At 51.3% G+C, this 226,593-nt stretch carries 220 protein-coding genes, 4 tRNA genes and 1 pseudogene (2 of these 225 only partly in view); 107 read left to right on the forward strand and 118 right to left on the reverse strand.

Features of this window, described 5'->3' with window-relative positions:
* Window positions 1–261, reverse strand: partial view of a S41 family peptidase gene (locus B7989_RS04770; RefSeq protein ID WP_088627456.1) — the 5' end (the start) only. The gene continues 1,515 nt to the left of window position 1, outside the view; only the first 261 of its 1,776 coding nucleotides appear in the window; its start codon is at window positions 259–261; its stop codon lies off the left edge, out of view.
* Between the two features lie 104 nt (window positions 262–365).
* Window positions 366–1,220: an RNA polymerase sigma factor RpoD/SigA gene (locus B7989_RS04775; protein WP_088627457.1), complete on the reverse strand. Its 855-nt coding sequence runs from the start codon at window positions 1,218–1,220 to the stop codon at window positions 366–368.
* 200 nt (window positions 1,221–1,420) lie between these two features.
* Between B7989_RS04775 and B7989_RS04780 the strand changes: the two genes are divergently transcribed.
* The 4 genes from B7989_RS04780 (at window position 1,421) to B7989_RS04795 (ending at window position 7,516) form a co-directional block, all read left to right on the forward strand.
* Window positions 1,421–2,635 carry a sensor histidine kinase gene (locus tag B7989_RS04780; RefSeq protein ID WP_088627458.1) on the forward strand — a complete coding sequence of 405 codons (1,215 nt, stop codon included), beginning with the start codon at window positions 1,421–1,423 and terminating at the stop codon, window positions 2,633–2,635.
* A gap of 224 nt (window positions 2,636–2,859) precedes the next feature.
* Window positions 2,860–4,116 carry a hypothetical protein gene (locus B7989_RS04785; protein WP_144264965.1) on the forward strand — a complete coding sequence of 419 codons (1,257 nt, stop codon included), beginning with the start codon at window positions 2,860–2,862 and terminating at the stop codon, window positions 4,114–4,116.
* On the forward strand, window positions 4,116–6,638 hold the full coding sequence (locus tag B7989_RS04790) for a hypothetical protein (protein WP_088627460.1): 2,523 nt from the start codon (window positions 4,116–4,118) through the stop codon (window positions 6,636–6,638). The genes B7989_RS04785 and B7989_RS04790 overlap by 1 nt, the downstream gene beginning before the upstream one ends.
* Window positions 6,639–6,715: 77 nt before the next feature.
* Complete coding sequence (locus B7989_RS04795) at window positions 6,716–7,516, forward strand: hypothetical protein (protein ID WP_088627461.1); 801 nt, start codon at window positions 6,716–6,718, stop codon at window positions 7,514–7,516.
* Window positions 7,517–7,646: 130 nt separating this feature from the next.
* Here the strand turns inward: B7989_RS04795 and B7989_RS04800 are convergent, their stop codons facing one another.
* Genes B7989_RS04800 through B7989_RS04810 form a run of 3 tightly spaced genes read right to left on the reverse strand, consistent with a single transcriptional unit; the run spans window position 7,647 to window position 12,111 of the window.
* Window positions 7,647–9,221, reverse strand: a complete 1,575-nt coding sequence (locus tag B7989_RS04800) for a biotin attachment protein (protein WP_088627462.1) — start codon at window positions 9,219–9,221, stop codon at window positions 7,647–7,649.
* 60 nt (window positions 9,222–9,281) lie between these two features.
* Window positions 9,282–10,382 carry a hypothetical protein gene (locus B7989_RS04805; RefSeq protein WP_088627463.1) on the reverse strand — a complete coding sequence of 367 codons (1,101 nt, stop codon included), beginning with the start codon at window positions 10,380–10,382 and terminating at the stop codon, window positions 9,282–9,284.
* On the reverse strand, window positions 10,366–12,111 hold the full coding sequence (locus tag B7989_RS04810; RefSeq protein ID WP_144264966.1) for a hypothetical protein: 1,746 nt from the start codon (window positions 12,109–12,111) through the stop codon (window positions 10,366–10,368). The genes B7989_RS04805 and B7989_RS04810 overlap by 17 nt, the downstream gene beginning before the upstream one ends.
* Window positions 12,112–12,299: 188 nt before the next feature.
* On the opposite strand from B7989_RS04810, the gene B7989_RS04815 reads away from it, so the two are divergent.
* The 4 genes from B7989_RS04815 to B7989_RS04830 all read left to right on the forward strand — a co-directional run bounded on the left by B7989_RS04815 (window position 12,300) and on the right by B7989_RS04830 (window position 15,366).
* Complete coding sequence (locus tag B7989_RS04815) at window positions 12,300–12,743, forward strand: hypothetical protein (RefSeq protein ID WP_088627465.1); 444 nt, start codon at window positions 12,300–12,302, stop codon at window positions 12,741–12,743.
* Between the two features lie 70 nt (window positions 12,744–12,813).
* Window positions 12,814–13,710, forward strand: a complete 897-nt coding sequence (locus B7989_RS04820) for an aspartoacylase (RefSeq protein ID WP_233144252.1) — start codon at window positions 12,814–12,816, stop codon at window positions 13,708–13,710.
* A gap of 51 nt (window positions 13,711–13,761) precedes the next feature.
* Window positions 13,762–14,406, forward strand: a complete 645-nt coding sequence (locus B7989_RS04825; RefSeq protein ID WP_088627466.1) for a hypothetical protein — start codon at window positions 13,762–13,764, stop codon at window positions 14,404–14,406.
* 15 nt (window positions 14,407–14,421) lie between these two features.
* Complete coding sequence (locus B7989_RS04830) at window positions 14,422–15,366, forward strand: HAD-IIA family hydrolase (RefSeq protein WP_088627467.1); 945 nt, start codon at window positions 14,422–14,424, stop codon at window positions 15,364–15,366.
* 289 nt (window positions 15,367–15,655) lie between these two features.
* Here the strand turns inward: B7989_RS04830 and B7989_RS04835 are convergent.
* Window positions 15,656–15,728, reverse strand: a tRNA-Gly gene (locus B7989_RS04835).
* Window positions 15,729–15,819: 91 nt separating this feature from the next.
* Between B7989_RS04835 and B7989_RS04840 the strand changes: the two genes are divergently transcribed.
* Window positions 15,820–16,368: a hypothetical protein gene (locus tag B7989_RS04840; protein WP_088627468.1), complete on the forward strand. Its 549-nt coding sequence runs from the start codon at window positions 15,820–15,822 to the stop codon at window positions 16,366–16,368.
* A gap of 2 nt (window positions 16,369–16,370) precedes the next feature.
* Window positions 16,371–17,102, forward strand: coding sequence for a DNA/RNA nuclease SfsA (gene sfsA, locus B7989_RS04845; RefSeq protein ID WP_088627469.1), 732 nt, complete (start codon window positions 16,371–16,373; stop codon window positions 17,100–17,102).
* Window positions 17,103–17,108: 6 nt separating this feature from the next.
* Here sfsA and nudC read toward each other — a convergent pair whose 3' ends face one another.
* The 4 genes from nudC to B7989_RS13960 form a co-directional block, all read right to left on the reverse strand.
* Complete coding sequence (nudC, locus tag B7989_RS04850) at window positions 17,109–17,966, reverse strand: NAD(+) diphosphatase (RefSeq protein WP_088627470.1); 858 nt, start codon at window positions 17,964–17,966, stop codon at window positions 17,109–17,111.
* 3 nt (window positions 17,967–17,969) lie between these two features.
* Window positions 17,970–19,868 carry a biosynthetic arginine decarboxylase gene (gene speA / locus B7989_RS04855; protein ID WP_088627471.1) on the reverse strand — a complete coding sequence of 633 codons (1,899 nt, stop codon included), beginning with the start codon at window positions 19,866–19,868 and terminating at the stop codon, window positions 17,970–17,972.
* 11 nt (window positions 19,869–19,879) lie between these two features.
* Window positions 19,880–21,154, reverse strand: coding sequence for a saccharopine dehydrogenase family protein (locus tag B7989_RS04860; protein ID WP_072798426.1), 1,275 nt, complete (start codon window positions 21,152–21,154; stop codon window positions 19,880–19,882).
* A gap of 185 nt (window positions 21,155–21,339) precedes the next feature.
* Window positions 21,340–21,402, reverse strand: a tRNA-Met gene (locus B7989_RS13960).
* A 372-nt stretch (window positions 21,403–21,774) separates the two neighbouring features.
* Here B7989_RS13960 and B7989_RS04865 point away from each other — a divergent pair.
* The 14 genes and pseudogenes from B7989_RS04865 to B7989_RS04925 all read left to right on the forward strand — a co-directional run bounded on the left by B7989_RS04865 (window position 21,775) and on the right by B7989_RS04925 (window position 29,624).
* A complete protein-coding gene (locus tag B7989_RS04865; protein WP_088627472.1) occupies window positions 21,775–22,179 on the forward strand; it encodes a hypothetical protein in 405 nt (134 codons plus the stop codon).
* 2 nt (window positions 22,180–22,181) lie between these two features.
* Window positions 22,182–22,415, forward strand: coding sequence for a hypothetical protein (locus B7989_RS04870; RefSeq protein WP_088627473.1), 234 nt, complete (start codon window positions 22,182–22,184; stop codon window positions 22,413–22,415).
* Between the two features lie 11 nt (window positions 22,416–22,426).
* On the forward strand, window positions 22,427–22,804 hold the full coding sequence (locus B7989_RS04875) for a hypothetical protein (RefSeq protein WP_088627474.1): 378 nt from the start codon (window positions 22,427–22,429) through the stop codon (window positions 22,802–22,804).
* An 11-nt stretch (window positions 22,805–22,815) separates the two neighbouring features.
* Complete coding sequence (locus tag B7989_RS04880; protein ID WP_083532161.1) at window positions 22,816–22,989, forward strand: DUF4314 domain-containing protein; 174 nt, start codon at window positions 22,816–22,818, stop codon at window positions 22,987–22,989.
* A gap of 2 nt (window positions 22,990–22,991) precedes the next feature.
* The gene (locus B7989_RS04885; RefSeq protein ID WP_073053491.1) at window positions 22,992–23,402 is read left to right on the forward strand and encodes a hypothetical protein; all 411 of its coding nucleotides are present in this window, start codon (window positions 22,992–22,994) and stop codon (window positions 23,400–23,402) included.
* Window positions 23,403–23,433: 31 nt separating this feature from the next.
* The gene (locus B7989_RS04890; RefSeq protein ID WP_073053489.1) at window positions 23,434–23,715 is read left to right on the forward strand and encodes a hypothetical protein; all 282 of its coding nucleotides are present in this window, start codon (window positions 23,434–23,436) and stop codon (window positions 23,713–23,715) included.
* Window positions 23,716–24,244: 529 nt separating this feature from the next.
* Window positions 24,245–24,862, forward strand: coding sequence for a TetR/AcrR family transcriptional regulator (locus B7989_RS04895; protein WP_073053488.1), 618 nt, complete (start codon window positions 24,245–24,247; stop codon window positions 24,860–24,862).
* The gene (locus tag B7989_RS04900) at window positions 24,859–25,746 is read left to right on the forward strand and encodes an ABC transporter ATP-binding protein (RefSeq protein ID WP_073053486.1); all 888 of its coding nucleotides are present in this window, start codon (window positions 24,859–24,861) and stop codon (window positions 25,744–25,746) included. Before B7989_RS04895 ends, B7989_RS04900 begins: the two co-directional genes overlap by 4 nt.
* A gap of 13 nt (window positions 25,747–25,759) precedes the next feature.
* Entirely contained in the window at window positions 25,760–26,554 is a 795-nt protein-coding gene (locus B7989_RS04905; RefSeq protein ID WP_035769273.1) for an ABC transporter permease subunit, read from the forward strand.
* Window positions 26,555–26,566: 12 nt separating this feature from the next.
* A complete protein-coding gene (locus B7989_RS04910; protein WP_026667057.1) occupies window positions 26,567–27,352 on the forward strand; it encodes an ABC transporter permease subunit in 786 nt (261 codons plus the stop codon).
* A 58-nt stretch (window positions 27,353–27,410) separates the two neighbouring features.
* Window positions 27,411–27,773, forward strand: coding sequence for a nuclear transport factor 2 family protein (locus tag B7989_RS04915; RefSeq protein WP_072831146.1), 363 nt, complete (start codon window positions 27,411–27,413; stop codon window positions 27,771–27,773).
* A 478-nt stretch (window positions 27,774–28,251) separates the two neighbouring features.
* A pseudogene (locus B7989_RS04920) lies at window positions 28,252–28,626 on the forward strand (class I SAM-dependent methyltransferase); the annotation flags it as partial.
* A complete protein-coding gene (locus B7989_RS14070; protein WP_170861496.1) occupies window positions 28,625–28,780 on the forward strand; it encodes a hypothetical protein in 156 nt (51 codons plus the stop codon). The pseudogene B7989_RS04920 and the gene B7989_RS14070, both read left to right, overlap by 2 nt.
* 25 nt (window positions 28,781–28,805) lie before the next feature.
* Window positions 28,806–29,624 (forward strand): hypothetical protein, encoded by an 819-nt coding sequence (locus tag B7989_RS04925; RefSeq protein WP_073053485.1) that lies wholly within the window; start codon window positions 28,806–28,808, stop codon window positions 29,622–29,624.
* 7 nt (window positions 29,625–29,631) lie between these two features.
* On the opposite strand, the gene B7989_RS04930 is transcribed toward B7989_RS04925, so the two are convergent.
* Genes B7989_RS04930 through B7989_RS04950 form a run of 5 tightly spaced genes read right to left on the reverse strand, consistent with a single transcriptional unit; the run spans window position 29,632 to window position 35,607 of the window.
* A complete protein-coding gene (locus B7989_RS04930) occupies window positions 29,632–32,298 on the reverse strand; it encodes a phage minor head protein (RefSeq protein ID WP_088627475.1) in 2,667 nt (888 codons plus the stop codon).
* A gap of 3 nt (window positions 32,299–32,301) precedes the next feature.
* Window positions 32,302–33,543 carry an anti-CBASS protein Acb1 family protein gene (locus tag B7989_RS04935; RefSeq protein WP_088627476.1) on the reverse strand — a complete coding sequence of 414 codons (1,242 nt, stop codon included), beginning with the start codon at window positions 33,541–33,543 and terminating at the stop codon, window positions 32,302–32,304.
* Between the two features lie 14 nt (window positions 33,544–33,557).
* Window positions 33,558–34,952 carry a phage terminase large subunit gene (gene terL / locus B7989_RS04940; protein WP_073321119.1) on the reverse strand — a complete coding sequence of 465 codons (1,395 nt, stop codon included), beginning with the start codon at window positions 34,950–34,952 and terminating at the stop codon, window positions 33,558–33,560.
* The gene (locus B7989_RS04945) at window positions 34,936–35,388 is read right to left on the reverse strand and encodes a hypothetical protein (RefSeq protein ID WP_073321122.1); all 453 of its coding nucleotides are present in this window, start codon (window positions 35,386–35,388) and stop codon (window positions 34,936–34,938) included. The genes terL and B7989_RS04945 overlap by 17 nt, the downstream gene beginning before the upstream one ends.
* Window positions 35,389–35,391: 3 nt before the next feature.
* The gene (locus B7989_RS04950; RefSeq protein ID WP_073321125.1) at window positions 35,392–35,607 is read right to left on the reverse strand and encodes a hypothetical protein; all 216 of its coding nucleotides are present in this window, start codon (window positions 35,605–35,607) and stop codon (window positions 35,392–35,394) included.
* Between the two features lie 25 nt (window positions 35,608–35,632).
* Between B7989_RS04950 and B7989_RS04955 the strand changes: the two genes are divergently transcribed.
* Window positions 35,633–36,184, forward strand: a complete 552-nt coding sequence (locus B7989_RS04955; protein ID WP_073321128.1) for a hypothetical protein — start codon at window positions 35,633–35,635, stop codon at window positions 36,182–36,184.
* Here B7989_RS04955 and folE read toward each other — a convergent pair.
* Genes folE through B7989_RS04985 form a run of 6 tightly spaced genes read right to left on the reverse strand, consistent with a single transcriptional unit; the run spans window position 36,148 to window position 39,507 of the window.
* Entirely contained in the window at window positions 36,148–36,708 is a 561-nt protein-coding gene (folE, locus tag B7989_RS04960; protein WP_170930520.1) for a GTP cyclohydrolase I, read from the reverse strand. The two genes, B7989_RS04955 and folE, sit on opposite strands and share 37 nt — an antisense overlap.
* Window positions 36,689–37,030 (reverse strand): 6-carboxytetrahydropterin synthase QueD, encoded by a 342-nt coding sequence (gene queD, locus B7989_RS04965; RefSeq protein ID WP_073321133.1) that lies wholly within the window; start codon window positions 37,028–37,030, stop codon window positions 36,689–36,691. Before queD ends, folE begins: the two co-directional genes overlap by 20 nt.
* Before the next feature lie 54 nt (window positions 37,031–37,084).
* Entirely contained in the window at window positions 37,085–37,654 is a 570-nt protein-coding gene (locus B7989_RS04970) for a 7-carboxy-7-deazaguanine synthase QueE (RefSeq protein WP_073321135.1), read from the reverse strand.
* 2 nt (window positions 37,655–37,656) lie between these two features.
* The gene (queC, locus tag B7989_RS04975) at window positions 37,657–38,316 is read right to left on the reverse strand and encodes a 7-cyano-7-deazaguanine synthase QueC (protein WP_088627477.1); all 660 of its coding nucleotides are present in this window, start codon (window positions 38,314–38,316) and stop codon (window positions 37,657–37,659) included.
* On the reverse strand, window positions 38,297–39,037 hold the full coding sequence (locus B7989_RS04980) for a hypothetical protein (RefSeq protein ID WP_139261071.1): 741 nt from the start codon (window positions 39,035–39,037) through the stop codon (window positions 38,297–38,299). The genes queC and B7989_RS04980 overlap by 20 nt, the downstream gene beginning before the upstream one ends.
* On the reverse strand, window positions 39,037–39,507 hold the full coding sequence (locus B7989_RS04985) for a ParB N-terminal domain-containing protein (protein WP_073321141.1): 471 nt from the start codon (window positions 39,505–39,507) through the stop codon (window positions 39,037–39,039). The genes B7989_RS04980 and B7989_RS04985 overlap by 1 nt, the downstream gene beginning before the upstream one ends.
* Window positions 39,508–39,660: 153 nt before the next feature.
* On the opposite strand from B7989_RS04985, the gene B7989_RS13965 reads away from it, so the two are divergent.
* On the forward strand, window positions 39,661–39,825 hold the full coding sequence (locus tag B7989_RS13965) for a hypothetical protein (RefSeq protein WP_158212868.1): 165 nt from the start codon (window positions 39,661–39,663) through the stop codon (window positions 39,823–39,825).
* Window positions 39,826–39,829: 4 nt separating this feature from the next.
* On the opposite strand, the gene B7989_RS04990 is transcribed toward B7989_RS13965, so the two are convergent.
* Genes B7989_RS04990 through B7989_RS05015 form a run of 6 tightly spaced genes read right to left on the reverse strand, consistent with a single transcriptional unit; the run spans window position 39,830 to window position 43,968 of the window.
* Window positions 39,830–40,117, reverse strand: a complete 288-nt coding sequence (locus tag B7989_RS04990; protein WP_074207700.1) for a hypothetical protein — start codon at window positions 40,115–40,117, stop codon at window positions 39,830–39,832.
* Window positions 40,118–40,127: 10 nt separating this feature from the next.
* Window positions 40,128–41,117, reverse strand: coding sequence for a hypothetical protein (locus B7989_RS04995; RefSeq protein ID WP_088627478.1), 990 nt, complete (start codon window positions 41,115–41,117; stop codon window positions 40,128–40,130).
* A 15-nt stretch (window positions 41,118–41,132) separates the two neighbouring features.
* Window positions 41,133–41,996 carry a hypothetical protein gene (locus B7989_RS05000; protein ID WP_088627479.1) on the reverse strand — a complete coding sequence of 288 codons (864 nt, stop codon included), beginning with the start codon at window positions 41,994–41,996 and terminating at the stop codon, window positions 41,133–41,135.
* Between the two features lie 8 nt (window positions 41,997–42,004).
* The gene (locus B7989_RS05005) at window positions 42,005–42,622 is read right to left on the reverse strand and encodes a DUF2612 domain-containing protein (protein ID WP_088627480.1); all 618 of its coding nucleotides are present in this window, start codon (window positions 42,620–42,622) and stop codon (window positions 42,005–42,007) included.
* Window positions 42,623–42,631: 9 nt separating this feature from the next.
* Complete coding sequence (locus B7989_RS05010; protein WP_088627481.1) at window positions 42,632–43,615, reverse strand: hypothetical protein; 984 nt, start codon at window positions 43,613–43,615, stop codon at window positions 42,632–42,634.
* Between the two features lie 2 nt (window positions 43,616–43,617).
* Window positions 43,618–43,968, reverse strand: coding sequence for a hypothetical protein (locus B7989_RS05015; protein ID WP_073321157.1), 351 nt, complete (start codon window positions 43,966–43,968; stop codon window positions 43,618–43,620).
* A gap of 154 nt (window positions 43,969–44,122) precedes the next feature.
* On the opposite strand from B7989_RS05015, the gene B7989_RS05020 reads away from it, so the two are divergent.
* The 3 genes from B7989_RS05020 (at window position 44,123) to B7989_RS05030 (ending at window position 45,362) form a co-directional block, all read left to right on the forward strand.
* On the forward strand, window positions 44,123–44,389 hold the full coding sequence (locus tag B7989_RS05020; RefSeq protein WP_073321160.1) for a hypothetical protein: 267 nt from the start codon (window positions 44,123–44,125) through the stop codon (window positions 44,387–44,389).
* Window positions 44,390–44,524: 135 nt separating this feature from the next.
* On the forward strand, window positions 44,525–45,073 hold the full coding sequence (locus B7989_RS05025) for a hypothetical protein (RefSeq protein WP_073321163.1): 549 nt from the start codon (window positions 44,525–44,527) through the stop codon (window positions 45,071–45,073).
* 55 nt (window positions 45,074–45,128) lie between these two features.
* Window positions 45,129–45,362, forward strand: a complete 234-nt coding sequence (locus tag B7989_RS05030; RefSeq protein ID WP_088627482.1) for a hypothetical protein — start codon at window positions 45,129–45,131, stop codon at window positions 45,360–45,362.
* A 24-nt stretch (window positions 45,363–45,386) separates the two neighbouring features.
* Here the strand turns inward: B7989_RS05030 and B7989_RS05035 are convergent, their stop codons facing one another.
* From B7989_RS05035 to B7989_RS14145, 9 genes are all read right to left on the reverse strand, one after another.
* Window positions 45,387–46,064: a Gp138 family membrane-puncturing spike protein gene (locus B7989_RS05035; RefSeq protein WP_088627483.1), complete on the reverse strand. Its 678-nt coding sequence runs from the start codon at window positions 46,062–46,064 to the stop codon at window positions 45,387–45,389.
* A complete protein-coding gene (locus B7989_RS05040) occupies window positions 46,064–47,062 on the reverse strand; it encodes a hypothetical protein (protein WP_088627484.1) in 999 nt (332 codons plus the stop codon). Before B7989_RS05040 ends, B7989_RS05035 begins: the two co-directional genes overlap by 1 nt.
* Window positions 47,062–47,406, reverse strand: coding sequence for a hypothetical protein (locus tag B7989_RS05045; RefSeq protein ID WP_088627485.1), 345 nt, complete (start codon window positions 47,404–47,406; stop codon window positions 47,062–47,064). The genes B7989_RS05040 and B7989_RS05045 overlap by 1 nt, the downstream gene beginning before the upstream one ends.
* Window positions 47,403–48,158: a phage baseplate protein gene (locus tag B7989_RS05050; RefSeq protein ID WP_088627486.1), complete on the reverse strand. Its 756-nt coding sequence runs from the start codon at window positions 48,156–48,158 to the stop codon at window positions 47,403–47,405. The genes B7989_RS05045 and B7989_RS05050 overlap by 4 nt, the downstream gene beginning before the upstream one ends.
* Entirely contained in the window at window positions 48,155–49,687 is a 1,533-nt protein-coding gene (locus tag B7989_RS05055) for a hypothetical protein (protein ID WP_144264968.1), read from the reverse strand. Before B7989_RS05055 ends, B7989_RS05050 begins: the two co-directional genes overlap by 4 nt.
* Window positions 49,688–50,069: 382 nt before the next feature.
* Window positions 50,070–50,405 carry a hypothetical protein gene (locus B7989_RS05060; RefSeq protein WP_074207712.1) on the reverse strand — a complete coding sequence of 112 codons (336 nt, stop codon included), beginning with the start codon at window positions 50,403–50,405 and terminating at the stop codon, window positions 50,070–50,072.
* Window positions 50,342–50,743: a phage tail assembly chaperone gene (locus B7989_RS05065; RefSeq protein WP_074207713.1), complete on the reverse strand. Its 402-nt coding sequence runs from the start codon at window positions 50,741–50,743 to the stop codon at window positions 50,342–50,344. The genes B7989_RS05060 and B7989_RS05065 overlap by 64 nt, the downstream gene beginning before the upstream one ends.
* A 3-nt stretch (window positions 50,744–50,746) precedes the next feature.
* Complete coding sequence (locus B7989_RS05070; protein WP_074207714.1) at window positions 50,747–51,154, reverse strand: hypothetical protein; 408 nt, start codon at window positions 51,152–51,154, stop codon at window positions 50,747–50,749.
* Window positions 51,155–51,165: 11 nt separating this feature from the next.
* Window positions 51,166–51,777 (reverse strand): DUF3383 domain-containing protein, encoded by a 612-nt coding sequence (locus B7989_RS14145; protein ID WP_233144254.1) that lies wholly within the window; start codon window positions 51,775–51,777, stop codon window positions 51,166–51,168.
* A gap of 183 nt (window positions 51,778–51,960) precedes the next feature.
* On the opposite strand from B7989_RS14145, the gene B7989_RS14150 reads away from it, so the two are divergent.
* Complete coding sequence (locus tag B7989_RS14150) at window positions 51,961–52,137, forward strand: hypothetical protein (protein ID WP_233144255.1); 177 nt, start codon at window positions 51,961–51,963, stop codon at window positions 52,135–52,137.
* A 149-nt stretch (window positions 52,138–52,286) separates the two neighbouring features.
* Here the strand turns inward: B7989_RS14150 and B7989_RS05080 are convergent, their stop codons facing one another.
* The 7 genes from B7989_RS05080 to B7989_RS05110 form a co-directional block, all read right to left on the reverse strand.
* Window positions 52,287–52,757, reverse strand: coding sequence for a hypothetical protein (locus B7989_RS05080; protein ID WP_088627489.1), 471 nt, complete (start codon window positions 52,755–52,757; stop codon window positions 52,287–52,289).
* Entirely contained in the window at window positions 52,754–53,086 is a 333-nt protein-coding gene (locus B7989_RS05085; RefSeq protein ID WP_088627490.1) for a hypothetical protein, read from the reverse strand. Before B7989_RS05085 ends, B7989_RS05080 begins: the two co-directional genes overlap by 4 nt.
* A 19-nt stretch (window positions 53,087–53,105) precedes the next feature.
* The gene (locus B7989_RS05090) at window positions 53,106–53,570 is read right to left on the reverse strand and encodes a DUF4054 domain-containing protein (RefSeq protein ID WP_088627491.1); all 465 of its coding nucleotides are present in this window, start codon (window positions 53,568–53,570) and stop codon (window positions 53,106–53,108) included.
* The gene (locus B7989_RS05095) at window positions 53,513–53,872 is read right to left on the reverse strand and encodes a hypothetical protein (protein ID WP_088627492.1); all 360 of its coding nucleotides are present in this window, start codon (window positions 53,870–53,872) and stop codon (window positions 53,513–53,515) included. The genes B7989_RS05090 and B7989_RS05095 overlap by 58 nt, the downstream gene beginning before the upstream one ends.
* A gap of 102 nt (window positions 53,873–53,974) precedes the next feature.
* Entirely contained in the window at window positions 53,975–54,892 is a 918-nt protein-coding gene (locus B7989_RS05100) for a major capsid family protein (protein WP_088627493.1), read from the reverse strand.
* Window positions 54,893–54,904: 12 nt separating this feature from the next.
* Complete coding sequence (locus B7989_RS05105; RefSeq protein ID WP_088627494.1) at window positions 54,905–55,672, reverse strand: hypothetical protein; 768 nt, start codon at window positions 55,670–55,672, stop codon at window positions 54,905–54,907.
* Window positions 55,673–55,675: 3 nt separating this feature from the next.
* Complete coding sequence (locus B7989_RS05110) at window positions 55,676–56,794, reverse strand: DUF2213 domain-containing protein (RefSeq protein WP_088627495.1); 1,119 nt, start codon at window positions 56,792–56,794, stop codon at window positions 55,676–55,678.
* A gap of 155 nt (window positions 56,795–56,949) precedes the next feature.
* Between B7989_RS05110 and B7989_RS05115 the strand changes: the two genes are divergently transcribed.
* Window positions 56,950–57,333: a hypothetical protein gene (locus B7989_RS05115; RefSeq protein WP_088627496.1), complete on the forward strand. Its 384-nt coding sequence runs from the start codon at window positions 56,950–56,952 to the stop codon at window positions 57,331–57,333.
* 21 nt (window positions 57,334–57,354) lie between these two features.
* Here the strand turns inward: B7989_RS05115 and B7989_RS05120 are convergent, their stop codons facing one another.
* The gene (locus B7989_RS05120; RefSeq protein WP_088627497.1) at window positions 57,355–57,813 is read right to left on the reverse strand and encodes a hypothetical protein; all 459 of its coding nucleotides are present in this window, start codon (window positions 57,811–57,813) and stop codon (window positions 57,355–57,357) included.
* An 84-nt stretch (window positions 57,814–57,897) separates the two neighbouring features.
* Entirely contained in the window at window positions 57,898–58,095 is a 198-nt protein-coding gene (locus tag B7989_RS05125; RefSeq protein ID WP_088627498.1) for a hypothetical protein, read from the reverse strand.
* Window positions 58,096–58,382: 287 nt separating this feature from the next.
* Here B7989_RS05125 and B7989_RS05130 point away from each other — a divergent pair, with 287 nt between their 5' ends.
* The 3 genes from B7989_RS05130 to B7989_RS05140 are packed head-to-tail and all read left to right on the forward strand — an operon-like array spanning window position 58,383 to window position 65,796.
* Entirely contained in the window at window positions 58,383–61,304 is a 2,922-nt protein-coding gene (locus B7989_RS05130) for an ATP-dependent DNA helicase (RefSeq protein ID WP_088627499.1), read from the forward strand.
* An 11-nt stretch (window positions 61,305–61,315) separates the two neighbouring features.
* Complete coding sequence (locus tag B7989_RS05135; RefSeq protein ID WP_088627500.1) at window positions 61,316–63,052, forward strand: site-specific DNA-methyltransferase; 1,737 nt, start codon at window positions 61,316–61,318, stop codon at window positions 63,050–63,052.
* The gene (locus tag B7989_RS05140) at window positions 63,052–65,796 is read left to right on the forward strand and encodes a DEAD/DEAH box helicase (protein WP_088627501.1); all 2,745 of its coding nucleotides are present in this window, start codon (window positions 63,052–63,054) and stop codon (window positions 65,794–65,796) included. The genes B7989_RS05135 and B7989_RS05140 overlap by 1 nt, the downstream gene beginning before the upstream one ends.
* A 298-nt stretch (window positions 65,797–66,094) precedes the next feature.
* Here the strand turns inward: B7989_RS05140 and B7989_RS05150 are convergent, their stop codons facing one another.
* Window positions 66,095–66,478, reverse strand: a complete 384-nt coding sequence (locus B7989_RS05150; protein ID WP_144264969.1) for a hypothetical protein — start codon at window positions 66,476–66,478, stop codon at window positions 66,095–66,097.
* 197 nt (window positions 66,479–66,675) lie between these two features.
* On the reverse strand, window positions 66,676–66,999 hold the full coding sequence (locus B7989_RS05155) for a helix-turn-helix transcriptional regulator (protein ID WP_073324052.1): 324 nt from the start codon (window positions 66,997–66,999) through the stop codon (window positions 66,676–66,678).
* 123 nt (window positions 67,000–67,122) lie between these two features.
* On the opposite strand from B7989_RS05155, the gene B7989_RS05160 reads away from it, so the two are divergent.
* The 9 genes from B7989_RS05160 to B7989_RS13835 all read left to right on the forward strand — a co-directional run bounded on the left by B7989_RS05160 (window position 67,123) and on the right by B7989_RS13835 (window position 71,573).
* Entirely contained in the window at window positions 67,123–67,305 is a 183-nt protein-coding gene (locus tag B7989_RS05160) for a hypothetical protein (RefSeq protein WP_073324054.1), read from the forward strand.
* 37 nt (window positions 67,306–67,342) lie between these two features.
* Window positions 67,343–67,753 (forward strand): hypothetical protein, encoded by a 411-nt coding sequence (locus B7989_RS05165; protein WP_073324055.1) that lies wholly within the window; start codon window positions 67,343–67,345, stop codon window positions 67,751–67,753.
* 22 nt (window positions 67,754–67,775) lie between these two features.
* Window positions 67,776–68,627, forward strand: coding sequence for a phage recombination protein Bet (gene bet / locus B7989_RS05170; protein WP_073324057.1), 852 nt, complete (start codon window positions 67,776–67,778; stop codon window positions 68,625–68,627).
* A gap of 11 nt (window positions 68,628–68,638) precedes the next feature.
* Window positions 68,639–69,622: a hypothetical protein gene (locus B7989_RS05175; protein ID WP_088627504.1), complete on the forward strand. Its 984-nt coding sequence runs from the start codon at window positions 68,639–68,641 to the stop codon at window positions 69,620–69,622.
* 123 nt (window positions 69,623–69,745) lie between these two features.
* Window positions 69,746–70,012, forward strand: coding sequence for a hypothetical protein (locus tag B7989_RS05180; protein ID WP_073324061.1), 267 nt, complete (start codon window positions 69,746–69,748; stop codon window positions 70,010–70,012).
* A gap of 48 nt (window positions 70,013–70,060) precedes the next feature.
* The gene (locus B7989_RS05185; protein ID WP_088627505.1) at window positions 70,061–70,378 is read left to right on the forward strand and encodes a hypothetical protein; all 318 of its coding nucleotides are present in this window, start codon (window positions 70,061–70,063) and stop codon (window positions 70,376–70,378) included.
* Window positions 70,362–70,628, forward strand: a complete 267-nt coding sequence (locus tag B7989_RS05190; RefSeq protein ID WP_073324065.1) for a hypothetical protein — start codon at window positions 70,362–70,364, stop codon at window positions 70,626–70,628. Before B7989_RS05185 ends, B7989_RS05190 begins: the two co-directional genes overlap by 17 nt.
* A 63-nt stretch (window positions 70,629–70,691) precedes the next feature.
* Entirely contained in the window at window positions 70,692–71,024 is a 333-nt protein-coding gene (locus B7989_RS05195) for a hypothetical protein (RefSeq protein ID WP_073053478.1), read from the forward strand.
* A gap of 21 nt (window positions 71,025–71,045) precedes the next feature.
* Entirely contained in the window at window positions 71,046–71,573 is a 528-nt protein-coding gene (locus B7989_RS13835; RefSeq protein WP_143154615.1) for a hypothetical protein, read from the forward strand.
* A 29-nt stretch (window positions 71,574–71,602) separates the two neighbouring features.
* Here B7989_RS13835 and B7989_RS05200 read toward each other — a convergent pair whose 3' ends face one another.
* Together B7989_RS05200 and B7989_RS05210 are read right to left on the reverse strand one after the other, a co-directional pair.
* Window positions 71,603–72,634 (reverse strand): tyrosine-type recombinase/integrase, encoded by a 1,032-nt coding sequence (locus B7989_RS05200; RefSeq protein WP_073053476.1) that lies wholly within the window; start codon window positions 72,632–72,634, stop codon window positions 71,603–71,605.
* Window positions 72,635–72,959: 325 nt separating this feature from the next.
* A complete protein-coding gene (locus B7989_RS05210; protein ID WP_088627507.1) occupies window positions 72,960–74,390 on the reverse strand; it encodes a glycogen synthase in 1,431 nt (476 codons plus the stop codon).
* Window positions 74,391–74,542: 152 nt separating this feature from the next.
* Here B7989_RS05210 and B7989_RS05215 point away from each other — a divergent pair, with 152 nt between their 5' ends.
* Window positions 74,543–75,595, forward strand: coding sequence for a hypothetical protein (locus B7989_RS05215; protein ID WP_088627508.1), 1,053 nt, complete (start codon window positions 74,543–74,545; stop codon window positions 75,593–75,595).
* Between the two features lie 162 nt (window positions 75,596–75,757).
* On the opposite strand, the gene B7989_RS13840 is transcribed toward B7989_RS05215, so the two are convergent.
* Entirely contained in the window at window positions 75,758–75,973 is a 216-nt protein-coding gene (locus B7989_RS13840) for a hypothetical protein (protein WP_144264970.1), read from the reverse strand.
* A gap of 50 nt (window positions 75,974–76,023) precedes the next feature.
* Entirely contained in the window at window positions 76,024–77,163 is a 1,140-nt protein-coding gene (locus B7989_RS05220) for a hypothetical protein (protein WP_088627509.1), read from the reverse strand.
* A 212-nt stretch (window positions 77,164–77,375) separates the two neighbouring features.
* Here B7989_RS05220 and B7989_RS05225 point away from each other — a divergent pair, with 212 nt between their 5' ends.
* From B7989_RS05225 to B7989_RS05240, 4 genes are read left to right on the forward strand one after another with little or no spacing between them, the layout of a single operon-like run.
* On the forward strand, window positions 77,376–77,927 hold the full coding sequence (locus tag B7989_RS05225) for an outer membrane lipoprotein carrier protein LolA (RefSeq protein WP_233144256.1): 552 nt from the start codon (window positions 77,376–77,378) through the stop codon (window positions 77,925–77,927).
* Window positions 77,928–77,930: 3 nt separating this feature from the next.
* The gene (locus B7989_RS05230) at window positions 77,931–79,544 is read left to right on the forward strand and encodes a hypothetical protein (RefSeq protein WP_088627511.1); all 1,614 of its coding nucleotides are present in this window, start codon (window positions 77,931–77,933) and stop codon (window positions 79,542–79,544) included.
* Entirely contained in the window at window positions 79,544–80,575 is a 1,032-nt protein-coding gene (locus tag B7989_RS05235) for a hypothetical protein (protein ID WP_088627512.1), read from the forward strand. Before B7989_RS05230 ends, B7989_RS05235 begins: the two co-directional genes overlap by 1 nt.
* Window positions 80,572–81,777: a DNA replication/repair protein RecF gene (locus B7989_RS05240; RefSeq protein WP_088627513.1), complete on the forward strand. Its 1,206-nt coding sequence runs from the start codon at window positions 80,572–80,574 to the stop codon at window positions 81,775–81,777. Before B7989_RS05235 ends, B7989_RS05240 begins: the two co-directional genes overlap by 4 nt.
* A 146-nt stretch (window positions 81,778–81,923) precedes the next feature.
* Here the strand turns inward: B7989_RS05240 and mscL are convergent, their stop codons facing one another.
* Window positions 81,924–82,367, reverse strand: coding sequence for a large-conductance mechanosensitive channel protein MscL (gene mscL, locus B7989_RS05245; protein ID WP_088627514.1), 444 nt, complete (start codon window positions 82,365–82,367; stop codon window positions 81,924–81,926).
* Between the two features lie 82 nt (window positions 82,368–82,449).
* On the opposite strand from mscL, the gene B7989_RS05250 reads away from it, so the two are divergent.
* Window positions 82,450–83,319, forward strand: a complete 870-nt coding sequence (locus B7989_RS05250; RefSeq protein WP_088627515.1) for a DMT family transporter — start codon at window positions 82,450–82,452, stop codon at window positions 83,317–83,319.
* The gene (gene coaE, locus B7989_RS05255) at window positions 83,319–83,885 is read left to right on the forward strand and encodes a dephospho-CoA kinase (RefSeq protein ID WP_088627516.1); all 567 of its coding nucleotides are present in this window, start codon (window positions 83,319–83,321) and stop codon (window positions 83,883–83,885) included. The genes B7989_RS05250 and coaE overlap by 1 nt, the downstream gene beginning before the upstream one ends.
* Before the next feature lie 123 nt (window positions 83,886–84,008).
* On the opposite strand, the gene B7989_RS05260 is transcribed toward coaE, so the two are convergent.
* Window positions 84,009–85,904: a glycoside hydrolase family 9 protein gene (locus B7989_RS05260; protein WP_088627517.1), complete on the reverse strand. Its 1,896-nt coding sequence runs from the start codon at window positions 85,902–85,904 to the stop codon at window positions 84,009–84,011.
* 122 nt (window positions 85,905–86,026) lie between these two features.
* Here B7989_RS05260 and B7989_RS05265 point away from each other — a divergent pair, with 122 nt between their 5' ends.
* The 4 genes from B7989_RS05265 (at window position 86,027) to B7989_RS05280 (ending at window position 89,218) form a co-directional block, all read left to right on the forward strand.
* Window positions 86,027–87,274, forward strand: coding sequence for a class I SAM-dependent RNA methyltransferase (locus B7989_RS05265; protein ID WP_233144257.1), 1,248 nt, complete (start codon window positions 86,027–86,029; stop codon window positions 87,272–87,274).
* 50 nt (window positions 87,275–87,324) lie between these two features.
* Window positions 87,325–87,765: a hypothetical protein gene (locus B7989_RS05270; protein ID WP_088627519.1), complete on the forward strand. Its 441-nt coding sequence runs from the start codon at window positions 87,325–87,327 to the stop codon at window positions 87,763–87,765.
* Window positions 87,766–87,768: 3 nt separating this feature from the next.
* The gene (locus B7989_RS05275; RefSeq protein WP_088627520.1) at window positions 87,769–88,683 is read left to right on the forward strand and encodes a hypothetical protein; all 915 of its coding nucleotides are present in this window, start codon (window positions 87,769–87,771) and stop codon (window positions 88,681–88,683) included.
* 130 nt (window positions 88,684–88,813) lie between these two features.
* Window positions 88,814–89,218, forward strand: a complete 405-nt coding sequence (locus tag B7989_RS05280; RefSeq protein WP_088627521.1) for a hypothetical protein — start codon at window positions 88,814–88,816, stop codon at window positions 89,216–89,218.
* Between the two features lie 208 nt (window positions 89,219–89,426).
* On the opposite strand, the gene B7989_RS05285 is transcribed toward B7989_RS05280, so the two are convergent.
* Entirely contained in the window at window positions 89,427–92,894 is a 3,468-nt protein-coding gene (locus tag B7989_RS05285; protein WP_088627522.1) for a hypothetical protein, read from the reverse strand.
* 93 nt (window positions 92,895–92,987) lie between these two features.
* The gene (locus B7989_RS05290) at window positions 92,988–94,997 is read right to left on the reverse strand and encodes a carbohydrate binding domain-containing protein (protein ID WP_088627523.1); all 2,010 of its coding nucleotides are present in this window, start codon (window positions 94,995–94,997) and stop codon (window positions 92,988–92,990) included.
* A gap of 165 nt (window positions 94,998–95,162) precedes the next feature.
* Between B7989_RS05290 and B7989_RS05295 the strand changes: the two genes are divergently transcribed.
* Window positions 95,163–96,539 (forward strand): nitroreductase family protein, encoded by a 1,377-nt coding sequence (locus tag B7989_RS05295; protein ID WP_088627524.1) that lies wholly within the window; start codon window positions 95,163–95,165, stop codon window positions 96,537–96,539.
* 4 nt (window positions 96,540–96,543) lie between these two features.
* Here B7989_RS05295 and B7989_RS05300 read toward each other — a convergent pair whose 3' ends face one another.
* A complete protein-coding gene (locus tag B7989_RS05300) occupies window positions 96,544–97,236 on the reverse strand; it encodes an LrgB family protein (protein ID WP_233144258.1) in 693 nt (230 codons plus the stop codon).
* Entirely contained in the window at window positions 97,233–97,658 is a 426-nt protein-coding gene (locus tag B7989_RS05305) for a CidA/LrgA family protein (RefSeq protein WP_088627525.1), read from the reverse strand. The genes B7989_RS05300 and B7989_RS05305 overlap by 4 nt, the downstream gene beginning before the upstream one ends.
* Before the next feature lie 42 nt (window positions 97,659–97,700).
* On the opposite strand from B7989_RS05305, the gene fmt reads away from it, so the two are divergent.
* Genes fmt through B7989_RS05325 form a run of 4 tightly spaced genes read left to right on the forward strand, consistent with a single transcriptional unit; the run spans window position 97,701 to window position 102,242 of the window.
* Complete coding sequence (gene fmt, locus B7989_RS05310) at window positions 97,701–98,627, forward strand: methionyl-tRNA formyltransferase (RefSeq protein ID WP_088627526.1); 927 nt, start codon at window positions 97,701–97,703, stop codon at window positions 98,625–98,627.
* The gene (locus B7989_RS05315) at window positions 98,621–99,913 is read left to right on the forward strand and encodes a transcription antitermination factor NusB (protein ID WP_233144259.1); all 1,293 of its coding nucleotides are present in this window, start codon (window positions 98,621–98,623) and stop codon (window positions 99,911–99,913) included. Before fmt ends, B7989_RS05315 begins: the two co-directional genes overlap by 7 nt.
* 20 nt (window positions 99,914–99,933) lie before the next feature.
* Entirely contained in the window at window positions 99,934–100,539 is a 606-nt protein-coding gene (locus tag B7989_RS05320; RefSeq protein WP_144264971.1) for a hypothetical protein, read from the forward strand.
* Window positions 100,539–102,242 (forward strand): hypothetical protein, encoded by a 1,704-nt coding sequence (locus B7989_RS05325; RefSeq protein WP_088627528.1) that lies wholly within the window; start codon window positions 100,539–100,541, stop codon window positions 102,240–102,242. The genes B7989_RS05320 and B7989_RS05325 overlap by 1 nt, the downstream gene beginning before the upstream one ends.
* 77 nt (window positions 102,243–102,319) lie before the next feature.
* On the opposite strand, the gene B7989_RS05330 is transcribed toward B7989_RS05325, so the two are convergent.
* The 7 genes from B7989_RS05330 to aroE all read right to left on the reverse strand — a co-directional run bounded on the left by B7989_RS05330 (window position 102,320) and on the right by aroE (window position 110,190).
* Complete coding sequence (locus B7989_RS05330) at window positions 102,320–103,351, reverse strand: A/G-specific adenine glycosylase (protein ID WP_233144260.1); 1,032 nt, start codon at window positions 103,349–103,351, stop codon at window positions 102,320–102,322.
* A 77-nt stretch (window positions 103,352–103,428) separates the two neighbouring features.
* Window positions 103,429–104,874, reverse strand: a complete 1,446-nt coding sequence (locus B7989_RS05335; RefSeq protein ID WP_088627530.1) for a glycosyltransferase — start codon at window positions 104,872–104,874, stop codon at window positions 103,429–103,431.
* Window positions 104,843–105,619, reverse strand: a complete 777-nt coding sequence (gene hisA / locus B7989_RS05340; RefSeq protein ID WP_088627531.1) for a phosphoribosylformimino-5-aminoimidazole carboxamide ribotide isomerase — start codon at window positions 105,617–105,619, stop codon at window positions 104,843–104,845. The genes B7989_RS05335 and hisA overlap by 32 nt, the downstream gene beginning before the upstream one ends.
* Complete coding sequence (locus B7989_RS05345) at window positions 105,619–106,632, reverse strand: hypothetical protein (RefSeq protein ID WP_088627532.1); 1,014 nt, start codon at window positions 106,630–106,632, stop codon at window positions 105,619–105,621. The genes hisA and B7989_RS05345 overlap by 1 nt, the downstream gene beginning before the upstream one ends.
* Window positions 106,633–106,684: 52 nt before the next feature.
* Window positions 106,685–107,668 carry a GDP-mannose 4,6-dehydratase gene (locus tag B7989_RS05350; protein ID WP_088627533.1) on the reverse strand — a complete coding sequence of 328 codons (984 nt, stop codon included), beginning with the start codon at window positions 107,666–107,668 and terminating at the stop codon, window positions 106,685–106,687.
* A gap of 22 nt (window positions 107,669–107,690) precedes the next feature.
* A complete protein-coding gene (aroB, locus tag B7989_RS05355) occupies window positions 107,691–109,301 on the reverse strand; it encodes a 3-dehydroquinate synthase (RefSeq protein WP_088627534.1) in 1,611 nt (536 codons plus the stop codon).
* A 1-nt stretch (window position 109,302) separates the two neighbouring features.
* Window positions 109,303–110,190: a shikimate dehydrogenase gene (gene aroE / locus B7989_RS05360; protein WP_233144261.1), complete on the reverse strand. Its 888-nt coding sequence runs from the start codon at window positions 110,188–110,190 to the stop codon at window positions 109,303–109,305.
* A 141-nt stretch (window positions 110,191–110,331) separates the two neighbouring features.
* Here aroE and B7989_RS05365 point away from each other — a divergent pair, with 141 nt between their 5' ends.
* The 3 genes from B7989_RS05365 (at window position 110,332) to B7989_RS05375 (ending at window position 114,930) form a co-directional block, all read left to right on the forward strand.
* Window positions 110,332–111,705 carry a hypothetical protein gene (locus B7989_RS05365; protein WP_088627535.1) on the forward strand — a complete coding sequence of 458 codons (1,374 nt, stop codon included), beginning with the start codon at window positions 110,332–110,334 and terminating at the stop codon, window positions 111,703–111,705.
* Window positions 111,706–111,753: 48 nt separating this feature from the next.
* Window positions 111,754–113,532 (forward strand): DNA repair helicase XPB, encoded by a 1,779-nt coding sequence (locus B7989_RS05370; protein WP_088627536.1) that lies wholly within the window; start codon window positions 111,754–111,756, stop codon window positions 113,530–113,532.
* A 150-nt stretch (window positions 113,533–113,682) separates the two neighbouring features.
* The gene (locus tag B7989_RS05375) at window positions 113,683–114,930 is read left to right on the forward strand and encodes a hypothetical protein (RefSeq protein ID WP_144264972.1); all 1,248 of its coding nucleotides are present in this window, start codon (window positions 113,683–113,685) and stop codon (window positions 114,928–114,930) included.
* A 38-nt stretch (window positions 114,931–114,968) separates the two neighbouring features.
* On the opposite strand, the gene B7989_RS05380 is transcribed toward B7989_RS05375, so the two are convergent.
* A tRNA-Thr gene (locus tag B7989_RS05380) sits at window positions 114,969–115,041 on the reverse strand.
* A 106-nt stretch (window positions 115,042–115,147) separates the two neighbouring features.
* On the opposite strand from B7989_RS05380, the gene B7989_RS05385 reads away from it, so the two are divergent.
* Complete coding sequence (locus B7989_RS05385; RefSeq protein WP_088627538.1) at window positions 115,148–115,831, forward strand: tol-pal system YbgF family protein; 684 nt, start codon at window positions 115,148–115,150, stop codon at window positions 115,829–115,831.
* An 81-nt stretch (window positions 115,832–115,912) separates the two neighbouring features.
* Here the strand turns inward: B7989_RS05385 and B7989_RS05390 are convergent, their stop codons facing one another.
* From B7989_RS05390 to B7989_RS05405, 4 genes are all read right to left on the reverse strand, one after another.
* A complete protein-coding gene (locus B7989_RS05390; protein WP_233144262.1) occupies window positions 115,913–116,950 on the reverse strand; it encodes a rhomboid family intramembrane serine protease in 1,038 nt (345 codons plus the stop codon).
* A gap of 8 nt (window positions 116,951–116,958) precedes the next feature.
* Entirely contained in the window at window positions 116,959–118,488 is a 1,530-nt protein-coding gene (locus B7989_RS05395) for a PHP domain-containing protein (RefSeq protein WP_088627540.1), read from the reverse strand.
* The gene (locus B7989_RS05400) at window positions 118,488–119,279 is read right to left on the reverse strand and encodes a hypothetical protein (protein ID WP_144264973.1); all 792 of its coding nucleotides are present in this window, start codon (window positions 119,277–119,279) and stop codon (window positions 118,488–118,490) included. Before B7989_RS05400 ends, B7989_RS05395 begins: the two co-directional genes overlap by 1 nt.
* Before the next feature lie 73 nt (window positions 119,280–119,352).
* Window positions 119,353–120,207 carry an outer membrane protein assembly factor BamD gene (locus B7989_RS05405; RefSeq protein WP_088627542.1) on the reverse strand — a complete coding sequence of 285 codons (855 nt, stop codon included), beginning with the start codon at window positions 120,205–120,207 and terminating at the stop codon, window positions 119,353–119,355.
* Between the two features lie 64 nt (window positions 120,208–120,271).
* Between B7989_RS05405 and B7989_RS05410 the strand changes: the two genes are divergently transcribed.
* The 9 genes from B7989_RS05410 to B7989_RS05445 all read left to right on the forward strand — a co-directional run bounded on the left by B7989_RS05410 (window position 120,272) and on the right by B7989_RS05445 (window position 131,877).
* Window positions 120,272–121,684: an LptF/LptG family permease gene (locus B7989_RS05410; protein ID WP_088627543.1), complete on the forward strand. Its 1,413-nt coding sequence runs from the start codon at window positions 120,272–120,274 to the stop codon at window positions 121,682–121,684.
* Window positions 121,681–122,820, forward strand: coding sequence for an LptF/LptG family permease (locus B7989_RS05415; RefSeq protein WP_088627544.1), 1,140 nt, complete (start codon window positions 121,681–121,683; stop codon window positions 122,818–122,820). Before B7989_RS05410 ends, B7989_RS05415 begins: the two co-directional genes overlap by 4 nt.
* A gap of 10 nt (window positions 122,821–122,830) precedes the next feature.
* On the forward strand, window positions 122,831–124,666 hold the full coding sequence (locus B7989_RS05420; protein ID WP_088627545.1) for a sensor domain-containing diguanylate cyclase: 1,836 nt from the start codon (window positions 122,831–122,833) through the stop codon (window positions 124,664–124,666).
* Window position 124,667: 1 nt separating this feature from the next.
* Window positions 124,668–126,161 (forward strand): sodium:solute symporter, encoded by a 1,494-nt coding sequence (locus tag B7989_RS05425; RefSeq protein WP_088627546.1) that lies wholly within the window; start codon window positions 124,668–124,670, stop codon window positions 126,159–126,161.
* 25 nt (window positions 126,162–126,186) lie between these two features.
* The gene (locus B7989_RS05430) at window positions 126,187–126,957 is read left to right on the forward strand and encodes an SIMPL domain-containing protein (protein ID WP_088627547.1); all 771 of its coding nucleotides are present in this window, start codon (window positions 126,187–126,189) and stop codon (window positions 126,955–126,957) included.
* A 411-nt stretch (window positions 126,958–127,368) separates the two neighbouring features.
* Entirely contained in the window at window positions 127,369–129,699 is a 2,331-nt protein-coding gene (locus B7989_RS05435; RefSeq protein ID WP_088627548.1) for an anaerobic ribonucleoside triphosphate reductase, read from the forward strand.
* A 26-nt stretch (window positions 129,700–129,725) separates the two neighbouring features.
* Window positions 129,726–129,872 (forward strand): anaerobic ribonucleoside-triphosphate reductase, encoded by a 147-nt coding sequence (gene nrdD, locus B7989_RS14235; RefSeq protein ID WP_144264974.1) that lies wholly within the window; start codon window positions 129,726–129,728, stop codon window positions 129,870–129,872.
* Between the two features lies 1 nt (window position 129,873).
* Window positions 129,874–130,431 carry an anaerobic ribonucleoside-triphosphate reductase activating protein gene (gene nrdG, locus B7989_RS05440; RefSeq protein ID WP_088627549.1) on the forward strand — a complete coding sequence of 186 codons (558 nt, stop codon included), beginning with the start codon at window positions 129,874–129,876 and terminating at the stop codon, window positions 130,429–130,431.
* Window positions 130,432–130,560: 129 nt separating this feature from the next.
* Window positions 130,561–131,877 (forward strand): hypothetical protein, encoded by a 1,317-nt coding sequence (locus B7989_RS05445; RefSeq protein ID WP_088627550.1) that lies wholly within the window; start codon window positions 130,561–130,563, stop codon window positions 131,875–131,877.
* A 99-nt stretch (window positions 131,878–131,976) separates the two neighbouring features.
* Here the strand turns inward: B7989_RS05445 and B7989_RS05450 are convergent, their stop codons facing one another.
* The gene (locus B7989_RS05450; protein WP_088627551.1) at window positions 131,977–132,714 is read right to left on the reverse strand and encodes a hypothetical protein; all 738 of its coding nucleotides are present in this window, start codon (window positions 132,712–132,714) and stop codon (window positions 131,977–131,979) included.
* A 262-nt stretch (window positions 132,715–132,976) separates the two neighbouring features.
* On the opposite strand from B7989_RS05450, the gene B7989_RS05455 reads away from it, so the two are divergent.
* Genes B7989_RS05455 through B7989_RS05465 form a run of 3 tightly spaced genes read left to right on the forward strand, consistent with a single transcriptional unit; the run spans window position 132,977 to window position 135,719 of the window.
* A complete protein-coding gene (locus B7989_RS05455) occupies window positions 132,977–133,810 on the forward strand; it encodes a TIGR02147 family protein (protein ID WP_088627552.1) in 834 nt (277 codons plus the stop codon).
* The gene (locus B7989_RS05460; RefSeq protein ID WP_088627553.1) at window positions 133,803–134,594 is read left to right on the forward strand and encodes a hypothetical protein; all 792 of its coding nucleotides are present in this window, start codon (window positions 133,803–133,805) and stop codon (window positions 134,592–134,594) included. The genes B7989_RS05455 and B7989_RS05460 overlap by 8 nt, the downstream gene beginning before the upstream one ends.
* A 15-nt stretch (window positions 134,595–134,609) precedes the next feature.
* The gene (locus B7989_RS05465) at window positions 134,610–135,719 is read left to right on the forward strand and encodes a hypothetical protein (RefSeq protein ID WP_088627554.1); all 1,110 of its coding nucleotides are present in this window, start codon (window positions 134,610–134,612) and stop codon (window positions 135,717–135,719) included.
* 176 nt (window positions 135,720–135,895) lie between these two features.
* On the opposite strand, the gene B7989_RS05470 is transcribed toward B7989_RS05465, so the two are convergent.
* The 17 genes from B7989_RS05470 to B7989_RS05550 form a co-directional block, all read right to left on the reverse strand.
* Window positions 135,896–139,030, reverse strand: a complete 3,135-nt coding sequence (locus tag B7989_RS05470; protein WP_088627555.1) for a GH116 family glycosyl hydrolase — start codon at window positions 139,028–139,030, stop codon at window positions 135,896–135,898.
* A gap of 262 nt (window positions 139,031–139,292) precedes the next feature.
* Window positions 139,293–140,729, reverse strand: coding sequence for an NADH-quinone oxidoreductase subunit N (locus B7989_RS05475; protein WP_088627556.1), 1,437 nt, complete (start codon window positions 140,727–140,729; stop codon window positions 139,293–139,295).
* Entirely contained in the window at window positions 140,729–142,234 is a 1,506-nt protein-coding gene (locus tag B7989_RS05480) for a NuoM family protein (protein ID WP_088627557.1), read from the reverse strand. Before B7989_RS05480 ends, B7989_RS05475 begins: the two co-directional genes overlap by 1 nt.
* Before the next feature lie 12 nt (window positions 142,235–142,246).
* Window positions 142,247–144,202 (reverse strand): NADH-quinone oxidoreductase subunit L, encoded by a 1,956-nt coding sequence (nuoL, locus tag B7989_RS05485; RefSeq protein WP_088627558.1) that lies wholly within the window; start codon window positions 144,200–144,202, stop codon window positions 142,247–142,249.
* Window positions 144,195–144,500, reverse strand: a complete 306-nt coding sequence (gene nuoK / locus B7989_RS05490; protein ID WP_072978262.1) for an NADH-quinone oxidoreductase subunit NuoK — start codon at window positions 144,498–144,500, stop codon at window positions 144,195–144,197. Before nuoK ends, nuoL begins: the two co-directional genes overlap by 8 nt.
* On the reverse strand, window positions 144,497–145,072 hold the full coding sequence (locus B7989_RS05495) for an NADH-quinone oxidoreductase subunit J (RefSeq protein ID WP_088627559.1): 576 nt from the start codon (window positions 145,070–145,072) through the stop codon (window positions 144,497–144,499). The genes nuoK and B7989_RS05495 overlap by 4 nt, the downstream gene beginning before the upstream one ends.
* The gene (locus tag B7989_RS05500) at window positions 145,072–145,545 is read right to left on the reverse strand and encodes a 4Fe-4S binding protein (protein WP_088627560.1); all 474 of its coding nucleotides are present in this window, start codon (window positions 145,543–145,545) and stop codon (window positions 145,072–145,074) included. Before B7989_RS05500 ends, B7989_RS05495 begins: the two co-directional genes overlap by 1 nt.
* 1 nt (window position 145,546) lies before the next feature.
* Window positions 145,547–146,668 carry a complex I subunit 1 family protein gene (locus tag B7989_RS05505; RefSeq protein ID WP_088627561.1) on the reverse strand — a complete coding sequence of 374 codons (1,122 nt, stop codon included), beginning with the start codon at window positions 146,666–146,668 and terminating at the stop codon, window positions 145,547–145,549.
* A gap of 3 nt (window positions 146,669–146,671) precedes the next feature.
* On the reverse strand, window positions 146,672–147,814 hold the full coding sequence (locus B7989_RS05510; protein WP_088627562.1) for an NADH-quinone oxidoreductase subunit D: 1,143 nt from the start codon (window positions 147,812–147,814) through the stop codon (window positions 146,672–146,674).
* The gene (gene nuoB, locus B7989_RS05515) at window positions 147,811–149,070 is read right to left on the reverse strand and encodes an NADH-quinone oxidoreductase subunit NuoB (protein ID WP_088627563.1); all 1,260 of its coding nucleotides are present in this window, start codon (window positions 149,068–149,070) and stop codon (window positions 147,811–147,813) included. The genes B7989_RS05510 and nuoB overlap by 4 nt, the downstream gene beginning before the upstream one ends.
* A 4-nt stretch (window positions 149,071–149,074) precedes the next feature.
* Window positions 149,075–149,455 carry an NADH-quinone oxidoreductase subunit A gene (locus B7989_RS05520; RefSeq protein WP_072978267.1) on the reverse strand — a complete coding sequence of 127 codons (381 nt, stop codon included), beginning with the start codon at window positions 149,453–149,455 and terminating at the stop codon, window positions 149,075–149,077.
* Between the two features lie 30 nt (window positions 149,456–149,485).
* Window positions 149,486–150,079 (reverse strand): hypothetical protein, encoded by a 594-nt coding sequence (locus B7989_RS05525; protein WP_073320066.1) that lies wholly within the window; start codon window positions 150,077–150,079, stop codon window positions 149,486–149,488.
* On the reverse strand, window positions 150,076–152,220 hold the full coding sequence (locus tag B7989_RS05530; protein ID WP_088627564.1) for a bifunctional (p)ppGpp synthetase/guanosine-3',5'-bis(diphosphate) 3'-pyrophosphohydrolase: 2,145 nt from the start codon (window positions 152,218–152,220) through the stop codon (window positions 150,076–150,078). Before B7989_RS05530 ends, B7989_RS05525 begins: the two co-directional genes overlap by 4 nt.
* A 269-nt stretch (window positions 152,221–152,489) precedes the next feature.
* Window positions 152,490–153,566 carry a TIGR04133 family radical SAM/SPASM protein gene (locus B7989_RS05535; RefSeq protein WP_088627565.1) on the reverse strand — a complete coding sequence of 359 codons (1,077 nt, stop codon included), beginning with the start codon at window positions 153,564–153,566 and terminating at the stop codon, window positions 152,490–152,492.
* Between the two features lie 5 nt (window positions 153,567–153,571).
* The gene (locus tag B7989_RS14075; protein ID WP_088627566.1) at window positions 153,572–154,864 is read right to left on the reverse strand and encodes a hypothetical protein; all 1,293 of its coding nucleotides are present in this window, start codon (window positions 154,862–154,864) and stop codon (window positions 153,572–153,574) included.
* Between the two features lie 3 nt (window positions 154,865–154,867).
* The gene (locus B7989_RS05545; RefSeq protein ID WP_144264975.1) at window positions 154,868–155,485 is read right to left on the reverse strand and encodes a hypothetical protein; all 618 of its coding nucleotides are present in this window, start codon (window positions 155,483–155,485) and stop codon (window positions 154,868–154,870) included.
* A 31-nt stretch (window positions 155,486–155,516) separates the two neighbouring features.
* Window positions 155,517–156,182 carry a hypothetical protein gene (locus tag B7989_RS05550; protein ID WP_088627568.1) on the reverse strand — a complete coding sequence of 222 codons (666 nt, stop codon included), beginning with the start codon at window positions 156,180–156,182 and terminating at the stop codon, window positions 155,517–155,519.
* 412 nt (window positions 156,183–156,594) lie between these two features.
* On the opposite strand from B7989_RS05550, the gene B7989_RS05555 reads away from it, so the two are divergent.
* The 8 genes from B7989_RS05555 (at window position 156,595) to trpA (ending at window position 167,195) form a co-directional block, all read left to right on the forward strand.
* Window positions 156,595–158,043 (forward strand): anthranilate synthase component I family protein, encoded by a 1,449-nt coding sequence (locus B7989_RS05555; protein WP_072798624.1) that lies wholly within the window; start codon window positions 156,595–156,597, stop codon window positions 158,041–158,043.
* Between the two features lies 1 nt (window position 158,044).
* On the forward strand, window positions 158,045–159,640 hold the full coding sequence (locus B7989_RS05560) for a bifunctional anthranilate synthase component II/anthranilate phosphoribosyltransferase (RefSeq protein WP_088627569.1): 1,596 nt from the start codon (window positions 158,045–158,047) through the stop codon (window positions 159,638–159,640).
* Between the two features lie 126 nt (window positions 159,641–159,766).
* Complete coding sequence (locus tag B7989_RS05565) at window positions 159,767–160,693, forward strand: LysR family transcriptional regulator (RefSeq protein ID WP_088627570.1); 927 nt, start codon at window positions 159,767–159,769, stop codon at window positions 160,691–160,693.
* 110 nt (window positions 160,694–160,803) lie between these two features.
* Window positions 160,804–161,994 carry a cytosine permease gene (locus tag B7989_RS05570; protein WP_088627571.1) on the forward strand — a complete coding sequence of 397 codons (1,191 nt, stop codon included), beginning with the start codon at window positions 160,804–160,806 and terminating at the stop codon, window positions 161,992–161,994.
* Window positions 161,994–163,481, forward strand: coding sequence for a bifunctional indole-3-glycerol phosphate synthase/phosphoribosylanthranilate isomerase (locus B7989_RS05575; RefSeq protein ID WP_088627572.1), 1,488 nt, complete (start codon window positions 161,994–161,996; stop codon window positions 163,479–163,481). The genes B7989_RS05570 and B7989_RS05575 overlap by 1 nt, the downstream gene beginning before the upstream one ends.
* Window positions 163,482–163,736: 255 nt before the next feature.
* The gene (locus B7989_RS05580; protein WP_233144263.1) at window positions 163,737–164,906 is read left to right on the forward strand and encodes a DHH family phosphoesterase; all 1,170 of its coding nucleotides are present in this window, start codon (window positions 163,737–163,739) and stop codon (window positions 164,904–164,906) included.
* Window positions 164,907–165,156: 250 nt separating this feature from the next.
* A complete protein-coding gene (gene trpB / locus B7989_RS05585; RefSeq protein ID WP_233144264.1) occupies window positions 165,157–166,437 on the forward strand; it encodes a tryptophan synthase subunit beta in 1,281 nt (426 codons plus the stop codon).
* Between the two features lie 5 nt (window positions 166,438–166,442).
* Entirely contained in the window at window positions 166,443–167,195 is a 753-nt protein-coding gene (gene trpA, locus B7989_RS05590) for a tryptophan synthase subunit alpha (RefSeq protein ID WP_088627573.1), read from the forward strand.
* 3 nt (window positions 167,196–167,198) lie between these two features.
* Here trpA and B7989_RS05595 read toward each other — a convergent pair whose 3' ends face one another.
* The 3 genes from B7989_RS05595 to B7989_RS05605 all read right to left on the reverse strand — a co-directional run bounded on the left by B7989_RS05595 (window position 167,199) and on the right by B7989_RS05605 (window position 169,328).
* Window positions 167,199–167,513: a YbjQ family protein gene (locus B7989_RS05595; protein ID WP_072798645.1), complete on the reverse strand. Its 315-nt coding sequence runs from the start codon at window positions 167,511–167,513 to the stop codon at window positions 167,199–167,201.
* Between the two features lie 314 nt (window positions 167,514–167,827).
* The gene (gene thrH / locus B7989_RS05600; RefSeq protein ID WP_088627574.1) at window positions 167,828–168,445 is read right to left on the reverse strand and encodes a bifunctional phosphoserine phosphatase/homoserine phosphotransferase ThrH; all 618 of its coding nucleotides are present in this window, start codon (window positions 168,443–168,445) and stop codon (window positions 167,828–167,830) included.
* 4 nt (window positions 168,446–168,449) lie between these two features.
* Window positions 168,450–169,328: an Hsp33 family molecular chaperone HslO gene (locus tag B7989_RS05605; RefSeq protein WP_088627575.1), complete on the reverse strand. Its 879-nt coding sequence runs from the start codon at window positions 169,326–169,328 to the stop codon at window positions 168,450–168,452.
* A gap of 196 nt (window positions 169,329–169,524) precedes the next feature.
* On the opposite strand from B7989_RS05605, the gene B7989_RS05610 reads away from it, so the two are divergent.
* Window positions 169,525–170,070, forward strand: a complete 546-nt coding sequence (locus B7989_RS05610) for a DJ-1 family glyoxalase III (RefSeq protein WP_088627576.1) — start codon at window positions 169,525–169,527, stop codon at window positions 170,068–170,070.
* A gap of 7 nt (window positions 170,071–170,077) precedes the next feature.
* Here B7989_RS05610 and sufB read toward each other — a convergent pair whose 3' ends face one another.
* Window positions 170,078–171,493, reverse strand: a complete 1,416-nt coding sequence (gene sufB, locus B7989_RS05615) for a Fe-S cluster assembly protein SufB (RefSeq protein ID WP_088627577.1) — start codon at window positions 171,491–171,493, stop codon at window positions 170,078–170,080.
* 178 nt (window positions 171,494–171,671) lie between these two features.
* On the opposite strand from sufB, the gene B7989_RS13970 reads away from it, so the two are divergent.
* The 3 genes from B7989_RS13970 to B7989_RS14240 all read left to right on the forward strand — a co-directional run bounded on the left by B7989_RS13970 (window position 171,672) and on the right by B7989_RS14240 (window position 173,848).
* The gene (locus B7989_RS13970) at window positions 171,672–171,848 is read left to right on the forward strand and encodes a hypothetical protein (protein WP_158212869.1); all 177 of its coding nucleotides are present in this window, start codon (window positions 171,672–171,674) and stop codon (window positions 171,846–171,848) included.
* A 63-nt stretch (window positions 171,849–171,911) separates the two neighbouring features.
* Window positions 171,912–173,699 (forward strand): hypothetical protein, encoded by a 1,788-nt coding sequence (locus B7989_RS05620; protein ID WP_144264976.1) that lies wholly within the window; start codon window positions 171,912–171,914, stop codon window positions 173,697–173,699.
* A 17-nt stretch (window positions 173,700–173,716) separates the two neighbouring features.
* On the forward strand, window positions 173,717–173,848 hold the full coding sequence (locus tag B7989_RS14240; RefSeq protein ID WP_255406377.1) for a hypothetical protein: 132 nt from the start codon (window positions 173,717–173,719) through the stop codon (window positions 173,846–173,848).
* A gap of 87 nt (window positions 173,849–173,935) precedes the next feature.
* Here B7989_RS14240 and thrC read toward each other — a convergent pair whose 3' ends face one another.
* Window positions 173,936–175,276, reverse strand: a complete 1,341-nt coding sequence (thrC, locus tag B7989_RS05625) for a threonine synthase (protein ID WP_088627579.1) — start codon at window positions 175,274–175,276, stop codon at window positions 173,936–173,938.
* A 131-nt stretch (window positions 175,277–175,407) separates the two neighbouring features.
* Between thrC and B7989_RS05630 the strand changes: the two genes are divergently transcribed.
* Genes B7989_RS05630 through B7989_RS05645 form a run of 4 tightly spaced genes read left to right on the forward strand, consistent with a single transcriptional unit; the run spans window position 175,408 to window position 180,959 of the window.
* Window positions 175,408–176,904, forward strand: coding sequence for a hypothetical protein (locus tag B7989_RS05630; RefSeq protein ID WP_144264977.1), 1,497 nt, complete (start codon window positions 175,408–175,410; stop codon window positions 176,902–176,904).
* Window positions 176,901–178,142, forward strand: coding sequence for a hypothetical protein (locus B7989_RS05635; protein WP_088627581.1), 1,242 nt, complete (start codon window positions 176,901–176,903; stop codon window positions 178,140–178,142). The genes B7989_RS05630 and B7989_RS05635 overlap by 4 nt, the downstream gene beginning before the upstream one ends.
* 24 nt (window positions 178,143–178,166) lie before the next feature.
* Window positions 178,167–179,351 (forward strand): DUF4912 domain-containing protein, encoded by a 1,185-nt coding sequence (locus tag B7989_RS05640; protein WP_088627582.1) that lies wholly within the window; start codon window positions 178,167–178,169, stop codon window positions 179,349–179,351.
* A gap of 39 nt (window positions 179,352–179,390) precedes the next feature.
* Window positions 179,391–180,959, forward strand: coding sequence for a glycoside hydrolase family 57 protein (locus B7989_RS05645; protein WP_255406378.1), 1,569 nt, complete (start codon window positions 179,391–179,393; stop codon window positions 180,957–180,959).
* On the opposite strand, the gene B7989_RS05650 is transcribed toward B7989_RS05645, so the two are convergent.
* From B7989_RS05650 to B7989_RS05675, 6 genes are all read right to left on the reverse strand, one after another.
* Window positions 180,956–182,590 (reverse strand): hypothetical protein, encoded by a 1,635-nt coding sequence (locus B7989_RS05650; protein ID WP_088627584.1) that lies wholly within the window; start codon window positions 182,588–182,590, stop codon window positions 180,956–180,958. The genes B7989_RS05645 and B7989_RS05650 overlap by 4 nt on opposite strands.
* Window positions 182,587–184,440, reverse strand: a complete 1,854-nt coding sequence (locus B7989_RS05655) for a UbiD family decarboxylase (protein ID WP_088627585.1) — start codon at window positions 184,438–184,440, stop codon at window positions 182,587–182,589. The genes B7989_RS05650 and B7989_RS05655 overlap by 4 nt, the downstream gene beginning before the upstream one ends.
* A gap of 13 nt (window positions 184,441–184,453) precedes the next feature.
* Window positions 184,454–184,948 carry a hypothetical protein gene (locus B7989_RS05660; protein ID WP_144264978.1) on the reverse strand — a complete coding sequence of 165 codons (495 nt, stop codon included), beginning with the start codon at window positions 184,946–184,948 and terminating at the stop codon, window positions 184,454–184,456.
* A 74-nt stretch (window positions 184,949–185,022) separates the two neighbouring features.
* Window positions 185,023–185,340: a Dabb family protein gene (locus B7989_RS05665; protein WP_088627587.1), complete on the reverse strand. Its 318-nt coding sequence runs from the start codon at window positions 185,338–185,340 to the stop codon at window positions 185,023–185,025.
* Window positions 185,337–186,524, reverse strand: coding sequence for a glycosyltransferase (locus B7989_RS05670; protein WP_088627588.1), 1,188 nt, complete (start codon window positions 186,522–186,524; stop codon window positions 185,337–185,339). The genes B7989_RS05665 and B7989_RS05670 overlap by 4 nt, the downstream gene beginning before the upstream one ends.
* Window positions 186,524–188,416, reverse strand: coding sequence for a CHC2 zinc finger domain-containing protein (locus B7989_RS05675; RefSeq protein WP_088627589.1), 1,893 nt, complete (start codon window positions 188,414–188,416; stop codon window positions 186,524–186,526). The genes B7989_RS05670 and B7989_RS05675 overlap by 1 nt, the downstream gene beginning before the upstream one ends.
* Before the next feature lie 77 nt (window positions 188,417–188,493).
* On the opposite strand from B7989_RS05675, the gene ruvC reads away from it, so the two are divergent.
* From ruvC to mpaA, 3 genes are read left to right on the forward strand one after another with little or no spacing between them, the layout of a single operon-like run.
* Window positions 188,494–189,072, forward strand: coding sequence for a crossover junction endodeoxyribonuclease RuvC (gene ruvC, locus B7989_RS05680; protein WP_088627590.1), 579 nt, complete (start codon window positions 188,494–188,496; stop codon window positions 189,070–189,072).
* The gene (locus B7989_RS05685; RefSeq protein WP_088627591.1) at window positions 189,072–189,746 is read left to right on the forward strand and encodes a M15 family metallopeptidase; all 675 of its coding nucleotides are present in this window, start codon (window positions 189,072–189,074) and stop codon (window positions 189,744–189,746) included. Before ruvC ends, B7989_RS05685 begins: the two co-directional genes overlap by 1 nt.
* A 19-nt stretch (window positions 189,747–189,765) precedes the next feature.
* On the forward strand, window positions 189,766–190,458 hold the full coding sequence (mpaA, locus tag B7989_RS05690; protein ID WP_088627592.1) for a murein tripeptide amidase MpaA: 693 nt from the start codon (window positions 189,766–189,768) through the stop codon (window positions 190,456–190,458).
* Here mpaA and B7989_RS05695 read toward each other — a convergent pair.
* The 11 genes from B7989_RS05695 to B7989_RS05745 form a co-directional block, all read right to left on the reverse strand.
* Window positions 190,455–191,264, reverse strand: coding sequence for a phosphatidylcholine/phosphatidylserine synthase (locus tag B7989_RS05695; RefSeq protein ID WP_073320640.1), 810 nt, complete (start codon window positions 191,262–191,264; stop codon window positions 190,455–190,457). The genes mpaA and B7989_RS05695 overlap by 4 nt on opposite strands.
* 107 nt (window positions 191,265–191,371) lie before the next feature.
* Window positions 191,372–193,180, reverse strand: a complete 1,809-nt coding sequence (locus B7989_RS05700) for an ABC transporter substrate-binding protein (RefSeq protein WP_088627593.1) — start codon at window positions 193,178–193,180, stop codon at window positions 191,372–191,374.
* 89 nt (window positions 193,181–193,269) lie between these two features.
* Entirely contained in the window at window positions 193,270–195,795 is a 2,526-nt protein-coding gene (locus B7989_RS05705; protein WP_088627594.1) for a PQQ-like beta-propeller repeat protein, read from the reverse strand.
* A gap of 2 nt (window positions 195,796–195,797) precedes the next feature.
* The gene (locus B7989_RS05710) at window positions 195,798–196,502 is read right to left on the reverse strand and encodes a response regulator transcription factor (protein ID WP_088627595.1); all 705 of its coding nucleotides are present in this window, start codon (window positions 196,500–196,502) and stop codon (window positions 195,798–195,800) included.
* A gap of 2 nt (window positions 196,503–196,504) precedes the next feature.
* Entirely contained in the window at window positions 196,505–198,568 is a 2,064-nt protein-coding gene (locus tag B7989_RS05715) for a cell wall metabolism sensor histidine kinase WalK (protein ID WP_088627596.1), read from the reverse strand.
* A gap of 40 nt (window positions 198,569–198,608) precedes the next feature.
* A complete protein-coding gene (locus B7989_RS05720) occupies window positions 198,609–199,790 on the reverse strand; it encodes a LysM peptidoglycan-binding domain-containing protein (RefSeq protein WP_088627597.1) in 1,182 nt (393 codons plus the stop codon).
* Window positions 199,791–199,822: 32 nt separating this feature from the next.
* On the reverse strand, window positions 199,823–201,136 hold the full coding sequence (locus tag B7989_RS05725; protein WP_088627598.1) for a hypothetical protein: 1,314 nt from the start codon (window positions 201,134–201,136) through the stop codon (window positions 199,823–199,825).
* Window positions 201,137–201,145: 9 nt separating this feature from the next.
* Window positions 201,146–202,906 (reverse strand): AAA family ATPase, encoded by a 1,761-nt coding sequence (locus tag B7989_RS05730; RefSeq protein ID WP_088627599.1) that lies wholly within the window; start codon window positions 202,904–202,906, stop codon window positions 201,146–201,148.
* 265 nt (window positions 202,907–203,171) lie between these two features.
* The gene (locus B7989_RS05735; protein WP_088627600.1) at window positions 203,172–204,851 is read right to left on the reverse strand and encodes a glutamine--tRNA ligase/YqeY domain fusion protein; all 1,680 of its coding nucleotides are present in this window, start codon (window positions 204,849–204,851) and stop codon (window positions 203,172–203,174) included.
* A 44-nt stretch (window positions 204,852–204,895) separates the two neighbouring features.
* On the reverse strand, window positions 204,896–205,249 hold the full coding sequence (locus B7989_RS05740) for a hypothetical protein (protein ID WP_088627601.1): 354 nt from the start codon (window positions 205,247–205,249) through the stop codon (window positions 204,896–204,898).
* Window positions 205,250–205,277: 28 nt separating this feature from the next.
* Window positions 205,278–206,339, reverse strand: a complete 1,062-nt coding sequence (locus tag B7989_RS05745; RefSeq protein ID WP_088627602.1) for a DUF3300 domain-containing protein — start codon at window positions 206,337–206,339, stop codon at window positions 205,278–205,280.
* Between the two features lie 361 nt (window positions 206,340–206,700).
* Here B7989_RS05745 and B7989_RS05750 point away from each other — a divergent pair, with 361 nt between their 5' ends.
* A complete protein-coding gene (locus tag B7989_RS05750; protein ID WP_088627603.1) occupies window positions 206,701–208,482 on the forward strand; it encodes a CotH kinase family protein in 1,782 nt (593 codons plus the stop codon).
* Window positions 208,483–208,511: 29 nt separating this feature from the next.
* Window positions 208,512–210,287, forward strand: a complete 1,776-nt coding sequence (locus tag B7989_RS05755; protein WP_088627604.1) for a CotH kinase family protein — start codon at window positions 208,512–208,514, stop codon at window positions 210,285–210,287.
* Between the two features lies 1 nt (window position 210,288).
* Here B7989_RS05755 and B7989_RS05760 read toward each other — a convergent pair whose 3' ends face one another.
* From B7989_RS05760 to B7989_RS05770, 3 genes are read right to left on the reverse strand one after another with little or no spacing between them, the layout of a single operon-like run.
* A complete protein-coding gene (locus tag B7989_RS05760; RefSeq protein WP_088627605.1) occupies window positions 210,289–210,558 on the reverse strand; it encodes a hypothetical protein in 270 nt (89 codons plus the stop codon).
* A gap of 14 nt (window positions 210,559–210,572) precedes the next feature.
* Window positions 210,573–211,382, reverse strand: coding sequence for a hypothetical protein (locus tag B7989_RS05765; protein WP_233144266.1), 810 nt, complete (start codon window positions 211,380–211,382; stop codon window positions 210,573–210,575).
* Window positions 211,270–212,019: a YgcG family protein gene (locus B7989_RS05770; RefSeq protein ID WP_158212870.1), complete on the reverse strand. Its 750-nt coding sequence runs from the start codon at window positions 212,017–212,019 to the stop codon at window positions 211,270–211,272. Before B7989_RS05770 ends, B7989_RS05765 begins: the two co-directional genes overlap by 113 nt.
* 286 nt (window positions 212,020–212,305) lie before the next feature.
* On the opposite strand from B7989_RS05770, the gene B7989_RS05775 reads away from it, so the two are divergent.
* Window positions 212,306–212,944 (forward strand): alpha/beta fold hydrolase, encoded by a 639-nt coding sequence (locus B7989_RS05775; protein WP_088627608.1) that lies wholly within the window; start codon window positions 212,306–212,308, stop codon window positions 212,942–212,944.
* Here B7989_RS05775 and lnt read toward each other — a convergent pair.
* From lnt to B7989_RS05790, 3 genes are read right to left on the reverse strand one after another with little or no spacing between them, the layout of a single operon-like run.
* Window positions 212,941–214,860 (reverse strand): apolipoprotein N-acyltransferase, encoded by a 1,920-nt coding sequence (gene lnt, locus B7989_RS05780; protein WP_233144267.1) that lies wholly within the window; start codon window positions 214,858–214,860, stop codon window positions 212,941–212,943. The two genes, B7989_RS05775 and lnt, sit on opposite strands and share 4 nt — an antisense overlap.
* 3 nt (window positions 214,861–214,863) lie before the next feature.
* The gene (gene rsmI, locus B7989_RS05785) at window positions 214,864–215,547 is read right to left on the reverse strand and encodes a 16S rRNA (cytidine(1402)-2'-O)-methyltransferase (protein WP_088627609.1); all 684 of its coding nucleotides are present in this window, start codon (window positions 215,545–215,547) and stop codon (window positions 214,864–214,866) included.
* Between the two features lie 23 nt (window positions 215,548–215,570).
* Complete coding sequence (locus B7989_RS05790; RefSeq protein ID WP_144264979.1) at window positions 215,571–216,143, reverse strand: hypothetical protein; 573 nt, start codon at window positions 216,141–216,143, stop codon at window positions 215,571–215,573.
* A gap of 29 nt (window positions 216,144–216,172) precedes the next feature.
* On the opposite strand from B7989_RS05790, the gene B7989_RS05795 reads away from it, so the two are divergent.
* Window positions 216,173–216,898, forward strand: coding sequence for a UDP-2,3-diacylglucosamine diphosphatase (locus B7989_RS05795; protein WP_088627611.1), 726 nt, complete (start codon window positions 216,173–216,175; stop codon window positions 216,896–216,898).
* Here B7989_RS05795 and B7989_RS05800 read toward each other — a convergent pair.
* From B7989_RS05800 to B7989_RS05810, 3 genes are all read right to left on the reverse strand, one after another.
* A complete protein-coding gene (locus B7989_RS05800; protein ID WP_088627612.1) occupies window positions 216,895–217,353 on the reverse strand; it encodes a hypothetical protein in 459 nt (152 codons plus the stop codon). The genes B7989_RS05795 and B7989_RS05800 overlap by 4 nt on opposite strands.
* A gap of 16 nt (window positions 217,354–217,369) precedes the next feature.
* Window positions 217,370–218,116 (reverse strand): hypothetical protein, encoded by a 747-nt coding sequence (locus tag B7989_RS05805; protein ID WP_073320211.1) that lies wholly within the window; start codon window positions 218,114–218,116, stop codon window positions 217,370–217,372.
* A 147-nt stretch (window positions 218,117–218,263) separates the two neighbouring features.
* A complete protein-coding gene (locus B7989_RS05810) occupies window positions 218,264–219,064 on the reverse strand; it encodes an alpha/beta hydrolase (protein WP_144264980.1) in 801 nt (266 codons plus the stop codon).
* Window positions 219,065–219,309: 245 nt separating this feature from the next.
* Here B7989_RS05810 and B7989_RS05815 point away from each other — a divergent pair, with 245 nt between their 5' ends.
* From B7989_RS05815 to B7989_RS05855, 9 genes are all read left to right on the forward strand, one after another.
* On the forward strand, window positions 219,310–220,161 hold the full coding sequence (locus B7989_RS05815) for a TIGR02147 family protein (RefSeq protein ID WP_073320217.1): 852 nt from the start codon (window positions 219,310–219,312) through the stop codon (window positions 220,159–220,161).
* A complete protein-coding gene (locus B7989_RS05820; protein ID WP_088627614.1) occupies window positions 220,158–221,558 on the forward strand; it encodes a hypothetical protein in 1,401 nt (466 codons plus the stop codon). Before B7989_RS05815 ends, B7989_RS05820 begins: the two co-directional genes overlap by 4 nt.
* A 44-nt stretch (window positions 221,559–221,602) precedes the next feature.
* Window positions 221,603–221,673: transfer RNA gene (locus B7989_RS05825), tRNA-Gln, on the forward strand.
* A gap of 53 nt (window positions 221,674–221,726) precedes the next feature.
* Window positions 221,727–222,488, forward strand: a complete 762-nt coding sequence (locus B7989_RS05830; protein ID WP_088627615.1) for an RNA methyltransferase — start codon at window positions 221,727–221,729, stop codon at window positions 222,486–222,488.
* A gap of 44 nt (window positions 222,489–222,532) precedes the next feature.
* Window positions 222,533–224,092 (forward strand): hypothetical protein, encoded by a 1,560-nt coding sequence (locus B7989_RS05835; protein ID WP_088627616.1) that lies wholly within the window; start codon window positions 222,533–222,535, stop codon window positions 224,090–224,092.
* A 21-nt stretch (window positions 224,093–224,113) separates the two neighbouring features.
* Entirely contained in the window at window positions 224,114–224,761 is a 648-nt protein-coding gene (locus B7989_RS05840) for a DUF3575 domain-containing protein (protein WP_088627617.1), read from the forward strand.
* Window positions 224,762–224,799: 38 nt separating this feature from the next.
* The gene (trxA, locus tag B7989_RS05845; RefSeq protein ID WP_088627618.1) at window positions 224,800–225,123 is read left to right on the forward strand and encodes a thioredoxin; all 324 of its coding nucleotides are present in this window, start codon (window positions 224,800–224,802) and stop codon (window positions 225,121–225,123) included.
* A 6-nt stretch (window positions 225,124–225,129) separates the two neighbouring features.
* Window positions 225,130–225,921, forward strand: a complete 792-nt coding sequence (gene hisF / locus B7989_RS05850) for an imidazole glycerol phosphate synthase subunit HisF (protein WP_073320237.1) — start codon at window positions 225,130–225,132, stop codon at window positions 225,919–225,921.
* A 1-nt stretch (window position 225,922) separates the two neighbouring features.
* Window positions 225,923–226,593, forward strand: the 5' end (the start) of a protein-coding gene (locus tag B7989_RS05855; RefSeq protein WP_088627619.1) for a TldD/PmbA family protein. 712 nt of this gene lie beyond the right edge of the window; only the first 671 of its 1,383 coding nucleotides appear in the window; it begins with the start codon at window positions 225,923–225,925; its stop codon lies beyond the right edge, outside the window.

The raw sequence follows: 226,593 nt of genomic DNA on the forward strand, positions 1-226,593 counted from the left end.
CTTGGGCGAAAACACCGTGGTATGCGGGTCCAAGATGTTGCGGATGCCGTTCAATGCCGCGTCGGTGAGCTCGGTCGGGTTCACGTCTTCGACATATTTGCGGTTGACTTCGGAAAGCACCTTGTTCAGGCGCGAAACTTCGTTATAGAAATCGCCAGGAGGATCTTTCTTGTCGCTTGCTGCAAGCGGGCTTGTGGTGAGGCACAGAGCCGAAAGACCGGCTACAAAAAGGGTTCGAAAGTTCAGCATATTGAAATTCATGCTTTAAAAATACAATTTCATTTGTTTGTCGGGGTACAGAAAACGGAAAAAACCGGCCATTCGGCCGGTTTTTAATATAAGGAGAGAGAGAAAAAAGGTCAAAATTAGGCGGCGTCGTTCAAAACGCGGGCAAGCTGTTCGTTCCTGAGCTTTTCGAGCGCGGAATCCTTGAGCTGGCGGGTGCGTTCCTTGGAAAGGCCGACCATCGGGGCGATTTCTTTCAAGTTCAGGTCGGAATCCATCTTGAAACCGAAATAGAGCTTGATGATTTCCTTTTCCTGGGCGGAAAGGCTGTTGTTCATCGCCTTGTTAAAGAGCTTGGAGCGGTTGTTCTTTTCGGCGAGTTCGTCGGTGCGGAATTCTTGTGCCGCAATGGTATCGCCGAGCGTCATGTCGCCATCTTCGCCAACGGGGGCGTCGAGAGAGGTAGACTTGTTGCCCATCATCAAGATCTTTTCGATGTCGTCGGCTTTGTACTTGCTGACGCCTTCGAGGCTCTTGGGGTCGAGCATGAGACCGCCGCCAACGACCTGGTGCATGGCGCCACCCTTCTTGGCGAAGCGACGGAGCACGAGTTCCTTTTCGGCGCTGATGCGGACCAAACGACCGCGTTCTGCGATGGCGCGGGTGATGTTCTGGCGAACCCACCAAACGGCATAGCTGATGAACTTGATTTTCTGGGTGTGGTCAAAGCGGCGGGCGGCTTCAATGAGGCCCATGTTGCCTTCGTTGATGAGCTCGTTCACGTCGATGCCCTGACCCTTGTAAAGGTTTGCGATGTTCACGACGAAGCGGAGGTTGCTTTTGACGAGCAGGTCCATGGCTTCGCGGCTGCCTTCGCGGACTTTGGCGAGAACAACCTTTTCCTGTTCCTTGGTAAGCAGAGGATATTTAGAAATATCGTTCAGGTACTGGAAATAAACATCCCTGTCGTCACGAACGTGTGTATTCTTTGTCATATCAACCTCGTTGCTTGTTGTTTCGTTTACATTCGTAAATCTACCTCCATTTGCATTTTGAAGTGTCATAGATTACGCCTTTGTTCGCAAAAGTTATTTGTGAATTTCGTCAAAGAAAACGGCACTTTTGTCATGTTTTTGTCATAACGCCCTTTTTTTTGCCCAAATAAGGGCTATTTTTGTGTCTGCAAGAGGAAAAAATGACGACAAAGTACGCAAAATCCGCTTTTAGGGCTTTTTTACGCCGCAATTATGAACGTTTTGCGGAACTTCAAGAGGCTCAATTCGAAAAAGGAGAACGTGAACTGATTGAAATCATGGGCGATGAGAACGATGCCCAGTATCCGATTCCGACATTTGTACTGATGATTCTGATTTGGATGTTTATCTTGCTGTTCCCGTTAATATTGTTGCTGGATCCGACATATCCGTTGACGCAAGTGTCGCTTATTAATCTTTCCTGCTACTATTTGCCGCTTCTGGCAACGTTCTTGACCTTCTTGGTAAACCAGCGCTACCTTGTTCCAAAGTGCTTCTTTAGAAAACGTTATGCTTTGTTCTTTGCCGGCAACGCCGTGATTCTTTTTCTTTCGTTGCTAGGCCGCGAAGTGTTCTACTTCTTGATTCAGCGCAAGGCGGGCGAGGGAATTGTAGATTTCTTCAGCAACTATTGTTTTAGTGCGGGGACCGTGCGCGGGCATTTTTCCGTCTGGACTGTACTTGTGTTTCTGATTGCGCTTGCGCTCATCTGCTTTGTTTGCATTTTGATTTCAATGTTTTCGAGGTTGATTATCAGGGCATTTATCTTGCGTGAAAAGAAACGTTCGACTCTGGAATATGAACTCAAGTTCTTGAAGAACCAACTCTCGCCGCATTTCTTGTTCAATACCTTGAACAATATTACTAGCTTGATTCGTATAGACCCTGGCCTTGCCGAAACAAGTATGACGAAACTTTCGCAGCTGATTCGTGTGATGCTTTACCAGACAGGCGACAAGTATATTTCGCTTAAAGAAGATGTGGGCATTTTGGAAAAGTATGCGGAACTTGAGAAATTGAGACATGACGATTCATTTGATTTCAAATTTGAATACGAACTTGAAAATCCCGATTGTCAAGTGGAACCCTTGCTGATGATGCCCTTGATGGAAAATGCGATGAAACATTGCGTGAATCCGGATGGTAAAAGCTTTGCCCGTATCAAGATTGTGCAGAAAGGGGATGAACTTAGCTTTGTGGGCGAGAATAGTAACTTTCCACGCAAGGCGAAACCGAATGCAAGCGGCCTTGGTCTTTCGACCTTCAAGAAACGCCTGGAACTCATGTATAGCGGGCGTTACCATTATGAAGGTCGCGTAGAAGGTGATGTGTATATAACTGAACTGAAGGTGAAACTGAAAAAGGATTCCGTGTAAACGCTGTATACACTTTTTTTGAAAAATTCCGAATGACGTCTTTACAATAAAAATTTGTTTATCTATAATTCGGTTCGGAGCAATTAAATAGTTTTTTAGATACATCTGTTAGCCACAGGTGTATTTTTTTATCCTGTTTAATGCTTTGTTTTTATATGGCTTTTTATATCGCGGCCTAGCGAGTGCTAGGGAGCTTAACAAACATCTTTAAAAATGGAGGTCCTATGATCAGTAGGATGTCAAGGTGTGCAGCCTTGATTGGGACCGTATTGTCTCTTTCAAGTTTTGCGCAAGTTTGTAATGATGTTTCGCTGTATAAAAATGGCGAAGCAGGTAAAATGGAAATGGCTGGCATGACGTTCCCGGAAGCACCGGAGTGGAGCGCCAATTGGGGTAAAATGAACTCGGGCGAAAAGGAGGCGCTTACCCCGCCTTATATTCGCTGGTCCGGCATGAAGAACAAGGCGGGAGATTGGACGGGATTGTTGTCGTTTGACAAGTTGCCCTTGGCCGTCCAATCCGGGAACGTGGCGCTCAAAGTGCGCGCGACGCAGAAAAGCAAGTTCGGAATCTGGCTTGCGGGCGATTTCGGCAATAGCGGCGTGAAATTCTTTGATCTCGATGCCAATAAGACTTATTCGCTGAAGATTGCTGTCGCTGAACTTCTCGGAAATTCCGCAAAGGCGGTCAAGCATGTAGGCGTTGGGCTTTTTGATGTTCCTGCGCATCAATACACGACCCTGTTTATTGACGATGTATCGGTAAGTTGCGCGGTGTCGAACGGCTCGGTTGCCGAAGTGTGGACTTATCCATACAGCGATTTGGACCCGAGGACCCCTCGCCGCGAAGGCAAATTCATCTCAACGCCAGCGCCGATGACGTCTGCTGCCTATTCCGAAGAAAAACGTCGTAAAATTGCAGATTCCACTAGCGCTGATTTTGTTTTGAGTGAATTAGAACATTATCAGATTCAAAAATTTTGTGGCCGGACCGATTTGACTCCGCAAAAATCTCGCGATGGCTGGTTCAACAACATGTACTTTATCGATCGGAATCGCTTGCGTGATAGCGTGATTGCGAATCCGAAGGGGTTGTTTTACGAGGCAAACGAGGCTGCCGCTGGTACGGATAATCTCGAAATGCCCTTGCTGATAGGCAATGTGGATTACGCTTACCGCGCCTGTAACGATAGCGTTTGTAAGGCTGGGCGGTTACAAAATGCAAGAATTCTGCAGGCGGGGGTCCCGTCGGCAACTGTGAGGGGATCTCGACTCAAGATTTTCTATGATCCCTATTTTGTTTGCACGAATAGAAGTGTGCTTCCGAAGGTGGAAATTTATACGAAAAACAAGTGGCAGTCGCTAGAACCAAAGTCCGAAATGCTGCTAGAGTTTGAATCGGCGGGCGAGCAGTCCGTAAAAGTAAGGCTCTCTGAAGGCGGTGTAACCATTAACCAGACGTTATTCGTGGAGGTGAAATAATGAGATTCGTATTATTTGTTTTGGCATTGTTGCTTGGTTTTTCAGTTTCTACGGCAAGGGAACATATTGATTTGGTCTTTAGTGGAAATTACGGATTGGATTCAATGTGTGTGGCAAAATATGATATTAAAAATTCAAGAAATAGCGGATTTACGTTGACAGGTCTTCCTTGTTCTGCGCTTCCGATGTATGATAAGGTGAGAATAAGGGTCCTTAATCCGCGGAAAGACGACTCGAAAAAAATGCACTTTAGCCTGGTTCGCCCGTTCCTGATGATTGATGGCATTTACCTCAGTACAAATGGAATGCGGACTTTAAGCGAAATGCAGGACGAAGTTGAACGTTTTGGCATTGTTGACCCGCTTGTAGAATTGGGCTACACGCCCGTTCTTGTGCAATTCCCGCAAACTGTGAGACGGTCTCTGTTGGAAAATTCTCAAAGTTTTGCGAAAATGCTTCATTTGATTAATTCGGAATACTGGTTTGGATTTGATAACAAACTGCAAGATGGTTTTGTTGTGCTTGGGGTAAGTCAAGGCGGTATCTTGGGCCGTTATGGTTCGTACTTGTACGATATCGCACGGAATAAGATGACGGACGCCCCGATTCGGCTGTATTCGTCTTTGGATTCGCCGCACCAAGGAGCCATTTTGCCGCTTGCGCTTTTTTATACGATTGATTTTTGGGCTCTAGATGGTGGTTCCGGGGGAGCTGAGGCTTTCAGGGATTTGATTAATGGCCCTGGTGCTAGCGGGTTGTTGCTGTATGAGAGAATGTGCAAGAATAAAGATTGTTCCGATTATTCATACGAGGTGAATGCATCGCCTAACCGATTCCTTTTTGGGGAGTACCGTAAGGCGGCGGAATATAAGGGCTTTCCTTCTGTACTTATTGCGCAAGGCCAGCTGAAAGGGGCTATTCCGGCGCATTCTGACACATTCTTTGTTTTGAACAGGCATGCAAAAAAATACGGGTCTCCGTTCGGTCGTGCTGAAAGTAGGCTTTATTCTTATCTCGATGGCAAAACCCCAATTGCCCAAAATAGAAAATATCAGTATCTAGATGGGGTTAAAGAAAAAACGCGTTCGGCGCAGGCTTTCTATGATTTTATTCAAGGAAGTACTTATCCGTTTTCGGAAACAATGTATGAAAGCTTACGCCAAGGCATGCTTGATGCAATGGCGGATGATATGAAAGTTCTTTATGTTGTTCCTTTTTCAACTGGTTGGGATGAAGACGTATTGATTCAAAAGAATAGCACCTTTATTCCGACCACAAGTGCGATGGATTTGAAATGTAGTGGGATAAGTTCCATTACGGAACCTTGTGCGTTTTACCAAAATTACTCCGATTTCCCGTTTACAAATCCTGGCGCAAAAAGTTCCGCCAATGCGGTTTATGCGGTGGATGCGACGCACCCGCGTTATAAGGAACCGATTAGCGGGAGACATATTGAATTACCTTCAAGCAAGAAATTGAAGGCGGATTCTGCCATTATTAGCGGATTGCAGGTCGATATGTGGCGAGTCCTTTGTGAGTTGGCTAATTACGACTACGATTATGTAAGCAAGGAATTCCGCAATGAAAACCTGGCTTGGTATTTTAAGCCGGGGACCAATTGTATGGACCAAACGAAAATGCCTGAATTCTTGAGGAAGGGCGGCTATGTACAGAAGAAGTATTTCGCTTATGGTCGCTACGATTATAATGCGGAGGCGACGGAAAGTGACAAGAGCGTGATTTTCGATGTGCCGGCTGGATGGCATAAGGTTGCTGTATTTGACAATGGCGAAGACCTTCCGGAAGGCGCTTCTGTCGGTTTTGACATTACGGTTAACAATACGAAAGGCTCTTGGATGAAAGCGGAACTTTTGTTGCTGAAATCTAAGTCGGGAATAGGCCAGTTGCAGTTGCAAGAGGTGGCTGTTCCGGTAGATGGCAAAAAGCATCGTGTTCACTGGAAACTCCCTGCGAATGAGGGTTCGCTTAAGAAATATCATTGGATTCGTTTGGTGTTGAATTCCGATGGGGGGAATGTGACTGTTGCGAATCCGGCACTTACGATGACTGTTGAAGATACCGGTAAGGACTATGAAAGTGCTATTGCTGAATTATATCCGGAAGCGTACAAATTTGCCTCATGGACGCCGTCTGCATCGGTGGAGACTTATCTTGAAGGGGCCAATATGGGGGCTGAACTGGATTTTAAGAAAATAGGTAGCGAAGCTTATTTGGATCTTAAAGGCGAAAAGAGCTTTGAATCCTATAAGAAACTCCAGATTTATTATTGGCCGGGGTCTTGCCAAGGGACAGGCGTGTATTTTGATTCGTACTTATCAGGAATGCAGTATTTGAGAGATTCTGCTACAATAGAGGGGGACTTTATTGTAAAAGAAATTTCTCTTTCAGATGTCATAGATACGAAAATTACGCATAATTACAAAAAAATCGCGTCTAGGCTGGTCTTTAGGAGCGGCAAGACGGATGAGGTTTGTCTTGTGTACAGAATCTTGGCAAAATAAGGTCTTTTTTTAAAACGTTAATCTTATTTTTCTTTGCGGCATGGTGGTTGTCGTGCCGCATTTTTAGGAGCAATGATATGAAAAAACAATTAATACTGTTGGCCGCGTTGTCTGTGGCGCTTACGGGGTGCTTGAAACCGACTACCCATTCTATAGGAACAGCGCTGATGCCTGCTCCGATTATGCATCGTAGTTCTCCGGATAGCTCTGCGCAGGAATTGTCTGTGGCGGCTTCGGGGGTTTACGGACATACGGGCGATGCCTACAATTTGGAAAACCTGAATGCATTTGGTGGCAACATTGGTTTGACTTATCGTATGGCGGGAACTTTATCGCCTTTCTTTTTGAATGTGGCTGCGGGTGTATTTGGAGGTTCGCTTCATTTTGGTTGTGATGCCTCTCATCGCTGTTCTAGGGAAGATGAATATGACAAAGATTATATCACTTGGTTGGATTCTAAACAGGGACGTAAAAGCTATAGCTTTTGGAATATGCAAGAACGAATCTTGATCGGTGCTGATTTTAGCCCGGCCTTTTTTATTCTCGGAAGTGCAATTGGTTTCCAATTGTATGAGGGTGTTTCTTCTGACTACGATCACATGCGTAGAAGGTTGGATAACGAAGGGCTTATGGAAAGCCGAGGGCACGATAACGGCGCAGACGTGACAACTTCTGTGTGGTTTGGATCGTATTTTGGACGAAATGGTCGGTTTGGAAATCTAGTTGCTGAGTTTGACATGATTTTCAAACACGAGTATGAAGATGCAGTAGGCTCTATCAAGTGGACTTATACACACCCGAGCGGATTTTTCGGTGGGGTGTCGCGAGGAGACTTGATTGACTTCTCACTGTTTGTGGGAAAACAGTTCGTGTTTTAGATCCCGGGTCAAGCCCGGGATGACAAGAAATCTGCGCCCGGGATGACAATAAACCGCGTCCGTTGACACGAAATAAAAAAAAGAGCCCCGGCGGTTTGCCGGAGGCTCTTCTTAATTTGTTTCGAACAAATTACTTGAGGGTCTGAACCTGCACGTCCCAGCTCTGGTTGCCAAGAGCGATACGGTAGGTGCTTGCAGCGCCGGCCTTCATGTTCTTGGTGTCCACTGCCGGAGCAGCGTTCGGGTCCTTCTTCGGCACGCCAATGTGGCGGTTGCCCTTGAGGAATTCGATACCCTTGTTGCCAGCCTTCGTTTGGAGGCAGCCCGTGATGAAGATGGTTTCGTCGGTAACCGGCAGACCATTTTCTTCGAGGAGGGCCTTGGCCTTCGGAATGCCCGGTTCGAGAATTTCTTCTGCGCACTGGACGCCCGGATAGGCTTCCTTGAACGGCTTCATGTTGAACTGGTCGGCAGCGATCTTCACGAGTTCCGGATCCGGTTCGCAAGGAGTCTTACCCTGGTAACCGAGGAGCATCTTGCCGTAGCCTTCGGTCATCTTGAACCACGTACCGCGGCCTGCAGCCTGGTTCAAGGTGTTCATGTAAGCCTGCTGGAAGTAGAACTGAGAAACCGGCGTCACGGAAGAAGCAAAGCCACCGCGGCGGACGCATTCACTCATGTTCTCGATAACCTTCGGGAACAGGTGGAAGGTCTTGGTTTCGCGCATCATGAGGGTGTTGGCGGTAAGAGCGCCACCCGGCATGGGGCTGAAGATCACGTCGGTCGTAATCTGACGGGCTTCAGGCGGAAAGTTGTAGTCCTTGAGGCATTCTACGGCGACGTTGTTGGCTTCCATGAGTTCCGGAATGTGATCGTCGACGATGCTGTCTTCACCGAGGGCGAGCTTGTAGTCCGTACCCTTGAGGGCGTGGAACATGGAGAACAGGTCGGGCTGAGCCGTACCGCCGGAAAGCGGCTTGCGGCCGAGGTCAACGCCATCAGCGCCACCTTCGATAGCAGCCTTGTACTGGGCCACACCGGTACCGCAGGTATCATGGCTGTGGATACGGAGTTCGACCTTGTCGCCGAGGAGCTTACGGGCGCGCTTGAAGGTTTCATAAACCTTGGTCGGGTTCGTGGTACCGGATGCGTCCTTGAAGCAAACGGAAGCGAACGGAACGCCTGCGTCCAAAATGTTGCGGAGGATGCGTTCGTAGAATTCCGGGTTGTGGGCGGCGTTGAGGTCGCATCCCGGAGGAAGTTCCATCATGGTCACGACGACTTCGTGTTCCAGACCGGCGTCGGTGATGCACTTACCGGAGTAAATGAGGTTGTTGACGTCGTTCAAGGCGTCGAAGTTACGAATACGGGTCATGCCGTGCTTCTTGAACATGTCGGCATGGAGCTTGATCATATCGCGCGGCTGCGGAGCGAGGGCCACCACGTTGATACCGCGGGCGAGGGTCTGCAGGCGGATGTTCGGGCCTACAACGCGGCGGAATTCGTCCATCATGTCGAATGCGTCTTCGCCGCAGTTCTGGTACAGAGCCTGGAAACGGGCGCCGCCACCAGCTTCAAAGTGGGTGATGCCGGCCTTGACGGCTGCTTCGACAGCGGGCATGAAGTCCTTAGCGAAGACACGAGCACCGAAAATAGACTGGAAACCATCGCGGAACGAGGTATCCTGGAACTTGATCTTTTTCATAGTGTTTTCCTGTGGGATAAATCCCTTGTTTTTACTGTACAATAAAATACGGGGCTAAAATTAGAAAAGTTTGAAGACTAAATCAACGTTGCCGTACCAGTTTAGGCCGCTAATGTCGAATTTATTGTCGCCAAAATTGGCCATTCCGGCTCGTAATTCAATTCCGAATATGCCTGGCGAAACGCTGCCACCGCCAAAATACCGGGCTCCCGTAATGCCGGCGGTGTAGCTGTAGGAATAGGCGTTGGCCATTCCCTTTCCGAACTTTTCCTTGTAACTTTTGTCATCATCTTCGGGAAGTTCGATGGCGTGCAGCTTAAAGCCGCCGTACACGGCGATTTCGTAGTCATAAGAGTAGTAGAGTTTTGCCCGGAGCAAGGTTTCGACGGCGGTGTAGCTGATGTCGTTCTTGGAATAGGTAATGCCCGACTGGACGACGTCTTCTTTGTAGGGGTCGGTAAAGAGGATGCCTCCGATGCGGAACTCGGCGCAGTAGCTGCCGAACAGGCAATATCCGAAGCCGATGTCGAAAATAGGACCGGGATTCAGCTTTTCATTGGCTCCATTACTGAAGAATTCTCCGCCGAAACCCATGAAAAAGATTCCGTGGCTTTTATGAAGGGTCTCTTGTTGCGGCTTTATATAGAAGAATTCTTCCAGGAAAGTTCGCTGGTCTTCGTTGGTAATCTTGTCGAGCTGCAGCTGAACAAATCGTATGCTTTGGTCCTTAAAGGAGGAAAGATCCAAGAAACAGTAGTAGACGATTATCCGGACAAACGCGGCGTCCCCGGCCGAGAGTTTTTTCAGGTCTTTGTCCCATTCGCTACTTGCGAGGTAGGCGTAGATTTTTTCGTAAAAGTTGGGGTTGCTCCAGCCGAATTCCGAGAGTCGCCCGAATGCCGTGCGGTACACGTTTATGGATCGGGCGTAGCTTTCTCTGATGACGTCTGTGTTGGCGAGGGCTTTGAAATCTTTTTGGAGCAGGTAGTTGCCCATGGCTTGATCGAAATAGGGGACTACTTTAGTTTCTTTTTGCGTTGTAACGCCCCAGCCCCATTCGTTGCCAGCTTCGAACTTTGTTGCGTCGGCGGATTGTGAATAAATGAAAGCACAAAGGAGTAAAAGAAAAACTTTCTTGAAAATGCTAGCGCGGTTCGCCATACTTTAGTTTACTCCTATCGTAGAATTGTAACAATGGCGTGAGGGTGACGGTGACTAATCCTCCGTCACTATCCTTGACGATATTGGTGTAGTAATTGCTGATGCTTGCGATGAGTCTTAAGCCAACGCGGAAATGTCCGTCGTCCTTGTATTTGCTGAAATAGAAATCAAATGCAGTGCCGAAATGGAGGCCGATTCCACCATGGGTTTTCAGGGGCTCGGCGACATCTTTTTCTTGAAGGTCGCTGATGAGAATTGTCGGGCCTATGTAGATTCTGTTATCGATATAGGAGGTAGAAAAGGTGCGGTAGCCGGCATAAATGTCTATGAGGAATAAGTTCTGGTATTTGTTGTCATTGAGGTAATCGGATTTAATGATTCTGCTGTTGTAGCCGCCGCCGAATTTCTTGTAGAAAAATTCCAGGGATAGGTCGAAGGTTGGGTTGTGAGCGAAATCGTAGCTGTATGCATCGCCGAGACCCCAGGAAATGCCGCCGCCAATGCCCCATTGAATGTTCCACACGACTCCGTAATCTACGTAGAAATAGTCGGTGATAAAATTCCACTGTTCGATTTTCTTGATACTGTCTGCACTCGCTTGTATAAGACCGTTCATTTCGCTTTGGTCGTTTGACGCAAGTGATGCAGCGAAAACTCGCCAGAAGGCGCGGTCGCTGGAACTGCGGTCAGATAGCGCCTTTTCCAGTTCGCCGGAATGGTACATGGCCCTAAGGGAATCTTGCAACATTGTGTGAATGGCCACCTCTTCGTCATCTGCATAAGGGGTGCTATAATAGCCGCAATCGGTATAATCTTCGAAGGTGCCCATGTAGGCGCTGAATAGACGCTTGGTGTTGCAATTGAAATCTGATGGGCGACTGTAAAAAAAGCGGTTTTCCGCAGAAACTAGGAATGAATCCAACTTGGCCGTATTGAGGCGGATTGCCTCCTTGTCGCCCATGGCAAGGGCCTCCTTGATTCGCTCCTTGTAAACCAAGCTCATGTTCTTGTAGGTTTCTATTGTGTATCGGTTTGGCAAAAATGATACTGGCAACTTCGCAATGGAATCAATGGCTTTAAATTCGTCACTTTCGATTACTCGCGAGTGTCCGTCTTCAAAAAAAATTCTTTCGAGAGCGGGGTGAACGCCCTCTGTGGAAAAATCCGCCAATAACTTTGGTGGGTTTGTTGCAAGAACGGGGCCTGAATGGACGAGGTAGGTGCGCGAGATGGTGTCTGCGTCAGCTTCGGGATCTTTCCAGGTTTTTGTGTGGCGGTCGTAAATTTTTTTGATTCGGTATTCAATCTTGATGAGTACGTACCACGTGGAATTGCTGGCGTTGGTGAATGCTCTTTTAAGGTCGGGGGGAACGGAGTCTAGTTTGCTCTGCGATAAATCGTATTCTTTTTTGTACCATGAATAGAAATTTCTTTCTTGCTCAGTAGTAATGGTTTTATTGAGCCAGGAGTAGATTTTCCCGTTAAAGAAGGATTGCTCCGCTAAAGTCTCGATTTTCTCGGCGTTTCCCCAGAAAACGAATCCGGTGTCGCTGTCTAGCTTTTCTTGCAAGGTCATTCGGAGGGAATCGGGGAGCTTTTCCGCATGGGAGGAATCATTCCAGTCTTCGCATGGACGAGGTTCAAAGAAACAGTGGCCAGGCTCGGCGTGCAATAAAGTCGCCGTGCAAAGCGCTACAATAAAGATGATTCCTAAACTAACCCTATGCATGAAACCGAGAATTCCCTTTTAGCAAAACTTAATAAAGTTTGATTTGAAAAACAAGAAAAATTGAGGGCTCGATATCCTTATTCCAACTTGGAATAATAAAATGTTTACAATCGCTGGTCTGGCGGGAGGCCGTGTTTGTATCTTGGAGGTGGGACGGGTGTTCGCCCCAATTACAAGGGAGGTCCATCATGAAAAGCGTAAAGTGGATGTTGTTTGTAATGCTGGCCGTTCTGGTATCGACCTCTTTCGCTGCCAGGAAGGTTAAGTCAAAGTTGGGAGACATCGATGTCACAGCCCAGAAAGGTGGTGGCGCGGTTGTCTGCACCGCTCACTTCGAAGACGAACTGACGATTCTCAAGGATTCCGACACGGAGGTTCTTGTGAAGGGAAGTTGCGGTCAGGGGTGGGTCGCGAAATCAAAAATCGAATATGTGGCGCAAGGCCCTGGTGACAAAACGATTACCATCGACGAATACAATATCCAGAATTGGATTGACAATCTGTCGGTATTCGATGTTCACGTGGATGATGTCGAGGACTTCGAAGGAGTTACGATTGACCGTGACTTTAGAGAATACTTGACTTACACGATTGATCGCGAACAGACTGAAATGCATAATGGTGAAAATTGATCGTCAAACATGGAGGTGTTAAATCCGTAGAATAATCCCTGCGCAAGCGGGGATTTTCTATATTAGGGGCATGAGTTTGATAAATACCATAGTCGTTGCAGGTGGTACCCACGGTAACGAACGGACGGGGGTTCGCCTTGTCCAGAAATGGATGGAACACCCAGAGTGTTATAATTCGCTCTGTAACGCCAAGGTGGATTTGGTGCTTGCTAACCCCGAAGCGGTGCGCTTGAACCGCCGCTATCGCGATCATGACTTGAATCGCGCTTTTTCGCAGGTGTGTTTGGATACGACGGTGGATTCGAAACTGTATGAATTCCGCCGCGCAAAAGAACTGAATGCTTTGTACGGCCCGAAGGGGGCCGCCACCAAGACGGACCTGCTTCTGGATGTGCACAACACTGGCTCGAATATGGGCAACTGCCTGATTCTTTCGGCGCGTGACCCGTTTACGATGCGTGCCTCGGCGGTGCTGACGCAGGAATTCAAGGATGCTTGGATTTATTACCAGCCCGAAGAACGCTCTGCTTCGCCGTATTTTGGAACGGTAGCGAAGGCGGATGTGTGTATCGAGATTGGCCCGCAACAGCATGGAACGCTGGATGCCGCGATTTTCGAGGAAACGGAACGCCTGGTGAAGCGTTACCTGGAACTTGCCGAGGAATGGAACCGCGGCGAATTGCAGAAACGCCCGCCGATTAAGGTGGATGTGTACACCCAGTTCAAGGATTTGGGGTACCCCAAGCCGCAGGGCGGTGGCCCTATTCAGGCGATGATTCATCCGGAATTGATGGGTCGTGACTATCGCGAACTCAAGGATGGCGACAAGTTGTTCCGCACGTTCGACGGCGAAGATATTTTGTACCATGGCGAAAGCCCGGTGTATCCGATTTTCATTAGCGAGCCTGCGTACTACGAAAAGGATATCGCGATGAGCCTCACGGTGAAAAGCGTCGAGGAATGGTAGTTTTAGACGAGAGAACGCCGCTGCGCGGCTACAGACGAGAGACGAAAGAATATGAGCGAAGAAAATGAAGAACTGAAGGAAATCTCGGGTGAAGAACGCCTGAAAAATTTCATGGAATTGGTGCAGAACCAGAAGAATGAACCGTGGGATTCCCGCCTTTCGGATATTCTGGATGCATTCGAGGATTTCTTGACGTTTCGTCCGGAACCGCCGCAGGAATGGCAGGACACCTACGCCAAGAGCGGTAAGGAATTTGACTACTACCAGATTGTGTTGCCGCAGGATTTCCAGGACCCGTATGAAGACGACCTGGGCAATATCCGCAGACTCCGCAACGAGTTCGAACGTACGCCTTCGACGATGGCGCTTGAACATGAACTGGTGAGCCGCAACTACTTTATTTTCGAAAACGGCCACGCCGAAGCGATTCCGGCCCCGCGCCCGATGCTGATGCTTGAAAGCAAGGACCGCGAAGACGACGAAGAAGAGCAGGAAGGCGACATTACGTGGGATTGCTGCATTTCGATTTTCCCGGACGGCAGCTACATTGCCTACAACCTGAATCACGATGACGAAGAGGAGCTCGGCGAAGACTTTAAGGCCGAATTCGACAAGCATATCGATGTGCTTTCGAAGTTGCAGTTGGTGATTCCGGTGGAAGGCCGCGACTACGGAATTTTGAATAGCCGCTGCTAGGCTACGTTTGAGTCGATGACCCAATTCGAAACAGAAATCTACCTGCGGTATAAGCAAATCATTGAATCGCAGGGTATGGGAGCGAGTGCGCTCGCGGGTGACGAGTCGCCTGCGCCGCAACGCGTGCGCATGGAAGATTTGCTGGACCGTTACGATGCTTTCTGCTTTGACGGTTACGGTACGCTTTATAACCGCGGGAGCTTTGTTTACGAGGGGGCGCTGGATTGGTTCAGAGCTCTTCGGCGTGAGGGTAAATCTGTTCGCTTAATAACGAACGCTGCGTCTGACGTTGATGAGGTTTTGGCGCGTGATGCTGATAAAAGAGGATTTGATTTTTCTACGGAAGAAACGGTCTCCTCTGGAAGTTTATTGCGTGATCTCGTTAAAGAGCTGAGGTCTTTAGGCAAAGCGATTCGCGAAGTATATTACATCGGGCGCGAAACGGGCAAGCACGTGCTAGAAGACTGCGGGATTACGGCGGTGGCGCTTGATGCGGAACCTGCCGAGCCGATTGTCGCAATTTCTTCGGCGAAGGATACTCCTGAAAGCTATGCGCAAGCGGTCAAGATTTTGAAGCGCCCGAGCGCGATGCTTCTGGTGCTGAATTCCGATGCTTGGGCGCCGAAGATTCCGGGGGACGACGGTGTGACTGTGCGCGAGCCGGTGTCGGGTGCGCTTAGCGAAAGGTTGCGCCGCGATTCCATGTGCGAGGCGAATGGTGGTGCTGGCTGCGAGACTTTTTATTTGGGCAAGCCTTTCCCGGCGATTTGGGAGAAGGTCAAGCGGAGTCTGCCCGAGGGCTCTCGCGTGCTGATGGTGGGCGATACCTTGGGCACGGATGTGCTTGGCGCAAAAGTCGCGGGCTTTGATTCGGCGCTTGTTGTTGGGCGCAATGTGCCGGCGGATGAACTTGAGGCGGATGAAAAGGCCTTGGGAATTAGGCCGGATTATTACTTGTAATTATAAAAGGGTTTGTTAACCCACAATATTCCTTGCTTACGCAAGGTTGTGAGTTAACCCTACGGGCTCAATGCTAATGAGCGGGAAAAGGGTTTGATTCGTCGTCAGTCTCCGCTTTGCGGCTGACGACTCACCCTACGGGCTTACCGCTTGTGCGGTAAGTCCTAAATTCTTTTCACGAGCTTGCGCCCACAAAAGAATTTAGTCGAACCCTCTTCGAGGGTTCTTAGAAACCCTTCCCGCCAAAAACAAAAGACCAGGTCTTTGACCTGGTCCTTTTGTTTTTTAGAGCGGGAAAAGGGTTTCGAACCCTCGACATCGACCTTGGGAAGGTCGCGCTCTACCAACTGAGCTACTCCCGCGAGTGTTGCTAATTTAGAAAAAATACGGTGTTTGTAAAGGGGTTAGGCTCTTTGGGCGTGTATATAGGCTCGATTTTTCTATCATTGTAGCATGCTTAAGTTTAAATTGATGATTGCGTGTGCAGCAGTTGCGCTTGTCTCGGCGGGGTATGCCGGAGAAAAGTCCATGTGGACTAAATTTGTGGAATTCTTTAGCCCGACATCCGAGGTGGAGGGCGAAGGCCCGCTGTATGATCAGGTTCGCGAGTTGGACCGCAAAATCAATCGTGTGGAAGGCAAGTATGCCCGTGAACGCCGTCCGATGACGAAGGAACGCTATAAGAAAGAACTTGTTCAGTTGCGTGAAGAACGTGAGGCCTTGATGAAAAAAATCGAAGCTGAAGAAAAGAATAAGGGCAAGTCTTCGGCCGTCGCAAAGTCAAGTTCTTCTGTGAAGGCCGCGAGTTCGTCTTCGCAGGCTGTTTCTTCTGCGGCACAATCTTCTTCAAGTGCAGACGCTGCGGTTGCTGCTACCTGCAAGCCGGATACGGTGTATGTCCGCGACACGGTCGTGGTGCATGACACGCTTTATGTGATGCTTGCTCCGAAACCGGAACCTGCTCCGCAAGCGGATTCTAGTGCGGCTAAAGAAAAGAAGTAATCATGCGTTACGCCAATATCGTCAAGGGACGGTTCATTTCTCGGCCTAACCGCTTTATTGCCCATGTTGAAATTGATGGCGTCGATACGGTTGTTCATGTTAAGAACACAGGCCGTTGCAAGGAATTGTTGGTGCCTGGGTGCACGGTGTATTTGGAAAAATCCACGAATCCTGCCCGCAAGACCCCGTACGATCTGGTGACTGTAGAAAAGAAAGTGAAACGCAATGGCCGGATCAAGCCTATGCTGGTCAATATGGACAGCCAGGCTCCCAACAAGGTGGCGGGGGAATGGATTCAGGCCCATGAGGAATTGTTCCCGAAGCTGTCTTTTGTGAAACCGGAGTACACCTTCGGAAAATCTCGGTTTGACTTTTATATTGAATTCGGGAAACACAAGATGTTCATCGAGGTGAAGGGCTGTACCTTGGAATTTGATGGACATGCCTATTTCCCGGACGCTCCTACGGAACGAGGGGTGAAACACCTGACGGAATTGACGGAGATTCTGCGGCAAAAACGCTGCGATGACGATGGAACTCCCTATGAATGCGGCATTCTGATCTTGATTCAGATGAAGGGGTGCCATTGCTTTTCGCCTTACGATGTGGCTCAGCCGGAATTCGGTGAAGCGTTGCGCAGGGCGCGGGATGCTGGCGTCAAGGTGTTTGTCTACGACTGCAAAGTGACGCCTCGGACCTTGATTGCCGATGCGCCTGTAGCTCAGGAATTGTAGTTCCTGTTAGTCGTTAATTGTAAATCCGCGGCGGAAATTCTCGATGAGGCAACAGCTGATGCTGACATCGGTTTCGTATTCGGGAATGTCTTCGCGCTTGACCCACAGGGCTTCGGAAAGTTCTTCCTTTTGCATGTGGATGGTGTCGTCGCCATCGAGTTCAGCGGTAAAGCCTGCGATGAGAGAGTCGCTAAAGGCCCACGGCTGCGAACTGAAATAGCGGACGTTTTTCACGCGGAGTCCCGCTTCTTCCATGACTTCGCGGTGTACGGCCTGTTCCAGGCTTTCACCGACTTCGACAAATCCAGAAATCAAGAAAAGTCTCGGGTTCGGATTGTCGATGTTGTGCGCCATCAGGAGCTTGTCGCCGTTACGGACGGCCACAATCACGACGGGCGAGATTCTCGGGTAAACGACATTGCCACATTTGGGGCAAATAATGGATCGCTCGTGGTCACCGCGAATGGTCACGTTTCCGCAACGCCCGCAGAACTTGTTCAGCGATTCCCAATGAGCGATATGAGCGGCGGTGGCGCCACCCATTCGTTCTACGGGATTCATGCCGCGGAAGGTGCGGTTGCCCATGTATTCGTAACCGGCAGGGGCTTCCGCTTCGACTGTTGCCTTGCTGTCGTCTAAAAAGAAGGCTGTGTCGTCAATGCTGAAAAGGTAATGGCCTTCGAAGTCGGCGAGTGCTTTGCCTTCGAGCGCAAGGAGTTCACCGACTTGCGGAATAACATAGCCTTCGCCACTCTTTTTGAGAAGCGTCTTGGAACCATTGTAGCGAATGACAAAGTCGGTGACCTTGGGGTCAACGACTTTGAATTCGTTATTGAATTTGTGCGGAGCGATTTCGTGAATCACGATTTATTCCAGATACGTGTAACCGTACAGGCCGCCGCGATAGATGTTCAGGAATTCCTTGCCTTCTTGCAGGGTAATCTTGCCTTCCTTCACGGAGCGGGAAACCCAGTTTTCCATGGTGCGTACGAGCGCCTTGTCGCTGAAGTTCACGTAGTCGAGTACGTCTTCCACGGATTCGCCGTCAATCACCTTGTCGATTTCGTAGCCGCCCTTGTCGTTGCAAACGATGTGGACTGCGTTGGTATCGCCAAAGAGGTTGTGCAAGTCGCCGAGAATTTCCTGGTAAGCACCCACGAGATAGACTGCGATGTAGTACGGCTCGCCGTTCTTGAGTTCATGCAGCGGAAGTGTGCGGCTTACGTCGCCACCGCGTACGAACATGTCGATTTTACCGTCGGAGTCGCAAGTGACGTCCTGGATTGTTGTTTCTACAGTCGGTTCTTCGTTCAGACGCTGGATCGGCATGAGCGGGAAGACTTGGTCTACGCCCCAGCTGTCCGGCAGGCTCTGGAACAAACTGAAGTTGCAGAAATACTTTTGGGCCAACAGGCGCGGAAGTTCGCTGAGTTCGTAAGGCGGGTGACGCAAGTCCTTGGCGAGCAAGTCCACTTTGCGCACAATGCTCCAGAACAAGCGTTCGCACATGGCGCGGGTAGGCAAGTCGTAATCGCCGACCTTGAAACCGTTGAGCACGTCGTCGTTCAGCTGAATGGCGTCGTGCCAGCTTTCGAGCAGGTTCTTGGGAGTGAGACCCTTGTAGATGCCGTAAAGGTCCTTCAGTGCATCGGGAGCGTCGTCGTTAATTTCGTGAGTGTTCTCGTCGAAGAACGCCTGGCCCGCAGTTTCAAGCACGTTGAATACCAGAATGGAATGGTGCGCTGCAAGAGCACGGCCCGATTCTGCGATGATGTTCGGGTGTGCGACACCGCCGTTTTCGCAGGCTTCAAACATGGCGTACACCACGTCGTTCGCATATTCCTGAATGGAGTAGTTCACCGAGCTGGCGTTAGAGCTGCGGGTGCCGTCGTAATCCACGCCGAGACCGCCGCCCACGTCCACGAATTCAAGGGCCATGCCCATCTTCTTGATTTGCACGTAGAACTGCGAAACTTCACGAAGGCCGCTCTTGATGTGGCGAATGTTGGTAATCTGGCTACCCAAGTGGAAATGGATGAGCTTCATGCAGTCTTCCATCTTCTCTTGCTTGATGTAGTCGAGAGCTTCCAGCAATTCAGAACTGTTCAGACCAAACTTGCTGTGGTATCCACCGGATTCTTCCCACTTGCCGCTACCGGAGCTGGCGAGCTTGATGCGAATACCGATGTTCGGACGCACGCCGATTCGACGGGAAAGTTCCACCACCAGGTGGAGCTCGTTCATCTTTTCGACGACGATGAAAATCTTCTTGCCCATCTTCTGTGCAAGGAGCGCAAGTTCGATAAAGTCTTCGTCCTTGTAGCCGTTGCAGATAATCAACGAATCCGGGTTGTCCATGTTCGCAAGCACGGCATGGAGTTCCGGCTTGGAACCGGCTTCGAGACCGATATTGTACTTTTTACCGTGACTGACGATTTCTTCCAAGACCGCGCGCTGCTGGTTCACCTTGATCGGGAAGATGCTGTAGTAGCTTCCGTTGAAACCGTATTCCTTGCGGGACTTGTTGAAGCATTCGTTGATCTTTTCGATGCGGCTGTCCAGGATATCCGGGAAACGAAGCAACATCGGAGTAGAAACGTCGCGGAGCGAAAGTTCCTGCACGAGTTCGTACAGGTCAATGTCCGGGCCGCCATCCTTGAGCGGGTGCACCGTAGCGTGGCCCTTCTCGTTGATGTCAAAGTAATTTACGCCCCAACCTTTTACGTTGTAAAGGTCGCGGGAATCGTCAATGCGCCATTTTTTCATTTCAGGTCTCTCTAGTCAACGAGGACGGGATTGAAGTTTTCCTGCCAGGGGAGGCCGTACTTGGTGAGGGCTTCCATGAACGGATCCGGGTCGAATTCTTCGACGGTATGCACGCCCGGCTTGTTCCACTTGCCGGTGAGCACCATCATGGCGCCGCACATGGCCGGAACGCCAGTGGTGTAGGCGATAGCCTGGCTGCCGAGTTCCTTGTAGCATTCCTGGTGGTCGCAGACGTTGTACAGGTAGTAGGTCTTGTCCTTGCCGTCCTTCTTGCCCTTGAAAATGCAACCGATGTTGGTCTTGCCGACGGTGCGGGGGCCGAGGCTTGCCGGGTCCGGCAACAGAGCCTTGAGGAACTGGATAGGCACGATGTCCTGACCTTGGAACTTGATGGGCTGGGTGCTGAGCATGCCCACGTCTTCGAGGCAGCGCATGTGGTCGAGGTAGCTCTGACCGAACGTCATGAAGAAGCGGATGCGCTTCACGCCCGGAATGTTCTGGGCGAGGGATTCGATTTCTTCGTGGTGCAAGAGGTACATGTCCTTCTGACCGACCTGGTCGAAGTTGTACACGCGCTTGATGCTCATGGCCGGAATTTCAACCCAGTGGCCCTTGCCGTTTGCGTCGGTATCCCAGTAGCTACCCGGGGCAGAGACTTCGCGGAGGTTGATTTCGGGGTTGAAGTTGGTTGCGAACTTGTAACCGTGATCGCCACCGTTGCAGTCGAGAATATCGATTTCTTCGATGGTGTCGAATTGGTGCTTTAAAGCATAGGCGCAGTATGCCTGGGAAACACCCGGGTCAAAGCCCGAACCGAGCAGAGCCGTGAGACCGGCCTTTTCAAACTTTTCTTTGTAAGCCCACTGCCAGCTGTAGTCGAAGTAGGCGCTGAAACCCTGTTCCTTGCAGCGCTTGTCGTAGACCTTGCGCCATTCCGGATCGTCGATGTTTTCGGGTTCGTAGTTAGCCGTGTCCATGTAGTTCACGCCGCATTCCAGGCAGGCGTCCATAATGGCCAAGTCCTGGTAGGGGAGTGCGATGTTCATCACGAGGTCCGGCTTGTATTCCTTGATTAGAGCAGAGACATTCTCGGCCTTGTCGGCGTCGACGGCTGCAGTCGTAATGACCGTCTTTGTATTCGGGCGGAGTTCCTGGGCCAGCTTTTCGCAGTTTTCGCGATGGCGGCTTGCGATACAGATTTCGCTAAAAACTTCGCTGCAGGTGCAGCACTTCTTGATAGCAACTGTGGCAACGGCGCCACAACCGATAATCAATGCTCTTGCCATTTTTTGTTTGTTCCTCATTTGTTGAGAGTTAATCCATCGGGATGGCGATCCCGGTAGAGTATGTTGACTGATTAAAATTTAGAAAAAGGCGAGTGTCATTGCAAAGCGCTTGCGCTATGAAATGGCGAACGGCCACTTGCAGTCTTAAAAAAAGAAAGGCGGCTTCTATGAGAAACCGCCTTTCGTGGGACCTCCGGGACTTGAACCCGGAACCCGCGGGTTATGAGTCCGCTGCTCTGCCCTGTCCCGCGTAGATACTGGGTTTTCGATTAACGTCTCACAAAAAGCTCACAATTTAAAACCCTGTTTTTGCCTTAAAAAGCCCACTTTTTGTGACCTGGTTTTGAGCTTTTTGCTCATCCCCAGACGTCAAAAATTTACAAAAAATTAACAGGTTGAACCAGGGGGTAAAGACCGTCAAAATTTTTTTTGTACGGCCATTGACAAACCTAACTAAATTAGGTATATTAAGTAGTGAACAAAAGAGCACTAAAACTATTTAAAAATGACCATAATGTTGACTAGAAATTTGATGATTCCAGACGGGAAAAAACGACTTTCGATTCAATCCATCGAGGCTCGCCAAACGGCGAGCCTCTCTTTTTTTGAGAGGTAAAACCATGAGCTACGACTACCATGAAAACATCAAGGACGACTGCGTGACGGCCATCAAGGAATACCTTGGGTATCACGACGTGAAGGGAATGTCCAAGGAAACGCTGAAAGAGAAATTCCGCGATGCGTTCTGGGTTGACGATTCCGTCACTGGCAACGCTTCGGGTTCCTATACGTTCTCCAGCTATGAGGCAGAGCAGAATATCGCGGGGAACTGGGACTTGCTTGGCGAGGCCATGACCGAGTTCTGCTGCGAGTGCAACGCCATCGAGAAAGGCGCCGAATGGGCTGATGTGACGATTCGCTGCTACCTGCTTGACGAGGGCATCGAAAAGGCGATGGAGGAACTGGAAGAAGAAATCGAAAAAGCGATTGAAGAAGAACCCGAAGATGAAAGCGCGGAGGCATAGCGATGGAAAGGGCGAATGTGAAAGAACAGCTTGAACGGATGATGAACGAGTTCAATCTGAAATCCGACGAACTTCAAAAGATGGCGGAGAAAAGCGTCAACGGCACCATGGAAAGGTACACGCTGGCGCAAGCCGACACAGCAGCGGCGAAGCTGCTCGCGCTCAAGGAAGTCGCCTTGAGGCTTGGTTTCGCAGTTGTTTACGATGCAATTCAAAACAAGTGGACACTAACCTAAAGGAAAAAACAATGAAGATAAAAGCATACCTAATCGACGTTATCAACGAGACCCACAAGGCCGTTGAAATTGAAAACAAGCTCGCGGACTACTACCGTGAATTGCAGTGTACCGTGATTGACATTCAGGAACGGAAAATCGGCAAGAAGGTCTTCGACATTATCTGCGACGACGAAGGTCTTTTCAAGCAGCCAGCGAAAATCAGTGCCATCGACAATCTCGGTTCGCCTATGTTTGTCGGCAATCTCCTGGTCGTAAAAAATAAGGACGGAGAGACTACCACATTGAGCGACGAAGATGTATATTACGTTTCCGAACATGTGGAAAAACTTTGTACCAAGCTGTTTCCGAAAGGCTACCCGATGCTGACGCAGGTCGAATATTGCTAGGAGGGCTGAACATGAATTTGAAAATCGGAGACAAGATTGAAATTCTCGAAATGGTAGGCGAACCCCAGTACACGGGAAAGGTCGGAGTCGTTGATTTTATTGACGACGCTGGTCAAGTGCATGGAAGCTGGGGAGGCTTGGCCGTCCAACCTGAACGCGACAAAGTTCGGCTGCTGGAGGGGTGACGATGGCGGAAGGACAGCTGGATTTCTTTTCCATCCTGGATTCCGCAAGCGAAGCGAACAACGCAAGGCCATGGTGTAAATCATGGCTTTGCGCCCGTAAGAACGATTGCGGAGTCTATGTGGAGAATGTGCAGACATTCAGGCAGGGAGAGGGCTACAGGCGCTATGTGGAGCTGAAATGCGCCCTCGACTATCCGAAAGTCTATTACGCTTGCAGCATCCAGGACAGAATTTCCGGGCGCGGCTCGCCGCTAGATGCCGATGGAGATTACTGCTTCGACGTGTTCGACGGAATCGCGGACGTGGAGAAGAAGGTACGCGGCTATCTGACGCGCTGTGCGTCGGGCTACGAGGTGAACCGTTCCTGGATAGATGGCGTGGTGAACATGCTCAAGAACAGCTTGCAGCAATAGTGCAAAAGCTATTTTTAAAGCGAGGCAAACAATGAATTACAGAACTCTGTGCAGCTTTTACAAGGGCGAGAAGGAATGTCCCTTTGAAGCTGGGAATGGAAACGCTGGGAAATTTTGGATGGCGGAACGGTTCGTCTGTGAGGAATACGCGCAGACCGTCGAGAAGCAGGTCAAGACGGATTTCTTCCGCATGGTTGCAGCCTACATTTCCAAATGGGCGCCCTACGATTATCCCGACCTGATACGCGACTACCTGTCGAAGTCCGATGCCGATGAAAAAATCAAGGCTCAAGTGAAAGCGATGTATCTCTAGTCTTAGGCGGCAGTAGGAGCCGCCTTCGGTCTCTTTTTTGCACAAAATATGATTTGTTCACTTGAAAAAATCCGATTTTTACTATCTTTGCGCTCGGAGCCTTAGCTCAATCGGTTAGAGCGTCGGACTCATAAAAATTGTGGCACCAGCTTGAAAGAGTTGGATGCGAATGGGAAGAAATCGGTGAAACCTAACCAGCGGCAACGCTGCACGGCAACGCCGAGCCGAGCCAGGGGTACACTCCTGGAAGGTGTAGAGACTAGCGGAGCAGTAGAGCCTGCTTAATGACCGCACAAGCCTCCCACGTCTAAACCCGCAAGGGCATGGCGAAGACATAGTCCACGGAGGTGCGAAAGCATCACAAACGTAAACCCGTTGGTTCCCGGTTCAAGTCCGGGAGGCTCCACGAAAGAGGATGAGTTGGAAAACTCACCCTCTTTTTGTTTATCTTTAGGGTTGACCGAATCGGTTATTGGTGTTATATTATAAATAACCGATTCGGTTATTTCGTTGAAAGGCAGGGATCAAAGTGGAAAAATTTTTGGCGCTGACGGAAGAAAAGAAAATGACGATCCTGAACGCAGCACTTCAGTGCTTCGGAAAATTTGGTTATGAAAAAGCATCCGTCAATGATATTGCAGTGGCTGCTCATATCTCCAAGGCATCCATGTTTCAGTATTTCGGAAGCAAAAAACAGCTCTATATTTATCTGCTGGAATACTGTAAAAAGGTCATTGAAGAAATATTTGAAAAAGCACATCTGGATTCCAAAACGGATTTGTTCGACAGGATCCTGGCATCCAGCCGCATGGAAATGGAGAGCTTCCAAAATCAGCCCTTCACCCTGCAGTTTATTACCAGCGTCTGGGAAGAAACTTCTCCCGAAGTAGCCGATGCGCTGGTGATTCTGACAGAGGAAGCCTGCAGCTTCAGAAACGATATGGTTCTTCGGGAGGAGGACGCTTTGAAATTCAAAAACCCGGAGGATGCCCGGCCGGTATTTCAGATGCTGCTTCTGATGGGCGAGGGATATGCGGCCCGGTACCGTGGGGCAAATGCTTTTGACTTTGAGACCGTCATGGATGATTTTGAGAAGAACATCGCAATTCTGCGGAAAAATTTTTATAAGGAGGAGTATCTGAAATGAGCGAGCCAATCATTGTTTTGGAAAAGCTGACCAAGCACTATGGGAAACATCGGGGAATTGACGGACTTAGCTTCTCTGTTGACCAGGGCGAGTTTTTCGGCTTCATTGGCCCAAACGGTGCGGGAAAATCCACCACCATCCGCACCCTGATGGGCCTGATCCATCCCAGCGGCGGCAGCGCATCTATTTTCGGCCTGGACTGCCAGACCAAGGCCAGTGTCATTGCCAGAGATGTGGGCTATCTTCCCAGCGAAAACAGCTATTATGAAAACATGAAGGTGCGGGAACTGCTGCAATACAGCGCAGACCTGTACGGCATGAATTGCGAAACGAAAATGTATGAGCTCTCCGAGCGCCTCAATCTGGATCTGACCCGGAAAATCGCAGACCTGTCTCTGGGCAACAAGAAGAAGGTGGGGATCGTGTCTGCCGTCATGACCTCGCCCAAGCTGCTGATCATGGACGAACCCACCAGCGGCTTAGACCCGTTGATCCAGCAGGCTTTCTACGATATTCTGAAGGAGGAGAACAGCCGGGGAACCACCATTTTCTTCTCCTCCCATGTCCTCAGTGAGGTGCAGAAGCTGTGTGACCGGGTGGCGATCTTAAAAGAGGGCAAGCTCGTGGGCATTCAGTCCATCCGAGAGCTGCGGGAAAGCGGCTATAAAAAGGTCAGCCTTACCGCTGAAACGGCCATCCCCCGTGAGTTCTGGGGCCTGCCCGGCATTGCCAACTACACCGAGAGTCCTGACAAGACCTCTGTTTCCTTTGTGTATAACGGCAATATCACGGCGATCATTGACAAGCTTCACCTGCTGCATTTGGACGATGTGCTTTTGGAAGAACCCTCTTTGGAGGAGATCTTCCTGCACTACTATGCGTAAGGAGGTGTCAGGCATGGTCATTTTGAAATATGAACTGAGAAGGCATCGAACCTATATCCTGGGCTGGGCCATCGCCTTGGCTGCGTGCATCTTTTTCATGACACCGACTTATTACAGCTTTCTGGATGCGGCCTCCGTGGAACTCTTTGAAACCATGGGCACCACGGACTTTTACAGGAGCGTCGGCGTATCGATGGAATACCTGACCTCTCCGCTGGGTATTTACGGGTTCCTGACCAGCTTTTTCATGATTGCCTCCGGCGTTTTCGGGATGCACTTCGGCATTTCCATTCACACCAGAGAATGTACGGAAGGAACCTCGGAATACCTGTTTACAAAGCCCTTTCCCCGGAAAGCAATTTATTGGGCAAAGGCATGGACGGTGTTTGTCGGCGTGGCGATCGTGGGTGCGGCGTATCTGCTGGCTTCCCTTTTCGCCATGGCAACATTCCGTTCCGGAACTCCTTGGGGAGAGTTTTTCCTGATTGCCCTGTCCCTGACCCTTGTGACGCTGTTCTTCGCTGCAATGGGGCTGATGGTGGGAGTTTTGTTTTCCCGCAACCGCAGTCCGCTGCTGACTGCCGGTTTGGTTGTGTTCGTTGAGTATTGCATTACCAGCTTCTCCAACATCGTCAGTAACCGGGCTATCAGTTTTCTGTCTCCCTACTCGTTCTTCGGAGCCGCCGAGATCTCCAAAGCCGGCTTCTATGACCTCCGGTATCTTGGGTGGTGCGTGCTGCTGTTTGCCTTGTTTTTGGTGCTTTCTTACGGTGTCTTTCTGAAAAAAGACATTCAGTTCCGCAGCTAAGGAGGTGTGAACATGAAAACATTGATTAAAAATGAATTCCGCCAAACCAGAAGACTTTTGCTGATCTGGCTGGGAATCATGCTGCTTCTGTGCGGTTTCTGCTATTTTGAGCTTCTGTCCCTACGGGACAGTCTGGATGAAATGGCAGCGATGGTCAGCCAATTTCCGAGACTGATCATGATCATGTTCGGAGTCAAAGGCGACTTGACGACATCCACCGGCTGGTATGTGTGCATCTATTTCTGGGAGGGACTGCTGGCGTTTCCTTATGCCATGTCTTTGGGACTGTCCTGTGTGGCAAGGGAAAAGAAATTCGGAACATCGGAATACCTGTTCACAAAGCCTGTGAAGCGGAAAACCATTGTTCTGGCGAAGGTGATCGTTTCGGCAGTGAACCTGCTGGTGTTCGCCCTGTTCAGCGGCGTGTGTAATTATTTCACGATCGTTCTTCCTTTGGGCGGTCTGGATCAGCCGGGAGCGGTGCTTTCCACAACGATGGGAATGTTCTTTACCCAGACTCTCTTTTTTGCCCTGGGTCTGCTGTTTTCCAGTGTGCTTCGATCCTATAAGGCTGCGGTGCGGACAGGAACAATTTCCATGCTGGCTGCCTATGGGTTGGCCTTTACTGCCGAGTACACAGGAAATCATTTCCTGGACTACCTGACCCCATTGCGTTATTTTGATGTGTACGAGGTAGCACTGCACGGTTTCCACCTTCCCTATCTCGTCTTAACGATCGTTGTGGCAGGTATTTGTGTCGCAGCTGCCCTGGATCAGTGGAAACGGCGGGAATTGTGATGTTACATGAATCGTGTATCTTGAAAACAGCAGCTAACGATATATGGAGGAAATATTTATGTTACGGCCAAAAGAAATAGTATGTAAATGGGTAGATGCCTTTAACAACCATGATGTAGAGGCAATTATGAGCTTGTACCATGATAACGCAACCAATCATCAGGTGACCAATGATCCCGTGATTGGGATAGATGCAATCCGTGAAATGTTTACAGCAGAATTTGCCACTGCCGATATGACTGCCATTGTAGAGAATATCTTTGAAGATGGACAGTGGGCGATTTTAGAATGGAAGGACCCTCTGGGACTGCGGGGATGCGGCTTCTTCCATGTTGTGAATGGTAAAATTCTGTTTCAGAGAGGATATTGGGATAAGCTGTCTTTTCTGAAGCAGCATAATTTGCCTATTGAATCGTTGTGAAAAGGTGAACAGAGCACGAAGTTGAAGGAAGGGCGAAAATGGAGCGAGGAAGAATTATTGTAATTACAGGCCCTCCGGGAACTGGAAAATCGACAGTATGGATGCCATGGAAGGAATATTCTTCTTCGTCGATGCGGGCGGCTTCCTGAAGCCAAACATACAGGTCGTTGCTCTCTGGGTTACAAGGAAGCTCTGAACCACGCCTCTGACGATACAATGCGTACAAGAGAAAAGAGGGAAAGACCGCTGACAGCATTAAAAAAGATGCAATTTTTTCACAGCATACTTTCCGAACCATGTGTGGTGTATGGCACCGCATTTCTCAGCAACACAATATACCAAGTTCGAGGCGGAGAGTCTATTGAAATAAAAAAATCCGAGGAAGAGAATATCTCTCTGCCTCGGATTTTTCGTTTCATCCCTCAATCGGCTGGTGTAGTACCTTCAATTTCAAGATGTCCCTGTGCGGACACGCCCTTCGGTTGTCGCTTTTGATTACAGCAAAAAAATGATAGAATTGGCTAAAAGACGGCAATCACAATATGCAAAACAAATTGAATTTTGTGTGGCGGATGCGACCGATAGAAAAAGTATATTAGAATTAAAAAGAAATCGAGCCTTTACGAAAGCAGTTTCTAATATGGCAATTATGGATATTACGGATATTGAACCACTTCTTATGGCTGTTTATGAACTGTTGCAGGAAAGCGGAATTTTTGTCTTTGCAACGCAACACCCTTGTTTTGTCACGTTGACTGAAAAATATATGACACCGCACAGTTACTATGATATAGCGATTGAAGGGCAACCGAAAGAGCAGATTTATTATCATCGTTCCATACAAGGTATATATGGATAAAGACTTGGAAAAGCTCATGGAAAAATATAACGTTCCATGCAAAGTCAAGAAAGTCAAAAAGCAAACTTTAGACTTGAATCCTCAAGATAAAGTCATTGACTGCGATTATGTTGACCCGGCTGGTTTTCCCCATTGGGACAAAGATTAAATCTTGAATGTCATAAAGGCCCTTTATGCTAAAGAAATTTCTTTCAGTGTATCTCCTTTTATCTGCTTGTCTTTATGCAACGGATTATGAGTGCATAGAGCTTTATGGAGATTATAGAGTTGTAATTGAAGGGACTAAAAATACAGCGAATCAAGTCAGTACAAAACGTTATTCAAGCTATAAATCCTGCAATCGTGATTTGGAAAATTACCTAAATGGTAAAAAGACTCCTATCGCATACGAGTGCATAGAACTTTATGGGGATTACAGAGTCGTGCTCGAAGGAACTAAAAATCCAGCAAATCAAGTTAGCTCAAAACGCTACTCAAGCTATAAATCCTGCAATCGCGATTTGGATAATTACCTAAATGGTAAAAAGACTCCCGTTGAATATGAGTGCATAGAACTTTACGGGGATTTTAGAGTTGTGCTTGCGGGAACTAAAAATCCGGCAAATCAAGTTAGTTCAAAACGTTATTCAAACTATAAATCCTGCAATCGCGATTTGGATAATTACTTAAATGGCAAAAAGACTCCCGTTGAATACGAGTGCATAGAACTTTATGGAGATTTTAGAGTCGTGCTTGCGGGAACTAAAAATCCGGCAAATCAAGTTAGCTCGAAACGCTACTCAAACTATAAATCCTGCAATCGCGATTTGGATAATTACTTAAATGGCAAAAAGACTCCTGTTGCATACGAGTGCATAGAACTTTATGGGGATTACAGAGTCGTGCTCGAAGGAACTAAAAATCCAGCAAATCAAGTTAGCTCATTGCGTTATACCAGCTATGGGTCTTGCAATAAAGCCTTGAATGAATACTTGTCTAAGCAAAGACAATAATCTGCAACTAGAGCTTCTCCAGCTTGCCGTTTTTTATGTAAAAAACCTCTGTTCCGATGGATTTCCACTTTTGGGCGAAGCCTAGATACTTGGACTTCGCCTTTTCTGTTAGGTCGTAAGGGAACGTCAGCGACTCCACGCAATCGACCGTCACATCGCCGTGAAATTGCAGTTCAAGATAGCTGCTGATGTTGTCGCTGCGGAATTTCGTCATGTCGTTCGTCTGCGTTCCCTTCACTGGCAGCTTGCTTTCATACATGTCGTCGTAGGAAACCGCTTTCGGGTCGGTGACGAGACTGGGCTGGTATCTTTCGCTTAGGCTGTCGCCAGCCGTCCATGTGCAGGTCACTTTGTCCTTCTTGAAACGTACCGCGACATTTCCGTATTGGGTGGCGCGGTTGTGCGTCGTCGCCTCACGTAGCTTGTCATGGTCGAGAAGGTTGCCGTACTTTTCGTACTGCGAGATATTGAGCTGGTTCGCCTTTTCCGTTGAACCCAGGTCAAAGAGCTTGTGTGCTGCGGATAGTCTCAAATGGCTCTGCTTGATTGAACCGTCCGCGTTTAGCGACGGGCCGCTATACCCGCCGGAGCTTCCTGTCTCGAAGGTGTTTTTGAAATGGCTGTTGAAAACCTTTTCAAGCAGGTCGTCTTCTATGTGCATCCCCAAGTCGTGCTTCTGGAACAGCTCGCGCATCGTCGCCTCGATTTCTGCGGCGTGTTTCTTTGTCGCCGAGCCGTAGTAATGTCCCTTCTTATATTTCTCGATGGCTGTATCAAGGTGTCCGAGCGTGGGAGGCAACTTGTCGCCCTTGAGGGCGCGAAGGTCGTCGATGCTGATGTTTGTCGAGAACGGGACGCTTGAGCCGGACTTGATGCCAGCCTTGATTTTCTTGAGGCGTTCGAGTCCTTCCTTGTACTCGATTTCCTTCCTTCTCGTTTCCGCTTTCTTGAGCAGTTCCTTGATTTCCGTTTTCGCGGCGTTGTCGCCCCTGGCGATAAGCGCGTCCATGTCGCTGGTGAGTTTTTTCAGAACTGCGGACTTGGGGTGATTCTTGAGGAATATCTTGATGGAGTCCACGCGGCCAAGTTCCGTTTCCCAGTCGATGAGGCGTTCCACTTCGGCGAGAGCTTTCTTGTAAGCATCCTGTGCCACCTTCCAGCTTGCATACTTCTTGTGTTTTTCAACCCAGTCGATTTCAAATTCCAGGTCGTGCTTTTTGCCAGCGAGCGAGCTGCCCATGCCGTCGAGCTTCTTTCTTACGGATTCGTTGACGGTGATGGCGGTTGAATAGTCGAAGTCCCTTGCCGCCTGGAACGGGTCTGCAAGGTACGTGCAGCCCTTCAATGTGTCCAGACTCGTTTCGAGCTTTCGGGAGAGCTTTTTCATGTCGCTGTACGCCTGTTTGCCGCCCTTCTGCAAGGCTTTTTCCAGTTCGCCCATTTCGGGTAGGCCCTTGATGCCGTTCGCGTCCTGCAAAAGCCTGTGCGCTGTCTGTCGCGTATCGAGCCTTTCCTGCAATTCCTTGCGAATTGCTGCGATTTCCTGCGAAGTCCTGCGGGAATGTCGCTGTTCGGCGGCTTCCTTGAGCCTGCGCCTTGACTTGCGTTCGTCCCAGCGTTTCTGAATGTCCGCGATTTCCTCGGCGCTTCGGACATGGCGCTTTTCTGCCGCCTGTTCCAGCCTTTGACGGCTCAAAAGCTGCATTTGCTCGTTTTTGAGCTGTTGCAGCTGTTTTTCCTGCTCGGCGATAGATTGTTCCACCTTGTGAAGGTTTTCGCCCGTAGAAGCCTCTGTACGCTGTTCTGCGCCCTTTTCCTGTTCGGGACGTTCCTTGACCTCGTATTTTCCATCGATTTCGGGGTCCCACGCGACCATGGAGCAGCGGCACTGAAAATCTTCGCCCGGATTTCCGTGGAACATCGAGAGGGTTCTTTCTTTTTCGACCAGGCCGTCGGGCGTTTCCTCGTAATAGACGTCCGGGTTGTCCAGGCTACAGATGAGGCCGTTCAGGTGCGTGTGCGTTTCCCTGTCGCGACCGTCCAAGGTCGTGAGCCATACATAGTAGCGGATGCCCAGCTGCTTGTACGTCGAAATGCTCGCTGCGGAATTGAGTTTGGCGGTCTCTGTTCTCGCGATGAGTTCTGCACGGTGTTTCGTTTCGGCGGGGAGCTTGGCGCGGATGGCCGCTTCAAGTTCCCTCTTGTTCCAGCCCTTCATCTTCGCCTCGGTGGCGATACGGGAAATGTCCGCCTTGGCGTCGCTTTCCGCACTGATGCAGAGCTGCAGGAAGTTCTTCTTCCACGCCTCGAAAATCTCGTCTTTAGCCGGGGGTGGAAAATAGGGCTGTCCGACGGTCATTTTGGCGTACTCGCTGAAATTCCAGCCGTTCTTGACGCCGACCGCATCGGCAAGCGAGGAAACCTTCTTGACAAATTCGGGGGGCAGCTCCGCAGCGGCTTTCGTCAGGTCGTCAATGTCGTCCGTGAAGCCACGGAGCGCAAGCTGGATGTTTTCTTCCAGGGCACGGAGAAATTCTTCCCGCGTCGCGCGTTCAAGGTCTGCCTCGATGGCGCTGGGATAGAACTGGTGAGCGTTGAACACGGGCCTGCGTCCGCGTTTCTTCTGTCCGAGTCGTTCCACGTTCTTGACGAAATTTACGAAGCTGCCAGCCATGTTCTAGTCCTTTACGGAAATGTCCCAGGAATGTCCGTTCTTGAAGATTCCCTCGCGGATGCTCTGCTCGTCTATCGCGCCCATCTGATAGTAGATGTTGAGCATTTCCGCCTGCATCTTCATCGCTTCGAGCTTTTCCTTTACGGACATTGTAGTGACGGCGCCCCATTCAAATTCCGAACAGACGATGCCGCAGTTCCTTTCCGAAAGGTCGGCGATGAGCGAACAGGCGGGGCGGTAGATGTAGCGGGAACGCCAGCTTTCCACAAGTTCCGCGTATGCCTTGGAGTCGCCCTCGTTCGTCTGGGCGAGTCCAGTCGCGCTTTGGCCGAAAAGGATGCTCACGGGGATTCTCGAATCCGCGCAGACGAGGTTCATCGCCTTTTGAAGAACTTCGGGCAGTCCCGAAAAGTTGTGGCTTAGGATTTGAAACTTGTCGTTCGCGCCGGAGAATACACCACGGAATGAACTCATGGAAACCTTTACGAGGCTTATGAGCTGCTGTGCGTCTTGTATTCCGCAGTCGGGCTTTGAAAGCATTTCGTTGAAGCCCTCAAGCGAGAAAAGCATCACTCCCGTTTCCGTCGCCATGTTGACGATGGACGCGACGACGTTCGCAAGGTTCTTCAAGCTCTGTTCGCACGCTTTCAGCGCAGGCATACCGAAGAACCTTTCCCTTATGGGTATTCCCTGGAGAATGTCGGGGACAATTTTTCCGTGAATGACCGTGCAGCGCGACGGGTGTATTTCGATGCGCTTGTTATCAAGAAGGACGACTCGGTAAACCTTGGGCGTGTCGCCCTGGAAATCTGTCGGCTGGAACTCCACCTTGCCAGCGCTGTAAACCCGGTATTGCGAAATCTTGCGATTTGAAGGTGCCGGGCGCTTGAGTTGTTCGATGTCGTACTCGTTTTCGTATTCCGAGACAATCAGGGCGCCTCCCGTGAGACGCTGGTATTCGCCAGCGAGCTGTAGCGCCTCGAAAAGCCCTACGGCGGAAGCCTCCTTGAATACCTTGCCCGAACTGTCGCCAGTGATGGTGACGGGTTCCTTGAAAGCCGTTTCGGGGACGCACTCGACAATTCGTGCGGCGATGCCGTCCTGCACCTTTATTCGTGCAAGTTCGACAATATCCGTTCCCGCATAGGGATTGACGAAAGTGCTTTCCGTCTTGTCGGTGTCCCTGCGGCCCATTCCCGTTACGAAATTGCCGTAGGCGCCGTCCCTTATCTTTGCAGTTTCCATGATTTATTCTCCTTTTAGATGAAGCTGATAAGGCCCGTCCCCATACCAGTTGCCAAGTAGTTGAGAGCCTGCGTGGTGGAATCCACGCGGTCATCGTGCGGAGCGCTTGGAAAAGAAACCAGTTCGTCGATGTAGTCGCGAACCCAGGGATGTTCTGCATCCTGCTTGGGTATATAGACGTTTCCCGCCTCGAACAGCGGGCTTACCGCAAAGGCTCGCGCTTCCTTTGAACCTTGCGGTGTGAAGGGAACGATGCCGCTAATCTTGTTGCGTAACGCACTTATAATTGCGGGGCCGTTCGCCTTGTCTTCAATGATTTTACGGATTGCCTTGGGGTGCTTCTCGCTCATACGCTGGAAAGCACGGATGCTCGAAACAAAGTCCATCTTGGCGCATACGCAGTCAATGAGGTAGAAACGCGCCCCGACCTTTCCCCAAACGGTTCCCGCTACGTTATCACTTGATGCGCTGTCCGTGAAGGTGAAGTCCCAGCTTTGTATAATCTTGTCGAAAACCTTGGGCAAGATTTCGTACTGTTGTAGCCATTCGCGCTTGATGATGCTTCCGCCGACTGGTGCGGGGTGCTGCTGGTAGAGTGCGTTCCAGTCATAGCTTCCCACGTTGATGCGGATTTTTTCGAGCATTTCAAGCGGGTATCTTTCCGGGTGCAGCGCCTCGCCGATTTTGCGGTGTGGTTCGTCCTTCTCGGCTATCGCGGGATAGTTTATGACCGTCCACTGGTCGCCATCGCCCTGTTTCATGGCGTTGAGCAGGCGCCCCGCCAGGTCGTCTTCATGCCAACGCGTAAGCGTGACGAGGACTCCCCCGCCCGGAGAAAGTCGAGTATATGCGGTAGATGTGTACCAGTCCCAAATCCTGTCTCGTATGGTGATGCTGTTCGCTTCCTGCCTGTCTTTCAGCGGGTCGTCGATGCCGAGGATTTCGCAGCCCATACCCGTGATACTTCCGCCGATACCCGTGCTTCTGAAACTGCCTTTCCTGTTGGGGATTTCGATTAGGTTTGTCGAGCGCGTGTACTTGCTTCCTCGCGGCGGCAAGGTCGTTCGCGGAAATATGCGGTGGTATTCGTTGCTTTCCATGATGCGCTGCACGTCCTTGTTTACGCGTCTGGAAAGCCCGTCGCTATAGCTGCACGCCATGAAGGAAATGTCGGGATTTACACCGAAGCACCACGCCGGAAAATGCTTGCTTACAAGTTGGCTCTTGCCATGTCGCGGCGGCATGGTGAGAATGAGACGGGGACTCTTGCGTTCCATTACGTCGGTGTAGAAACGCATGAGGCGAGCGCAGATTTCACGGTGGACCCACCCGATGCTGTAATTCGGCATCGTCGCCTTTACAAAGGCAAGAAGGTTTGTCCTTGCGAGCTGTTCAATCTGTGGTGTCATTCTCGTAAATGCCAAGTTCCCGCGCCTGCCTCTTTATCTCGCTCAATTCGTCGGGCGTGGGGATTTCTCCGTTTGTGTCGATGTTTACCGCGTCGGGGTTGTCAACCATCCTGTCGAGCATCTTGCGCTTTGCGCGTGTCAGCTTGGAATCTTCCGTTTCCTCCGCTATGTCGAACACGAAACGCGCCGCCTTGATGTTGCCGGAAAGAGCCATGCCACTCATGACCGAAATGATTGCGGCGCGAAGCTCGATGGGTTTCTCCACCTGGATTCCGATGCTTCGGAGCGATTCCTTCAAGCGTCCTTCGGACAGGCGAAACTTTGTCCCGAGAACGTTTCTCGCGACCTCCCGCGCCTCCTTCGCTTTCAGCTTGCTCCTTGAAGACGCCAAGCCTCCGAGCTTGCCGATGGCCCTCATGTCCTGGGAATCTGCCATACATCAGTCGTTCCTCAACTCCTTCCACCAGCGCAGAAAATCGGGCCAGTAAACGGTCATGCGTCCGCGCTTGCAGCTTCTTCTCACGGGCATACCGCGGGTATGCACCCAGTCATAGACCGTGAAGTGGTTGAAGCCGATTTTGTCGGCCACCTCCTTTATCGTGAAGTAGCCCGGTTTAGGCGTGATTAGGTCTTTGTTTAAGATTTTGTTCCCCATACAAAGTTTTTCCTATGTTGTGGATATGGCTATCACGGATTTCGAGGGATTGAGAAAAAGGTTTGACGCTCTAAAGAAGCTGAACGAAAAGACCATTCTATCGGGCTGGATAGATGGAAACGGGACTGCACGGAAAGCGAAGGAAAATCTCGATTACAGAAAAAAGACGGGAAAGCTGACTCCCGCATTGAGGGAACCCGCTTCCAATTCGTTGATAGCGAGAACGCTGAATTACGGCCGTAAGGAAGGGACGACGCTTGAGGGCGTCCACTACCCGGAAATTCCGGCAAGGCCCTTCCTGCGTTTTGCCATGGAACGGTTTCGCGCCATCATGCCGAAACTTGAACGCAAGTATCTCCCGCAGATAATCAACGGCGAAATGACCGTCCAGACGATGTGCGAGGAACTGGGGATGCGCTTGAAGGACTGCATCACGCTCGCGATGCGCGACAGCGAAAAGTACGAGCCGCTGCGCGATGCTACCGTGCAGGCGAGAATCAGGCAGGGACGGCCCAGTGCTACTCCGCTTATCGACACGCATCAGCTTATAGACTCCGTGACATTCGAGGTCAAGTGAGTTTTGAAGGCGCCGCTTGAGAAAAGCGTACGCGTGACCATGTTGCAGTTCTTCGCACCCCTTGCCGTCACGCAGGCGTGTTTCGCCTCGATACGAACTTCTACGTCCTTGCTTCCAGTCGCAAGCATGATTACCTCGGCAATGTCGCTGCCGATTTTCTCCTGAAGCTGCAAACGCTTTCCAACCATTTCGGAAATCCTTGCAAACTTGGAAAGCCCGAGAACTTTCCCGTGCGGGATATAGCGGATTGAAACCTTCATGTCGTACATGAGGGCAAGATGGTGTTCGCAGTGGCTAAAAATCGTTATGTCGTCAACGGAAACGATTTGGCCGTCCGCATCCTGCTTGAAGCACTTGCCGAACTTTTTTGCAAGCTGTGCGTTCGTGTAGTTTTGACCTTCGAACATTTCAGCGTAGTATTTCGCGACACGGCGCGGCGTGTCCCTTAAACCTTCTCGGTCGGGATTGTCATTCAGCGCCTCAAGAAGCTGCCGTACAAGCTGTTCAATCTTCTTCGTCTTTATCATATTGCGCCAGGTTCCCCTCGCTTTCCTGAATAACGACCTTGTGGCAGAACGGCACCTGGTCGCAAATCCATTTCGCCATATTCTCGGCTGTCGGGTTAAAATCCACCACGTCGTTGATATAGGCGTGGTCGAGCTTTTCCATGATTATCTTCTTGATGTGCGTGAAGTCGATAACCATTCCGTCCTTGTCGAGTGTTTTGCTCTTGCAGAAAATGGTCACAAGCCAGTTATGGCCGTGAAGGTTGCTGCACTTGCTCGGATAAGGGAGTTCCAGACGGTGCGCTCCCGAAATTTCCAGTCTCTTGCATACTCGATACATTGCTTTCTCCTATGGGAATGGGCAGGAAGAAACCCGCCCTTGAAACGAAACAGGCTACTCGATACCGATGAACTTGTGCCATTGAAGCGAGAGAAGCCAGCTGGGATTTTCTTGCACCAGCTTTATGCAGTGATAGAGGTTTTCCTTGACGAGGTTGTCCCCGTCGAAGCATGGGCTAAGGCACATGCGTTTCGCTGTCTTACACGGAGTAGGCAGCGGGTCGCCAGCCTTTATGACGAAACGCAGTTCGTCGATATTGTCCGGCTCGATGCGCGAAGTCTTGGGACTACAGACGATGTAGTCGATGCCCTGCGGAACCTTGTGCGTTCCGTTTGTCTCGATGGACTTGTACCAGCCATCAAAAGCCTTTATGAGTTCGTCGTCCAGCTGCAAGGTGGGTTCACCTCCGCAGAAGGAAACGCTCCTGCAATTTCCCGCGATGGAAAGACAGGTCTGAATAATCTGTTCGGCGGTCATTTCGTCGAAGGGTTCATGGTTTGTGTCGCAGAAGGGACACTTCATATTGCATCCGCTGAAACGCACGAATACCTGCGGCGTTCCTACGCGCTTTCCTTCGCCCTGGATGCTAAAGAATATCTTGTTTATTCTGTAGATTTTCTGCATGGCTATTTGCCTCCCTGTGCCAAGGCGCGTTCACGCTGCTTGCAGCTGTCGCACTTGCCACAATGTGTCGAGCCGTTCTTGTAGCAGCTCCATGTGTTCCGTTCGTAGTCTATTCCCAGCTTGCGGCCAATCTTGACGATTTCTGCTTTGCTTACTGTCGAGAACGGGGCGTGAATCCTTACCTTGAAATTCGGGGACGTACCGACGTTTGCAGCCTTTTCGAACGACTTGATGAATGCGAGTGTGTCGTCGTAATACTGGCCGCTTGCAAGCCCGTTGAAGCCACCGTAAATGTCGTTTATGCAGTTGACCTCCGCGAACATGACCGCGTAGGAAAGCAGGATGCCGTTTCTGAACTCCACATAGCTTGTGGGAGTCGCTGAATCAATCTGCTCGAAACTGCGGTTCTCGCTTATCTTGGAACGGGAAATGAGGGAACACCTGCTTCCCGCAAATCCGAGGTCGATGGAAACGATTTTGTAGGGCTGTTTCAGCCGCTTCGCGTTGGATGCCGCAACCGCGATTTCCTTGCGCAGACTCTGCTTGTAGTCGAAGATAAGGCAGAAAACCTTCTTGCCCTGCTTCGTCAGCTGTTCCAGAACTGTCGTGCTGTCGATGCCGCCCGAAAGCAGCAAGATTGCGTCACATCTTGATTTTTGCATATTGCATTGCCTTGAACCATTGTTGTTTGTTGTGGAAGCCAAGAGTTTTCTTGTTCTTCTTGAATTTCTTGGGGAGCGAGACGACCTTCATTACACCATCCTGGAACACGAAACACGTCCCGTATCTTTCGCCGAGGCTCCATGTGCTTGAGTCGCTGCTGTAGAAATGGAACTTGCGCAGAAGCCCCCAGTTCGTGCATCCGAGTGCGTGAACCTTGGAGCCGTTTTCTGCTGCCGTGTCGAGGAAGTAGTGAAGTGGTTTCCAGTCGTTCGCCTTGAGCCATTTGCTCGATGCTGTAAATCCGCTAAGCGAGAGCGCGACATAGGGGTAGTTCTTCACCATGTCAAGCCATCCTTCCTTCTTGCGGCCTAGATGCCAAACGGGGATGCTTTGCTTTCCCGTTGCGCGTTCTATGCGGTTTCGGATTTGCTTGACCTTGTCTATGCCGACGATTTCGTCAATGTCCATTTCGATGAAATGGTCGATGTGTGCGCCCTTTATCCATTCGATGTAGCTGTCGATATAGCTGTCGTCAATTTTCTTGCCGCTTGCCATCGCCGTGAAGGCGCCGCTGTCCGCGATGAAGTGGTTGAACTCGCGAACATCGTTTCCCATCAACGAGCTTTTATATTCAAAGGACGTAAGGATATTGAGTTCCTTCTTCGGGAACTTTGTGTAGAAATCTCCTACGAGTCCATCTGTCGCCATGTGTAGAAGCATTATTTCTCGAAGGTTTTTCCGCAGTGGGGGCAGGTGATGGTCTTGGGTTTCTTCTGTGGATTTTCTTCATCCGTCAGGAAACTGTCGAAATCCACGTTCTCGTTCGGCAGGAATCCGAACTGTTCCAGGTCAAAGGCCGCTTCTCCGAGGAACGAAAGTTCCTCGTTGAGCTTCTGGAAATCCCAGCCGCTAAATTCCGAGACTTTGTTGTCAGCGAGGCGGAATGCCTTAATTTGATTCGGGGTCAGGTCGTCAGCGACGATGCAGGGGACTTTTTGCAGTTCCAGCTTCTGCGCGGCGAGATAGCGTGTGTGTCCCGCGACGATTACGTTTTCCCTGTCGATGATGATGGGAACCTTGAAACCGAACTCGGAAATGCTCGCGGCCACCTTGTCAACTGCCGCCTCGTTGTTGCGCGGGTTATTCTCGTATGGCTTCAAAAGCCCGATTTCGACTTCCCGAATTTCCATAAAATTGAATCCTATGCAAAAGAATTGAATAGAATTTAATACTTTTTTGAATAAAATGCAATAAATTTTGCATACAATTCAATTTTTCTTTGATTATACCTTTACAAAATCGGCAAATAAACCTATCTTGATTAGGTAAAATGGGAGAATCCTATGCCAGCAAGGTGTCCGCATTGCGGAAAAATTCTTACGGACGCGGAAGTGCGTTCAATCCATTCGCAGATGATTGGGAGCCGTCCCAAGCCCACCAGCGCCGAGAACGGCAAGAAGGGCGGAAGGCCCAAGGGCGCAAAAAACAAACCCAAGGAAAAAGAATAAGAAGCTATTTCTGCGCTTCCATCTTTCCCCTGATAAACGAAACATCGCTCTTTATGTCGGAAAGAGTCCCCTTGAGGATTTCCGATTCCCGTTCCACTTTTGATGTTCGCTGCTCGATAAGTTCGATGCGTGTTTCCATCTTGGCCATGGAAACGGCGTTCCTTTCCGAACCCTCGTTTACTTCGCTGTGGCTCTTGACATAGGCTGTAGTCGCCGAAGCAAGTGCGATGAGCGCAAGGATGAGGGGCTTCAACATTTCGCGCCATTTGGCGCTGTCCTTTCTAGTTGTCATGCCGTTCTGCCTAATTCAAGGAAGTCCACACGGGATAATTGTTCGAGTCCTTACCCCTGTAGATAAATTGTTTGCTGTTTCCGGGCTCAATCGATGCGATATGATGCGACCGCGTTGTATCGCTTGCCTGATAGACGATGATAGGGTGGTTTACGGGTGTTCCGCCTCCGTACTTGCCTGTATTGGTGACAAGTACGACTTCGCCGACTTCATGGCTGGTTGAGTTTAGCGTGAAATCATCGTTTCCTTCGTAGCCGTATGTTCCAGGGCAAACGGCAGTATAGTATTCAGACGGTATGCCGGATGTGCAGTGGCTTTCGCAGTTTGTCATGGAACGATACTGTCCCTGGCTTGCGTCTCCGTCGGACTGTTCCAGCGGCGTGAAATTGAGAATAAGCTGGTCTGTGGAGAGCTTCTTTATAGTTGCCAGTCCGCTTATGGACAAGACCTGGGCGGAGATATACTGCGTCGTAAGCGCTATCATCGTAATCTTCGTCGTTCCGCCCGGTCCCTTGATTTCGAGGCCGCTTGGCCCAAGCTCTGATGTATAGAGATTGTGTGTTGCAGTGCTTCCACTTTTGGCGATAAATTTTCCGCTAGAGGTAATATCTCCATCGAGATTGATGGAATGGTCTATCACAAGCTCGTTCGTGGAAGCATTGACGGAAAGTGTGACAGTATGATTGGAGTTCCTAAGCGTGAGCGAATAGGCGGAAAGAAAGGTCGTTGTCACCGCCTGTTTCCCTATTTCTGTAGTGCCACCCATGCCGGAAACAGTCACGCCGGAGGGAGTAATGGTTGTAGTGTCGGGATGGTTTCCTATGCCGACGACGGTGATGTTCTTGAAAACGCTTTGCAGAAAGTCGCGCAGTTTTTCAAGCGATAGTTTCCTGTCCCTGTCGGAGTTCAGGCCCTGCACGATGTAGAGAAGGTCGTTGAGGGTAAGATTGTCCGCTTCTTCAAGCAGCGGTACCGTGGTTATGTTTTCTTCCAGTTCCATGAAACGCTCCTTGAATTAGACAGTGCTTGCGCCGAACGAGACGAAAGGAATCTTGCTCGCTGTGTTGAAAATGCCGTTCAGCGGGTCAACGAAATAAATCTTGTTGCCGACTGTCGTTTCCAGGTTCTGACGCAGCGTGTAGTCATACTGGTAGTTGTAATTGGTTCTGTCCTTGGCGGCAAGCTGGACTCCTACAGACCAAACTTGAACGATGTAGCGCGTGTTCCGCTTTATCGTCAAGGCGCCCTGCCTCATTTCAATCATGTCGAAAGTGCAGAGCTCCGTCGAGCTGTCGAAATCGACGCCGTAGTGACGCAGCCCCGTGTGTCCGAGCAGGTTTCCTTCCGTGTCGAAAACGCCGATGCAGAGGCAGGCGTTATTCGAAGCAAGCGTTCCTGCAAGCGCGATGGTGCATTTTGAAATGGAACCCTGGGCGTCCGATATTCTCATGCTCTGGTATATCTTGGCGTTGCAGTAGTCGAAAGTTTCGCCCTCAACGTCGCCCCAGACAAGTTCTTCTGCGCCCTGCTTGAGCTGGTATGAACCGTAGTTGCTCGTTTCGCTGTCTATGTCCGATTCCGGCAGCGTCGCAAGTTTCGGGTCGCTTTCTCCCGTCAGGTTCACGCCTATTCGTAGAGTGCCGTTTAGGGGCGTGAGCGTGATTGCGTCACCATCGGGAACGAGAACATTGGCGAGAAAACCCGCCTCGTCGCCCTGCTGGACGCAGACCTTGTGGTCGCTTGCTCCGACTCCTTCCAGTTCACTCAAGGCAACCTTGTAGGTATGGCCAAGGATGCTTACGGCAAAGTACCCGCCCTGTTTGAGGGCTTCGAACGTATTTGTGTCTAGCTCTAGGATGGTGGTATTTTCTTCTGCCATGGATTCTCCTATAAGACGATGCACTTGCCGTCTTCGGTCATTATCCGTTGCCCTGTTTCTGTCGTGAGATAGTTGTTCTCGATTACGCTTTCCTCAAGTGCGACGGTCACTATCTTCTTTTGCGGATGCTGTACTGTCGCGAGGAACCTGTTTGAACCAGCCAGCTTCAATCCAGCAGCGGGGAACGCAAGAACGCCAGCAGGCGCCAGCATTTGAAGCACACGGCGTCGTAGCTGCCTGCCTCGCGGAGTATAGACGAAAAAGATGGCGGGACATTCGTCAAGGAAATGCGGGTTCGCGTCGCCCGAAAGGTCACGGGCGTTTTCAATGATATTGTTCGGCGTTCCTGCGGAGTTTTTCTTGAAGGAAATCTTGAGACGCGCCTTGTACATTTCGTCCGTCTCGCCGGGTTGTCGCGGGATGTTGCGGAACTTTCCGATAAGGTCGAGCCATTCACCTTCCGCCTCGTCGATGTTCGCGAAGTTGGAAAGCCTGAACGCGCTATCCTCCAAATCCTGAAAGCTGGAAAAGACCTTCCTCAAGAGCGAGAGAAGGTTTGTGGAGTCCCTGTACTGCGTGATTACAAGGTGCTGGATATGTTGCCATAAGTCCGTGATGTGCTGCATGGCGGTTTCCTAGCTTACGAGCGTGACCGTGATGTTTTCTGCCGTGATGGAAACAATCTTGTCTTCGTCTATTGGGACACGCTCGTCTGTCCAGTGGCGCGGATTGTCCACGCTTGCGACCGTGACCGTGATGGATTCGATGCCCGGAACATTGCTGTAGATGGGGGCGCTGATTCTTTGCGGTATCAGGTCCTTTCCCGAAGTGTATTCCATCTTGGCCCATTCGCAGACGACATTCTTTATGACCTGTTCGTAGTCGGACGGCAAGGTTTCTTCGTCATAAACTGTAAAGTCGATGCGAACCAGGTAGGAAACGCCCTGGATGAAGCTGAACTGGACCTCTTGAAGGAAGCCGCTTACGTCGCGAGCTTCGCCGCTGTTGTTGCCGTAGCTCTGTATGCCTGCGGGCTTGCAGTTCCAAATCTTTTGTGCGATGAAGTTCTGGACGGTATGGGCGCGCGTGCTGTCGTCGAGAATGGCCTGCCAGTCCTTATCGGACGGGTCAATATCCTCTGTGCTGAAAGTGGCTGGGACGAATATCACGAAAGAATGGGCGGGGATTCCGCCGACGGTCTCGTTCTTCGTGTTTTCCTTGAAGGTGATGCCGTCCGTGATGTTCTCTTTCAGGTAGGTCGTCATTCCGTCGGGAGTCGCCAAACCGTCGAAAGTCGCAGTCTCTATGCGCTGTCTTAGGGATTCGTCCGTTTCGCCCTCGTTTCGTGCAAGTCCCGCGATAGATGCGAGCATATCCAGGAATGTTCCCGTCGCCGTCGAAACGTCGATGTTCGCGCCGACGGTCTGTATCACCTGTGCAAGCTCCGTGTACATGTATGCAAGCAGGTCAACGAACATGCCGTCGGGAGAGGACGGCTCCAGGTTGATAGAGGCGCCAAACACCTCCGTAAAGCTGGTGGCGATGGCTTGACGGATTTCGCGGTAGCTCTTGATGGAGATTCCCGATATAGAGTCCACAATGACTGCGTTTATCGCCATCGCTAGAAATCCCCGTTGATGGTTCTGCCGTCGATGCTCTGGACGCTGAATTTTCCAGTAAGGTTTCTTCCGTCTGTTGCGAGGTCTATCGCGATTACGGATTTTACGCCCTTGACCGCCTCGATTTTTTCGCGAATGATGCGCTGGGCTACGTCGAGGTGTGAAACGGGTAAACCGGCTATCTTTTCAAGCCAGGGAACGCCGTGTTCGATGTTGGTGAACGCTTCCCCTTCTTCCGTCTTTAACAGGCAGAGAACAGCCTGCCGCACCTTTTTGGCGATGTTGCCGATACGGCAGATGTGGTCGCCATCAAGGAAAATGTCGTGGGAATTGTCAAGGGCCATTTCATTCATCAGCCCGTAAACTAGATACGCTTTGGCGTGGGGCGTGAATTATGCCAAATCAACCCAAAAGACACCAAAAGAAGGGCTGAATTATTCTGATTTACGCCTTGCGAACCTGTGCGAATTGAGTATATTTTGAAGAAAGAAAAAAGGCTCTGAACAAATGACGACCACGCTTTACGAGAATATCACCAAGAAGCTCAAGCTGGAAAAAGGAACGTACAGCTGGGCTAAAGATTATTTCTCCGCATGGCATAGGAGTAAGGTTGGCCTTTTGGATGATGCCATCGAAAGCTATTCTGACGGTGTGCCTCGCGCCGTGTTTGACAAGCACCTAGTCGATGAAGCGGAAACAATAGCCAAGTTCACGACGATGCGTGAACTACTGCTTCACATCGCGAAGATAGCCGAAGCGGAAGGCTTCGTTTAGTGGAATTTAGAGAATGAAAGAAAAAGGCATTGCTGCTTGCAACGCCTAATTATCGTAAAAAACACCTAAATAGGTGTATCAGCAGAAAAAACATTATGAATTTTGGGGTGAAATAATTTTGCTATATTCTTTAATATGTCAAAAACATTAGTTGCCATTTTATTTCTTGCGATGTTTTCCTTTGCTCAATTTGCGGAGGTTTTTACTTCTGCAACAAAGGCTCCCAAAGGTTGTATAAAAAGAGGAAATTTGGTTAAGTGTGCGGTAAAAGAAACTAGAGGTGCTGGAAAAATTTATAGTGCCAAAACGCATCGTGTTTATTGGTATTATCCGAAAGCCGAAGGTCAAACAGAGATGTTCGCGATAAATCAATGTGATTCTATTGTCGTCATGGTTGATATAGAACTTGCTGCGCAAGCTTTGGTTGCTGTTGCTTCGGGAGATACTCTAACTGCAATAAAGAATAGTGTTTTAGCAGAACAAGCCATGATAAATGGTGATTACACTTTAATGTGCAATCAAACAAGTACAAAAAAATTAGAGGTTTTTTGCCAACCCGATGGAAGACGCGCTTATATTGTGAAATACGATGAATTGGGAATAGAAAAGAGCAAGGAAATTAAAATTACGAATAACCCAAATTATTGTACGGAGCAATTCCAAAAAGTATTTAACGGGAAATAGAAAAAAAATTATCAATCTGTTTGTTTTTTTACTTACATTTTCGAAGGAGCTTGATATGGCGTTTACTGAAGAAGAATTAAATGCAATGAGTGATGAAGAATTGCAAAAGGAATTTGAAACCATTGGAAGGTATTTAAAGCAACATCATGTAGATGCAGAAAAGAATCGTAAGGTTCCGATGGATAGAAAAAAAATGATAGAACAAATTCAACATCACCAGTCTATTCAAAGAATGACAAAAAATAGATGTGATGTTGGTTCTGAAATTATTAAAAGAACATCCAAATAAGAAAATATATGCGCCCTTAGTTCCTTATGGTGCAAGCGGTTGAGGCCCGGAAGGAGCGCCCTGGGCCGCTGTCGGGTGCATATGTTTGCTGAAAGTGAGCGTCGGCGTGGCAAAATCCGAGCCTTTGACCTTGCCGCTTGCCTCAATTTCTCCATCGCTCGCGATGTTCCCGCCGCTTGAAATATCCCCGTCCACATCCAGCTTGCCCGTAATCAGGACATTCTCGGCATCCAGCTTCACCTCGCTCGCCTTGATGGTCACGTTTCCTTCGCGGTCGATGTTTATGACCGTAGTCGCGCTTTCCTGGATGCGTCTGAAAGGGATTGCCAAAAGGTTGAGCAGGTCGTTTCCTGAAAAGCTCACGGGGTCGTAGGCGGCTTCGTTCCATTTCTCTTTTTTCCAGTTGCGAATGTCCCTGCTGGAGCTGATGCAGAGAACGGTATCGCCTTTGTCAAGTTCATATTCAATGTGGACGGTCTTTGTCCCTGCCCATAGCACGGGAACATTCTTTATCACCATGAGCTTGCCGTCCTTCATGTTCGGCTCCATCTGCATATTGCGCAGACAGTTCCTCACGCTGGGGCGTACATTGACTGTCCCGTCGTCGTTGACGCTCTCGATGGCGGCGGGAAAAGCCGTCTCGAAATCTTCCATCTTGTTATCGAAGAAGCTGTCTAGCAGTTTCGCGATGCTGTTGGCCATTACCAGTTCACCTCCCTCGCGTCACATTCGACGGTGAAGTCGCTGCCCATGTTGGAACCTCTGAAAGTACATTCCGTAATGATGAAGTCGCCCTTTATCGCCATTGAACCTACGCTGTCGTAGGAGTCGCCCTTGCTTGAGTCCATGCGAACGAATACGTTCGGCGCGTACTTGGGCGAGATAAGCGCTGTAAAGTGGATTTTGCGCGTGCGGTCTATTTCCTTGCTGGGCTTCTTCTGTTGGTTGGGTTCGTCCGCCTCGCTCTGCGAGAAAAGATAATAGGACGGGTCGTCCGCGAAGTTGACCTTGTTCAGGCTCTCGTCGCGAATTTCTTCTGCCTGGAGCAATCCGCTTTTGAAGTCCAGCGTGATTTCCTCCACCTCGATGCTTTTTTCGTCGCTGTTCACCACAATCATTTCGTTATTGTCGAAATAGAGGTGCAGCCCGAACTTGGGAATAAGTATGTTGTCGCGGAAAGAACAGACCGCCTGCTTGAAGGTGCCGGAAATGCAGAACTCCGTCCCGATGGGCTGGGAAAGCTCCTTCTGGCTTCCGGCGCGTAATGCCGTTCCCGCATAGTCGCAAAGCTCCTGCAAGCATTTCTTGACGGTGGCGGAGCTGTCGAACTGGATTGCACAATTCAGCCTTGCAAGCTGGTAGAATGTCCCGCGCGCCGAGACGCAGGTAATGACAAGTTCCACGTCGCTGCCGACGCGCCTGGGTACGGCCATGCCGATTTGCCCGACGAATATGTTGCCGACGGTTTCATCCTCGTAGCCAGCCTGGAGCAGTACGCTGTTTCCCTCGCTCATGATGAAGTTTATCGCTTCCGGGGAGGGGTTGTAGATGGTGATGGTCGCCTCGTTGTCGTACCACTCGATTGAGCGCGTCACCTCGAACTCTATGTCGAACTGGGAAAAGTCCTTCGAGTTTTGCGAGGTCAGGTTTCCGACGGCGAACTTGCCGACATACAGGTGGATAATGCGTCCGAAAGCCATCAGAGCATCCCCGCCTCTATGAATACGTTTACGTCGTCCTTCGTCAGGTAATGGAGTATATACGCTTTCCCCAGGTTGTCGTGGTTCAGCGGCTCCGCGCAGGTCTTTTCGCGCTTGAAGATTGCAAGCTCGCCGTTTTCGAGGACGTTGTTGTGGGAACGCAGAAGCCGCGAATTTGGAACGAGCCTGATGCCGCATCGCTTGCCGTTGACTGTCTCGAAGTCGCCATACCAGAAGCCGTCGCGCCAGTTCCACAAGAGACGGATGTTGAGCATCGTCCCTTCGATATTCACTTTTTCAACAAGATATGAACCGTTGTTCGTATTCACGGGAATCTTAATCACTGGTAGTCCCTCCCGAGCGATTCGTCCATCTTCGCCGCCGCTTCCTGTGCTGTCTCGCTCGCGTCGCCCGATACGTTGCCAGCGTTCGCCTTCCTTGACATGGCCTGCTCTGCGGCTGTATTCTGTTGTGGCGGCTGCGGCGCGTCCCATTCGCCCGTGATGTTGTCGCTCGCGAAGGTGGCTGTGCGTATCTCGCGCAAGGTCATGGAGAACTTGATTGCCTCGCCGTCCTCCGCGCCCCTGTCCGCCTTTAGGTTCTCAATGACCATTTCCTCATAGACTTCCAGGCTGGTAATGACGCGCACCTTCTTGCGGCTCTTTGCGCATTTCGTCAGCACCTCCCACCTGGAAAGAGCAGTGTTCGTGATGGCGGGGGCGTTGTCGATTTCAACGCGGTTTTCTCGCCACGACTTGCCCGTAAGTTCTCCGTTGTCGTCAACGAATCCGGCGGATGCATTTAGCGGGTGGTTCGTGAACATTCCCGTAATCTTGACCGTGCGGAGCCGCTGCTGCACATGGTCGCTGATGGTGGACCCGTTTTCCACGGCATGGTCTGTAATGTCGAAATCCAGTTCGTGGCTTTCGTCAATGAGCAGGTCGAAGGGAATGTTCGTATAGATGTAGTTGCTGTCCCCGTCCTTCGTGGCAAGGCCAAATTCCTCGTTGCGCATGAACAGCGAGGCGGGAATGGCTCGGGGCGGGTGGCTGTAGCGTGAATACGCCTGTTGGGCGATGTTGAGTATTCCAATCATAGCGCAAGGGCCTTTACGCCCTCGGCGCGTGTCTTGAAGGTCAGCTGGGACTGGAGAAGCGTTCTCAGGTTCTCCTTTATGAGCTTGGCCATCATGTCGGAATCCGTGGTGATGTTGTTCGTGTAGTCGATGTTGGTGATGTTGGTGTCGCCCTTGGCGCTCTTTGCAGCGGCCTGCATCGCCTTCTGTATTTCCGCTTCCATATCGACGGGAGTGAAGTTCACTTCGGGAGCCGTGCCGTTTCCGTAGCCGTCGGCGCCCAGGTCTGCGCCCTTCATCATGTAGGCGTCGTTGAGCTGCTTCTGCGCGTACTTCTTCGCGGCATCCTTGTTCTCGTCGTAATACCGGGCGACATTGTACTTGCGTTGCAGCTCGCGTGCGGCAAGCGGTATTCCGAGCGTCGCGAAGTCGATGGGCTTTCCCTCGCTGTCGATGAAGTCGCCCTTCTCGTTGACGGCCATTCTCTGCAATCCGTCCATCTCGACGGGCTGCGTTCCGAGAGCCTGGAAGTCGCGGCGGTATGTGCGCAGAAGGTCGGCGAAGTAGGTGCCGCTTTCCACCTGCTTCTTTACCTCGGAGGCCCCCTCGATGGCGTTCTGCCGTTCATGTTCCTTCCACGCCTGTTTTATGGCGTTTCCCAGCTTGAAAATCTGTTGCAGTCCCCAGATGGTGGCGGTAAACAGTCCCGCCTTGAGAAGGTTCTGCCAGTTCTTTCCGAGACCACCAAGGGCGCCCCCGAAGGCCATCGAGCCTTTCGTCGCTGCGTCGAGCATCGGGACGGCGTACTTTAGCGCACCGGCAAAGGCCATAGTCTTTATGGGCGCGACGGAAAACAGCTGTAGAAGCGACGCAAGCCCGTCTGCAAAGGCCGAAATCGTGCCTATGTTCTCCGATAGGGTCTTGACAAGCGACTTGAGTACGGACGCGAAGCCCTCGAACAGTTTCCTGATGGAGGGGATGTTCGCCTTTACCTCACGGGCGAGTTCCGCGAACACGGGCAGAAGCTCGCGCCCGATTTCCTCCTTCACGTCGCCGATTTCGTTCTGTAGCTGTGCAATCTTTCCCGCGTCGGTGTTCGCCATTTCCTTGGCGAAGCCCTTGACGCTCGCGAGTGTCTTTTCCAGCGCCTCCACCTGCATCGTCTCGGTGACGGTTCCGCCCTTCTGCTTAAACTTCTGCAATTCCTTGATGGCGGTAGTGTCGAAGCCCTGCTGTTCGAGCGTCATGGTGCCGCGCCCACTCAATGCGGACATGAGCGTCATTGTGTAGCTCTTGAGCTGGTCTGCACCCACTTCCGCGCCGTTGGTCGTTCTGGCCGTGTAGTCCGCGACAAGCTGCATCATGCGCTTGTTATTGTCCACGTCCTTAATCTTGTTCGACCATACGGAAGCGGCATTGAGAAGCGCCTCGTCGCCGTACATGGAGTTCTTTTGCAGGTTCGCAGCGAATCGCTGCAATTCGCCAAATCTCGCATCCGTGCCGTTGCGCTGCATCTGGAACTTGAGCGCACGCTCGGCCCTGTCCTGCACCTTGAAAAGCTCGACTGTCTGCTTGCCGAACCCGACCAGCTTGGAAAGGCCCTGGAACCCGGCGTAGGCGGCGACCGCTGCCGAGATTGTGCCCTTGAGCTTGGAGAAGGCGCCGTCGAGCGCGTCCGTCTGCTTCTTGGCCTCCCTGGATGCGCTTGAAATCTTCTGCGTTTCCTTGGCGGCGCTGGAGGCTTCCTTGCCGATGTTGGCGGTCTCTTTCGCGACCTCGTTGGCGCTGGATGCGGCTTTGGTGAGGCTTTCGTCTATTTCCCTGTTCGCCGTTTCGCCAGCCCTGCCGAGAGCAGCCTGGAAACGGTCAAGGGACGCGGATAGTTCCGTGTCCTCGACCTCGAACCGAACTTTCTGTACGAACTCGTTCTCGTCATTCATTCTTGTTCTTTTCCTTCTGCTTGTAGTACTGGCCCCATGCGCTCCTGTAGTCGTTCTCCATGTCGATGTAGGCGGCGAAGCTCATCATGCGCTCGAAAGTCCAGTTCTTCTCTATGTCGGAAAGCGGGACACGCGCCGTCTTGACGATTCGCCAGACAAGCGCGTAGTCGGCGGCGCCTCCCTTGAGCGTGCCTATCTTTCCGAGGGCCTTAATGTCCTTCGCGTCCGCGTCGCTGAACGCATTGACGATTGGGTTGGAGCTGTTCAGGCTCCATTCTGCTCCGTCGCCGGAGCCGTCACGAAAGGGCTTAGCTTTTCCAGTTTCCACACCTGGAGCATGACCGCGTACATTTGCGAACGCTTCTGCTCGAAATGCGCGGCGATGGCGTCGAAGCTGTCGAGCGTGACGAACTTCTGCCCCTTGGTGACGACGGTGACTGCGGAAAGCGTCGTTTCCAGTAGCCACTTGAAATCGGGCGTGGAAAGCTCGGAGAGCGTATTGGCGAGAAGCGCGAAAGCCTCCACGTCGTCGTTTATGTCGAGACCCTGGCGAGCCATCTTGCCGATAAGCCCGAGAACCTTTCGGTCGAGGTCTATGGCGTCGAAGCCCGTATGGGGAAGAAGCTGGTATTCGTCGGATGCAACCTTGAAGTTTATCGCTTCCATCGTTTAGGCTCCTTCAAAAGCGGCTTCCGCCTTGACGCGCAGCGTGACGGTTCGCGTTCCGCCGGAGCGTCCCTTGGTGGCGTCGCCCATGGACTGAATCCAGCACTGGCCGAGAAGTACGTATGCGCCGTTGAGGTCGGTACAGGCGAAGGGATAGGGCCCGACTTTCGTCGTCTCGTCGGCGACGCGCAGCGCTTCCAGCTTGGAGAGCTGGGGGCTGGTCTGCATGAAGGGAAGGGTGACGGTGTAGAGCTTGCGCACCATCTTGGAACGTTGAACGCAGCCGTTGCTGCCCTCGGTAACGTCCCAGTCGTCGCCTTCCTTGGAAATGACGACATCGCCGTTGAAGTGCGTGAGCGCGATGCCCTGGACGGAAATGTTGACCATGGTGTGGTCGTATGTTCCAAGCATTTTCTAGCCTCCTAGAGAGTGACCGTCAGTTCGACGTTCTTTACGGTGTTGATGGAGTTCATGCGCGAGTAGCGTCCCTTGACAAGCGGCAGGTTTCGGGCCTGCACGTCCGCGCTGTAGTTTGTCTTGAGGTAGTCGTAGGTCTGCACCTTGACCGTGTAGCCGTCCATGATGTACTGGTGGTCGGTATCTGCGGCCTTGGAGAATACCTGGAGGATTGAGGCGGCGACCGAGTTGATGCCGCTGTCGTCATAGTTGACGCCGAAGCCGTCGTTCGCCTCGCCGAGCAGCGAGTAGATTTTCGTCTGGACATTGAAGCGAATCCAGTCGTCCTTGGCGATGTTGTCGATGAAGCTCGCGGGGGACTGTTCGCCCGTGCTGTCGAGAAGGACAGTCTTTCCCGCAGTCGCGCCCATGAAAAGACGCGCCTCGCCAGCGGCGACCGTATAGACGTTGATGCAGTCCGAAACGAGCGCGTCGTACTGGGACTTGGTATAGGAATCGTATTCCACGCCCTTGACCTTCTTGTGGGCGAAGCTGCCACGCGCCGAGTCCAGTGCGCAGCGGTTCGAGACGAGTGCCGCAGCGAGGTTCCCTGCTCCCGCGTGCTGGTAGAGTGCCACGCGGTCGCTGGTGCTCGCGACAAGCGCCTGGGCGAGCGCCCTGATGGAGGCGAAGTCCGTGGAGGTGTCGTTGAGTTCCAGGTGGACAATCTTGAAGTTCGCGCCGAGATAGCCGTTCCAGCCGCCGTTTCCCGTGAAAGCGGACGCGGAGGGGATTGAGCTGTCACCGAACTTGGCGACGATGTGGTAGAAGTTGAGTTTGGCGGCTTCCGCAGCCTTTACCGCGTCAAGGGCGTCGGAGAAGGAGTCCGCGTTGATGGCGACGATTTTCGCGGGGCAGGCGTCCTGTGCGAACGCGCTCTCGACCATGCCGTAGAGCAGGGAGTCCGTGCCGAAAACTTCCGCATCCTCGGCGGATGAACATTCGAGGAAGTCGGGCGGGTTTTCCGCCTCGCTGGAGGCGGGGCCTACCAGCGCAAGCGTGTTCACGCTTGTCGTCGAGACGGTTGAAATCGCCTCGTTTATGCTTATCTTGACGATTGAGTCGATTATCTGGGCCATTTTGCCTCCTAGATGGGTTGCAGTTCCAGCGGGTGGACGGTCTCAATCCGTTCAATGCCGGAGGGTGTCTTGTCGATGAAGTTGAGCGTTGCCGTGAAGCGCCATTGGCGCACGTAGAAGTCGCCGTCGTAGGTGTCGATTTTCTCGATATTGGTGAAGTCCCAGACCGTGAAGCCGTTGTTCCGGGCGTATTCGATAAATGCGGGGAGCTGCAATTCGTTGCGAATTGCCCTGAGCGTGTCCCCGTCGCCTTCAACCTCGACGAAATGGACTGTCGCGACCTGCGAAAAACGGTAGTGGTGGTTTCCGGGCGGGGGCGTGAACTTCTCGCCATATTGGCGGACGCCGTCAATGCCGACGGAAACGTATGTGCCGACTGGCGCGGCGCTGTTCGTCGGACTCTTGACAAACGGCGCGGAAAAATCCGCGCTGTCGTTGAAGTACTTGCAGATTGCGCCCTTGAGTTCGTCAACGGTCATTGCAGTCCTTTCGGGACTTGTGCCGCAGGAACCTTGCAAGCGATATACTTCCAATGAGTAATCTTAGGAAGGTTTCCAAAGACAAGTTCATCCGTAATTTCATACCAAAAGCCTCCCTGTTTCACGTAGCCGATTGCTTCCGTCCCTTCCTGTGTTCTTGCCGCGAGCCTTTCGCTGGAGTAGATTTTGACGATGCCCGTATTCCTTCCGCCCTCCTGGTAGGCAATCGCTTCTTCGCCCGTGACGGGCTGTATCGTGCCGCGCACCGTGCGCGTCGTGAATGTCCCTTCGACCATGTTCCCGAAGCTGTCCAGCGTTGGCTTGGACATTTCGTGATAGGTGAATGTCCTAGCGAATAGGGTGGCCACCGCAGAACCCTCGTAGAGGAATGCCGCCCGTGACTTGCGGACGCGGCGAATACTGTTTCTTGAGAAGGAGGAACTGTTGCCCGAAGCTGGTAGAGGAAAGCCAGCCGTCGTCGCCCTCCGATTTCGTCGAGCCGAAGGAAACGGCAATGTCGCCCTCGCGCTTGCTCGCTATGGCCCCAGCCTCGCCGTCGCTTCCACGCGCTTCCAGTGCCGCGATGTGCGCCACCATGAGCGAAAGCGCATAGACGTAGGCTTTCTTGAAGTAGCAGGCGCCTACGTGATGCGACGCGCCAAGAATCCATGCGTCGAGTCTCGGACTCTGTGCGTATTCCTGGGGCAGGTAGGCCACCAGTTCAGCCTTCTGCTTGTCGTCTATGGGAAGCGGAATCATAGGGCCGTTGCTCCCTTTTGCTGTTCCTGCTGTTTCTTCTTCGCTTCTTCCCATTCGGCGTCGAACTCGTCCAGTTCAGTCCGTCTCGCGGCAGCAGCCTTCTTTACGGAGCTGTTGGGCTTCTTCTGCGTCCTTTCAATGTCGTCAACGACCTGTCGCGTGCTTGCCCTGGAAATGGCGCTCGCCGCGACGTTGGCCGTGACTTTATGCTCGAAAACGAGTTTGCCGGAATCGCGCAGCGCCCTAATGACAGGGTGGGTCTCGTCGATGCTGCCGTCCGCGACTATGTTGGAGCCGGGAAGAAGCAGGATAGAGCCGATGTGGACTGTTCGTTTCTGGTTGTTCATTACGAGCATAGTGAGAGCCTCGAAAGTGCGGAAAAAGGAAGCTCCACCGCCCCGCGCAGCAAAGCTACGGGCGTTGCGGGGTGATGGAGCCGTTTGGGGACGGATGGATTCTTACAGGCCGTCGGCGTATGCGACGGCGTTGATGTTCTTGAACGCAACACCGCCGATTCTCGCGTAGCAGGGAACCATGTAGTGCAGCGATTTCTTCTGCGGTTCATCCTGCTTGAACGGGATGGGGATGCAGCGCGTAAGGACACTGGGACTGTACTTGTAGATAACGGCTCGCGTGGTGCCGCCTTCGCCAGCTTCGTCCAGCTTGGCACATTCTTTCCAGTTGACAAGTCCCTGGCTCGCGAAAACCTTCTTGAGGTATTCGAGGACGGTCAAGTCGCCGCCCTTCTCGTCCTTCGGGGTAGTGGACAGATAGACGAAAGCGTCGTGGGGCAACAGAACCGTGTCGGCCTTGATGGTGCGTCTGGTGTTGTTGCGAACGGTGTCAATCATGGCCTGGAATGTGGCGATGATTTCGAGCAGCGTCTTACCCTTGATGGAAGTGCCGCCGCTTGCGCCAGTAGGCACGATTACCATCGGCACGTTGGCGTTGTTGAGGAAGCCCGTGGTGTTCGCGTCCTTGTCGCCGACAAACAGCACCTCGTCCACCTTTTCGTCAATCTTGCGACGGGCCGTTTCAGCCTCGTCACGGGAAAGGTCGATTCCGGCGGTGAGCCACTGCATGAGTTCAAATTCGCTGTAGCCGTAGGACACGCCGTATTCGCGAATGTCATTGGTCTTGAGTTCCAGCGCACGGGAAACGGGCGGCAAGTCTTCCGCATAGTCCGAAATGAGCTTGGCGACGCCCATTTCGGAAAGAACCTTGTAGGTCCAGGTGCGGAGCCACTGTCCTATTCCAGCCTGGGGAGGAATGAACGAGAGCGCGTCAAGGGACTCGCGTTCCAGTCCGTAGGTCTCGTTGATAATCTGGTTGAACAGACGGGAGAGTTTGTTCAGTTCGCTATCTTGAAAAATCATGCCTGTTCTCCTTTATGCGATTTCCAGTTCAGCGAGTCCGCCGTCGGCAGCGTCGCTCTTGAAGGTTCCGCCGACGATTGCCGTGCCGTCGGTCGAAGTGGCCGTGAAAGCGTTGTTTGTGTTGTTGACGTAGGCGGCATCCCCGGAAACGACCTCGCCGAGAACGCGAACCCAGATGCGCCCCTTCTTGAGCACATTGACTGTCATTCCCGCCTTGTAGGAGTCGTTGAACATCGTTCTTTGGGCGATGCCGATGAACACGCCAGCGGACTCTGCGGAGGCGCCAGCAGTGACCTGGTTTACGTCGCCGCCAAAGCCGCAGTCCTCGCTATATTCGGCGCTGAACACGTCGGCGTTGGCTTCCGCGCCAGCAGTCTTTGCCGTTATCGTGAGCTTGGTTTCGCTCGCCTCGGCGCTGTAGTCGCTTTCGCTGTCCCAGGCGCTTGCAAGGGCCGTGAGAAGGGATGCAACGGTGGATTCGCTGGTGACGTTCGCCGTGGCTACGGTTTCGCCATCAACCTTGACCGAGACGGTGCCGGTGCTTGCCGTGGTCATTACGGGTTCGAGTTCGAGAACACGGGCTACGGCCTCGCTGCCTGCTGGCTGGTTGACATAGACCTTTCCAGCTTCGCCAGCGACACCTTTCTTTGCCCAGAGCGCAAATCCGCCCTCGCTGTCCTTATCTTCTTGGAGGATGCCAGTCTCGATGGAGTGCGTTACGAACGGGAACGCAAGACCGGGGGCAGCAATAGCCCCGAACGGGGTAGTTTCAAATGCCATGGTCTAGCCCTCCTTCTTGATGGATGCGGAGTTGATTTTCTCGTTCATGGCATTGAAAGCCGCGTCGGTGTCGAGAGCGTCGTTGAGCTTTTCCATGCTGGGAGCGAACGGGGAACTTTTCTGTGCGGAGTCGCCGAGCTTCTGCATGGCGGCTTCGTAGGCGCCCTGGAGGTAGTCGGCGCTCTTTCCGTCAAGCACCATTTCGGGGTAGGCTTTCTTGATGAAGGCTCCCTTGATGGCTTCCACGGAATCCTGGGCCTTAATGTCGATGCCGAGCTTCTGCGCCTTGGCGATAAAGGCGACCTTCTCGTCAACGAGACGGGCGATTTCCTTTTCGTCCTTGAGCGATGCCTTGAGCTGGTCGCGTTCGGTGATGGCTGCATCCCTGGCTGCGGTCATGGCGTCAAGCTGGGATTTGAGGGCCTTGTTGGATTCGATTGCGCTGTCACGCGCCTTTTCAGTCTCGTGGAGCGTGTAGATGACCTTTTCATCGGCCTCGTATTCCGCACCGTCGATAATGAATTTTCTACCCATGGTGTTTTCTCCTGCCCGTTGGCGGGCGTTTTCGTTGTCGCAAAAGATTCGGTCGAAGTCGGAGCTGTCGCCGATTCTGAAACGCACACCGTCCCCAGCGCGTCCCTCGCGTACAAGCGCGATATGGTTGCAGCGGATATTCTTCATCACCTCGTCGTAATCGACGCCCTGCCAGTTGCCGCTGTCCTTGTAGAGTTCGGCATCGTAGCCGCATGAAACGGCGCGGACATGGCCATCAAGCATTTCCCTGATGGCGTCGGCATCCGTGATTGTCATTGTGACATAGGCGTTCAGCCCGTCCCAGCTTGCGTCGTTGGCGGTGAATCCGACCTGGAGCTTCTTCGCGTTCTCCGGGGAAACGTCCTCCATCGGGTGGAGCAGGGTGACGGGCTTGCAGTTGAGTGTTGAAATGCTGTCTTGAGCAGAAACTTCCGTGACCGGGCGCAGCCTGCGCTTCAAACCTTCGGCTGTTCTGTAGCTGAACACGCCAGCACCAGTGACGCGGATTTTGCCCGTGAGATACCCTTCGGGGGTACGGGTGAAAACCGTCTGGTCGAAGTCCTTATAGTCGCGGAACGATTCGTTCATGTCGCCAAAACTAGCGGCAGGAACGCTCTACAAGGCGTTTTCGCCTAAAGGCTTATAAACAGCCCCAAAAACACCAAAAAACGCGCTACAAGCGCGGTATGGAAGAAATCGGATAGATTGGAAAAGTCTTATATTGTTTTTGAACGAGGTAAGCCATGCTGACGGAAAACTATAAGGACCACTGGGTCGCAAAGTTCATCGACTACGATTTTCCATTGACGGAAAAGCAGTATCGGATATTCTGTCACGGCTTTAATGCTGACTGGGACCATCGCTACGAATCCATTTCCGTGGACGGTTGGCATTACGTTTATCGTTCGGGCTTTTGGCTTGAAAAAATCCGCTATGTCAAACAGAAGGACGGAATGTACCATATAACGGAACACTACGTCAAAGACTCGAAAGAGTCCGGCTTAGGTCAAACATGGCTTGAGGAAGTGCTATTCCACGGTGCCTGGGAAGAACCCCTGTTCACGGCAGAGGAAATCGAGGCTCATTTGAAGAAGTGGGAAGAAAACAAAAAAGCCCAGTCGAAATGACCGGGCGATGATTGGGGAAAATTATTTGCTTGGCAAGTTCATCGGGTATTGGTACATACATTCCTTTATGCGACCATCCTCAATATCTTTTGTAAAGTCCTTTAATTTATAATCCATTTTCTTGTGCCATAAATCAAAGGCGTAGGTGTAAGCATATTTTCCTTGGAAGAAGAATACTCTTACCTCAACGGCTCTCCCAAGGTCTCCAACTTTCGGAGAATTGCATATCATGAACCATGCAGCCTTGTTTCTTGCAGGTTCCCAGCATTTATCACTCGTCGTGAACTGTTCCGATTTCGGGTTGAAAGAAACGGAACAAACATCACTCTCGAATGTGTAAGTTGATGAGTTTTTATTTATTGACGCGCTGCTTTTGCCAAACAACTTGATTCCCGTAAAAACGAGAAGTGTAATTACTGTTATCGTAACGAGTGTGAGAATCCAGAGCTTTGTCGGCGTAAGTTTTGTGTTTGGTTCCATATCCTAAATATAACCTCAAAGAACCGGTTCTCTATTATGCCAAATAAAGGCAAGGTCATTTTGCGGGTTTATCCGCTATGAGATTTAGCGCATTAGCTCCCTATACAGGGTCACGCTGGCCCTCCACCAGGTCTGCCAACAGACGAAAATGTCGTTGAAGCCATTTTCCTTTATGTGCTTGTAGTTCCTTACGAAAAAGAACGCTGCAAACACGATGCAGAGCTTTATGAAAAGAAGGATGCGGAGCATCCAGACCATAAGCCAAATTTTGTATTCGTTCATAATGGGACGTAAGCTAGTAAAAAGTTGGCTCCTAGCGTGCAAACAGTTGTTGCTTAATGAATGAATAAAACCTAATTTGGTTAGGTTTAATAAGTGTTTTTTTACAAAAAAAGCTCTCTTTGACATTTTGTGACTTGAAATTGAATATAAATTGAAAAAAATCAAAGAAAATTCAAAAAAATCATGAATGTGTTAAACAGAAAAATTCTATCTATAACGGCGAACCCCAAGTGCTGCTTGGGTTCCGGTCAATTCGTGCCCCTTTTGTCCCTGTAAGGTGTTTTTAAATGGAAGCCAACGAACAACAGCGTCTCGTCATTGAGTCAACTGAATCGCCTCTTTTGGTGATTGCTGGCCCAGGTGCGGGAAAAACTAAGACTCTTGTTGATAGGGTTCTCCATTTGATTATAGACAAGAATGTTCCCGCTGAAAACATCCTTGTGGCTACATTTACCGAAAAAGCAGCCAAGGAACTCGTTACCCGTATTTCAAATCAGGCATTGAAACTTGGGAAAACAGTGAATATTTCCGATATGTATGTGGGAACGCTCCATTCGATTTTCTTGCGTTTCCTTGAAGAATACAGACAGCATACAGGCTTAAAGCGGAACTACAGGGTTCTGGACGATTTTGAACAGAAATACACGATTTATCAAAATCACAAGCTGTTTGACAAAATTCCGAATATTGGTTTACTCACCAACGATTCCTTTGGCTGGAATTTAGCGGATAGAATTGCAGGGCTAGTAAACAAGGTCGCAGAAGAAAATCTTGACTTGGATAAAATGTCCCAATGCAAGGAAAGCGCCCTTTTGCCTATCCTTGCCGAAGTGACTAAGGTTTATCGTGCAATGTTGAATGCCGATAATTGCCTGGATTTTTCTCTCATTCAGACGCACATGTGGAAAATGCTGGATGATGAGTATGTCCTTGAAGATATTCGCAAGCGCATCCAGTACATGATGATTGATGAATATCAAGATACCAATCGAATCCAGGAAAACATCCTTCTAAAGATTGCCGCGCCAGCGAATCGCATCTGCGTTGTGGGTGACGATGACCAGGCTCTTTACCGTTTCCGTGGTGCTACGGTAGAAAACATCCTTCGTTTTCAAGATAAATTCCCTGCTGGTGTATGTAAGAAAATTGAGCTAACAAAGAACTATCGCTCGCACCCCGATGTAATTGATTTCTATAACCACTGGATGCAGAATACCTATGAGGATAGAAATGAAACGGGGTCATGGCAGGGCAGAAACGGGACAGAACGTTACCGTCACGAAAAAGTTATTGAAAATGCGGGAAAACAAAACCGCGAAAATACGTCATATCCAGGCGTAATCAAGGTAATGGGTGATGGCATTGAAGCCTGGTATGAAAGGTTCTACGAGTTCATTTGCAGGTTGAAAGAATCTGGGAAATTGAAGGACTACAATCAACTTGCGCTGCTCTGCCGTTCTGTCAAGAACGAGCGTATTGCAGGGCTTGCAAGGTTCCTCGAGTCCAAGGGCGTGCCAATTTTTTCGCCCCGTTCGGATATGTTCTTTGAACGTCGCGAAATCCGCCTTGTCATAGGCGCCTATGCGTTCCTGTTCCCAGACCTGGTCAATGCATATCTTAGAACGAACAACTCTTCAGAAAGAGCTGTTTGGCGATACTACGATGAGTGTGCCGTGTATTTCGGCAATGAACTGCGAAGCAATAAGGAGAATAAGCGGCTTCAAGTCTGGGCTGTTTCTAAGTCCAGGGAGCTGGCTTTTTTAAAGGAGAATACGAATTATACCTTCGCAGACCTTTTCTATGAAATGCTGCAATTCCCTTTGTTTAGCAAGATGGTGAATGTTGACCTCAATAGCGGAATGCAGGATTTACGGCCCATTTACAATCTTGCCCTGTTCAGTCGCCTTATTACCAAGTTTGAGTATTTGAACAATATCATCGTGTTCAAGCCAGAATCCTTGAAGAAAGATGTAAAGGCCCTGTTCAATTACTACCTGAATTTCCTTTATGACGGCGGCATCGGGGAATATGAAGATTTCGACATGATAACTCCGAGTGGATGCGTGAGTTTCATGACAATTCACCAGAGTAAGGGATTGGAGTTCCCGATTACCTGTGTTGCATCGTTGGAGTCGCATCCGACTAGGAATTTTACGCAGATTGATGAAGATATTCAGAATTTCTATTACGGTGAACAAAGTTATGAGCCGTTGGAAAGAATGAAATACTTTGATTTTTGGCGCCTCTTCTACACGGCTTTTAGCCGAGCACAGAATTTGCTGGTGCTGACTGGTGTGGACAATACGGAAACAAGAGGAAGGTCAGAACATTCAAGCCCATCAAGATATTTCGCGAATGTCTATCATCGTGCGAAAAATTGGGCAGAAATTTTTGATGGTGATAACTGCCTTGCCGACTTTGATACGGTGAAAGCAGCCAATGTGAAGCATGAGTATTCTTTCACCAGTCATATTTTGCTTTATGAAAACTGCCCTGTTCAGTATAAGTTTTTCCGTGAGCTGGAATTTACGCCCGTAAGAACGACTGCCGTCATGTTCGGTACGCTTGTTCATCAGACGATTGAAGATGTGCATAAGGCTGTTTTGGAAGGCCACCCAGAAAGGGTCACGGACGACAACATTTCTTTCTGGATGCAGGAAAACTATAAGCAGCTTGCAAAAATGAACGGCTTGTATCTGCGTGAGTCTGCTTTGAGGGTGATTAAGAAGCACGTAAAAAACTATGTGGAATTTGCCCAAAGGGACTGGAGTAAAGTTAAGGACGCGGAAGTTCCCGTAACGCTTCAAAAGGACGATTATATCCTTGAAGGAAAAATAGACCTTATTCGTGGTGAGAAAGATTCGGTCGAGATTCTGGACTTTAAAACAGAAAAGAAGCCGAACATGAATAGCGAAGATGGCCGAGAAAAGTTACGCCGATATAGGCGCCAGCTGGAAATTTACGCCCATATAATCGAGCAACGGTATGGAAAGAAGGTTAGTAAGATGCACCTTTACTATACTGGGGCGGAAGATGAAAGCCCGTTTATCACCTATGACTTTAATAGAACCTCCATTGTACGAACCATTGAAGAGGTAGATGGAGTTGTAAACAAGATTGAAAACAAGGAATTTAAGATGGACGCTCGCAAGCGTTGTGAAAAGCTATGCGGTGGATGCGACCTCAAGAATTTCTGCAACAGCTTATAAGGAATCAAACCATGGCAAAATCACAGACTGAAATGTTTGAGTTTAATCGGGAACCAATAAAAGGGTTTCCTGAGCTGCGGTGGGCCGGTAAACGCCCTTTTACAGGAACATCTTATTATCCTGCTCAACTAAAAGAAACTCATGGACATCCTTCTGATGATGGCTGGATGAATAAGTTATACTGGGGTGATAATTTACAGGTCATGAGCCATTTGTTAAAGGAATGTAGAGGTCAGGTCGATTTGATTTATATAGACCCTCCCTTTGATTCGAAGGCTGATTATAAGAAAACCATTTCTTTGAGAAATCAAAGTGCAGAAAGTGATTCTTCCAATTTTGAAGAAAAACAATATGGCGATATTTGGACAAATGATGAATATCTCCAATTTATGTACGAGCGTCTAATTCTCTGTAGAGAATTGTTGAGTGATAAGGGAAGCATTTATTTGCATTGTGATTGGCATAAAAGCCATTATTTACGCAACATAATGGATGAAATCTTTGGAATTGAGTGTTTCCAGAACGAAATTTCATGGTTGTATAAAACAGGTGGAGCATCCAAAACTTGCTGGGCAAGGAAACATGACACACTGCTTTTTTACTCAAAAAAGAATAGTGGGTTTACGTTCAACCCATTGCAAGAACGGTCATATATGATGCATAAGTATGGCTTTAAAAAAAGTGACTTTAAAATTGACCCTGAAAATGGATTGCAGTATTCAATGGTATATTGCCGTGATGTATGGGAAATGCCTTCTGTTGGTTCTGCAACAGACGAACGAGTAGACTATCCGACACAAAAACCAGAAGTTCTTCTTGAACGAATTATAAAGGCGTCGTCTAATCCTGGTGATGTTGTGTTTGACTGTTTTATGGGCAGTGGAACAACCCAAACTGTAGCAATGAAACTTGGCCGAAAATTTATAGGTGCAGATATAAATTTGGGTGCTATTCAAACAACAACAAAAAGACTAATAAGCACAGCGTCTAAATGCATGGCAGACAAAAATTTACTATCCATTCAGACATATACAGGTTTTGAAGTCTACAATGTAAACGATTATGATTTCTTCCGTAATGAACTTGAAGCGAAAAAGTTGATAATCGAGGCGCTAGGAATGCAAGCCCTCCCAGAAAATAGTCTCTGGGATGCGGAGTTTGATGGTCGAATGGTTGCCATTCTTGGCATAAACAGAATTGCTACAGCTAGCGAGTTTGAAAAGATTGTTGCCAACATTGATATTTCCAGTTGGCAAAAGAAACAAAATGAAAATCCAGGCAAACCAGTTGAAAAGATTACATTTGTTTGCATGGGCCACGACCCGAATTTGGAGGCGATGTTCCATGAAAAAATGGCCAGTTTGGGTTTTGTTGTTGATTTGGAAATAATCGACATCCTTCGTGACAAAAAGGAGTTGACATTTAAACGCGATGCTGACGCCAAAATATCTATTGCTAATGGAAAACTCTCTATTGAGCAATTCTATCCGATGAACTTGCTTCAGAAATTGAGCTTCGAAAAGCAGGATGTTGAAGATTGGAAGGAACTTGTAGATAGTGTCATGATTGACTGGAATTATGATGGTGTTGCGTTCGCTCCTGCACTTACTGATATTCCAGCGAAGAATGCTCTTGTAAAGGGAATTTATAACGTTCCCGAAGATGCAGGCACAATCCATGTGAAAATTACGGACCTCATTAGCGAAAGCTGGGAAGGCTCCTTTAGCGTAGAAGGGAGTAAGCTCTAATGGCTAAGAAAAAAGAGTCTGTAATTGAAACGCCGTTTTACCGTTATCTTTGGAATTTCTATTCAAAGAATAAAGGGGCGATTCGAAGGCACTATAAGGATTTGACTAAGAAAATTCTTGAAAATGCAAATCCCGATAATGCAGGCGCCTTCCTCAGAAGACCTCAATATGAGGCTTTTGAAATGTATGTGTTCCTTAAAGAATATCTTGATAATCGCTCTCTTGCGGATATTTTCGATGATTGGCGTTATAATCGGGGTGATTTCTGCCTCAATGCAACCGATTTGCATGATATTGAAGGAGACCTCTTTGCATCAAGGGATGCAGCATCATTTGATGGAGCTATTAAGCAGTTAAGAAACATTCAGCAGGATTATTCCAACTATATTTTCTCGCTCACTATGGGAACTGGTAAGACCATTCTCATGGCGCTTTGCATCTTTTACGAATTTCTTCTGTCGAATAAATTTCCCAAGGACAATCGCTTTTGCAAAAACGCATTAGTGCTAGCACCTGACACAACTGTTTTGCATTCACTCAAGGAAATTCAAACATTTGACAAGTCAAAAATTTTGGGAGACCAGTATGCAAATCTTCTGGATTCTTTCATAAAGTTCCATTTCCTTGATAGTGACGGAATATCGCTTAGTACAGCGGACAATTCCACCCATAATTTGATTATTTCTACCAGCCAGAAAATCATTCTCAAAAAGAAACATACGCCCGATTCTGCCGCTGAATCTCTGTTCAAGGATTCCTGGGAAGCAAATACTCAAAATAGCGTGAACGCTGATTTATACCAGTTGGACGACGAAAGTGAGCTTATGGCAAATCAGCGTTATACAAAGCTCACACGTTTGCCCCAATTAGGCATCTATGTGGATGAAGCTCACCATATTGGTGATGAATCCTTAAAAGGCGCCGTTGACCGAACGAGCAAAAAGAGCTTGCGATTGACAATCGACAATCTTGCAGAAGAATTGAAGATTTCGGGTTCGAGTGTTGTAGCCTGTTATAACTTTACAGGAACCCCCTATGTAGACAACCATTTGATGCCAGAAGTTGTTTACGAATACGGATTGAAAAGTGCAATCCACAACGGCTATCTAAAGGAAGTTGACATTTTCGATTACGATAATGTCAAGTCTGCGGAATTTGTAAGCGAAACAATAAGGCGTTTCGTTTCGACGCATCGAAATAAGGATGGTGAATTTAAACGCTATGAGGGAATGCTTCCCAAAATAGCGTTTTATGCAGCAAGCATTGAAGAACTTGAAAAGGAACTGAAACCTGCTGTTGAAAATGCCGTCACCAGCAATGGACTATCCATTGATTCTATTTTGGTAAATGTTGGCGATGACAAATATACCAAGAACGACGATATTCGTGAGTTCCAGCTTCTTGACTCATCATCGTCGGAGAAACAGTTCATTCTTCTGGTAGGTAAGGGTAAGGAAGGTTGGAACTGCCGCAGCCTTTTTGCGGTGGCCCTATTCCGCAAGCCCAAAAGCACGATTTTTGTCCTACAAGCGACAATGCGCTGTTTGCGTTCCATAACGCAAGAACAACTGCGTGGAAACGTGTTCCTTTCTTCCGAGAACAAAGAAATTCTCGCAAACGAGTTGCGAGATAATTTCAGAATGTCTGTGGAAGACTTGACTTCAAAACCCTCCCAGTCAAAACCCGAACGCCGCATTTATATTCGCGAAAAAGTCCCTGTGACGGTTTATGAACGGGTGCCAGAATTTGTTATCACAGAATTAAAACCAGGTCATTTCCGTCTTTTTGATGAAGACTTCGAAGAATCGAAGTATCACAAAACAGTGGGAAAACACTCTCTTACGAATATAGACAGTGCTACAATTCGTCAAGATGTTCAATCTGAAGGCGAACGCCACTTTACCGAATTAAGCCTTGTCGCAGAGTTATCCATCTTCTTGACTCAACACGAAAAAGACCGCGATGATTCCTCCAAAAATGTAGCCCGTCATTCTCCTGTAGAAATCCGTGACCTTCTCGATAAGGTTGAAGAAGGAATATCTGTCATCCTGGAAAAGGTAAATTACTCCAATGACATTCTTTACGATTATGTGATTCCGAAGCTATTCTCAAAGCTGTATGAGGTTAAGTACGAGGAAAGCGAACCGCGTCCAGTCACAAGATATATCGTTAAAGAACCCCCGTTTGAGAATGTAGATGAATCTGGTCAAAGATTCTACAGGATGCGCTTTGATGATGATGATTTCGTAAGCGATGAATCCACGCTTTACTCGAAGTACAATCAAATTAGTGGCAATAAGAAAAGTTTCGACCTTTCCGGCTATGGATTTGATTCGACTTCCGAGAGGGCTTTCTTTGACAGAAATCTTTTCAATAACGAGAAGATAAAACATATTTGGTTTACTGGTATGCTGACAAATGGACAGTCGGATTTTTATGTTCGCTACATAGACCCGGAAACACATTCGTTGCGTTCCTATTATCCAGATTTTCTTGTGGAAATGAATACAGGAGAGTTCTACATTGTTGAAATCAAGGGCGAACACCTAGTTGATACACCAACGACTCAGGCGAAGGTGGATTATGCGCAGCAGATGTTCAAATCGCATAAGATGCACTATGTATTTATTCCAAGTAAATATGCAAATATGATTCTGCAAGAATTTATTGAACAAAGTGCAGAAAATTTTGGAATGAAGTCGATTGATGCACCGAGTTCAAGTCTTAATTCTGTATTTACTTAGAACTTTATCTATTTCCTCTACAATGGGCTGGGCGTTCTCACGCTTGGCCTTGTTTTTTTCTTTTTTTTCTTCGTCAAGATGCATTAAGAGTTCGACGACCAGTCTATGAATGTGGGTGAGCGTAGGCTGGTCGTTTCGTGCTATCGCGCGAGGCATACTAGCGATGGCTGATTTAAGATTTGTCATTTTGTAGAACATAATAGCTCCCTATATGTTGATTGGTTAGGGAATGATAACTTATGATTTCATTTTGCCGTGCAAACAAAAGTTGGCATTTTGTGAAAAAAAAGGAGGCGCCTCACTTGACAGCTTCTGCAATTCGCAAGCAATCGCAGCCGTTCCCGCCGTTTCGCTTTTGTTCGCTGTGCAAAACGCTGCAAGCGCCTCTTTGCTCCGGGCCGTTAAAATGTTCACCCGATGGCGCCGGATAGCGTGCAAGACGCTGCACGACCTTGCAGGGGGGGGGGCTAAAGTTGCGAAATTTCGCATTTTTCGAAAGTGTCACGAATTGACAGAATAATTTTTTATTTTTTCCGCTGCTCAAGTCGGGACGGAAAAAATCCCCTTCGATATCTATATCGCCCTCAAGCTCATTTTCCTTTTTTACCGCGCTGTTGCGTGAGTTGAGTATGAGGTTTTTATATATCAATATCTCCACAATTACGGAGTGAGTCCTACTCATACTCCTACTGTTAATCATTCTCCTATTACTACTACTGATATAATAGGGTTGCAAGTTTTTGTCGCGACTTGAACCCGTTTGTTATGCCTGGGTTCAAGCGTTTGCAAATCGTTGCGACTTGCAAAAGTTCCCACAAAAAAAGGCCCCGAACAGGGCCAAAGGACTGCTTATGCCTAAGCTAAAGGAACACGGGGAAATTACCCTTGTTGGTCTTCAGAACTTTCATCTTTTAGACGCAGACTGCGAAGCCCGTTGCGTACGATTAGAGCGCATTCCTCCGGAGTCAGCACAACCTCGCCCCGAAACTCCGCAGCGTGACGAGTCTTTATCGCCTCCCAAAGTTCAGGAGTGAAAAGCTCGTCGATTCCCATGCCGATTTCCAGTAGTTTCTGGCAAATGTCGTAGCTGGGAGTCGCCTTGCCTTTCTTCCAAGCGGTGACGCTTGAGGCGTTGAGTCCCAGTTCGTCGGCCAGGGTGCTGGCCGTCTTGTTTGTTCTGTCAAGGTATTTTTCAACGTTCATGCCATAAATTTAATCAAAAATTGCACAGTATTCAATAATTTTTAAAAAATTTTTAAAAAATCCCTTGATTTTTTGCTTAGAATTGAATAGATTTTGAATGTAAGGCAAAAGAAATTGAAAAGTATGCAAAAGAAAATAAACGGTACGCAAAAAATTTGGCAGGTCGGCATAACGGCACGGGCGAAGCAGGCCCTGGAGCAGCTGGCCAGCGAGAACAAGCGAAAGGGTTTCCCGGCGAGCCAGGGACTCATTGCCTCAACCTTGATACTTAGGGCTTTTGAACATGGCGAATCCATATTGGGCTAAGGTTTCGTTCAGTGACTTTATCAAGCACTTCCGAAAAATGACGGATGAACAGATTATCGCCGACGTGAGGGATTCGATGGATGCACTTGAGGATGTTGACGGGACTGGCGACAGTTTCGGGGCGTTCATGGTGAAATGTTCCAGCGAGAGAATCCAGCAGCGCAGCGAGGTCAACAGGGCGAACGCCCTGGCTGGACACGAAAAACACGGACATGAGATTAGGAAAGTACAGCCGCCGCGATTGCCGACGACCGAGGAACTTTACGACTTCTGCGCGGAAAAGCACCTCGACGACGCGCTGGGACGCGAGTGGCTGGAGATTACGCTTTCTAGGGGAGGGAAAACGCGTGAGGGCATGACGATTATGAACTGGAAAGGGGCGGTCACGAACTACGTGGCGGCAAGGCTAAAAACCCTGTCGAAGGGACAACAAATGAACAACTACTAACAACAAAGGGAAACCAACAACTATGAATAATGCAATAGCTACACAATCCAATCCGCAGCAGGTCAACGACGCCCTGCTGCTTGACTACCTCACCGCGACGACGCCGGGTCTCAACGACCACCAGGTCAAGCAGTTCCTCGCGGTTTCCATGGCGTTCGGGCTGAACCCGTGGAAGAAAGAAGTTTATGCCGTCACGTACAACAATCGCGACGGCGGAAAGACGATGAGCATCGTCACGGGGTACGAAGTGTACCTCAAGCGTGCCGAAATGAACCCCAACTACGACGGCTACGAGACGGAATGGCGCGGCGAGTTCGTCAGGGGCAAGTCCACCAAGAGTGGCAAGAACGGCAACTACAGCGTGGATGCGCTGGTTCCCAAGGACGGGGACGTGAGCTGCATCTGCCGCGTTTTCCGCAAGGACAGGAAGGTTCCCGTCAAGTGCGAGGTGTTTTTCAGCGAGTACGACCAGGGCAATTCCATGTGGCAGAGCAAGCCCAGGGTCATGCTTGAGAAGGTCGCGATTGCGCGTGCGTTCCGCCTCGCTTTCCCCGTAGAGTTCGGCGGGATGCCCTATGAGAGCGCGGAGCTTTCGCCGGAACAGGGACTTGACCCTGAAAAGGAAATCAAGATTGAGGAAGCGGTGGAAAGGGCGGAAGCCCCGAAGCCGGAACAGCAGCCGCAGGAACACACGGGCGACCGCAAGGCGAAATTCATCGAGGTGTGCAACAAGATGATTCCCGCCGCGATTAAGGACACGCTCAAGGCGTACAACTGCCGCAGCCTGGAAGAACTGGGCCTTGACCAGATTGACGGATTCTACCGCGAGGCGAAGCGCGTGGAGGCCGGAATGATGCAGGAGGTGGAGTTCTAATGGAGGCGACGATGGAAACCGAAGAAGTGATGGAAGAAAAGAATCCCAACGCGCTCGTCCTTATCGACGAGGGAAAACAGTTCGCGGTCAAGACGGACTGCATGGACCCGGAGGCGCTTTTCCTGGACAAGAAGAACTTTGTCCCGATGCTCAACCAGGTCAAGAAGATTGCGCGTGGGCTGATTGCCGACGTTCACACCGAGGAAGGGTTCAAGGCCCGCAAGGCGATGAACGCCAAGCTCGCGAAGCTCAAGACCGCCATCGAGGACAGGGGCGCACAGGTCGCCAAGGAACTCAAGGCGAAGCCCAAGCGCGTCGATGAAACGCGGCGGCTTGTGAAGGAAACGCTCGAAATGCTCCAGAAGGAGGTCATGGCGCCCATCAGGGAAATCGAGGCTAGACAGCAGGAAATCGTGGAGATTTCCAACATTCCCGCGACGGCCATCGGCTGCAATTCCGAAGGGTGCAGGCAGGTGCTTGAGGCCATCGAAGCTCATGTTCACGACGCCAAGTACTGGGACGAAAGCTACCAGGAAGCGATGGACGCCATCAACGACGCGAGGCGCCAGGTCAACGGCATCCTCGCCAGCGCAGAGAAACAGGAGGCGGAGAAAGCTGAACTGGAACGCTTGAGGGCGAGTCAGGCGGACTTTGAAAAGGCGGCGCGTGAAAAGGCGGAAGCCGAGAAACGCGAAACGGAAGAAAAACTGCGCAAGGCGCAAGAAGAAGCGGAAACGGCAAAACGCGAGGCGGAAGCGGCCAAGCGCGAAGCTGCGGAAGCACAGAAATTGACCAATGTCGATTTCGGGGAGGCTGATGCCAAGGCGACACGCGAGGCGATGCTTTTCCCGGACGACGAACGCCAATACCGACGCATGGCGAATCGGGAAGCACTCGAAGACCTGATGAACTACGGACTTGACGAAGCCGCCGCGAAGCAGCTCGTTACGGACATAGTGCACGGGAAAGTGCGCCATGTGCGGTTTGTTTACTAAGAAAACTCGCAGCTTTTTCTAACCCAAGCTGCGGCGCTGCTGGTGCGCGAATCGCCAGCGTTCTTTCTTTGACTAACAACAGTTAAGAAATCCAACAACCAATAAACATAAAGGAAAAAACAAATGACATACGAAGCAAGAGGAAGGTTCGAAGAAACCTTCGCAAATGTACCGGGCGTGACCGTTTCGGAACTCAAGATTACCTGCGACGACCATGCGCACGTTCTGCGCTGGATGGCAGCTGTCGTAAAGGAATGTACGGGCGTCGCACTTGAGGAACGGATAAAGTTCAGCGTCTATGAAAAGATTGACGACGAACGCGTGAACTCGAAGGAGTATTTCGTTTACGAGGGAGGCGAGAACGTCTCCTGGAACAAGGTGAAGATTTAGCCGACCGCTGCATGGTGCAGGCGGTGGCCTAGATGGATTGAATCGAAGATGGACAGACTGGAAAAGGAACTTGAACAGATAATCGTGATGGAAGATGCAGGGCTTAGCCTACGCTCGCTCTGTCGCATTTATAAGGAAACCGTGCTGGACGACGAGTCCATGAAGGACTTTCCGCTTGAGGCGAAGCAGTTCGCCGTTGCGGAGAGCCTTACCAAGGGCTACTGCGGGATAGCACGAAAGTTCGGGTTTAATGATGAAAAGTTCATGTCTGGACTCATGTCAAACTTTATGCTGCCACTTGTGGCCGCGCTGCATTATATCGTCACCAGGAATGGTGAAAGGAGTACCGATGAAGATAATCGCTGATGAAGAATTTCTCGACCGAACCGAGGCTGGGAATTTTATCGGGATGGCGACATCCACTTTCGACAAGCTGTTGGCAAAAAGCCGCCACGGCAAATTGGTCTATCCGCTGGAAGTTTACCAGCCGGGCGGACGCGGCACTCCGATGTGGTTTAGCAAGTCCAGGTTGAAGGAATGGCTCAACAATGTCATTTCCAGCGGCGGCATCGCCGTTTGTGCGAGAAAGACGCACTTCACGATGGACGAATTTTAGGAAGATACCTCCTTGACGCACGAAGGCCCTGGCTCATGCCGGGGCCTTTTCTATTTTTGGGTCATGGTCGAGATTGAACACGCATTGAGAAACTACTTGGTGAATCCGAACGACTTGGATTTGGGTTTCGCGATGGCTGCTTTGGCTCGAAAGACAAAAGCGCATTATCGCGAACTGGGAGGCAACCTAAAGAAGGAAGCTGTCACGCTCGGCAAGACCTTCGCAGTTGATTTGAAAATCGGCAAATGGCCCGATGTTCTTGACGGAAAGTTTGAAGACAACTTTAAAACAAAAACCGTTTCCTTCTTGAAAAAGATAAACGGCGATGTGCATAAGGCTGCGGAGCTGATGCTGAAACAGTGCTTCGACACCGTTGAAAAGAATGTCAAACGGTGATTTTTTGTAATTTATAAAGAAATGAAAACAAACATTCTTTTTCCCATCCTCTTTGCAATATCTTTAGAACTTCTTGTCGGATGCAGTGATTCCGCATCCAGTTCGTCGGAAGAAAAGAATCCTACGCTATATACTTCGGTGGTTCGTGGAAAGTGTGCGGACGCTTCCTCATCCAGTTCGTCGGATATTGAGAAGAAGATTTCGTCGCTAATTGTTGGTTATGGTGAACATTCAGCTGTTTATTTAGGCGATTGCAGAGGTTGCTTTGACTTGACTCTTTACGCTTTAGATTATTGTGACGTTTCCGCTGATGTAGCTTTAGATTTTGTAGATGATACTCTGTTTATTTCTTATGTAAATGTGCAAGAGGCTTCCAAGTGCACCTGTTATTCCTCCCATGATTTCAAGGTTCCATCAGTGAATTATAGGTATGTCAAATTTAATGAACAAGTTTTTTATGTTGTTGCATCGAACATAAGGGGTGTCTGCTCAAATACAGGGGAATATAAAAAAGGTTATTGCGTCGAGAACGGACCGACGCATTTATAGCAAAATAAGCTCGCTTTCGCGAGCCTTTTTTATTTCTTGTTGAGAGCCTTTTCCAGGTCGTCTTGCAGCAGGTGACTGTAGGTGTCCAAAGTCTGGCGCACGTCTTCATGGCGCATCAACTGCTGGACGATTTTCGGGCCAACGCCGGAACGGATAAGGTTGGAGGCGAAAGAGTGTCTCCACTTGTGATTTGTCGCATCGTCGCTCTTATATCCCGCAGCTTCCACTGCAATTCGCAGCGTTTCGTTGCACCTGTCCGCATGGTCGAAACGGGCTGTCGCGAACATGCCGTCTTTCAGCTTGCCGTAGCGCTTGATTTCCGCCTTGAGGCGGTCGCTAATCGGGAGGAACGCTTCCTTGTCGCCTTTGCCGACGACGCGCATCTTTCCGTCCTCCTGGATGCACGACGGTCCAAATCGGCAAGCCTCCGCATGACGCAAACCAGCGAAAGCCATGACCGACCAGAACAGTCTAAATTCCGGGTCGGGCGCGTTGTCGAGAATTTTTTCAATCTGGTCGGGAGTCCAGAACGCCTTGGCGCGTTTCGGAACCTTGGGGAACGCCACGTCGCGGAACGGGTTGTAGTCGCCCAGGTCGTAAATCTTAGCCGCCCACTGGCAGAACTGGCTTGTGCAGCGCACCATTTCGTGCTGGGACTTGGGCGCGTACCTTTCGGACAGCCACACCGCCCAGTTCGTCGCCTGTTCGGCATCGAAGCGCATGAGCGTCTTGATGCCGTTTGCGTCAAGCCATTCCCTGAATGTCTTGAGTCGGTACTTGTAAGCGAGGTGAGTCTTGGAGTCGTCGCCCTTGGACGCCGCGACGGAATCCAGGAACTTCGGGAGCGCCTCGTCGAAGCCCCTGTCCTTCGGCATGAGCTTGCGGCGGATTTCCTCGGGCATGAACCTGGCCGCGTTCATCATGTTCAGCCATTCCTGTGCGTCGCTCTTGCGCTTGGTTTTAAGGCTTATGTAGGAGAACTCGCCATCCTCCGCGATTCTCCCGTACCATGTAAGGTTGCCGCGATACTTGTACCGCTGCGATATGCTGTAGCTTTTCATACAAACAAATCTACTAAAATTTGCCTAAAAGTCGGCTCACAAAAAGCTCACAAATGTCTCACATCATACCCGATTTTTGGCGGTTTCTCCCGTCTTTCGGGAAAAACCATTACAAGCGATGGAGAACCGCGACAGACAGTCCAAATCGCGCCGGAAGCCTTGATTTTACTGATGAAAAAGGCCCGGAGGCTTTTGCCTTCGGGCTTCCAATGGAGTACTTTCTGAAAATTTTTCGGGGCTGGGTTGATAGTCCGCTGCTCTAACCAATTGAGCTAAAGTCCCGATAATGGGCCAAATATAGTCTTTTTTCGGGAAAAATGTTGTATTAAAGGCCGAGTTCGCCGAAAATGAGCAGGTATTTGGAAATGGTCCTGCACCATTCGTAGTGGAATCCACTGTAGGCGTTTACCACGCACTTGTCCCAGTCGGCCACTTCGGTCTTGTAAACGTTTACGGCGTCTTTAGCACAACGTAACATCTGGTGCGGCGCGTTGGCGTCATCGACTAAGAAGGCGTTTGCTTCGCCAGCGGTTTCAAGCGAATAGTTGGTGAGCATTGTCGAAACGCCCACGGTGCGGCCCGTCAAGGGAAGTGTGCCTGCGGCCATGGCTTTCAAGATGATGGATGACGATGGTTCGCGGAGGTTTGCGGCGAACAGGACGTCGGAACCGGCCAGCGTGTCGCGGAGAATCTGCGTGTTGTCGTCGTCGCATTCAAGGTCCTGGACGCACATGACGTCGGGGTACTGCTGTGCGAAGTCCTTGTAGTAGTTCCATTCGTTGTCCAAAGACGAAATGCCCACGATGATGAAAATGTCGAGGCGCGCGATGTCCGAAAGAATCGTGGCGAGGGTTTCGGAAGTGTTTCCGGCTTCTTCGTCGAGGTGCACGTAGAGAACCATCTTGCCATCGAAGTCTACGCCCAGATTCTGCTGCAGTCGGGCGCGGGCCTTGGCCTTGGCTTCTTTGATGGGAAGGTTTTCTTGGATGTTGAAGTCCCAAACCTGGTAGCTCACACCGAACTGCACGCCGATTAACTTGTCGGCGTTACGGTTCAGGAATCCGCTGATTCCACCGGGGAGGTTGGTGTTGAGCATGGCGTCGCGGTAGCCGGGCGAGGGGAACAGCACCTTGGTGGCATACAGGATACCCACCTTCAGAAGGCTGACTTTGCCCCAGAATTCGTAACCGTCCATATTGTAGTCCTTGCGCGGAAGACCGATTTTTTCAATCTCGCTTGCGGGAATATGGAAATCGTAGGTGATGTTGTGGACGGTAAAGAAGAACGGGATTCTGCCGGCGTATTCCTTGTAAGTCGTCTTGGCGAGAGCCCCAGCGAGGGCGCCGCCCCATTCGTGACCCAGAATGGCGTCACATTCAAAATTTGTTTCTTCGGCGTAGGCGAGGGCTGCCGAGGCGAGGAATGCGAACCGGATGTGGTTGTCGGCATACGGGGCGCTTTGCGGCGGACTGTAGACGTAGGGTCTGCCGAAATATTCCTCATTGTAAATATATGTGTGCAAAGGGTCCTTGTCGGACACCCAGATTTCATAGGGCTTGTTCTGGAGCTTTTCGACACCGGTATATACGCAGTGGTAGCTGCCCACGTCGACCATCAGGTTCTTGAAGAACGGCGAACAGGTAAGCACCTTGGTGCCGGCGCTTGCGAAAGCGTCGGTCATGCGGTTGACCGCGGTTGCCAGAGGGCTGGTTTTGCGCCAATTTCCGGCTTCGGGGCTTACGACGAGGATGTCCATTCCTGCTCAATACTCCAAATAAAATTTTACTTATAGATAAAGTTTAACATAAATTTATTTAATTATTTTTATAAAGTATAATCTCGGGGAAAGAATTCTCGGGAAAAAAGGTATTATTACTAAACAAAATCACTCAGCTGAAGGAAAATCAAATGAAAAAACTCTTTATCGCCTCTCTGGCTGCTGCCGTCGCATTCACGATGGTCGGCTGTAAGGGTACTAACGAAAAGCGCGGTGACGAACACCTTAAGGAAGGTCGTTATCGCAACGCTATCAATTCTTACCTCGAGGCTAAGAAGAAGGGTAGCATGTCCGATGAATTCTATGATAATTTCACGCTCGCTCTGGTCCGTGCTGCAGAAACTGAAGCCAAGAAGGACTTGAACAGCGATCTTATCAACGGATACTTCGACAAGGCTTCCGTGAACATGGCTGAAGTCCAGAACGCTGAAGTTGTTCAGGAATATGTGACGACACTTGCTAACATCGGTAAGATGCAGGCCTCTCAGGAAGGCATGGACTACGGTACCATCGTGAACGCTTTCGCAAAGATCGATACCGCTCTCGTGACCGCCAAGGCCAAGGGCGCTGGCGAAGCAGCCGTGAAGGCAATCCGTACCGAAGCTGAAAACGCTTACGTTGCCAAGAACCTCTCCGAAGCCGTGGGCGAATCTGACCCGGTGGTGAGCGAATACCAGATTATGAAGATTGCCGAAATGGCTCCGGAAAATGCCGACGTGAAGGCCGCTCTGAACAAGAGCCGTAAGGGCACTCGCGGTTACTTCTTGATCTTCGGTGAACAGATCGGTGAACCGGTCAGCCGCCGCGTGGACAAGTGGGGCTACGTGATGGCCATGCCTACCCTCAAGATGGCTCCGGGTTCTCTCTCTGCAGAACTCCAGTTCTGGGCTTCTACGGGTAACAACACTGAACTCGACCCCTCCAAGATCAAGCTCGTTTCTACCTCTGGCGAAGAAGTCTTTGCCAAGGGCAACAGCGGCTGGTGCGAAGCTGAAGTGCTCGTAGGCAAGAAGGGTCAGGAAAAAATCGAAAAGAAGAAGCAGAGCTTCAAGGGCAAGGGCAAGCTGATGAACGAATTCCAGTGCTCTGTGAACGTGAGCTTCTCTTTCCCGAAGTCCTTCGTGCCGGACTACATCGAATACAAGGATGAATTCGGTATCGGCCGTAAGTACCTCGGTCAGTAATAGACCGCTCGGTTCTATAGCGTAATTGGAAAGGTGAGATTACTCTCGCCTTTCTTTTTTTTGCATCTAAAGATTCTTGCTTGTGGAAAAATAAATGAAGGCTAGTTTTGTGCTGGATGTACAAGTCTAGAATAGCAACCGGGGCGTTATCCTAGATTAAGTCTAGGACTGGTTCAGGTGTTCCTGCAGTGGGTTTGAAGGGCTCTGCGATAGCCAGGCGTTACGGGCTGGCGCTTGAAGCCCGTTAGAAGGGGTCGTGTAAGCCACGACGAATGCCTGTCCGCTAAGCGAACATTCGTCGGCCGAAGGCCGAGGCCATGTGAGCGTGCGGAGCAGGCAGAGTTGAGGCTGAAGCGAGGGGAAATCTTTCCCCTTCATAAAAAAAGAGCCGAGCTTGTCGCCCGGCTTTTAATCGTTGTGCGATTTACTTAAAAACTAGCCTTGCCGCTCAAACCGAGGGAGAACCTGCCCTCGCCGAACGGGGTATCGTTGTTATGCTTGCCGGTGAAGTTGTAACCGTACCAGATAACGATTTCGGTGTTCATGGTGGGGTAGAGGTAGTGGTTCATGCCCAGGAACTGGAAATCGTCACCGTGGGTTTCCTTGTCCGGATCGTGGTATTCGTAAGAAACACCCAGGGTGTACTTCTTATGAATGTTGAAGCTCGGTTCGACGGCGAAGAGCATCTGGTCTTCGGTCATGAGCTGCGGGGCCGTTTCGTATTCCTTGTCGACGATTGCGTAGAAGAACGTGGCGCCCAAGTTGAAGATGGCGTAGTTCATGCTGGGTTCGAGCAAGAAGGAGTGTGTGCCCTTGCCCTTGTAGGGGTGCAGGCCCCAAACGGCGTAGATGCCGTAGTTGAACTTTTCGAAGCTCTTGGAGTAGTCGACTTCGGTACCGAGCACATAGGTGTAGGGACGGCCGATGTCAGAACCGAACACCCAGTCGAGGCTCGGCTTGATGATCAAGTGTTCGTCAGTATGGTTCAAGAGCGGGAACGCATAGGTGAGGAACATGGAAAGCGTGTGGTCGGTGTCGTCGGAAGCGCCCAAGTAGAAGGCGCCCGTGCCGTACTTTTCGTTACCGACTTCGGCACCGAAACCGCGGAGGCTTTCTTCGCGGGTAATGACGGCGTAGCGGGAAGCGTCGCGCCAGAAGTAGTAGTTGAATGCGCCTGCGCTGTAAGTCATGTCACCGAAAATAAGGGTGACTTCGTGGCTCACGTCCCAGCGGAACTGGACGCCGTCAAAGTCGAAAGAGTTGTAGCGGCCTTCCGAACCCATGGCGGTGGAACGGGCGAGACCGTGGCGGACTTCGGATTCCTGGAGGTCACCGTTCTGGTCGATATAAGTGCTGTGCGTAGTTCCCATGACGACTACAGAGATGTTTTCGTCGAGGTGGGCATGCAGGGCAAGGTCAATGTCCTGGTTTCCTGCGTTCGTGGGGTCAAAATCGCGGTCAAAGTAGCTGGCATAGTCCATATTCACATCGCCGTGGACTTCGATGTCTGCAGCGAGCGCCAGGGTGGCGGAGGAGGAAATTACCAGTGGCATGATCAATTTGCGCATATCAGTTTCCAATATGATTTGAAATTTCTTGTGCAAAGATAGAAATATCTAGGCAAAAAAGCCAAATACAGCGTGTGCGATTTTTGTAAATTTGCCCATATTCCTGTTAATGAGGTTCCTAGATGTTCGATCGCATTAGGCTAATTAGGCTGTTTGTAATTATAGTGGCGCTTGCAGCGAATTGCGTTTTCGCTTTATCCGCCGACGAGGCCATGGAAAAATCCAAAGCTTGGTTCAAGTCGGGTAAGGCGTGGAACCTTGATTTTAGAGTGCAGGTGTTTTATGCGGAATCTCCGGATATCGCCTCGCAGAACGGAAAACTCTTGGTGGCCGAAGGGGACCGCTTTGTGCTGGATATGGCTGGAATCAAGTTCTATAGCGACGGCGAAAGCCTGTGGCAGCACAATGTGGAACAAAAACAGGTGCTGATCAAGTCGGTCGAAGATTTGTCAAGTTCGTTGCACCCTTCTGAACTTTTGTTCAAGTACCTGAATTGCAAGGCGAAAGAAATCTCGGAAGGCGAATTCAACAATCAAAAATTGTGGGTGCTGAAGTTGGACCCCTCCAAGTACAAGGGCCAGTTTACGCAGATGGAAGTCTGGCTTTCGAAAAAGGATTTTTCGCCCAAGCGCCTTTATACGGTGGACCCTTCCGGTAACGGCTCGTGGTACAATATTATAAACCTTTCGGTGGTCAAGTCCTGGAAGCCCGAAGACTTCAAGTACAAGCCGGTGAAAGGCGTAGACGAAATCGACATGCGGTAATTTATGAATAGACTGTTCGGAAAATACGTGAATGCCTTGGCGCTTGTCTTTACCTTTGTGGGGGGAGCGCTTGCGGCAGAGACCTTGTTCAGCAACGGTGCGCTGAATGTGAGCGAAACGGGAAAAACGGGAACATTGTGGGTGTTCTCCCGTGGCGATATTTATAGTGGCGTGACGCTGTTGGAACTTAAGGTAGGTTCGAACGGCGTGCAGGTTGTGGAATCGCGTCAGGACCAGATGACGGATTCGGTAACCGCGACACAGAATGGCATTTTTAGAGACGTGCTTGCGGAGCACCGCAGGACGCCCTCGGTTTATGCCGGCAAGATTGGCTATGTGCTGCCGATGTTTGGCCTGGACGATGACGGCGAGTATTTGCAGCCGACGGGAATTTTCAGGGTGGGCGGAATTGACAATATTTATGAAACTCCGCTGGAGGTGCCCGAAGCGCTGTCGGATTTGGATACGGCCATGTACTATGCCGTGAGCGGCTTTGCGTATGATTCTTCCAAGAAACAGCTTTGGATGGCCCGCGGTGCAGCAGGCCTCGGCCTGTACGATGCGTCTAGCAATAAAGCAAAGCATGGCTTGTATCAGTTGAACCTGAAAACGGGTGTGCTTGATTCGGCAAAGTCGAATTACAAGTGGGAAGACAAGAAGAACCCGCGCATTTTCGATGTCAAGCTGCATCCGGAAACGGGTGACATCTGGATGGCGACTTCCAAGGGACTTTGGAAGCGTAGCGCTGACGGCAAGGTGGCCAAGGCGTCTACGGCGCTTGATACGAGTGCCCGCGTTACGGGACTTTGGATGGGTGGTGACCCGCTGACGATTATTGCCGAAACCTCGCGCATGGAAAAGGAATCGATGAAGGGCGCCTTGTGGGTGCTCCGCGAAGGGGACAAGGATTTTGCGAAGGTGAATTTCTTGGATACGGCTGGCAAGAAACAGAAGAAGGATATTTACGACGAAGGCGACTATACCGTGAGCGACGTAGCCTTTATCGGCAATACGGCCTTTGTGGCGGTTGCCGTTTCGGGCGGTGACGTGAGTGGATACTTCAAACTGGATTCTGCCGGGATTCGCGCTTGGGACGTGGATGACGACGGAAAGAGCGAATGGCTTTATGGCTATGCGACCGGTGCCATTGACCGCGATTTCCGCATTACTTCGATTTGCTCGTTCCCGCTTGCCAAGAATGTGACTGGCCTTGCGCTTGCTACCTACGGCAACGGTATTTCTGTTTCGGCGGATTCAGGCAAGACTTGGACCCCGATTTTGAACCGCGCCAAACTCGGAAACGATTTGGGTTCCGTGCGCATGGTGCCGTCGGTGATTACGGCGGGTGACCAGTCGCTTGTCTCTTACAAGGTGGGCAAGGATTCCAAGATTACGATTGATGTGTTCAGTTACGACATGCGCAAGATCCGCACGATTGTAAAGAGTGTCCCGCGTGGAGCGGACGCTTCGCGCAGTACGAACCCGAAGGAAGACTTCTGGGATGGCAAGGACAAGGCGGGCAGGCCCTGCACCATGGGCGTGTACTATGTGCGCGTCAAGGATAACCACGGCCATATTGGCTGGGGCAAGGTGATGACCTTGGGAGGGCACAAGTAATGAAGAAGATCCTGTCCATTCTCGTGATCACTTTGCTTGCGTCTTCTGCGTTTGCTGGCAAGAAGGCGACGCTGGGTAGCTTTGACGGCTTTGTAGAACGTATGGGCGCGGGCACGCGCGAACTGGGCCGTGGTAACACGGGTTCTGCAGATACGGCGTCGATGCCTGCGGCTTACTGGAACCCGGCTATTCTTGGCTTTAGGGAACACTTGAGCTATAACTTGAACGCCGAAAAGCGCGACCTGGACCGTATGGGTGGCTCGCTTGGCCTGGAAGGCCCGGTGGGTAGGCGCATGGGTATTGGCTTTGCGATGCTTTACCGTGGTGACTTGAACTTCGACGTGATTAACGAAGACGATGAAACCATGGGGACGGCAACGCCTTACTTTACCATGATGTATTTGGGCCTTGCTTACCGTGCCACGCGTCGCGATGCTTTCGGCTTGTCGTTCTCGATGAGCTACGACAACATGGACATTTCGGAATACTACGAAGGCGTCGCTGAAGTAGTCGATGATTACCGCAGTCCGGTGACGATCAACTTGAGCTGGATCAGGCAGTGGAACGAAAAGTGGTCGACGTCCGTGGTGATTCGCAACTTGAGCTTTAGCAAGAACCTGTCTGCCAGGTGGAGTAAGAATACCAGTACCGACAACTCTGTAGAAAGTACCGAGGGCGTACGCCCGAAGGTGCTGCAGATTGGTGTGGGTTACCGTTCCAAGATTGCGGGCTTGCCCGTGCATGCTTGGATGGAAGCGCTGGATTACCAGGTGGCCGACACGCTCCTGGCCTTTGACCCCGATTTGCACGTATGGACGGGGCGTGTGGGCTTTGAATGCGAAGTGATTCCGGACGGCACGCTCCGTGTGGGTATGGATGACCTGGACTGGACGGTGGGTGCCGGCTACAAGTTCATGATTCGAATCGGCAAGAAGAAATACCCCTTCGACGTGAACTACGCCCTGATTTACGAAACCGAAGCGGGAATCTGGACTCCGCTTAGCTTTGGCCTGCGGGGCTATATTCCGTGATTTCAAGGATCTATATAGACGGCGTACGCAGCTTGTCTGGCTTTGAACAAGAGTTTGGGCCGGGAATCACTGTGGTCCATGGGCCAAACGGTTGTGGCAAGACGTCTATATTGGAATCGGTGCATCTGCTTGCGCAAGGTTTTTCGTTTAGGGCGCGCGATTTAAAGGAAATGATTGCCTGGAACGGCGATGAATTGATTCTGCGCGCCGTTTTCAATGATGCAGACCGTGAAACGAAGCGCGCCATTCGCGTAGGCCGCCGTAGCACGGACGTGCGCGAAAACGGGGAAAGCCTTAAGTCTCCGACGGCGTTTTTTGGAAATATTCCGGCTGTGGTGATGCAGCCTTCGGATATTGAACTTTTGCGCGGGGCGCCCGAAGTACGCAGGCACTGGCTCGATGAAATTCTCTGTTACCGCTCGCAGGCAAATGCCTCGGTACTCAAGCGATACCGCCGCATATTGCAACAGCGTAACCAATGGCTGCGCCAGTACAAGCGCGAAGGCTTTGCCACCGGTGGCGATGAGCTGTTGGCGGTGCTTACGGAACAGCTGGTAGACTTGGGCGCCAAACTCTGGGCCGCACGCATTGAACTTTCTAAAGAGATCTCGCCGATTATTACCGGCTATTACCGCAAGCTTTCGGGCGGGGTAGACGAAATCACCTGCGCCTACAAAAGTTCGATTCTCAAGGAATTGGACGCCCTCGATGGCGCGGAATTCCTGGACGATTCCGAACTGGACAAGGCCGCGATGGCTGCCGATAAAGGCTCGCTCTATATCGCGTCGGAATCGGGTGCCGCCGAAGACGGCTCGGTTGACGAAAACGCCTTGCGCGAGGCTTACCGCCGTAAGCTTGCCGGCCTGGAATTTGCCGAGAAAATTCAGGGAATTACGCTCTCGGGCCCGCATAAAGATGACTTGGGCGTATGCATTGGCGATTCCGAAATGCGCACTTGCGGATCGCAAGGCCAGTGCCGCTGTGCCGCGGTCGCCATGCGTTTCGCCGCGGTCGATGTGGCGACCCGTTACCTGAGTAAACCGATTCTTTTGCTGGACGACATTTTTGCAGAACTCGACGTGAACCGCCGCGATGCGGTGGCGACTCTCATCCGTGAAAAAGCCTGCCAGGTGATTATCGCGACTCCGCAGCTAGAGGAATTGCCGTTTACTGCAGAAGCTAGTATAGAGCTTAGAACTTAGAGCTTAGAGTTTAGAACTTAGAATTTACCGTTAGCTACCTTTAGGCGGGAGCTTAGACTTGGTAATGGAATAAATAAAGAGTCGCCAAAGGCGACTCTCTAAGCTCTACCAACTAAGTTCTGGTAAAAGCGGCTTTGCCGTATAAATTACTTCTTCAGCAAGTCACGGATTTCGGTGAGGAGCTTTTCTTCGGCAGACGGTTCAGGAGGTGCCGGAGGAGCGGCCGGGGCTTCTGCTTCCTGCTTACGCATGTTCTGCATGAAGCCGAGGAACTTCTTCATGACGATGAACACCACGATGGCGACAATGAGGAAGTCGATGATGCCGCCAATGAAGCTTCCGTAAGGAATGGTCACGCCTTCGGCCGTCGTGAATGCGAGAGCCTTGAGGCCTTCGCCAGCATCCTTGCCGCCGCCCATGGCGATAATGGCGGTAACGCACGGCATAACGATGTCGTTAACGAAGGAAGTGACGATTTTGCCGAATGCACCACCGATGATCACACCGATAGCCATATCGACGATGTTACCCTTGAACGCGAAGGCTTTGAATTCTTCGAGCAGGGACGATGCTTTACCTTTGATTCCCATATTGGATCCTTTTGTTAAAGTTAAGATAAAAATATGTTTAAAATATCGCTTTGGCAAGAGGGTTTTCTAAATTTTGCACGCTATGTCGTGGTTCGTTTTAGCTTTACTTTCGGCGTTCTTTTTGGGGTGTTATGACCTCGCCAAGAAAAAGTCGGTTCAGGACAATGCCGTCCGTGTGACGCTGTTCTTTTGCAGTGCTTTTTACGCCCTCTTTATGAGTCCGCTCCTTTTGACAGGGCATTGCGAATCCTTGCCTTTGCAAAGTCATGTTTACTTGTTCGGGAAGGCGGCCATTGTGGGCGGCAGCTGGATTTTGACTTATAACGCGCTGGCCCATTTGCCCTTGAGTATCGCGACAACGATTCGCGCGCTTGCGCCCGTATTTACGATTTTTATTGCCGTGACTTTTATGGGCGAACGCCCCTTTGCGCTCCAGTGGATAGGTGTTGCCATTTGTATCTGCTCTTATGTGGGCTTAAGCCTTGCGGGTCGTAAAGAAATGGGGCGTTTCTTCAGCAACGGCTGGGTAATCTGCATGGTGCTGGGTACGCTCTTGGCGGCTTGTAGCGGCGTGTACGACAAGTTCATTCTGCAGCGCATGAACTTTGACCCGCTTACGGTTCAGGTGTGGTTCAGCATTTACATGGCTCTCTGGCAGTTTGCCATTTGCGCGGTCACCTGGTTTCCGACGCGGCACAAAACGACTCCCTTTAAATTCCGCTGGTCCATGGTCTTGGTGGCGGTACTCCTGATTGTGGCGGACCGCTGCTATTTTGTGGCAGTGAGTGACCCTGACGCCTTGATTTCGATTATTACGGTGTTCCGCCGCTCTAGCGTGCTGATTTCGTTCTTTGCTGGTTTACTACTTTTCAAGGAACGCAAGAGCAAGATGAAGTTTGTCGCCCTGCTCGGCGTGATTTTGGGTATTTGTCTAATCGCTCTCGGTAAGTAATGATTGGTATTACAGGTACAATTGGTGCAGGAAAGTCGCTGGTCGGTCGCATTTTGCGCGACCGTAAAATCCGTGTGATTGACGCGGATGTGGCGGTGCATCACTTGTACCGTGACGACAAGAATCTTCGAGCGGCGATTGCCAAGGAATTCGGCGAGGACATGCTGACCGAAAAGGGCGTGAGCCGCACGCGCATGGCGAATTTGGTCTTTAGCGATTCGACGGCAAGAAAGCGCTTGGAATCGTTAGTGTACCCGGCGCTGACTCAGTACCTGCTCCGTGCGAATCCGGCTTTTGTCGAGGCGGCCTTGTTCGAGAATGTTCCCGAATTGGTGGCCGAACTCGATGAAATTTGGGTGGTGAGTGCTGCCCGGGATGTCCGCAAGAACCGCCTGATTGAAAATCGCGGCTTTAGCGAAGACGATGCGGAACGCCGTATTGAATTGCAAGCCGCCAAAGAAAGGGAAGACGAATGGATTCGCCTTTTCCCGGGCAAGAAAATCCGCTTTATAGACAATTCCGGCGACGAAGCGCAATTGCAGAATGCAATTAAAAATATATTGTAAAAAAATGAATTTGCGTTAGCAAATTCGAATCAGTGTGACAAAAAAGATTCTTGAGTATGAAACAAATGCAGCATCAAATGATGCTGCATTCGTTTTGTATTGGGTGGGATTGGGAGGTTTCTTTTAGCGGACCTTTTTGCCGCCGATGCTGAAGTAGCTCTTGATTCCGTTTCTGTCGGTGTATTCCACCTGAACCTTCTTGCCGCGGAGAACGAGGCGCTTGCTGCTTGCCTGCGGAGCGGCCTTGATTCGGTTGCGGGCTGCCGGAATAGAGGTAAGTTCGTACTTGGCCGAAACCGGAGTCTTGATGTCGTAGGACTTTCCGGTGGCTGCGATTGCCTGGAGGCTGCCGATCACGTAGGCGAAGGGTGCGTTCCAGTTGATGGCGACTTCGTTGGTGGCGTAGCTACAAGAGTTGTCGTAATAGGATCTTGCGACGGCGTTGGCGTCGTTGTATTTTTTGGCGCAGTCCGTAGCAGAGGCGTTCGGGCCACCGGCAATCATACCCGGAACGGGGGCGTCGATACCGTCGGCCTGGCTCGGGCGGTGGTGAGGATTCATGGTCGGGTTGACGCCGTAGCCGGTAAGGTAAGACTTGTCAAGCGGGTTGCGGCCCAAAATGTAGTCCACAATGCTCTGTGCTGCATTCAGGTACTTTTCTTCCTTCGTCAAGATGTAGGCGTGAATGAGAATCATACCCTTGTTGGCGGCGACACCGTTGGAACCCCAGTAGAAGTCTCCCTTGGCAAGGGCTACGCCGTAGCCGTTGTTATCGAGGGACTTGATATAGCTATCGGCCATCGTGGTGATGATGGAGGTGGCGGAGTCGACCATTTCGGCTTCAAAGGCATCGGGATTGGTAGCGATGGTGAAAATGCCTAGCATGTAGTTGTTCTGCCAGCTTTGGAGAACGGCCTTCTTGTTGTTGATCGGAAGGGACTTGATAATGCTCACTACAGAGGTGTCGCCACTGACGCGGTACATTTCGATGTTGGTCCAAAGCTTGGATGCCCATTCGACAGAGCCGGTGTAGCTACCCGTACTCACGTCGCTCGGCTGTTCGAAAATTTCGTAGGGGTGAGTCAAAGCCCAAAGGCGAGCCTTCTGGGCGGCGTCAATGCACTTCTGGGCGAATTCGGGATCGTACGGCTTGTAGATTTCGGAAGCGAGTGCGACTACGGCTGCGAAATCCCAAGAAGCTTCGATTCCCTTGCCGATTGCAAAACGCTGGGCGGTTCCCTTTTCGGGCATGATGGTTCCGGCGAACTGCTTGGTGGTGAGCTTGTGGAATACGCCACCGTCATCGTCCTGCATGGTGAGCATCCAGTCCAAATTCCAACGGATTTCGTCCAGAAGGTCGGGGACTTCGTTGCTGCTTTCGGGAATGTTCAGTTTGAGGGTGTCGTAGTATTCCTTGTTCTGCTGGTAAAGCTGAAGGAGCGTGTAGGTAGAAATGCCGGAGTTCACGATGTACTTGCCGTAGTCGCCAGCATCGTACCAGCCCTTGGAACCGTTAAAGGTTGCTTCGGTGTCGGTCTTGCCGGTAGAGGGGTGGTACTTGACGGCGGTATCGAGGTGGCCTGCGGCGCGGGCGTAAATGCCGGCGTATTCTTCTTCAAGAGCGGTAGAGGCGCGCTGGAAATAGAAGAACTTGATAGATGCCTTGGCGGCTTCTTCGAGGGCCTTGTCGCCAATGGTAATGGGGTGGCCGATTGGTTCGTCATCGATATAGGCTTGGTACTTGCCTTCGGTCTGGATTTCAGAGAAATCGACCAGGGAGGCGGCGGTATCGCCTGCAGGAATCCAGACTTGGGCCTCGGGGGCCGTCACTTTTAAGACTTCGGTGCCGCTAGAGGTCTTGAAAACGATTTCTTTGCCTTCGGCGCCAACGACGGCCATTTGCTTTTGAGCTTTGGTCAAGAAACCGACCTGGTTGTGGTAGGCCGTTGCAGCGAACAGGCTGCTTGCGCTCAGTGCCGTAATCGCAAGCATGGGGGAAAGAATTTTTCTGAACTCCATAATACATCCTTGTTTGTTTTCTATAAATCTAGACCATTTGAAGAATGGTAGGTAGGGGGCGGAGGGTAGAAAGTGGTTACGGCTGAAAACTAATGAAAGGCGCGAAATGTTATATTTGCGACGTGATTTATGAGCTCCGTATAGAAAAGATGGTGCAGGGCGGCGAAGGAATGGCCCGCCTGCCTGATGGACGCGTGTGTTTTGTGCAAGGTGCGCTTGCGGGCGAACTTTGTCAAGTGGAAATCTTGCAGAATAAGAAGGATTTTACGCGGGGTCGGGTGATTAAAATCACGGAAAAGAGTGTAGACCGCGCGGAGCCGAGATGCCCGCTTTATGGCAAGTGCGGCGGGTGCAGCCTGCAACATCTGGAAAGTTCTGCACAGGCCGCTTGCTCGGCGCTTGTGGAACGCGAAAACTTCAGGCGAATTGCCCGCATTGAATTGCCGGAAGATTTCAAGATTCATACGGGGCCTGCGTGGGGTTATAGAAACCGCGCCCGTGTGGTGATTGCCCGCGCTAAAAATGGCAAGGTCAGCTACGGATTCCGCATGCAGAAAAGCAACGGAATCATCCCGTTTGCAAACTGCCCGGTGCTGACTCCTGCACTCAATGATTTCTTGAAACAAAACGCTTCGCGAATCTATGAAGAATTTGTTCGTAATTCCAAGCGTCCGCCCAAGAATTTTGAACTGGACGTGAATGTGTTCGATAACGGGGCAGGCAAGGTCAGCTATTATTACAAGGGAATGCCTGCCGCCGATTTCGAAAAGAATGCCGTGAGTGTCGTCGAAATTGCGGGCAAGAAAATCCGCTCGGACGCCTCGGTGTTTTTCCAGAGCAATTTGTCGCTCTTGCCGGAACTTGTGATTGCCGTGCAAAATGCGGTTGACGAAGGCATTGCGAGCGGTGAGGCGAGTGATGCATGGCTAATCGACTTGTTCAGCGGAGTCGGATTCTTTGCGGCGATTCTGAAGGACAAGTTTAAAAAGGTGACGACCGTAGAACGTGACGATGGCTGTTTGACGCATGCCCGCGTGAATTTGAACGGGGGCGTTACGGGGGGAACCCCCGTCCCCATCAACATAGAGAATGTGTCTGCCCCCGCAGAAGATTGGCTTGCCGAGAACGTGGTGGACGTGCCGGCAACCTTGATTGTAGACCCTCCGCGGACGGGGCTTCCGCCGACGGCGCTAGAGGCCATTGCAAAAAGTTCCGTGAACCGCCTGATTTACGTTTCTTGCGACCCGGTGACACTTGCGAGGGACTTTGCGAAGTTCCGGGAAGCCGGTTTTGCCCTGAAAAAGGCCGAAGGGTTCGCCTTTTACCCGCAGACACCCCATTTAGAAATGTTGTTTGTGCTTTCGAGATAGCCGACAAACTAGTATTTTACTAGTTTAAAAGTGCATACAAGGAGGCACGTATGAAAAAATGGTTCGTTGCATTCATGGCGGCGATGGCTAGCCTGTTTGCAGGATGTTCGGTTGAGGAAACCGCTATCGTATGCGGAAGAGAATGGAACCCGGCTCTCGATGTCGTGGCCGATACCATGAGCGAGTTCGAATTGAGGGACCCGCTGATTGTGCAGTTCCGTTATGGAAAGAGTTTTGACTTTTCGATGCTCAAGACAACCTTCTACGAAGGCACGATTGCCCACAAGGGCGAAAAGATTTGGGACCACGAAGTGGCCGTTAGTGACAAGCAGTGGGTCTATACGCTGCAGGGCAAGTCTCGCCATCATATGGGAGTGATGACCGCCCGAGAACTATGTCGCAAAAAGGAACCGGGCCCTGTTGTCATTGAAGTCAGTGGCGACGGCAAGGTGCTTTTGTCCAAACAGATTCTACTTACTAAAAATCGGTAATTCATGAAGAAAATTTTATGTGCAGTCACAGCTGCCCTTGTACTCGGCGGTTGCGGTGAATCCAAAGTGAACGTGAGCTATAAGGTGGACGCCCCTGTTACGGTGGAACTTTATGCCGAAGGATATTTTTCGACAATTGACTTGAATGGTACCGAACAGATGGGTACGGTGACGGCTGCCTATGCGAACCTGACGTATTCCAATGCTGGCGATACCTTGAAGGTGCACCGCGATTACGTGATGGACAAGTCTCGCGGATACTTGAAGAACTATATGCCTTCGGAACTGGCTTGGCGCGTCAAGTCTGTGGATATGGCTGCCGTTGATCGCGAAGTGAAGACGATTGAAGGCCTTGAAGACGGCTACGATTCCCTGCTGGCCCGCATTCCGATGCCTGAAGTCTGGCGCAAGCAGCTCTTGAATCCGGATTACAAGCCGCACCTGAGACGCCTTGAAAAGCACCGTTGGGAAATGGACCACATGCTTTTGGGCGAAGTGCCGACTAAAGGGAACATTACGCAGATGCTCAAGGACCAGGGCCGCTTGAACTTTGCCTTGATCCAGGTGGATTCCGTGGTGGTGAAGGGTTTTGAAAACCGTGACCATCGCCGCTGCCTGGACTATGTGGTGTACCTGCAGGAAAAGGAAAACTTCCCGTATTACATTTGGGAACAGCACGTGAATAGCGGCATTGTCCCCGAACAGTTCAAGAAGTACAATAAGGGACTCAAGGCGGAATACCAGACCCAGTTCGAGGTCATGATTGACCCGACGACGGGCGTGCCTTGCCAGGAACGTGAAGTCAAGGTCGGAACGCATACCATGGTGAACCCCGACACGAAGGACACGACGACCTTCAAGAGCCAGATTACTCTTGAAAGACTGTATACGATCAAGAAAGCGGAAGAGAATGAATAATTAGTGATGTGAGATGAGAAATGTGTGATGTATAATTATTAATTGTTCATATCACATTTCACATAGCACATTTTAATGGCCTATGCATAAGTTCTTTAGTGTACAATTGTTTCTCTTAGCGGCACTTGTCATGGTTGGCTGTGCCACGCACCCGTCGCCGCAACAGACGATGGTGGATGACCGTTATATGGTCTACAAGGAAATGGAGAAGGCTTACCGCGCTGCCGAAGAAGAATACCTTAACCTGCTCTTTAACATTGAGCGCATGCCCGAAGAAGAAGAGCTGTGGATCATGAAGCGCGACAAGATGCTGGAGCTGATGCAGTTGAAGGAACTGATGCTCAATGCGCGCGCGGAATTGGACCAGGCCATGCAGGAATGGGAACGGCATATGCTGGACTTGCAGGCCGAACAGAAAAAGGCGCAGGTCAAACCCTACAATCCGAACTTTACGGGTAAGGATGGCCAGCGCACAAGTCCGGGACAGTTGCTCCCCGGCGAAGTCAAGCCCAAACAAAAATACGGCGAACTCTAGTCCGCCCGTTGGCTATTGCCAACTGTTGACAACTACATCGCAAGGCGAGAGTCGCGGACAAACCGAAGGTTTGTACATGACCGAGCCTCAGATGTAGCTACAAATACATGGCTTACTGCCATGAATTTATGACCTCGCTCTAAGGCGAATGATGCGACCACACTTGTGTGGGCATATCTGAGCCGTAAGCGAGGCGGTTAATAGTTGGCTATTGCCAACTATTAACAAACCCCATTCCAATGGCGAATTTGATTCGCGTGGGGGCTATGCTTTCGGGTATTGCCGGAAGGTCGATGGGCGTAAGCTTTTTACCCCCATGCAAATTCTCGTCTTCGTCGATGCGGTTCAGGCCGCGGGCAAGCGTGAGCGAAATGTCGAACGGTACGCTGTAGAAGATTCGGTTGCTCATGCGGAAGGTTAAGCCCACGGAGCGGTCCCAGAAACGGTGGTCGGTGAGCTTGTCGGTGTCGAACCACTTGCCGTTCCAGACGGCGCCCATTTGCGAGAACAAGTCGATGTAGAAGCTGCGGGTTTCGAAAATCCATGCGCTCTTGCGCCAGTCGTCATAAACGGGGTAGAGGTAGTGGAGCTCGGCAATGGCGGTGCGCATGCCGGCGAGCGTGTAGTTTTCGGAATTGCGCAGGTAGGGGTAACCTTCGAGGAATACAGGGTTGTAGTAGTACGAATCGAGCGTGTCCTGCTTGGCGTCGGTGCTCCACTTGTACACGCCGCTAAGCTTGCCGCCGGCCGCAAGGCGGGCGCCCGTAAGCGGACTCTGGAGGCTGCCGTAAAGATTGATGCCGACTTCGTGGATGTTGAAGTTGCGGTACTTGGGCGTAATCTTGCCGCTTGCGTTAACGGTAAAGCTTTCGGCGAAGGTACCCGGGCGGAACAAGTCGGAATTGCTGTACTGGTAGAAGAGCCTGAGGCCGTTGCCCTGGCCGTTGATCTCGGTGTCTTCGGCGTGGTCGCCGTAGAGACCGAGTGCGACGAGAGTCGTAAAGCGGTTCTGGTAGGTCCAATCGAAATTGTCTTCGTACAGGTTGAAGTTTGCCCAGTCGTAACCGGCGGCCACCTGCAAGGTGTCGATGCTCTTGAAAATACTGTAACCGGCGCCTGCGACGATAGACTGCATCGAAATAGCATAATGGCTGACGCCGAGGCTGTCTCCGTTGTTGGCGCGAACGTCTTCGTAGCGTATGGTGTCTTTGCTGGTATAGTTTGCGTAAGTGTACGAAAGTCCGAGGTCGAGCGGAGTGCTGTGGTTTTCCCAAGACACGAAGAATTCTTTTTCTTGCCTGGGGTTGAGTCCGTCTCCGTTGATGTAGTCAATGCCGTTGCCGATTTCGAGCAAGAATCCGATTTGGACAGTGTTCTTTTTGAGCGGGTCCGAAAGGATAGCGGCAAGACCTGCCTTGGCCTTGAGCTGACCTTCGCCGAATACGGTCAGGTCGGGAGCGTTTTCGCTAAAGACTATCATCGGAACGAACAGCGGAATATAGGGGATGGGCTTGTAGTCGCGCTCGATGCCGGCGAATTCGATGTCTGCAATTTCAAGCGGCTTTTCGATACGGGGCGTGAGTGTACCGTGGAGTGTGATTTGTGCATCGGCGGGCTTTTGCGAGACGGTGCGCGTGGTGTCTGTGATTTTGAAGACGGAATCGCGGAGGGTGATTTGTGGAACGCAAGGCACAGAGTCTGTGGATTGCTTCGCTTCTTCGGCGCTCGCAATGACGCTTGTATCTTTTGCCGTTTCTGCGCAGCTTGTGTCGGCAATCTGAATGACGCTGTCGCGCTCGGTCACGGTGACGGCGGTGTCGTTTACCATCGGGGTGGCACCGTAGGGCATCTTATAGAGCGAGAAACCGTCTTTGTCGTATTCGGTAAAGTAGAGCGTGTCGCCTGCAAGTGCTGGAGTGAAAGCGCCGCCGACTACGTTGGTGAGCGGGCGTTCGCTTCCGGTGGAGAGTGACTTTTCGATCAGGTTGAAAATGCCGTTCCTGTTACTGGCAAAGACGATCTTGTCGTCGTCAATCCAGTTCACGTCGCGTTCGTCATAACCTTCGGTGCTGACAATCTTGAAATTCTTGCCATCGCTATCGATGACGGCAATGCCGCGGGTCTTGTCATCGAAAAAGCTGAAGGCGATGTGACTTCCGTCAGGGCTGAACTTCGGGCTATAAATGTTGTAGTAGTTGAATTTGGAATCGGGAACAAAGAGGTCAACCGGATCTTCGGAGGTGTAATCCTTGATATTTTTCGGGTACGGAACTTTGGCGAGCTTGAATCGCGTGCTGTAAGGTTCGCGCATAGCGAAGATGACTGTGGTGCCTTGAGCATCGATGGCGGGATACACGGCGTCGGCGAGGTAGGTGACAGAAACAGAATTCTTGTTGGTGTCGCTTATGGCGATATCAAAGTGGGCATGGCCATCCTTGTCGCGGTTCTGGTAGCTTACATAAGCAAGCGTCGGGCCTTGCACGCTGTCTTCGTGGACATCGATACCCTTGTCGAGCCAGGGCTTCTTGAGCTTGAATGCGTGCTTGGCGTAGTCGCCGATTTCAATCGTGGAGTCTGCGGTTTCGTTTTCAACGGTGATTTCGCCGATTTTGACGCCATCGATGACTTCGTCCTTTTTGCTCGTGTCTTTAGGGCTGAGCGGCATCTTGAACAGTCCGCCGTCAAACCAGGGGCCGCCAAAATTCGAAACGCCGTACAGGTTCTTGCCTGCGACAATCGGGAAGTCTTGCCAGAAGGAGCCTTCGGTCATCTTGGTGCCTTCGACGAGAGTGCCGAGACTGTCACGCTGCGCCTTATAGGCTTCAGTGATTTCCTGTTTCCATTGGTCGTAAAGCTCCTGTTCGCTTATGCCGAGCACTTTCTTGATTGCGCCATCGAGAGTCATGCGGTTGTACTTGGACATTTCGTGCCAAATTTTCGGCATGGCGTCTTCGCCGTATTTCTGGCTGATGTAACGCACCAGCGAAAAGCCTTGCGTGTAAGGGCCGAGTTCCGCAAACAGCGAATTTTCCGAAAATTCGTGCATGTAGGGGAGCGTGAGCAGACTATCGTTCAGGGCTGCCACGCGGAGTAACATGTCGCGGTGGGTATCCCAGGCGTCAAAACCCATGCGGCTCGATTCGTACTGGGCCGTACCCTCGGCAAACCAAAGCGGCTGCAGCGTAAAGGGAATCATGCTCGCAAAATCTTGCGTGGTGCGTTCGTTGTAGTAGTCGGTATAGCTGATTTGCAAACCGTAAATACTCGGTTTGAACTTGCTCGCGTTTTCGATACTGACCAAGTGGCTGAATTCGTGCGTGACTACGTCCGAAAGCCAACCGTGGCTGCTGCGGATTTTGAAGTCCCAGTTGGTTAGCCAAAGGTTGATGGAGTTTTCGCTTGGGATGGCGTTACCGTTACTGTAAAGGGCATTGTTGAGAGTCGCACTCACGCGGCCAGGCAAGTCGCGATGATAACGGGTGACGACAGAATCGTAGACAGCCTCGGCGTAGGCGGAAACTTTTGCAGCATGCGAACTGTATTCGGCCGGGTAAATAAAGTTGAAGTGGTCTGTGCTTGCCGCCTTCCAGCGAATGTCGCTATTGTTGCCATAAAAACCATTGGCAAAGGCTGCTCCAACACATAAAAATAAAAGGCTCGAAATAGACGCACGCATAGTGTTTAAAATATACAAAAAAGGGGGGGGGTAAAAAAGCCGCGCAACCTGTAATGGTTGCGCGGCCCAAGGAGCTAATGATGTTGAAGTTTATTATTCAGCGGCACCGAGGCCAAGGGCCTTGTCGATACCGTCGATGAGCTTGGTTCCCTTGAGATCACCTTCGAACAGCGAGAAGTTGCCGGTGTAGCCCCAGTGGGTCCAAGGAATCTGGAGCGTGTCGCAGATTTCGCGCATGGCGGTCAGGTAGTTCAAACGGTCCTGTGCGGTGGAGCGGAGGTTCAATGCGCCGAATTCGTTGATGATGACCGGAACATTGTTGGTTGCAGCCCACTTCTTGGCCTTGAGAATCTGTTCCATGATGGCTTCCTTACTGCCGGTCTTGTAGTAGTTCTTGATATTTGATTTCACGTAACTCTGAGTGCTCTTGGTGACACCGAAGTCGCCAGAAACCGTAGACCACTTGGCCGGATCGTAGGGGAACGGGATTCCCTTGATGGTGGCGTAGTCGGTCCAGGAACCACCCTGGTGGGTGAAGGCGAACGGTTCGTAGGTGTGAATCACATAGACGATGTTGTCGTCGGTGAACGGGGTTCGCTTGGCGAGCAAGCTGATCGAATACCACTGGGCATCACCGAAGAGAATCGTGTGCTTCTTGTCGACGCTGCGGATGGAATCGATCATGGCCTGTGCGGCAACGGTCCACTGGGCGGCGGTTACCTTACCTGCGCTCATGTCAGGTTCGTTCAGCAGTTCGAAGAAAATGTCTTCGCGAGTGTTTTCGGCATAGTGGGCGGCCACATGCTTCCAAGTTTCAGCCATCATTTGGATATACTTGTTATCCTTGGCGCTGGTAGCGTTGTAGCTATTGTCATATTCGTGGTAGTCAATCACGAACGACATGTTGTTTGCAGCGGTCCATTCCACGAAGGAATCGAGAACGGTAAAGAGCGTGCTGTCGTCAAAGGCGAGTGCGACGGTTCCCGTGGTGTCCTTGACGAATGCGTCGCGGTTGGTGGCGTACAGGTCAAGGTCAATGGGGAGTCTCAGGCTCTTGATTCCGTTGTCGGCCAAAAGCTTGATGTCGGTTGCGTCGAAGACGAATTCCTTGAATTTGCCGTCGGCATTTTCGAGCCAGTTCGTGAAGTTGATACCCTTGTTCAGGTACTTCATGGCCTTTGCCTGCAGCGGGTTCGTGACCGTGATTTCGGCTTCGGTGAATTCGATCTTCGGAATGACCGGGTCGTTGATGGTCATGTCGGGCTTGTCCGCTTCGACTTCAGAAGTGTCTTGCAGGTAAATGTTGTCAATAAAGAGCGAATCGCTAGTGACCTTGGCGTTACCCTTGGCCTGGAAGCTGATTGCCTTGATGTGCTTGGCATCGAATGGAACTTCTACGCCCCAGCCGCCTTGGACCAAGTCCTTGAAGCGGATAACAGCCTGGGTCCAGGTGCGAGAGGCCTTGACCTTTGCCAGGTGAACGTCGTAGTCCGTGACATCGGAAATTTCGATATGGACTTCGTGTGCGCCACCCTTGTACCAGTAGGTAATGCCACCGAAACGACCGTTGGCATCGTCTTCGGCAACCTGAATGCCCCAACCCACATACGGGTCGTATGCGTATTCGCCCTTGTCGAGCGTGTAGTTGACTTGCAGGGCGTATTTGGAACCATTGTTAACGGCGCCGGCGATAATGTCACCGTCTTCGTTTACAGGGGTCGTGATGACAGAGGCTCCGTCGTTGTCGTTATCGTTATAAGTGTACCAATAGTTGTCGATGGCTGCAGAATGGTTGTCGCCATCTTCGAAGTCGTCCACCAGGAGGCCCTTGCCTTCGGGAAGCGTGATGGGGCCTTCAGGCGGAAGAGTAGACGGATCCACAGTCGGATTTGTCGCTGCAGATGAATCGGTTGGATTAGTGGTAGAATCTGCCGGAATCGTGGTGGAATCCGTCGGAAGCGGGGTGGGTATAGTCGTCGAATCAGTCGGATTTACTGCCGGTTCGTCGGGGGCAGCCGACTTGCTGGAATCGTCGCCGCAGGCACTCAAGAAAAGAAGCGCTGCTGCAGAGAGTGCTAAACTGGATTTAGTTTTGAAATTCATGTGAACCTCATTGTGTTTGAAACCTTGGGTTGTCCCAATTCCCTTTTTGCCTTAAATCTATTATTAAATAGACAAAATGAACTTAGTAAATTGGCTTGTTTTTGCGTAGGTGTATCGGGTGTGTTGCACCTTTTGGGGCTTTTTTTTTGCTATTATTCTGTTTAAATGCGCTTTTTTTCCGAGAAATACCACGAATCCATTTGCCTTGTCCGTAAGGAAAAGCCTGTGGATGTGTGTTGGGAATCACAGAAAAATCCGGATCGCCGTTATAAAGGTTGCAACCGAATCGACTTACATCAAGGTGAAATTCCTGCATTCGGTTACGTGTCTGGCGATAATTTAAAACCGGTGGGCGTGTACGTTGTCGTGCGAGGCCGAAAGGTGCCCGATGGCGTTTATGCTTATGATGCTGTAGGCAAAAGCAAGGTTCCCGATGTGGTGGGGCAATTGGTTCGCGTGGGTGGCCGCGAAGAAATGAAAAAGATTGTGGCCGCCTTCCCGGACAAGGATTTTGCAGAAGAAGCTCCGCTGATTTATATTTTTACGGGCCTTTTGGAACGCTCTGTCTGGCATTATAGAGAAGCGGCTTATGCGCAGGTGATGCAAGACGTGGGTGCCTGTGCCGCAAGTGTCATGCTCCATTCAAAATCGAAGGGTGCAAAGGTCTTTGCTTTGGGCGGTTTTGTCGATGACGAAATTGCGGTGACGCTCAACTTGCCTGCGACAGAAATTCCGCTGGCCGCCTTGGCGGTGTTCCCGGAATATAGCGAACTTGCGTTTGAATCGGTGGACGGAGGCGTTGGCGAAACGGCCTACTCGAACCGTAGCGAGATGGAACCGGATGTAGGCTACGATCCGGCCCGATACCCGGCTTTGTTCATGCGCCAGAACCGCGCCGAAAACATTACCGATCTTACGAAATGTATTCGTATTCGTAGACTTTCTGCCCAGGCGTATCCGGGCGAAGAATTCCCGCTGACGCCTGCCAAGTACGATGCGGCTAGCTACTTGGGTAAGCTTGAAGATGTTGAAATGTCTTCGAGGAATCAGCACCCGTTTAGAAAAGTGGGCTTTGACCTGGATGATTTTTCGAGTATGCTCCGCTGGCTTGAAGTCGGGCAAATCAATTTGTTCGGTGCAGGGCTTCTAAAAATCTGGGTGATTTCCTTTGACGTGATGTTTGTGTACCCGGGTGTTTATCGCTATGTGCCTGTTCGCAAGTCGGTGTTTATGCAGTCGGCGATATTGAACATCAAGAAATTTGCCAAGTGTCATGCGGTGCCCGAAGTGGCCGAGAATACTGCATTTGCGCTCTTGCTTACGGCGGATTTGAACGAATCTTGCAACTTGCTTGGTGAACGCGCGTACCGTTACATGAATTTGAATGCGGGCTATATTGCGCAATCGATGAACTTGTCAGGGCAAATGCTTCGCAAGGCGACTCGCTGTGAGCGGTTTTTCTATCACGATGAGTTGAAAAAGCTGTGCGAAATTCCTGAAGGCGAAAGTATTGTCGCCGAAATTCTGGTGGGAAAGGCGTAACAGCCTAAGCAATCAAGCTTAAAATAATCGGGGTGACAATCGCGGTAAATAGGCCCGCAACTCCGATGGAAAGGCTACTCATGGCGCCTTGGACTTCGCCCATTTCCATAGCCTTGGTGGTGCCGAGCGCATGGCTTGCGGTACCGATGGCAATACCCTGGGCCACCTTGTGCTTGATGCGACAGAACCTGCAGACGGCAGGAGCGGCCACGGCGCCTGTGATTCCCGTAATGGTGATGGCGATAATGGTAACAGGCGGGATGCCGCCAATTTGTGCTGACACGACGGAGCCCATGGGAATCGTGATGGACTTGGGCAAGAGCGAAAGCATGAGCGTGTTGCTGAGGCCGACGAGCTTGCTTACGACAATGACGCAGGCAAGCGAGGTGAGGCTGCCCGCAAAAATACCGGCGAGGATCGGTTTCCAGAACTGCTTGAGCTTGGAAATTTGCCTGTAGAGGGGGACTGCAAGCACTACGGTGGCGGGGGAGAGCATGACGGAAATGTAGTCGCCGCCCACATTGTAACTTTCGAGGCTGATTCCTGTAATGAGCAGGAATCCTACAATCAGGATGTTTGCGATTAGGAGCGGATTCAGGAAGGAATACTTGAATTTTTTGCTAATGGTGACACCGATTTCGAAGGTGACTAGCGTGAGCAAGATTCCGAACAGGGGAGAATTGATGATGGCGTTCATTTTTGCCCCCCGTTTGCCTTGTTATGGGATGCTCGGTCGGCGAGGCGTTCTGCGCGCAGGGCCAAATTTTCGCGGTATTCCTGTTTACGGATGAACAATTGCGTAACGCGGCCGCCAACGGCGATGGTGACGAGCGTGAAGGCGATGCAGAGGAACAGCAAAAGCGGCCACTTGGAAAGGACTTCGTCGCCGACGGCCATGATGGCAATGCTCGGTGGTAAAAAGAAAAGGGCCAAGTGGTTCAGGAAAAAACTCGATACTCCCGAAATCTGCTCCGGCTTGATTATTTTTGAACAAAGTAAAATTAGGAGCAGGACCATGCCGATAATGTTCCCCGGGAGGGGCACGCCTACGATGCGGTGGAGAAATTCCCCGGCGACGCAAATGGCGAAAATCACGGCAAGTTGGAGCGGTATTCTCATGACGGGTGCAAATGTAGAAAAGTATATTCTATATTTCATGTTATGAAAATCGTATTTATGGGAACGCCGGAATTCGCGGCTTGTTTTTTGAAGCATCTCAAGGAATCGGAATTTGCTGACGTGGTGGCTGTGGTGACGCAACCTGACAGGCCGGCAGGGCGTGGGCGCGTGTTAACGCCGCCGCCAGTGAAACAACTGGCGCTCGAATACGGGCTGCCCGTACTCCAGCCGATCGACTTGAAAGCCCCCGAATTCGAGGACGCCCTGCGCGCCTTCGATGCGGACTTGTTCGTGGTCGTTGCCTATTCGATTTTGCCGAAGAATATTTTGGCGGTTGCAAAGCATGGCGCGGTGAATGTACACGGCAGCTTGTTGCCCAAGTACCGCGGGGCTGCTCCTGTGCAGCGTGCGATTGCCGACGGCCTTAAGGAAACCGGCGTGACCGTGTTCCGCCTAGATGAAAAGATGGACCATGGTCCGATTCTTGCGCAGAAGACGGTGGTGATTGACCATCAGGATACGACCGCTAGCCTCTTGGAAAAGATGGTGGCACCTGGCTGCGAAGCGCTGGACGATGCGATTCACCAGTTGCTGGAAGGTCGCGAAAAGGACTTGACGCAGGACCATGCGCAGGCCAGCGGCGCCCCGAAGCTCAAAAAAGAAGAAGGCTTGATCGATTTCAACTTGCCTGCTGCGGTAATCCACAATAGGATTCGCGCCTTCAATCCGTGGCCGGGTGGCTATGGAAAGCTGGGTGGCCGTATGGTTTACTTGCGCAAGACGGACACGCCGGAGAACGGTCCGAAACTGGCCCCGGGCGCGGTGGAATTCAAGGATAACCGATTCTACGTGGGCACGGGCGAAGGCGTGCTTGAAGTGATTGAAATTCAGGCCGAAGGCAAGAAGCCGATGCCGGTGGCCGACTTTATGCGCGGAATCCAGAAGCGTGAAGGACTTTGCTTTTGCTAGATGAATCCTTGAAAGAACGCATGGAGGCATTCCGCGTCCTTGTGCTTTGGCAGAAGGACGGTAGCTTTATCAAGGAAAGCGGACTTTCGCCTTTTGCGATGGAACTTGCCTTGGGCGTATGCCGTAGGCATTTGTATCTGCAATACTTTTTAAAGACCCTCGTAAAGAAAATGCCTTCGCTTGAAGTGGCGACGGTGCTTGAGATGGGAATCTTCCAGATGTTCTTTATGGAAATCCCGGACCATGCCGCCGTTTCGACAAGCGTGGAGCTTGCGAAGGCGGCGAACCTTCAAGAAGGTTCCGCGCGGCTAGTGAATGCTGTGCTGCATGCCGCGCGCAAGTCCGGGCAGCCGGCGCTCCCACCTCAAAAGGTGCGGCGCGTGTCCATCGAGAATTCGGTGCCCGAATGGCTGGTTCGCAGGTGGTTTGACATTTATGGCGGAACACGTGCCGAAACGCTCGCCAAGGCGACGCTTGAGCGCCCCGTGGAATGGATTCGGGTGAATCTGCAGAAGACTTCTGCGCCGGTGCTTGCCCAAAAGCTCGGGCTCATGGGCGCAAGCATTCTTTACGACCGCTACATTCAAGTGCCTGCCGACGCAAAGCTCAAACCGATTCTGGAATCGGAATCTTTTACGAAGGGCGAATTCAGCATGCAGAATCCGTCTGCTTACGAAGTCGTGAAGCTTTTGGACTTGAAGCCGGGCCTCAAGGTTTGGGACGCGTGTGCGGCCCCTGGTGGTAAGGCAGCCCTTATGGCCGAGATGGATTCTTCGCTCGATATTCTTGCAAGCGATGTATCTGAAGCTCGCGTGCTCAAGATGCATGATCTTGTAGACCGCTTAGGACTTGCAAACGTTCGCGTGGAATGCCGCGATGTGCTTAGGGGCGTTGCGGGCTCTCCCGCTAGAAGGGGTAGCGAGCAACGGAATCGTGCGAGCGAGGGGGAGGCTTCCCCCTTTGATAGAATTCTCCTCGACGTGCCTTGCAGCAACATGGGCGTGATTGCCCGCCGTCCGGAATCGGTTTACCGCATCACGCCGGAATCGGTCAAGGAACTGGCCGAATTGCAGTACTCCATTTTGCAGGCCGCCTCGGCAAAGCTTGCTCCGGGCGGAATTCTGGTGTATGCGACGTGCAGTCCGGACCCTGAAGAGACGACTAAAATTGTGAACCGATTCGTGAAAGAAAATTCCGAATTTGAAAAGCTTGGTGACGCGGTGCTTCCGGGTGCCGAAGATTCCCGCTTTGACGGATTCTACGCTCAGGCTTTGCACCGAAAGTGAGCCGAAAGTAAAAGGAATTTATGGGGAAATTAAAAAGCATTTTGTTGATGGTGGCGGGTTTTGCGCTCGCTGCATTGGCCCAAGAAGATTCGGCCAAAGTCGAAGATATCGCGTTTTCGAAGGCGTATCTTGGAATTGAAGGCGGTGAGGTTTATCCGTTCGGCGATTTGATTGACGCTGTAGAAAATACCTTGTATGGCGGACTCAATTTCAGGTATTCTTACTGGAAAAATGTCGATGGCGTGGTGATGTTCCATTACGCCTATTTTAAGCCGCGTCCGGATGTTGTGCCCTATGACGGTGTACACCAGGCTTCGGGCAAGCTCGGGCTTGATTGGCGGTTCCCGGCGATTCACCCGATGGTATTTGGCGGCGGTTTTGCATGCAACTGGACTCGTGCCGATTTGGATGACGATGTCGTGAAAGATGAAATCTATGAAAAACCGGGAGGCACTTTGGGCGACAACGAAACGGAATTCGGTTGGTATGCCCGTTTGAACGTAGTGCTTTGGAATCTTGAAACGTACCGCGTGGGCTTTAATTTTATGTGGGAAGAAATCTGGACCTTGCCTAAGCGTTCTGATATGTTGTATGCCGGCATTTATGTAGAAAGGAAGCTTTGGTAATGAAATATTGTTCTTTGATTTTGCCGCTTCTTTTGTCTGCGGGTATTGCCGCGGCCCAGATTCCTGTCGAGATGGAAGGCATGGAGTATGAAACCCGTGCCGACGGAACTTTTTTGATTGGTGGCCCGACTTTTGCTTTTGATAGAGTGTTGGGTGCTGGCGGTGTTCATTCGGAGAGTGAACTCTGGACACCTGCCAAGTTGCGCGACCGCTTGCTGTTTAATCGGTGGTCTGGAACGCCGAGCTGGACTCCGCTTGATCCCGGCGTCTGGATTAAGACGGGTAATGAACTTGGTGACTTGATTTACCAGGATTTTCTTACCGATAAAGACGATCGGCCTGAAAATAGAACGCCTATATTGGAAGGCGGTTTCCGCAGCCCGGCTTTCCATGGGTTGTGGGCGACGGCAAGATTTTTCCAGGATGACCACTTTTGCAGTGGAGCCTACGCTTACCGCCGTGATATGGTAGAGGGCAACTATACGCACTTGGGCGCAAACTGGGCCATGTTCAGTACGGCTTACGGAGGCCTCGGTTACACGAACTCGTTTGTGAATGCGTCGGTACTTGCTGGCGAAGAATACTTGTGGACGTATACGGCGACCTCTCGCTGGATTCCCTCGCATTACATGCCGCGTGTAGAGGCGCGTGCCGACATCAAGGACTTGTCGGTGACGGTTGCCTACGAAGATATCGAGTACGAAAACTTGCACAAGAAAGAAGAGGGCGCCCGCAAAGAAGTGAATGGCTCCGTTTACTACAAGTGCGGCAAGGCTTGCGAAAAGGGAATCTTCCAGATCGGGGCCGGTATGGCGTTCCGCGCGGTGGAAGACGAAGGAACGGTTTACACTGAACTTGAAGAAGATCGCGTGGCATGGCCGTTTATGGAATTGCGCGTGCAGCCGGTGCAACGCTTGACTGCCGATGTGACGTTCGGCGTGAACGAACGCGATTGGCTTGTGCAGGACAGTATCCAGTTTGTGGCTCCGGCGCCCGAAAACATGGGTGTCGTGGTGGGCGTCAAGAATATTTCGGGCTCACGCTTGAATCCGCTTGCCGATACGAAAGAATTTTATGATGGCCGCGAAATTGACTTGACAGCCGATGGACAGATGAACTTGATTCAGGCCTATGCCTCGTATGTGGACACCTTGGCGGGCTTTGTTTCTATCGGTGGTCGCGGAAGCCTGTGGGCGGAACATGGTGCCGAAACTTTTGACGTCAAGGAAATCTACTATCGCGAAAGGTACGATTTGACCACGCGTTACGGCGATGTTTCTCGTATCGATGATTGGATTAAAGGCGTGACGGCGGAATTGTGGTTGAATACCTGGTACCGCGACATGTTCAAGTTTGCAGCGATGGCAGGCTTTGAACACATTGAAGGCCCGGTTGACAATGCCGAAGTGACTCCGGCGGAATTCTATACGGGCTTTACGGGCGACTGGCTTTTGAACAAGACTTTCAAGATCAGCCATTCGTTGCGCTACAGGAGCGACGCCAAGTGGAATTTGCGTAGCCAGAACCCGATGGTCGTAAAGGGCGACTGGGCGTGGGACGCTTCGTTCTCGCAGATGTTCCCGAAGTACGGTATTATCTTGACGGGCACGCTCATGCATGTGCTTGCAGATGAAAACATGGAAACGGTGAACGGCGGCTATGACCGCATCCGCTTTATTTGCCAGGCGAAGAAGACGTTTTAGAAGAAGTAATTAAAGATGTGAAATGTGAGATGTGTAATGAGGAATTATTCATTTCACATTACTCATTTCACATTTGCCTAAAGTTTCGCCAATGCTTTTAGGCAGAAACTGTTCGCAAAAAATTCTTGGGTCTGCGCAATGCTGATCCACCGAAGCTCCGGCGCGCAATGTTGCGGGGCTTTTGTTTTTAGGCGGATGTGCAGGACGTCGCATTCGATTTTATGCACGGTGATGTTGTGCTTGAATTTTCCGATGATTTGAATGCTTTTGACCAGGTCTGCGTTAATGTAGGCTTCGGCTTGGGCGGGTAAGCCTGCAGCCGCGTTGCGCGGCGATTCGAAATGCGGCAACGTGAATTGGTTCTTGAAAAATTTTTGCCCGCCGTGGACGGCTAGAATCTTGCGGTCGGCACTTTCGATGACGAGTACGGTACCATGCCAGTCTTTTTGAATGTGCTTTTTTGCGGGAGGAAAATCGGCAGTGCGGTTGTCTGCGAAGGTTTTGCAGGCCGCTTGCAGGGGGCAGTTCGCACAATCGGGGTTCTTGATTTTGCAAACGGTGCGGCCAAGCTCCATCAAGGCTTCGTTATGCATGTAGGCCTTGGGCGAGTCCGCGATTTCGCGGGCGTAATCCCAGTAGGTTTTTAGGGCGTCCTTGGATTCCGTCGGCAAAAAGTCGAGGGCGTAAAGTCGTGAAAAAATGCGTACCAGGTTGCCGTCGAGAATCGCTTCGCGCTCGTGGTAGGCGAGGCTTAAAATAGCGCCGGCGGTGTATGCTCCGATACCCGGCAATGCTTCCAGTTCCTTGCGGGTACGGGGAAATTCCTTGCTCCCCGCGACGATCTTTGCCGTCTTTAGAATGTTCCTTGCGCGGCTGTAGTAGCCCAAACCCTGCCAGTATTTGAATACATCTTCTTCAGACGCCTTGGCAAGTGTCGCTACATCGGGAAATCGCTTCATCCAGCGCGTAAAATAGTCGCGGACGGTAGACACCTGCGTCTGCTGTAACATGGTCTCGCTGATCCACACCGCATACGGGTCGCGCGGGGCGTCTAAATCGCTCAAGCGCCACGGTAACTCAGCCGCATTCTTACGAAACCAATCTCGCAAATATTTTAAGATTGCCTTATCCATGTTTTTAATAGCGACGCTCATACCTCAGAGGTGCGTGGCACCGCGCTCGTTGCTCATATCCCGTATGCTTCGCGCTTCAGTTTCCTAAAGAATTCGAACTGGGCCTTGGTCGAAGATTGCATGGTGTACTTGAGGCTGCGTTCGTGGGCGACCTCGCGCATCTTGGCGTAGGCTTCGGGCTGTTCAAGGTACAGCTTGCGGCATTCTTCCAAAGCGGTCAGCCAGGCGTCTTCGTCAATTGGCAAGATTCGGCCTGCGGCTTCATCCATCACGATGTCGTGCGGGCCGCCGTAATTGCTGACAATTGCGGGCGTGCCTGTAGACATGGCTTCGACGACTACGTTTCCGAAGGTGTCCGTAACGCTCGGGAACAAGAAGAAGTCGGAATCGGCGTAAAGGCTGGCGAGCGTTTCGCCGCCCTGTTCGCCTGCAAAATGCACGCTGTTGTCGCCTTCAAAGAACTTCTTGATTTCTTCAAGATACCAGCCGTAGCCCACATACATGAGTTCTACGTCGTTGTGCTTCGCGGCGAATTTTTTCCAGACTCCGTTCAAGAATTCCAGATTCTTTTCTTTAGAAATGCGTCCGATGAACGAGAATCGCACCTTGCGGTTTTCGTTCTGGATTGCCTCGGTTGCGCCGTTGTACTTTTCCCAGACGCCCTTGCCGCGCAAATCGCGCGAGAATTTTTCAAGTGGGAGCCCGCGGGGCAAAATTTGCACCTTGTTTTCGGGTACCTTCAACTGCGTCGTGAGAATCTTGGCGTAGTCCTTGCAGGGACTTACCACGGGCTTGGTCATGCCGTAGAAAATCTTCATGAGCCAAAGCACAAAGTGGAACATCCATTTTGCTTTTACGAGTGTGCGGGTGTAAGTCGGCACGTCGGTGCGGTAATGGCTAAAGACTTTGATGCCGGCAACTTTGGCGCAGAAGCATACGAGCCATGCTCCTGGGCTTGGCGTTTCAAATTCAATCAAGTCGACGGGGTAGCGCTTGAGCAGTCTAAGTACCGGACCCACGCGCGGAATGGCCAGTTCGCTGTTCGCATACCCGAGCTGCTCCATGCTGAACAGGCGCGGGAGCAAAATACAGTAGCCGTTTTCGACGACACCGCAGGGGCGCGTGTTGAAGGCATTTCCGGCGAGGAATGCATGCATGCCGTGGGCGCGCATGTAGGGAATCACGTTTCTCAAGTTGTTCGCGATTCCGTTCGTTTCGTCCAGGTTGTCGGAATAAAAAAGGATTCGTACATCGTCAGCGGGGTGCTGCTTGCGTTCCTTTTTCAGGTAAGAACGCAACTTTAAAAGCTTGGGAATGTTCAGAATCAGCGAACCGAAAACGATGGGCGGAATCATGCCCGTGCGCAGGTTTCCGGGGGGTTGGTGCTTGAAACCGAACATCTTCTTGAAGGTGCTCGTGACGGTGCGTCCAAAGATAGCCGGACGCGAGTCGAGGACATCGGTCGGCTTAAGCTTTGTTGAATTTGACGCAGTCGGCATATTTCACTCCTTTGCCACCGAACAGGTCCAAGGCCGATCCGATGGTGAGATCAATCGTTCCGTTTGAAATTTGCTTACAGTGTTTCAAGTCGGCAAGCGACTTGGCGCCGCCCGCATAAGTGCAAGGAATGGGGCTGTGTTCGGCGAGGAACATGATCAGTTCATCGTCCATGCCCTGCTGTTTTCCTTCGACATCGGCGGCGTGAATCAGGAATTCGTCGCAATAGCGAGAAAGATCTTCGAGCGTTTCGGCGTTGACTTCGATGTCGATGAGAGTCTGCCAGCGGTTAATCGCGATTTTCCAGCGAGGTTCTTCTTCGGGAGCACTCACGCGCTTGCAGCTCAAATCGAGAACCAGGTGCTCCTTGCCTACGGTCTTGGAAAGCAATTCCAAGCGTTCGCGGTCAAGCTTGCCTTCGGGGAAAATACAGCTGGTCACAATCACGTGGCTGGCTCCGGCATCCAGGTATTCCTTCGCGTTCTCGGCGGTAATGCCGCCGCCTACTTGCAGTCCGCCAGGGTAGGCGGCGAGCGCGGCTATGGCGGCTTCGGTGTTGCCCTTGCCGAGCATGATTACGTGACCGCCCTTGATTCCGTCTTTCTTATAGAGCTCCGCGAACCAAGCGGGGGAGCGGTCTGTTTCAAAATTCGTCTTGAGACCCGTGCCGCTGTCGTTCAGCGAACTGCCTACAATCTGCTTTACACGTCCGTCGTGCAGGTCAATGCATGGGCGAAACTTAGTCATCAGTCTTTAACTCCGGTAATACACCAGTCTAATTTTTTTCCGTGGCTTGCGTCGCTGCGGCCTCTATAGAATAGGACTTCGCCGCCGGCGGCAATCTTGAAAGCCTTCTTGGCAATCCAGCCGTCTACTTTGTCCAAAAGGCTTGCCTTCTGGAGCGTTTTGGCGACACTGAACTTGAGTGCGGGAACGCTTGCGTCTTGCCATTCAAAGGTCAAGTCGCTCTTTGCGAATTTCTTGCCGTTGTAATTGTCGTTGCCATCCTTGATGGCCTTGGGCTGGGCGACCTTGATTCCGGATTCGTCTTTGTAGAGCGCGTATCCGAAGGGCTCGCCTTTTTCGGTGAGCGAAATGCGGCCAGCAAACAGCGGGGAGCGTGCGCTTGTGCTAAAGTTAATGGAGCGTGCCGCCATGTCGGTGGCCTGCGCGGTTTGCCAAGTCTGATCCATGTAGGCGTAGCCCTTCACAGCGATAGTGTCTTCGTTGTAGGCGATTTTGCCTGCGACTCGGCCGTAAGGAATGTGAACGTATTGTCCGAAACTTTCCTTGCCGATTTTCCACACGCCGTTGCCGGGAACTTTCCCGATTTCAGCTGATTCAAAGGTCACGTCGAGCAGGAATTTGCCACCCTTGTCGGCGGTAAAGTACACACGGTGATCTTTGCCCGGCTTGTGTTCCATCTTGTATTCGCCCTTGATGTCGATAGTGGCCGAGGCCTTGTCGGCCTTAAGGCGTTCGGGCGGATACTGGCGGCCTACGGTATACGTCTTGCTCTTGAAATTCCAGAAACTCATGTCGCAAGCGACTTTTTTGCCGGAGCCCGGAATATGGAGCGTGGAATAGTTGATGAAGGCGCGGGTGCCGTTATCGAAAACGAACTGATAGCTCCAGGTTTCGTTGAATTCCTTGGCGCTGTTGCTGTGCGGCATAAAGTCATCGACCGATACGCTGCGCACGGAACCCTGCGGCGCTACCACATCGCCTGCAAACGCAAGCGACGCGCAGAGTGCAGTCATAATTGCTATCAGTATAGATTGCTTCGTCACTATCGTTCCTCGCAATGACGCGTTACAGTCTCAAGTCCTGTCCCATGCCGAGCTTGAGTTCTGTACGACGGCGTAATACCATTTCGTTGAACAAGTCGGTAAGGCAATCTTCGATGCTGATCATCGGTTTCCAGCCCATGCTCATGGCCTTTTCGGGGTTGCCGATAAGGAGCGGAATGTCGTTGCTGCGTTCGTAACCCGGGTCGAAACGGAAGTCAACGCTCACACCGGCGATGTCGACGAGCATTTCGGTGAGTTCGCGGAAGGTATACGACTTGCCACAGCAAAGGTTGTAAGCTTCGCCCGGTTCGGACTGGTTCAAAAGCTGAATCATACCGCGTGCCACGTCTCGCACGTCAATCACGTCGCGGCTAATGTCCAGGCTGCCGGAATAGATTGTCGGTTCCGTGCCGTAATACTTGATCTTGACAAGCTGGTAGGTAATGGAGGGGATTACGAAACGTCGGCTGTGGTGCGGACCCGTAAAATGGAAGGGTCTTGCAAACACCACGTGCAACCCGTAAGCGTTCTTGAACTGGTTGCCCAGAAGTTCCATGCAAGCCTTGGAGGTTGCGTAGGGCGTGAGCGGATTCGGGGCGTCCGTTTCTTTGTGCAAGTAGGTAAGCTGGTGGTCGGTACGGCCGTAAATTTCGCTAGAGCTCAAAAGCATCACCTTTGCCTTGGGGCAATTCTGGCGTACTGCTTCGAGCAGGTTCTGGGTGCCGAGCAAGTTGATGTTCAGCGTTTCGTATGGCTTCTTGTAGCTGAGCCCCACCGACGATTGGCTCGCCAGGTGGTAAATGTGCGTTGGCTGCACGAACTGAATCACGTCCTGCATGTGCTTGAAGTTCAGCAAGTCGCCATTCAGGTATTCGACGCCATCGACCTTCTGCCAGGGCTGCGGCTGTTCGTCGCTAAAGCTGTACAGATCGTGCGTCGTTCCCACGAGGCTCGACAGAATGTGGTAGCCCAGGGCACCTGTTCCACCGGTTACAAGAATACTCATATTCATACACTCCTATTGAGCATTACTTAATAGCTCCCCAGCTTTGAGTAATGATATCTTTATCGATGTTGCTTACTTTTTCCACTTCTCCAATCTTAGTGGGCAAAATGTATACACGTTTGCCCTTTTCTGCCTTCTTGTCAACAGCCATGGCGTCCCATGCGGCTTCCACGTCGATATCGTATTTCTTCGGGAATCCGAGGTCGTCCAAGAGTTTGTTCTGACGAGCTTCTTCTTCGGCGGTGATCTTGCCCAAGAGAACTGCCGCGCGGGCGGCCACGCGCATGCCGAGCGACACGGCGATACCGTGCGTGAACATACTGTAGTGCGTCAAGTTTTCGATAGCATGCCCGAAGGTATGCCCGTAATTCAAAATAGCGCGCAGGCCTGCTTCCTTTTCGTCGATGCCGACGACTTCGGCCTTGATGGCGCAGCTACGGTAAATCAGGTGCTTGAGTACGTCGAGGTCGTGAGCCTTGATCTTTTCGACGTTCTGTTCCATATAACGGAAGAATTCTTCGTCGTAAATCACGCCGTACTTCACGATTTCGGCGAGGCCTGCTAGGTATTCCGTTTCGGGCAAGGTGCTGAGCACGGCGAGGTCGCAGACCACAGCCTTGGGCTGGTAGAATGCGCCAATCATGTTCTTGCCTTCGGGGTGGTTCACGGCCACCTTTCCGCCTACAGAACTGTCGACCATGCTCAAAAGCGTTGTCGGGAACTGGATGAACGGAATGCCGCGTTGGTAGGTGGCTGCACCGAAGCCAGCCATGTCGCCGACCACGCCACCGCTAAACTGCAACAGGCAGCTCTTGCGGGTGTAGCCGCGGTGAAGCATAAAGCTGAACAGCTGGTTCAGGTTGTGCAAAGTCTTGTTCTTTTCGCCGGCCTGGAACTTGAAAATCGGGCAACGTCCGGCCTGGCCTCTCAGTTCGCCAATCATCTGGCTTTGTACCTTGGCGATGTTCGTGTCGGTGCACACCAGGAAATCATGGCTCGGCGTGAGCTTGAGGCTTTCAAGCAAAACGCCTGTTTCGGGAATGATGTTTTTGCCGATAAAAATGGGGTAGCGTCCGCCACTGCTCGGGCACACGTCCAGCGCATGGCTGTTCCAGAAATTCAGGATGTACAGGATGCGCTCGATGACGTGGTCTTCGGTATATTCGTCAGAACTTTCCACGCTGAAGTCGGCGTTCGCGTAATTCTTTTCGCGTTCCTTGAGCATCACCTTGATTTTTTCGAGGCGTTCTTCGTCGCTCAAGTTGGCAAGCAGGGGGCGCGTGTTCTTGCGACCGATGCGTTCCGAAAGCACTTCGGGCTTTGCCCACAGGCGAATGATGGTGCCGTTTTCGCGGATGACTTTGAGGTTGTCCGGCTGCGTGAGAGCGCCACCGCCCAAGGAAATGATGTGCGGAGTTTCTTTCTTGGCGAATTCGGCAACGACTTCGCGTTCCATTTCGCGGAACTTGGCTTCGCCGTCCTGTTCAAAAATCTCGCTGATGGTCTTGCCGGCACGTTCGACGATAACGGCGTCGGTATCTACGTAGGGGCGGTTTAACCGTTCTGCCAGGGCGCGTCCGGTGCGGGACTTTCCGCTTGCCATGAATCCGGTGAAAAAGATGTGCTTGTTCATATCAGCCCTGCATTCCTTTACGCATAATCTGTGCGAGTTCGTCGTTCGTCTTGTTTTTAGTTTCTTCGGGGAACCATTTTCTAAAACTTTCGATACCCTGGTGCACCAGCATGCCTTCGCCGGTTACGACCTTGCAGCCTTTTGCCTGGGCTGTCTTTAACAGCTTGGTCATGGGCGGTGTATAGACAATGTCCATCACGGCCTGACCTTGGTGCAAGGATTCTTCGGTTAGGGGAGACTGGTCATCGTTCGGGGTCATGCCCACGGAGGTCGCGTTGATGATGATTTCGATGCTCTTGGATACGGCAGGGAATTCATCGAAGGTGGCGACTTGGACCTGGGGAGCCTTGCCGTTAAAGAACTGGTTCAGGCTGTCGGCGAGTACCTGGCCTTTTTCGCGGTTGCGGCACACGATGGTGAGCTGGTTCTGCATCTCGGCCAGCGTGTAGGCGATTGCCTTGGCGGCTCCGCCGTTTCCGAGCAGGGCGACCTTCTTGTTCGAAGGCTCTACACCCGATTCCTGCAGGTTGCGAATGCATCCATAGGGGTCGGTTGTCGTGCCACATAAAGTGCCACCGACAAGGCCGTCTTTCCAATACAGCGTATTGACGCTGCCGGTAAATTTCGAAATGTCCGAAAGTTCGTCTACAAGGTCCATGACCGGGGTCTTGTACGGAATCGTGACATTTGCCCCGCGGAACTTCATGGCCCTAAATCCCTTGATGGCGTCGGCCAGATTTTCGGGCTCCGGGGCGTAGGGCAAATAGGCCGCATTGATGCCTAATGCTTCAAAAAGGGCATTATGCATCAAAGGCGACTTGCTATGACCAACAGGATGACCGAAAATGCAAAGAGACTCGGTCTTTCCATTCAATTTTAACTGGCTCAAAAAAACCTCTTTTTTTACAATATAAAGATATATAAAATTTGGAGAAGAAATGGATTGTTCTTGACATAGTGTTTTTTATTTTTGCTTATATTTAGTTAAGAAAAGTTAACGGGCTGTATCTTTTACGGAGGGGTCACTAAAATGAAATTTTTCAGCCAAAACAAGAATGGAAATGTCCTTGCGAATTTGCTGAAAGTAGGCGCTGCAACGGCTGTGTGCGTATTCTTTGCCGCCTGCGGTGATGATTCTAGTAGCAGTGGTCCGTCGGATCCTGATGATGAAGTAGAAGAAAACGTAGAAAAGCCGGAAACAACGTCTTCGTCGAGCGTGAAGCCCGATGGAAAAAGTTCTAGCAGTGAAAATACCAAGGCTGGCAACTCTAGCAGCGTCAAAAGCGATACGAACAGCTCCGGTAGTGTCAAGTCCGATAACAAAAGTTCCAGTAGCGGCAACGGCAAGGCTAATAGCTCCAGCAGCAAGGAAGATGCGGATAGTTCATCCAGCATCAGTTCCTCCGACAGCGAGACTGCTAAGAGCTCCAGTAGCAATGAAAAGACCCCTGAGAGCTCCAGCAGCGATGAAGAATCCGATCCTTTCAAGGTAGAGATTGATTCGATACCGCCTGTAATTGTTTTTGACAATTTAGTCTGGATGGCCGAAGACCTGACACATAATGGATCAGCTGATTTCACTTTGCATGAATCTTCTTATGCCTGCCCTGCAGGTTGGCGATTGCCTACGGAAAACGAATTGATGAATATTGCGCATCGGTCAGGGGAATTAGGCGATTTGTTCGGAACAGGAACAGAGCCTAGATACTTTACGACAGGTATCGGTGGAAATGGCGTGGCTCTAACCTGTAGCGAAAATCGGGCTAGCTGCATTCTCCGGGAGCTTATTCAAGATGAATTGGACAGCCGTATTCGCTGTGTCAATGACGATGTTGCCATAACGGCTTCTGAATGTGAGTGCACCGCTTCGGAACCGGCAGATAATTCCGTCACCTGGAGCGTCACTGGTTGCAAGGAAGGGGCCAATGAAATTTCCGGCTACACTTGGGACTTCGGTTCCAACTCTGCAAACGTAACAGTTTCCGGAGCTGAGGCGAAAATGACATTTAACTCGGTTGCTTCTGTGACTCCGCTAGTCAAAGTCAATAGCAAAATGAAGGTTGGCGACGAGTTCGTTAAGATTCCGCAAAGGGTGGCCTGTCCGATGGTTCGCGCCGGATTCTCCGAGTCTGCAATTGTATTCAAACACGGATCAAATGAAAGCGTAAGTCTTTCCGCAGGAACATCTTATACAGCCAGACTGGATGGCGAATGCGATCAGTACGCACCCCCAGAGATTACCTGTGAATCATCTTCTGGTGAACCTAATTCTGTTACAATTGATGGCCAAACCTATTCAGGCACGGGTTATCTTATTTCGAAATTGCTAGACCGAAGCGTCTGCGAGAAGGAATTTACAATCTCGGTATCTGAAGATATGGACTGCTACATGCGTTTCCAGTAAAAACGGGCACCTTGGCACGAGCCTAAATATTTACTAAATTTGGCGCCTATGAATCCGAATGGCGCCATTATTGTTCAGAGTAATATGGAAATCATGGTGGAGGTCGATCTCCCCACTTATGAAGCGGCTCGCGATGCAATCGCCCCGTTTACCGAATTGGTCAAAAGCCCCGAACACCTGCACACCTACAAAATTAGTCCCCTGAGTCTGTGGAATGCGGCTTCGACGGGACTCCGTGCACCGGAAGTGCTGGAACGCCTTGAAGGTCAGAGCCGATTTCCGATTCCTGAATCCGTGGTGACAGAAATCCAGGATTACATGGAGCGCTACGGTCTGCTCCGCCTTAAAAAGGATGGCGACAAGCTGATTGTCGAATCTGACGACAAGTACATGTTCACCGAAATTTGCCACCTCAAGGAAGTGGAACCGTACATTGTCCAGTTTATAGACGATTTGCACGCCGAAGTGGATCCGGAACGCCGCGGTCACTTGAAGATGGCTCTTACCAACGCCGGGTTCCCGGTCGAAGACTTGGCCGGTTATACCGTGGGTGACCCTCTGCCGATTCACCTGCGCGAAACGACTGTTGGTGGCAAGCCTTTTGCCCTCCGCGATTACCAGAAGGAAGCGGCCCAGGTGTTCTACGCCAGTGGTTCTGAAAAGGGCGGCTCGGGCGTGATCGTGCTGCCTTGTGGTTCGGGTAAGACCGTGATTGGCCTTGCCACCATGGCTTTGGTACAAACTAAGACTTTGATTTTGACGCCGAACATTTCGGCTAGCCGTCAGTGGATTCGCGAAATTTGCGACAAGACGGACTTGACGCTCGACCAGGTGAAGGAATATTCCGGCGAAGTCAAGGAAATCGGCCCCGTGACGGTGGCGACCTACCAGATTTTGACTCAGCGTAAGCGCGCCAAGAAGGCTGAAAACGAAAAGACCGATTCGGACTTGGACGATTTGACCGAAGAAGAAGTCAAAAAGGAACTGGCCAACTTCCCGCTGTTCAGCCAGGAAAAGTGGGGCCTGATGATTTACGACGAAGTGCACTTGCTGCCGGCTCCGGTGTTCCGCCTGAGTACCGAAATGCAGGCCACTCGCCGCCTGGGCCTTACGGCAACGCTCGTGCGCGAAGACCACAAGGAAACCGAAGTATTCAGCTTGATTGGCCCCAAGAAGTACGACATTCCGTGGCGTATTCTGGAAGCCCAGGGCTGGATTGCTACCGCCGACTGTAACGAAATCCGTATCCCGATGGATGCGGAACTCAAGATGAAGTATGCACTTGCTCCGGTGCGCGAAAAGATTACGCTCGCTTCCACCAACCCCGAAAAGACGGATATCGTGGAACGCCTGCTCAAGTACTTTGACAAGCCCGATGACCGCGTGCTGATTATTGGCCAGTACATCGACCAGCTCGAAGCCCTTTCCGAAGACTTGCAGATTCCGCTGATTACGGGTAAGACTCCGAACAAGGACCGCGAAAAGCTTTATGCCGCCTTCCGTAACGGAACGCAGAAGAACCTGATGGTGTCTAAGGTGGGTAACTTTGCCATCGACTTGCCTGATGCTAACGTGCTCATCCAGATTTCGGGTACCTTTGGTAGCCGACAGGAAGAAGCCCAACGTCTCGGTCGCGTGCTTCGCCCCAAGAGCGACGGTGGCGCGGCGCATTTCTACAGCATCGTGACGCAGGATTCCAAGGAACAGGAATTTGCCATGAACCGCCAGCTGTTCTTGACCGAACAGGGGTATGCGTACAAGATTATCAAGCGCGGCGACTGGGATATTCTGGCTCGAACTCCTGAAGAGTTAGCTGCTAGAAAGTAACCTCGCTATAAGTGTCGCATAACTTCGTTCTCGGACTCGTTCTGCTCGCTTCTAGCTTCGGTTTTGTTTCTATTTAGAATAAATCTTTTTTGGCTTTTCTGAATTTTTAGTTACCTTTGTGAAAGTAACTAACCTGTGGGGAATTGTAAAATGAAAAGTCTATCTATTCGTGGCTTTGCTGCAGTGAGTCTTGTAGCAGCGTTTATGTTTTTTGGATGCTCTGACGATTCTTCTCCTGTTGTGACGGATGATGAGACTGGTGCCTTGTCGTCTTCGGATGATTCTGTGGTTGAATCTAGCAGTTCTTCTAAGAAAGTTTCAAACAGTTCTGCTGAGGAAAAGTCGTCTAGTTCTTCGAAGAAAACGAAAAAATCGTCCAGTAGCACAGTAGAGGATGATGAAATGGATTCTAGTAGTTCTCTTGAAAAATCCAGTAGCAGTGAATTGGTAATTGTTGTTCCTGATCAGAGCGACTTTACTATCACGGCCTCGGAGCTAGACTCTAGAGTGGCTGGCGATGAAGTTCGCTTCAAGGGAAAATTCATGTTGAATCTTCTCGGCGATTCTACCGTCATGGACAGCTCTTTAAACATCGCCTTTATCGGTATCGAATATATAGTCGCTAAGGGTAATGATGTCAATAACATGACTATTGCTCCTGTAGCTGTTAGCTCCAATCAGATTCTCTTGCCCACGCAGAATGCCATTGATCTGAACTCCACGAATTCTGCTCGCGTTTCTATCAGCTTGCTGGATCCGGGATTCACCGAATGCGGTACGTACTGCCTTATTATTACTGTGACGGCTACTTCCGGCGACATGGTTTTTCAGAGAACCGAAATCATTCCGTTTGAACGAGATGCTGCCGAATATTGTTGGGGCGAGTATTCATCATCATCTACCGTTCAGGTTAAAGAAATCCCGATGACAACTTGTCAGGTTGAACTTTCTACGAACGTGAATCCGGGGGTTGACCTAGCTTACTGCGTCGCAGTGCCTGCCGCAGGTGCTGCAACGGCAGACATAATCTTCGAAAAGGCTGGTGATGTGACGAATCCGGAACTTTCTTCAAAAAGTGGCTCGGGTCTTCTGTTTTCCCCAATTACCAATGGAGACCTTCCGCCGTACACCGACGATTACGAAGTGGATATCTGGCCGGAAGACATGAATGCGGATCGTTCTCCGGCAACGGCCTACGTGAGCGACTTCAAGTTCAAAGCCATCGAAGGCACGCAGTTGAACAACATGATTCAGAACTTCAACCAAATCTATGTTGCCAAGGCCCCAACCTACAATGCTGAAACTGGTGAGGGCTTCTACGCCTTCGCAATTACCGATGCAACCGAAGGCATTGATGGCGATTACACCTTTAAGGTCAAGATATACAAAGTTCCTTAAAAATCAAAAAATCCCGCTCAACGAGCGGGATTTTTTCGAGCCACCCAGCAGATTTGAACTGCCGACCTGCTGATTACGAATCAGCTGCTCTACCAGCTGAGCTAGAGTGGCATGGTAGGCCAAAATTAGCAAAACGGCCCTAATTTGTCAAGGTGTGCTGACAACACATTAAAAATTTTCTATGATTGGAGCACGAAATTTAACATGGACGTTTAATATGGCAAACGAATCGAATACCAACAATTCTGAAATTAAGGAATTTTTTGTCGCACACGGCTCCAAGGTCATTGCCGCCCTCGTGGTGATTATGGTCATTGTGGTGGGCGTGGTGCAGTTCCGTGACTATCGTAAGGCTGCCGCTGCCGAACAGGCCGAACTCCTCGGACCGGGCATGACGCTCCTTTATGCTAATCAGAATGACTCCGCTTTCGTGGAATTCGAATCCAAGATCAATTCCGGCAAGCTTTCCGGTGTGGCTCTGGCCAAGGCAGCTCTCTATGCGGGCAATATCAAGTTCCAGGCTGGCGACTTTGACGCCGCTGCCGTGTTCTTCCAGAAGAGCCTCGACAATGCCGGTTCTGTTGCCTTGGTCCGCTCGGCTGCCATGCATGGTCTTGCCTCTGTGAAGATCGAAAAGGCTGACTATTCTGCCGCTGCCGGTCTGTTGGAAAAGTACATCTCTGAATTTGCCAAGCGCACCGGCGACCAGGAAGACCGCTTCCAGAAGGACGAACCGGTGGACGAGGTCCCGATGGTTGCTGATGCCATGTGGAAGCTCACTCTCGTTTACGACCAGCTCGGTGCTGCCGACAAGGCCAAGCAGACTGCAGAACGCATTCTCACGGTCTACGGCGACAACCAGGCTTATGCCGACAAGGCCAGAAAGTTCCTGAATATCTAATCAGTTCAGCTTTGAATTTTAAGAAGGGCAGTCGTTTGACTGCCTTTTTCTATTTCAGGTTGTACGCCGTGGTGGGATTCATTACGCCATGGCAAGCTTCCATGCGACGATGTAGAACGCGTAGTAAAGCAATAGCCCGATTCCGTCTATGGTTGAAAGCGGCGTTCCCCAACGGAGCGCCTTTTTGCTTGGAATGAATCCGCAGAAAAGTCCGGCGATGAATCCGTAGGCGTGGCCGAGGATGTCGGCGTTTTCGCCGAGTCCGAGGAATACGGCAAGGGATGCCGCGCCGCAGAGCGGCGCGAATCGCCGGAGCAGGCCGTGCGTTTCCTTGGGCATGAGCCTGAATTCAATTACCGAGAGGCAACCGATGGCGGCGAATACGAATGTCGAAAAACCGAGCGAGCGAAAGTCGGTCTTTACCGTAAGCGAGACGCAAATGTTTGCAATCGCGGCCGCGACGGCGATAAACGGCGCAAGCCGTAGCAGCGGAATGCGGAAGGTGATCATGTTCATCACGATGTAGCCGCATATTAAATTCGAGGCCAGGTGCCTTACATCGCCGTGCAAAGTTTGTGCGGTCAGCGAACGCCACCATTCGCCTTTAAGAACTTTAGTCGCGTCCGAAACGCCGGGCGTATGCAGGTTCATAGCGTCCGTAAAATCAATCAGCGTGACAATCAAGGGCGCGAGCAATACCCAGAGCGGTTGCAGGCTAAAACTCAAGGGAATCGGCGGGTTTTCTTCTTTGGGCGGATTTTCCTTGCGGTAAAGAGCCAACTGTAGGCGTGCAAATTCTTCGTGTTCGGGCAAAACAAAAATCAGAAACGGGCCTTCGATACTGCGCAAGAGCCGGTGAGAAATTCCCTGCGAAAGTAACACCAGGCTGTCATCGCGAATCTGGCGGAACGTGCCCTCGGACACGCAGACAATTTCAGGGTATTCAGGTTCCTGCGCCTCGGGCGAATCCTGCGCATCACTCACCGAAGCCGCATTCGTTCCTGCATTTTTCGATGCTTCGGGAGTCGGCGTTATGGATTGTACCTGCAACCCTTCTTTCGGGATCTCCGACGGAGAACGCATGTAGCGCGGCCGTAAGGGCGACATAAAGCGTGGCATGGTTCCTCCTAAAGTACGGCAGCCGAGGTCATGGCAAACTTGCCCGTCGCGGTTTCGCATTCGGCGCGCAAGTAAGCGAAGTCATCGTTGTTGACGGTAAGGTCTGTATTTGCGCGGGCGGCTACGACGCTTTCGATGCACAAGGTTTCTGCCTTGGCGAGCTTGCCGCTTGCAGAACGCTTGCGGCCGAAAATGCGGATGTAGCGGAAGGCGCCTCCAAAATCTTGCGTATTGCGGGCATGGAATGTCACGGTCTTTTCGCCGCGTTCCCACCAGAGGGCTGGGCCATCGGTGATGTAGCAGTTGTCTCCCGCGAAAGCCTCGTTAAGCGATTCAAGCGAAAGCTCCTGCGATTTTACGACCGTTCTCACTTTCCCGAAAACATGTTCTTGGCTATGCCCGAGCGAAATCAGCGGCATGTTCACGAAGGTCGTTTCGTTCAAGTCGCCATGGGCATCGTTGCCGCCGATGGGCAGCAAGTAATTGCCTTTGCCGAGTTCTTCGATCCACCATTCACGCCCGAGCTTGAAGCCTTCATCGCGAATGCCGTTCCAGAACTGGATTCCGCGAATCTTGTGGGCGGCGTCCAGGTTCAAGTCCTTATGGCTCCAGTAGCCGCGACGGAAGATGAATTTCTCGAGGTAGCCCATGGGCTGCATGGGGTGTGCGGCAAAGCAATGCGCCTTTGTCATTTCCAATAGCTTGGGAATCTTGAAGGTCGGCTTGTTGTCGAGCCAGTTGCGCCCGCAGTCGCCGAGCCCGGGCAAATAGCCTTCGGGGCCGAGGGCGGTCATGTGCACGTTTTCGCCCTTGGAATTGCCGGCCGAAACTTCTTCGCCGGCAATCATAAGCGGCATGCTTGCATTCTGGTTCAGCTTGCGGACTTCTTCGCGGAGTGCATCGAAGCGGGTGAGCGGAGTGTCCGCTTCTTTGGTATAGTCTTCGGTGGTGTAGGCAAAGTCGTAGGCGTGATCGGTACAGCTCACGAAATCGAGCCCGACGGCTTTGGCCGCCTGTTGCATTACTTCGGGCGAGGCGCCGTGTTCCACGTGGTCAGCCGAGTAGTGCGTGTGGCAATGCATTTCGCCGGCGACAAATCCCGGCGCCTTAGGCGGTTCTTCGGCAAGCACGTGAATCTTGAGCGGCTTGGGCTTTAATCCGGGGTAATTCCAGCGGGTAAAAACTTTAGTGGCGGAGCGTTCACCGCTTTCGCTGATTCGCTGCGCGTAAATCTTGCAGTCCAGTTCGTGAACGCCTGGCTCCAAGTGTCCGAGCTTGATCGGGTAAAAGCCAAATTGCTCCTTCGCCTGTATCTGTAAGTCAAAGGTCTTGCCGTTGATTTCCGCCTTCTCGATAAGCGTCGGGAACCGATGCGCGTCGCGGACCACCACCCATAAAGTCGGTTCTACGCCCGGCACAAACTGGAACGGGGCGTCGACCAATATTTCGGGCCACGGCTTGTACAGCAGCGACCACGGAAGCTTAAACTTGAAATGCGTCTCGGCGTAATGCAACTTTTCGCCCGGAATAAAGCTCATTATTCCTCCGGCTTGTCATCATCATCGTCGTCTTTATCTTCAACCGGCTCCGGTTCGTTCCAGAGCCCAAAACCGATACGCACTTGCATGGTGAGTCCGCCAATGTTCCACTTGGCCTTTTTATCGGGACCATCGGGGACAATCTTAGAGAATTTCTTATCGGATTCAACCTTGATGCTGCTGAAACCGATATCGCCGTAAATGTTGAAATTTTTCCAGTTCGCAATCAGGTAGCCGACGCTTACGCCAAAGCCTGCGCCAAGGAGCGGCGTCTTTGCTTCCATTTGACCCCAGGTGGTGTAAATTTCGGTGCCGGGCAAAACCCAGTACCAGCGCACGGCGATGCTGAACAGGCTTTCGCCCGAAAGCGTCATGAAGTTGCGGGGGATGCCGAGTCTGTATTCCAAAAAGAGCGGCATGCCCTGAATGGTATAGCTGTAATTGTGGGTGCGGTTCTTGCGGTCGGTAAGCACCACCGATTCATTGTCGTAAATGAAACTGACGCCCGCGCTAATAAAGTTGTCCTTGAAAAGCTGGTATTGGATTCCTGCCGAGATCGGGAAGCAGAAGTTCACTTTCTGGAAATCCTGCTTGGCGACACTCAGCGATTCGCTTTCGTTTACGGCGTCTTCCCTAAAGCTGCGGTAGAGCGTGTCGATGGCGTTCTGGAAGTATTCGCGTTCCGGAAAGTCCAAAAAAGAAACGGCTGGCTGCAAAAAGATCGAAAGCCTGGAACGGTCGCGGGTCGATGTTTCTTCGGCGGCCATCGCAGATGCGGCAAGAACTGCCACAAGAACTATGTACAACAAACCTTTCGTCTTTCGTCTCTCTAAGTTCTAAGCTCTACCGACTAAGTTCTGACAATTAGTTCTGCATTTCGCGGTCTTCCTTGAAGAATCTCTTCTTCTGGGAATCCTTTTTCATGCGCTTGGCAAATGCAATTTCGGCCTTGTCGATTTTCTTTTCGGTCTTTGCAATCTGCTTCTGGATTTTCTTGTCGTCGGGGTTTGCCTCGTTGCGGGCAATGTTCAGGTAGAGCTTGGCGGTTTCGAACTGGTCAAGTTCGTTGTAGGCCTGGGCAATCATGAACAATGCTTCGGTGCGGCGCTTGCTCTTGGGGTAGGTTTCCAGGAATTCCTTGAAGTAAATCACGGCGGCCTGGTACTTGTCCATGCGCAGGTAAAGTCTTGCGGTCTGGAATTCCTTTTCGGCCAAGCGTTCGACGAGCAGGTCGTAGTAGTAGTTCACCGAGTCGCGCAGCGGGGAATCGGGGTAGTTCGACAGGTAGCGTTCAAAGTCCTTCATGGCGATCGTCGTGTTCGCTTCGTCGCGGCTCACGCGGAATTCCATGTTGAACGAAGAAATGGCTTTACGGAATTCGGCGGTTTCGATGAACGGCGAACCCGGGAAGTTCAAGATGAAGCTGCCGTATTCACCGCGGGCTTCGATCCAGTCTTCCATGTTGAAGTAGCTTTCGGCCATCAAGAATTGGGCCTGTTCCATGTAGCCCGTGCCGGCGCAAGTCGAAAGGATTTCTTCGAGCCTGTCTGTTGCACGACCGTACTTTTCTTTCTTGAAAAGTTCCTCTGCGCCTTCATAGCGAATTCGGCACCACTCGGTGTGTTTCATCTTGCTTTTACCGCTAGAAGAACAACCGACCAAAAATGCAGTTTCAGCTAAAATACAAAGGAATAAGGGAATCTTTTTGAACAGGTTCATTTTTTTTCTTTGGTTAATTCTAATTTTACCCCCGTAAAGTAGAAAATTTTGTAAGTTCAGAAAAATGATTTTAGTCCGCTACGTGTTGAAAGAGCTCATAGGCCCCTTTTTGGCGGCTCTTTTTGGAATCACGTTCCTGTTCGTGGTGGACTTTTTGGTCAAAATCCTCGATAATGTGCTTTCCAAGGGGCTTCCGGCCTCGACCGTTCTTGAAATCTTCGCACTAAACCTGGCGTGGATGCTTTCGCTGTCTATTCCGATGGCGGTGCTTGTGGCAAGCCTCATGGCCTTCGGTCGACTTTCGGGCGACCAGGAAATTACGGCCTGCAAGGCGGCGGGTATTTCTCCGCTGTCGCTCATGCGCCCGGTGCTTTTGGTGTCGATGCTGATCTCGGTTTTGATGGTGGTGTTCAATAACTGGGTGCTGCCCGAAGCGAACCACCGCTCGGTGGAACTCATGAATGCCGTGTCGCGCAAAAAGCCGCACGTGTTCATTGATGCCGGCCGACTCATTACGCAGTTCCCCGACGTACAATTGTGGGTGAACCGCATCGACCCGGTGTCGGGTACTTTGTACGGAATCCAGATTTTCGAAATGGAAAAGAAGGGCGCCCCCCGTATCGTGTACGCCGATAGCGCCACTATGGAATATGAGGATAACGGTGCGACGCTGATGCTCCGCCTGCGCAGTGGTGAAACCCACATGACCGATGCGGATAACCCTGAAAACTATTTCCGCATCCGTTATTTCTCGCAAGACCTCGCCATGAAGAACGTAGATGACCGTCTGGAACGCCGTAGCCGCAGTTACCGCAGCGACCGCGAAATGCCGATCGAGATGATGACCGAAGTGGTGGAAGATGCCGAAAAACGCTATGTCGAATTCAGGGATCAGGCTCTCGAAAAGAGGTTGAATACGCTTGTGACGTTGCGAGATGATGTCTTGGGCGATTCCATTGTCCCGAAGTCGGGCGAAAGCGGAACGAAGATTGATTCTATCCAGCGCAGGCGGTCCTTGCAACGACTTCGCGTGCAAGAAATTGCGGCGCTCCGCACCACCGAAAGACTGTACAGCCGTATGGAAACGGAACTCAAGCGCAAGGCGCAGTACACGGTCGAAATCCACAAGAAATACAGTACCGGTTTCGCTTGCTTTATCTTTATTCTGATTGGTGCCCCTCTTGGCATTATGGCGCGTAAGGGCGGTATCGGTACGGGTATTCTCTATAGCCTTGCGTTCTTCGTGATTTACTGGATTTGCTTGATCGGCGGCGAAAACATGGCGGACAGGCTCTTGATCGATCCGGTGCTTGCCATGTGGGCGTCGAACATTATCATCGGAACCTTCGGCATATTCATTACGGTGGCCATGGTGCGCGACCGTTTCTCGGGCGATTCCAAGTTCTTTAGGGCGATTCGCGCTGTGGGCGGTTTCTTCAAGAAAATATTCGGATTCTTTACCAGGAGGATTGGATGAAATTCTCCCGGTACATGATGTGGAACTTCTTGAAGATGTTCCTGCTGGTGCTCTTGGGCGCAATCCTGATGTTTGCGGTCATTGACTTTGTGGGTAACATCAAGACCTGGCTTGCCCGCGACACCAAGGATGCAATCGATTACTATGTAAGCTACCTGCCTTACATGATTTACTTGATTTCGCCGGTGGCCCTGTTTATTGCGGTCCTTGCCTCGATCGGTAACATGACTCGCCACCTTGAAATGAGCGCCATGCAAAGCTCTGGCCAGGCTCCGTTCAAGACCTTGATTCCGATTTTCGTGTTCGGCGTGCTGGTGTCTATCGGTTCTTACGAAATGAGCGAACTCTGGCTCCCTGACGCAAACCACAAGCGTCTGGAAACCATGGAGACGAACGCCCAGAAAAAGAAGAACCCGCGCATCAAGGAAAAACGCGACTTTACCTTTATCGATAGCGAACGCGCTAGCTGGTTCTTTAGGCATTATTCCGGCAAGGGCCGCTTTGGTCGCGACGTGGTTTTGCTCCTTCGCGAAGACGGCCGACTGGTAGAACGCTACGATGCCAAACTGGTCCGCTGGATTGAAGAGCCGCCTAAGGATTCGCTCGATTCTATCGCAAGGCTTTCTAGCATTGACCCGCCGCCGGGTTGCTGGCAGTTTGAACGCGGGCACCGCCGAGAATTCCATAAAGACGGTACGGTGAACGTGTTCCCGATTCATCGTGAAAAAGTCTGTGACAAGATTACGACTCATCCGGGCGACTTGATTAACGAACGCCAGACTGCCGACGAAATGGATTCCAAGATGGTCATGGCTAGAATCAACGTGCTGCGCCGTTCGGGCGAAGACACGCGCGCCATGGAAACCGCACTCCAGTTTAAACGTTCTGCCCATTGGATGAATTTGATTGTACTACTCATCGGTGCAGCCCTTTGCCACCGCTATAGTCGTTCTGGGGGTCTTTCCCAGAAGTTCGGGGTTGGCCTCTTGATAGTTTTTAGCTATTATATTCTTGAAAGAATTGGCTTAAAGATGGGAGAAAATGGTGCGCTTTCGCCTTTTTGGGCGGCATGGATTAGCCACTTTGTATATGGCGGCGTCTCGGTGGTAATGTTGTACCGTTCCTTCCGTTTATAGTGGGATAAGTATGTCTGTTGCAGAAATTTTATTCGTGGTCGCGGGGCTGTTGCTTGGCCTTGCATTCCAGGGGGGGATGTTCCTGTTCCTGATCCCCTTTGCCGTCGTTGCGTTTGTGCTTGCCTGCATGAACCGCCCGCGCCTTGCCGGCCCGAATTCCCAGCAGCCTGCAACGGCTCCCATTCCGACGATTTTCAAGAATCGTTCGACGACGAACACGCCGGTGATTACCCCGACTTTGCAGAATGAATTCTCCAATGCGCCTAGGGGTATGGCAAATGAACCCGAAGCTGCTCTCAAGGTGAGCCAGGTCTGGGCACGTGCCAATGCCGACATTAACCGTTCCATGACGGACATGCTGCTTGCACTCAAGATCGTGGTTCCGCATGTGAATTCTGTCATCGTGTTTACGCAGATGGAAAACCAGAAGGAATGGGGTATCCGCAATTTCGCAAACGACAAGGAAATTTCGGTGAACCTTCGCACGCGCATTACCGAAACGTCTGGCCTTTTGGGCCAGCTGTTCCGCAGCAACGTGAACCGCCTTTTGGAAGGCGACCTTCCGGGTGCCAAGAGCGTCATGTACTATGTGGACAATCCGGCAATCAAGTCGGTGGTGGCCGTGCCAATGATCGACCATGCCTCTGGACTCCGCGTGGGAGCCTTGGTCATGGATTCCGTGTACCCGAATGCGTTTAACGACATGACGGCCAATGCGCTCAAGTTTATCGCAAGCGCCATTTCGATGCTTGACTACAAGGGATTCTATTCGGCCCAGAAGCATATTGCCTTGCAGCAGTATGGCGGACTTTACAGCTACCTGCGCAAGTTCTTCCAGAACATGTCGGTCAAGGATATCTACAAGCAGATTATCAATTACGTGAAGGCGAACATGGCTTACGACCGCCTCACGATTCTTGCCATGGATCCGGGCGACGACATGAATGGCAGCGTGGTATACTGCGACGGTGTAGATGCCGAGCAGTTTGCGAACAAGAAGTTTACGCTTTCGGACAAGGGCGTATTTGTGCTCTCCCTGATGCGCAACCGCCCCATGGAACGTTCGTTCTTGCCGGGCTTCAAGGATTACCTGCCGCGCTTGAACGATTCGGAACGCAAGAACCTGAACCTGCGCCAGATCTTGGTAATGCCTATTGCGGCGGAGCATGGCTCTGACACCGCTGAAATTGCAATTTGCCTTGAAAGTAGCAGCTCCATGCCGTATAACGATCATGAAAAGGAACTGCTCAAGGCCTTTGCCGGCGTTGCAGGCTTTGCCTACAATCGCGCCCGCAAGTTTGAACTGGGTTGCGACCAGGCCATGCGCGACGGCCATACGGGTCTCATCAACAAGAAGACCATGTTTGAAAAGTTGCGCTCCGAAAAGATTCGCGCAGACCGCAGCAAGTATAGCATTGGCCTCTTGATGATGGATATTGACCACTTCAAGCATGTGAACGATACCTATGGTCACCCGATTGGTGACGTGGTCATCAAGGGCATTGCCGACACCATCAGTAAAGAAATCCGCGGCGAAATCGACGTGGTGGCACGTTTTGGCGGCGAAGAATTCGTGGTAGCCTTGATCGATACCGATTCCGAAGGCATGGTCGAAACCGCAGAACGCATCCGCAAGTCGGTCGAAAAGCTCGTATTCGATGTGCACCAGGCTGACCCCTTGCGCGTAACGGTAAGTATCGGAGCCTTCTTGCTGACGCAGAACTTTAATGGCGATTTGGAAAAGGCCATCAATAATGCCGACCAGGCTTTGTATCGCGCTAAGGAAGGCGGTCGTAACCAAGTCGTGCAGTTCGAAAAACAAGAATCTGAACCCGTGAGTGTATAGCATGTTTACTGCGCTCGATTGGATTGTCTTAGTCGCATACTTGTTACTCTCAATCGCGATCGGCTTGTTTGTCTCGCGCGGTAATAAGAATTTGAAGGAATACATGCTGGGCGGCGGCTCCATTCCGTGGGTGGCCGTGGGCATTAGCCTTATTGCAACGTCTGTGAGTGCTACCACGTTCCTGGGCGCGCCTGCCGATGTCTATGGCGACAACATGACGTTCCTCATGTTCCAGATTGGTGCCTTCATTAGCATTGTGGTGGTGGGGCTTATCTTTATTCCCAAGTTCCGTACTTCTGGCATTAATAGCGCCTACGAACTTTTCGAAGTCCGCTTTTCCAGGCCCGTGCGCAGGCTTGCCGCCATATTCTATTGTCTGCACTTGCTGCTCCGTACGGGAATCCTCTTGTATGCGCCGTCGCTTGTGCTTGCGCAGATTCTGCATATCGACTTGAAACTTGCGATTATCGTGTCGGCGGCGGTGGCCATATTCTACACTTGGTTCGGCGGCATCAAGGCGGTCATTTGGACTGACGTGATGCAGTTCGTGGTGTTCTTTGGCGGTGGCGTGCTGGTACTGATTCTCATTTCGAATGCGGTCGGCGGCTTTGGCGAAATGGCGACCCTTGCCAGCGAAGCGGGCAAGACCAAGTGGTGGGACGCCTCGATGGATATCTCGAATGCGCGTACGCTTGTGTCGGCGGGCTTTGCCTATGCGATTCTTGAAATTGCCATTCGCGGTTGTGACCAGCAGTTTGTACAACGCTACCTGAGTTGTAAAGATGTGAAGGCGGCGAACCGTTCGAGCATTCTTTCAATGGTGCTTGGCTGTGCCGTTTCCGTCTTGTTCTACTGGGTGGGCGCCGCTCTCTATGTTTATTACCAGAAGGCTCATGTGGCTGCCCTTCCCGAGGGCTTGGGCCAGAATGACGTATTCCCTTATTTCATTGTCAATGGACTTCCGGTGGGTGTGACGGGCTTGATTGTGGCCGCCATTTGTGCGGCCGCCATGAGTAGCCTTTCGGGCGCTATCAATTCGCTGGGCAATACGTCGGAACGCGATTTCTTGAACTGGGACGAAAACGCCGGAATCGGTGGACTCAAGCGCGCCAAGATCTGGACTGTGGTCTGGGGCGTGCTGGGCGTTTTCTTTGCCTTGTTTGCGGCGACGCAGCAGGGGAGCTTGCTCAAGAACGCGCTCTTCTTTACAGGCCTTTTCACGGGCCCGCTTCTCGGTATGTTCGTGCTTGCCTTCTATGCCGAGAAAGTTTTCGGCACGGGTGCCGGTAAACTCCGTGGCTGGGCCGTTGTGGTTGCCGTGATTTGCGGTATGGGTAGTTTGATTCTTGTTCAAGGCATTCCTGCTTTTGGAGTGCCGGCTGTATTGGGTGGAATCTTTAGCTGGCCTTGGATGCCCTTTATCAGTATGACGACGACGATTGTGGTCGCCCTGCTTGTGAATGCGGTTGCAAACCTGTTGAAGGTTCGAAAATAAGTTTCAGGAAAACTAGGGGTAAGTTATGAACAAGGTAACATTGGGGCTCGTCCTGCTGGTCGCACTGCTTGGCTTCTTGCTGCTTTCGACCAATAAAGAAAACGCAATGCAGAATGCAATGCCGAAATCCTTGAAGGTGCCGTCTGTGGTCAGCGATGCGCAGATGTCGACGGTCAAGGTGTCTGCTTCGGAATCCCGCAAGTATCAGGCGAACGAATTCGTGACGTTTGCCATGCTTGAATTGCGCGGCCGCGACAAGGAACTTCTCTACAAGCAGCTTGAAACCCGTCGCCAGGCGATTTTTGAACAAATGAATAAACTCGATATCCAGAATTCCGATATCGAGCAGAACAGTGTCGACATGCGTAAGGAATGGTCCTACGACAAGGGCACTCGCAGCCTTACCGGCTATGTGGTGAGCCAGTCCTTTGCAATCCGTTGTTCTTCAAGGTCTGTAGCAGCCGCGGCTGTCGCTGTCCTCTCGGCGGAACTCGATGTCGAAATCGATCGCACCTCGGCTCGCCTCCAAAGCGAAGATTCCTTGCGCAAAGAAATCATACTCTCGGTGGGCAAGAAGGCTATGGACAAGGCAGAAAGCTACGCCGAAAGCGTTGGCGGCAAACTTGGCAAGGTAATCTCGGTCAGTGAAAACGGCGGTAGCGACCTTATGCACGGACGGCAAGTCCTGGGGGCAGCCAAGTTCAACGACTATAGCGAAGACGCCCTTCTTTCGTCTATCGCGGACTCCGTAAGCATCTCTGCATCGGTTCATTTGGTGGTAGAATTGCTCCAATAATACGGGCTAGTCACAAGGTCCTTGTTTGTCAAGACGTAGTTTATAAAAAACTTTTATTTTTGTGTTGATAAGTGTCCGAAAGGACAAAATTCGCTAACTGCTTATAAATAAAGGCGTTAGCTTTTGTTTTGCTTACTTTGTTGAAAATCGCTTTTAAAGCCCGTTTTCGGGAATGTTGATAAGTTTAGTTTTGTAATCTTAAATTTACACAAAAAGCGCTATTTTTTTGAAAAATGTCTTCCAATGACAGATACATTTGTTATATTGTTTTCCATATCTTGTGCTTCGGGCTTCTTTCGAGCCACAAGATATAGTAAGTACCAGAAATGAAAGAAAAAAGTATGCTCGAAACGAGTTTCGCCCATAAATACGCTATTAGGGGCTGATTCGCCGGGCAGCAAGGATTGGTAGATGATAGTTTCTGTAAGGAAGCGCGACGGCCGTGAGATGCCGTTCAACATTGAAAAGATTGTCGACGCCATTGTCAAGGCATTCCGCGCATCTGGCGAACTTGACGAACAGATCAAGGCCGCCCAAAGTCAGTTGAATTTGTTGGGAAACGATGACGTGCTCACGAGCACGGCCCTCAAGGTGTCCGCCGATGTGGTGGGCCGACTCGAATCCGAGGGCAAGAATGTTCCTGAAATCGAAGAAATCCAGGACGCTGTCGAAAAGGCTCTGACCGAAGGTGGCTATGCCGATACCGCCAAGAGCTACATCCTGTACCGTGCCGAACGTACCCGCGTGCGCGAAGTCAATACGCGCCTCATGCATACGCTCCGCGACATTACCTTCAGCTCTGCCAAGGAATCCGACCTCAAGCGTGAAAACGCCAACATCGATGGCGATACCGCCATGGGTACCATGCTCAAGTATGGTTCCGAATCCGCAAAGCATTTCTACACCATGATGATGCTCAAGCCTGAGCACAGCCGCGCCCACATGGAAGGCGATATCCATATCCACGATCTGGATTTCTATTCCCTTACCATGACCTGCTGCCAGATCGACCTCAAGAAACTTTTCAAGAACGGCTTCAATACCGGTCACGGTCATCTGCGTGAACCCAAGGATATCCGTAGCTACGCCGCTTTGGCCGCTATCGCTATCCAGTCTAACCAGAACGACCAGCATGGTGGTCAGTCCATTCCGAACTTTGACTACGCCATGGCCGACGGCGTGCGTATCACTTACCGCAAGGCTTACCTTTCCAACATGGTCAAGGCCCTCATTCTTCTCACGGGCAAGACCGAAGAAGAAATCCAGCCGATTGTGAAGAAGCTCCATACCGAAATGGCAGAAATGGGCATGGTAGCGACGCTCGTGCCGAACGAAAAGTTCCAAGAAGCGGAAGCTCGCGAACTGTCCAAGACCTATGGCGAAGAAACCGTCAAGAATGCCCAGAAGTTTGCCGAAAAGATGGCCTACGAAGAAACCGACAAGGCTACCTTCCAGGCTATGGAAGCTTTCGTTCATAACCTGAACTCCATGCACAGCCGTGCCGGTGCCCAGACTCCGTTCTCCAGCATCAACTACGGTATGTGTACCGAGCCCGAAGCCCGTATGGCGATGCGCAACTTGCTTCTCACCACCGAAGAAGGCTTGGGTGGTGGCGAAACGGCAATCTTCCCGATTCAGATTTTCCGCGTCAAGGACGGCGTCAGCCTCAAGCCGGGCGACCCGAACTATGACTTGTTCAAGCTCGCTTGCCGCGTGAGCGCCAAGCGCCTGTTCCCGAACTTCAGTTTCCAGGATGCCCCGTACAACTTGCAGTACTACAAGCCGGGCCACCCCGAAACCGAAATTGCCTACATGGGCTGCCGTACCCGCGTAATCGGTAACCATTACGACCCGAGCCGCGAAATCAGCTTTGGACGTGGCAACTTGAGCTTTACGTCTATCAACCTTCCGCGTATCGCCATCAAGATGAAGTCTGTCGACCTGTTCTTCAAGGAACTCGATCGCATGATGCAGTTGGTGAGCGACCAGCTCATGGAACGCTTTGCCGTGCAGAGCAAGCGCAAGGTCAAGAACTTCCCGTTCCTCATGGGACAGGGCGTCTGGATTGATTCCGAAAAGCTCGGCTGGGAAGACACCGTTGGCGAAGTCATCAAGCACGGTACGCTTTCCATTGGCTTTATCGGCCTTGCCGAAACCCTGGTGATGCTCACGGGCAAGCACCACGGCGAATCCGAAGCTTCTCAGGAACTCGGCCTCAAGATTATCGGCCACATGCGCGAATTCTGCGACAAGGAATCCGATCGTCTGGGCCTCAACTTCAGCTTGCTTGCAACACCTGCCGAAGGCCTTTCCGGTCGTTTCGTGCGCATGGACAAGAAGAAGTTCGGTATTATCCCGGGCGTTACCGACCGCGATTACTACACCAACTCCTTCCACGTTCCGGTGTACTACAAGATTTCGGCTTTCAAGAAGCTTTCTCTGGAAGCCCCGTACCACGCACTCACCAATGCCGGCCACATCAGCTATGTCGAACTCGATGGCGACCCGACGCAGAACCTGGATGCCTTCGAAAAGATCGTGCAGCACATGGCCAAGGTGGGTATCGGTTACGGCTCCATCAACCACCCGGTGGACCGCGACCCGGTTTGCGGATTCGTGGGTGTGATCGGTGACAGCTGCCCGCGTTGCGGACGTAGCGAAGGCCACGCCATTTCCGAAGAAAAACTGAAGGAACTGCGTAGACTTTATCCGGGTATGCCTGCATTCAAGGGTATCCGCTAATAAAAATTTCTAGTAAGGAGAATCAAATGTCTGAAAAAGAACTGAACAAGTACGGTGAAGGTGTCGGATTCGAACGTATCCGTCGTATCACGGGTTATCTCGTCGGTACAGTCGATCGCTTCAATAACGCCAAGCGTGCCGAAGTGAACGATCGCGTGAAGCACGGCGTATAATATGGACGAATACCCTCGCTTGCGGATTGCCGGAATCGAACCCGAATCCTTCGTGGACGGTCCCGGAATCCGCATGACAATCTTTACCCAAGGTTGTCATCACAATTGTCCAGGGTGTCAAAATCCGCAGACCCACGATTTCAACGGGGGTCATTTTATCGATATCGATGAAATCCTCGAAATGATCGAGGAGAATCCGCTGCTTGACGGAATTACGTTCAGTGGTGGAGACCCGATGGACCAGGCGGCGGCCTTGATTCCGTTAGCGCGAGAAATCAAGGAACGTGGGCTCAACTTGGTGATTTTCACCGGTTATACCTACGAACGCCTCATGGATCTTGCGCACGAACGCCCGGACATGTTCGAACTGCTGACTTTTGCCGACATTTTGATCGACGGCCCCTTCATTATGGCGAAAAAATCGCTTGAAATCAAGTTCAGGGGTTCTACGAACCAGCGCATTATCGATGTGCAGCAAAGCTTGGTCGAAGGTCACGTGGTTCTTCACCAGATTCAACTGGACGAAATGAAGGTCCGGCCGGACTTGGTGTTGGCTTAGTTTAAATCTCTCTATTTGAATGTGGAAAACTGCTCCGAAAGGGGCAGTTTTTTTTTCTGTAAAGCATTGTTGACATTATATATCTTGTTTGTTATATTTTGTTTGCATTAATTATATAGAGGAGGACAAATGCAGCTTAAATATGCATTTTCTTTTGCTGCCGTTGCAGCATTCCTTGCGGCTTGCGATAGCACTGTCACGAACATCAACGACGATGCCAAGGCCGAAGGCACTATCACTATCAAGGTTGTAGACAATCATTCTGGCGCAGCTCTTTCTGGCGTGACCGTTTATTCCGTAGTTGACGACAAGGCCGTTATTGCGGATTCCCTGGGCCTTTCCGTGTGGAAGAACCAGGCTCTGGGCGATCATAGCTACCAGATCTCCAAGGATGGCTATGCTACGGTCCATGCTCTCGTGAATCTCGCAGAACAGGGCCAGGGCGACATTCCGCGCGTGGGCGATGTCATCCAGACTGTCCCGATGTACAAGGCCGGCGTGCAGGCTAAGGGCATCGTGCTGTTCACCGACGACAAGGGCAAGACGAACGGCGCTTCTGGCGTGACGGTCTATGCCAACCTGCCGAAGGAATTTGTTCCTTGCGAACTGACCACCAAGACTAGCGAAAGCGGTGAATACTCGTTCGACAAGCTTCCGGAAGGCGTCGAAGTGATGATTTCCGTGGGCCAGGAACAGATCAAGTCCAAGACCTACGTGGGTAACGATGTCAAGCTCGTGGGCGGCACTTCAATGCGCGCTGGCGACATCATCAACGTTTCTTCGATCAGCCTCGTAAAGAGCTCCGCTCAGATAGTGAAGATCGATGATAATACGTCGGAAATCGATACGAAGTCCGACATCACGTTTACCTTCGCTACAGAATTGGAAGCCGATTCCGTGACCACTTCCCATTGGAGCGTTTCTAAGGGTAGCAGCAATGTCTTGATCTCTACTTCCTTGAGCAAGGACAAGCGCACTGTCTCGATTTCCCCGTATACAGGCAAGTGGACTGAAGACGCTTCTTACTCGGTGCGTGGAACGGTTTACTCTGTCGACGGTGCTTCTTCGACGGTGAGCTCGACCTTCGTGGTCGGCGGCGGTTCTTCTAGCGCTGGCAAGCCCGACAATGTCTCGGGCCTCATGATTGCCCAGGATCCGGACTACACTTACTATGCACGTCTTTCTTGGGATGAATCCGACGACGCCACTCGTTACAATATCTACCAAAAGACGAATGTCGACAATGATTTCGCTTATCTGACTTACACGAGCTCGACCTACTACCGAGTCGACCTTGATAACTACGGCTCCAAGGTCACGACGCTCTACTTCATTGTCCTCCCGGTCAACTCCGATGGCGTTGAAGCCGATATCGAAGGTGCCAAGACGGTGAAGTATACTATCGAGTCTGACGATGAACTTGAAGAAGACGATGACGATCTGTAATCCAGGAACTGTTTAGATACAAGAAAACCACCGGTAAATCCGGTGGTTTTCTTTTTTTGTATTGTAAACAACGAAAAGAGTGAACTCCAAAAGGATAAGCTAGTCGTCAATTTCGAAAGAAGAAGAACTTTCTCCTTCATCTTCTTCGCTGGAACTAGAGAGTTCTTCGGTTTCGGAGGAGGAACTTTCTTCTTCCTCTTCGCTGGAACTGGAGAGTTCTTCGGCTTCGGAAGAAGAGCTTTCTTCTTCTTCGCTGGAGCTGGAGAGCTCTTCGTCTTCGGAAGAGGAACTTTCAATTTCTTCTTCGCTGGAGCTGGAGAGTTCTTCGTCTTCGGAAGAGGAACTTTCGATTTCTTCTTCGCTGGAACTGGAGAGTTCTTCGTCTTCGGAGGAAGAGCTTTCGATTTCTTCTTCGCTGGAACTGGAGAGTTCTTCGTCTTCGGAAGAAGAGCTTTCAATTTCTTCTTCGCTGGAGCTGGATTCTGCAATCGAAGAGGAGCTCTTGGGCGTCTCGATGGCATCGTCTTCATTGAAGACAGGCTTTTTCGAACTGGAGCTTACGTCTTTGGAAGAGGTGCTGCTGGAGGATTTCGTGAGTTCCTTTTCCCAACCGAGGGAAATCCATTCGCCATCCACGCAACGGTAGAAGCTGCCGTCGGCAAGCACTTGCACGACATCGCCCTTTGTAGAAGAGTTGCATTTTCCTAATTCGGCAATGGTCTTTACGACGCCATCGGGCATCGGTGCGGAAGAGGTAGCGGATCCGGAATCGGAATCACCGCAACCTCCCAAAATGGCCATGGAAATCATGGATGCGCCTAAGAACGCTTTTTTCATCCTGTTCTCTCCTTTATAAGTTCCCAAATATTAATTTGTAACGAACAATATACAAATTTTAGGACGATTTTTAAAGATTTCATTGTCTTTTTAAACAAAAATGCTTCATTATACGTTTTCGGGGGTGTATTATACGGTTTGTATAATTTATGTGGTTTTTGTTGATTGATTGTTGCGAAAATTGCTTATTTTGTAAAGAATTCTGTATTTTTGTATAATAAAATTGTTGACTGTAGCTCGAAAAAAAGATATATTCCTTAGTATGAAATCGGTACTTGAATACAAGGACTATCACCTCTTTATGCAGGATTACTATGACGAACGCAAACGTCTCGGTGCGTTCTCGTGGCGTGAATTCTGCAAGAGTGCTGGCTTTACTTCGCCGAATTTTTTGAAGCTTGTGTGCATGGGCCAGAGCAAACTCAGCAAGGTCAAAATAGACGATGTGGCGAAGGCCATGGGGCTTAGCGGCTACGAGGCGGATTACTTCCGCGAAATGGTCTTGTTCTGCAATGCAGACAAAGACGAGGCCAAGAAGGCGGCTCTCCTCGAAATGCAGAGGATTGCGTTGGAGCACAAGGTGCGCGTGGTCGATGGCGATGCTTTCCAGTATTATGAGTCCTGGAAGTATCCGGTTTTAAGGGAACTGATTCCGATGATGCCGGGGGCGACTCCCCGCGACATAGCCGATGCGTGCAAAGAACATGTGTCTGCCGAAGAAGTGCGCGATGTACTGAATTTCTTGGTGAAGGCCGGGTTCCTGAAAAAGGACGGTGAAAAGGTTTATTCGCAGACGGAACAGACTGTAATCGGTTCGCAAGAGGCTTTGCCTATCGCCATTCGGGCCATGCACAAAGAGATGGCGAATATGGCCGCCCGCGCCGTGGATTGCTATGCGCCGAACGAACGTTATTTTACGGGCGTCACGCTCAGCGTGAATCAAGAGGCTAGAGAAAGAATTGCAAAAGAACTTGATGCCTGCTGCAGAAAGGTGCTTTCGATTGCGAACGAATACAACGACCAAGATCAGGTCTGCCGAATCAACTTTCAGTTTTTCCCGGTAACGGACAATATTAAAGAGGTGCGCCATGCTTAAGAAGTTTGCACTTGCAGTCAGTTCCATATCCTCCATTTTCATGGTGGCCTGCTCCAGCGATAACGTGGCCGGCGGGACGATTGACCCCAATTCCATTGCCGAGGTTAGCAGCTCTTCCGAAAGCGTTCCGGATGTGAATCCAATCGTAACAAGTTCGTCCGCAGGTGAAAAGAATGTGGGCGGGTCCAGTTCGTCCGAAGCCATTGAGGATTCCGTTGCCAAATCCAGTTCGTCTCAAAAATCTGTCTTGTCAAGTTCTAGTTCCTCACAGGTGGGGCCGAAGAACATGAGCAGCAGTTCGATTGAAGATAAAGACCTTGTGCCGGATCCGATACCTGTGTCTTCTTCGTCGGAAGAAGTTGATGGCCGTAGCTCTTCGTCGGAATACCATAATCTTCGTGTCCATACAGAGGATTTCAGTTTGCAGTGCAAGGATTATTCACTCTATAATAAAAACGATATTCCCGTTGTCGACCCCGAAATCGAACCTCCTTCGGCTCGCTTCTACATGGATGGAAATTCAGAAGTGATTCAGTTTGAAAATGTCCAATTCGATGTTCCTTGCGACGAAGAACAACGGACATCATTCTTGAATGATGTCAACGAATCTGGCGCAATAGTAGGTCTTGATGGGAGTACGCTGTATGCAGCCTTTAGTCGGAGCAAGGGCTTGGATTATGGCTGTTTCTGCGTGGCAGATGCCGGATTCAAAATGGACCAGTTCTACCCTGGCATAGATTCTGCAGTCTTCGATAATCAAAGGGCGATTCCGTTAGGAAATTAATTAAAGGAGGAAATCATGAAAAAGAATTCGATTTTTGCAACAGTCGTCTCTGTTGCTGCTGCGATGACACTTTCGTTTGGCTTACTTGCTTGCGGCGATGATTCGTCTTCGGGCACGGCGCCTGAAGCGCCCGTGACAGGGAACAATAGTTCCGCGGTGGAGGAGTCTTCCTCTAGTGAACTTCCACCCGATACAACCTGTTGCAAGGTGACGAGTTCTTCTTCTAGCGAAGAACTGAGCTCGTCTTCGGTGTCGTCTTCTTCGCAAGAAGAAACCGTACAGCAGATTAACGATATCTTTGGAACGTGCCTCGATAAAAAGGTGGACCCTATGATGGATGCGACCTTGCCTCCTGTAGCCTATTTGGGTTATGAAGACGGAGACGATTCGGCGACGGTCGTTGTCGAGAATGTTTCGATGAATTGTAGGTCTATCAGCGGAACGGTAAGTATCATTAGGCAACCGATTGTCGGAAATATTTACCTTTCGGCATCCGGTGATACCCTTTATATGCAACAAGTGGCGCTTGATACCGTCAATGCCGAACCGGATTGCATTTGTGATTCCCGACTGATTTTTAAGGTGAAGGCTGATCCTGCATTCATCAATGCCACGATATTAGTTGCTGTTAAAGGCGGTGATTATGGCTACAGAATGGAAATTGTTAAGGCGTTCCCGCCTGATGAACAGGAACCGCGGGATTCTATTCCTGTCGCGCAGGATAGCATTCCCGAATCGACCTCGACAGATTTGGAGTTGAATGGCTATGCACGCGGCAAGTGCATGAATAATGACCTTGCCGTGAAGCCTGTTACAAAAAGTGCAGCCTCTGAGCTCCCCGAAGCAAGGCAGATTACTTACATGAACGGCGAAACTGTCTTGACTTTGGAAAACGTGACGGACTATTGCGGAATTGACGCGAAGGTTTCTCAGAAGATGGTCGGCGATACCTTGATGCTTGACTATTACGATGCAACCAGTGTAACCAAGTGCATTTGCAACTTTGATAAAATCGAATTCCTGATTGAACCGGAAAATGCAACTGCCCGATACGTCAAGTTCAAGGATGTTCTGTACTGGGTCAATGTGATTATGTACGAAGTTGACCCTAATTGGAAAGGGTAATTACTCCTTGCTACTCACGAAAAAACAGGTGCTCCCTTTGGAGCGCCTGTTTTACTTATATCCGAAAAAACGGTTTGATCTTGTCCGTGAGTAACAAAGCCCTCGGGTGTTAACCGAGGGCGGTTGCGAGAGCGAGGCAATATCACATTTTTAATCAGCGATAGAGCCGAGCGGTCTTATAGAAGTGCGAAGATCATACCCGGGCGGAAGTACTTACCAGCGGTGTACTTGAGTGCCGTGCTGTGGAGCAGCATGAACAGTGCGCTTGCTTCAACCTTATTGGCCTTCGCGATGCTGCCGAATGCCTTGGTGAAGGCGGGCAAGTTGCGCGGGAGCTTCGGACTGATGCGGCTGTCGGCAAGGAGGGCGCCCTTCTTCAGGAGTTCCTTGTGCATCTTGTCGGCGGCGGTGGCGCTGAGGCCGAAGGCCTTCACAAGTGCTTCCGGGTGCAGGCGGCAGGAGCCGTTGAATCCTTCCGGTGCGGCGAACGGAATGCGGGCTTCTTCGTAGAGGTTGCGGATCATGGAATCGCCCATGTCGGCAGCCTGCTTCTCGAGGCCGTGGTGCATCATGGCGCACATGATGCTGTACTGAATACCAATCCACACGTCGTGAGCCTGGAAGTTGAATTCGTCGAGCGGAGAGCCGTCCTTACGAACAAGGTTTGCGGCACCGATGAGCGGGCTGTTTGCCTTGTAGTTCGTGTTGAAGACACGGAGCAGGTTGGCCTTGGCCTTCTTCTCGTCGCTGATGGGCTTGAGACCCAGCAGGCGGAGGTACGTGTCGGCGAGCATCGTGTCGGCAAATACGTCGTCGCAGTCGTTGGCAATCTTTGCGTTCCAGCTGGCGGTAAAGGCGTCCTTGCACTGGGCGGTGAGCCATGCCTTCTTGAGGCCGCGGAGTTCGTTCTTGGAAAGTTCCACGTCGCTCGGGATAACGCCTGCGTTCAGCCATTCGTTGATGGTCTTGAGGGCGGCCTTCACGTTGTTGCCGTCGATGGCAAGCGTTTCCTTGATGGCGTCGGCGAGTTGCGGGAGCTTGTCTGCAACCACATCCTTCGCTTCCATCGGGGTCACGAAGAAGTGGTAGTAGCCTTCGGCTTCGTCCCACAGAGCTTCGTCGAATTCCTTGTTGGCGGCATCGGCCTTGGCGTTCCAGGTGTCGGCCTGTGCCTTATCTCCGAGGATTTCGGCAATCTTGGCGGCGGCGCGGAGGCCTGCAATCCAGAGGCTGCCGCAGTACACGGAAATGCCGTGGCTGGAGAGGTTGTCGAACGTGTCGTCGGTACCGTGGGTGAGCGGGAAGTTTTCGCCCTCGTTCACCATCTTTTCAAGGTACTGCATGGCGGCGTAGACGGCTTCCTTGCAATCCTGCAAGTTCTGCTTGTCTTGCGTCTTCACGTAGTGGCGCAGCACCATCAGCACGTACTTCGGAGCGAGATCCTTCCATTCCTTCACGTTGTGCCAGTCGTAGGCATCGGGTTCGGCGTCGAAGGGGCTTCCGAGGTCGTGAATCACGGCGCCGCGAACAGCGCGCGGGCCTTCTAGTTTCGGGTCCGGGAGGTCAGCGAACGGGTGGTTCACGTATTCGTGGTGACGGCGACGGTTGTCGTTCACGGCGAGAATAGCATCACCGAAGCGCTTCATCACCACGCCGTCGAGGCGCGGCATCAAAGCCATCAGGCTGAAGCTGCCGTAGAAGTAAACGTCGAGGGAGTTGAAGAACGGATAGTCGGCGCATTCACGGACGAGGAAGCGGTCGTCCTTGTCCCACACGGTGGCTTCGGCGAGGAAGCTGAGCGTGTTGATGGCGAGGCTCTTGAATTCGTCCTGCTTGGCGGCCGTCTTGTAGAGTTTGGCCACGGCCTTCTTCGGCACGAGAGCTTCGAATGCCTTGAGGCGTGCGTCCATGTTCTTGTCGGCGGCGAGGGCTTCGACCAGGATGGCGCCCACGCGGCCATAGGCTTCGGGGAAGAACGTGGTGTACTTCTTGGCGGAAGTAAGCTTGTTCAGCTTGATTTCGGGGAAGTCGAGCACCAGGTTGAACTGGAAGCTGACTTTCTGCTTCGGCTTCAAGACGGCGGTAACGGCGACAGCACCGGCCATCGTTTCGCGGCCGCTGTAAACGTTCTTGACCCAGGCTTCGCAAACGCGACCGCTACGGAGAGCGCCCTTCAGCACGCTGGCAGCGTCATCCTGGTAGAACATCGGCTTCACGGAAACGTTCAGGTTATCCTTCTTGTTCCAAGCGACAGACACGCCCATGCAACCGTTGAAATCGCTTTCGGCGAGCGGCTTTTCGTTGTAGAATTCGAGACCGCGGACTTCGCGGCCGTCCTTGGCCTGCTTGCTGAACTTCACGCCCTTCGGGAAACGTGCAGACGGAACGAGCACAAAGCTAGAGTCCTGAACGCCCTGACGGTCCTTCTTGGCCATGTAACCGGCGATGCAGTCCTGCACCTGCACGATGGTGATTTCGCGGGTTTCCTTGGTGGTATTTTCGAGAGTGAACACGGTTGCGTTCACCGGGAGGCTAGAAAGACGTTCGTCACCCGGAGTCACGTAGCTGGACTGGGTCTTGGTAATCTGCACGCCCTTGCCTTCGTACTTGGTTTCGCTCACCGGATAGAGGGCGGCGTACTGCATCTTGGCGGCATCGTAACCGGCCTGGCCCAAGAATTCGCTGTCGTTTGCCCAAGCGGCGGTGAGGGCACCCTGACGCACAACCTTTTCGCCCACGACGCCGTTGAAGAAGTCAATGACGGCGCTGCGGTTGAGTTCGGCACCGGCCTTGTTCAAGAGAGCTGCGGTGCGGTCGCTCCATTCAATGTGCCAGCGTTCAAAGTCGGCAGAGTTGTTCTTGAAGAAATCCTTTTCGGCGATGGCCTTGTTGAGCTTGGCCTCGGCCTTCTTCTGGTTGGCGAGATCAGCGGCGCTGAAGAGTGCTTCGCCCTTGGCGTCCACCAGCGGGTACTTGGCGAGCATTTGCGTAAAGCCTGCGAAGTCGCCGATTTCGAGAGTGGCCTTTGCATCAACCACGGATTCGCGGAAGAAGAAGTTGTTGAAGCGGAGGTCAGAGGGCTTTTCGGTGCGAACCTGCACGCCCGGCATCACGTTCATCACGGGAGTGGTGCCCGCAGGCGTTGCGGTGAATGTCGAGCCGATACCGCCGACAGCAATACCCGTGGTAGAAGGGGTCGTAGAAAGCGGGGTGTACCAGGGCTGGATAAATTCCACGGCGAGGCCCGGGGTCATCAGCTTCTGGACGGAACCGGCCTGTTTGGCGCCGGCGAGGTAATCTTTAATGCTCATAGTCAATTCCATGAATTGGGGTTAAATTTTTACGAGTATAAAATTAAAAATTCTAGAGGCTAGCGAATAGCGCAAACCCACAAAAAGTGTTTACAAAATGGAGCCTCGCAAAAAAGCCCCTGGCGGTTAAGCCTTGGGCGGTAATGAACGTGATAGAGCCGAGCGGTCTTACCGTGAGCAACAAACGCCTCGTATTAACGAGGCGTGGTTGCGAGAGCGAGGCGAAGTCACATTTTAATGAACGTGATAGAGCCGAGCGGTCTTAAAAAGTAAAGCCTGCAAAAATATTATCACTTAAGAATGGTAACGCACCCAACACAATCACGGCAACCGTCAAGAGCCCAATCACACCGCGCTGGCGCTTGGTCATGCGGAGCGGATTCAGGTGTTCGTCGGTCTCGTCAATCCAGGCGCTCTTGATCAGCTGCAAGTAATAATACAGCGCGAGCACGTTGTTGAGGACTGCGAATGCCACGATGCCGTAATGTCCGGTAGATGCCCCGCTGAAGAACAGGTGGAACTTACCGAAGAAACCTGCAAGCGGCGGAATGCCAGCCAAGCTGAACATGGCAACGGCCAGTGCGATTGCAAGCATCGGCTTCTGCTTGGAAAGCCCGCGCAGAGAATTGAACGTTTCTTCGCGGTGGTGCCCGATGATGCCGAAGATAAAGAAGGCGAGGTAGTTCGAAACCGCATACACGAACAGGTAGTAAATGATAGCGGTCTTTGCGGTGGCTGCCGGACCGAGCAGGGCGACCATGATGTAGCCGGCCTGGGCAATCGAGCTGTAAGCCATGAAGCGACGAAGCCTGCTCTGCTTGAGGGCGCCGAGGTTACCGACAAAGAGCGTTGTTCCGGCAAGCAATGCGATGAACGGGGCAATCTGTTCCTGAATCGGAGCGAGCGGGCCGTAAACGAGCATCACGAGGAACGCAATCGCGGTTGCCTTCGAGGTCACCGAGAGAATGGCGGTTACCGGAGTCGGGGCGCCTTCGTAGACATCGGGTGCCCAAGTGTAGAACGGGAACAAAGTCAGCTTGAAGCCGATGCCTGCGAACAGGAACAGCACCGCAATCCACAGCAGGGGAGAGGTGCCTGCGGCGATGGCTTGCTGGATCGCTTCGAAATGGATGGAACCGGCAAAGCCGTAAAGGTAGCTGAACCCGAACAGTTCGAAGGCGGTCGCGACAGAGCCCATCAAAATGTACTTGGTCGCGGCTTCGGAGCCGTATTGGTCGCGCTTGTTCCAGGCAGCAAGAGCGTACATCGGGATGGTTGCGATTTCGAGGCCCAAGAAGAACGTGAGCATATCGCAGGCCGAAACCACCGTAAATCCGCCGAAGGTGGCGAATGCGACTGTACCGATGAATTCTGCAATCTGGTGCATGGCGGGCTTACCGTCGCCACTGTGGTCAAAGTAGTCTTTAGCAAGCCAAATGCCGAGAATGGCAGACACCATCAAGACTTCGCGCATTAAAACGCCAAAGGTATCGATGTGCCAGTTGGTGATGAAGAATCTGCCGGCTCCGCCTGTAAGCGGAATCAGGTTCAGCAGGATGAAAATCAGAATGAATCCGATGTTTCCGATTCTCCAAGGAACCTTGGAACGGTCAGAACAGAACAGCCTGCTTCCGATCACGATAAACGGGAAGAGCAGAAGCAGCAAATCGGGAATGACAAAATTGGGAATGCTGAACATTATAAACCTATCTTGGTAAAGATGGGGGCGATGCTTTGGTCAAGCATGTCTGCAATCCATCCGGGGAAAACGCCAATCAAAAGTAAACATGCCACAAGAACAACCACTACGAGTTTTTCGCGGAAACAAGCGTCGGTAAGCGTTTCGTACTTGGCGGGCATGTTGCCGTGCAACATGCGGTTTGCCGTCTGCAGGATGTAAACGGCGGTCGTCGTAATTGAAAGGATTGCAAGCACGGTCACCACGCGCGTCAGCGTAGAGTCTTGCTGGAAGGCTCCGATAAAGATGTTGCTTTCGGCAATGAATCCGCTGAAGCCCGGCAGGCCAAGGCCCGCAAAGCCAGCAATCACAAAGCCCACGCCGAGGAACGGGAGCTTGCGCATAATGCCGCCCATTTCGGTAATGTCGCGGGTATGCGTGCGTTCGTAAATCATACCAATCGTTGCGAAGAAGAGTCCCGTCAAGAATCCGTGAGAAATCATCTGGAGAGATGCACCGCGAAGACCCACAGGAGTCATGGCAGCGAGACCCAAGAAGATGAGGCCCAAGTGGCTAATGGAACTGTAGGCCGTAATGTACTTGAGATCTTTGTGGCGGAGCGCAATGAAGGGGCCAAGTACCACGTTAAAGATTAAGAGTGCCACTACGTACGGGAGCCAAATCTTGGCGGCTTCCGGCATCAGGAACATGGCAACGCGCAAGCAGCCGTAGGCACCCATCTTCATCATCACGCCGGCGGCAAGCATCGAAACCGCAGTCGGTGCGGCCGAGTGACCGTCCGGGCTCCAGAAATGGAACGGGAACAAGGAACTGGAAACTGCGAAACCCATGAACATGAGCGGGAAAGCCCACATCTGGTAATCCATCGGGAGCGTGACCTTGGAAAGTTCCACAAGGCTGAAGCTGTTGATTCCGCTTTCGAAATAAAGTCCGAACAGCGTTGCCAGAATCATGGAAGATCCGAAGGCAAGCGTCAACGTCAGTTTTTTACCGCCGTAGTCCTTGCGGCCGGAACCGTAGCCTGCAATCATCAGGTACATGCAGAGCGCTTCCATTTCGTAGAACACGAAGAACAGCACCAAGTCCATGCTCATGAACACGCCGTAGACGCTTGTAGCGAGCAGCTGGATGAGTGCGAAGAATACCTTTTGGTTGCCCTTGATATGCCAGCTCACCAGAATGCCTGCCCAGACAATGACAGCGGTGAGGAACAGCAAGAACATGTTCAGACCGTCGGCGCCGACGGCATAATGGGCGTTAAAGGCGTGCAACCACGGAATGTCCATGTAGTAATGGAGCAAAAGCGGCGCAGATTCCTTGGCGGCAGAGTCGATGCCAAGCGTGTAGAGCCTGTAGGTAAGGTAGCCGACAAGCAGCAACACGAAAGTTCCCGAGACGGCGTGAATCGTCTTGAGTAGGGATTCCTTTTGCGAAGAAATCGGTGCGCAGACTAAGACCGTGAAAAGCGGGATAATCCAGATGAGGTTAAAAAGCAAAGTATCCATAGTCAAACCTGCTTAAATAGGAAGCTGCCCCAAGAAACGCCACAGGATCACGCCGACAATAAGCGTGCCCAGGTAAAAACTCAGGTTTCCGCTCTGTGCGTAGCGCACGAGGTCGCCGAGCTTGTGCGTGAACCACACGACAAACGCGAGGATTCCTTCGATAATATAGTCTTGAATAAAGCGTGCCACGCGGGCGATGCCGCCAATCACGAACTGGCGAACCACGGCGTAGTACATTTCGTCAAAGTAGAACTTATGATAAACGATCTTGTAGAGTCCGCTTCGGTTGGTGTCGTCAAGCGCACGCTCGATTTTTGCCTTCGGGCTTGCGTAGAAGAACCAGGCAATCAAAAGGGCGACAGCGGCAACACCGACAGCTGCGTACGGAATCCATTCGGCGTGGGGAAGCATCACGAGCTGCGGCACGCGAAGCCTACCCGGCACAAAGTAGTGTTCGAAGAGTCCCTTGCCCAGGAGACCGCTCAACAGGGCGGGCACGGCAAGAATCACGATCGGAAGCGTCATGAAGAAGTCTTCGTGCACATGGCCTTCGGCAACGGACTTGCAACGCGGTGCTCCATGGAAGGCGAGGAAGAACAGACGGAACATGTAGAAGGTGGTAAGACCGCTCGTGAGGAGAGCCAGACCGAATACCACGTAATGGTGACCCTGGAAGGCTGCCAAGATGATCTCGTCCTTCGAGAAGAATCCGGAGAACGGCGGAATGCCTGCGATGGCGAGTACGCAAATGAGGCTGCTCCAATAGGTGAGCGGCATTTTCTTGCGGAGGCCGCCCATGGCATCCAAATCATTCGTATGCACCTGGTGAATCAAGCTACCTGCAATCAAGAACAGGGCGCACTTGAAGAAGGCGTGCGTAAAGATGTGGAAGGTGGAGGCTGTCCAGCCGGTGGTAATGACGGCATCGCCAATCTTGCAGGCGCCAAGTGCAAACATCATGTAGCCCAGCTGAGAAAGCGTGGAGTAGGCGAGAATGCGCTTGATGTCTTTTTGCGTGCAGGCAATGACCGCGGCGAAAATCATGGTGAAGGCGCCCACCCACATAATGAGCGTGAGCGAATTGCCACAGACGGCGAAGAACGGGAAGAGTCTTGCGACCAGGTAAACGCCAGCGACCACCATGGTGGCACTGTGGATGATCGAAGACACCGGAGTCGGACCTTCCATGGCGTTTGGAAGCCAGATATGCATCGGGAACATGGCCGACTTGCCCCAGCCACCGGTAAAGATGAGAATGGAACCGATAACGAGGGCGTCTGCCTTGCTGACCACCATCAGGCCCAAGTCAATGGTTTGTTCCTTGAAAACGCTCAAGGTAAGGCCATTGAGGGCAAAAAAGTCGAAACTCTGCACCACATAGCTCACGATCACGATGCCGAGCAAGAAGAAACTGTCGGCAAAGCGGGTGAGGATGAATGCTTGCTTCGAAGCGCTCACGGCCGAGGGCTTGTGATACCAGAAACCGATCAGCAGATAGCTGGATACACCCACGAGTTCCCAGAAGATAAACATCTGGAAAATGTTGGTGGCAGCAACGAGCCCGAGCATGCTGAAGCTGAACAGCGAAAGCAATGCAAAGAATCGGCCGGCACTGCGGTCGCCCTTCATGTAGCCAATGCTGTAGATATTCACGAGGAACGAAATCACCGTGACAACCACGAGCATCATGACCGAAAGCGGGTCAATCAAAAGTCCGATGTTTGCGGCAAAGTGATCTGCAAACTTGAGGAACGGAATGTTGAAGAGAACCGCCTTTTGCGGGGCAAATGTCGAACTGAAATAGTGTACGGCGACGATCAATGCCGAAATCATGGCGATGCCGTTGCCGATGACTGCAAATGTGGCTGCAGCCTTGTCCGATTTGCGGCCGAGGAAAAGACCGTTAACCGCAAAGACCAAAAGCGGCATCAAGAAGATTAAATAGCTGATGGAAACGTCGTTAATCATGGAGGTCCCTCAACTGTTCAACGTCCAGACTCTTGTAGCGGCGGTACATCGACACGATAATGGCAAGGGCAATTGCCATTTCACAGGCGGTCACGGCAATCACGAAGATGCTGAACAGGGCGCCTGCGGTGGAGTCGCTCGCGCTAAAGTAGGCAAACGAAATAAAGTTAATGTTCGCTGCATTCAGCATGAGTTCGATCGAAATCAGCATGCCAATCAGGTGACGGCGGCGCATTAAGCCCCACACGCCAATACCAAACAGCAAGAAAGCAAGAATAAGGCAATTCATTAAAGTCATTCTTCGTCCTCCTTGCCTTTGCGGGCAATCGTGATGGCACAAATCAAGGTCATCAAGAGAAGGATACTCACGACTTCGAACGGAATCACGAATCCGTCTTCGCCGTAGCCAAGCAATCTAAATGCGAATGCCTTCAGCGAGGCGTAGCCTTCGGGCGCGGCCACAGCTCCGCTCGAAAGTCCTTCGATCGGAAGCAGGCACTTGACCATCACAAGAACAAAGATAATCGAGAGCGCAAATGCGGCGAAAATTCTCGGAATCTTCACTGCGAAGGCGTCTTCGCCGAGGCGGCTTGTGAGTAGAATCGTGAATACCACGAAAATCACGACGCCGCCCACATAGACCATCACCTGGGCGAGTGCGGTAAATTCCGCATGCAAGAGCAGGTAAAGGATTGCTGTAGCGACGAAGCTGAAAATCAGGAATACGGCGCTTTGCAAAATGTTCTTGACCGCGACCGTGCAAACAGCCGTTACAAGAATAATGAAGGCGACCACGTAAAATGCCAAATCCATTCCGCCAGTGGGGAAGGCGACATTTTGCGGGATTAAATTGGAAAGCGATGCAAGCATTAGCCTTGGCCCTCCTTTTTATTAAGAATCATTTCGAGCGTATTCGGGTCGGTGGTGGCGACTTCGAATGCCTGGCTCATGCGGATAGCGCCAAACGGGCAGGCTTCCACGCAGAGCCCGCACTGGGTGCAGCTCGCAAAGTGGTAAACATAGCGACCGAGCACCTTTTTGCCGGCGATATTCTTGGTCGAAAGCACGTTGATCGAGGCGTTCGGGCAGGCGCGTTCGCACATGCCGCAAGCGGTGCAGTGGTTGTTGCCTTCGGCGTCTTCGATCATTTCGAGGCGGCCGCGGTAACGTTCGTGCATCTTGAGCGTCTTCCTGTTTTCAGGATACTGCTCGGTCACGATGCGTCTGGGGTCAAAGAAATACTTGAGCGAAACGGAGAGACCGCAAATCAGGCTCCACGGGCCCGTAATGCAGCGCTTCAGGTAACGCTTGATGTATCTACGTGTTGAAAGTCTTTCTTGCATATTATCCTACAAAAATCATCCACACGGCGCCGGCGGCGAGGAGCACCAGGTTCACCGGCAAAAGGAATTTCCATTCAAAGTCCATGAGCTGGTCCACACGCGGACGCACAAAAGTCCAGCGCACCATCATGTAGCACCAAATCATAAAGTAAATCTTCGCGAAGAGCCACACGACTCCGGGCACCATCTGCAGAACGCCATCGATTGCGGCAACGCCGATGCAGGGGGCATGGAATCCACCCAAGAAACAGGTGGCGGCAAGTGCCGAGTTCGTGACCAAGGCGATGTATTCGGCCAGGTAGAACATGGCAAACGGGGTGCCGTTGTATTCCGTGTGGTAACCACCGGTCAGTTCCTGTTCTGCTTCGGCGATGTCGAAGGGAGCGCGGTTCATTTCGGCGGTACTAGAAATAAAGAAGAGAATAAAGGCGATAAAGCCGAGCACCGGAATCTTGAAGATAAACCAGTCAAGAACCGTGCCGTCCTGGGCCTGGGCAATGTCCATCAGGCTTGTAGAACCCGAAATCATCACGACGAACAAAAGAATCATCGCGAAAGAAATTTCGTAGCTGATCATCTGGGCGCCGCTACGGAGAGCACCGAGCAAGGAATACTTGTTGTTGCTGCTCCAGCCGCCAAGCAAAATGCCCAGCACACCAAAGCCGTTCACTGCGATAATCATCGGAATGCCCATATCGATGTCGGCGACAATCAGGTTGTGGTCGAACGGAATCAGGGCTGCGATAATGAACGGGGCAATCAGCACAATCAGCGGTGCTACATAGAACATCAGCTTGTCGGCGCCGCTCGGGGAATAGACTTCCTTGAAGAGCATCTTGATCACATCGGCGATGGTCTGCAGAGTACCGTGCCAACCGAGACGCATGGGGCCCAAGCGGCATTGCACGTGAGCGCAGACCTTGCGTTCCATGTAAATCAGGATCGGGGCGGAACCGATGTTCACGGCGCAGACTGCGATAATGCAGAGGAGCGCGTTAATTAAGAAGGCGGCAATGCTGTCGAGGGTTGCGTTGTGCAATGCGTCCGGCAAATAAGCGGTAAGCTTCGGAACCCAATCGCGAACGAAGTCGCCTACAGGATGTGTAATAGAAGGTACAAACATATATTACCTGTCAATCTCTGGAATCACCGGGTCAAGCGTTGCCATGATGGTTACAAGGTCCGAAATCTTGTGGCCCTGCGCCATCTTGTTGAGGGCGGCAATGTGCGGGAAGCTCGGTCCACGCGTGTGAATACGGTAAGGCTTCTCGCCGGTTGTGGCGGCCACCACGTAAGTGGCATACAGACCCTTTGCGGTTTCAATCTCGCTATAGTAGCGACCGACCGGAAGGCGCACCGGCTTTTCCTTGGAGCGCCAGGGGCCTTCTTTCGGGAACTTTTCGATGCACTGGTACAGAATGCGCATGGATTCGTGAATTTCGGCGATACGCACCGTGTAGCGGTCATAGCAGTCGCCGGTGTAGGTCACGGGCACGTCAAACTGCAACTGATCATAAATGCTGTAGGGGTTTGCCTTACGGACGTCGAAGTCGACGCCGCTGGCACGAAGTACCGGGCCGGAGCATCCGTAAGCGATGGCGTCTTCGGCGGAGAGTATGCCGATGCCCTTGCTGCGTTCGAGCACGATGATGTTCTTCGAAAGGAATCTTTCGTAGTCCTTCATTGCGCCTTCCAAGTGCTTGAGGAATGTCTTGACGCGGTCGATAAAGTTTTCGGGAACGTCGAAGCGGCTGCCACCCGGTCTAAAGAAGTTGGTGGTCAGGCGCGATCCGGTGACTTCTTCCAGAATGTCGTGGATCATTTCGCGTTCCTTGAAGCCGAACAGCAAGCAGGTCTGGCCGCCCAAATCGCCGCCGAAGCAGCCGAAGAACACCAGGTGGCTGGCGATACGTCCGAGTTCCGAAAGCATCACGCGGATGTATTCGCCCTTTTCGGGCACGCCAATGTTCATGCCTTTTTCAAGAGCGATGACAACACCCAGGTTGTTTTGTATTGCCGTCAAATAGTCCTGACGGTCGGACATGGCGATGTACTGCAGGTAGCTCATGGATTCCGCCTGCTTTTCCATGCCACGGTGGATGTAGCCAAAGTGCGGCACGACTTCCACGATGTTTTCGCCGTCCATACGCAGGGCCAAGCGGAGAGCACCGTGGGTACTCGGGTGCTGCGGACCCATGTTGATAAAGAATTCTTCGGTATTGGTGTCGCGGGTAATCTTGAATCCCGGCGGGAGTCTCGTTATACTCATACGGGTCTCCTAATCATTTCGGGGTGCGTAAAGTCCTTGCGCAGCGGGTAGCCCACAAAGTCCTTGTCCAAGAAGATGCGGCGCAGGTCGGGGTGACCTTCGAAGTTGATGCCGAACATGTCGTAGACTTCGCGTTCCTTGACTTCGGCGCCCGGGTACAGGTGGCTGATCGTCGGAACGGTTCCGAGCAGCGATGTCGGGCGGTCTTCTTCGGGAATGTTGAAGTTCTTCTTGATTTGCACGCAGAAGAATACCTTGTGGCCTTTTTCGAGGCTGCGGAGCTGCGTCACCATGTCAAAGTGGTCGTCGTAGTCGATTGCCGTGACGTCAATCAGGTAATTCATCTTGAATTCGGGATCGTTCTTCACGTATTCTACGGCAGGCAAGTAGTCTTCCACGTCAATCATCACTTCGAGCGGTCGGTCGGCCGGCATGGCGGCCACCACGTCTTCAATCGGGTCTTCGCTGTGCGTGTGCACGGTAATGCCCGGGAACTTCGCCTTGAGTTTCTTGTAAATGTCGAGCTGGCTTAAACCAAAGCGCTTGCAGGCGACACGTTCCACTTCGGGGAAGTCTTCCTTTTTCACGCGTACGGGCTTGAAACTGCTCTTGTAATCCGGATTTTCTTCCTTGAACTTTGCGCGGGCTTCGGCCATTTCCTCGTCCTTGATTCGTTCGAGGGCGGCCCAGGCCTTGGCGGCTTCACGGTAGCGGTCCATGGTCGACACGTTACGCACGTCGCCTTCGTGCCAAGGATCGCGGCAGGTTTCCTTCAAAATCTTTTCGCGCAGCGTCAAAAGTCCGTGGAACAAGGCTTCGGGGCGAGGCGGGCAACCGGGAACGAACACGTCCACCGGAATCAGGTTCTGCGCCCCGCGCACCACAGCGTAGTTATCGTAAATGAACGGGCCACCGCTGATGGTGCAGGCGCCCATCGCAAGCACGTACTTGGGGCCGGGCATTTGTTCCCAGAGCATCTGGAGAGCGGGCGCCATACGGCGGGTAATGGTTCCTGCGATAATGAAAAGGTCCGCCTGGCGGGGCGAAGCGCGGAACACTTCGGAACCAAAGCGGGCGATATCGTAGCGGGCCATGGAGCTACTCATCATTTCGATGGCGCAGCAGCTGGTGCCGTAGGTGAGGGGCCAAATCGAGTTTGCTCGGGCCCAGTTTACAACGTAGTCTATCGCGTTGACGACATACTTGCCGCCCGGGATAGGATCTAAAATCTTAGGAGCTAGGTTTATAATTCCCATAGGGTTATTCCCACTTAAGGATTCCTTTCTTCCATGCGTAGGCAAGGCCCGAAACGAGGATTGCCATGAAAATCACGAGGTCAATGACTACGACTTGAGGAGGTAGCGGAGTGTTGCCTGCCATAATCTCTTTGAAGTTCGCCATGACCGGGAACAGGAACAGCGCTTCGATGTCGAAAACGAGGAACAGCAAGGCAAAGAGGTAGTAACCTACCTTGAACTGGATTCGAGCGTTTCCGATGGTTTCCATACCGCATTCGTAGGGCGCCATCTTGTTTTTGGTATTCTTGGTGCGGTAACCGAGCAGAAGCCCCGTAACGGTAGCCGCTGCCGCGATAAACGCGCCCAGGAAAAGGAAGATTGAAAGGATGATGTACTCTGACATTTCTTGTGTCTCTTGTCTTTCGTCTCTCGTTTAGTAAAAGTTCTGTAGCTCTTGAACCGTCCCGAATAACGTGTTTCCTATCTGGAATCGGTCCAGCACGTGTTTGAGCAAATCCTTGAATTCGTCAAGCGTGGCTGCGTTCATTTCGTTCAGTTTTTCCTGAATGGTGTTCACGTAACCCGAGGCGACCGGCTTGGTCTTTAGGTCTTGCATTTCGCCGGCCCAGCGCTGTAGCATCTGGTCGGTTTCGATTCGGGCAATCACATAGCGTGTGGTAGATAGTAGCTCTTGCAAAAAGTGAACCAAGAAGATTTCTTCTTGCAATATACCCCAGCGCTTGTCCTTGGAATACATGGCCTTGTTTTCGGCCTTGCCGTAAAAGATGGCGGCCTGCGCGTATTCCAGGCAGGTCATGATTAGCCTTTCGTAGCGCTTGATTTCTTTGCTCAGGTTCTGGAACCAGATGGTGTCGGCCACCGGATTCTTTTCGCTCCGCTCAGCGACTTCGTTTGGAAATATGGCCCTGAACGCGTAGTACACTTCTTCGTAGTAGCGGTTGCGCATACGACAGTTGAAGGCACGGTTCTTAAGCGTGTAGTCGCTGTGGTGGAGCTTTGAAATCATGATTTTACCACCTGTTTTACGCCCGGAATATTCTTGATAGCGTTAATGATTGTGTCGACTTGTTCCTTGCGGAAGGCCTTGAACACCAGTCGGATTCTGCCGGAGTAGTGTTGGCTTGCCGCAGTCACGCGGTCGAGGAATACGTTGGCACGCTTGAGTTCCTGCAACACGTCGAACGTAATGTTCTTGCGGTTCTCGGTTTCGATCGTGAGGTGGGTTTCGAAGGAATGCTTGATATCTTCGCTCCATTCCACCGCAATGCGCTGTTCCATCGGCAGGTTCTTGAGCTGCGGGCAGTCCGTATTGTGGACTTCGATACCGATCTTGGGCCGTAGAACGCCGACCACCGGGTCGCCCGGAATCGGGCTACAGCACTTGGCAAAATGCACCACCAAACTGGTTTCTTGCCCAATCTGCAGAGGCATTTCGTCGCGGTGCTCGGCCTTGGCGTCCTTGTTGAACATGGGGAAGAATCGGAGCGAGTTCGATTCCTTCTGTGTGGTTTCGCCACCGTTCAAAAAGCGCTGGATGTCCGCGAGTGGAAGTTCGCCCTGGCCAATGCGTTCATAAAAGTCGTCGATGGTGGGCGTGCCAAAGTATTTGCAAATGCTCTCTTCGGAGGGACGCTTGCTCTTTTCAATCTTCTGCAGGCGCATTTCGCGGACCCAGATTTCCTTACCCAAGTCCAGAGCCTGCTTCATGATGCTGTTTTTCATCCAGCGGCGCAGTTCCTGTTTGGCCTTTACGGTCTTGACCATGTCGAGCCATTCGGGGCTGGGTTCCTGGTTCGGACTCTTGAGTACTTGGATGGTGGCTCCGTGTTCGATTACCGTGTCGAGGTTCACCACCTCGTCGTTAATCTTGGCTCCAATACAGTGGAGGCCGAGTTCGGTATGCACTGCAAATGCGAAGTCCAAAACGATGGAACCCTGCGGGAGTTCAATCGAGGTTCCCTTGGGCGTAAATACGGTCATGCCGGTGGGCTTCAAGTCCACCTTCAAAAAGTCGAGGTATTCCTTGCTGTCCGAAATTTCGGACTGGAGCTTGACCATGTGGTTCAGCCATTCCAGTTCTTCGCCTTCGTGCTGGGTTTCCATCTTGTAGGCCCAGTGGGCGGCGAATCCCTTTTCTGCGGTCAGGTCCATGTCCTTGGTTCGGATCTGGACTTCGACCATCTTGTTTTCGGGGCCGATCACGGTGGTGTGAATGCTCTGGTAAAGGTTCGGCTTCGGGGTCGCGATATAGTCTTTAAAGCGACTCTGCAAGGGCGTCCACAGGTTGTGGACGTAGCCCAAGGCCAGATAGCATTCGGGAATGGTTTCTACAATGATGCGAATGGCGAAAATATCGAAGATGTCTTCGAACTGGCATCCGCGGCTAAGCATCTTGTTGTAGATACTGTAAATGTTCTTGGTACGGCCCTGGATGGTGCAGTCGAAATCTTCGAGTGCCATCTTGATCTGCAAAGGGCCAATCACCGACTGAATGTACTTTTCGCGGGATTCCTTGTTCTCGATGAGCAAGTTCACCAGCTTCTGGTATTCGTCGGGGTTTACGTACTTGAAACTTAAATCTTCGAGTTCGTTCTTGAGCTTATAAAGACCGAACCTGTGCGTGAGCGGAATGTAGATGTCGAGCGTTTCTTGCGCGATTGCCTGGCGCTTTTCGGGCTTCATGTACCGCATGGTGCGCATGTTGTGGATGCGGTCTGCGATTTTGATCATGATGACCCGAGGGTCTTTCGCCATGGCGACAATCAGCTTTCGGTAGGTTTCCGCCTTTTGGGCGGTCTTGCTCGATTCCTGGGCGGCTGTAATCTTGGTGACGGCATCCACCATAAAGGCGGTGTCATCGCCGAATTTTTCTGCAATTTCTTCGAGGGAGTGATCGGTATCTTCGACCACGTCATGGAGCAACCCGGCCAAGACCGTCGACTGGTCCTGTTTGAGGTCGGCAAGGATTTTTGCCACTTCGTAGGGGTGCTCGGTATAGGGCATGCCGCTCTTGCGGTATTGACCTTCATGAGCCTCGGCGATAAAGGCAACAGCCTTCTCAAGAATCCCGCGATCCAGGTTCGGATTCTTCTTTAAAAGCACGTCAACGATGTGCGTTTGGTTCGATGTGAGGCTCGCTTGTAACATCAGTATAAATAATATCTAAAAATTCGCTCTTTGATTTGTGAAATTTTGCGAAATAAGCGAAAAATAAGGGTTTTTGAACGTTTCGCTGTTGTTTTTCTGTACAACGCTTTATTTGGTCAAGATATTGTAAATCAGGGTGAAAAAACTATCTTACGTCCAAGCTAAAAATACAAGGCTAGGGCCGGTTTGGAGACTGAAAACTCTAGCAAAAAGAGCCGCACCGAAAAAGGTGCGGCTCTTGCTTTTTTTAGGTGATAGATGTTTTTGGCTTATGCGCCGGCGTCTTCCAAGCGTTTTACATGACAGTAGGCCAATTCCTTCGTTTTTTCGTCACGTAAGTGCAGGCTGGAGCCTTCGCAGTAGCGCCAGTATTTACAAGTCTTGCAGTCGCCAATCTTGGCCCAGCTGCGGTCACGCATCACCTGGTAACGCTTCTGCCAGACTTCCCACAGGTCGTCCTTGTAAATGTTGCCCTGGATATAGTCGCCGCGCAGGCTCGGACAGGCCGAAATGCTGCCGTCGCAGAGCACAGAAGACACGTTCACGCCGGCACGGCAGAAGAACGGGTAGTTGCGGGCATCTTTTTCGTAGCTGCCGAGGAATCCTTCGCAGCCATAATTCACGTTAATCACGTTCAGTTTCTTGACTTCGCGAATAAAGTCGAATACCTGGCGGAATTCCTGGTTCGTAAGCTGGAACAGCGGATTGTCCTTGGCGCGGCCCTTCGGGAACACGGTCGCGATTCTCCAGCGTTTTACGCCGATTTTCAGGAGCATGTCGAGAATCTTCGGGAGTTCTTTCAGATTCTGGCGGTTCACGCAGGTCATCACATCGAAGGTGAGACCTTCGGTGTGAGCGGCCATGTCAATGGCCCGCAACGCTCGCTCAAAGCTATGCGGGTCGCCGCGGAAATGGTTGTGGCTCTCTTGCAGGCCGTCGAGGCTGATCGTGAGCGAGCGTAGACCTGCGTTCAGCAGGCGCGTGTAACGCTCGGGCGTCATCGCAAGCGCGTTAGAAACCATGCCCCAGGGGTAGCCGCGCTTCTTGATTTCCATACCGCATTCTTCGAGGTCCGGACGCATCAGGGGTTCGCCGCCGGTAATCACCACGATAAAATGCTTCGGGTCAATGTGCGGGGCGAGTTTATCCAGCACGCCCATGAAGTCTTCGCGAGGCATGTCGGGGATGGCGTCCTTCACGCAGTCGCTACCGCAGTGCAGGCAGTGCAAGTTGCAGCGGAGCGTGCATTCCCAGAAAAAGTAGGTAAGAGGGTGCGCCTTGATTTCGTTGTGGCGGTAAAGGCGATAAGCTTCGAGAGCGAGTTTTTTCTTAAGAGAGAGTTGCATAAATCCTAATGACGTTCTTTGGGGTAATATTTCTTGTTGAATTCGTTTTTGGTGTAGGTGACGCTTTCACCCTGTTTGTCAATGCATTTGATATCTGTTTCGCCATCGTTTCTAGTGCAAGTAACACCATCTTTGCATCGATACATGTTGGTGCATGTTGAGGTTACTCCGTATACAGGGCACATGGCTTCAAGATCACAAACCGTCAGATTGGTGTTGGGGTTTGATGTTGCCAGGCATTGGTTGATTTGATCTTCGATATCCTTTAGCTTGTCTTCATAAATCTTTTGACATTCTTTGTCCAGGGCGGGTTTGTTCTTTTCCCATTCCTCTTTCATCGTCAGGTAATCGAGATATTCCTGCGTCGGACGCGTGATTCCGTCGCTGCAAACTTCATTTGTGTGAATTTGGATCGGAGCGCCATATAGTGCGACAAACGAGTCAAGTTCTTGCTGCAAATCGGCGATGCACTGTGGAACCGAATTCAATGTATTTACAGTGCTGTCGATTTTGCGACTGCTTTCGTACTTAGCTTTTTCTTCAGCGTCCATTTTAGCGATATCGGCTGAATAGGAGGGCGGGTAATACGCTATGGCCGAATCTCCGGGCACGCAAGTGACATCGCCTGAGCTGGAGCTTGCCGCTACGGAGGAACTGGAACTGTTGCGGAACTTGGCGGCGTATTCGTCCCAAGTGTATAGCATTTGGCCCTCTTGCAGCAGTTTTCCGTCTTCTTTATTTACAAGGGGGTTCTCGACGGGGTCGTGTACTATACGGGTCTTGCCGTCGGAACATTCATATTTCAGGTTGATTTCAGGCCTTACACAAGATGGTGTCCCATAGAGAGGGACTCCGTAGAGGGGGGCAAACTCATCGTCGTTAGCAGCCCCTTTTTTTGAATAGTTGTCATAGAGAAGGCAATTGCCCGGGAATACCCTTTCGTCGGTGTATTTGCAGGTGATGTTTGTGTCGCTAGCGAGCTTGTAACGGTCCGTTGCCTCCTCGCTGGAACTGGATTCTTCGGATAATTCACTGCTGGAGCTGGATTCTCCGAATACGGGCTCATCTCCGTAAACCGGAGGGTTGAAGAATTCGCTGCTGGACGAATCTCCATTCTCGGTTCCGTTTGTCTCGCTAGAACTAGATTCTTCGTTGTTCGAATCGCTGCTTTCGGGTTCGTCGTAGCAACCGTCCGGAGGGCATCCGTAAAGCGGAGTGTCCTCGGTTGTTTCGCTACAGCTGGCCCAGAAGAATGCGGTCAGCGTGAGAGCAATTTTTTTCCAGTGATTGTAAAACATACTTTATTCCCCCTTAATAGATGTTGTATCCACCTTAATAAAGATTTCACCATCTAGCTTTGCGGGGCAATCGATAATGGGGTGGCAGCCTGCAAGTGAATCCTGCTCAATCGGCTTGAAAGGGTTGCGTTCAATGCAGATATCTTGGTCGCTGGTGCAGTTGGGTGCTTTTTCGCTACCAGCCTTCGGGGCGAAAACCTGGACTCCTTCGGGGAGCTCAACGCCCTCGAAACCGGCATCAGACGGATCTCGAAGGTACTTGTTGCCGTCGATACAGTCAATAATCTTGAACACCCTGCCTTCGACATTTTGCGCCGAATCGTTGAAGCAGAGTGTTTCGTCTGTGTATATCAAGACTTTGTCGTCAGGACCGTATGGAGGATCGTACGGAACGCCATAGTCGAGAGCCATCTCAATGAACTCGCTGCTGGAACTTTCTTCTGCCGAACTGGAAGAGGATGTAATAACACTGGGATCATGCTCTATGGGTTCTATTATCCCATAAAGACTGGGGTTTGCTTGGATTGAGGAAATGTCTTCACTGGAGCCATCGCTTCCACAGCTGGCCCAGAAAAAACTGGCCAGAGCAAGAGCGATCTTTTTCCAGTGCTTGTAAAACATGGCTGATTCCCTGACGGTCGACTAACGACTTCTATTCCTTTTCGTCGTTGCAAGTGCCGTTAAATACGCAGGGAGGTCCATAAAGGACTGGCTGCATATCCTTAAACGAGGTGTCCTGTGCCGGATCGTCGACAATGGTCATCTTTTCGTAGCGAGCATGGAATTCGGCTTCGCTGTAAACCTTGCCGTCGCATTCGTAGGTGTTTTCGGAAATCTGCACCACGCCGTAATCAGGGCAGATGTCGTTGCTGCAGGGGAGTCCACCCCAACGCTCTTCGGTTTTTTGCGTACAGGTGGCGCCGTCAGCGCATGTCATCGTGGATTCGCCCTTTACCTGGGTGCAAATGTATTTGTCCATGACAACGCCGTATAAAGGTTGTGCTTCGACTAGTGTGTCGCCGCTGCTGCTGGAATTCAAAATGGGATCGTCCGGAACTCCATAAGCGGGCATAATCTGCTCGAAGCTGCTGGAACTTGCTTCAGTCGCTTCGCTAGAACTTGAGACCTGAGCCTGCTTTTCGCTAGAACTGGATGTCGTTTCGTTTCCGGTTGCTACGCTGGAACTGGATTCGGGTGTCGCTACGCTGCTGGAACTGGGGTCTTCAGCGCCATTTGCAGAGGTGGTATCGCTGTCGCAGCTGGCCCAGAAAAATCCGGCCAGGGCGAGTGCAATTTTTTTCCAATGTTTGTAGAACATGCTGTTCTCCCTTCTTAATATCTCTCGATAACGAATATATATAAATGATTATTACCCTGCAATGTAGGGGCAAAATAGTGTGATAACTGGGGCTGATTTTTGCCTTTTTGGGCTGATATTTTCAATTTTTTTACGAAAAAAAACTGCAAACCCCTTGCCAATGGGAATTTTGTTAGGTATTTTTGGGCCATGATGATTTACGCAACAAGTGCAACCCTTAACCGTCGTTGGTGGCGCGGACTCTGACATAGAGCCCGGTATTTGTCGCAAATCACCCAAGATTTTAAAGCAAAGGCTTCCGGACTCACGGAGGCCTTTCTCTTTTACCAAAATCGTTGAAATCCTCCGGGACCTAAGCCTTTGCAGAACCCGAAACGAAAAGGCAAACGAATTTTTAAACCAGAGGATCAAAATGACTACGAACATAAGGCACATTACTGAAAGCCCCAACTTCGAACCCCGTACCGACAGTATCTACGTGGCACTGCCCGGTGAACGTTACACCCCGTTTTCGCTCGGCAAGAAGCTCGGTGCGAAGGCTATTTTCGAATCCGCTAGCTTCTCCCACGGTCGTAGCCGTTATTCGACTCTGATGGTGGACGAAGGCTTCCGTCTGCGCCAGAATGACAAGGACGTGAGCATCGTTGTTGACGGCAAGGAAAGCGTGTTCCTCAAGGAAGGCGAAGGCGATATTTTGGACGCCCTCACGCTGATTTCTGCCGAAAATACGGTGCCGCCCAACCAGATTCCTATTCCTTCTTCGGGCGTGGGTTACCTCGGCTATGAATTTTGCGCCCGCTGCGATACCATTCGCCTCGCTCCGCAGGTGGACGAACTGAACATCCCCGAAGCGGAATTCCTGGTGGGTCACATTTACATCGTGTTCGACCACTTTACCGAAAAGCTTCACCTGTTCGCCTTGAACTATGAAGAACACCAGATTGACTTGAAGGCTGCGATTGAAAAGGTGAAGGCCCGCCTCGCTGACCTCGACTTCAGCTACCTCGCTCCGGAAAAGCAGTACGGTAAGGGCATCACGATGACGGACTTGGAACAGTCCCGCAAGGAATACACCGAAAAGGTCGAAGCCCTGCAGAAGCATATCATCGCCGGTAACATCGTGCAGGCTGTGCCTTCTCGCCGCATCCAGTTTGCAAGCGATATCGAAGCACTCGACATTTACCGCCGCCTCCGCACGGTGAACCCGTCTCCGTACATGTTCTTCCTTGATTACGGTACGCACCAGTTTATCGGTGCTTCGCCGGAAAGCTTGGTGCGCGTGCGTGACGGCATCGCTACCATTCACCCGATTGCAGGCACCCGCCGCCGTGGTAAGGATGACGTAGAAGACGAAGCCTTGATGAAGAACCTGAAGGGCGACCCGAAGGAACGCGCCGAACACCTGATGCTGGTGGATTTGGCCCGTAACGACCTCGGCCGCGTCTGCGAAGCCGGTACGGTGGAAACCACCAAGTACATGGAATGCGAAAAGTTCAGCCACGTGATTCACCTGGTCTCTGACGTGCAGGGCCGTGTGGCGAAGAACAAGAAGGCCATCGAAGTGCTGCGCTCCAGCTTCCCGGCAGGTACGGTGAGCGGCGCCCCGAAAATCAGCGCGATTGAAATCCTTTCGGGCCTCGAAAAGGTCAAGCGCCGTTTCTACGCCGGTGCCGTGGGCTATATGGAATCCGACGGTGACTTGGATTTCTGTATTGCTATCCGTTGCTGCTTGAAGCAGGGTAAGACCATCAGCCTGCAGGCCGGTGGTGGCATTGTAGCGGCCTCGAATGCTGACCGCGAATTTGAAGAAACGAACGAAAAATTGGGTGCCATCCGCGCCGTGCTCGAAGGAGAAAACTAAGATGATCGTCATTATCGATAACTACGACTCTTTTACTTACAACGTCTACCAGGCGCTGGCCAAGATTACCACTGAAGAAATCCGCGTGCTCCGTAGCCGCGAATGCACCATTGCAGATATTGAAAAGTTGAACCCAAGCCGCCTCATCGTGAGCCCGGGCCCGGGCCGCCCCGAAGACGCCGGCATCTCCGTCGAAGCTATCAAGCACTTTGCTGGCAAGCTCCCGATTCTCGGCGTGTGCCTCGGCCACCAGGCTATCGGTTACGCTTTCGGTGCCAAGATTGTGCAGGCCAAGTTCATCAAGCACGGCATCGCCGAAGAAATCGACCTCGACGGCAAGGGCCTCTTCCGCACCATTGGCAAGAAGAACATCTTCACGCGTTACCACAGCTTGGTCATCGACGAATCGACGCTCTCTTCTGACTTCGAAGTGACCGCCCGCGCGACCGACGGCGACATCATGGGCATTCGTCACAAGACGCTCCCGATTGAAGGCGTGCAGTTCCACCCGGAATCTATTGCCAGCGGCCGTGCCGACGAATTCTTCAAGGCTTTCCTCAACTACCGTCGCGAACCGCTCGACATCCGCGGAATCTTGAACACGCTTACCGCAGGCAAGGACCTGAGCCGCGAAACCGCCGAAATGTTCATGGAAGACCTGACCGATGGTATCATGGACGAACGCCAGATGGCCGCAATCCTTACCGCACTTTCTAGCAAGGGCCCCGTGACCGAAGAAATCGCAGGTTGCGCCAAGGTGCTCAGCAGCAAGAAGCGCAAGTTCCCCTACAGCGGTGATGAACTCACCGACATCGTGGGTACCGGTGGCGACGGCAAGGGAAGCTTCAACGTGAGCTCTCTCTCCGGCCTTATCGCAGCAAGCTGTGGCGCCAAGATTGCCAAGCACGGCAACCGCGCTGTTTCCAGCAAGTCCGGTGCTGCCGACTTCTATACCGCAGCCGGCTTCAAGCTGGACATGACTCCGGAAAAGGCCGCCAGCGTCATCGACAAGACGAACTTCGTGTTCCTCATGGCTCCGGTCTACCACAGCGCCATGCGCTTTGCCGGCCCGGTTCGTGGTGCCCTCGGTGTCAAGACCATCATGAACCTGCTCGGCCCCCTCACGAACCCGGCCGAAGCCAAGTACCTGATGCTCGGCGTTTACAGCAAGTCGATTCTGGAACCGTTCACCAAGGCTGCAAAGGCCCTCGGTGCCAAGCGCGTGATGGTCGCCATTTCCGATGACGGCTACGACGAAATCTCTCCGTGCGTCCCGACGACCATTGCCGAAATCTTGGAAGACGGTGAATATCGCGAATACCGCATCGACCCGAAGGAATTCGGCGTCCCGGCCGTGGACCCCGAAGACCTCGCCGGTGGTACGGGCGTGGACAACTTCAACCTCGCTCTCGACGTGCTGAACGGCAAGGGCCGCCCGGGCATCAAGTATGCCTGTGCCCTGAACGCCGGTGCCGCCCTCTACATCAGCAAGAAGGCTGCCAGCCTCAAGGAAGGCTTCGATAAGGCCATGAAGGCGATGGAAGACGGCTCGGTCCTGAAAAAGATTGAAGAAGTCAAGGTCGCAACCAACTCGTAATCAAATAAGGTTGGCAAAGGGTTTTATAACCCCTTGCCAACCTTATAGCTTTTAACTATATTTTTATTCCTACTAAATAACTAGGAAAATAAAACCGCAACGATTTTCAACAGGAGGCCGAAAAACATGACTCTACAACAATTACGTTATGCCATCGGCATTGCAGAAACCGGTTCCTTTAACAAGGCCGCCGAAAAACTTTATATTTCGCAGCCGTCGCTGACCGCCGCCATTAAGGATCTTGAAGATGAATTGAATATCCTCATTTTCAACCGTACTAGCCGCGGTGTCAAACTCACCAGCGAAGGCGAAGAATTCGTTGCGTACGCTCGCGAACTTTACCATCATTACGAATCGGTGCTCGACAAGTACGGCAAAATCGGCAAGCGCAAAAAGAAGTTTGGCGTCTCGACGCAGCATTATTCCTTTGCGGTCAAGAGCTTTGTGGAAACCGTCAAGCTTTTCGATACGGACAAGTACGAATTTGCTATCCGCGAAACCCGTACCAAAGAAGTCATCGAAGATGTGGCCTCGTTCAAGAGCGATATCGGTATCCTTTACCTGAGCGATTTCAACCGCAAGATTATCATGAACTTGCTGAATGCCCGCGACCTCGCATTCCATAAGCTCATCGACTGTAAGGCTTATGTGTACCTGTGGAAGGGCCACCCGCTTGCCAACAACAAGTTCATTACGCTCGATGAACTGGCTGAATATCCGTGCCTTTCTTTTGAACAGGGTGACAACAGCTCGTTCTATTTTGCCGAAGAAATCCTGAGTACGAACGAATACAAGCGTACCATCAAGGCGAACGACCGTGCTACCATGCTGAACTTGATGATTGGCTTGAACGGTTACACGCTTTGCTCCGGCATTATCTGCGAAGAATTGAACGGTTCCGATTACCTGGCAGTTCCCTTCAAGGACAAGAGCGAAGAGTCTCGCCGCGTCATGGAAATCGGCTACATCGCCAAGCGCAACATGTTGCTTGGTCTGGTGGGCGAGCGCTATGTCGAAGAACTGCAGCGTTATCTTGCAACATGCAACTCGTAGTTATCGATTTTTACTATAACGAAACATCAAAAAACAGTATGAGCCCAAACCTTGTATAAGGGCATGGGCTTTTTTATTTTGCGCACGTTATTTATCAGGAGTTTATAGACATGAAAAAGCGTTATGGCTTGCTTACGAATGGAATTGTTTGGTTCGGTGTAGCCGTTTCGGTTTCCGAAATTGAAGCCGGTATCGAAATAGGTGCAGAATCCGCTCACGATTCCCTGTGGCTACCCTTGGTGCTCGGGCATATTCTGGGTGGTATTTTACTGTTCTTCGTGGGGCTTATCGGTGCCCGCGTTCGCCTGAATGCCATGCAGACCACGGAATCCACATTCGGAAAGTTCGGTTCCAAGTTTTTTGCGACCCTTAACGCATTCCAGTTGCTTGCGTGGGTGGCTGTGCTGAACGCCCAAGGTGCCCGCGCCCTGGGTGGCCTGAATTTACCGATATCGTTCCCGGCCTCGTGCGTGATTCTTGCGGTACTGATTGCCATTTGGGTCAAGGTCGGTCTCAAGCGTTCGGCAAATGTGGCAACAGTTGTTGTTGCAGCGCTTACGGTTTTGCTTGTTGCTTTCTCGGTGAAGTTGCTTGGAATCAACGTGGCGCCGACGGGCTCTACGGCAAAGCACCTGTTTGGTTTCTGGACCATTTTTGAAATTTCGATTGCCATGCCTCTTTCTTGGTTGCCAGTGATTTCGGACTATACGAAGGATGCTGAAAATCCGCTTTCGGCCACAGCAACATCAGCTATTGCGTATACGATTGCAAGCCTTTGGATGTATATTCTGGGTGTCGAAATTTCTGGACTTGGCGTGAATAACGATATTGCCCAGGCTATTTTGCTTGCCGGTTTTGGCGTTCCGGGGATTATCATTGTGGTTGCATCTACGGTTACGACCAATTTTCTCGCGGCGAACTCTGCGGGTGAATCGATCAAGGTCATTCATGGTAAGGTAAAGCACAAGACGGCGGGTGTTGTTGTTGCCCTTCTGAGTTCCGTTCTTGCCATTTCGGGTATTATGGAACATTATATCAGCTTCCTTTACCTTATAGCCTCGGTGTTTGCTCCTATGGCGGCTGTGCTTTTGGTGTCGTTCTACCTTACAGACCACAGCAAAGTCGGCAAGGCGTTTTGGATTGGAAACCTGTTCGCCTGGTTGGTTGGCTTTGCGGTGTACCAGTATGCGGCCCATTTGGAATCGGTATTCCTCGGTCCCACGCTGCTTTCTGTCGTCGTGTCTTTTGTAATTTCCTATCTTTTCTCAAAAACCTTGACTTTGAAGCCTAAGGGAAATTAATGAGCGAAGACATTTTAGCGAAAATCGTACGGATGCGCCGCGAGGATATCGAGCGGCTTGGCCTGAATTTTGGAATTGAAATTCCTGAAAAGCGCGAGGTGGGCCATACCGAATTCCTCGGTAATGCAGGTGCGATTCTCGAAGTCAAGCGAGCATCGCCTTCGAAGGGCGATATCGCGCCGGATCTCGATCCGGTAGGGCTTGCGACGACTTATGCCGAGGCTCATGCGCAGGCGGTTTCAGTGCTTACTGAAACGAATTTTTTCAAGGGAACGCTGCGTGACTTGATTGCCGTGGCGAACCTGATGGAAAGCCGCCGCAAGCAGGGCTTGCATGCCTGCGCCGTACTTCGCAAAGATTTTCTTTTATTCGAAGATGAAATCGATATTGCTTACCGTTGCGGTGCCGATGCAGTGCTTTTGATTGCCCGTATCTTGGATGACGAACAGCTCGTGCGCATGGCGAAGCGTGCTGCATCGTTTGATATGCAGGCCTTTGTGGAAGTCCGCGAAACTGACGACTTGCGCAAGCTGAAAGTCGTGACCGAAGCACTTGGCGAATCTGCTGCCAAGACGATTGTCGCGGGCGTGAATTCTCGCGATTTGGCGACCTTCCATACGGATCCGCTGGTGCCGGCGTCGGTGCGTAGCAAACTTCCGGCGAAGGCTGTTTTTGAATCTGGAATTTTATGCCCGGCCGATGCGACTTATGCCCGCAACCTTGGCTTCACGGGAATCCTGGTGGGCGAGGCCGTTGCCAAGAATCCGCCGCTTGCTAAAGAAGTGGTGCATGCGTTTGAATCGGGCTCCGAGAATGCCCGCGGCAAGTTCTGGAAAAAGTTTGCAGAACGCAAGGCTGCCAAAAAGGCGGGCCCGCTCGTTAAAATTTGTGGCATTACTCGCGACGAAGATGGTAAGCTTGCCGCTGAACTCGGCGCCGACATGCTCGGCTTTGTATTCAGCACTACCAAGCGCCTGACCACCGAAGAATTCGTGCGCAGCTTTGCCGAAAAGATAGGCCCGAACCGTCCGATTCTTGTTGGAGTCATCACCGATCCCGAATCCGTTGAAGGCAAAACTGCTATCAAGCTTGCTCGCGAAGGCGTGCTCGATGCAGTCCAGTTCCACGGTGTAGCTCCCGAAGCCGAATACAGCGACTTGCCGCATTACTGTGCCGCCCGCGTGGGCGAGGAATCCGATTTTGATAAGGTGACCGCTCTCCGCAAGAATGGTGAACCCCGCATTCTCTTGGATGCCAAGGTCGAAGGAATCCCTGGCGGTACGGGTAAGACCATTCCCGAAAAACTGCTCCGCGAAAAAGCGGGGGATTTGCCGCTCTGGCTTGCCGGCGGTATCACGTCTGAAAATGTGGGTGCGATTGTCGAAAAGTTCCACCCGGAACTCGTCGATGTCTCCAGCGGTGTCGAAGACGCCCCCGGAATCAAAAACAGCGAAAAGCTGAAGGCGTTGTTTGCTGCTCTTTCATAAATTGCCCCAAATGGCCGAATTTAGGCCTTTTTGTACAAATTACGAAAGATTTTTTTTACAAAAATCTTACGCTAACCTATTGACAGACAACGAATTAGTATATATATTGAAGACATAAAGATGAAATTGGCAATCCGCTTTGACGCTAGCGCCGCTATCGACGAGGTTCTCAAAGAAGGGATTTAGGCATTGCCATTTCATCAAGTGTTTAACGGAAGACTCTCGATCGTCGAGAGTCTTTCTTATATTTATGGCATGAAAGATAAATTTTTGTCGAATTTGTTTTTGGGGGTGGCGATGGGAACCCTGATATGTGCTTGTGGAGATGATTCTTCTACTGGGCAGAATGCGAGTTGTAAGTGTGATTTTGAATTTAAAGAAAGTATCGCGGCTATGGATTGGGGGGATGATACGACGTATGTGTTCGGGCACAAGACTCCCGATGTGGATGCGGTGACGTCGTCCTTGGCTTATGCGGCGTTGATGCGTGCCATGGGGCACAATGCGGTTGCGAAGGTTTCGAGTCCTGTTAATCGAGAGACAGAGTTCGTTGCGAAACAGTTGGGATTTGAATTGCCAGATGAGATGGTGTCGGTGAAGCCTGGTACTAGGCTCATTTTGACCGACCATGCCGAGTATGTGCAGTCTGTTGACGGGGCGCATGAGGCGAAAATTTTGCAGATTATCGATCACCATACGCCGGGGGATATTGATGCGGATTCTTCTGCTTATGTGCGGCGAGAACTTTGGGGGTCTACTTGTACGCTGATAAAGTATCTTTATCAGGAGGCTGATGTAAAGTTGGACGATGAGGTTGCTAAAATCTTGCTCGCGGGGATTCTCTCTGATACGCGGAACTTGACCAAGGTAAATACGACCCGTGCGGATAGCGTTGTGCTCGGTGAGTTGATGAATCAGCTTAAGATGTCCTCGGATAGTGTGCGGAGTCTTTTTAGGGGAATGTCTGACGCTTCACACGATATGAGCGGAATGACCGACAAGGAAATTTTCCTGGCGGATTATAAGGATTATACTATCGGCGGCTTTGATTTGGGTATCGCGAGTGAAAATTGGTATGACGATTCGACCAAGGATGAATTTTTTGAACGGATGTTTGCGGTCATGCCGGAAATTGCCAAGGAAAAGGACCGTGATATTCTGTTGTCCAAGGTGGACCTGCATACGCTAAATCCAAATCCGGCAGCTTCGGAAGATAGCCTGTATTTGAATGCCGGTACCTATATTTTGTACTATGGGGTTGGCGATTATGCTGAAAAGGCGAAGGAAATCGCCGAAAGCGCATTCGGGGAATCCGTGAAAGACGGAATTTGCTATTCTGCGGAAACGTTGAGCCGCAAGACGCACGTAGTACCCATGGTTACGGATGCAATAGAAAAAAATTCAGCTCAACCCCTTGCCAAATAGAATTAGACTTCCTAAATTAGGGCACATGAAGATGAATTCAGCAATCCGTTTCAACCGCTGGTGGTGGGGCTCTACTAAATAGAGTCCGTTTTGCTGATTTCATCAAGTGTTTGTAAAAGGCTTTCGGACTCCCGAAGGCCTTTAATTTTTTTACCATGAACCTTTAACCCTTAACCTAGACCGATAAGAATAAACCTTAAACTAGATCCTTCGACTTCGGGCTTTGCCCTCCGCTCAGGATGACACGAGAATGAATATGACTACTTCTTCAAATAACGGTTTCTTTGACAAGTTCGGTGGCAAGTATGTTGCCGAAATCATCCGCCGTCCGCTCGACGACCTCGAAGTGGCTTTCAACAAGTACATCCATGATCCGGAATTCCTCGAAGAACTCCGTATCATCCAGCGCGACTACATTGGCCGCGAAACGCCGCTGTACTTTGCCCCGACTGCCACGGAACTCCTGGGCGGTGCGCAGATCTACATCAAGCTAGAAGGCCTTGCCAACACCGGTGCGCACAAGATCAACAACGCCATCGGTCAGTGCCTTTTGGCCAAGAAGATGGGCAAAACCCGCATTATCGCCGAAACGGGTGCCGGTCAGCACGGCCTTGCGACGGCTGCCGCTTGCGCAAAACTTGGCCTCGAATGTGTGGTCTATATGGGCGAGGTGGATGTTCGTCGCCAGCAGCCGAACGTGGCGACCATGGAAATGTATGGTGCGAAGGTTGTGCCGGTCACGAGTGGGGCCCGCACCCTTAAGGATGCCGTGAACGAAGCCATGCGCGACTGGGCTACGAATTTCAAGAACACGCACTATGTGCTCGGTTCTGCTCTCGGCCCGGCTCCGTTCCCGGATATTGTTCGTACCTTCCAGTCGATTATCGGTGAAGAAGTCAAGCGCCAGGCCGCAGAACGCAACATCGACATTGCGGCCGTTGTCGCTTGCGTGGGAGGCGGTAGCAACTCTATCGGCGTGTTCACTCCGTTTATCGAAGACAAGAATGTGCGCCTGATTGGTGCCGAAGCCGGTGGCATTGGCCCGAACAAGGGTGAAAATGCTGCCCGTATGACGGGTAACGCGAGCCGCGAAGGCATTCTGCAGGGTTACAAGAGCCGCTTCCTCATCGATGAAGACGGCCAGTCGCTGCCGACTCGTTCCATCTCGGCGGGGCTTGATTACATGGGAATCGGCCCGCAGCTCGCTGCCCTCGGCGAATCGGGCCGCGTGGAATTTACGGCAATCCTCGACAAGGAGGCTCTCGAAGCGGTGAAGTTCTTTGCCCGTAACGAAGGTATTCTCTTCGCCCTCGAAAGTGCGCACGCCGGTGCAGCCGCCATGAAGATTGCGAAGGAACTTCCGAAGGACAAGGCGCTCGTCATCAATATGAGTGGCCGCGGCGACAAGGACATCTTTATCACGAGCCCGGTGTTCCGCCCCGAAAAGTGGAAGGAATTCCTGAAGGCCGAACTTGTTCGCCTCGAAAACAACGAAGACATCCACGACGCCGAAATTATGACAAGGAAGTAATCACCATGAATTTAATGTCTCATCTTATTGCGGGTTTTCCTGACGCTGAAACTTCTATCGCTATCGCCGACGCACTTGTGAAGGGTGGCGCAAACATCCTTGAAATCCAACTTGCCTTCAGTGATCCGAGTGCCGACGGTCCGGCCATTCAGACGGCTTCGACCATTGCTCTCGACAAGGGCTATTCTACCAAGCAGGGTCTTGAAATCGTGAAGAAGATTCACGAACGCCACCCTGAAACGCCCATTTACATCATGACTTATGGTTCCCTCGCCTTTACGCCGGGCATCGAAAATTTTGTCAAGATGTGCAAGGACGCAGGCGTGTCCGCTTGCATCATTCCGGACTTGCCCTTCGACGGCGACGAAGGTCTGACTGAAGCTTGCAAGAAGCATGGTCTCGAAAACATCCCGGTGGCCGCTCCCAGCATGACCAAGGAACGCCTCGAAGCAATGGCCTCTAAGGGCTTCAAGTACATCTACGCCGCACTCCGCGCCGGTACGACCGGTAGCGAAACGACGATTGACCAGGCAACGCTTGACTTTATCGACACCGTCGGTAAGGGTGGTGCCAAGGTGCTCGGCGGCTTCGGTATCCGCAATGGAGAGCAATCCAAGGTGCTCAGCAAGCATGTGTACGCCGTGGTCGCGGGCTCCGTATTCGTGAACCTCGTGCTCTCTAACGAAGACTCCGCCGAAGGCCGCAAAAAAGCCATCGCCGAAATCGAGGCGAAGGCTAAGGAAATTGCGGGGAAGTAGAAACTACTTCTTGAATTTGACGGCGGTTCCGTAGGCAATGATTTCTGCGGAGCCAGCCATCACCGAGGCGGTTGCGAAGCGCACGTTCACGATGGCGTCTGCCCCAATCATTCCGGCCTGATTTTCCATACGTTCAATAGCAATGTTCCGAGCGTCGTTCAGCATCTCGGTGTAGCCGGCGATTTCGCCACCTACAAGCGTCTTGAGCCCGGCAAATACGTCGCGCACCACGTTCTTGCTAAAGACAACACTCCCGCGCACCATCTGAAGCGTTTCGATTTCTTTGCCGGTGATAAAGTCTGTTGTGTAGAGTTTCATATGTTCTCCTTTTTGTTTGTAATCGCGAATTTCGACGCCGCTTCAAAATTACATAAATAAAACACCAAGCCAAAACAAAAGTGTCACTAATAAAAGCAAAAAAACAATTATCTAGGGACTTGAAAAAAGAGATGCCCCGTCAAGCGGGGCATGACAACAGGGCTAGGCTGCAGGCAGGGGGACAACAGCTTCAAGGCGAGTGTTGTGGCAAACGGAGTTTGACATAACCGAGCCGATCTGTTGGGGCTTGAGCGTAGCGAAAGACCAGCCTTCCCCCTTTTTCGGTCTACCGTCTACTTCCTACTGTCTACTAATCACAGCGTTGCCTGGAACTGGTGGAACTTTTCCAGGAGTTCGGCGTAGGTCTTGGTGGCTTCGAGCTGCGGGAACTGGGCGACGATGGAGTCCGGGGCGCAGAAGAAGCAGCCCTTGTCGGCCTGCTTGAGCATGCCCGTGTCGTTGAAGGAATCACCGCTGGCGAACACCTTGAAGTTGAGGTCTTGCAGGTGCTTCACGACCTTCGTCTTCTGGTCGTTGAGACGCAGGTGGTAGCCCTTAATCATGTCGTTTTCGACTTCCAGGTTGTGGCAGAAGATGGTCGGGAATCCGAGGTTCTTCATGATGGGGTAGGCGAATTCCTGGAACGTGTCCGAAAGAATAATCACCTGGGCTTCGTCGCGGAGTTTGTCCATAAAGTCGCGGGCGCCGTCGAGAAGTCCGAGGTTTGCGATCACGTTCTGGATGTCCGAAAGCTTGATGCCTTCGCGTTCGAGAATCTTGATGCGGCCCTTCATGAGTACGTCGTAGTCGGGAATGTCACGGGTGGTGAGGCGCAGGTCCTTAATGCCGGTTTTCTCGGCGACGGCAATCCAGATTTCAGGGGCGAGGACACCTTCAAGGTCCAGGGTAACGACACATTGCTTGGTAAACATAGGGCTATTTCTTTCGTTCGTTGATGATGGAGCGCAAATCCGCAATCGTAATCTGGTATGGGGTGCGGCAGAAGTCGCAAACCACTTCGAGGTCCTTGCCTTCTTTTTCGAGATCCTGCAAGTCCTTGAGCGGGAGCGTTGCAAGCGTTGCCACGGTGCGTTCGCGGCTGCAGGGGCAGTAGGCCTTCGGGTCGATTTCTTTGACGATATCGATTTCGTAGGGGCCGCGCAGCTGGTCCAGGAGCTCGTCCAGGTCAAAGCCTTCGGGCGTGTTCATGTCGCAGAATTTCGGCAAGTTCTGGATAATGACTTCGATCAGGTTAATGTCCTTGTCTTCGAGGTCGGGGAAGGCTTCGATGTAGAAACCGGCGGCGTAGTCGAGCTTGCTTGGGTCTTCTTTGTTAAAGGCGGCTTCAATACCTACGGCCGAGCGGATCTGTTCGGACTGCAAAAGGTAGGTGGCGAGGTTCTGGCCCATGGATACGGCGGGAGCCTCGATAATGCTTTCGTGGACGCGCTTGCCCTGTTCGTTCAGCTTGACGACGCGGACGCTCTGCGGAATGAGGGCGGGTTCGTTACCGCCAACGGCCTGGAGTTCCGGCTGCGGAATCATGGCGCGCACCAGGCCCTGCGGCGTGGAGTCCGACTGCACCAGCGTGATTTCGCCCGAGAATCGGGTGGTAAAGCTCACGGTGCCCGGGAACTTGAGCGAGGCGCTCAAGAAAATGCTTGCGATGGAGTTTTCGGCGAGGAGCTTGAGGGCGAAACCCTGTGCGTTATGCTTCTTGCCGATTTCGTTCATCGTCGCGGTCAAGTCGACGACAATCAGGCGGAAGGGCGTCTTCTTGCCCGTAGCGCGGATAATGCGGTCCTTGAAATTCATGGCCCAAAGATAGAATTTTAGACGAGAGGCGAGAGACGAAAGACGAGAGAAAGTTGGTGTTGTGTCATCCTGAGCTATACAACACTTGGGACGGAGTCCCTTAGTGGCTGTTATCCACTTTGTGGAGAAGAACCATAGGTTCGGAGTCGAAGGATCTAATGATTTTTAATTAGATTTCATAAAAAAGAGGTTTAATATGCAAATACTTTTCTTGTTGGCTGATGGTTTCGAAGAAACCGAATTCGTGACTCCTTTCGACTACCTGCAGCGGGCGGGTTTTGAGGTCGCTTTGGCATCTGTTTCGGGCAACACCGAAGTGGTGGGGGCCCATGGCCTTGCGATTGCGACGGATTTTGCTCTCTCGGGTGCTGATTCGACTGCTTTTGATGGCGTCCTTTTGCCGGGTGGCGGTCCGGGCGTCAAGAATTTGAAAGCCTCTGCCGAAGTGGAAAAAGTCATCCACGAATTTAACGACAAAGGTAAGTGGATTTTTGCGATTTGCGCGGCTCCGCTGGTGCTCAGCAAGGCGGGAATCCTTGCCGATAAGACTGCGACCTGTTTCCCGGGCTGCGAAAGTGAACTTGTCTGTAAAAAGTTCGTCGAAGACCGCGTGGTCGTAGACGGGAACATCGTCACGAGCCGTGGCGCAGGCTCTGCCGAAGAATTTGCTTTTGAATGCATAGCGCAGCTTGGCGGCCGCGAACTTACGGAAAAAATCCGCAAGCAGGTCGTGGCACGATAGATTGCCGCTAACCTACAGAATGTTCGAGCTTGAGTGTCAGTAACTGACGGGCTTCCGTGGCGAATTCGCCCGGGAGCTCTTTAAATACATCTTTGCAGAATCCGCCCACCATCGCTTGGATGGCGTCTTCGCGCTTGATGCCGCGGCTTTCGAAATAGAAAAGCTGGTCTTCGCTGATGCGGCTGGTGGTGGCTTCGTGTTCGGTGGTGGAACTGGCGTTTGCTACCGTGATGTATGGGAACGTGTGGGCAGCGCTCTTGTCGCCCACGAGCATGCTGTCGCACTGGGTGTAGTTGCGGGCACCCGTGGCCGACTTGTGAATGTTCACTTCGCCGCGGTAGGCGTTGCTAGAATAGTCGGCGCTGATACCCTTGCTGATAATCGTGCTCTTGGTGTTCTTGCCGATGTGGATCATCTTGGTGCCGGTGTCAGCCTGCATGTGCCCGTTGGTGAGGGCCACGCTGTAGAATTCTCCGACGGAATTGTCGCCCAGCAGCACGCAGCTCGGATACTTCCATGTGATGGCAGAGCCCGTTTCGACCTGCGTCCAGCTGATGCGGCTGTTCTTGCCGGCACACTTGCCACGTTTGGTGACGAAGTTGTACACGCCGCCGGCTCCCGTTTCACGGTCGCCCGCGTACCAGTTTTGCACGGTGGAATACTTAATCGAAGCGTTGTCCTTGGCCACCAGTTCCACGATGGCACTGTGCAACTGCTTGCTGCTGAATTCCGGCGCGGTGCAGCCTTCGAGGTAGCTTACGCTGGCGCCTTCATCAGCGATGATCAAGGTGCGTTCAAACTGGCCTGCTTCCTTGTTGTTAATGCGGAAGTAGGTGGAAAGATCCATGGGGCACTTGACTCCAGGCGGAATGTAGACGAAGCTTCCGTCGCCAAAGACGGCGCTATTGAGGGCTGCAAAATAGTTGTCGCCTGCAGGCACCACCGAGCCCAGGTATTCCTCGATGAGTTCGGGGTATTCCTTGATGGCGTCGCTGATGGAGCAGAACAGAATGCCCATCTCCATGAGCTTGCGCTTGTGGCTGGTGTAGATGCTCACCGAGTCAAAGACTGCGTCCACGGCCACGTTGGCCAGTCGCTTCTGTTCGTCCAGCGGGATGCCGAGCTTTTCGAAGGTGGCCAGGAGTTCCGGGTCAACATCTTCAATCTTTTCGTGGCTCTTCTTAGTCTTCGGGGCGGAGTAGTAGACAATGTCTTGCAGGTCCACCGGATTGAAACTCAGTTCGCCCCAGTTCGGCTGCTCCATGGTCTTGAGCTTTTCATACGCTTTTAGTCGGAAATCGAGCATGAACTGCGGTTCACCGCGGAGCTTGGACGCCCTGCGGATAACATCTTCGTTCAGACCTTTCTCGAAGGCCTCGTTTTCGATATCCGTTACAAAACCGTATTTATAGTTTTCGCTCATTTTACACCTTTTTGCGGGCGTAAAGATAGTAAAAGGGGGACGATGCGTCCACTGTACTAGTGCAAATTGCCATAACGAAGACTCCCTACACGCAATTCAGCGAAAATTGAATGCTGAAAATGACAATTTTTGTCAGTATTTTATAGGTATATTTGTTTGCGTAAAAGAGAGGTAAATTATGAATCGCTTTAGCATTGCAAATAACAACATTCTGTTTTCCACGCTTCTGATGCTTGCCCCGGCCGTATTTGGAGTCATGTTCTACGGTTCCGGCAGCGTTGTCGCATCGGTATCGGCCGCGATTGCCTATTTGAGCCTAGTCATCGGCGAAAGGCTAGATGGCAAATCGTGCTGATTTTTGTAGGTTTGTCTATACAAACTGCAAAAAGAAGGACGAGAACAAATGAAAAGAGTGTTGTTGGGTCTAGCGTCGTTGCTTGCGGCATCCACTTCGTTTGGTTTTGAAACCTGGCTTGGAGCGAATCAGCATAGTTCTGTCGATACGCAACTCGGAAATGCTACCGAAACAGAAGGCCGCTGGTACGTTATGAGTGATTCCATAGCCGATGGAAAATCAAGTGTTATCTGGCCTGCAGAATTAGGAAACGAGTATAGCCCCACAGATGTGACGCCGATACTAGAACGTTGTAATGGTCTATGCGGAACCGCCATGCTAGAAAAAGGGTTTGAATATCCGTATATGACGGTTGCCTTCAATGTCGTGGGACAAACATCCGATACGGATACGACTTCGGCTCCGGGAGATGCTTCTGATTGGGGTGGCCTTTGTATTACTTATCGCTCGACCGCGAGAACGGCTCTTCAGTTAGGTCTTGGTGATAAAGTTGACTATGACATGGAATATGGGAATCCGTATGTGACGCTCCCTGTAACAAATAAAGATACCAGCCTGCAGTTCAAGTGGAGCGATTTTAAGCAACCGACTTGGTTGTCTATTCGTGCTTTGCTTATTAGTGGTGAAAAAGCCGCAAAGCAGCTTGTTTCGGTTCAATTTAGAATGCAAGATCGTGTCGGCGCCTATGATTTTAACATTTGCGCAATTGGTCCCTATAATGGAGGTTGCCCTGAACGCTGTTCTGAAATCGTTTCGCAGCGATGGCTTTCTCATGATAGCATCTCAATTTCTGATATCCCTGATCAGCCCTATACGGGGGACTCTATTTGCCCAGAGGTCGTGATTACGGATCACCATAAATTTGGCTCGAAAAATGCTGAAGATCGACTGGTTTTGGGTTCCGATTATACCGTCAAATGTGAAAACAATGTTAATGTTGGTACGGCCCGTATGACCATATTCGCAAACAATAAGGGTTATTACGGTGTTGCCGTCAAGAATTTCAAAATCGTAGTTGATGAACAGCACTATGGAGCACTTACGGTTTATAAAGACCAATATGGGCCTTGGGCTGTTATTGATGGGGAATACAAAGACAAAGATACGGTTAAAGTTGAAAAAGATATTGAGGTTAACTCTGTCCGCCTCGATCGCGAATTTACGCCCGATGCCTATTCGACAATTGTGCTGCCTTTCGCCATCAGTACCAATAATATAGTTGGACTTTCGAAGGTTTTGGCTTTTAATGGAGTTTCGCAGGAACAGGAAACATCTCCGAAAAAAGTGGAAATGACGGAACTCTGGTCGGATAACTCCGGTCTCAAGTCCTTCACGTTGAAGGCGAATACACCGTATATTATTCAGACGTCCCGGGCAGATCTTACGTTCAAAGGCTCTGTTACAATTGTAAAGACTGGAAATTCCAATTCCAGCTATGTGGGCCCATGGGAATTCCGTGGCATGTATTCGTATAAGGTCTGGGACGAAGACGACCCGGAACGCGCTGTGGCTTATGGCTTTGCGGCTGCCGAAGAAGGTGAATGCAAAGTCGGTGACTTTGTAAAAGTTGGCGCAGGTGCTTACATCAATCCGATGCGTGCTTACATGATTTACAGCGGCGATGTTCCGGCACCTTTAAAGCCTGCCATGATTGAATCCTTGCCCGAAACCATGGATGTCGTGGTGGTTGACGAATCGGGCGAACAGACGACCGTTATCGGCACACTCGATACGCGTACGGGTGTAATCCGCATGAGTCGTGACCATCGAGTGTTTGATCTAAATGGTCGCAATGTGAAGGGTAAGCCCGAGGCCAAGGGGGCTTACTATGGCAAAAAAACGAAGTTTTAATAAAAGGAAGATTGAATATGGAAAATAAGAAAGAATATCGTGCGCCTGAAATGAAGGAAATTCTTCTCAAGCCGCAAGAATCCTTGTTGCAGATCAGCTATGGTGGACAGCTTAGCATGCTTGACGAATCGTCTAAGCAAGATGTCTAAGATGTTGCGTGGCGAAAGTCTTTAAAAAGAAGCCCCGGATGAAAATCCGGGGCTATCTTAATGCCTTTTAAAAAGGGGACGGGTCGATTAGCGCCTACGTTCGGCCATCTCTTTCTTCAGGATGTCCATGACAGCGCCCAGGTCTGCCGGGGCCTTGAACACGGGGTTCGCGAACTTGGAGCAGATATTTTCGAGCTTCTTTTCGTGGTAGCCGACCTTGAATTCGGTGAACTTGAGGCCGTGTGCCGTGCTGATGACGACCACATTTTCTTCCTTGTCAATCTTGCCTGCGGCCACGAGCTTTTCGAGGGCGCCGAGAGCCACGCCAGTGTGCGGGCAGCAGTAGAGACCGATACGGTCGCCGCGGTGGGCGGCGTTAGCGAGTTCTTCTTCGGTAACGCTCACGACCATGCCGTTGGTCTTCTGGATGGCGCGTACGGCTTTCGGATAGCTGACCGGGTTACCGATCTGGATGGCAGAGGCGAGAGTCTTCTTGGCCTGCATCGGAACGAGCTTGTCGAAGCCGCGTTCGTAAGCCTGGAAGAACGGGTTGGCGTTTTCGGCCTGAGCCACGATAATGCGAGGAATGCGGTCAATAAGGCCCATGGCCTTGCAGTCTTCGAAACCCTTGGCCAGAGCGCTCACGTTACCCAGGTTTCCGCCCGGGATAATCACGGTGTCGGGTACCTTCCAGCCCATTTCCTGGCAGATTTCCGGAGAAATCGTCTTCTGGCCTTCGACGCGGAGGCTGTTCATGGAGTTGGCGAGGTAAATGCGGTTGTCGGCAGTGACCTGCTGGACAATCTTCATGCAACCGTCAAAGTCGGTGTCGAGGGCGAGCACGATGCTGCCGTTAGAAATCGGCTGGATCAGCTGGGCAACGCTGGTCTTGCCGGCGGGCAGGAACACGATGCTCGGGATACCGGCCTTGGCGCAGTAGGCGCTCAATGCGGCGGAGGTGTCACCGGTAGAAGCGCAAGCCACGGCATCGATTTCGTGGATTTTCTTCTTGATGATGTGGTTCACCTGGCTCACGAGAACCGTCATGCCCAGGTCCTTGAAAGAACCCGTGTGAGAGTTACCGCAAAGCTTGACCTTGAGGCTTTTGATGCCCATTTCCTTGGCGAGCGGAGCGGCGTCAAACAGCGGGCTCCAGCCTTCGCGCATGGTCACGATGTCTTCGAGAGGCATGTCGGGGAGCACCATTTCGCGCTTGCTCCAGATGCCGCTCATGTCGGCCGGTTCAAAGCTCATGCGGCGTTCGGCAAAGAGCTTCTTCCATTCGTCGGGGCTCTTGCTGGCAAGGGCTGCGCGGTCGTGTTCGACTTCGAGCAGGCTACCGTCCACCTTGCTGCGGTAAATGACGTCGGTCAGCGGGTAAGTATCGTCCCCGTTGATGTTCCTAAAATGGGCGTTGAATTGAGACATAATATCCTCTAGTTTTTTCGGGGGTAAATATAGGAAAAATACGCGGTTATTTGTAGCCTAATTTGCTATATTCTCCACGGAATTACAGACTAGACTCGGAGTACTGAGTGAAGAAAACATTGTTTAATAATTTGAAAACGACACAATTGATTGTGGTGACGTTGCTGTGCTCTATGGCGTTGACGTCCTGCTTGTTTGATTCTGACGATAATGGCTTGGAATCTTGGCTCTCTGACCGCGGCCTTCCGAATAGCTACCAAGTGCAAACTTTGACCATCGATAACATCAAGCCGTCTTCGGTCGAGGTGAATTTCGATATGCGTCCCAAGTCCGCCGATGTGAATGCTGTGCTTGGTCATGTTTCGAACCTCACGCATGACTTGGTTTTTGATTTGGCCTATTCGGATACGAGTTTCATGAAGAAAATGAGCAAGTCCGATACCGCGGGTGCGTTCCTCATTCTTTCGTGGCTTAAGCCGTTCTACAATGCAAAGCAGTATCCCAGCGATTCCCTGCCGTTCGACGACGAAGTCGAAGTGACGGTAAGCTGGAAACTTGAAACGAACAACAAGGATTCTTACAAGTCGTATTTCAACAAGATTACCAAGATCGCTGATTCGACTTGGTACAAGGAACTGACGGAATGGGAGAGCGATGGCTCTGCCGATACCGTGGTCAACATGAAGCGCGTGAAAAACGATACGACGACCGCAGTTCGTCTTGACCTTCCGTCTGCCTTGGTAAAACAACTCAAGAAGGTGAAGGGCTCCGCTCATTTGCAGTTGCGCCTTTCTGCCCCTAACGCACCTCGTCTTTACCGCTTCTATGGAGACGCCTCTTCCACTTATCCGCCGTCTCTGGTGCTCTATTCCGATTCTACAACCTACATGAAGCCGACTCCGAATCCGTTCCGTATGGCCAATATCGTGAAAAACGAAGAAGAATGCCCGGAATGCGCCATTCTTCATGGCGGTGGAGTTTTTGATTCCCTGGTGGTGGAAATTCCGTCCGAACCTATCCTTGAGGCCCTGTCCGAATTCTATGGCGATGAATTCCCGTTCACCAAGGGCGACAGTAACGATGTCCGCCAGACGGTGATTCATGCACAAATCACGATGGCCCGCGATGACTCCAAGGGAAACAACGAACTGGGACTTCCGATCCAGATCGTGGCCGGCTCTTATGTCGACAGTGCCGACATGCGTTATCTGGATACCGCCGACCTCCGCTACCGCCGTATGGAAAGGTACCGCCTCGATACCGCGGTAATCTTGAGCGAGGGCCACCAGAACCTGGTGTTCCATGATGGCGATTCCTTGACACTTCAGCTTTCGTATGGTTTCCGCGATTTCCTCAATAAGGCAAGCGATGGCCGTAGCATGAAGTTCAGCATGCGTATTGGCTGGCCGTTCTTGCAAGAAAAGATGACTGTTTACAGGGACACGATCATTACCAAAAAGACGAAGGTGGTGTCCGCTAAAGGCGATACGACTTATAAAACCAAGAACGATACTCTTTACAAGTACTTCGGTTATTTTGACTATGCCCGCTACGATTTCTCGACGGCAATGGAGAATCCGATGACCGTCAAACTCTGGCTTGCATCCAAGCGGGAGGATGAAAAATGAAAAAGTTTTTGCTTGCGTTAGGTGTTTTTTCGGGTTTTGCTTTTTCTTCGATGATCGGTTTGGATGCCTTGGGCGAAGAAAACGTCATGGGCGGTACCGCTTCGGCTGCAGGCCGTGGCTTTGCCGGTAACGCCAAGACGGGTGATGCCGAAGGTCTTTCTGTGGTGAACCCGGCTCGCTTGGCTTTCGATGCGAAGGTGGTCTTTAACCTGAACTTCTCGATGGAGCTTGATGGTGCCCGCAATGGTGGCGAACATTACGCCTATTCCAGCTTGTCGATGCCGTCTTTCAACCTTTCGTTCCCCATGGGTTCGTTCGGTGCGATGGGTCTTTCGTTGTGGCAGCATTATGCCGCGTCTTTTGAAGACGAATACAAGAACAAGGAAACCCATGCGAACGCAAAGCTGGAATACAAGGGGAGCGTCTATGAACTCGTTCCGACTTACGCCGTCCGCTTGCCGTTCTTCCGTTCGCTTTCTTTGGGCGCGTCCGCTCACGTCGTGATGGGAAATAACTCCAGAAACCTGACTCTTGGCGCCAACAATGAGGGTATCGACAAGAGCGATTCCTGGGCGACAGGCGACTACATTCTTTCGGACTATGTTGAAGGCGCCTGGGAAATCAAGGACCATCCGGCATACTACACGGGAGCTCTCCAGTATCGTGGCAAAAACGCCTCTTACTTCTTCTCGTTTACGACGGGCTATACTCTGCTGAACACGCTGGACTACAACTTTAGATTCACCGAATTGGATACGCTGGAATCCTCCCGTGTTAAGCGCGAAATCGATGTGCCCGCCATGCTTGCGACCGGTATCAACTACCGTTTGGCAAAGCGCCACAATGTCATGATGGACTTGACCTGGCGCGTGTGGGACAAGGATATCGAAAACATTGCGGGCGGTTGGAATATGCCCGAGGTGACAGAAACCCAGACGGACTTTATGGTTTCGCTCGGTTACCAGTTTGACGGCAGCCCGCTGTTCTATGAATCTTACTGGAACCGTATCAACTACCGTGCAGGTGCCTGGTACAGAAACTGGTATATCAAGGATGTTTTTGAAGTGGGTGGCTCGATTGGCGGCGGATTCCCGCTGGGTCGCAAGGGGACTACAATCGATGTCGCTTTCCAGGGGGGCAAGCGCTTCTCCGATGTCAAGTCGGAATGGGAAGAAATGTTCGTCGGCCTGCGAATCGGTTTGACCGGTATCGCGACCTGGGGACAGGAGCGTAGGTAGGATTTTTAATGAAGGAGGCCTAGTATGGCTATAAAAAAAGAGACTGAAACAAAATCCAAGGTTAAGACTGCAAAGTCCACGACTCTCAAGGCGATGAAAGACGCCGAAGAAAAGGCCGTGAAGGCTGTGGCCAAGGTGAAGAAGGCTGCCGCAACGAAGGTCTCCAAGATCTCCGACGAAGTCAAGAAGGTAACCGCCAAGAAGACGACTACGGCCAAGACGACTGCCAAGACCGCTGCAACCAAGGCTGCAGAAAAACCGGCTGCCAAGACAACTGCTGCTAAAACCGCTGTTAAGGCTGCTGCAACGAAGGCCGCCGCTGTCAAAACGGCTGTGAAGACGGCTGCAAAAACCGCAGTCAAAAAGGTGGCTTCGAAGACCGCTACAAAGGCCAAGGCGTCCGAAAAGGAAGTCGCCAAGCTCGCACAGTCTTTCGATGCCGAATACCTGGTACTCATGCAGAAGGACCCGAACTGGATGCATGCCTTCTGGGAAGTATCTGAAAACAGAATTAATGAAGCAAAGCACGGTAAGGGGAAAATCGTTCTTCGCCTGTTCGACATTGCTGACGACCTTACGGTGCAGCGCGGCAAGAAGCGCAAGTTCCGCGATGTCGAAGTTCCGGCAAATGCCCGTAGCTGGTATGTCGAAAACACCGCCGGCAAGTCCTGCGTCGCCGTTCTCGGCGCCGTGTCCGGCAAGAATTTCAAGCCCATCGTGGAATCGGCTCCGGTCATGACTTTTGACAAGTCCGCTGCCGCTCCTGCCGCAGACGATGCCTTTGCCAAGGCATCTCTTGGTGGCAATACCCTCGGCAACTTCATGAGTTCCGGATTCTCGAGCCAGACGGCTGAATCCTGGCTCAAGAGCCTGGGCGGAAACTTCGGTAGTTCTTCTGAATCCATGTTCTCCGGTGCTCTTTCTAGCGCTGCCTTGCAGTCCAACAACATCGAAGTCGCCAAGGATTCCGTGAACTACGGTAAGGATTTCTTCCTCTGGGTCAAGACCCGCTTGATCGTTTACGGCGGAACCCGTCCGGACGCTCACCTCCAGGTGCGCGGTGAACCGTTCCCGCTGAACCCGGATGGCACCTTCAGCTTTGAAGAAGACCTGCCGGATTCTACGAAGATCATTCCGGTGTTTGCGACCGACAAGGATGGCGATTTCCCGACCACGATCGTTCCGATTGTCGTAAAGCGCACGGAGTAATCCGTTTTAATGGGAGCTCCCGGAAAAATCATTTTCCTGATGCACGCACATTTACCTTTTGTGCGGCATCCGGAATATAAACGCTTTTTCGAAGAGAACTGGCTGTTCGAGGCTATTGCCGAAACGTACCTGCCTTTGGTGCAGGCTATGCGCCGTCTCCTGGAAAAGGGTGTTCCCGGGACGCTTAACTTGAGCGTTTCGCCCCCGCTTATCGAAATGCTTTCGGACGAAAGCTTGCTCAATAAGTTTTCGGAGCATTTGAAACACCAGCTCAAGCTGATTGAAAAAGAAGTGGCCCGCAATGCGGGTACGGACTTAGAAACTCTTTCGCATTTTTACCTTTCGCGCCAGCACACGCTAATTGACTTGTGGGAAAACCGCATCCATCGCAATCTGCTGGCAGAATTCCTGGAACTTGAAAAAGCGGGCAAACTGAACTTGCTCACTTGCGTGGGCACGCACCCGTTCTTGCCGGCCTACCAGAGCGATCCGGCCTCTATCCGCATGCAGCTCGATGTGACGGTGCGGGCGTTCGAGCGTGCTTTCGGCCGTAAGCCCATGGGCGTGTGGCTCCCGGAATGCGGCTACTTTCCGGGACTCGACAAGTACCTCGCCGAATTCGGCCTGCATTATTTCTTCCTGGAAACCCACGGTGTATTGCTTGCTTCGCCCACGCCCAAGTACGGCGTGTTCACGCCGCTGCGTACCACGCAGGGGCTTTATTGCATGGGCCGCGAACAGAAAAGTTCCATGGAAGTCTGGAGCCGCCGTACAGGTTATCCGGGCCATCCCGAGTACCGCGAATTCTTTACCGATATTTCGAAAAACCGCCCGCGCGATTATTTGGGCGAATACTTCTTTGCCGGCGATACGCCCATTGATTCTGGATTCAAGTACAACCGCATTACCGGTGGCGAACACAAAGAAATTTACCGCCCGTGGAACGCGATGAAACTCGCCGAAGACCATGCGCGACTTTTCGTGGTGAACCGCGAAGCGACCATTTCAGAATTGCTGGTGAACATGGAAGGCCATAAGGCCGCCATGCTTTGCCCCTACGACGCGGAACTCTTTGGACACTGGTGGTTCGAAGGCCCGATTTTCCTTGAAGAGATGCTGATGCGCGCCGCGTCATCGTCGGTGATTGAATTTGCAGGCGCAGACCAGGTGATGACCTGTTCTGCAGACCCCGATGCCCATGAACCGGCGTTTTCAAGCTGGGGTGAAGGCGGCTTCGGTTCCGTTTGGATTAACGGAGAAACGGACAAGTATTACCCGCAATCTTACCGCATGCGCGCCATGATCGATCACTTGATGTCTATTCGTGAAAAGATGGGCGCTCAGTCGCCCCGCGGAAAGTTGCTTGCTCGCTATATTAAGCAAATGGAGCGAGAACTCATGTTGTTCCAGGCTTCGGACTGGGCATTCATGATCCATAACCATTCGGCAGAGGGGTATGCCCGCCGCCGTTTAGACGACCATTATAAAAATGGTCATGATTTGTTTGCGGAAGCCTGCAAGGCCATTTTGCGTAATACCGATAAGCCGGCTGCCAGTTCCATTTTGCCGAAACTCGAAGAAACCAACAATATCTTCAGCTGGCTTTAATAAACAATTATAAAGTCTTTCAGCTTGCCGCTATTGCCGATTCTAAAGCGGTAAACGCCCGGAACCAGAAGCGATTTGACTTCGCGTTCGTCAATGCAATGGGTGCTGGTGCTGTACTTGATTCTGGTAATCAGGTTGCCGCGGCGGTTACGGATTTCAATGTAATCCTTGTTGTGGGGGAGCGGCGTAAAGCAAAGGGAGCCCTCTCGCCAAGGCGTGGGGTAGGCGCGCATGGTGGAATCCTTGAATACGGTAGGAACCGGATCGTCTTCGAAGAAGCGGCTGAATACCCAAAGGGTAGAATCGGGTGAGCCCTTGCCGAAGAATTCGGTCTTGGCGGAATCAATGCTGTTCGTTGTCGGCAAGAAACGTATGGTGTAAGAGTCTGAATAGATGGCGACGGCGGAGGCTCTGCCCTTGAACTTGGACATGTCGGGAGATCCGTTGGATTTGTAATCGTAGGCGACGTAGTCCAGCGTCGGTGCTTCAAAAGATTTGGACTGCACTTCTGTCTTGAATTCAGGCCATCTCGACTGGTCATTTACAATCATGAACGAGGAATCGACCAGTTCGCTTCTCTTTCCAGTGAAAGCAAGTCTTGTGGCGAAATCGTGGAACAGGGAATCTGCCGAAAGGTTCTTTTTCTTGGCGACTTGCGTCAACTGGTATTGGAAATTTCTGTTGGGTTCTTTATTGAAATTTTCCCAGATCAACCTGTTCACGTCGTGCCCCACATGGTTATGCAGGTACATGAACAAGATGCCTGCGCCGTAAGGCTTTGAAAGCGTGGTGTAGGGCTTTCCGACATTTTCGGCCATGGAAGAAAGGTTTTCAAAGTAATCGTCGACATCGGGGGCGGCGATTTCTTCGACGCCGGAAGCGGAGGCTTCGAACCAGAAATTCACGGAGGTGTTCAAATAACGGAATTGAATGGCGTGATAAAGTTCGTGAATAGCCGTTACCCGGAGTGCCGCCATAAAGTTCTTGGCGTAGGAGTAGTTGTAAATGGGGTGCGTGAATTCTTCGGTAGCGCGGGAGTAGGGGCAGGTTTTATCGCCAAAGGTAACGGAATCGGTAATCGCGCCACCATTCGGGACATGCTTGAAATCATTCTCGATAAGCAGTACGCTTTCTTCTCCGTCCATCGGAATCGTGAGGCCGAAGCAGAAATAGCAGGGTTCGCTAAAGAAGGAACGGTAATGGCGCAATGTCGACATGTCGATGACTTCGACGGGATAAAGTTCGTCGTGGGTCGGCATTTCGTAGTGGTAGGTCTCGAAATATCCCTTGGGCGTGCGCATCCCCGATTTGTTTATATGGAAGTCCCAGGCGTACTCAAGGGCTTTTTCCAGAGAGTCGATATAGGCCTTGGTCGTTTTGTGGGGACCTTCGAGCGTATAGAAAATTTCGAAGTGCTTGGTCGTGCGGGTGTAAACGCTGTCGTACAAGTTGCTGGCGGTACACGCCGTGCCCGTAGACAGAGCGGCTGTTTTGGGCGCGTTCACCGGCTTGATGGTCTTGTTCCTGTTTTTAAGGTAATCCATCATCTGGGCGGTGCCGCAGACATGGCCTGAATAAGCAAGCGTCGCAAGACTCAAAAAAAGTGCAGTTAGCCAACCCAAATGCTTCATTTACAACCCCCCAAAACTTTTTCTTCCTCCAAAACTTGACGTGCGCGCTCACGAATTTCTTCGGGAACGGTAAGCGCTTTTTGATGGTGGGGCTTGATGCGTGCATCCACCATCAACGGGGCCTCACATGCCCAGTGTTTTTCGCAGACTTGGGCGCGGTAGCCGAAAACGTCCTTCGCCGGGTCTGAACGCGTAAAGGTCAGCCACAAGAAATCGCGAAGATTGCCGCTGTCCAGAGAAGAATCGAGTTCAGAATCGACTATCGAGATCCAGGGGTAATTCTCGCGGAATTCCCAGTGGGCGAGAGCCTCTTCGATTTGTGCCATAAAGGCATCGCGGGTGGTGCTATCGTAGGCGGGACCCTGCAGAACAATCACGCCTGACATCGGGATTTTGGCTGCGGTAATTCCCGGAATCTTGAGCGTCTGCAAATCTTCGGGATTGTGGCGGAGCTTGCGCTTCTTTAGGCCTGCGGCGGCAAGCGTCAGCTTGGAACCATGATTCAGCTTGCTTCCGGTGTAGTCCAGCGTGTCGATGCTCGTGCTCGTTTCGAAATGCAAGTCGCGGCTAAAGTTGATTCGTTCCAGCACATGGCCGAAGAATCCGGCCACATCGTTGACGTCAATTTTACGGCCAGCCTCTTCGTCTTCGGCTGCGGCAATCAAAAGGTACTTGGTCAAGCTCGCCTGATTGAACCCGAGAATCGCGTTTGCTGTTTTCAAAAGTTCAAGAGGTTCGCGGTCTTCGGGCTTGGCAAAGGGCCTAAAGCGTTCGTGGGCAAGCGCCAGGCAAAGCGGGTGCACTCCGGCGTCATCGACGGCGTGGAGCGCCACAAGTCCCGGAATCGATGCCGGAACCATGGGCTTTGTAATCTGGTGGATAAAACTCCCGAACAAGGTGTCTTCTTGCGGCGGGCGCCCTACGACTGTAAAGGGGTAGATGGCGTTCTTCTTGCACAAGACTTTCTTGACTTTCAGGAACGGGAACGGATGCCTATCGGAATAGTAGCCGATGTGGTCTCCGAAGGGACCTTCGGGCTTTAAATCCGGCTGAAGTTCGCCCAGAATGCAAAAGTCCGCATCGCTCGAAACCAGGTAGCCGTCGTGGATAAAGTAACGGAACCGCTTGCCGCCGAGCATGCCAGCGAACAGGAGCTCGCTCAGGTTTTCGGGCATGGGCATCACGGCAGCCACCGTCTGCGCCGGCGTGCCTCCGATAAAGATGCTCACCTTGAGCGGTCTGCCTTCTTCAATGGCCTTTTGGTGGTGTCTGGCGATATCGCGCTTGATTTGGTAATGCAGCCCGCATTCGTCGCTGGCGTATTCGTTGCCAGAAATCTGGATGCGGTACATGCCCACGTTGGTCGTCATGACCGAGGCGTTTTCGGCGGGGCGAGTCGCCACCTGCGGAAGCGTAATAAATGCACCGCCGTCCTCTGGCCAGCAAACGAGCTGCGGCAAGTCCGAGAGCTTGCATTCCTTAAAATCGCGAATGCTTCCGCTCTTTTTCGGGAGCGAATGCAGGCCGGTGCGGGCGGCCCTCAAAAGCTTGGCAGGCGAGGCGTGCTTAAAGAACTCTACCGGATTCGACTTGAAAACTACGGCGGTCTGCGTCCCTTTCAGGGTGTCGCGGAATAAAAAATCAAGCCGCTCTTGCGTGCCGAAGATATTGCAGACGGCCCTAAAGGGGCTTCCCTTGACATGTTCGAATAGAATGGCAGGGCCATTGTTTTCAAAAGCTTGGCGCGCGATTTCGGGCATTTCCAGGTACGGATCCACTTCACGCTGAATGCGCTTGAGCATGCCTGCTCGTTCAAGATCCAGCAGTGCCTGTTCCAAGTTTTTGTACATGGAAATCTCGCTGCTATCCGGCGGTAGCGGATTGGTCGATGGCGTTGAACCCTTGGGTCTGTTTCTTGCTTTCGATAGCGGCGAGGGCATCGCGGGTGTCCTTGCGGCTAGCGATTGCATAAACAATCGAAGCGCTGTCCATTACTTTAGCGAAGGCTTCTTCCGGAAATTCGTTGAATCCCTGGAACGAGAATTCGTCGTAGCAGGCGGTCAAATTGCCTTCGTCCGTAAACATGTGGCTCGCATTAAAACCGCGGAAAGGTCCCTTGTCCAAGCGGACCATGATTTTCCCGTTGTTGATGGCACTGATGCGGCCTGTCCAGCTGATCTTGTGGAAACCGACCATTACCGTGTAACGGACGATTTCGCCAGCTTCGATAGCCTGGGGCAACGTGTAATGAATAACGGGAGATTTTCCGATAGTCACGTTCATGGGCGCGTAGCGCATGGTCTCCAGCATATTTGCCAGAGTATATTCCTGCCATGAAGTTTGACTGTATTGAACCATATCTAATAATTTAGCAAAAGAATTTTCAAATGGAGTGCAGTAAAAAAATAAATTACTCTTTTTATTGCACTTTATTAAAATTCAAAATCGACTGCGCGACGTTCGGTCACGACCTTCTTGACGAAGGAAACGATTGCCAAATGTTCCGGATGGTTCTGGTAAACGTCGAGTGCTGCCTTGGTGTGGAAGGTGGTGTCGAGTGCAATATCGTATTCCACGTCTCCGTTACCCAGTTCGGCCTTGTTGAAGTTCAAACCCGATTCGATGCTCAAGAGTCCAGGAATCTTTCCTGCCAAGGCGTGGAAAGCGTCGACCATCTTCTGGCCGTTTTCTTTTGCGGTAGCACCTTCGGCTTCGCTCTTCAATTTCCAAAAAACAATGTGACGGATCATGCGTTCCTCTTTTGGTTATAAATTTGTTTGTACAGGTCCAATTGCCGCTTAAAGCAATCGTTCCAGCTGAATTTTTCGGCGTAGGTTCGGGCGTTTGCTTTCTTTTGGCTCAAGTCCGAACGGTAAAGTTCTACAATGGCATTTGCCAGGGCTTCGGGAGTGCGTTTTTTCAAAACGACGCCTGCACCGGAGTTCTTCACATGCTCGGCGGCGGCACCGGTGCTTGCGCCAATCTGGGCGTTTCCGCAGGCCATGCTTTCGAGAATCGAAAGGCCGAAGGTTTCCCAGCCCGAAAGGGCGAGTCCCATGTCTACGCTGGCATAGTGCCTTGCCATTTCATCGATCGACGAAATAAAACCGGCGTATTGAATGTGCGAGTGCTTCTGGACAGCTTCTTCCACTTGCGGCAGGTAGGGGCCCGTGCCTGCAAAAACGAGGGCCGGTTCACACCCCAGTTTTTCTGCGATCAGCGGGTAGGCGCCCAGCAAGAGCTCGATTCCCTTTTCTTCGCAAAAACGGTGCGGGAAGAATATGGTGAGGCGTTCCGGCCTTCCGGCTTTCAGTTGCAGAACCAGCTTTTCGTCTCGCTTTTCGGGCGAAAACATCTGGATGTCGCAACCCAGCGGAATCCAGTGCGATTTCGGCAGGTGATTCTTTTCGAGACGCTTCAGGACTTCGTCGCAAGAAACCTGGATGCCGTCGAAATGCTTGAATTCCTGCCTGGCGTACCAGAAGGCGACCTTCTTGGCCAAAATGCCTAGCGTACGGCCAAACTTGTTCGTGACCGGGCGCTGCACGTAGGTGATGGGGAAATCGGCATGCCAGAAACTCAAAAGAATCGCTTCGGGCACCACCTTCTTGGCCACATGGCGCACCATGGTCGGCAAGATATAGGGCGAACCGACTTCGATCACTTGGGGCTTGTATTTTTCGAGCACGGGCCTAATCTGCGAAGGCCTCCACATAAAGCGGTATTCCCACTTGCCCGGGAATCGATACGCTTCCACGTGCTCGATAATGAGCCCCTTGCTCTTCTGCTCGGTATAAGTCCTGGAATCCGGCATTACGAAAACGGACAGGACTTCTTCCTGACTTTCGTAGAAGGCCATTTTCTGCAAATGGTAGCGACGGACGCCGCCGCCGGAAGGACTCCAGAAATTGTTGAAATCGACAATCGTGAACATTATTCGAGCTCGGCTTCTTCTTGCATGCGGTTTGAAGCCGGGTCAATCGAAAGCGTCCCTTGGTAAAGCTGGTTATTGCCGAGGCGCTTGGAATCGACGGTCAGGAACATGTTGCCGCCCTTGGATTCGAGCCAGTAAATGGCGTCGGAATCGCGCAGGTAGGCGCGCGGTCCCACGAGTCCCTTTTCGGAATCGATGAGTTCGCCGCCCAGGAACATCGGAATGTCCAGTGCCTTGTACAGGTCGAGAATGACCGAGGAACGTCTTTCGTGAATATCCGAAAGGTCGGCGTGGTCGGCGACCTTCAAGTGGTCAATGCCGTCAATGACCACGACCAGGTTCCGGTGTTCCCTGATTTCTTCTTTCAGGTTCTGGAGAAGGACGATGTTGTCAAAGCCGTTTTGGTCGTCCCAAATTTCAAGGCGGTTGTTGCGCACGAACGCCATCAGATCGCGAGTCGCTTCCAGAATCTTCTGGTTCACGGCTTCGTCTTCGCTCTGCTTGCGAACGGTCAGCACCGATTCGCCAATGAGCATGGCTACGAGCCTGTCAAAAATCTGGCGGCGGGGCGTTTCGAGGGCGATGTAGATCAGCTTGAGGTTGGGGTTGCTTTGGATCAAGTCCAAGGCGAGGCTCGAAAGGAGCGTGGTCTTGAGACCGAAAGGTTTCGAGGACACATAGAAACAGCCGGACTGGATGCCGTCAATTTCCTGAGTCAGTTTCGGGAAGGTGTTGAGAGCATAGCCGACGCTTACATCGGGCGGGCAACCCATGGCCGTATCGAAGTTTTCCTTGATGTCCTGCAACAGCATGGAACGACGGTGGGTGTGCACGGTGTCGGTTTCCGTTTTTTCGACGAGCGAAAGCAACTGGTCTGCACCGTTTTTGCGAACCACCAGGTCAACCGTTTCTTCTTTCGGGAGAACGATCGATTTGAATTTCAGGTTGAGGCGGTCTGCCATCTTCAGGTATTTCTGAATGCGGTATTCCTGTTCGCGGCGATCCGCTTCGCGCCTGAGGATGACGGTCACCGATTCGGCGCCGCAAGCTTTAAGCTTGTACAAGTGGCTCAGGGTAAGTTCCTGGTACATGGTCGAAACTACGCCCGGAATGCCGGCGAGGTCTGCGGTCAAGGCGTCAAAGAATCCTTCCACGACAATCGGTTTTGTAACGTCGGACTGGATGTTGAACGGAATGTCGCTGGGGCCCGAGGCATAAGAAACGTAGGTGTGTGGACTGTCGTTTTCGTTAATCACTCGTCCGTAAACAGAATGAATCAGACCCTTGGAATTGCGGGCAGGAATCGTAATGCGGGGTTCGTGGTAGGCGTCCAGGTTGTCCAGATAGAAACTGATCTGGTGGCGTTCGATTCCCGACATCATGCAGAAACTTACGAACGGTTCCGGGTCGCCGCTATAATAGCCGATGCCGTAAAGTTGGGCCTGGCCAATGCTCCAGCCGCGAGCGGCCAAGAATTCGGCAGAAGACGGGCTCTTGCAAGCGGCCCAGTGGCAGTAGCGCACAAAGTTTTCGAGAACCTTGGATTTTTCGCCACCGATTTCCTTAATCCACGGGTGTTCTTCTTGCAGGTCGTGTTCCGGCTCGAGATTTCCCAAAAAGTTGACGGCTTCTGCTCGGGCGGCAGGTTCGTCCATGCCGTTAAAACGGCTTCGCATTACAAATTCAACGAGATCGCCCTCGCTTCCGCACTGCAAGCAGCGGTAACGCCAGTAACCTAGGGCGTCATAAAAGAACAAAGACGTTTCTTCGGGAGAATGAAACGGGCAGCATGCAATCAGGTTTCGGCCCCAGCGACTTAAAGGGATTCCCAGCTGTCGCGGATGGGTCTTGGCTCGCATGACAATTCCGGCATGTTCTTGGTCAATAATCATAGGAGTCCTCTTTTATACACTAGAAATCTAGTTATTTCTATTGCGATAGGGTAGTAAATCTTTTTAATTTTTAGGGTATGATTGTCCTTGGAATAGATCCCGGTACCATAACGACCGGATATGCTTTTATCGAGTCGAACGGGCAGAAAGTAAAGGTCCTCGAGTATGGAACCTTGCATGCTCCGGCGAGCCATGCGCTCGAAGACCGTTTGCTGCATATCGTTTCCGGGCTCGAAGAATTGCTGGACAAGTACAAGCCTGAATCTTTCGGGATGGAAGGAATCTTTTTTGCGAAGAATGCCAAGAGCGCCTTGGTGTTGGGGCACATTCGCGGCGCGGTTCTTGTGGCTTGCCGCAAGCGTGGCATGACTTATAGCGAATACAGTCCGCGTGTCGTCAAGCAGGCCGTTACAGGCGATGGCGGTGCATCCAAGGAACAGGTGGCCAACATGATTTTTGCGCGCCTTGGAATCCAGGGCGGGAATCTTCCGCTGGATGCTTCCGATGCTCTCGCGATTGCATGGACTCACGCCAATCCCTCGCCGTTGAACGATGCGGTTTCGAAAGTTCTCGGCAAGAAGAAGGTCGTGCGCAAAAAGAAGGCAACGACCAAGCAGTGGTTAGATTTGATTGAAAAGATGGGAGGGCTTGTCTAGTGGACTCCAAGATTTGTTACGGCCTTCGACTGGTTGACTCCGCTGATTTTGTCAAGGTTGACGGTTATATCGTTGACAAAAATGTTCTCGATGATTACAACAAATTAAAAGAAACTTTTGCGAAGTCCGGTTTCGCGCTCCGCATTGAATCGGCTTACCGCCCGTTTGAACGACAGCTTTCCATTTGGAATCGCAAGGCAAGCGGCGAACTGAAATTGCTTTCCGCCGAAGGACTCCCCATGGAGCGCCCGAGTGATGAAGAAGAATTGATGTATGCGATTTTAACCTGGTCGGCGCTCCCTGGCGCAAGCCGTCACCATTTGGGGACCGATTTAGACGTGGTCGATGGCAATGCATGCCCTGCCGGCTACGAGGTGGAACTTACGCCTGCCGAATGTGACGGCATGTTCCGCCCCTTCCATGAAAAGCTGACCGAACTTGTCGGGGCGGGCGAGTCCTTCGGCTTCGAGCGAGTCTTCGTGCCTGGCCGCGGTAAAATCCAGCCCGAAAAGTGGCACATCGCGCACTTGCCGACCTCGCGCAGGTACCTTGAAAATTTCTCGCTGAAAGAACTCCGCGCCCTCTACGAGAAAACCGATATTGCCTGCAAATCGGCGCTGCTCGACAATCTCGAAGCGCTCGCCGAAAACTATATCTACCCGTATTTCGTGTAGTCCAATTCTAGAGTAGACCATGAACTTCTCGCCTGAATCCCGCGGAATCTTGCGCTTGCCTCTTGCCGACTACGGCCGCTCCACCCTTGGCGCGTCCTTGCGTTACATTCCGTGCTCCGGCAAATGCCGCTTGCTTGTGGTCGCCGGAATTCATGGTGAAGAACCCGAAACCACGTTCTTGCTGAGCCGTGTGCTCCGTGCTTTCGAAAAGCCTTTTGAATCGGTCGCCTTCGTCCTTTGCGCCAATCCCGATGGAGTCACGCTTGGCACCCGCGGAAACGCCAACGGGGTAGACCTCAACCGCAATTTCCCGACCTCTAATTGGAACAAGGAACCCGTAGGTTCCCGCTCCATTCTAGAAGCCCCGCGCGATACGCTTCTCTCGGCTGGTGTTGCTCCCGGAAGTGAACCGGAAACGGCGGCTCTCGTTTCGCTGATTCAACAACTTGCTCCCGCCACAATCCTTTCGATGCATGCGCCTATGGCCTGTGTCGACGCTCCGGAATGCACCGCCATGGTAGATTCATTGTGCGAAGCATTCGGAGTCCCTTGGCATGCCGACATCGGGTATCCGACTCCCGGCAGCCTCGGCACTTGGTGCAAGGAACAAAAAAGTCCAGAGTGTATCACCCTGGAACTTCCGAGAATGTCTTTAGAGGCTTTGTTTGACCGCTACGCCCATTCGTTTGCCGAATGGCTTGAAAACGTCTAGCGGCGTTCCTCGATCTTGTTCTTTTCAGCGTTTTCGATAATCTTTTTACGCTGGACAAGGCCTACCGTAAAGCCGATCACCAGGTAGCTGGAGCAAAGAATCAGCAGGTATTCCAGAATAAACGGAACTTTTTCCGAAATGAACAGGAATCCGCAGATATAGGTAATTACAATAAGGATAGCCTGGCCGATGTTGAACAGCTGGTTCCTGCGCGGCTGGAGCTTGGGCAAGAAGAGCGGGCTCACCATCAAAAGTCCGGTCACAAGCATCACCAGAACGGGGACGAACATCATGGGACTTTCGGAATTTTCGAACAGGCCGTTTGCCTTCAAGTACACGATCAGGATTGCGTTGATTGCACCTGCAAAGGTGGACGGAAGGCCCGAGAAGTGGTGGTGGTAGGTGTCGCTATCGCAGGCGTTGTACTTGGCGAGGCGCATGGCGGCGCAAAGCACGTAAATCGAGAAGGTGACAATCAGGAGCGCACCGTTGGCCTGGAACCATTCCGGAGACAATGTCTTATAGGCAAAGAAAATCGTAAAGGCCGGAGCAAGACCGAAGGCAATCAGGTCGGCAAGGCTGTCGAACTGGGCGCCGAACTCGGAACTTGCATTCACGAGACGGGCGGCAAAGCCATCCAGCTTGTCCAGGAGAACGCTCAAGATAATGAAATAGGCACCGGTGCGAATAGGGTCAGAAGTTGTAAAGGAACTGAATGCGCCGGTCACCCAACAGATGGCAAAAACGCCCAGAAGAAAATTCATGCTGGTAAACGCATTCGGCAAAATAAAACGAGATTTACCCATAGGGGCCTCCACTAAGAAGTATCACGCTAAAAATAGTTTTTTTATGGGCTAAAAGCAAAAAACGCCCTGTAAACGGGCGTTTTCAAAAGCTGTAAATGCATTTTTTTTTATTTGGCTTTGGGCTGCGGAGCGATTTTCCAAAGGCCCTTCACTCCGGCGGCAACCACAAGGCTCTGCGGCGGGGCGTACGGGTTTTCTTCGGTCGGGAAATTCGTCCAGTGCTTGGTAGAGAACTGGTAGAACTGCGTGGGGCGGTACATAATCGGAAGCACCGGAATCGTTTCCATGAAGATCCTGTTCAAGGCTCGGTAGGCTTCGGTGAGTTCCTTTTCGTCGGTGAGAGCCGGGATCTTTTCCAGCAGCTTGTCCGCTTCTTCGTTCTTGTAGCGGCCCTGGTTAGCGAATGCTTCTTCGCCAATAGGCCTGTAAGAGACGGAGCCCATCACCTGGTCAAAACGGTTCCACGGAGAGGCTGCCGAAAGTTCGGCTGTCTGGGTCTTCATGGCAAGGTCGAATGTACCGAGGCGCAGGTTCTTGTCCCACACGCTGTAGTCCACGAACTTTTCTTCGGCGGCAAGACCGATTTCATTGAGGGATTCGACGATGACCTTGATGGCGTCCTCCCAGTCGGTCCAACCCTGCGGGCATTCAATAGTGAAGCTACGGACGGGCTGTTTTTTCTTGTCAATCAGCCTTCCGTTATCGTCCCAGCTGTAGCCGGCCTTCGTAAGGATTTCCTTGGCCTTTTCGATATCGTAGGAATATCCGTACTTGTCGGCGTCTTCCTTGTTGAAATACTTGGATTCGGTACCGAAGGGCAGAATGAACCCGGGCTGAATCACCGGCGTGTAGTTCGAAATGGCGCGAGCCTTGATCTTTTCGAAGTTGATGGCGTGCATCATGGCGCGACGGAGTTCGACGTCATCGAAAGGAGTACGGGTGTGCGCAATGAAAAGTGTCGTGATGGAACCGGGCAGGTGGTACGGCTCGTTGCGGCTCCAGGCGCGAATGCTGTCTCTGGCCTTTTCCCAAATACGGGGCAGGAACACAGACGAAATGTCCAAGTTACCCTTGGTCATGGCGCTGTTGAACTGGTTGTTGCTGTTGTACAGGGAATGGATGATATACTTGGGAGATGGCTTCTTTCCGCTGAACTTATAGTTGCCCCAGTACTTGTCGTTACGTTCCAGGACAATCTGGTCGGGGGAATAAGTCTTGAGGTTGTACGGTCCCGAAACCACCGGCATAGAATCGTTCTTGAATTCGGCAATGCGGTTCATGTCGTAGGTCTTGCCGGACTTCGCCCCCTGGATGAGCGGCTCGAATACGGCCTTCGGGAGAATCGAGGTTTCGGCAATGGCATTCAAGATAATCAAGGGGTTCTTGTTCTTGCTGAAATGGAACGAAATGTTGTTGCCACCATCGTTGGTGATTTCGCTCAGGAATTGCCAGTTGCCGTGACGCGGCGTGGGCAGCAAGGAGTCAATCTTGAACGTGTAAAGAACGTCGTCGACGGTAACGGGGGACCCGTTGCTCCAACGCGCCTTGGTGTCCAGGTGAACCGTAATCTTGTCTTCGTCACTGGTATAGCTGTTGGCAAGCATGGGCTCGAGTTCGCCGGTCAACTGGTTGTACGCCAGCAGCGACTCGTAGGTAATGCGGCTGTTGCCGTCGATGGGGAAGTTGGGGTTGTAATCCAACGGGTTGAAAGAAGAAGGCGGCGTCCAGTCAAAACCACCGATATACAGGGTCTCGCTGCGTTCGTATTCCGACTGAACCTTGTCCTGAGCAGGTTTGGTTTCTTCGTTACAGCCGATAACGAAGAACGCCCCAAGAGCGGATGCCAGAGTGAAAAAATATCGAGCACGAAGTTTAACCGTGCATCCCAAAGAATTCTTTATATTCCCATAATCCATATCATAAATTTAGTGTGTTTTTAACAAAAAAACCACCAAAATTTGTTTACAAGATAAGAAAAATACCCTTTTTCAGGGCATTTTCGGGATTATAGCGTGAATCCGTATAGCAAACGCTTTGGAGAGGCGCTGAACAAAGTATGATTCAGTATAAACGGTGTGCCGGCGCCGCCCGGAGTGCTGTATTTCCGCTCCTTTTTACCCGTCTTCAAGGAAATGCCGATAACTTCGTTTCCTTGGTCAATCCAGGCGTAACCATCTTTCACGAAGGGCTTCGGGAATACGGCATTCTTGCCGTTGAATTTCCACAGCGGGGCGCCTGCTTCAGAGTAAAGTAAAATGGACTGGTCCGAAAGCCCGACAAGGAATTTCCTTTCGCCGTGATCCGTAATCACCTGCAAAGAAGAGACGGCGTTTTCCATTAGAATCTGGAGCGGAGTCGCATCTTTCTTCTTTAGGTTGAACAAGTAAATTTTGTTGCCGCTTGCGACTGCGGTAATGGAGTCCGCGCTGAGCAAGTGCGAAATCTGTCCGGGAATCTTGCGGGCTGAATTTTCTTCGGTTTGTCCGGCTTCGTCATCGAGCGCGACAAATTCTCCTTCCAGGTTGCAGGCATAAATCGTCTTGTCCGATTTGGAATGCAAGAAGGGTACGGAGAAAATCTTTCTTGACCAGGCCAGTTTATTGTCGGGTTTCAAGATTTTGAGCAGGAATCCGTTCCACGTCGAAACGTAAATCGCGTTCTCGGTCACGTTCATTTTGAAAGCCTTTCCCGGAAGTTGCAAGTTGGCCGGGGAAACATCCCTGTTCAAGTCGTAAATTGAAATGTTGTAGCCCGAAGCGATGACCAACGTGTTTTCGTCGTTGTCGATAACGGGGCTGTTATCGAGGGCGCCAATGTATTTGGCAGAACGCAGTTCGCCGGTTTCGGCGTTAATGCTGAAGAGCCTGTCGGCGGCGGGGTCAATCGTGTACAGGTTGCGCTTGCCGCTAAAGAATTGCGGGTAGCGGGTCTTGGGCGAAATCGGAAGCAACGTCACGAACTTTGCGCCAATCGCCTTGCTGTAACGGTTTAAAATCAACTGAGTCGCTTGCGGATTGCTGCTTGAAAGTCTGACGGCTTCGGACCATGCTTTCTGCTTTTCGCGCTCGTTGTTGCTGTTCTGTTCAAGGTACAGGGCCTTAAAGAACCAGCCCTCGGCATTGCCGGGTTCCAGTTTGAACAGGGAATCCAGAACACTTGGCAAGTCTTCCCACTCTTCATGCTCGGCGAGGTCTGCCGCCTGCTGGGCAAGAATCTCGGAAAGCAGAATCTTCTTGCCGTAATAATGCGGCGAAAGCGAAACCAGCTTGCGGTCGCCAAAGTACAAGTAGAGATTCCCGTTCGTGAAAATGGGTGCTTGCTCAATAGGTTTTGTAAAGTTGAAATGCCACAGTGGGTTCAGAATGGTGTCGACGGCGGTAATGGCGCCTTCGCCAGAGAATAAACCAAGCGTTCCCTTGGCAAGCGGGTGAATCGAGGAGGCGTCGCTTCGAATTGTTTTTCGAATCATGCCGGTTCTTCTGTCGATCAAGGAAATTCTTCCCGAGGCTTCGAGCAGAACAATCTCTCGCTCGAAGGGGAACATGCTTTCGATATTGCTGACCGAAATTTTCCAAAGCGGGGAAGTCCTTGCCTTGGGAATGTAGCCGTAAAGGTAATTGCCCGAAACCAGGAAGAGCATGTTCTTGTCGATCAAGACGTTTCGAATCACGTCAAATTGGGCAATGGATTTCCTGATCGAACCGTCTTCCGACGAAATAAAGTGAAGCGCGTTGTCGGTGCAATTTAAAACGAATTCGTTGGTGGGCGCAAAGAATCCTTCTGGCACGCAGCCGTTGTACTTGTCGGCAACTTGCGTGACAATGCGCTTGTTGTTCAGGATAGAAAGTTGTTTTTCGCTTTGGATAATCGCCCTGTTGCCGTCAACGACAAGATGCGTTATGTTTGTAATCGGAAAACTCTTGCTCGGGCTGCTGGCGTAGAATGCCTTGAACACAAGACTATCTTGGTCAATGGGTTGGTACCAGATTCCCTGACGGTCGATATTGAAAATTTGCTTGTTTGCAGGAACCGTTGCTATTTTCTCGAGGCGGTCGTCCTTGATTTTGCAAATGGAACCGTCGTTCAATAGCAAGAACGTCGGATCTTTACCGAAGGTTTTCTGGATAGGGCTCTTTAATTGAATCGGAGCTTTCAGCAATGCCTCAGGCTTGCTGCTGGTGGCGCTTTCGCGTTCCGAAAGCCAGTAAGCTTTAGGAACTTCGCTCGTTCTTGCCAAACTCTGCTCGTAGTAGAAATTGGCCGACGTCTTGTTGTCCGCAAGTTCCTGGATTTTGCCTAGGTAGAAATAAGCCTTTTCCTTGTCGTCTTCGTCGCCTTGCATGGCGGCTTTTTCGAGCATCTTGATTGCATCGGCGGTTTCGCCTTTCAGCTCGAACAGGTAAAGCGCTTCTTGAATGGCGGCTTCCATTTTTTCGGCTGCGGCAAAGGATACAAGCCCGCATAACCACACGAGCGTCAATGCCGTGCGAATCGTTGCGAAATGACTTATGTTCAACCGTTTATCTGCCATCTTTATGCATCAAACTTGTAGCCGGCGCCTCTCACCGAGATAATGAATTTCGGGTTGTCCAAGTCGTCTTCGATTTTACGACGGAGGTTTGCAATGTGATTGTCGACGGTTCTGGTCGAGGGCATGTTTTCGTCGGTATAGCCCCAAATTTCCTTCAGTAGCGTTTCGCGCAAAATTACTTCGCCGCGGTGTGCCCAGAAGAATTTCATGATCAGGTACTCGCGGGTGGTCAAGTCCAGAGGCACGCCGCCCTTGGTCGCTTCAAACTTCTTGACATTGATTTTGATGTTTGCAAATTCAAGAACTTCAGGCACTTGGACCGTAGTGCTACCGCTCTGCGGTTCGATGCGGCGACGGAATGCCTTGACGCGGGCGAGGAGTTCCAGAATTGAGAACGGCTTTGTCACGTAGTCGTCGGCGCCCATTTCAAGCCCGGCCACCTTGCTCGTTTCTTCGGTCTTCGCGGTGAGCATAATGATATAGGTATCCGGGTGCTTGTTGCGAATATAACGGCAGACTTCAAAACCGCTCTTTTTCGGAATCATCAAATCCAACAGCACCAAATGGGGCTGGTAGGAATCCGCCTTGGCAATCGCTTCTTCACCATCGCAGGCCGTTTCTACGGTGTAGCCTTCCATTTCAAAGTTGTCCTGGAGGCCCAAGCGGATGATTTCTTCGTCTTCTACGATGAGTATTTTGAAGTTCATGGTTATTCTGCCTTTTTAAATTTGACGGTGAACGTGGAACCCTTTCCGGGCTTGCTGACCAACGAAATGGTCGCCTTGTGTGTTTCGGCAACGCGCTTGACGGTTGCAAGGCCGAGCCCGGAGCCCTTGGTGCTTCGAGTCATTTCGTCACCCACTCTATAAAAATCATTAAATATATTTTTTTGTTCAGAAGCGGCAATGCCGATACCGGTGTCCGCAACCGAGAATATGACCCATTCGCTGTCGCTCTTGACATCGACCTTGATATCTCCGGGCGCTTCGGTATACTTGATGGCGTTATCGATCAAGTTCTGAACCAAACTATATAGCGCTGTGTAGTCGCCCATCACAAAAACATTAGGCTCAAAGTGCGTGTAGAAGGTAAGCCCTTTTTCGACACCGATGTCTTCGACGGCATCGAACACTTTCTTTGCGCAAATAGAAAAGTCCAAACGTTCCCACTTGAAGGCGCCCGTGCCGTGTTCCATTCGCGTGTAATTCAAGATGGCGCCAATCAGGTTCTCAAGTCTCGAGGCTTCTTTGCCAATGAGTGTGGAATATTCCTGTACCTTTTCGGCGCGCTGCAGGCGTCCACGCGCCATCATTTCGGCAAACATCTTGATCGAGGTCAAGGGTGTTTTCAATTCGTGCGAAACGCTCGACAAGAAATTCGCCTTCATCGCCAAAAGCTTGCGTTCTTGAGTAATGAATCGGAACATGAAGAACGAACCGAAAATAACCGTGATGAGGGCGAAAAGCATTAGCCCGTACATCAAGAACATGCGGTGTCTCGTTTCTTTGTGAATATCCTGCATGTCTTTTTCGTACAAGGTGAATTCCCATTCGAAGGCGTCTGAAATATAGTGCTGCGCGATAATGGGGGCGTTTTCCGGAATTTCGCCCATCACCAACTTGTCATTGTTTTCGGTAATAGAGAAGGGAATATTCTTGTAGCTTTGTATAACTGTCTTGAGCTTGTTCTGGAGTCGTGCCTTGTAGGCGTCCTTGTTGATGACGGCAATCACCACTTGGTCTCCCGAAAGGTACGGGTATGACATTTTGAACAAGGTAATTTCTTCGGTATTCTTGTAAAGGATTCCTTCTTTCGACGAAACGTCGTCATTCAGGATTTCATGGAACAAGTCCCTGTTGTAATACAGAATGTCCATGTACCCCAGCTGGCGGTTGAAGTTCTCGCGCAGGTTCCAGAAGGCTTCGCGCTTTTCTTGTGACAGACTTTCAAATGACAGAATCTGCGTGAATGCCGATTCAAAGAAATACCTGGAAGAAGAAATGTCGTCAATGTTTTGCTTGTCCAGGAATTGCGCCAATACCGAAAGACAGTAGTCTTGTGCTTCCTGGTGCTTTCTCTGGTATACTAGAATTTCAAAGTGCAATAGGTAGACGGCGTAGGTCAGGTCGGCATGCAAATAGCCCTGCTGGTGCGGGTTGCTTTCAAGGATTTCAAGCAGGTGCAGCGCTTCGTCGTATTTCTTATTCTTGTAGTAAAAGCGGATCAGTCCAAGAATGTTTTGGATTTGTTCTTCCTTGGATTCAAAGAAATAGCTTGCCGGCCTTAAACTCCGCGAGCGCTGTTCTACATAAATTTTCTGGGCGATGCTGTCTTTTAGGCCGCTCGTTTCCACTTGATAAAGTTTCTTGTCGAGGGCAGATGGAACGCTGTTCGAAAAGTTGGACGACTTGAAGAACTTCTTGGAAGTCATGTCGGGGTAAATCAGGTTCCCGTTGTTGAACAAGAAAATGGCGTCCAAGCCTTCTACCGACTTGAATTCGGCGGCGTGCCCAAAGTCCAGGAGACCTTGCGGCTGTTCGTAAAGGAATAGCGACGCTGCCTTGGTTTCTTGGTAAATCTTGGTCTGTTCTTTTTCTATCGCATCTTCGACTTCGTTCTGGAACGCGTTCAGGTTCTCGTCGAAATTCTTTTGCGACAAGTATATTTCGTTCTGGATATTTCTAAAACTCAGAAACGAAAGAATTGCCGTCGGGAGGACAATTCCTCCCGCGAATAAAAGGACAAACAGCAGATTATTACGTGAAACCTGCATTGCCAGTCCCTACAGAATTTGTGGACTTAGGGCGAGAATCTTACTTGACAATCTGTGCACGGTGGGTCACCGATACCCTGTGTCCGACTTCGATTCGTCTGCTGTTGGAATAGATTTCGCGAATGAGGACGCTCGATTCGTTGTCTGCAGCCCTGGCAATGATGCCGCGGCCAATCAGGCGGGGCGGGAGCGATTCGTCGGTCTTGTCTTCTTCCCAGATGGCGACGGCGTCGCCAGTGTTGTAACCTTCGTTAAGGCCTTTATCGATAAGCACATACGAGTATGCTCCGATAATCAGCATTGGGTCCATGGAATAGCGGATCATGGCCAGGTTGTCGAACTTGGCTTCCTTGACCTTGCTGTAACCGGACACGTTCAGGGTCTTGAGCGGTTCCTTGAGCCTTGCCTTGGCCTGGTGAATCTTGATTTCACGGAAGGTCGTCACGATCTTTGCGCGGGAAAGCGTGTCGCCGATGGCTGTGATTTTTGCAATGCCGGAAAGGCGGAGCAACGCGTACTTGTCAAAGCTGCTGCCCTTGGCTGCAGGAACGTTAATTGCCTTAGCATCAACGATTTCCACGAGGTCGCCGCGCTTCAGGTTGGAGTTCGTCTTCTTGCCGACACCCACGACCACTTCCGTTTCGGGCATGTGGATCAGGGGTTCCTTCTTTTCGCCCGACTTGATCGAGATAAAGCGCTTGTCTTTTTTCAAGGAATCAAGCGTATAGATTTCGGGGGCGTGCATCTGGTAGTAGCCATTGAAAATCTTGGGGGCCGGACGCTGCTTGTAGTAGTATTCGTCGTTGGGTTTGGCCTTCTTGACGGCCTTCTTGTCCTTGTCGCGCAGGTTGCCGAGCATGCCTTCGAAATCGCTATTGCGTTCGTCGCCATCATCGCAACCGGCGTTTGCGACGGTCAGACCCTTACCCTTGGGAAGTGCAGAATCCGAAATGGTTGCATTGCAGGGGTACTTGCTCTTCTTTTCGACCTGCAGCACATTGCCTTCGCGAATGGAATCGCCCAGGTAAATGGAGTCGCCCGGATAAATCCAGTGCGGGTCTTCGATGTGGCGGTTGTTTTCCCAAAGGTCTGGCCAGGCAAAGGGGTCCTTGAGGAATTCGTCACTCAAGTCCCAAAGGGTATCGCCTTCCTTGACAATGTAGGCAGACGCCAACAAGGCAGAAAGTCCCAGACAGATGGATGCACATTTCAAAAGTCGCATAATAATCCCTTACAGGCTGTTATATCAATAATTTAACCTTTTCTTTGCTTAAAAGTAGGGGCTTTTTGGCTAAAATGCGGAATTTCTTGCGTTTTTCGGCCAGAAACGCGTTCTTGCGGGCGCTGAATGGTCCTGGAACGCTGTTTTTGAACCGGATTCAGCCCCAAGATTCCGACGCGGTCGGGTACGAACAGGAACAGGATTTCGAACTTTCCGGAGCCCGGTTCCAGGTAAAGCGGGATATTCTTGCGCAACATGTAGCCTTCGTTTCTAAACTGCTTGATCGTGCGAGCGGCCACTTCGAGGTTCGACGTCTGCAAGAGAATTCGTTCCGGTCTCGAAAGGGCGGCGGCTTGTGCGACACCTTGTGCCAACGGTTCGTCACCGGGCAGGTTAAAGTAGAATGTCCAGCGGCCTTCGTTTTCGGGCTTGCTGAAAAACTTGCCGAAAAATTCCTGTTCCACGTGGCTGCGGATAAACTTCATGTTGTCATCGACAGTGTTACGGGCGTTCAAGCGCGACGACATCATGGCGTATTCGCGGCAGTCCATCGAAACGACTCTTTTGAATCGGTTTGCAAGCATTGCGCTCACAAAGGAACTTCCGGAATAGAATTCAAAGAAACTGTCTTCGGCATTGGGGTGAATCGCATCTTCGATGCGCTTCGGAAGTCCCATCCAGGCGTCGTGAATGCGAGGTGTCCAGTCCAACACGTGCATGCTGATTCCCGTTTCGCCAATGGGCATAAAGTCGCTACCGAAAGCGCTCTTGGCTTCCACCTTCATCGGAATCGTTCCGGCAGGGTCGAAAGGCTGGTCGGGCATGCACTGAATGTGGTGACAGCTGATGACTTCCGGGCAGTTTCTTTGTATAAAATCAACGAAGGTCTTGTAGCCGTGAGCAGAGAATCTGCCCTTCAGGTTGACTTGAACGAGCATCGCATAGCGCCCGTCACCGACGGCGCGGAACCAAATCTGGCGGAGAGCCTTCTTGAAAATATGCAGGTGTTCTTTCTTGACCTGTTCGAAAACGCGGGTGACAAGTTCGGGTACATCCATGCCGCGGGCGGGGGCGTCAATCGAAAGCGATTCCTGCTGGTCGCGGTAAGTCTTGATAATGCGCCAGTCAGAATGTTCCGGATTTGCGTCTGCAGTGAACCATGCCTGGAACTTTCCGGGAATGCGCTCGTTTTCGGCCCACGCGGCAAGTTGCTGCTTGATGTCTTCAAAAGTCATCGCCGCTTTGCGTACCGGCTTTTCGGCCTTCGGGGCTTCCGTCTGTTCTTTACTGCGACGCACGTTGCTTGTGCGGGGGCTGTTACTTCTTTTTCTAAAGTCGTTTCTCATTTTATTTTCTTAAACAAGGAATCTCGGGTAAATCCAGGAGCATTCGCGGGCGAGCATCTTCGGGAACTCGCGGAAGGTTCCGTTGATCTGGTAAAGGTTCAGGCTACCTTCCACCGGCGAAAGCTTGATGAGCGAGTCGGCGCGGGCTTCGAGGTAGGGGTATTCGTCCAGGTTGCAAGACGATACGACTGCACAACCCGTGAGAGCGATAATGGTGTCGACCATCTGCATCAAAATCTGGTGGGGAGCGCCGTTCAGTCGTGTGGACTTCGGGTTATGCAACACGGCAGAAATCGGGTCGATGACCACTACGCGGTAATCGTGGTTTTCAAGTCGCTTGGCACCCTGGATACGCTTGGCGATAAGCTGGGCCGTTTCAATAGGCGAAAGTGCCGTACCGCGCAAGTTCAAGAAACCGAATTTCGGGGTGCTGGCGTTCAAGTTGCGCTTGCCGCCCAGCAAATAGAGGCGGTTCAGGAACACGGACTTGGTCAGTTCAAAGTTGATGAACAGCACGTCGCTCGAAGACGTTGCATTGCCGAACCAGTCTTCGCCATAGCAAATAGAAAGGCCTAAGTCCATAAGGGCAAGAGACTTGCCGCTTTTCGGAGGTGCCGTGAACAAGAAGAATTCGCCGGCACGGAGCATGTTTTCGACAATCGTCTGGTCTTTCTTGGGGGCTTCTTCGGTATCGCTGGCAAGTTCAATGAGCGGTTTCCCGTCAAGGGAGTATTCCACCCATTCCTGCCATTCCTTAAAGTTCTTGGCACCCTGTTCAAGACCGATCAAGTACTGCTGCTTACCGCCGCGGAGCACGCCCGGCATACGCACCATCATGTGCGGGTTGCTGTTGCTCGGGTCGACCTTGAATCCCTGGGAATCGAGAGTTTTGAAAAGGAAGTCTACGCGTTCATTATATTCTTCTTCGTCGTTGGCAAAGATCTTGACCCATGCCTGCACGGAATTCGCGCCCGTGTTCACAAGAGCGGTACAGGGGAGGTTCAAGGCCTTGTAGTAGGCGAGCTGCTTGGCCAAGGACATCTTGGGATTGTCGACCACGACATAGCGGTAGCGGAAAGATTCGTCCGTGACATCGTCACCACCCTTCACGGCGTTAATGCACAAGAGGGCGCCTTCGGGACTGTCGAGGCTCTTCATGATTTTCTTGATAGAGTCGTCTTGCCCAATGATGTTTGATACGAGTTCCTGGGTGCTGTCGGGGGTATTCGATACCTTGAACGAGATTGTTTCTTCGGGGTCGAATGCCGCTTCCAGAAGTTTGGCGAGGTCCTTACGCCAGTCGGCAGCAGGCCATGGAATAGAAAGCGCTTCGGGGTCAATCTTGAAGTTCTGCAACAGTTCCAGGGATTGGGTATCAAGACCCATGGCGAGCATCTGTTCCATGGAAATCATGTTCGCCGACAGCGGCGTAATGATTGGCATGGCGACCGCCTGCGGGGCGGCTGCAGCTTGTGCCTGGGGAGCCCCTTCCGCAGCCGGGGCGGCGTTCTGCGCCGGCGCCGGTTGTTCCTGAGGACGTTCTGCAGTGCGCTTTTCGGCGGAGAACGCACGGCGAAGGGTCTGTTCGACCTCTTCTCCGTCCATGCCATCGTCGCGGGCCTTTCCGCCCAGCTGGAAACTAGCGTCCATGAACGTCCAGCCTTCTTCCATGGCGGCAACACCCGCCTTGTACAGTTCGGCCTTGAGTTCGTTTACGCTGCTATACTTGTTCTTAAGGAACAGGTTAATGGTCTTTTTTGCGTTTTCCATAAGCGCCTCAGATTCTTTATCATACTGAATGTAGCTTTTTTATTTACAAAAGGGTACTTAAAAGTGCAAAATGCACGCAAAAACGCCCTGCAGGACTCCCAAATTTTCGTATTTTAATTTGTTTGTAATGTTTTGCCGTTGAATATATCAAATAATGAATCGTAATTCGCCTAGAAACGAGCAGGACAAGAAACGCAAGCCGAAGCTGTATTGAGGTATACAGCGAGAGCTTGCGTGACGTAGTAATGCGAAGTTTATTGGCGGATTACTTCGAAGGATTGAAGGAATCCTTCAGACCAACCGTTCTGTTGAAAACGAGATGGCCCGGCTTGGAATCTTCGCTATCGAGGCAGAAGTAACCCTGACGCATGAACTGGAAGCGGTCTTCGAGCTTGGCGTTGGCGAGGGCCGGTTCCACCTTGGCCTGCTTGATGACCATGGATTCTGGGTTCAGGTAATCGTGCCAATCTTCGCCTTCGGGGACCTGGGATGGGTCTTCGAGCGTAAAGAGGTTGTCGATCAGGCGCACTTCGGCATCCACGGCGTGTTCTGCAGATACCCAGTGAATGGTGCCCTTGACCTTGCGGCCATCGGGCGTTTCTCCACCCTTGCTCTGCGGGTCGTATTCGCAGTGGATTACGGTGACCTTGCCGTTTTCGTCCTTTTCGACGCTCTTGCAAGTCACAAAGTAGGCGCCCTTCAGGCGGACTTCGCCATCCGGCTTCAGGCGGAAATACTTCTTTGGCGGTTCTTCCATGAAGTCGTCGGCTTCGATGTAGAGAACCTTGCCGAACGGAACCTGACGCTTGCCGGCGCTTTCGTCGTTCGGATTGTTTTCCACTTCGATCATTTCTACCTTGCCGTCTTCCCAGTTGTCAATCACGAGCTTGACCGGATCGATCACGGCCATCACGCGGTTGGCAGTCTGGTTCAGTTCTTCGCGGATGCAGAAGTAGAGCAAGTTCACGTCGACCATGGAGTCGGCCTTGGAAACGCCGATACGGTCGCAGAATTCACGGATGGAACTCGGGGTAAAGCCGCGGCGGCGGTAACCGCAGACCGTCGGCATACGCGGGTCGTTCCAGCCCATCACGGCCTTCGTCTGCACCAGTTCCAGGAGCTTGCGCTTGCTCATCATGGTGTAGGTCAAGTTCAAACGGGCAAATTCAATCTGCTGCGGGCGGTTGTCGAGACCCAGTTCAATCAGGAACCAGTCGTACAACGGGCGGTGGGCTTCGAATTCAAGCGTACAGATGGAGTGCGTAATGCCTTCGATCCAGTCGCTGAGCGGGTGTGCAAAGTCGTACATCGGGTAGATGCACCACTTGTCGCCAGTGCGGTGGTGGGTGCAGTGCTTGATTCGGTAGATGACCGGGTCGCGCATGTTCATGTTCGGGCTAGCGAGGTCCACCTTGGCGCGCAGGCACTTTTCACCGTCGGCATACTTACCGTCGCGCATTTCGCGGAAGAGCTTCATGTTCTCTTCGACGCTGCGGTCGCGGTAGGGGCTCGGACGGCTCGGCTTGCCAGCGTCATTGCCACGGTATTCCTGCATCTCGTCGCGGGTCAGGTCTTCCACGTAAGCCTTGCCCATTTCAATCAGTTTTTCGGCAAAGGCGTAAATCTGGTCGTAGTAGTCGCTGGCGAAGTATTCGCCGCCCTTCCATTCGAAACCGAGCCACTTCACGTCTTCGCGGATAGAGTCCACGTATTCCACGTCTTCCTTGGTGGGGTTCGTGTCGTCAAAACGCAAGTTCGTGATGCCGCCAAAATCCTTGTACTTGTTCGCCGTACCGAAGTTCAGGCAGATCGATTTGGCGTGTCCGATGTGGATGTAGCCGTTCGGTTCAGGAGGGAAACGGGTGTGCACGCTCTTGCGCTTGCCCGTAGCGAGGTCGTTAACGATGATGTCCTGTACAAAATTCGAAGATTCAGGGATTTCCATGGTTAATCCTTTAGTTTTTAACGCCGGAAAATATAGTAAAATGGTTATTCGTCCTTGAAGAACCAGTCGCGGTCATGGCAGACAATGGTGGTGTGCGATGTCCTGTTGGAAATGACTGCGATTTTATCGATATCGGTGCAAGCGGGCCCATTTTCAAGTTTTGAAAAAAGTTCCGAGTCTTCATAGTCGACCCAGGATTCGTTTTTACAGATGTAACCTACTTTCTCTTTATTCAGGTATACAACGACACCCTCTAAGGCCGCCTTACAGGAGTATTGCGAATTCTTGGGGGAGTCTTTGGAATCTTGAATGGAATCGGCCGAGGCGTCGGTAGAGCCTTTTCCGCCGCAGGCGGCAAGTAAAAAGGCTACCGGAAGAATGCTGAATAAAGATTTCATGAATGTTCTTGCATCTTGGCGATGCGAATTATTTTCTCATGCTTTTGCCAAAGCCGCCGCGGCTATTGCCATTACGGTTGCTGTTCCCGCTGTTGCGGTTGTTGTTACGGTTGCTGCGGGAATCGTCTTCTTGCCAGTAATTGTCCTTGGTGGTCTTAACCGTTGCAATCGTGTTCGGGTGGGCGGCGGAATGATGAATTTCGGCCTTGCTCCTCGGAGCGGTGTTGTGGTTCATGGGAACCTTTACGGGTCTGCTCGGAGGAGGCGTATAGGAGTCGTGTCTTGCTGGCGCCACGTAGTGGTTGTGCCTTGGCGGCGGAGGTGGGTTGTGATGACGCGGCGGGCGAGGCGGCAGAGGCCTGTTGTGGTACCAGCGGTAGTCGTGCACGTAAATTAGGTGCGTGTCCCATTCAAAACGGCTTGTGCCCCAGCCCCAGTAATCGTAGTAAGTGCCTACCCATACGCCGGTGCGGTAACGGAGTCCCGGGTAGCCGTTCGAATAAACGTAGTAGACGACGTGCGGGTTGTAAACCGGAACGTACACGTATTCCTTTTGAACGGGTTCAATGATAATTGTCTTTTCTTTAACGACCTTGACCTGCTCGTTAGTTTGTAAGTGCCCATGGTCGTAGGCGGCTTTTCTCATGCGCTGCACGGCGTCCATCACGGCTTCTTTTTGGGTGGCGACGGCATCGCCTAATTGGTCGGTCCACGTTTGATATTTGGCCATGGTGGCAAGTACCGTCGGGAAGGGAATGAGCGCCTGGACGCTTTCGTCGTAAGGAAGGTCTTCGAGCTTGATGCGCTCGGCGAGTTCTTGGCCTTTGAGGTGCTTGTTCTGGTTTGCCCAGTCGGCAGCTCCCGGAATTTCGTCACCATGAACAGAAGCTGCCAGTACCTGCACCAGGAGCGGGTCTGGGTAGAGGGCGATGGTAGAAACTAGCGTGTCGAGTTCCGCCGCAGTGAATTGCTCGTTTGCACGAACAGATGAGGGCGTGCATAAAATGACTGCAAGTAAAAACCACAGCCAAGCGAACTTGGCTGTAAATGGATTTGCTAAACTTTTTTCAGCCTTTAAACCGGTAAACATGTTTACCTCCTATAGTTTAAGGTTACTAATATTATACAAAAATTCCATGCTAATTAGATGCTGGAAAGTCGCTTTTGGTTGCGGGTGAACTCTTTTTCGGGATTATTATTCCCAGGTTGCGATTTATCCACTATGGACGATTTTATTCTTACACACTTCTTAAACGAAAATACGGTGCTGGCTTTGGCTTCGAAAATAGCAAAAAATGCCTAAAAATCGCTATAAAAAGGGTTATTTCTGTTGAAATTTGCCAGTTTTAGGTGTTTCGGTTGTTGTAAGGTGACACAACACATTAACTAAAATTAACATAAATTCTTACACGATTGAATCTATTTTTACAACAGATAGTTGGAGGCACTATATGGGCTATTGGGCTAAAATTATATCTGGCACGGCGCTTTTGGCGTCTTTCTCCTTCGCACAGACTTATGATCTGCCGATTATTTTCGTTGACACCAAGCAGAAATGTCTTGATAAGAATGTCACCGAGAAGATTCCTGCTACCATGCGCGTTTTGGACGGAAAGACGAATAATGTGGCGGACAGTGCCAAGGGTACTCTCTACGATATTGGCATCAAGGTAAGAGGCCAGTCTTCTGCAATGTTCCCGAAGCCGGGCTACAGCGTTGAAGTCCGCGACGATAAGGGCGAAGGCATGGACGTGAGCATGTTCGGGCTCCCGCCTGCCGATGACTGGGTTTTGCATGGTCCGTACGTTGACAAGAGTATGCTCCGTAACGCTCTCGCTTACTGGCTCTTTAGACAGGCAGGCCGTTATGCTCCCCGTACCAAGCATTTTGATCTGTACATCAACGGTGTGTACCGCGGCGTGTATGTGATGGTCGAAAAAATCAAACGCGGCAAGTATCGCGTGAATGTGAGCAAGCTTAAAGAAACCGATATCGCCGGCGATAGCCTTACCGGTGGCTACATTTGGGCTTTCGATAAGGTCGGCACCAACACGGGTGGCGGCGGTAGCAATAACCAGGGTGGTATTCAGGCAGAAGGTTTCAATACCTCCGATGGCTTGAACGTCATTTTGCACTACCCCAAGAAAGCAAACATTCAAAAGGAACAGGAAGAATACCTCAAGAAGTACCTGAACGATCTTGAAGCGCTGTTCAAGAACGGAAAGAATGGTGATGGATTCGATAAATACGTAGACCTCGGCTCTGCTGTTGACTACGTGCTGCACCAGGAAATCACGAACAACGGCGACTCCTACTGGTGCAGCTTCTTCCTGCATAAACCCAAGGACAAGACTAAGAACGGCGTGTTTACCGAAGGCAAGGTTACCCTTGGCCCGCCTTGGGACTTTAACCTTGCTATGAGTAATGGTGGCATGATGGGCTTTGGCGGCTCGGGCAACAGCTGGCAGATTGAAAGCAGCAGCAAGAGCGGCAATGGTGGCATGTGGGGCATGGGTGGTGGCTCCTTGATTGCTCCCAAGTGGCTTACCGGCATGTGGAAGAGAAGCGATTACCAGAGCGAACTCAAGAAGCGCTGGGCAGAACTCCGCAGTGGCGTTTGGCACACCAAGGTCATGGATGCTTACTTGGATTCCATGAAGACTTACTTGACTAAGGCTGCCGAAAGAAACTTCAAGCGTTGGCCGAACCTGGGCAAAAACAGTGGCCAGAACGATCCTGATCCGGAACCGATGAAGTACTGCAATTCTAGCAGTGGCGGCATGGGCATGGGTATGGGCGGTAACAATGCCGATACTTGGGAAGGCGAAGTGGAACATCTCCGCAAGAAAATGAAAGAAAGAATGCAGTGGATGGACCAGCAACTCGGCTTTACGGAACCGTCTAGCCCGATCGTGACTCAGCCCGTGGACCCGAGCATTCATGAACCCGATTGGGAAAACGACAAGAAGAAGGATTCTATTCCCGATAACAATCCCCCGCAGGATATCGCTGATAATTTCAGCAGACTGTCTCCGACGAACTACTTTGACGTGAACGGTGACATGCTTGAAATCCAGACGAGCTTGGGTGGCACATTCGCTTTAATTGACCTGAATGGTACGGTCTTGTACAAGACTCGAATCAAGAAGGGTCTTACGACCATGAAGATTCCGGGCAAGGCGAAGAATACGCATTGGATCGCAACACTCAACGGGAAGATGCTCGGTCGCTAATAGAATTTAAGAATGGGGGAGGGGTGTTTATGATTCGCCTACCTAAGTTATTACTCTGTACAGCAACGCTGCTTTTCGCAAGCGCTGCTTTTGCGCAAACATATGACCTGCCGCTGATTGTCGTGAATACGAAAGGCCAGAATCTTGCGAAAGGTGCCGACAAGATTCCCGGCGAAATGCGCATTGTGGATAACGGCTCGAATACGCTTTCGGATTCTTCGAAGGTCGATAAAATAGATATCGGCATCAAGATTCGCGGGCAGACTTCTGCGGACTTTCCGAAGAAGGGCTACGGCGTAGAGCTTCATGACCCGACGGGGCAAGACACGAGTCTCAAGGTTCTCGGCATGCCCAAGAATGCGGATTGGGTGTTCCATGGCCCGTATGTCGACAAGACGCTTATTCGCAACGCGCTGGCCCATTGGCTTTACCAGAGGACAGGGCGCTATAGTTCTCGCTTCAAGTTCTTTGAACTCTATTTGAACGGCCAGTACAAGGGTGTCTACGTGCTTCTTGAAAAAATCAAGCGCGCCAAGGCCCGTGTGCATATCGCAAAGCTCAAAGATGAAGATACCAGTGGCGATGAATTGACTGGTGGCTACGTGCTCAGTATTGACAAGGTGGAAAATAACTCCACGAGCGGTCTCGATAAGGAGGGCTTCAAGAGTAAAGATGGTTCGCCGGTTGTGATGCGTTCTCCGAAAAAAGAGAACACGACCAAGGAACAGCAGGACTACATCAAGAACTTCTTTAACAAGATTGAATCTACTTGTGACAACGGCGATGTCAACAGCAACGGGTGTTCCGATATTTTGGACATTGATGCTGCGGTCGACTACATTATGCACGAAGATGTCACCAACAATACAGACGCCTATATTTGCAGCTTCTACATGTTCAAGGATAAAGACAGCAAGGGCGGCAAGTTACAGTTGGGCGCTCCTTGGGACTTTAACCTTGGATTTGGAGCCTACCAGCGTGTAGGTGGCGAAAAGGCCGAGGGCTGGCGTGTGCCCCAGAGCGCAAAAGGCGGTTCCGGCGATTGGTTTGTGGCCAAGTGGGTGCAGAATCTTTGGAACAACGATGGCTTCCAGAAAAAATACAAGGAACGCTGGAAAGAATTGCGTAGTGGCGTTTGGCATACCAAGAACATCGATCATTTTATCGATTCGCTCAAAACCGTTCTGAAAAAGGCTGCTGACCGCAACTTTGAACGTTGGCCGAATCTCGGTCAGGCGAGCGGTACCTGCGATGCCGACCCGATGGATTCCAATGGCGGAAACAATGGTGGCAACAACGGCAACCCGTGGGGTGGTGGCATGTGGGGCGGCGGCATGGGCGGCTTCTGCATGGGCATGAAGATGAACTATTACAACGAACCCACTTGGGATGCCGAAATCGAACACTTGCGCAAGTACGTGAAGCAAAGATTCTCGTGGATTGACCAACAGGTGGGCTTTAGCGAACCGTCGGCACCTGTAGTCACGGAACCGCTTATTATTGATGACTGGACTTATTACGACAAGGTCGACGATGACGACAATCCCGGATCAAACGTTTCTAACCCGCCTCCTTCGGCCCTCAATTCTTATTTGAGTATTTCGCGCTTGAATTTCTATAAGCTGGATGGCCGCCTAATGACTGTCCAGAGCGAAAAGGGCGGCATGCTCAAGCTTTTGGATTGCAACGGCCACGTGATTTTCCAGAAGAGAATCCGTGCTGGAGTAGAAAGTGTGCAACTTCCCCGTAGTCTAGTTGACAAGACCTGGATTACAACGCTTAATGGAAAACTTTTGAGTCGCTAAGTTACAGATAATGCTTGACCTTGTTTACAGGGTCAAGATTTTCTTTAGGGGGCTTGGGAACATAAATCTTGACGGCGTACACGTAGTGGTCTGTTTCGACCAGGATGTCGCCTTCTTGCATGTCTTCGTTGATGTCGATTTCAATTTCTACGCCGTCGCGGGCGATGCGGCGGATAGAGTGTTCCTTGAGCTCGTGACGCTCGAACAGGACGTCGACAACTTTCTTGTAGGTGCCGTGATGGATGGTGCCTAGAATGCTATTGCAAATCATTTATAATTCCCGTATTAAACCGCATCCATGGTGTCGACCTGGTTTACGATTTCAGTGACGGTCGCAATATAGCTATTTATGCTGTCAATGAAGGCCCTTTCGTTTCGGCTACTGATGGGAGCGCGGAGCGCGGGGTAGGCATTGAAGATTTGCTGGTGGTTTTCGGGGTAGGTCTTGTGGAGCAAGTAGTAAACCCCGTACATGATCGGGAGAAGTGTCGCATTGGCCCGGGCAAAGAATCCGAGCGGATTGCGGTCTTGCTGCAGGTAAATGTAGGCTTCGCGCAGGTGAATCAGGAGTCCGCGCAGTTCGCGTTCGCATTCCAGGCGCAGGCATTCCACATTCGGCTGGTAATTGGGCAGCGGCTTTGCGCCGGCAAGGGCCACGTTCCTGTTGGCGATATGCAAGAATTCCAGCGGGAACACGTCTTCGGAGGTCTGGATTTCTTTAAGCGTAAAGAAGTAGCGGAATTCGATATTTTCTTTCTTGGCTTCGCGCAGCAGGTTCTGCAGGGGCTTGATGCTTGCGGTCGAGTTGTCGCGCAAGATAAAGCTTATGGTCCAGGGGCTTTCGAGCGCGTTGAATCCTTCGACAAGGCAATCGCCGTGAATGAACGCCGAAATCAAATTGTCGCCCAAGGCTTGCTGTAGCATGCCCGGCCAGTTGGATCTTTGAAGTTCTACGATGCTCAGGTTCTTTTTCATATTAACCTCACCAGGAATTCCGGTTTCCGAATCCGCTGTTGCCAAAACCGCTTCCGAATCCACCGCCAAAGCCACGCGGGCTGCTTCCGAATCCGCCGCCGAATCCGACTTCGGGTTCATCCTTCTTCTTGTTCTTGATGGCGCCGCCGAACAGGAACCAGAAGATTCCGTTGCCGCGTCCGCCGCTGAACTTAGCCATCAGCAGCAAGAATGAAACAAAGAGGATGAATAGAATCATGAGCGAGGAAACGCTGTTTTCTCTAAGCTTGTACGGGGTTTCGTCGATGTTAAGTTTTTTGCCTTTTGCCTTGGCGCCGATTTTAGCGAGTGCGTACGAAAGCGAAAGGATTCCTTCGCTGTAATTGTTTTCGCGGAAGGCGGGGAGGAGTGTCTTCTGTTGAACCTTTGCCAGTTTCTTTTCGCTGTAGATCTTGTTGAGACTGGGGGTGACGACGATGTTTTTCCAGCGTTGCTTTTGAGCGACGAAAATCATGATGCCTTCGCCGGTTTCTTTGCCGAGGTTCCATTGTTCGGCGGTGAACTTTGCGTACTTGTCGCCTTTTTCGAATTGATTTGCGTGTCCGATGTCGTCGATCAGCACGCAGGTAAGTTCAATCCCTGTTTCTTGATGGAACTTTTGGGCGAGGTCGTTAAAAAGTTGCGTCTCGGAAGCGTTCAGCAGATGATTGTCGTCGTAAATCTGACTTTCGCTGGGCTTCTGAGGAAATCTTTGGTCTTCGAAAGATGTTTCTGCCATTGCCCCGAGCGTAAGACCCAGGCAAAGGAGTGTAATACGTATGGAAAAACGCCTTAATAGAAACATCACTTTGAAAATATAAAGTTTATTTCCAAAAAGGTGAGCGTGAACATATTTTTTCATACGTTTTTGGCTATAAAGTTTATTTGTATCTTACGAAATGGAATATTCCCGGTTGGAATAAGAAAATAGGACGTTTTTAATTTTTTTTTGTAATAAGTGTTCTATTCAAAAAAAACTCTATATATTTAGGAGTGGGTTACGAACAGAACAATAGGATTGGATTATGAATGAGAAATGGACATGGCTCCCGGACTTTGCCTCGGATATGGGGATATGGGAAGACGATCTGGTCGGCATTGCGCCTGATGCAGAACATGTTTTCGTGGCATACGAAAAGATGGTGTCTGTTCTTGATGATATTTACGGTTTGCCTGACCTTGCCAAGGCATCTACCGTTGTTGGATGGGGATTTGGAGCTTTTGTCCTTTTAAAGAATGCGCCCAATCGCCCCAAGAACCAGAAATGGATTTTGCTTTCGCCTTATGCAGATTATTGCTCTGAGCACAGTGAATGGAATAACGAGAATTTGTCGTTTATTGCGCACCAGACGAAGACCGCTGTCGATGCGACATTGAACGCTTTCTACGAACTGATTGAAAATGAATTTGGCGAATGGCAAGATGACTGGATGAAAGCGGCAAAAGCGATCAATCCTGAAGCCCTGTACAAGGGTCTCTCGTATATAGCGAAGAACCGAATTGACGCTCCAGTTCCTATTACGGCTGAAACTCAGGTTTTGTATGGCCGTATGGATGGCGCCGTTCCGCCGGCAATGACTTTGGAACTCAAGGAATTTATGCCCGGGGTAGAGTTCAAGGAACGCCCCAAGGCTGGGCATTGGCCGCCTCTACTTTTGTTCTAGCCGCGTTTGTGGTTGATAAAAGAGAGCAAAAGCGTTGCGATCAGGTAGGCTGCGAAAAAGCACAGCAAGAACATTTCAACAAAGTCGCCAATACGGCTGTATAGAGTGTCGCGAGTCTTGAGCGGCATTTTTCTTTGTACAACGCGGTCGGTGAAGATCTCGGTATTGCCGTCGTAGTGGCCGTACTGGTCGATGAATGCGGAAACACCGCTGTTTGCAAGGCGTGCCACCGGCATGCCGTTTTCGATGGCGCGGTAACGGATCAAGTTCAAGTGCTGGTAGGGGGCGGTGCTTCGGCCGAACCAGCCGTCATTTGTGATGTTGACCATCAGGCGTGATCCGCTACGGATGGCCTCGCGTACCAAGTCCCCGAAAATGGCGTCGTAGCAAATGTAAGGCGTCCAAAGGGAGGGCTGGTAAACGGGAGTTTCCTTGCCGGCAACGAAATCGCCTTCGCCGAGATCCACGTAGTTTAAAATGGGGAAGATTTCGTCAAACGGAATTCGTTCGCTGAAGGGTACCAGGTGTTTTTTGATATAGCGTTCGGGGAAGCTCGGAACACCGGGCGAGAAGAGGAACGAGGCATTGTAGACATCGAACTTACGGATGCTTCCGCGCGGATTGCGACGGTAGTCGAGTGCGCCTACTAAAAGTTGAGAGTTCTTGCTGTCTGCGACTTCGTGCAGGCGTTCAATGATGCCGGGCTGCCTGCGAATGTGGTCGGGGATTGCGGTTTCGGCAAGCACGATAAGGTCAGCATGTTCCTTGATGCTGTCGTTGACCATGCCGAGAGTCTTGTCGACAATGTTATCGAAACGTTCCTTGCTCCATTTGGCGCCCTGAGCAATGCTTGGCTGTATAAGGGCGATAGAGGGGTTGCCCTCGGCGTCAGCATTATAGAACGATTGCGCCTCGGTCTTGGACAAGACGATGCTGCCCTGAATGAGTAACACCACGAAAATGGAAAGGGGGACGGCCAAGACGGGAATTGCCTTTTTGATGTCCTGGACTTTGCAAAGCGTCTGGGCTACGGCTTGGTTCGAGGCGATGACCAGAATTGTGTAGCCGAAGATTCCGATGTAGGGAAGCATTTGCAGGAGTTCCAGGCTGTTGCCGAATACATAGCCCAAGTGACTCCACGGGAAGGCGAAATCGCCGTAGGTGCGGGTCATTTCGAGACCTGCGTAAAAGACTGGGAAGAGAATCAGTAAAACGGTGCGGATTTTTACAGGAGCGTCTTTTGCAAGCGTGTACACGAATCCGGCCAGAGTGTTGTAGGCGCTGAAGAAGGCTATCAGCAAAAAGAGTCCGAAGAGAATCAGCCCCGAAGGAGCTGTTTCTACATGCATGACGTTATAGATCCAGTAGTAATTGATGGTGTTGTAAAGCATGCCCGACCAGAAGGTGGCGAACATGGCTTGGCCGCGGTTGAATCGGTTGAGGACGATGAACCACGGTACAAGAATCAAGAGCGCTGCGGGGCCCAAGGGCATGGGCGGGTAGGCGAGTGCATACAGACCCCAGGCAAAACAAGAAAGGAATAGCGCGGTGCGTGATTCGCGAATCTTGATGTGCTTGTAATTCCAACGGGCGAAAAGGATAATCCAGAAAATGCCGATGGGGCATGATGTAAGGATAAGCTGAATCAGGCCGGCGTGCCCGATTTTATTCAAGTCGCCAATGTTGTAGTCAAGCGCAAGGAATGCAAAAGAAACGATTGCGAAAGTGAAAAGCGTGCGCTTGAAATTTTTTCGGGTTTCCTTGAAAAACAGGAACGGAAGCGTTACTGCCAAAGGGAGTACTTGCAAAACTTGCGTGTATAGTCCCGGCTTGTCGGGACGCAGCGAAAAAACAATGACTTCTGCAACAAAAAGAACCGCTAGATAAATCCAATAGATTTTCGGGAACTTTTTCATGTTCTAGAGACCGCTCTTGTCTTGAGGATTGAAAATCAGTACGAATTCGCCTTTAGGCGGGTGGGCCTTGAAATGGGCCGTGATTTCGGACGGTGTGCCGATCAGGTGTTCTTCGAATTTCTTGGTGAGTTCACGCATCAGGGCGATCTTGATTTCGCCAAAGACTTGGCCGATTTCTTCGACGAACTTGTCGATGTTATGCGGGCTCGCGTAGAAAATCTGGGTTGCTTCTTCGTCTTTCAGCTTTTCCAGCAGGTGAATGCGCTGGGCGCTCTTTTTGGGCGAGAAATATTGAAAGGAGAAATGGTCTGTGGGCATACCGCTAGAAACCAGTGCGGTAATCATGGCGCAGGGGCCAGGAATGGCGCGAACGTCGATTCCTTCGCGGACGCACTCGCGAACCAGGTTGAAAGCCGGGTCTGCAACGCCGGGAGTACCGGCATCGCTTACCAGGGCGATGTCGCCTTCGTTTTTCAGGAATTCCACATACTTGGGGGTTACCTTCTCTTTATTGAAGTCATGGTAGGCTTCCATGGGCGTGTTGATGCCGTAGTTGTCAAAGAGCACGCGCGTGTGGCGTGTGTCTTCGGCAAGCACCAGCGGGACTTCCTTTAAAGTTCGCACGGCGCGGTAGGTGATGTCTTCCATGTTCCCGATGGGGGTCGCTACAATATAAAGAGTGTGCATAGCCGAAAGATAGAAATCTTGTACTAAAAGCCTTGAGCCAAATTCAGATCGGTGTTACGGACAAGGCGGGTTTCGAACTTGAGCCGTTCCAAAAGCTTGCGGTGCATTTCCTGCGAGGCGTCGTTGACCAAGTCCGCGCGCATGCGGCCGTACCAGAACGCCTTGACATGTTCGCTTTCTTCAAGTTCTACCTTGAGGGTCAGCGTACCGTGGCAAAAGATTCTTGCTTCCATGCGGTAATGCCAGGTTTCGCTTACGGGGAGCATGGGCCAGAAGGGAATGAAGGCTGCCCCGATATTCCAGGAACTGCTCTCGCCGTCGGGGGTGACGCTTGCGTCAATGTGGGCGACACCGCGGCAGCTTTCCATGGGGTAGTTCAAAGTGTCTATCGCAAAGGAGTACGCTCTTTGCAGGTTTGCGTCCAAAACGGAAGTCGTTCCGGCGTAAGAAATCGTAATCGGCTCAAAAAACGGGATGGTTTTAGGGTAATCTTGTAAGTCGTATTTGGTGAGGCTTGTAGAGCAACCCGTAAAATGCATGCCGAAAAGGCCTGCGAATGCCATGAACATCAACGATTTTGGCGTAAATATTTTCATTTCTATAAATATAATTATATTTCGTTTCGATGAATTCGTCCGCCTACTTTATATCTGACGCGCACCTCGGGGTAAACCCGCTTGGCTCAGTCCCGAATCGCGAGCAGGCCCTTGTCCGTTTTATGGAATCAATCAAGGGCAAGGCTTCGCATTTGGTAATCGTGGGCGACTTGTTTGAATTCTGGTACGAATACAATGATTACGTTTGCCGTAATCATATGGATTTGTTCTTTGCCATGCGGGAACTGGTAAAATCCGGCTGCGAAGTCCATTTGTTGCAGGGGAATCACGATTTTGCCTATGGAGATTTCTTCCCGAAATCACTGGGTGTCTTGACTCATAAGGAATTGAAACTCGATATTCAGGGGAAAAAAGTCTATTTCCGCCATGGCGATGGCGTCGCTAAATCCGACTTCGGTTACCGGTTGTTCCGTCGAGTGCTTGATTTCCCGCTGAATCGATTCCTTTTCCGCCAACTCCATCCGGATTGGGGGATGGCCCTTGCCCGATTTGTGGGCAGAAACAGCCGTAAGGTGGGCGAGTCCCGCATTATCAAGATGGAAGAATACCTGCATTGGGCAAACCGTATGCTTGAAAAGACGGGGTGCTCCTACTGCATTCTGGGCCATCACCATATTTCGGGCATTTGGAATGTCGAAAAAGGGATTGTGGCGTCTGCCGGCGACTGGATGAAAAAACTCACCTACCTCCGGATGGAAGCAGGTGAGCTTGATATTCAGAATTTTGAAGCCTAGTTGGCGTTTTCCGCGTTGTTTGCGCGGGTTTCCGTCGACTTCATCATTTTCTTGCTAGCGTTTTCGCCCCAGATCCAGGCGACCACGTCCGTATTGGCGACCTTGTCCCACATGTCGTCTAGCCAGCACCAGTGATGGGTTTCGCCCTTTTCGTCGGTGATAGTCCATTTCTCCGGAGTTGCGGAGAAGGTCATCTTGATCGGCTGCGGCTTGGTGTAGTTGCCGTATCCATCATTCACGGCAGCAGATTCCGGCGGGTCGATTTCGATGGTCCAGGACTTACCTTCGGTCCTTTTGTAGATTCCGACATTGTAGACTATAAGGATGGCGAAGACGATGATGGCTCCCTTGAAATTCTTCTTGGTCAAGAAGAAAATCAGGAGAAGGACAAACAAAATCGCCAATGCACCCAGATTATAGTGCGTCGTATAGAACAACTTGAGAATGTCGATCATAAGAGACTCCGACTAATTATTTCTTGGACTTTTCTGCAGCTTTCTGTTCGGCAACCAAGGAGGCTACGCTGAACGTGATGGTTTTGCCTTCGACCTTGCATTCGGTACGGAAGCTCTGCTTGGGGAGAGCCAGACCGTGAGAGGAGAAGGTGCCCATGAAGGAGGCGTTGGCGTGGCTAGCAATCGTGCGCACGTTGATAAAGCCCTTGTCCTTGCTGAAGGAAAGCTTGAAGACCTTCTTGGCGCGATCGTAATCGGCGATCATGGTCTTGTTCACCTGAGTGTTCACGGCATCTCTGGTGTGACGGTCGAAAATGATGGTTCCGCGAGAGTCGATCGAGAGCATGGTCTTGTTTGCGATCGAGTTGCGGCAGGCAATCAGTTTCCACGGGCCCTTCTTCTTGGTAGAATTCTTGCTCGTGAAGATGTACTTGTTGCCTTCTTTTTCAAGTTCGTACGGACCGGTGACGATCTTTTCGCCGATGGCGTTCAGGGCGCCCTTGAAGTACAGGAACTTGGACTTTGTAGAGTTGACACCAACAATGAAACGGAAAGACGTGGTCTTTGCTTCCTTGGTGGGCGTAATCGCTACGCGCTTACCCACAGGGTCGACTTCGATATCGGCGTATGGACCGATCTCAATGACTTCCCCTTTCTTGGAGTTTTCTTGCTTCGCCATCTTGTCAAGTTTCATTGTCTTGATGGCTTGGTCCGGAAAACGCAGAAAACCGCGAATATCCATTTTTACAATGATAGTATCCATAAACACCTCTTTTTGTTTATTTGTGGTTTTCAAGGTAAACTAATAATTTTCCCCAGCAAAATCAATGCAGATAAGAAAAAAACATTAAAATCTGTTCCCAAAAAGTTTTTTTTGTGCGAAATTTCACACAACGTTTGTCAGATTTTATCAAAATAAATTGCGTTTTTGTGATAAAATCAACACTTTTTGGAGACTCTCTCCATTTCGAACAAAAAACTTGGCGCCCTCCAATTTGGAATATTCGGCCTTCGTTCTTTCTTCGAATTGTTTCTTATCGAAGAGTACAGTTGTGTTATTTTGTGCTTTTTTTAGCTTGTCTGTGGATACTTTAAAGTTAGTGCGAATCAGGAACTTAGGATAAAGAAATCCGTACTTTTGGTGAATGGCGTCGGCAATATCGAAGATAGGATCGATTAAGATAATTTGTTCGTGATTTGTATGTTGGTTGATTGCCGAGATTGCTCCCATGCCACGTCCTACAAGGGTTTGCGGGGCATGGCCGTTTACTTGTGCTGCGCATTCCGTAATTTGCTTGGCGTCGTTTTCAAACGTGTCTTCGCTGGGCGTACCCTTGTTCTGGGCGGAACCTCGGTAATTGAATGCGACGATGTTTGTTCCCGGGAGCGAATCGACTTGCGCGAGGAATTGGGCTGCATCTTCATCGGCTTCGGGGAAGTAGAGCATGACGGGATCGTTTTCGTTGCCCAGGGTAAATCCATTCAGGACCGTGCCGTCTTCGAGTATGCAGGTGAGGGCTTTTGCTTTACCCTGGATTGCTTCGTTCGCTTCTTTATGATAGATGGCTCTCGGGAATGCGTTCCTGCGTTCGGTGAGAGCCAGGTAGAAAACCATACTTATATATATAACGATTAAGATACCTGCAATGCGTAAAAGCCTAAAGGCGGTATTTTTTAGAAATCGGCCGATTTTTTGCAAAGAGCTGTTCATGGCGCCAAATTTAGAAAATTGAATCGGGTTGGCAAAGAAAAAGGACTTTCGCCTGTTTCCAGACGAAAGTCCAAAGGATGGGATTGGGTGTTCCTTGAATATATCTAAAAAAATTGGCAAGCGTATCACTTCTTTTTTCAAAAGTGTTCACGGATTGTTCTTTTTTGCAAGATTTACGGGAATTTACAAAACAATTTCAAAAATAGGTGTTCCCAAAAATTCACAAAAAAAGTATATTTAGGTTGATGAACGTATACGCTTACTACAACTACCGAAAGTTCCTGCAGGACTATTACGACTACCGTAAGTCCGTGCAGCGATACTTTTCCTACAGGTCCTTTGCCAAGAAGGCGGGGTATTCCTCGTCGGGCTTTTATTTGGACTTGGTCCGCGGGCGCAAGTCGCTTACGCCTCAGATGTTGCCCAAGTTTATTGCGGCTCTAGGCCTGAATGAAAAGGAAGGCCGCTACTTCACGCTGATGGTGGACTTTACGCATGCCACCACGCCGGCGTCTAAGCAGGCAATCTTCGAGCAGATGTCCGCGCTTCTTCCGAGCGCCATCAAGTCTTTGACCAAGAGTCAGCAGGAATACTACAGTAAGTGGTATTACGTGGCCGTCCGCGAGGCGTTGTCCGTCTTGAACGTGGGCCCGAAGAATATCCAGGAACTCGCTTTGTTCCTGAATCCCCGTATCACTCTTCCGCAGGCAAAGCAGGCTATCCAGCTGCTTTTGTCGATGCAGTTGATTGAACTGGACGAAAAAGGTTTTTATCGCTCGGTTAACAAGGCTATCTTTAGCGGCTCCGAAATCTCGTCGCTTTTCGTTCATCAGTTCCAGAAACAGATGATGGACCTCGGTAAAGATGCCCTGGATCATTACAGTACCGAACGCAGAAATGTATCTTGTATGACGATGAGCGTTTCTGCTGAAGGACTCGAACGTATTATTAGTAAGATTGACCTGTTCCGTAAGGAAGTGGTCGATATTATCCGTTCGGATGAAGGTGAAACCATGGTGTGCCAGATGAATATCCAGTTTTTCCCGCTGAGTAAGGAAAAGGTGGACCTGCCGCCAGAAACCGAGGAGGAAGAATGAGCAAGAAGTTTTCGTTGTTAGCTTGCCTGGCCTCGTTTGCGGTCTCCTTGATTGGTTGCAGTAACGAAAAGGTCGCAGGTACGGTGACGGATACCGGCAATACGCTTGCTGAAACCCAGGTTTCGGGTGTCGTGCTTCGCGTTGACGGAACTCCCGCATCGGATGCCATGGTCCGTATGGCCCGCATGGCCGTTTACGATAGTGTTTTGCATGTTCCCGAACAGATTGAAGTCGTGACCGATTCCGAAGGCGTGTATTCTTTTGATTCCGCCTTGTCGGACACCTTCCAGCTGGCCGTGATCGATACGTCCGCCGCTGAAGTGTTCTACTTGCCGCGTACGACTTTGAAGGCCAAGGCTTACGACAGCATCCAGCTTGCCAAGGCGGCTGTCGTAACGAGCGTGCTCTATTTTGAAGAAGTGGAAGATTCCGCGGTTTCTGTGGGCGGCCACTTTATGACTTGCCTTTCCGGAACTCCGTTCTGTAACGACGTGTTCGCCGCTGACAGCTTCTCGATGCTGATTCCTGAAGGCGAATGGGCCATGGAAATTTTCCCGGGCGATTCTATGATGGTTGCCCGCATGCAGTCTCTTGGCTTTGCGGATAGTCTTATCTACCGCACCCTGGATCTCGGCAAGATCAAGTCCGGCGATTCTGTAAGTTCCGGTCCGATTGTCTGGAGTACCACGACGGGTGCCGATTCCTTGATCAAGGAATCTGAAAAGGAAGCGAAGAATGTGGCTCGTCTTTCGGGCAAGGTGATGTGCAAGAACGGCAATCCCTGCGCCGATGTCGAAGTGATGCTGATTAAGGATATTTACGGCTTCAATTTTGTCGAAGGCGATTCGATGAAGTTCGAAGTCCAGACCACGACTGACAGTCTTGGTCGCTGGTGGCTGCCGGTTCCGGATTCCTTGCCGGGCGATTCCTTCCGCTTCGAATTCCGCAAGCTGCAGGACGACTTGGTGACACAGGCTGGCGTGTCCCGCTACTTGACCAAGAAAGATATTGAAAACCTGAAGGATACCTTGAAAGTGAAGGATGTAACTTTGTCTCGTCCTTCGACCTTGGTTAGCCGCGTGTCTCTGGTGGTGGATCGTGAAGATACTACTCAATCGAGCGACTGCATGGTGAACAGCGTGGTTGTTGGCATCAAGGGTACTTCGCACTTTGTTCGCGATGCGACCTGCAGTGAACTGAGACTTTCCGACTTGCCTTCGGGAGCCCAGCAGGTGGTGCTCTATTCGGGTATTCCGAAAGTGATTGCTACCTTGCGTGCTTCGGACGTTACGACGGATTATTTCGTGACCTTTACTCCGGTATCTCTGCCTGAAGGCGGTACCCAGCAGGTTCAGGGCATGACTTACACCCCGCCTAATCAAAATATTTTCAAATAACCCCTTGCCGAAGTGAAATTCTTTTACTAACTTTGGGGGCGCATTGAGCTATGGTGTAATGGTAGCACAACAGATTCTGACTCTGTTTGTCTAGGTTCGAATCCTGGTAGCTCAACGATATAACTCTTTGCTCGTACCCCTGAGCAGAGAGTTTTTTATTTTTGGATTATGGAATTTTTCGACTACTACGAGAAGCTTTTTGGCGACCGTTGGCCCGCTTTGCTGGAATCCCTGAAAGGGGATGGTTGTGCGACGGAACTTCGCTTTGGCGAAGGTCTTGAACCGTATTTTTTGGACGAGGCTTCGGTGTTTGCGGCGCGTGCTCTCGGAGTGGAACCTGGCGATGACGTACTTGATATGTGTGCCGCCCCTGGCGGAAAAACGCTGGTGATAGCGTCGCTACTTAAGGGCGAAGGTTCCTTACAAAGTAACGACCGCTCGCCGGATCGCCGTTTGCGCCTGCAGCATGTGATTGAAAATTCCTTGCCCGAAAGCTGGCGTTCCGTAATCAAGGTGACGGGTTACGACGGCATGAAGTTTGGGCTCCATAAAAAGGAATGCTTTGACAAGATTCTTCTGGATGCGCCCTGTTCTTCGGACAGGCATGTGCTGAATTCTCCGGCGCATTTGGAAGTATGGTCTGCAAAGCGAGTCAAGAGACTTTCTGTAGAGCAGGGGGCGCTCCTGGCTTCGGCGGTAGATGCCCTGAAAACGGGTGGAACCGTGGTTTATGGCACCTGTGCGCTTTCGCCGATGGAAAATGACGATGTTGTCAAGAAAATCCTGAAAAAAAGGCCGGCGATGCGTTTCGAGATGATTGAAAACTTGCTGCCTGGCGCCGATCGTACCGAATTTGGTGTGCATATTTTGCCTGATCGCTCCGAGGGCCGCGGCCCCATTTATTGCGCTAAGCTAGTGAAAGAAAAATAGCGGTCTGTAGAGACTTTTTCGCTTTTTTTATTTATCTTTACAATATGTTTAAGCGAATTGTTTTTTCGTCGTTTTTTGCGTTGGCTAGCGTTTTCGCTTTTGCCGACGATGTTGTGGCTGAACAACCTGCTGCACCGGTTGACTCTGCTTCTGTGCAGGCCGTGTCTTCTGCGGTAGTGCAGTCGTCTTCGTCGCAGGCGGTGTCGTCTTCTTCGGAAGAGGCTCCGACATGGCGCGAAGTTCCTGTGCGCTATTGGGTGAATGGTGATTCTTCGGAACAGGAAGCCATTTTTGTAAAGATTGAAAACGATACGGTCTACCTGAAAAAGCCGACCGAAGCCGAACTGCGCCATATTGAACATCTGACCGATAAGCAGGCGATTGCCCTTCAAGAAAGCAATGGTCAGGAAGTGGAACAGGCTGAAGACGAAAATGAAGAAGTGGATTTGAATGCGAAGTCTACCGAAATCATCATGACGGATGCCGTCAAGGATTCGATGGCTGCCCAGGCCGATACGACCAAGGCCGAGGCCGCTCCGGTAGATGATGGCGCCGACGATGACCTTGCGACGGCAATGGCAAAAGAAGACAAGCGCGTAAAGATGGAAGAAATCGCGAAGATGGAACAGGAAATCCGTGAGCGCGAAATCCAGGACAGTATTGCCGCTGCCAAGAAGAATCCTTACATCAAGATATTCAGGTACGAACTGAAGCGTCTCTATAACATGGAAGACGACGTGATGATTGACCTTTCGCTTTCGAACTATGTGGTTCCCATTGTGAAGGTTGTTGAAGAAACGATCGAGCTTTATCCGCCGGGAAATGCCAACCTGCTGGTGGTCTCGCAGCCCGAGGCCTGCTCCTTGTATGTCAACGGCATCCCGCTGAAGATCGTGGCCCCGGATACGATTAAGAATATCAAGCCGGGCAAGTATACGATTTCGGTGATGAAAGTACTGAAAGACGTAGAATGGTGGGGCTCTGCCGTTGTTAAAATTAATGCCGATAGCGTGAACAAGGTGACGATTCCGGTGCTTCGTCCTTCGACTCGCTTGACGCTTAATTCGAACCCGGAAGCGGCCGAAGTTTACGTGAACCAGGAACCTTCGCTGAACAGGATGCCTGACCACATGACCGACGTGGTGGTGGATGGCGTAAAACCGCAGGTCAAGGCGACAATCTACTTTAGAAAGGTGGGTTACCGCGATACTACGGTGACAACGGAAATCAAGCCGTACATGCCGAACCTGGTGTATGTGGACATGACGCCTGTGCTTGACGATCTTGAATTTATCGAAGAACAAAATGCTTTCAATAAGGAACGTAGCCAGAGACGTATCGGCCGCGGATTGTTGTGGGGTTCCATTATCCCCATTATTGCCGGTGGCGTGATGTGGTACTTGGCTGAACGCGATTGGAGCAAGGCTGCCGATAAGAAGCATGCATACGAGAATTTGTCTGCATTCGATAGTGACGACACTCGCCAGATGGTCAAGGATAACCATGAATTGAATGACAGCGGCGATACCAAGTGCGGTGTAGCCATTGGACTTGGTGCCTTGGGCGTTGGCCTCTTGGCGGCAGGCATTGTTCTTGCTTTTTAATTTTAAATAAATGGAGAAAATATGATTAAGAAAATCCTTTCGGTATGCTTGCTCTCGATTGCGTTTGTATCGGCCCAGGTTGTAGATGATCCTTATGCCTATACCTCTGGCGCCCAGGAACAGGAAACGCCGGTGGTAAATATCAACCATACCGAAAATGACGAACCGATGTTTGCGGTCTCGATCCACCCGGTATCGATGTTCATTCTGTCTCTGTTCGATATCCCGTCCATTTTCTTGACGATTGAAGGGAACCTGGCAAGCCATGTTTCCTTGATTACCAGACCCTATATTGTCTGGGCGGAATTTTCGGATAGCGATGAAGACCTTGATATCTTCTTGTTCGGTATTTCGGAAGGTTTGCGTGTTTACTTGAACGAAGGACATCGCGGTCTGTATTTGGCAGGACATTTCAATTACGACCGTGTGAGCCTGGAATACACTTATGAAGGTAATTCCAGGGATAATGTCGATGCCCATGCGAACGGTTTTGGCTTTGGCATTTATGTCGGTCACAAGTTCCGTTCTGGCCATTTTACGACGTCCTTCGATATCGGCTATGTCTATTCTCACTATTCGGCCTCGGCAAAGGCTGAAGACGATGTCGATAGGGTTGCTACCGTGGGCTCGGGCTACGACATAAACTACACGTTCGGGTTCGCCTTCTAGGCATTTTTTCTATTTTTTGGAAAAAATTGGAGATTTGTATGCCAGCAATTCATTTGACTGCAGAGAATTTTGACTCAGTGATTTCCTCGGGCCAGCTGGTCTTTGTGGATTTCTGGGCTACCTGGTGCCGTCCGTGCATGATGATGGGTCCCATCATCGATGAACTTGCCGACGAATACAATGGCCGTGCGGTCATTGCCAAGATGAATGTGGACGAACCCGGTGTGGGCGATATCTGTGCCCGTTTTGGCATCACGAACATTCCCAACATGAAACTCTTCAAGAACGGAGTGGAAGTGGGCAATGTGGTGGGCGCCGTACCGAAGGCCACCGTTAAGGGCGTTATCGACCGGAACCTGTAATAACTCATGCTGACCAAACGTTTGATTGTATGTCTTGATGTCCGTAACCGCAAGGTGACGAAGGGCGTCAAGTTTAAGGGTAATATCGATATCGGTGACCCCGTAGAAATGGGTGCGCAGTATAGCGCCGACGGTGTCGATGAATTGGTGTTTTACGATATTACGGCCAGTGCCGAAAATCGCCCGTGCGATATGGAGATGATTCGCCAGATCGCTCACCGCGTTTTTATCCCGTTTGCGGTGGGTGGCGGTATCCGTAACCTGGATGACATGCACGAAGCCCTTTTGGCCGGAGCCGAAAAGGTGAGCGTGAACAGCCTTGCCGTGTTGCACCCTGAAATCATTGCCGAGGGCGCGAAGGCCTTTGGTCGTCAGTGCGTGGTCTTGGGCATGGATGCGAAGTTCGTGGGCGTTTCGGACAAATTCAAGAGCGGCTACGAAGTGTATATTCGTGGCGGCCGCCAGGCGATGGGCATCGATGCCGTGGAATGGGCCAAGAAGGCCGAAGACCTGGGCGTCGGCGAAATTTGCCTGAATGCAATCGATACCGATGGCGTTCGCAATGGCTATGAATTGAATATTACCGACCAGGTGGCACGTGCGGTGCAGGTGCCGGTGATTGCTAGCGGCGGTGCCGGAACTCCGGCCCACATTGTGGACTTGTTCCGCAAGACTTCAGCCGATGCGGCCCTGGTGGCTTCGATGGTTCACTTTGGCGATTACACTGTTCCCGGAATCAAGAAAGAAATGCTTGCTGCAGGAATCCCTGTGCGCAAGAAAATGAACGGCGAGGTGTAAGTTGAACACTTCTGTTGCGGTCAAGATTTTTGAAGCAGGCAAGAGTGCCGGTGCGGACTTTGTCGAAATATTCGAAGAAGAAACCCGCAGTTCGATGCTCGGACTCAAATCGAGCCAGATCGAGTCTGCGACGGCTGGCACTGAATACGGTATCGGAATCCGTTTGATTTACGGAACCGAAGTGCTTTATGGATTTACGAGCGACGATTCCGAAGAAGCGCTTGTGAAGCTCGTGAAGACGCTTGCTTTTGGCCGTATCGCCAAGATGAGCCAAACTCCGGTGGAATTTGCGCCTGAAAAGCGCGTCGCCGACTACAATGTGGCCGCCTTTAAGGACCCGCGAGTGCTGGGACAGGCCGTAAAGCAGGATTTCTTGTTCCGCGCAGACCAGGCTGCCCGCAAGATTTCGGATAAAGTAGTTCAAGTGGGCGCTTCGGTGACAGATTCTTGCTCTACGATTACGCTCATGAACAGCGAAGGCTTGAATTTGTCGATGAACCGTGCCCGCTTGCGCGTGAATGTGACCGTGACGGTGTCCGACGGAACCGAAAGATTGACGACGCACGAGGCTCCCGGCGCCTTGGGCGGTTATGAACTTTTAGCAAATTATTCGCCTGAAGCATTGGCCACCGATGCGACAGAACGCCTGTTGCGAATGCTTTCGGCGGGCTA

The sequence above is a fragment of the Fibrobacter sp. UWB5 genome, from assembly GCF_002210295.1.
Taxonomy (GTDB): Bacteria; Fibrobacterota; Fibrobacteria; order Fibrobacterales; family Fibrobacteraceae; genus Fibrobacter.

Coding starts and splice junctions, on each gene's coding strand:
- B7989_RS04775 (WP_088627457.1), bottom strand. CDS start 1,220: ATGACAAAGAATACACACGTTCGTGACGACAGGGATGTTTATTTCCAG.
- B7989_RS04780 (WP_088627458.1), top strand. CDS start 1,421: ATGACGACAAAGTACGCAAAATCCGCTTTTAGGGCTTTTTTACGCCGC.
- B7989_RS04785 (WP_144264965.1), top strand. CDS start 2,860: ATGATCAGTAGGATGTCAAGGTGTGCAGCCTTGATTGGGACCGTATTG.
- B7989_RS04790 (WP_088627460.1), top strand. CDS start 4,116: ATGAGATTCGTATTATTTGTTTTGGCATTGTTGCTTGGTTTTTCAGTT.
- B7989_RS04795 (WP_088627461.1), top strand. CDS start 6,716: ATGAAAAAACAATTAATACTGTTGGCCGCGTTGTCTGTGGCGCTTACG.
- B7989_RS04800 (WP_088627462.1), bottom strand. CDS start 9,221: ATGAAAAAGATCAAGTTCCAGGATACCTCGTTCCGCGATGGTTTCCAG.
- B7989_RS04805 (WP_088627463.1), bottom strand. CDS start 10,382: ATGGCGAACCGCGCTAGCATTTTCAAGAAAGTTTTTCTTTTACTCCTT.
- B7989_RS04810 (WP_144264966.1), bottom strand. CDS start 12,111: ATGCATAGGGTTAGTTTAGGAATCATCTTTATTGTAGCGCTTTGCACG.
- B7989_RS04815 (WP_088627465.1), top strand. CDS start 12,300: ATGAAAAGCGTAAAGTGGATGTTGTTTGTAATGCTGGCCGTTCTGGTA.
- B7989_RS04820 (WP_233144252.1), top strand. CDS start 12,814: ATGAGTTTGATAAATACCATAGTCGTTGCAGGTGGTACCCACGGTAAC.
- B7989_RS04825 (WP_088627466.1), top strand. CDS start 13,762: ATGAGCGAAGAAAATGAAGAACTGAAGGAAATCTCGGGTGAAGAACGC.
- B7989_RS04830 (WP_088627467.1), top strand. CDS start 14,422: ATGACCCAATTCGAAACAGAAATCTACCTGCGGTATAAGCAAATCATT.
- B7989_RS04840 (WP_088627468.1), top strand. CDS start 15,820: ATGCTTAAGTTTAAATTGATGATTGCGTGTGCAGCAGTTGCGCTTGTC.
- sfsA (WP_088627469.1), top strand. CDS start 16,371: ATGCGTTACGCCAATATCGTCAAGGGACGGTTCATTTCTCGGCCTAAC.
- speA (WP_088627471.1), bottom strand. CDS start 19,868: ATGAAAAAATGGCGCATTGACGATTCCCGCGACCTTTACAACGTAAAA.
- B7989_RS04860 (WP_072798426.1), bottom strand. CDS start 21,154: ATGGCAAGAGCATTGATTATCGGTTGTGGCGCCGTTGCCACAGTTGCT.
- B7989_RS04865 (WP_088627472.1), top strand. CDS start 21,775: ATGAGCTACGACTACCATGAAAACATCAAGGACGACTGCGTGACGGCC.
- B7989_RS04870 (WP_088627473.1), top strand. CDS start 22,182: ATGGAAAGGGCGAATGTGAAAGAACAGCTTGAACGGATGATGAACGAG.
- B7989_RS04875 (WP_088627474.1), top strand. CDS start 22,427: ATGAAGATAAAAGCATACCTAATCGACGTTATCAACGAGACCCACAAG.
- B7989_RS04880 (WP_083532161.1), top strand. CDS start 22,816: ATGAATTTGAAAATCGGAGACAAGATTGAAATTCTCGAAATGGTAGGC.
- B7989_RS04885 (WP_073053491.1), top strand. CDS start 22,992: ATGGCGGAAGGACAGCTGGATTTCTTTTCCATCCTGGATTCCGCAAGC.
- B7989_RS04890 (WP_073053489.1), top strand. CDS start 23,434: ATGAATTACAGAACTCTGTGCAGCTTTTACAAGGGCGAGAAGGAATGT.
- B7989_RS04900 (WP_073053486.1), top strand. CDS start 24,859: ATGAGCGAGCCAATCATTGTTTTGGAAAAGCTGACCAAGCACTATGGG.
- B7989_RS04905 (WP_035769273.1), top strand. CDS start 25,760: ATGGTCATTTTGAAATATGAACTGAGAAGGCATCGAACCTATATCCTG.
- B7989_RS04910 (WP_026667057.1), top strand. CDS start 26,567: ATGAAAACATTGATTAAAAATGAATTCCGCCAAACCAGAAGACTTTTG.
- B7989_RS04915 (WP_072831146.1), top strand. CDS start 27,411: ATGTTACGGCCAAAAGAAATAGTATGTAAATGGGTAGATGCCTTTAAC.
- B7989_RS14070 (WP_170861496.1), top strand. CDS start 28,625: ATGGATAAAGACTTGGAAAAGCTCATGGAAAAATATAACGTTCCATGC.
- B7989_RS04925 (WP_073053485.1), top strand. CDS start 28,806: ATGCTAAAGAAATTTCTTTCAGTGTATCTCCTTTTATCTGCTTGTCTT.
- B7989_RS04930 (WP_088627475.1), bottom strand. CDS start 32,298: ATGGCTGGCAGCTTCGTAAATTTCGTCAAGAACGTGGAACGACTCGGA.
- B7989_RS04935 (WP_088627476.1), bottom strand. CDS start 33,543: ATGGAAACTGCAAAGATAAGGGACGGCGCCTACGGCAATTTCGTAACG.
- terL (WP_073321119.1), bottom strand. CDS start 34,952: ATGACACCACAGATTGAACAGCTCGCAAGGACAAACCTTCTTGCCTTT.
- B7989_RS04945 (WP_073321122.1), bottom strand. CDS start 35,388: ATGGCAGATTCCCAGGACATGAGGGCCATCGGCAAGCTCGGAGGCTTG.
- B7989_RS04950 (WP_073321125.1), bottom strand. CDS start 35,607: ATGGGGAACAAAATCTTAAACAAAGACCTAATCACGCCTAAACCGGGC.
- B7989_RS04955 (WP_073321128.1), top strand. CDS start 35,633: ATGGCTATCACGGATTTCGAGGGATTGAGAAAAAGGTTTGACGCTCTA.
- queD (WP_073321133.1), bottom strand. CDS start 37,030: ATGTATCGAGTATGCAAGAGACTGGAAATTTCGGGAGCGCACCGTCTG.
- B7989_RS04970 (WP_073321135.1), bottom strand. CDS start 37,654: ATGCAGAAAATCTACAGAATAAACAAGATATTCTTTAGCATCCAGGGC.
- queC (WP_088627477.1), bottom strand. CDS start 38,316: ATGCAAAAATCAAGATGTGACGCAATCTTGCTGCTTTCGGGCGGCATC.
- B7989_RS04980 (WP_139261071.1), bottom strand. CDS start 39,037: ATGCTTCTACACATGGCGACAGATGGACTCGTAGGAGATTTCTACACA.
- B7989_RS04985 (WP_073321141.1), bottom strand. CDS start 39,507: ATGGAAATTCGGGAAGTCGAAATCGGGCTTTTGAAGCCATACGAGAAT.
- B7989_RS13965 (WP_158212868.1), top strand. CDS start 39,661: ATGCCAGCAAGGTGTCCGCATTGCGGAAAAATTCTTACGGACGCGGAA.
- B7989_RS04990 (WP_074207700.1), bottom strand. CDS start 40,117: ATGACAACTAGAAAGGACAGCGCCAAATGGCGCGAAATGTTGAAGCCC.
- B7989_RS04995 (WP_088627478.1), bottom strand. CDS start 41,117: ATGGAACTGGAAGAAAACATAACCACGGTACCGCTGCTTGAAGAAGCG.
- B7989_RS05000 (WP_088627479.1), bottom strand. CDS start 41,996: ATGGCAGAAGAAAATACCACCATCCTAGAGCTAGACACAAATACGTTC.
- B7989_RS05005 (WP_088627480.1), bottom strand. CDS start 42,622: ATGCAGCACATCACGGACTTATGGCAACATATCCAGCACCTTGTAATC.
- B7989_RS05010 (WP_088627481.1), bottom strand. CDS start 43,615: ATGGCGATAAACGCAGTCATTGTGGACTCTATATCGGGAATCTCCATC.
- B7989_RS05015 (WP_073321157.1), bottom strand. CDS start 43,968: ATGAATGAAATGGCCCTTGACAATTCCCACGACATTTTCCTTGATGGC.
- B7989_RS05020 (WP_073321160.1), top strand. CDS start 44,123: ATGACGACCACGCTTTACGAGAATATCACCAAGAAGCTCAAGCTGGAA.
- B7989_RS05025 (WP_073321163.1), top strand. CDS start 44,525: ATGTCAAAAACATTAGTTGCCATTTTATTTCTTGCGATGTTTTCCTTT.
- B7989_RS05030 (WP_088627482.1), top strand. CDS start 45,129: ATGGCGTTTACTGAAGAAGAATTAAATGCAATGAGTGATGAAGAATTG.
- B7989_RS05035 (WP_088627483.1), bottom strand. CDS start 46,064: ATGGCCAACAGCATCGCGAAACTGCTAGACAGCTTCTTCGATAACAAG.
- B7989_RS05040 (WP_088627484.1), bottom strand. CDS start 47,062: ATGGCTTTCGGACGCATTATCCACCTGTATGTCGGCAAGTTCGCCGTC.
- B7989_RS05050 (WP_088627486.1), bottom strand. CDS start 48,158: ATGATTGGAATACTCAACATCGCCCAACAGGCGTATTCACGCTACAGC.
- B7989_RS05065 (WP_074207713.1), bottom strand. CDS start 50,743: ATGGAAGCGATAAACTTCAAGGTTGCATCCGACGAATACCAGCTTCTT.
- B7989_RS05070 (WP_074207714.1), bottom strand. CDS start 51,154: ATGCTTGGAACATACGACCACACCATGGTCAACATTTCCGTCCAGGGC.
- B7989_RS05080 (WP_088627489.1), bottom strand. CDS start 52,757: ATGACCGTTGACGAACTCAAGGGCGCAATCTGCAAGTACTTCAACGAC.
- B7989_RS05085 (WP_088627490.1), bottom strand. CDS start 53,086: ATGTCCAAGCCAACGCTGGACAGCTTCGGGAACATGGTCGAAGGGACA.
- B7989_RS05090 (WP_088627491.1), bottom strand. CDS start 53,570: ATGGGAAGAAGCGAAGAAGAAACAGCAGGAACAGCAAAAGGGAGCAAC.
- B7989_RS05095 (WP_088627492.1), bottom strand. CDS start 53,872: ATGCTCGTAATGAACAACCAGAAACGAACAGTCCACATCGGCTCTATC.
- B7989_RS05100 (WP_088627493.1), bottom strand. CDS start 54,892: ATGATTTTTCAAGATAGCGAACTGAACAAACTCTCCCGTCTGTTCAAC.
- B7989_RS05105 (WP_088627494.1), bottom strand. CDS start 55,672: ATGGCATTTGAAACTACCCCGTTCGGGGCTATTGCTGCCCCCGGTCTT.
- B7989_RS05110 (WP_088627495.1), bottom strand. CDS start 56,794: ATGAACGAATCGTTCCGCGACTATAAGGACTTCGACCAGACGGTTTTC.
- B7989_RS05115 (WP_088627496.1), top strand. CDS start 56,950: ATGCTGACGGAAAACTATAAGGACCACTGGGTCGCAAAGTTCATCGAC.
- B7989_RS05120 (WP_088627497.1), bottom strand. CDS start 57,813: ATGGAACCAAACACAAAACTTACGCCGACAAAGCTCTGGATTCTCACA.
- B7989_RS05125 (WP_088627498.1), bottom strand. CDS start 58,095: ATGAACGAATACAAAATTTGGCTTATGGTCTGGATGCTCCGCATCCTT.
- B7989_RS05130 (WP_088627499.1), top strand. CDS start 58,383: ATGGAAGCCAACGAACAACAGCGTCTCGTCATTGAGTCAACTGAATCG.
- B7989_RS05135 (WP_088627500.1), top strand. CDS start 61,316: ATGGCAAAATCACAGACTGAAATGTTTGAGTTTAATCGGGAACCAATA.
- B7989_RS05140 (WP_088627501.1), top strand. CDS start 63,052: ATGGCTAAGAAAAAAGAGTCTGTAATTGAAACGCCGTTTTACCGTTAT.
- B7989_RS05150 (WP_144264969.1), bottom strand. CDS start 66,478: ATGAGTAGGACTCACTCCGTAATTGTGGAGATATTGATATATAAAAAC.
- B7989_RS05155 (WP_073324052.1), bottom strand. CDS start 66,999: ATGAACGTTGAAAAATACCTTGACAGAACAAACAAGACGGCCAGCACC.
- B7989_RS05160 (WP_073324054.1), top strand. CDS start 67,123: ATGCAAAAGAAAATAAACGGTACGCAAAAAATTTGGCAGGTCGGCATA.
- B7989_RS05165 (WP_073324055.1), top strand. CDS start 67,343: ATGACGGATGAACAGATTATCGCCGACGTGAGGGATTCGATGGATGCA.
- bet (WP_073324057.1), top strand. CDS start 67,776: ATGAATAATGCAATAGCTACACAATCCAATCCGCAGCAGGTCAACGAC.
- B7989_RS05175 (WP_088627504.1), top strand. CDS start 68,639: ATGGAAACCGAAGAAGTGATGGAAGAAAAGAATCCCAACGCGCTCGTC.
- B7989_RS05180 (WP_073324061.1), top strand. CDS start 69,746: ATGACATACGAAGCAAGAGGAAGGTTCGAAGAAACCTTCGCAAATGTA.
- B7989_RS05185 (WP_088627505.1), top strand. CDS start 70,061: ATGGACAGACTGGAAAAGGAACTTGAACAGATAATCGTGATGGAAGAT.
- B7989_RS05190 (WP_073324065.1), top strand. CDS start 70,362: ATGAAGATAATCGCTGATGAAGAATTTCTCGACCGAACCGAGGCTGGG.
- B7989_RS05195 (WP_073053478.1), top strand. CDS start 70,692: ATGGTCGAGATTGAACACGCATTGAGAAACTACTTGGTGAATCCGAAC.
- B7989_RS13835 (WP_143154615.1), top strand. CDS start 71,046: ATGAAAACAAACATTCTTTTTCCCATCCTCTTTGCAATATCTTTAGAA.
- B7989_RS05200 (WP_073053476.1), bottom strand. CDS start 72,634: ATGAAAAGCTACAGCATATCGCAGCGGTACAAGTATCGCGGCAACCTT.
- B7989_RS05210 (WP_088627507.1), bottom strand. CDS start 74,390: ATGGACATCCTCGTCGTAAGCCCCGAAGCCGGAAATTGGCGCAAAACC.
- B7989_RS05215 (WP_088627508.1), top strand. CDS start 74,543: ATGAAAAAACTCTTTATCGCCTCTCTGGCTGCTGCCGTCGCATTCACG.
- B7989_RS13840 (WP_144264970.1), bottom strand. CDS start 75,973: ATGAAGGGGAAAGATTTCCCCTCGCTTCAGCCTCAACTCTGCCTGCTC.
- B7989_RS05220 (WP_088627509.1), bottom strand. CDS start 77,163: ATGCGCAAATTGATCATGCCACTGGTAATTTCCTCCTCCGCCACCCTG.
- B7989_RS05225 (WP_233144256.1), top strand. CDS start 77,376: ATGGAAAAATCCAAAGCTTGGTTCAAGTCGGGTAAGGCGTGGAACCTT.
- B7989_RS05230 (WP_088627511.1), top strand. CDS start 77,931: ATGAATAGACTGTTCGGAAAATACGTGAATGCCTTGGCGCTTGTCTTT.
- B7989_RS05235 (WP_088627512.1), top strand. CDS start 79,544: ATGAAGAAGATCCTGTCCATTCTCGTGATCACTTTGCTTGCGTCTTCT.
- mscL (WP_088627514.1), bottom strand. CDS start 82,367: ATGGGAATCAAAGGTAAAGCATCGTCCCTGCTCGAAGAATTCAAAGCC.
- B7989_RS05250 (WP_088627515.1), top strand. CDS start 82,450: ATGTCGTGGTTCGTTTTAGCTTTACTTTCGGCGTTCTTTTTGGGGTGT.
- coaE (WP_088627516.1), top strand. CDS start 83,319: ATGATTGGTATTACAGGTACAATTGGTGCAGGAAAGTCGCTGGTCGGT.
- B7989_RS05260 (WP_088627517.1), bottom strand. CDS start 85,904: ATGGAGTTCAGAAAAATTCTTTCCCCCATGCTTGCGATTACGGCACTG.
- B7989_RS05270 (WP_088627519.1), top strand. CDS start 87,325: ATGAAAAAATGGTTCGTTGCATTCATGGCGGCGATGGCTAGCCTGTTT.
- B7989_RS05275 (WP_088627520.1), top strand. CDS start 87,769: ATGAAGAAAATTTTATGTGCAGTCACAGCTGCCCTTGTACTCGGCGGT.
- B7989_RS05280 (WP_088627521.1), top strand. CDS start 88,814: ATGGTTGGCTGTGCCACGCACCCGTCGCCGCAACAGACGATGGTGGAT.
- B7989_RS05285 (WP_088627522.1), bottom strand. CDS start 92,894: ATGCGTGCGTCTATTTCGAGCCTTTTATTTTTATGTGTTGGAGCAGCC.
- B7989_RS05290 (WP_088627523.1), bottom strand. CDS start 94,997: ATGAATTTCAAAACTAAATCCAGTTTAGCACTCTCTGCAGCAGCGCTT.
- B7989_RS05295 (WP_088627524.1), top strand. CDS start 95,163: ATGCGCTTTTTTTCCGAGAAATACCACGAATCCATTTGCCTTGTCCGT.
- B7989_RS05300 (WP_233144258.1), bottom strand. CDS start 97,236: ATGAACGCCATCATCAATTCTCCCCTGTTCGGAATCTTGCTCACGCTA.
- B7989_RS05305 (WP_088627525.1), bottom strand. CDS start 97,658: ATGAGAATACCGCTCCAACTTGCCGTGATTTTCGCCATTTGCGTCGCC.
- fmt (WP_088627526.1), top strand. CDS start 97,701: ATGAAAATCGTATTTATGGGAACGCCGGAATTCGCGGCTTGTTTTTTG.
- B7989_RS05320 (WP_144264971.1), top strand. CDS start 99,934: ATGGGGAAATTAAAAAGCATTTTGTTGATGGTGGCGGGTTTTGCGCTC.
- B7989_RS05325 (WP_088627528.1), top strand. CDS start 100,539: ATGAAATATTGTTCTTTGATTTTGCCGCTTCTTTTGTCTGCGGGTATT.
- B7989_RS05335 (WP_088627530.1), bottom strand. CDS start 104,874: ATGCCGACTGCGTCAAATTCAACAAAGCTTAAGCCGACCGATGTCCTC.
- hisA (WP_088627531.1), bottom strand. CDS start 105,619: ATGACTAAGTTTCGCCCATGCATTGACCTGCACGACGGACGTGTAAAG.
- B7989_RS05345 (WP_088627532.1), bottom strand. CDS start 106,632: ATGACTGCACTCTGCGCGTCGCTTGCGTTTGCAGGCGATGTGGTAGCG.
- B7989_RS05350 (WP_088627533.1), bottom strand. CDS start 107,668: ATGAGTATTCTTGTAACCGGTGGAACAGGTGCCCTGGGCTACCACATT.
- aroB (WP_088627534.1), bottom strand. CDS start 109,301: ATGAACAAGCACATCTTTTTCACCGGATTCATGGCAAGCGGAAAGTCC.
- B7989_RS05365 (WP_088627535.1), top strand. CDS start 110,332: ATGAAATTTTTCAGCCAAAACAAGAATGGAAATGTCCTTGCGAATTTG.
- B7989_RS05370 (WP_088627536.1), top strand. CDS start 111,754: ATGAATCCGAATGGCGCCATTATTGTTCAGAGTAATATGGAAATCATG.
- B7989_RS05375 (WP_144264972.1), top strand. CDS start 113,683: ATGAAAAGTCTATCTATTCGTGGCTTTGCTGCAGTGAGTCTTGTAGCA.
- B7989_RS05385 (WP_088627538.1), top strand. CDS start 115,148: ATGGCAAACGAATCGAATACCAACAATTCTGAAATTAAGGAATTTTTT.
- B7989_RS05390 (WP_233144262.1), bottom strand. CDS start 116,950: ATGCCACGCTTTATGTCGCCCTTACGGCCGCGCTACATGCGTTCTCCG.
- B7989_RS05395 (WP_088627540.1), bottom strand. CDS start 118,488: ATGAGCTTTATTCCGGGCGAAAAGTTGCATTACGCCGAGACGCATTTC.
- B7989_RS05405 (WP_088627542.1), bottom strand. CDS start 120,207: ATGAACCTGTTCAAAAAGATTCCCTTATTCCTTTGTATTTTAGCTGAA.
- B7989_RS05410 (WP_088627543.1), top strand. CDS start 120,272: ATGATTTTAGTCCGCTACGTGTTGAAAGAGCTCATAGGCCCCTTTTTG.
- B7989_RS05415 (WP_088627544.1), top strand. CDS start 121,681: ATGAAATTCTCCCGGTACATGATGTGGAACTTCTTGAAGATGTTCCTG.
- B7989_RS05420 (WP_088627545.1), top strand. CDS start 122,831: ATGTCTGTTGCAGAAATTTTATTCGTGGTCGCGGGGCTGTTGCTTGGC.
- B7989_RS05425 (WP_088627546.1), top strand. CDS start 124,668: ATGTTTACTGCGCTCGATTGGATTGTCTTAGTCGCATACTTGTTACTC.
- B7989_RS05430 (WP_088627547.1), top strand. CDS start 126,187: ATGAACAAGGTAACATTGGGGCTCGTCCTGCTGGTCGCACTGCTTGGC.
- B7989_RS05435 (WP_088627548.1), top strand. CDS start 127,369: ATGATAGTTTCTGTAAGGAAGCGCGACGGCCGTGAGATGCCGTTCAAC.
- nrdD (WP_144264974.1), top strand. CDS start 129,726: ATGTCTGAAAAAGAACTGAACAAGTACGGTGAAGGTGTCGGATTCGAA.
- nrdG (WP_088627549.1), top strand. CDS start 129,874: ATGGACGAATACCCTCGCTTGCGGATTGCCGGAATCGAACCCGAATCC.
- B7989_RS05445 (WP_088627550.1), top strand. CDS start 130,561: ATGCAGCTTAAATATGCATTTTCTTTTGCTGCCGTTGCAGCATTCCTT.
- B7989_RS05450 (WP_088627551.1), bottom strand. CDS start 132,714: ATGAAAAAAGCGTTCTTAGGCGCATCCATGATTTCCATGGCCATTTTG.
- B7989_RS05455 (WP_088627552.1), top strand. CDS start 132,977: ATGAAATCGGTACTTGAATACAAGGACTATCACCTCTTTATGCAGGAT.
- B7989_RS05460 (WP_088627553.1), top strand. CDS start 133,803: ATGCTTAAGAAGTTTGCACTTGCAGTCAGTTCCATATCCTCCATTTTC.
- B7989_RS05465 (WP_088627554.1), top strand. CDS start 134,610: ATGAAAAAGAATTCGATTTTTGCAACAGTCGTCTCTGTTGCTGCTGCG.
- B7989_RS05470 (WP_088627555.1), bottom strand. CDS start 139,030: ATGAGCATTAAAGATTACCTCGCCGGCGCCAAACAGGCCGGTTCCGTC.
- B7989_RS05475 (WP_088627556.1), bottom strand. CDS start 140,729: ATGTTCAGCATTCCCAATTTTGTCATTCCCGATTTGCTGCTTCTGCTC.
- B7989_RS05480 (WP_088627557.1), bottom strand. CDS start 142,234: ATGGATACTTTGCTTTTTAACCTCATCTGGATTATCCCGCTTTTCACG.
- nuoL (WP_088627558.1), bottom strand. CDS start 144,202: ATGATTAACGACGTTTCCATCAGCTATTTAATCTTCTTGATGCCGCTT.
- nuoK (WP_072978262.1), bottom strand. CDS start 144,500: ATGACTTTAATGAATTGCCTTATTCTTGCTTTCTTGCTGTTTGGTATT.
- B7989_RS05495 (WP_088627559.1), bottom strand. CDS start 145,072: ATGCTTGCATCGCTTTCCAATTTAATCCCGCAAAATGTCGCCTTCCCC.
- B7989_RS05500 (WP_088627560.1), bottom strand. CDS start 145,545: ATGCAAGAAAGACTTTCAACACGTAGATACATCAAGCGTTACCTGAAG.
- B7989_RS05505 (WP_088627561.1), bottom strand. CDS start 146,668: ATGTTTGTACCTTCTATTACACATCCTGTAGGCGACTTCGTTCGCGAT.
- B7989_RS05510 (WP_088627562.1), bottom strand. CDS start 147,814: ATGAGTATAACGAGACTCCCGCCGGGATTCAAGATTACCCGCGACACC.
- nuoB (WP_088627563.1), bottom strand. CDS start 149,070: ATGGGAATTATAAACCTAGCTCCTAAGATTTTAGATCCTATCCCGGGC.
- B7989_RS05520 (WP_072978267.1), bottom strand. CDS start 149,455: ATGTCAGAGTACATCATCCTTTCAATCTTCCTTTTCCTGGGCGCGTTT.
- B7989_RS05525 (WP_073320066.1), bottom strand. CDS start 150,079: ATGATTTCAAAGCTCCACCACAGCGACTACACGCTTAAGAACCGTGCC.
- B7989_RS05530 (WP_088627564.1), bottom strand. CDS start 152,220: ATGTTACAAGCGAGCCTCACATCGAACCAAACGCACATCGTTGACGTG.
- B7989_RS05535 (WP_088627565.1), bottom strand. CDS start 153,566: ATGCAACTCTCTCTTAAGAAAAAACTCGCTCTCGAAGCTTATCGCCTT.
- B7989_RS14075 (WP_088627566.1), bottom strand. CDS start 154,864: ATGTTTTACAATCACTGGAAAAAAATTGCTCTCACGCTGACCGCATTC.
- B7989_RS05545 (WP_144264975.1), bottom strand. CDS start 155,485: ATGTTTTACAAGCACTGGAAAAAGATCGCTCTTGCTCTGGCCAGTTTT.
- B7989_RS05550 (WP_088627568.1), bottom strand. CDS start 156,182: ATGTTCTACAAACATTGGAAAAAAATTGCACTCGCCCTGGCCGGATTT.
- B7989_RS05555 (WP_072798624.1), top strand. CDS start 156,595: ATGACTACGAACATAAGGCACATTACTGAAAGCCCCAACTTCGAACCC.
- B7989_RS05560 (WP_088627569.1), top strand. CDS start 158,045: ATGATCGTCATTATCGATAACTACGACTCTTTTACTTACAACGTCTAC.
- B7989_RS05565 (WP_088627570.1), top strand. CDS start 159,767: ATGACTCTACAACAATTACGTTATGCCATCGGCATTGCAGAAACCGGT.
- B7989_RS05570 (WP_088627571.1), top strand. CDS start 160,804: ATGAAAAAGCGTTATGGCTTGCTTACGAATGGAATTGTTTGGTTCGGT.
- B7989_RS05575 (WP_088627572.1), top strand. CDS start 161,994: ATGAGCGAAGACATTTTAGCGAAAATCGTACGGATGCGCCGCGAGGAT.
- B7989_RS05580 (WP_233144263.1), top strand. CDS start 163,737: ATGAAAGATAAATTTTTGTCGAATTTGTTTTTGGGGGTGGCGATGGGA.
- trpB (WP_233144264.1), top strand. CDS start 165,157: ATGAATATGACTACTTCTTCAAATAACGGTTTCTTTGACAAGTTCGGT.
- trpA (WP_088627573.1), top strand. CDS start 166,443: ATGAATTTAATGTCTCATCTTATTGCGGGTTTTCCTGACGCTGAAACT.
- B7989_RS05595 (WP_072798645.1), bottom strand. CDS start 167,513: ATGAAACTCTACACAACAGACTTTATCACCGGCAAAGAAATCGAAACG.
- thrH (WP_088627574.1), bottom strand. CDS start 168,445: ATGTTTACCAAGCAATGTGTCGTTACCCTGGACCTTGAAGGTGTCCTC.
- B7989_RS05605 (WP_088627575.1), bottom strand. CDS start 169,328: ATGAATTTCAAGGACCGCATTATCCGCGCTACGGGCAAGAAGACGCCC.
- B7989_RS05610 (WP_088627576.1), top strand. CDS start 169,525: ATGCAAATACTTTTCTTGTTGGCTGATGGTTTCGAAGAAACCGAATTC.
- sufB (WP_088627577.1), bottom strand. CDS start 171,493: ATGAGCGAAAACTATAAATACGGTTTTGTAACGGATATCGAAAACGAG.
- B7989_RS13970 (WP_158212869.1), top strand. CDS start 171,672: ATGAATCGCTTTAGCATTGCAAATAACAACATTCTGTTTTCCACGCTT.
- B7989_RS14240 (WP_255406377.1), top strand. CDS start 173,717: ATGGAAAATAAGAAAGAATATCGTGCGCCTGAAATGAAGGAAATTCTT.
- thrC (WP_088627579.1), bottom strand. CDS start 175,276: ATGTCTCAATTCAACGCCCATTTTAGGAACATCAACGGGGACGATACT.
- B7989_RS05635 (WP_088627581.1), top strand. CDS start 176,901: ATGAAAAAGTTTTTGCTTGCGTTAGGTGTTTTTTCGGGTTTTGCTTTT.
- B7989_RS05640 (WP_088627582.1), top strand. CDS start 178,167: ATGGCTATAAAAAAAGAGACTGAAACAAAATCCAAGGTTAAGACTGCA.
- B7989_RS05645 (WP_255406378.1), top strand. CDS start 179,391: ATGCACGCACATTTACCTTTTGTGCGGCATCCGGAATATAAACGCTTT.
- B7989_RS05650 (WP_088627584.1), bottom strand. CDS start 182,590: ATGAAGCATTTGGGTTGGCTAACTGCACTTTTTTTGAGTCTTGCGACG.
- B7989_RS05655 (WP_088627585.1), bottom strand. CDS start 184,440: ATGTACAAAAACTTGGAACAGGCACTGCTGGATCTTGAACGAGCAGGC.
- B7989_RS05660 (WP_144264978.1), bottom strand. CDS start 184,948: ATGGTTCAATACAGTCAAACTTCATGGCAGGAATATACTCTGGCAAAT.
- B7989_RS05665 (WP_088627587.1), bottom strand. CDS start 185,340: ATGATCCGTCACATTGTTTTTTGGAAATTGAAGAGCGAAGCCGAAGGT.
- B7989_RS05670 (WP_088627588.1), bottom strand. CDS start 186,524: ATGTTCACGATTGTCGATTTCAACAATTTCTGGAGTCCTTCCGGCGGC.
- B7989_RS05675 (WP_088627589.1), bottom strand. CDS start 188,416: ATGATTATTGACCAAGAACATGCCGGAATTGTCATGCGAGCCAAGACC.
- ruvC (WP_088627590.1), top strand. CDS start 188,494: ATGATTGTCCTTGGAATAGATCCCGGTACCATAACGACCGGATATGCT.
- mpaA (WP_088627592.1), top strand. CDS start 189,766: ATGAACTTCTCGCCTGAATCCCGCGGAATCTTGCGCTTGCCTCTTGCC.
- B7989_RS05695 (WP_073320640.1), bottom strand. CDS start 191,264: ATGGGTAAATCTCGTTTTATTTTGCCGAATGCGTTTACCAGCATGAAT.
- B7989_RS05700 (WP_088627593.1), bottom strand. CDS start 193,180: ATGGATTATGGGAATATAAAGAATTCTTTGGGATGCACGGTTAAACTT.
- B7989_RS05705 (WP_088627594.1), bottom strand. CDS start 195,795: ATGGCAGATAAACGGTTGAACATAAGTCATTTCGCAACGATTCGCACG.
- B7989_RS05710 (WP_088627595.1), bottom strand. CDS start 196,502: ATGAACTTCAAAATACTCATCGTAGAAGACGAAGAAATCATCCGCTTG.
- B7989_RS05715 (WP_088627596.1), bottom strand. CDS start 198,568: ATGCAGGTTTCACGTAATAATCTGCTGTTTGTCCTTTTATTCGCGGGA.
- B7989_RS05720 (WP_088627597.1), bottom strand. CDS start 199,790: ATGCGACTTTTGAAATGTGCATCCATCTGTCTGGGACTTTCTGCCTTG.
- B7989_RS05725 (WP_088627598.1), bottom strand. CDS start 201,136: ATGAGAAACGACTTTAGAAAAAGAAGTAACAGCCCCCGCACAAGCAAC.
- B7989_RS05730 (WP_088627599.1), bottom strand. CDS start 202,906: ATGGAAAACGCAAAAAAGACCATTAACCTGTTCCTTAAGAACAAGTAT.
- B7989_RS05735 (WP_088627600.1), bottom strand. CDS start 204,851: ATGGAAATCCCTGAATCTTCGAATTTTGTACAGGACATCATCGTTAAC.
- B7989_RS05740 (WP_088627601.1), bottom strand. CDS start 205,249: ATGAAATCTTTATTCAGCATTCTTCCGGTAGCCTTTTTACTTGCCGCC.
- B7989_RS05745 (WP_088627602.1), bottom strand. CDS start 206,339: ATGTTTACCGGTTTAAAGGCTGAAAAAAGTTTAGCAAATCCATTTACA.
- B7989_RS05750 (WP_088627603.1), top strand. CDS start 206,701: ATGGGCTATTGGGCTAAAATTATATCTGGCACGGCGCTTTTGGCGTCT.
- B7989_RS05755 (WP_088627604.1), top strand. CDS start 208,512: ATGATTCGCCTACCTAAGTTATTACTCTGTACAGCAACGCTGCTTTTC.
- B7989_RS05760 (WP_088627605.1), bottom strand. CDS start 210,558: ATGATTTGCAATAGCATTCTAGGCACCATCCATCACGGCACCTACAAG.
- B7989_RS05765 (WP_233144266.1), bottom strand. CDS start 211,382: ATGAACCCGAAGTCGGATTCGGCGGCGGATTCGGAAGCAGCCCGCGTG.
- B7989_RS05770 (WP_158212870.1), bottom strand. CDS start 212,019: ATGGCAGAAACATCTTTCGAAGACCAAAGATTTCCTCAGAAGCCCAGC.
- B7989_RS05775 (WP_088627608.1), top strand. CDS start 212,306: ATGAATGAGAAATGGACATGGCTCCCGGACTTTGCCTCGGATATGGGG.
- lnt (WP_233144267.1), bottom strand. CDS start 214,860: ATGAAAAAGTTCCCGAAAATCTATTGGATTTATCTAGCGGTTCTTTTT.
- rsmI (WP_088627609.1), bottom strand. CDS start 215,547: ATGCACACTCTTTATATTGTAGCGACCCCCATCGGGAACATGGAAGAC.
- B7989_RS05790 (WP_144264979.1), bottom strand. CDS start 216,143: ATGAAAATATTTACGCCAAAATCGTTGATGTTCATGGCATTCGCAGGC.
- B7989_RS05795 (WP_088627611.1), top strand. CDS start 216,173: ATGAATTCGTCCGCCTACTTTATATCTGACGCGCACCTCGGGGTAAAC.
- B7989_RS05800 (WP_088627612.1), bottom strand. CDS start 217,353: ATGATCGACATTCTCAAGTTGTTCTATACGACGCACTATAATCTGGGT.
- B7989_RS05805 (WP_073320211.1), bottom strand. CDS start 218,116: ATGGATACTATCATTGTAAAAATGGATATTCGCGGTTTTCTGCGTTTT.
- B7989_RS05810 (WP_144264980.1), bottom strand. CDS start 219,064: ATGAACAGCTCTTTGCAAAAAATCGGCCGATTTCTAAAAAATACCGCC.
- B7989_RS05815 (WP_073320217.1), top strand. CDS start 219,310: ATGAACGTATACGCTTACTACAACTACCGAAAGTTCCTGCAGGACTAT.
- B7989_RS05820 (WP_088627614.1), top strand. CDS start 220,158: ATGAGCAAGAAGTTTTCGTTGTTAGCTTGCCTGGCCTCGTTTGCGGTC.
- B7989_RS05830 (WP_088627615.1), top strand. CDS start 221,727: ATGGAATTTTTCGACTACTACGAGAAGCTTTTTGGCGACCGTTGGCCC.
- B7989_RS05835 (WP_088627616.1), top strand. CDS start 222,533: ATGTTTAAGCGAATTGTTTTTTCGTCGTTTTTTGCGTTGGCTAGCGTT.
- B7989_RS05840 (WP_088627617.1), top strand. CDS start 224,114: ATGATTAAGAAAATCCTTTCGGTATGCTTGCTCTCGATTGCGTTTGTA.
- trxA (WP_088627618.1), top strand. CDS start 224,800: ATGCCAGCAATTCATTTGACTGCAGAGAATTTTGACTCAGTGATTTCC.
- hisF (WP_073320237.1), top strand. CDS start 225,130: ATGCTGACCAAACGTTTGATTGTATGTCTTGATGTCCGTAACCGCAAG.